This is a genomic window from Mesorhizobium sp. M0698 (assembly GCF_040320455.1).
Lineage (GTDB): Bacteria > Pseudomonadota > Alphaproteobacteria > Rhizobiales > Rhizobiaceae > Mesorhizobium.
Map to the genome: position 1 here is coordinate 57,672 of NZ_JAMYPQ010000008.1, position 199,435 is coordinate 257,106.

Annotated in this window: 188 protein-coding genes and 3 pseudogenes (1 of these 191 running past the window's edge); 101 read left to right on the top strand and 90 right to left on the bottom strand. The window is 62.8% G+C overall.

All coding sequences use genetic code 11. From position 1 onward, the window contains the following. A protein-coding gene (locus NKI16_RS17805) for an ABC transporter substrate-binding protein (protein WP_352923561.1) crosses the window boundary here: on the top strand, window positions 1-1,252 show its 3' portion. Its footprint begins 68 nt before the window's first position; 1,252 of the gene's 1,320 nt are visible here — the last part of the coding sequence; its start codon lies beyond the left edge, outside the window; its stop codon occupies window positions 1,250-1,252. 181 nt (window positions 1,253-1,433) lie between these two features. Here NKI16_RS17805 and minE read toward each other — a convergent pair whose 3' ends face one another. Genes minE through minC form a run of 3 tightly spaced genes read right to left on the bottom strand, consistent with a single transcriptional unit; the run spans window position 1,434 to window position 3,257 of the window. Continuing rightward, on the bottom strand, window positions 1,434-1,706 hold the full coding sequence (gene minE, locus NKI16_RS17810; RefSeq protein ID WP_023677151.1) for a cell division topological specificity factor MinE: 273 nt from the start codon (window positions 1,704-1,706) through the stop codon (window positions 1,434-1,436). Then, entirely contained in the window at window positions 1,703-2,518 is an 816-nt protein-coding gene (minD, locus tag NKI16_RS17815; RefSeq protein WP_023677152.1) for a septum site-determining protein MinD, read from the bottom strand. Before minD ends, minE begins: the two co-directional genes overlap by 4 nt. Before the next feature lie 19 nt (window positions 2,519-2,537). Next, window positions 2,538-3,257, bottom strand: a complete 720-nt coding sequence (minC, locus tag NKI16_RS17820; RefSeq protein ID WP_023677153.1) for a septum site-determining protein MinC — start codon at window positions 3,255-3,257, stop codon at window positions 2,538-2,540. Window positions 3,258-3,495: 238 nt separating this feature from the next. On the opposite strand from minC, the gene NKI16_RS17825 reads away from it, so the two are divergent. After that, window positions 3,496-4,356, top strand: a complete 861-nt coding sequence (locus tag NKI16_RS17825; protein ID WP_023677154.1) for a hydrolase — start codon at window positions 3,496-3,498, stop codon at window positions 4,354-4,356. Between the two features lie 94 nt (window positions 4,357-4,450). Here NKI16_RS17825 and NKI16_RS17830 read toward each other — a convergent pair whose 3' ends face one another. Together NKI16_RS17830 and NKI16_RS17835 are read right to left on the bottom strand one after the other, a co-directional pair. Next, the gene (locus NKI16_RS17830; RefSeq protein WP_023677155.1) at window positions 4,451-5,557 is read right to left on the bottom strand and encodes a glycosyltransferase; all 1,107 of its coding nucleotides are present in this window, start codon (window positions 5,555-5,557) and stop codon (window positions 4,451-4,453) included. An 8-nt stretch (window positions 5,558-5,565) separates the two neighbouring features. Then, window positions 5,566-7,116 carry a GumC family protein gene (locus tag NKI16_RS17835; protein ID WP_031211881.1) on the bottom strand — a complete coding sequence of 517 codons (1,551 nt, stop codon included), beginning with the start codon at window positions 7,114-7,116 and terminating at the stop codon, window positions 5,566-5,568. A 167-nt stretch (window positions 7,117-7,283) separates the two neighbouring features. Between NKI16_RS17835 and NKI16_RS17840 the strand changes: the two genes are divergently transcribed. Further along, window positions 7,284-8,594, top strand: coding sequence for a VpsF family polysaccharide biosynthesis protein (locus NKI16_RS17840; protein ID WP_023677157.1), 1,311 nt, complete (start codon window positions 7,284-7,286; stop codon window positions 8,592-8,594). A gap of 19 nt (window positions 8,595-8,613) precedes the next feature. Here NKI16_RS17840 and NKI16_RS17845 read toward each other — a convergent pair whose 3' ends face one another. Next, window positions 8,614-10,056, bottom strand: a complete 1,443-nt coding sequence (locus tag NKI16_RS17845) for a glucosamine inositolphosphorylceramide transferase family protein (protein WP_245274719.1) — start codon at window positions 10,054-10,056, stop codon at window positions 8,614-8,616. Window positions 10,057-10,257: 201 nt separating this feature from the next. On the opposite strand from NKI16_RS17845, the gene wecB reads away from it, so the two are divergent. Genes wecB through NKI16_RS17860 form a run of 3 tightly spaced genes read left to right on the top strand, consistent with a single transcriptional unit; the run spans window position 10,258 to window position 13,536 of the window. Continuing rightward, a complete protein-coding gene (wecB, locus tag NKI16_RS17850; protein ID WP_023677159.1) occupies window positions 10,258-11,412 on the top strand; it encodes a non-hydrolyzing UDP-N-acetylglucosamine 2-epimerase in 1,155 nt (384 codons plus the stop codon). Beyond that, window positions 11,405-12,736, top strand: a complete 1,332-nt coding sequence (wecC, locus tag NKI16_RS17855) for a UDP-N-acetyl-D-mannosamine dehydrogenase (RefSeq protein ID WP_023677160.1) — start codon at window positions 11,405-11,407, stop codon at window positions 12,734-12,736. The genes wecB and wecC overlap by 8 nt, the downstream gene beginning before the upstream one ends. After that, window positions 12,733-13,536, top strand: a complete 804-nt coding sequence (locus NKI16_RS17860; RefSeq protein ID WP_031211886.1) for a WecB/TagA/CpsF family glycosyltransferase — start codon at window positions 12,733-12,735, stop codon at window positions 13,534-13,536. Before wecC ends, NKI16_RS17860 begins: the two co-directional genes overlap by 4 nt. Before the next feature lie 44 nt (window positions 13,537-13,580). Here NKI16_RS17860 and NKI16_RS17865 read toward each other — a convergent pair whose 3' ends face one another. Further along, the gene (locus NKI16_RS17865; protein ID WP_352576415.1) at window positions 13,581-15,020 is read right to left on the bottom strand and encodes a lipopolysaccharide biosynthesis protein; all 1,440 of its coding nucleotides are present in this window, start codon (window positions 15,018-15,020) and stop codon (window positions 13,581-13,583) included. Window positions 15,021-15,189: 169 nt separating this feature from the next. On the opposite strand from NKI16_RS17865, the gene NKI16_RS17870 reads away from it, so the two are divergent. Continuing rightward, window positions 15,190-16,308 carry a glycosyltransferase family 4 protein gene (locus NKI16_RS17870; protein ID WP_023677163.1) on the top strand — a complete coding sequence of 373 codons (1,119 nt, stop codon included), beginning with the start codon at window positions 15,190-15,192 and terminating at the stop codon, window positions 16,306-16,308. On the opposite strand, the gene asnB is transcribed toward NKI16_RS17870, so the two are convergent. Both asnB and NKI16_RS17880 read right to left on the bottom strand, forming a co-directional pair. Continuing rightward, window positions 16,282-18,207, bottom strand: coding sequence for an asparagine synthase (glutamine-hydrolyzing) (gene asnB / locus NKI16_RS17875; RefSeq protein WP_051406144.1), 1,926 nt, complete (start codon window positions 18,205-18,207; stop codon window positions 16,282-16,284). The two genes, NKI16_RS17870 and asnB, sit on opposite strands and share 27 nt — an antisense overlap. A 166-nt stretch (window positions 18,208-18,373) precedes the next feature. Continuing rightward, window positions 18,374-19,615, bottom strand: coding sequence for a glycoside hydrolase family 5 protein (locus NKI16_RS17880; RefSeq protein WP_023677165.1), 1,242 nt, complete (start codon window positions 19,613-19,615; stop codon window positions 18,374-18,376). 116 nt (window positions 19,616-19,731) lie between these two features. On the opposite strand from NKI16_RS17880, the gene NKI16_RS17885 reads away from it, so the two are divergent. The 3 genes from NKI16_RS17885 (at window position 19,732) to NKI16_RS17895 (ending at window position 24,045) form a co-directional block, all read left to right on the top strand. Further along, window positions 19,732-21,660 carry a heparinase II/III family protein gene (locus NKI16_RS17885; protein WP_031211889.1) on the top strand — a complete coding sequence of 643 codons (1,929 nt, stop codon included), beginning with the start codon at window positions 19,732-19,734 and terminating at the stop codon, window positions 21,658-21,660. A 223-nt stretch (window positions 21,661-21,883) separates the two neighbouring features. Further along, window positions 21,884-22,879, top strand: a complete 996-nt coding sequence (locus tag NKI16_RS17890; protein ID WP_023677167.1) for a sterol desaturase family protein — start codon at window positions 21,884-21,886, stop codon at window positions 22,877-22,879. Beyond that, the gene (locus tag NKI16_RS17895; RefSeq protein ID WP_023677168.1) at window positions 22,876-24,045 is read left to right on the top strand and encodes a GNAT family N-acetyltransferase; all 1,170 of its coding nucleotides are present in this window, start codon (window positions 22,876-22,878) and stop codon (window positions 24,043-24,045) included. The genes NKI16_RS17890 and NKI16_RS17895 overlap by 4 nt, the downstream gene beginning before the upstream one ends. A gap of 219 nt (window positions 24,046-24,264) precedes the next feature. On the opposite strand, the gene NKI16_RS17900 is transcribed toward NKI16_RS17895, so the two are convergent. The 5 genes and pseudogenes from NKI16_RS17900 to NKI16_RS17920 form a co-directional block, all read right to left on the bottom strand. Next, window positions 24,265-24,576, bottom strand: a complete 312-nt coding sequence (locus NKI16_RS17900; protein WP_036238601.1) for a UBP-type zinc finger domain-containing protein — start codon at window positions 24,574-24,576, stop codon at window positions 24,265-24,267. Beyond that, on the bottom strand, window positions 24,573-26,264 hold the full coding sequence (locus NKI16_RS17905) for an FAD-dependent oxidoreductase (RefSeq protein ID WP_031211893.1): 1,692 nt from the start codon (window positions 26,262-26,264) through the stop codon (window positions 24,573-24,575). The genes NKI16_RS17900 and NKI16_RS17905 overlap by 4 nt, the downstream gene beginning before the upstream one ends. Window positions 26,265-26,623: 359 nt before the next feature. Further along, window positions 26,624-27,550 (bottom strand): NADP-dependent oxidoreductase, encoded by a 927-nt coding sequence (locus NKI16_RS17910; protein WP_245274720.1) that lies wholly within the window; start codon window positions 27,548-27,550, stop codon window positions 26,624-26,626. A 113-nt stretch (window positions 27,551-27,663) separates the two neighbouring features. Next, complete coding sequence (locus tag NKI16_RS17915) at window positions 27,664-28,101, bottom strand: CBS domain-containing protein (RefSeq protein WP_031211895.1); 438 nt, start codon at window positions 28,099-28,101, stop codon at window positions 27,664-27,666. Window positions 28,102-28,600: 499 nt separating this feature from the next. Continuing rightward, window positions 28,601-29,604, bottom strand: a pseudogene (locus tag NKI16_RS17920) (AraC family ligand binding domain-containing protein). Between the two features lie 71 nt (window positions 29,605-29,675). Between NKI16_RS17920 and NKI16_RS17925 the strand changes: the two are divergent. The 6 genes from NKI16_RS17925 (at window position 29,676) to NKI16_RS17950 (ending at window position 38,670) form a co-directional block, all read left to right on the top strand. After that, window positions 29,676-31,142, top strand: coding sequence for an alpha-glucosidase/alpha-galactosidase (locus NKI16_RS17925; protein WP_023677174.1), 1,467 nt, complete (start codon window positions 29,676-29,678; stop codon window positions 31,140-31,142). 118 nt (window positions 31,143-31,260) lie between these two features. Next, a complete protein-coding gene (locus tag NKI16_RS17930; RefSeq protein ID WP_023677175.1) occupies window positions 31,261-33,345 on the top strand; it encodes an ABC transporter substrate-binding protein in 2,085 nt (694 codons plus the stop codon). A gap of 112 nt (window positions 33,346-33,457) precedes the next feature. Next, the gene (locus NKI16_RS17935; RefSeq protein WP_031211897.1) at window positions 33,458-34,465 is read left to right on the top strand and encodes an ABC transporter permease; all 1,008 of its coding nucleotides are present in this window, start codon (window positions 33,458-33,460) and stop codon (window positions 34,463-34,465) included. A gap of 1 nt (window position 34,466) precedes the next feature. After that, window positions 34,467-35,600 (top strand): ABC transporter permease, encoded by a 1,134-nt coding sequence (locus NKI16_RS17940; RefSeq protein ID WP_031211898.1) that lies wholly within the window; start codon window positions 34,467-34,469, stop codon window positions 35,598-35,600. A gap of 10 nt (window positions 35,601-35,610) precedes the next feature. Further along, a complete protein-coding gene (locus NKI16_RS17945) occupies window positions 35,611-37,278 on the top strand; it encodes an ABC transporter ATP-binding protein (protein WP_031211899.1) in 1,668 nt (555 codons plus the stop codon). 21 nt (window positions 37,279-37,299) lie between these two features. Beyond that, complete coding sequence (locus NKI16_RS17950; RefSeq protein WP_031211901.1) at window positions 37,300-38,670, top strand: alpha-glucosidase/alpha-galactosidase; 1,371 nt, start codon at window positions 37,300-37,302, stop codon at window positions 38,668-38,670. Between the two features lie 26 nt (window positions 38,671-38,696). Here the strand turns inward: NKI16_RS17950 and NKI16_RS17955 are convergent, their stop codons facing one another. After that, window positions 38,697-39,899 carry an ROK family transcriptional regulator gene (locus NKI16_RS17955; RefSeq protein WP_023677180.1) on the bottom strand — a complete coding sequence of 401 codons (1,203 nt, stop codon included), beginning with the start codon at window positions 39,897-39,899 and terminating at the stop codon, window positions 38,697-38,699. 243 nt (window positions 39,900-40,142) lie between these two features. On the opposite strand from NKI16_RS17955, the gene NKI16_RS17960 reads away from it, so the two are divergent. From NKI16_RS17960 to NKI16_RS17990, 7 genes are all read left to right on the top strand, one after another. Further along, complete coding sequence (locus NKI16_RS17960; protein WP_023677181.1) at window positions 40,143-41,414, top strand: ABC transporter substrate-binding protein; 1,272 nt, start codon at window positions 40,143-40,145, stop codon at window positions 41,412-41,414. A gap of 71 nt (window positions 41,415-41,485) precedes the next feature. Further along, window positions 41,486-42,370, top strand: coding sequence for a carbohydrate ABC transporter permease (locus tag NKI16_RS17965; protein WP_023677182.1), 885 nt, complete (start codon window positions 41,486-41,488; stop codon window positions 42,368-42,370). Beyond that, complete coding sequence (locus NKI16_RS17970; protein WP_352621439.1) at window positions 42,370-43,221, top strand: carbohydrate ABC transporter permease; 852 nt, start codon at window positions 42,370-42,372, stop codon at window positions 43,219-43,221. Before NKI16_RS17965 ends, NKI16_RS17970 begins: the two co-directional genes overlap by 1 nt. A gap of 61 nt (window positions 43,222-43,282) precedes the next feature. Further along, window positions 43,283-44,422, top strand: a complete 1,140-nt coding sequence (locus tag NKI16_RS17975; protein WP_023677185.1) for an ABC transporter ATP-binding protein — start codon at window positions 43,283-43,285, stop codon at window positions 44,420-44,422. 18 nt (window positions 44,423-44,440) lie between these two features. Further along, a complete protein-coding gene (locus NKI16_RS17980; protein ID WP_031211903.1) occupies window positions 44,441-46,582 on the top strand; it encodes a beta-galactosidase in 2,142 nt (713 codons plus the stop codon). A gap of 222 nt (window positions 46,583-46,804) precedes the next feature. Then, window positions 46,805-48,046, top strand: coding sequence for an acyl-CoA dehydrogenase family protein (locus tag NKI16_RS17985; RefSeq protein ID WP_031211904.1), 1,242 nt, complete (start codon window positions 46,805-46,807; stop codon window positions 48,044-48,046). A gap of 7 nt (window positions 48,047-48,053) precedes the next feature. Continuing rightward, window positions 48,054-49,070, top strand: coding sequence for a phosphotransferase family protein (locus tag NKI16_RS17990; protein ID WP_031211905.1), 1,017 nt, complete (start codon window positions 48,054-48,056; stop codon window positions 49,068-49,070). Between the two features lie 43 nt (window positions 49,071-49,113). Here the strand turns inward: NKI16_RS17990 and ftsZ are convergent, their stop codons facing one another. After that, window positions 49,114-50,121 (bottom strand): cell division protein FtsZ, encoded by a 1,008-nt coding sequence (gene ftsZ, locus NKI16_RS17995; RefSeq protein ID WP_023677189.1) that lies wholly within the window; start codon window positions 50,119-50,121, stop codon window positions 49,114-49,116. Between the two features lie 221 nt (window positions 50,122-50,342). Continuing rightward, complete coding sequence (locus tag NKI16_RS18000) at window positions 50,343-51,461, bottom strand: NAD(P)/FAD-dependent oxidoreductase (protein WP_023677190.1); 1,119 nt, start codon at window positions 51,459-51,461, stop codon at window positions 50,343-50,345. A 167-nt stretch (window positions 51,462-51,628) separates the two neighbouring features. Here NKI16_RS18000 and NKI16_RS18005 point away from each other — a divergent pair, with 167 nt between their 5' ends. Further along, a complete protein-coding gene (locus tag NKI16_RS18005) occupies window positions 51,629-53,005 on the top strand; it encodes an aspartate aminotransferase family protein (RefSeq protein WP_031211906.1) in 1,377 nt (458 codons plus the stop codon). A 95-nt stretch (window positions 53,006-53,100) separates the two neighbouring features. Here the strand turns inward: NKI16_RS18005 and NKI16_RS18010 are convergent, their stop codons facing one another. The 5 genes from NKI16_RS18010 to NKI16_RS18030 form a co-directional block, all read right to left on the bottom strand. Further along, window positions 53,101-54,213, bottom strand: a complete 1,113-nt coding sequence (locus NKI16_RS18010; protein WP_023677192.1) for a nucleotidyltransferase family protein — start codon at window positions 54,211-54,213, stop codon at window positions 53,101-53,103. A gap of 218 nt (window positions 54,214-54,431) precedes the next feature. Then, a complete protein-coding gene (locus NKI16_RS18015; RefSeq protein WP_352782913.1) occupies window positions 54,432-55,580 on the bottom strand; it encodes an alcohol dehydrogenase family protein in 1,149 nt (382 codons plus the stop codon). A gap of 9 nt (window positions 55,581-55,589) precedes the next feature. Next, entirely contained in the window at window positions 55,590-56,969 is a 1,380-nt protein-coding gene (locus tag NKI16_RS18020; RefSeq protein WP_352569061.1) for an aspartate aminotransferase family protein, read from the bottom strand. 35 nt (window positions 56,970-57,004) lie between these two features. Continuing rightward, entirely contained in the window at window positions 57,005-58,498 is a 1,494-nt protein-coding gene (locus NKI16_RS18025; protein ID WP_352569062.1) for an NAD-dependent succinate-semialdehyde dehydrogenase, read from the bottom strand. Window positions 58,499-58,913: 415 nt separating this feature from the next. Further along, window positions 58,914-59,405, bottom strand: a complete 492-nt coding sequence (locus NKI16_RS18030; RefSeq protein WP_352923565.1) for an Lrp/AsnC family transcriptional regulator — start codon at window positions 59,403-59,405, stop codon at window positions 58,914-58,916. Between the two features lie 82 nt (window positions 59,406-59,487). Here NKI16_RS18030 and ehuR point away from each other — a divergent pair, with 82 nt between their 5' ends. From ehuR to doeB, 10 genes are all read left to right on the top strand, one after another. After that, the gene (gene ehuR / locus NKI16_RS18035; RefSeq protein ID WP_352569064.1) at window positions 59,488-60,873 is read left to right on the top strand and encodes a MocR-like ectoine utilization transcription factor EhuR; all 1,386 of its coding nucleotides are present in this window, start codon (window positions 59,488-59,490) and stop codon (window positions 60,871-60,873) included. 121 nt (window positions 60,874-60,994) lie between these two features. Beyond that, window positions 60,995-61,780, top strand: a complete 786-nt coding sequence (gene ehuA / locus NKI16_RS18040) for an ectoine/hydroxyectoine ABC transporter ATP-binding protein EhuA (RefSeq protein ID WP_352699431.1) — start codon at window positions 60,995-60,997, stop codon at window positions 61,778-61,780. Between the two features lie 65 nt (window positions 61,781-61,845). Continuing rightward, on the top strand, window positions 61,846-62,697 hold the full coding sequence (gene ehuB, locus NKI16_RS18045) for an ectoine/hydroxyectoine ABC transporter substrate-binding protein EhuB (RefSeq protein ID WP_023677200.1): 852 nt from the start codon (window positions 61,846-61,848) through the stop codon (window positions 62,695-62,697). Between the two features lie 172 nt (window positions 62,698-62,869). Continuing rightward, the gene (gene ehuC / locus NKI16_RS18050) at window positions 62,870-63,529 is read left to right on the top strand and encodes an ectoine/hydroxyectoine ABC transporter permease subunit EhuC (RefSeq protein ID WP_254819481.1); all 660 of its coding nucleotides are present in this window, start codon (window positions 62,870-62,872) and stop codon (window positions 63,527-63,529) included. 16 nt (window positions 63,530-63,545) lie between these two features. Next, complete coding sequence (gene ehuD / locus NKI16_RS18055; RefSeq protein WP_023677202.1) at window positions 63,546-64,205, top strand: ectoine/hydroxyectoine ABC transporter permease subunit EhuD; 660 nt, start codon at window positions 63,546-63,548, stop codon at window positions 64,203-64,205. Beyond that, window positions 64,202-64,975, top strand: coding sequence for an ectoine utilization protein EutA (eutA, locus tag NKI16_RS18060; RefSeq protein ID WP_352455380.1), 774 nt, complete (start codon window positions 64,202-64,204; stop codon window positions 64,973-64,975). Before ehuD ends, eutA begins: the two co-directional genes overlap by 4 nt. Window positions 64,976-64,985: 10 nt before the next feature. Further along, window positions 64,986-65,978 (top strand): hydroxyectoine utilization dehydratase EutB, encoded by a 993-nt coding sequence (gene eutB / locus NKI16_RS18065; RefSeq protein ID WP_352455381.1) that lies wholly within the window; start codon window positions 64,986-64,988, stop codon window positions 65,976-65,978. Beyond that, window positions 65,975-66,967: a cyclodeaminase gene (locus NKI16_RS18070; RefSeq protein ID WP_352724536.1), complete on the top strand. Its 993-nt coding sequence runs from the start codon at window positions 65,975-65,977 to the stop codon at window positions 66,965-66,967. The genes eutB and NKI16_RS18070 overlap by 4 nt, the downstream gene beginning before the upstream one ends. 38 nt (window positions 66,968-67,005) lie before the next feature. After that, on the top strand, window positions 67,006-68,184 hold the full coding sequence (gene doeA / locus NKI16_RS18075; protein ID WP_352755649.1) for an ectoine hydrolase DoeA: 1,179 nt from the start codon (window positions 67,006-67,008) through the stop codon (window positions 68,182-68,184). Between the two features lie 5 nt (window positions 68,185-68,189). Continuing rightward, entirely contained in the window at window positions 68,190-69,191 is a 1,002-nt protein-coding gene (gene doeB, locus NKI16_RS18080; protein ID WP_023677207.1) for a N(2)-acetyl-L-2,4-diaminobutanoate deacetylase DoeB, read from the top strand. 3 nt (window positions 69,192-69,194) lie between these two features. Here the strand turns inward: doeB and NKI16_RS18085 are convergent, their stop codons facing one another. Next, on the bottom strand, window positions 69,195-69,854 hold the full coding sequence (locus tag NKI16_RS18085) for a GntR family transcriptional regulator (RefSeq protein WP_023677208.1): 660 nt from the start codon (window positions 69,852-69,854) through the stop codon (window positions 69,195-69,197). Window positions 69,855-70,176: 322 nt separating this feature from the next. Here NKI16_RS18085 and NKI16_RS18090 point away from each other — a divergent pair, with 322 nt between their 5' ends. Genes NKI16_RS18090 through atzF form a run of 8 tightly spaced genes read left to right on the top strand, consistent with a single transcriptional unit; the run spans window position 70,177 to window position 78,449 of the window. After that, complete coding sequence (locus tag NKI16_RS18090; RefSeq protein WP_352755647.1) at window positions 70,177-71,304, top strand: BMP family ABC transporter substrate-binding protein; 1,128 nt, start codon at window positions 70,177-70,179, stop codon at window positions 71,302-71,304. A gap of 19 nt (window positions 71,305-71,323) precedes the next feature. Beyond that, window positions 71,324-72,448 carry an ABC transporter permease gene (locus tag NKI16_RS18095; RefSeq protein ID WP_352782909.1) on the top strand — a complete coding sequence of 375 codons (1,125 nt, stop codon included), beginning with the start codon at window positions 71,324-71,326 and terminating at the stop codon, window positions 72,446-72,448. Beyond that, window positions 72,448-73,374 carry an ABC transporter permease gene (locus NKI16_RS18100; protein WP_023677211.1) on the top strand — a complete coding sequence of 309 codons (927 nt, stop codon included), beginning with the start codon at window positions 72,448-72,450 and terminating at the stop codon, window positions 73,372-73,374. Before NKI16_RS18095 ends, NKI16_RS18100 begins: the two co-directional genes overlap by 1 nt. Window positions 73,375-73,388: 14 nt before the next feature. Further along, window positions 73,389-74,090, top strand: coding sequence for a biuret amidohydrolase (gene biuH, locus NKI16_RS18105; protein WP_352621430.1), 702 nt, complete (start codon window positions 73,389-73,391; stop codon window positions 74,088-74,090). Between the two features lie 10 nt (window positions 74,091-74,100). After that, a complete protein-coding gene (locus NKI16_RS18110) occupies window positions 74,101-75,633 on the top strand; it encodes an ABC transporter ATP-binding protein (protein WP_023677213.1) in 1,533 nt (510 codons plus the stop codon). Next, window positions 75,633-76,301 carry a cysteine hydrolase family protein gene (locus NKI16_RS18115; protein WP_023677214.1) on the top strand — a complete coding sequence of 223 codons (669 nt, stop codon included), beginning with the start codon at window positions 75,633-75,635 and terminating at the stop codon, window positions 76,299-76,301. The genes NKI16_RS18110 and NKI16_RS18115 overlap by 1 nt, the downstream gene beginning before the upstream one ends. After that, entirely contained in the window at window positions 76,294-76,644 is a 351-nt protein-coding gene (locus NKI16_RS18120; RefSeq protein ID WP_023677215.1) for a cupin domain-containing protein, read from the top strand. The genes NKI16_RS18115 and NKI16_RS18120 overlap by 8 nt, the downstream gene beginning before the upstream one ends. After that, a complete protein-coding gene (gene atzF / locus NKI16_RS18125; protein ID WP_352621428.1) occupies window positions 76,641-78,449 on the top strand; it encodes an allophanate hydrolase in 1,809 nt (602 codons plus the stop codon). Before NKI16_RS18120 ends, atzF begins: the two co-directional genes overlap by 4 nt. Window positions 78,450-78,454: 5 nt before the next feature. On the opposite strand, the gene NKI16_RS18130 is transcribed toward atzF, so the two are convergent. Together NKI16_RS18130 and cueR are read right to left on the bottom strand one after the other, a co-directional pair. Next, window positions 78,455-79,012, bottom strand: a complete 558-nt coding sequence (locus NKI16_RS18130) for a cytochrome c (protein WP_352621427.1) — start codon at window positions 79,010-79,012, stop codon at window positions 78,455-78,457. Continuing rightward, window positions 79,009-79,407, bottom strand: a complete 399-nt coding sequence (cueR, locus tag NKI16_RS18135; protein ID WP_352455395.1) for a Cu(I)-responsive transcriptional regulator — start codon at window positions 79,405-79,407, stop codon at window positions 79,009-79,011. Before cueR ends, NKI16_RS18130 begins: the two co-directional genes overlap by 4 nt. A 264-nt stretch (window positions 79,408-79,671) precedes the next feature. Here cueR and NKI16_RS18140 point away from each other — a divergent pair, with 264 nt between their 5' ends. Genes NKI16_RS18140 through NKI16_RS18150 form a run of 3 tightly spaced genes read left to right on the top strand, consistent with a single transcriptional unit; the run spans window position 79,672 to window position 82,666 of the window. Next, complete coding sequence (locus NKI16_RS18140) at window positions 79,672-80,739, top strand: type III polyketide synthase (protein ID WP_352621425.1); 1,068 nt, start codon at window positions 79,672-79,674, stop codon at window positions 80,737-80,739. Continuing rightward, complete coding sequence (locus NKI16_RS18145; RefSeq protein ID WP_352621423.1) at window positions 80,736-81,449, top strand: methyltransferase domain-containing protein; 714 nt, start codon at window positions 80,736-80,738, stop codon at window positions 81,447-81,449. The genes NKI16_RS18140 and NKI16_RS18145 overlap by 4 nt, the downstream gene beginning before the upstream one ends. Continuing rightward, a complete protein-coding gene (locus NKI16_RS18150; protein WP_352621421.1) occupies window positions 81,446-82,666 on the top strand; it encodes an NAD(P)/FAD-dependent oxidoreductase in 1,221 nt (406 codons plus the stop codon). The genes NKI16_RS18145 and NKI16_RS18150 overlap by 4 nt, the downstream gene beginning before the upstream one ends. Here NKI16_RS18150 and NKI16_RS18155 read toward each other — a convergent pair. From NKI16_RS18155 to NKI16_RS18200, 10 genes are all read right to left on the bottom strand, one after another. Further along, window positions 82,663-85,197: an NAD-dependent epimerase/dehydratase family protein gene (locus tag NKI16_RS18155; RefSeq protein ID WP_352640903.1), complete on the bottom strand. Its 2,535-nt coding sequence runs from the start codon at window positions 85,195-85,197 to the stop codon at window positions 82,663-82,665. The genes NKI16_RS18150 and NKI16_RS18155 overlap by 4 nt on opposite strands. Window positions 85,198-85,564: 367 nt before the next feature. Next, window positions 85,565-85,792, bottom strand: a complete 228-nt coding sequence (locus tag NKI16_RS18160; RefSeq protein ID WP_352842299.1) for a hypothetical protein — start codon at window positions 85,790-85,792, stop codon at window positions 85,565-85,567. 141 nt (window positions 85,793-85,933) lie between these two features. Beyond that, window positions 85,934-86,500 carry a hypothetical protein gene (locus tag NKI16_RS18165; protein WP_352621417.1) on the bottom strand — a complete coding sequence of 189 codons (567 nt, stop codon included), beginning with the start codon at window positions 86,498-86,500 and terminating at the stop codon, window positions 85,934-85,936. Continuing rightward, the gene (locus NKI16_RS18170; protein ID WP_031211922.1) at window positions 86,497-87,276 is read right to left on the bottom strand and encodes a DsbA family protein; all 780 of its coding nucleotides are present in this window, start codon (window positions 87,274-87,276) and stop codon (window positions 86,497-86,499) included. Before NKI16_RS18170 ends, NKI16_RS18165 begins: the two co-directional genes overlap by 4 nt. A 53-nt stretch (window positions 87,277-87,329) precedes the next feature. After that, window positions 87,330-88,013: an SCO family protein gene (locus NKI16_RS18175; RefSeq protein WP_352587244.1), complete on the bottom strand. Its 684-nt coding sequence runs from the start codon at window positions 88,011-88,013 to the stop codon at window positions 87,330-87,332. Between the two features lie 67 nt (window positions 88,014-88,080). Then, entirely contained in the window at window positions 88,081-88,608 is a 528-nt protein-coding gene (locus tag NKI16_RS18180; protein WP_352621413.1) for a TlpA family protein disulfide reductase, read from the bottom strand. Window positions 88,609-88,615: 7 nt separating this feature from the next. After that, on the bottom strand, window positions 88,616-89,056 hold the full coding sequence (locus tag NKI16_RS18185) for a DUF411 domain-containing protein (protein ID WP_352452325.1): 441 nt from the start codon (window positions 89,054-89,056) through the stop codon (window positions 88,616-88,618). Between the two features lie 28 nt (window positions 89,057-89,084). Further along, window positions 89,085-90,521, bottom strand: a complete 1,437-nt coding sequence (locus tag NKI16_RS18190; protein ID WP_352569090.1) for a multicopper oxidase family protein — start codon at window positions 90,519-90,521, stop codon at window positions 89,085-89,087. A 131-nt stretch (window positions 90,522-90,652) separates the two neighbouring features. Further along, window positions 90,653-91,060 carry a hypothetical protein gene (locus NKI16_RS18195; RefSeq protein ID WP_352621411.1) on the bottom strand — a complete coding sequence of 136 codons (408 nt, stop codon included), beginning with the start codon at window positions 91,058-91,060 and terminating at the stop codon, window positions 90,653-90,655. 87 nt (window positions 91,061-91,147) lie between these two features. Continuing rightward, the gene (locus NKI16_RS18200; protein WP_352455405.1) at window positions 91,148-91,573 is read right to left on the bottom strand and encodes a MerR family transcriptional regulator; all 426 of its coding nucleotides are present in this window, start codon (window positions 91,571-91,573) and stop codon (window positions 91,148-91,150) included. 63 nt (window positions 91,574-91,636) lie between these two features. Between NKI16_RS18200 and NKI16_RS18205 the strand changes: the two genes are divergently transcribed. Both NKI16_RS18205 and NKI16_RS18210 read left to right on the top strand, forming a co-directional pair. Further along, window positions 91,637-93,838: a heavy metal translocating P-type ATPase gene (locus tag NKI16_RS18205; protein WP_352640904.1), complete on the top strand. Its 2,202-nt coding sequence runs from the start codon at window positions 91,637-91,639 to the stop codon at window positions 93,836-93,838. 31 nt (window positions 93,839-93,869) lie between these two features. Then, complete coding sequence (locus NKI16_RS18210; protein WP_352621409.1) at window positions 93,870-94,466, top strand: cation efflux transmembrane domain-containing protein; 597 nt, start codon at window positions 93,870-93,872, stop codon at window positions 94,464-94,466. Between the two features lie 283 nt (window positions 94,467-94,749). Here the strand turns inward: NKI16_RS18210 and NKI16_RS18215 are convergent, their stop codons facing one another. Next, window positions 94,750-95,172 carry a hypothetical protein gene (locus NKI16_RS18215; RefSeq protein ID WP_352455408.1) on the bottom strand — a complete coding sequence of 141 codons (423 nt, stop codon included), beginning with the start codon at window positions 95,170-95,172 and terminating at the stop codon, window positions 94,750-94,752. 191 nt (window positions 95,173-95,363) lie between these two features. Here NKI16_RS18215 and NKI16_RS18220 point away from each other — a divergent pair, with 191 nt between their 5' ends. From NKI16_RS18220 to NKI16_RS18245, 6 genes are all read left to right on the top strand, one after another. Continuing rightward, on the top strand, window positions 95,364-96,176 hold the full coding sequence (locus NKI16_RS18220; protein ID WP_352621407.1) for a class I SAM-dependent methyltransferase: 813 nt from the start codon (window positions 95,364-95,366) through the stop codon (window positions 96,174-96,176). A 569-nt stretch (window positions 96,177-96,745) separates the two neighbouring features. Further along, window positions 96,746-98,281: a tlde1 domain-containing protein gene (locus NKI16_RS18225; protein ID WP_352621405.1), complete on the top strand. Its 1,536-nt coding sequence runs from the start codon at window positions 96,746-96,748 to the stop codon at window positions 98,279-98,281. A gap of 376 nt (window positions 98,282-98,657) precedes the next feature. Continuing rightward, window positions 98,658-99,443, top strand: a complete 786-nt coding sequence (locus tag NKI16_RS18230) for a ThuA domain-containing protein (RefSeq protein WP_352455411.1) — start codon at window positions 98,658-98,660, stop codon at window positions 99,441-99,443. 53 nt (window positions 99,444-99,496) lie between these two features. After that, window positions 99,497-100,585 carry a Gfo/Idh/MocA family protein gene (locus tag NKI16_RS18235; RefSeq protein WP_023677242.1) on the top strand — a complete coding sequence of 363 codons (1,089 nt, stop codon included), beginning with the start codon at window positions 99,497-99,499 and terminating at the stop codon, window positions 100,583-100,585. A 16-nt stretch (window positions 100,586-100,601) separates the two neighbouring features. Next, window positions 100,602-100,982 carry a GFA family protein gene (locus NKI16_RS18240; protein WP_023677243.1) on the top strand — a complete coding sequence of 127 codons (381 nt, stop codon included), beginning with the start codon at window positions 100,602-100,604 and terminating at the stop codon, window positions 100,980-100,982. A gap of 353 nt (window positions 100,983-101,335) precedes the next feature. After that, window positions 101,336-101,863: a c-type cytochrome gene (locus NKI16_RS18245; protein WP_031211934.1), complete on the top strand. Its 528-nt coding sequence runs from the start codon at window positions 101,336-101,338 to the stop codon at window positions 101,861-101,863. A gap of 447 nt (window positions 101,864-102,310) precedes the next feature. Here the strand turns inward: NKI16_RS18245 and NKI16_RS18250 are convergent, their stop codons facing one another. Beyond that, window positions 102,311-102,613: a hypothetical protein gene (locus tag NKI16_RS18250; protein ID WP_198023562.1), complete on the bottom strand. Its 303-nt coding sequence runs from the start codon at window positions 102,611-102,613 to the stop codon at window positions 102,311-102,313. Here NKI16_RS18250 and NKI16_RS18255 point away from each other — a divergent pair. The 3 genes from NKI16_RS18255 to NKI16_RS18265 all read left to right on the top strand — a co-directional run bounded on the left by NKI16_RS18255 (window position 102,602) and on the right by NKI16_RS18265 (window position 105,151). Then, window positions 102,602-103,888 carry a LuxR C-terminal-related transcriptional regulator gene (locus NKI16_RS18255; protein WP_352842305.1) on the top strand — a complete coding sequence of 429 codons (1,287 nt, stop codon included), beginning with the start codon at window positions 102,602-102,604 and terminating at the stop codon, window positions 103,886-103,888. The two genes, NKI16_RS18250 and NKI16_RS18255, sit on opposite strands and share 12 nt — an antisense overlap. A gap of 109 nt (window positions 103,889-103,997) precedes the next feature. After that, on the top strand, window positions 103,998-104,684 hold the full coding sequence (locus tag NKI16_RS18260; protein ID WP_352569100.1) for a hypothetical protein: 687 nt from the start codon (window positions 103,998-104,000) through the stop codon (window positions 104,682-104,684). A 14-nt stretch (window positions 104,685-104,698) separates the two neighbouring features. Next, window positions 104,699-105,151: a nuclear transport factor 2 family protein gene (locus tag NKI16_RS18265; protein ID WP_352587213.1), complete on the top strand. Its 453-nt coding sequence runs from the start codon at window positions 104,699-104,701 to the stop codon at window positions 105,149-105,151. A 637-nt stretch (window positions 105,152-105,788) separates the two neighbouring features. Here NKI16_RS18265 and NKI16_RS18270 read toward each other — a convergent pair. From NKI16_RS18270 to NKI16_RS18305, 8 genes are all read right to left on the bottom strand, one after another. Further along, window positions 105,789-106,532, bottom strand: a complete 744-nt coding sequence (locus NKI16_RS18270) for an amino acid ABC transporter ATP-binding protein (RefSeq protein ID WP_352569104.1) — start codon at window positions 106,530-106,532, stop codon at window positions 105,789-105,791. A 25-nt stretch (window positions 106,533-106,557) separates the two neighbouring features. Beyond that, window positions 106,558-107,232, bottom strand: coding sequence for an amino acid ABC transporter permease (locus NKI16_RS18275; RefSeq protein WP_023677250.1), 675 nt, complete (start codon window positions 107,230-107,232; stop codon window positions 106,558-106,560). Continuing rightward, window positions 107,229-107,900, bottom strand: a complete 672-nt coding sequence (locus tag NKI16_RS18280) for an amino acid ABC transporter permease (protein WP_023677251.1) — start codon at window positions 107,898-107,900, stop codon at window positions 107,229-107,231. The genes NKI16_RS18275 and NKI16_RS18280 overlap by 4 nt, the downstream gene beginning before the upstream one ends. Window positions 107,901-108,063: 163 nt before the next feature. Next, entirely contained in the window at window positions 108,064-108,852 is a 789-nt protein-coding gene (locus NKI16_RS18285) for an ABC transporter substrate-binding protein (protein ID WP_023677252.1), read from the bottom strand. A 111-nt stretch (window positions 108,853-108,963) separates the two neighbouring features. Continuing rightward, window positions 108,964-110,127, bottom strand: a complete 1,164-nt coding sequence (locus tag NKI16_RS18290; RefSeq protein ID WP_023677253.1) for a saccharopine dehydrogenase family protein — start codon at window positions 110,125-110,127, stop codon at window positions 108,964-108,966. Further along, a complete protein-coding gene (locus tag NKI16_RS18295; protein ID WP_023677254.1) occupies window positions 110,124-110,627 on the bottom strand; it encodes an Lrp/AsnC family transcriptional regulator in 504 nt (167 codons plus the stop codon). The genes NKI16_RS18290 and NKI16_RS18295 overlap by 4 nt, the downstream gene beginning before the upstream one ends. Window positions 110,628-111,011: 384 nt before the next feature. Next, entirely contained in the window at window positions 111,012-112,058 is a 1,047-nt protein-coding gene (locus tag NKI16_RS18300) for an acyltransferase family protein (protein ID WP_198023564.1), read from the bottom strand. Between the two features lie 268 nt (window positions 112,059-112,326). Further along, entirely contained in the window at window positions 112,327-113,052 is a 726-nt protein-coding gene (locus NKI16_RS18305) for a 3-keto-5-aminohexanoate cleavage protein (RefSeq protein ID WP_023677257.1), read from the bottom strand. Window positions 113,053-113,212: 160 nt separating this feature from the next. Between NKI16_RS18305 and NKI16_RS18310 the strand changes: the two genes are divergently transcribed. After that, complete coding sequence (locus tag NKI16_RS18310) at window positions 113,213-113,956, top strand: 2OG-Fe(II) oxygenase (RefSeq protein WP_352455424.1); 744 nt, start codon at window positions 113,213-113,215, stop codon at window positions 113,954-113,956. Between the two features lie 30 nt (window positions 113,957-113,986). Here NKI16_RS18310 and NKI16_RS18315 read toward each other — a convergent pair whose 3' ends face one another. Together NKI16_RS18315 and NKI16_RS18320 are read right to left on the bottom strand one after the other, a co-directional pair. After that, window positions 113,987-115,342, bottom strand: coding sequence for a sigma-54-dependent transcriptional regulator (locus NKI16_RS18315; protein ID WP_352621398.1), 1,356 nt, complete (start codon window positions 115,340-115,342; stop codon window positions 113,987-113,989). Window positions 115,343-115,348: 6 nt separating this feature from the next. Continuing rightward, window positions 115,349-117,208: a sensor histidine kinase gene (locus NKI16_RS18320; RefSeq protein ID WP_352621396.1), complete on the bottom strand. Its 1,860-nt coding sequence runs from the start codon at window positions 117,206-117,208 to the stop codon at window positions 115,349-115,351. Window positions 117,209-117,446: 238 nt separating this feature from the next. On the opposite strand from NKI16_RS18320, the gene NKI16_RS18325 reads away from it, so the two are divergent. The 4 genes from NKI16_RS18325 to NKI16_RS18340 all read left to right on the top strand — a co-directional run bounded on the left by NKI16_RS18325 (window position 117,447) and on the right by NKI16_RS18340 (window position 121,072). Then, window positions 117,447-118,778, top strand: coding sequence for a dicarboxylate/amino acid:cation symporter (locus NKI16_RS18325; RefSeq protein WP_352621394.1), 1,332 nt, complete (start codon window positions 117,447-117,449; stop codon window positions 118,776-118,778). A gap of 464 nt (window positions 118,779-119,242) precedes the next feature. Continuing rightward, window positions 119,243-120,307 (top strand): glycosyltransferase family 2 protein, encoded by a 1,065-nt coding sequence (locus tag NKI16_RS18330; RefSeq protein ID WP_352621392.1) that lies wholly within the window; start codon window positions 119,243-119,245, stop codon window positions 120,305-120,307. A 152-nt stretch (window positions 120,308-120,459) separates the two neighbouring features. After that, window positions 120,460-120,738, top strand: a complete 279-nt coding sequence (locus NKI16_RS18335) for a type II toxin-antitoxin system RelE/ParE family toxin (protein WP_023677264.1) — start codon at window positions 120,460-120,462, stop codon at window positions 120,736-120,738. A 25-nt stretch (window positions 120,739-120,763) separates the two neighbouring features. Continuing rightward, a complete protein-coding gene (locus tag NKI16_RS18340) occupies window positions 120,764-121,072 on the top strand; it encodes a HigA family addiction module antitoxin (RefSeq protein WP_023677265.1) in 309 nt (102 codons plus the stop codon). Between the two features lie 42 nt (window positions 121,073-121,114). Here NKI16_RS18340 and NKI16_RS18345 read toward each other — a convergent pair whose 3' ends face one another. The 6 genes from NKI16_RS18345 to NKI16_RS18370 all read right to left on the bottom strand — a co-directional run bounded on the left by NKI16_RS18345 (window position 121,115) and on the right by NKI16_RS18370 (window position 126,571). After that, window positions 121,115-121,402, bottom strand: a complete 288-nt coding sequence (locus tag NKI16_RS18345; protein ID WP_031211945.1) for a DUF982 domain-containing protein — start codon at window positions 121,400-121,402, stop codon at window positions 121,115-121,117. 89 nt (window positions 121,403-121,491) lie between these two features. Then, window positions 121,492-122,298, bottom strand: a complete 807-nt coding sequence (locus NKI16_RS18350; protein ID WP_023677267.1) for an ABC transporter permease — start codon at window positions 122,296-122,298, stop codon at window positions 121,492-121,494. A 4-nt stretch (window positions 122,299-122,302) separates the two neighbouring features. Continuing rightward, window positions 122,303-123,136, bottom strand: coding sequence for an ABC transporter permease (locus NKI16_RS18355; protein ID WP_031194462.1), 834 nt, complete (start codon window positions 123,134-123,136; stop codon window positions 122,303-122,305). A 17-nt stretch (window positions 123,137-123,153) separates the two neighbouring features. Beyond that, a complete protein-coding gene (locus NKI16_RS18360; protein WP_352587178.1) occupies window positions 123,154-124,269 on the bottom strand; it encodes an ABC transporter substrate-binding protein in 1,116 nt (371 codons plus the stop codon). Window positions 124,270-124,336: 67 nt separating this feature from the next. Beyond that, the gene (locus NKI16_RS18365) at window positions 124,337-125,431 is read right to left on the bottom strand and encodes an ABC transporter ATP-binding protein (RefSeq protein ID WP_352455434.1); all 1,095 of its coding nucleotides are present in this window, start codon (window positions 125,429-125,431) and stop codon (window positions 124,337-124,339) included. Between the two features lie 252 nt (window positions 125,432-125,683). Beyond that, entirely contained in the window at window positions 125,684-126,571 is an 888-nt protein-coding gene (locus NKI16_RS18370) for a LysR substrate-binding domain-containing protein (protein WP_023677271.1), read from the bottom strand. 75 nt (window positions 126,572-126,646) lie between these two features. On the opposite strand from NKI16_RS18370, the gene NKI16_RS18375 reads away from it, so the two are divergent. Next, the gene (locus tag NKI16_RS18375; protein ID WP_352621389.1) at window positions 126,647-128,236 is read left to right on the top strand and encodes a zinc-binding metallopeptidase family protein; all 1,590 of its coding nucleotides are present in this window, start codon (window positions 126,647-126,649) and stop codon (window positions 128,234-128,236) included. A 33-nt stretch (window positions 128,237-128,269) separates the two neighbouring features. Then, entirely contained in the window at window positions 128,270-129,202 is a 933-nt protein-coding gene (locus tag NKI16_RS18380; RefSeq protein ID WP_352621388.1) for a dimethylarginine dimethylaminohydrolase family protein, read from the top strand. Between the two features lie 80 nt (window positions 129,203-129,282). Here NKI16_RS18380 and NKI16_RS18385 read toward each other — a convergent pair whose 3' ends face one another. After that, the gene (locus NKI16_RS18385; RefSeq protein ID WP_352621386.1) at window positions 129,283-130,290 is read right to left on the bottom strand and encodes an ornithine cyclodeaminase family protein; all 1,008 of its coding nucleotides are present in this window, start codon (window positions 130,288-130,290) and stop codon (window positions 129,283-129,285) included. A gap of 158 nt (window positions 130,291-130,448) precedes the next feature. On the opposite strand from NKI16_RS18385, the gene NKI16_RS18390 reads away from it, so the two are divergent. Next, window positions 130,449-130,910, top strand: coding sequence for an Lrp/AsnC family transcriptional regulator (locus NKI16_RS18390; RefSeq protein ID WP_352640909.1), 462 nt, complete (start codon window positions 130,449-130,451; stop codon window positions 130,908-130,910). A gap of 104 nt (window positions 130,911-131,014) precedes the next feature. On the opposite strand, the gene NKI16_RS18395 is transcribed toward NKI16_RS18390, so the two are convergent. Both NKI16_RS18395 and NKI16_RS18400 read right to left on the bottom strand, forming a co-directional pair. Further along, window positions 131,015-131,398 carry a YybH family protein gene (locus NKI16_RS18395; RefSeq protein ID WP_352621382.1) on the bottom strand — a complete coding sequence of 128 codons (384 nt, stop codon included), beginning with the start codon at window positions 131,396-131,398 and terminating at the stop codon, window positions 131,015-131,017. A gap of 152 nt (window positions 131,399-131,550) precedes the next feature. Further along, on the bottom strand, window positions 131,551-132,300 hold the full coding sequence (locus NKI16_RS18400) for an SDR family NAD(P)-dependent oxidoreductase (protein WP_023677277.1): 750 nt from the start codon (window positions 132,298-132,300) through the stop codon (window positions 131,551-131,553). A gap of 97 nt (window positions 132,301-132,397) precedes the next feature. Between NKI16_RS18400 and NKI16_RS18405 the strand changes: the two genes are divergently transcribed. Next, complete coding sequence (locus tag NKI16_RS18405) at window positions 132,398-133,291, top strand: LysR family transcriptional regulator (protein WP_023677278.1); 894 nt, start codon at window positions 132,398-132,400, stop codon at window positions 133,289-133,291. An 80-nt stretch (window positions 133,292-133,371) separates the two neighbouring features. Here NKI16_RS18405 and NKI16_RS18410 read toward each other — a convergent pair whose 3' ends face one another. Continuing rightward, the gene (locus NKI16_RS18410; protein WP_023677279.1) at window positions 133,372-133,800 is read right to left on the bottom strand and encodes a VOC family protein; all 429 of its coding nucleotides are present in this window, start codon (window positions 133,798-133,800) and stop codon (window positions 133,372-133,374) included. 216 nt (window positions 133,801-134,016) lie between these two features. Between NKI16_RS18410 and NKI16_RS18415 the strand changes: the two genes are divergently transcribed. Beyond that, window positions 134,017-135,219, top strand: a complete 1,203-nt coding sequence (locus tag NKI16_RS18415) for an MFS transporter (protein WP_023677280.1) — start codon at window positions 134,017-134,019, stop codon at window positions 135,217-135,219. Window positions 135,220-135,316: 97 nt separating this feature from the next. Here NKI16_RS18415 and NKI16_RS18420 read toward each other — a convergent pair whose 3' ends face one another. Then, window positions 135,317-136,219 carry a sigma-70 family RNA polymerase sigma factor gene (locus NKI16_RS18420; protein WP_352621376.1) on the bottom strand — a complete coding sequence of 301 codons (903 nt, stop codon included), beginning with the start codon at window positions 136,217-136,219 and terminating at the stop codon, window positions 135,317-135,319. A 204-nt stretch (window positions 136,220-136,423) separates the two neighbouring features. On the opposite strand from NKI16_RS18420, the gene NKI16_RS18425 reads away from it, so the two are divergent. From NKI16_RS18425 to NKI16_RS18455, 7 genes are all read left to right on the top strand, one after another. After that, complete coding sequence (locus NKI16_RS18425; RefSeq protein WP_352587156.1) at window positions 136,424-137,830, top strand: DHA2 family efflux MFS transporter permease subunit; 1,407 nt, start codon at window positions 136,424-136,426, stop codon at window positions 137,828-137,830. A 434-nt stretch (window positions 137,831-138,264) separates the two neighbouring features. Further along, window positions 138,265-139,458: an acyltransferase family protein gene (locus NKI16_RS18430; RefSeq protein WP_352621374.1), complete on the top strand. Its 1,194-nt coding sequence runs from the start codon at window positions 138,265-138,267 to the stop codon at window positions 139,456-139,458. A 2-nt stretch (window positions 139,459-139,460) separates the two neighbouring features. After that, a complete protein-coding gene (locus tag NKI16_RS18435) occupies window positions 139,461-140,564 on the top strand; it encodes a glycosyltransferase family 2 protein (RefSeq protein WP_352621372.1) in 1,104 nt (367 codons plus the stop codon). Window positions 140,565-140,570: 6 nt separating this feature from the next. After that, a complete protein-coding gene (locus NKI16_RS18440; protein ID WP_502897609.1) occupies window positions 140,571-141,599 on the top strand; it encodes a glycosyltransferase family 2 protein in 1,029 nt (342 codons plus the stop codon). Between the two features lie 9 nt (window positions 141,600-141,608). Next, the gene (locus tag NKI16_RS18445; protein ID WP_352621370.1) at window positions 141,609-143,396 is read left to right on the top strand and encodes an ABC transporter ATP-binding protein; all 1,788 of its coding nucleotides are present in this window, start codon (window positions 141,609-141,611) and stop codon (window positions 143,394-143,396) included. A gap of 1,086 nt (window positions 143,397-144,482) precedes the next feature. Continuing rightward, window positions 144,483-144,698, top strand: a complete 216-nt coding sequence (locus NKI16_RS18450) for a hypothetical protein (protein WP_023677289.1) — start codon at window positions 144,483-144,485, stop codon at window positions 144,696-144,698. A 113-nt stretch (window positions 144,699-144,811) separates the two neighbouring features. Next, window positions 144,812-145,516 (top strand): SOS response-associated peptidase, encoded by a 705-nt coding sequence (locus NKI16_RS18455; RefSeq protein WP_352587144.1) that lies wholly within the window; start codon window positions 144,812-144,814, stop codon window positions 145,514-145,516. On the opposite strand, the gene NKI16_RS18460 is transcribed toward NKI16_RS18455, so the two are convergent. From NKI16_RS18460 to NKI16_RS18510, 11 genes are all read right to left on the bottom strand, one after another. Continuing rightward, window positions 145,513-145,773, bottom strand: coding sequence for a hypothetical protein (locus NKI16_RS18460; protein ID WP_352621366.1), 261 nt, complete (start codon window positions 145,771-145,773; stop codon window positions 145,513-145,515). The genes NKI16_RS18455 and NKI16_RS18460 overlap by 4 nt on opposite strands. 3 nt (window positions 145,774-145,776) lie before the next feature. Continuing rightward, window positions 145,777-146,037: a hypothetical protein gene (locus NKI16_RS18465; protein ID WP_352621365.1), complete on the bottom strand. Its 261-nt coding sequence runs from the start codon at window positions 146,035-146,037 to the stop codon at window positions 145,777-145,779. Window positions 146,038-146,249: 212 nt separating this feature from the next. Then, entirely contained in the window at window positions 146,250-146,399 is a 150-nt protein-coding gene (locus tag NKI16_RS18470; protein ID WP_023677295.1) for a hypothetical protein, read from the bottom strand. A 3-nt stretch (window positions 146,400-146,402) separates the two neighbouring features. After that, window positions 146,403-146,732 (bottom strand): DUF2934 domain-containing protein, encoded by a 330-nt coding sequence (locus NKI16_RS18475; RefSeq protein ID WP_352621363.1) that lies wholly within the window; start codon window positions 146,730-146,732, stop codon window positions 146,403-146,405. Between the two features lie 127 nt (window positions 146,733-146,859). Then, window positions 146,860-147,492 (bottom strand): BA14K family protein, encoded by a 633-nt coding sequence (locus NKI16_RS18480; RefSeq protein ID WP_352782895.1) that lies wholly within the window; start codon window positions 147,490-147,492, stop codon window positions 146,860-146,862. A 160-nt stretch (window positions 147,493-147,652) separates the two neighbouring features. Continuing rightward, window positions 147,653-148,414: an ABC transporter ATP-binding protein gene (locus tag NKI16_RS18485; protein WP_352621359.1), complete on the bottom strand. Its 762-nt coding sequence runs from the start codon at window positions 148,412-148,414 to the stop codon at window positions 147,653-147,655. Between the two features lie 37 nt (window positions 148,415-148,451). Further along, entirely contained in the window at window positions 148,452-149,450 is a 999-nt protein-coding gene (locus NKI16_RS18490) for an ABC transporter substrate-binding protein (protein WP_352621357.1), read from the bottom strand. Between the two features lie 58 nt (window positions 149,451-149,508). Next, on the bottom strand, window positions 149,509-150,357 hold the full coding sequence (locus NKI16_RS18495; RefSeq protein ID WP_023677300.1) for an ABC transporter permease: 849 nt from the start codon (window positions 150,355-150,357) through the stop codon (window positions 149,509-149,511). A 40-nt stretch (window positions 150,358-150,397) separates the two neighbouring features. Further along, window positions 150,398-151,762 (bottom strand): LLM class flavin-dependent oxidoreductase, encoded by a 1,365-nt coding sequence (locus tag NKI16_RS18500; protein ID WP_352621356.1) that lies wholly within the window; start codon window positions 151,760-151,762, stop codon window positions 150,398-150,400. 52 nt (window positions 151,763-151,814) lie between these two features. Continuing rightward, window positions 151,815-152,372: an FMN reductase gene (gene msuE / locus NKI16_RS18505; protein ID WP_023677302.1), complete on the bottom strand. Its 558-nt coding sequence runs from the start codon at window positions 152,370-152,372 to the stop codon at window positions 151,815-151,817. Window positions 152,373-152,945: 573 nt separating this feature from the next. Further along, window positions 152,946-154,238, bottom strand: coding sequence for an Nramp family divalent metal transporter (locus tag NKI16_RS18510; protein WP_352451453.1), 1,293 nt, complete (start codon window positions 154,236-154,238; stop codon window positions 152,946-152,948). A gap of 235 nt (window positions 154,239-154,473) precedes the next feature. On the opposite strand from NKI16_RS18510, the gene NKI16_RS18515 reads away from it, so the two are divergent. After that, window positions 154,474-154,779, top strand: a complete 306-nt coding sequence (locus NKI16_RS18515; protein WP_023677305.1) for a hypothetical protein — start codon at window positions 154,474-154,476, stop codon at window positions 154,777-154,779. Between the two features lie 227 nt (window positions 154,780-155,006). Here the strand turns inward: NKI16_RS18515 and NKI16_RS18520 are convergent, their stop codons facing one another. Then, window positions 155,007-155,861: an aldo/keto reductase gene (locus NKI16_RS18520; RefSeq protein WP_031211956.1), complete on the bottom strand. Its 855-nt coding sequence runs from the start codon at window positions 155,859-155,861 to the stop codon at window positions 155,007-155,009. Window positions 155,862-156,090: 229 nt separating this feature from the next. On the opposite strand from NKI16_RS18520, the gene NKI16_RS18525 reads away from it, so the two are divergent. The 4 genes from NKI16_RS18525 (at window position 156,091) to NKI16_RS18540 (ending at window position 158,468) form a co-directional block, all read left to right on the top strand. Further along, the gene (locus NKI16_RS18525; RefSeq protein ID WP_352587120.1) at window positions 156,091-156,726 is read left to right on the top strand and encodes an ankyrin repeat domain-containing protein; all 636 of its coding nucleotides are present in this window, start codon (window positions 156,091-156,093) and stop codon (window positions 156,724-156,726) included. Window positions 156,727-156,871: 145 nt separating this feature from the next. Continuing rightward, window positions 156,872-157,261: an ArsR/SmtB family transcription factor gene (locus NKI16_RS18530; RefSeq protein ID WP_023677309.1), complete on the top strand. Its 390-nt coding sequence runs from the start codon at window positions 156,872-156,874 to the stop codon at window positions 157,259-157,261. Continuing rightward, window positions 157,258-157,791, top strand: coding sequence for an SRPBCC family protein (locus NKI16_RS18535; RefSeq protein ID WP_023677310.1), 534 nt, complete (start codon window positions 157,258-157,260; stop codon window positions 157,789-157,791). The genes NKI16_RS18530 and NKI16_RS18535 overlap by 4 nt, the downstream gene beginning before the upstream one ends. 101 nt (window positions 157,792-157,892) lie before the next feature. Next, window positions 157,893-158,468, top strand: a complete 576-nt coding sequence (locus NKI16_RS18540) for a dihydrofolate reductase family protein (protein ID WP_031211957.1) — start codon at window positions 157,893-157,895, stop codon at window positions 158,466-158,468. 64 nt (window positions 158,469-158,532) lie between these two features. Here the strand turns inward: NKI16_RS18540 and NKI16_RS18545 are convergent, their stop codons facing one another. From NKI16_RS18545 to NKI16_RS18570, 6 genes are all read right to left on the bottom strand, one after another. Continuing rightward, entirely contained in the window at window positions 158,533-159,333 is an 801-nt protein-coding gene (locus tag NKI16_RS18545) for a class I SAM-dependent methyltransferase (protein ID WP_023677312.1), read from the bottom strand. A 152-nt stretch (window positions 159,334-159,485) separates the two neighbouring features. Further along, on the bottom strand, window positions 159,486-160,400 hold the full coding sequence (locus tag NKI16_RS18550; RefSeq protein WP_023677313.1) for a DUF930 domain-containing protein: 915 nt from the start codon (window positions 160,398-160,400) through the stop codon (window positions 159,486-159,488). 183 nt (window positions 160,401-160,583) lie between these two features. Next, entirely contained in the window at window positions 160,584-161,333 is a 750-nt protein-coding gene (locus tag NKI16_RS18555) for a glucose 1-dehydrogenase (RefSeq protein WP_352621354.1), read from the bottom strand. Between the two features lie 47 nt (window positions 161,334-161,380). After that, entirely contained in the window at window positions 161,381-162,385 is a 1,005-nt protein-coding gene (locus NKI16_RS18560; RefSeq protein WP_023677316.1) for a sugar-binding protein, read from the bottom strand. 51 nt (window positions 162,386-162,436) lie between these two features. Further along, window positions 162,437-163,498, bottom strand: a complete 1,062-nt coding sequence (locus NKI16_RS18565) for an ABC transporter permease (protein ID WP_023677317.1) — start codon at window positions 163,496-163,498, stop codon at window positions 162,437-162,439. Between the two features lie 55 nt (window positions 163,499-163,553). Further along, window positions 163,554-164,294: an ATP-binding cassette domain-containing protein gene (locus NKI16_RS18570; protein ID WP_023677318.1), complete on the bottom strand. Its 741-nt coding sequence runs from the start codon at window positions 164,292-164,294 to the stop codon at window positions 163,554-163,556. Window positions 164,295-164,737: 443 nt separating this feature from the next. Between NKI16_RS18570 and NKI16_RS18575 the strand changes: the two genes are divergently transcribed. The 3 genes from NKI16_RS18575 (at window position 164,738) to NKI16_RS18585 (ending at window position 168,486) form a co-directional block, all read left to right on the top strand. Next, complete coding sequence (locus NKI16_RS18575; RefSeq protein ID WP_023677319.1) at window positions 164,738-166,171, top strand: coiled-coil domain-containing protein; 1,434 nt, start codon at window positions 164,738-164,740, stop codon at window positions 166,169-166,171. A gap of 132 nt (window positions 166,172-166,303) precedes the next feature. After that, window positions 166,304-167,866 carry a serine hydrolase gene (locus NKI16_RS18580; protein ID WP_031211960.1) on the top strand — a complete coding sequence of 521 codons (1,563 nt, stop codon included), beginning with the start codon at window positions 166,304-166,306 and terminating at the stop codon, window positions 167,864-167,866. A 182-nt stretch (window positions 167,867-168,048) separates the two neighbouring features. Continuing rightward, the gene (locus tag NKI16_RS18585) at window positions 168,049-168,486 is read left to right on the top strand and encodes a hypothetical protein (protein ID WP_352923573.1); all 438 of its coding nucleotides are present in this window, start codon (window positions 168,049-168,051) and stop codon (window positions 168,484-168,486) included. 119 nt (window positions 168,487-168,605) lie between these two features. Here NKI16_RS18585 and NKI16_RS18590 read toward each other — a convergent pair whose 3' ends face one another. After that, the gene (locus NKI16_RS18590) at window positions 168,606-169,547 is read right to left on the bottom strand and encodes a hypothetical protein (RefSeq protein WP_023677322.1); all 942 of its coding nucleotides are present in this window, start codon (window positions 169,545-169,547) and stop codon (window positions 168,606-168,608) included. 288 nt (window positions 169,548-169,835) lie between these two features. On the opposite strand from NKI16_RS18590, the gene NKI16_RS18595 reads away from it, so the two are divergent. Continuing rightward, window positions 169,836-170,276 (top strand): lipid-binding SYLF domain-containing protein, encoded by a 441-nt coding sequence (locus NKI16_RS18595; RefSeq protein WP_023677323.1) that lies wholly within the window; start codon window positions 169,836-169,838, stop codon window positions 170,274-170,276. Between the two features lie 18 nt (window positions 170,277-170,294). On the opposite strand, the gene NKI16_RS18600 is transcribed toward NKI16_RS18595, so the two are convergent. Further along, the gene (locus tag NKI16_RS18600; RefSeq protein ID WP_023677324.1) at window positions 170,295-170,927 is read right to left on the bottom strand and encodes a TetR/AcrR family transcriptional regulator; all 633 of its coding nucleotides are present in this window, start codon (window positions 170,925-170,927) and stop codon (window positions 170,295-170,297) included. A gap of 720 nt (window positions 170,928-171,647) precedes the next feature. On the opposite strand from NKI16_RS18600, the gene NKI16_RS18605 reads away from it, so the two are divergent. From NKI16_RS18605 to NKI16_RS18615, 3 genes are read left to right on the top strand one after another with little or no spacing between them, the layout of a single operon-like run. Further along, entirely contained in the window at window positions 171,648-172,133 is a 486-nt protein-coding gene (locus NKI16_RS18605; RefSeq protein WP_031211962.1) for a (2Fe-2S)-binding protein, read from the top strand. After that, complete coding sequence (locus NKI16_RS18610) at window positions 172,130-173,113, top strand: FAD binding domain-containing protein (RefSeq protein ID WP_352923576.1); 984 nt, start codon at window positions 172,130-172,132, stop codon at window positions 173,111-173,113. Before NKI16_RS18605 ends, NKI16_RS18610 begins: the two co-directional genes overlap by 4 nt. Next, window positions 173,110-175,431 (top strand): xanthine dehydrogenase family protein molybdopterin-binding subunit, encoded by a 2,322-nt coding sequence (locus NKI16_RS18615; RefSeq protein ID WP_023677328.1) that lies wholly within the window; start codon window positions 173,110-173,112, stop codon window positions 175,429-175,431. Before NKI16_RS18610 ends, NKI16_RS18615 begins: the two co-directional genes overlap by 4 nt. A 247-nt stretch (window positions 175,432-175,678) precedes the next feature. Here NKI16_RS18615 and NKI16_RS18620 read toward each other — a convergent pair whose 3' ends face one another. Beyond that, the gene (locus tag NKI16_RS18620; protein ID WP_023677329.1) at window positions 175,679-176,689 is read right to left on the bottom strand and encodes a zinc-dependent alcohol dehydrogenase family protein; all 1,011 of its coding nucleotides are present in this window, start codon (window positions 176,687-176,689) and stop codon (window positions 175,679-175,681) included. A gap of 105 nt (window positions 176,690-176,794) precedes the next feature. On the opposite strand from NKI16_RS18620, the gene NKI16_RS18625 reads away from it, so the two are divergent. Next, entirely contained in the window at window positions 176,795-177,724 is a 930-nt protein-coding gene (locus NKI16_RS18625; protein ID WP_352923579.1) for a LysR family transcriptional regulator, read from the top strand. 173 nt (window positions 177,725-177,897) lie between these two features. Here NKI16_RS18625 and NKI16_RS18630 read toward each other — a convergent pair whose 3' ends face one another. Both NKI16_RS18630 and NKI16_RS18635 read right to left on the bottom strand, forming a co-directional pair. After that, the gene (locus NKI16_RS18630) at window positions 177,898-178,668 is read right to left on the bottom strand and encodes a slipin family protein (RefSeq protein ID WP_023680344.1); all 771 of its coding nucleotides are present in this window, start codon (window positions 178,666-178,668) and stop codon (window positions 177,898-177,900) included. Next, complete coding sequence (locus NKI16_RS18635) at window positions 178,665-180,056, bottom strand: NfeD family protein (RefSeq protein ID WP_031213070.1); 1,392 nt, start codon at window positions 180,054-180,056, stop codon at window positions 178,665-178,667. The genes NKI16_RS18630 and NKI16_RS18635 overlap by 4 nt, the downstream gene beginning before the upstream one ends. A 205-nt stretch (window positions 180,057-180,261) precedes the next feature. Here NKI16_RS18635 and NKI16_RS18640 point away from each other — a divergent pair. After that, window positions 180,262-180,737: pseudogene (locus NKI16_RS18640) on the top strand (HAD family hydrolase). Between the two features lie 76 nt (window positions 180,738-180,813). Here the strand turns inward: NKI16_RS18640 and NKI16_RS18645 are convergent. From NKI16_RS18645 to NKI16_RS18660, 4 genes and pseudogenes are all read right to left on the bottom strand, one after another. Then, window positions 180,814-181,101, bottom strand: coding sequence for a hypothetical protein (locus NKI16_RS18645; protein WP_352782890.1), 288 nt, complete (start codon window positions 181,099-181,101; stop codon window positions 180,814-180,816). A gap of 70 nt (window positions 181,102-181,171) precedes the next feature. Then, window positions 181,172-181,762: an RES family NAD+ phosphorylase gene (locus NKI16_RS18650; protein ID WP_023680349.1), complete on the bottom strand. Its 591-nt coding sequence runs from the start codon at window positions 181,760-181,762 to the stop codon at window positions 181,172-181,174. Further along, complete coding sequence (locus NKI16_RS18655) at window positions 181,763-182,110, bottom strand: antitoxin Xre/MbcA/ParS toxin-binding domain-containing protein (protein ID WP_023680350.1); 348 nt, start codon at window positions 182,108-182,110, stop codon at window positions 181,763-181,765. Window positions 182,111-182,256: 146 nt separating this feature from the next. Further along, window positions 182,257-182,451: pseudogene (locus tag NKI16_RS18660) on the bottom strand (pseudouridine synthase); the annotation flags it as partial. A 140-nt stretch (window positions 182,452-182,591) separates the two neighbouring features. On the opposite strand from NKI16_RS18660, the gene NKI16_RS18665 reads away from it, so the two are divergent. The 3 genes from NKI16_RS18665 to NKI16_RS18675 are packed head-to-tail and all read left to right on the top strand — an operon-like array spanning window position 182,592 to window position 185,149. After that, window positions 182,592-183,101: a hypothetical protein gene (locus NKI16_RS18665; protein ID WP_245274855.1), complete on the top strand. Its 510-nt coding sequence runs from the start codon at window positions 182,592-182,594 to the stop codon at window positions 183,099-183,101. Next, complete coding sequence (locus NKI16_RS18670) at window positions 183,091-184,419, top strand: tetratricopeptide repeat protein (RefSeq protein WP_023680353.1); 1,329 nt, start codon at window positions 183,091-183,093, stop codon at window positions 184,417-184,419. The genes NKI16_RS18665 and NKI16_RS18670 overlap by 11 nt, the downstream gene beginning before the upstream one ends. A 10-nt stretch (window positions 184,420-184,429) precedes the next feature. After that, window positions 184,430-185,149 carry a hypothetical protein gene (locus NKI16_RS18675; RefSeq protein ID WP_156937484.1) on the top strand — a complete coding sequence of 240 codons (720 nt, stop codon included), beginning with the start codon at window positions 184,430-184,432 and terminating at the stop codon, window positions 185,147-185,149. 154 nt (window positions 185,150-185,303) lie between these two features. On the opposite strand, the gene NKI16_RS18680 is transcribed toward NKI16_RS18675, so the two are convergent. Next, complete coding sequence (locus NKI16_RS18680; RefSeq protein ID WP_023680355.1) at window positions 185,304-186,068, bottom strand: pseudouridine synthase; 765 nt, start codon at window positions 186,066-186,068, stop codon at window positions 185,304-185,306. A gap of 115 nt (window positions 186,069-186,183) precedes the next feature. On the opposite strand from NKI16_RS18680, the gene NKI16_RS18685 reads away from it, so the two are divergent. Then, the gene (locus NKI16_RS18685; protein WP_023680356.1) at window positions 186,184-186,774 is read left to right on the top strand and encodes a DUF922 domain-containing Zn-dependent protease; all 591 of its coding nucleotides are present in this window, start codon (window positions 186,184-186,186) and stop codon (window positions 186,772-186,774) included. 38 nt (window positions 186,775-186,812) lie between these two features. Here NKI16_RS18685 and NKI16_RS18690 read toward each other — a convergent pair whose 3' ends face one another. Continuing rightward, a complete protein-coding gene (locus tag NKI16_RS18690) occupies window positions 186,813-187,556 on the bottom strand; it encodes an SDR family oxidoreductase (RefSeq protein WP_023680357.1) in 744 nt (247 codons plus the stop codon). A gap of 283 nt (window positions 187,557-187,839) precedes the next feature. On the opposite strand from NKI16_RS18690, the gene NKI16_RS18695 reads away from it, so the two are divergent. The 8 genes from NKI16_RS18695 to NKI16_RS18730 all read left to right on the top strand — a co-directional run bounded on the left by NKI16_RS18695 (window position 187,840) and on the right by NKI16_RS18730 (window position 195,204). Next, window positions 187,840-188,463 carry an NAD(P)H-dependent oxidoreductase gene (locus NKI16_RS18695; RefSeq protein WP_023680358.1) on the top strand — a complete coding sequence of 208 codons (624 nt, stop codon included), beginning with the start codon at window positions 187,840-187,842 and terminating at the stop codon, window positions 188,461-188,463. A gap of 134 nt (window positions 188,464-188,597) precedes the next feature. Continuing rightward, window positions 188,598-190,607 carry a tetratricopeptide repeat protein gene (locus NKI16_RS18700; RefSeq protein WP_156937485.1) on the top strand — a complete coding sequence of 670 codons (2,010 nt, stop codon included), beginning with the start codon at window positions 188,598-188,600 and terminating at the stop codon, window positions 190,605-190,607. Between the two features lie 99 nt (window positions 190,608-190,706). Then, on the top strand, window positions 190,707-191,039 hold the full coding sequence (locus tag NKI16_RS18705) for an ArsR/SmtB family transcription factor (protein ID WP_023680360.1): 333 nt from the start codon (window positions 190,707-190,709) through the stop codon (window positions 191,037-191,039). A gap of 4 nt (window positions 191,040-191,043) precedes the next feature. After that, window positions 191,044-191,736 (top strand): aquaporin, encoded by a 693-nt coding sequence (locus NKI16_RS18710; RefSeq protein ID WP_023680361.1) that lies wholly within the window; start codon window positions 191,044-191,046, stop codon window positions 191,734-191,736. Continuing rightward, the gene (gene arsC, locus NKI16_RS18715) at window positions 191,733-192,155 is read left to right on the top strand and encodes an arsenate reductase (glutaredoxin) (protein WP_023680362.1); all 423 of its coding nucleotides are present in this window, start codon (window positions 191,733-191,735) and stop codon (window positions 192,153-192,155) included. The genes NKI16_RS18710 and arsC overlap by 4 nt, the downstream gene beginning before the upstream one ends. A gap of 69 nt (window positions 192,156-192,224) precedes the next feature. Continuing rightward, window positions 192,225-192,557, top strand: a complete 333-nt coding sequence (locus NKI16_RS18720) for an ArsR/SmtB family transcription factor (protein WP_023680363.1) — start codon at window positions 192,225-192,227, stop codon at window positions 192,555-192,557. 50 nt (window positions 192,558-192,607) lie between these two features. Then, window positions 192,608-193,984 carry an NAD(P)-binding domain-containing protein gene (locus tag NKI16_RS18725; RefSeq protein WP_198023655.1) on the top strand — a complete coding sequence of 459 codons (1,377 nt, stop codon included), beginning with the start codon at window positions 192,608-192,610 and terminating at the stop codon, window positions 193,982-193,984. After that, entirely contained in the window at window positions 193,981-195,204 is a 1,224-nt protein-coding gene (locus NKI16_RS18730) for an MFS transporter (RefSeq protein WP_023680365.1), read from the top strand. Before NKI16_RS18725 ends, NKI16_RS18730 begins: the two co-directional genes overlap by 4 nt. Window positions 195,205-195,228: 24 nt before the next feature. On the opposite strand, the gene NKI16_RS18735 is transcribed toward NKI16_RS18730, so the two are convergent. Both NKI16_RS18735 and NKI16_RS18740 read right to left on the bottom strand, forming a co-directional pair. Continuing rightward, on the bottom strand, window positions 195,229-195,453 hold the full coding sequence (locus NKI16_RS18735) for a hypothetical protein (protein ID WP_031213090.1): 225 nt from the start codon (window positions 195,451-195,453) through the stop codon (window positions 195,229-195,231). Window positions 195,454-195,683: 230 nt separating this feature from the next. Continuing rightward, window positions 195,684-196,049 (bottom strand): VOC family protein, encoded by a 366-nt coding sequence (locus tag NKI16_RS18740; RefSeq protein ID WP_023680367.1) that lies wholly within the window; start codon window positions 196,047-196,049, stop codon window positions 195,684-195,686. Window positions 196,050-196,193: 144 nt separating this feature from the next. Between NKI16_RS18740 and NKI16_RS18745 the strand changes: the two genes are divergently transcribed. Both NKI16_RS18745 and NKI16_RS18750 read left to right on the top strand, forming a co-directional pair. Beyond that, the gene (locus NKI16_RS18745; RefSeq protein ID WP_031213092.1) at window positions 196,194-196,505 is read left to right on the top strand and encodes a hypothetical protein; all 312 of its coding nucleotides are present in this window, start codon (window positions 196,194-196,196) and stop codon (window positions 196,503-196,505) included. Window positions 196,506-196,549: 44 nt separating this feature from the next. Further along, window positions 196,550-197,425: a sigma-70 family RNA polymerase sigma factor gene (locus NKI16_RS18750; RefSeq protein WP_352621333.1), complete on the top strand. Its 876-nt coding sequence runs from the start codon at window positions 196,550-196,552 to the stop codon at window positions 197,423-197,425. Between the two features lie 189 nt (window positions 197,426-197,614). On the opposite strand, the gene NKI16_RS18755 is transcribed toward NKI16_RS18750, so the two are convergent. Beyond that, entirely contained in the window at window positions 197,615-198,772 is a 1,158-nt protein-coding gene (locus tag NKI16_RS18755) for a sulfite oxidase (protein ID WP_023680370.1), read from the bottom strand. Between the last annotated feature and the right edge of the window lie 663 nt (window positions 198,773-199,435).

Here is a 199,435-nt window from a genome sequence, read left to right on the forward strand (position 1 = left end):
CGCGGCCACGGAACTGAGCGTGCAGCGCTTTTTCGGCGCCTGCGATGCCGATTTCGGCACCAATACCGATGCCACCAAGGCCGTTGGCGAATGCGGCATCATCACCTCGCTGATCAACAAGTTCAACGCCGACAATCCCGATGTCCACGTCAACGTCACCACCGTGGAATGGCCCGGCTATGATCAGCTGACCGCGCAGTTCGCTTCAGGCGACGCTCCGGACATCGTCACGATCCATGAATCCGTACTGTCGGATTATCAGTCGAAGGGCCTGTTGATGCCGCTCGACGATCTCTTGAAGTCGGTCGGCGTGACACCCGACGCCTTCACCGATGCGGCGCGCAATGGCGCCACCAAAGACGGCAAGATCTACGGCCTGCCGATCGACAGCTGGACGATGCTCTATCACGTCAACATGGATCTTTTCAAACAAGCCGGCCTGGTCAATGCCGACGGCACGCCGATTTTTCCAAAGTCGCCCGAGGAACTGCTCGCCCAGGCCGAACAGTTCAAGCAGACGACGGGCAAGCCTTATTTCGTCCAGAACCTGACCAATGAGACTGCACTCTACACACGCAACCTCTACACCTATCTTTTCCAGCAGGATTCCGATTTCTTCGCCGATCCGAAGCATGTGAAGTTGAATACGCCGGAAGCCAAGAAGGTCGTCGAGATGTACAAGGCGATCTTCGAGAAGGGCTACACCACCAAGGATCTCGACTATGGCGGCTCGATCAACGCCTTCCTTGCAGGCGAGGGTGGCGTCCACCTTAACGGCACCTGGGTGGTCGGCGATTACAACGCCCAGTCCGAGACCAAGGGTACGGCGCTCAACAAGGGCGGCTATGCGGTCTATCCGTATCCGCAGCTGTTTGGCGGCGCCCACGCGCAATATGCCGACGGCCACACTTGGGCCGTTTCGCAGAAAGACCGCACGCCTGAACAGATCGCGGCTATCGGTAAATTCCTGAAGTTCTTCGCCGACAACGACTTCGAATGGTCGCGCACCGGCCACTTGCCGGCCTATAAGGCCGTGATCACCTCGGACGCCTTCAAGGCACTGCCGCATCGCAACACGATCTCTGCGGTCGCCGATCTCGGCAGGCCGCTGCCGTCCGCCGTACAGCGTCAGTTTGCGATCCAGGACATTATCGGCGAAGAGATGAGTGCAGCAATCAGTGGCCAGAAGGACGTCGACACCGCCCTTGCCGACATGGAAAGCCGCGTCAACGAATTGCTCGCCAACATTTGACCACGGGTTCGAAAGGCCCTCCCAAGGCCCCCCGCGGCTGGAAACGGCCGCGGGTTTTTGGTGAGGCAGTGATTACTGTCCTCGAATTGCGAGACTTGCCGGTGGCAACCGGCTCAAGCACGCCAACCACGGCGCCGCAACCTCGGCAGCAGCCGACGCAAGCCCTGGCCGGAGGATTCCGTTAGAACGCCGCGGCCATGGGCATTGCGACCTTGTTGGGAATCTGGATGTCGATCTCCAATCTCGACGTCGTTTCGCCGTGATCCATGCTCACCTGCAGGAAATCCTGGTCGACCTGAACATGCCGGGCGATCACCGCCATGATCTCCTCGCGCAACACCGAGACGAGATCGGGCTGGTTGCGGCTTCGACGCTCGTAAGCCAACAGCAGTTGCAAGCGTTCGCGCGCCACCGGCGCGCTGCCGCGGCGCTTGAAGATATCGAGCAGGTTCATGCTGCCCTCCTTCCCAACAGCCGGTCGAGGAGGCCCCTCCGCTCGAAAGGCAGAATGACCGGCAGGTCCTCGCCCTCGAGTCTTCTTGCCGCGTCGATATAGGCGCGTGCGGCGGGGTTGGTGTTTTCGCTGAGCGTAACCGGCGCGCCCACATTGGATGCGCGCAGCACGTCCTGGCTCTCGGGAATTATTCCCAGCAAGGGCGTCGACAGGATCTCGAGCACGTCATCGATGCTCAGCATCTCGCCGCGGGCAGCGCGCGCAGCATCGTAGCGTGTGACGAGCACGTGTTTGACAATCGATTCACCTTGCTCGGCTTTCATCGTTCTGGAGTCGAGCAGGCCGATGATGCGATCGGAATCGCGGACCGAGCTCACTTCCGGGTTGGTGACGATTACCGCCTCGTCGGCAAAGCGCATGGCAAGTTGCGCGCCCCGCTCTATGCCGGCCGGGCTGTCGCAGAAGACGTAGTCGAAAACGGAGCGCAGCTTGTCGATGACGTCGGCGACGCCTTCCTCGGTGAGAGCATCCTTGTCGCGCGTTTGCGAGGCCGGCAGCAGGAACAGCGTTTCGAGTCGCTTGTCACGGATCAGCGCCTGCGAAAGCTTGGCGGTTCCCTGAATGACGTTGACGATATCGAAAACAACGCGCCGCTCGGCACCCATGATCAGATCGAGGTTGCGCAGGCCGACGTCGAAATCGACGAGAGCCACCCGCTTGCCGGTTTTCGCGACCGCGGCGCCGAGAGCGGCCGTCGAGGTCGTCTTGCCGACACCCCCTTTGCCGGATGTGACAACCACTACCTTGCCCATATTTGTGCCTCCAATGTTGTTAGTTGAGCGGTGCGACGCAAAGTGCGCCGTCCTCGAGAAAGGCCTGTACCGGCCTTCCTCGCGAGGAGGCGTCCATCTCCTCGGCAGTGCGGTACCAGCCGTCCACCGCCAGAAGTTCGGCTTCGTTTTTCCGGCAAAAGATGCGAGCCGCGGAATTTCCCGTGGCGCCGGCGAACGCACGTCCACGCAGCGTGCCGTAGACGTGGATCGATCCTCCGGCGATGATCTCGGAACCGGAACTGACGGAGCCGACAATGACCACATCGCCATCGGGATGAAAGATCGACTGGCCGGAGCGGATCGGTGCCTTGATCATCAATGAGTTCGGCGCCTGCGGCTCTTCCGTCTTGGCCTCAGCTGCGGCCTTCGGGTGCGGCTGCACGTAAAGCGCGTCGGCGGTGGCCTCCTTGGCGCCAACGAGGAGCGGCGGCAGATCGGCATCGAGAGCTACATTGCCATCGGCCTCGATCGCGTAGATGCGAATCCCGCGCTCCGCGAGTTGTAAGACCAGATCCCGCATCTCGCCCACCTCGGGCTTGAGTATATTCAGATCGAGCACGACCGGGCGGCCGGCAAAGAAGCCGGGAGAGTTTTCGGTCCAGTGATCGAGGCTTTGCAGCCATTCCCCTAGCGGGGCCTCAGGGGTGAGGGTGAAGGCTACAAACGAGCGCGCTCGAAAGCGTATGGACTTGTTTTGGATGGGAGCGACGCAGGTCACAGAGGCGAGTCCTTACTGATTGGTTAAGGCTAGCCCGGCATGGTTAACGAAAAGTTAATGGCGGCTTCCCGAGGCGTTGGCGGAGGCATTCTTTTTGCCCCTGATCGCCCCGCCGGCGCCCTGCTTCCGATGCACGACGAGGTCCTCCTCGCGGCTGCCTGGAGGCGCCTCCAGTTCACGAGGTCGGCCGACCGGTATATTGTTGCCGGAATGCCGGGCCTATTAAGGAGTTATCGATTTGACAAGCGTTGCCAAGGGGCCTGTCGCGGATCGCGGTCGCGCTACCTATGACCTTGGCGCGACCGCCATCTTTGCTTCCAAATCAGACCCGCGCTTTCACTATTGCCTGTATGTGCCTCCCGCGGTTGGGGAAGGGGCCAAAGTCGATCTGATGGTTGCTGTCCATGGCACCGGCCGCACCTCTTTTCTTGGATTCCGCGATGCGTTTTCCGAGTTCGGACGCTGGAACGGCTGCGCCGTTTTGTGTCCGCTGTTTCCAATCGGCGTTCTCGGGGATGATGCCCGCAGCGGATACAAATATTTGCTCGAGGGCAACATACGCTACGATCAGGTGCTGCTCGCCATGGTTGAGGAGGTCAGCGCCAAATACAGTCAGGATTGGAGCCGGTTTGCCATGTTCGGATTTTCCGGCGGCGGGCATTTCACGCATCGTTTTGCTATCCTGCATCCCGACAGGCTCTGGGCGGCCTCAATCGGCGCGCCAGGCTCGGTGACCTTGCTCGATCCGACGCGTGACTGGTGGGTGGGCATTCGCGATCTGCCGGAGAAGTTCGGCATCACCTTCGATGCCGCAGCGCTGGCAAAAGTGCCTTTCCAGATGATCGTCGGCGACGCTGACCTGGAGACTTGGGAGATCACTCATGTCCAAGGCAGCACCCATTGGATGCCGGGCGCCAACGATGCGGGGCGAACACGGCCGGAACGCCTCATGGCATTGTGTCGATCGTTCGAGGAGGCGGGGGCGCGCGTGCGCTTCGATTTGCTGCCAGGCGTATCTCATGAACGGGATGCGGTTCTCGATTCGGTCAAGGATTTCCTCGCCCAACAACTCAAGGAACGAGGGAATGCCTCACGATAAATTCGTTGCGCCCCAGCCCGTGAAGAGATTATCGCAATCAAAGCCCGACCACGTCGACCGCATCCAACCGCGATCTGCTGGCAGTGCGTAACGACTAGAGCAACGCTTCGTATTGATCGCCAATCTTGTCGACTGTGAAATCCGCCGCCCTGTTTTTCAGCACGGCAGCAGGGGTGGGGTGGTCCAGCATCTCGGCCATCGCCTTCGCCAGGGCCGCGGCGTCACCGACCGGCACCAAGGTGCCGAAACGGCCGTCAGCGAGTATTTCGCGCGGGCCATGCGGAGCATCGGTGGAGATTACGGGGACACCGGCGGCCATGGCCTCGACCAAGACGTTGCCAAAGCCTTCGCTCGTGGATGTAAGGACGAACAGATCGGCTGCGGCGTAACAGGCTGCGGGATCGTTGACGTAGCCGGCAAAGAGTACGTCCTGGCCAATGCCGATCTGCTCGGCACAGGCGTGCAATTCGGCAGCCAGCGGACCTTCGCCGAAGATGACAAGCCGGGCAGGGCGGCCGGCGCGCAGGGCAGCGAAGGCCCGCAGCAAAGTCCGGTGGTCCTTGACCGGCACCAGGCGTCCGGCGGTGGCGATGACCGGGCCATCGCCCATCGCCGCCAACGCTGCCTGCCAGGCATAGGAATTCCCCTGCGGTGCTTCAGCCGGCGGCAGCGGGTTGTTGATGACGACAACCTTCGATTCGGGGAAGCCGCGGGCGATGATGTCACGGCCGACACCCGCTGAAACGGCGATGGCTTTGGTTGCGCGCGCTGCAACCAGCGCGGAAAGCCAGATCGCCAGCCTCGCGCCGAGGCCGCTGGCAGGCAGCGATGCGGCGGCATGGAAGCTTGGAAAGAATTTTGCCCGGCTTCTGGCCAACATGAGTGACAGCGCCATCACCAGATTGGCGAATTCCGGGGCGCTATAGACCGCATCAGGATCAAGGCGGCGGAACAAATTTGCGCTTCGCGCGATGCCTTTCAGCGTCGCCGACTTGGCGTAACCCTCGCCGCGCAAGAGAAGGCCGAAGTCGACCAGATGAACGGCAGCGGAACGCAGCGCGGCGTTAGGGCCTTCCGCGTTCCAGGTAAAAAGCGTGACCTCGTGGCCACGCGACGCCAGTTCATTTGCCATCAGGACGAAAACACGTTCGGCGCCGCCGCCCCTCAGGCTGGCGATGTGGAAAACGATGCGCTTCGCCATGCCTTGCTTCAGGCTCGGCTGGCGGCAAGGCCTGATCGGTTCGGCGGCCGGCGCATGTCGCGGATGATGCCCATGCCGATGGCCAGAAGCATGCCCAGGGCAAAGCCTGCGAACGCTCCTGCGCCTGCCACCAGGGCAGTGCGCGGAGGCCATGAGCGCGCGGGCGGGGGCACCGCGGTCGAAATCACCTGTACGTTTGTGGTGTCGATCTGCTCGCGCTCGCTGATTTGGCGCGCACGTGACAGGAAGCTCTCATAGACCGCTCTCTTCGAGGCGGCATCGCGTTCAAGTTCACGCAGGGCGACTTCGGATTCGCTGTCGGTGAATACATTGCTCTTCAGATCGTTCATCCTGGCGTTGAGAGAAGCCAACGAGGCCCCGGCCTTGTCCAGGCTGGCCTTTGCCGTGCCGATGGTGCGGGAGAACTCGGCCCGGAGTTGCGAGTTGACGGTCTCGAGTTCCGTCCTGAGCCTGACAATCGTCGGGTGGCGCGGACCGAAGGTCATCGACTGTGAATCGATCTGCTGCCGCAGGCTGTTTGACCTGTCGCGCAGCGCCGCGAGCGCTTCCGAAACCGTGGGGTCGGGATTGGCCCCGTTGATACCGGAGGCAACCAGGGCGTCGTAGCTTGCCTGCGCGGCGATGACACGCGATTGCGCATCGACGATTTCGCCATTGAGCTGCGTCAGCGTCTGCGAACTGACGAGCTGGCCATTGCTGGACGACAGGTTGTGGCTGCGCCTGTAGCTCTCGACCTTCTCTTCGGCTGCCTGCACGTCGCTCTTGAGTTGGCCAAGCCGGCTGTCAAGGGCAGCCGCGGCACGGCTGGCGCCGGCAGCTTCCGCCTTAGCCAGTTCTTCCTGGAAGTTTTTGACTATGGCCTGCGAGATCAGGATCGCCTTGGCGGTGGTTTCCGCAGATACCGAGAGGGTTGTGACAAACGAGGTCGGATCCGCGATGGCGTCTACCCGGTCCGCCAGGTTCTTCAAGGCGATGAGCCTCGGGTCGGGCTTCGCCACAGCGCCGGACGAGGATGTGCTCCGGTCCGGATCGAAAAACTCCGGATCGTGAGTCAGATTCAGTTCGTCCACCACACGGGAAAGCACGTTGCCCGAGGTCAGGATGCGCTGCTTGCTGCGCGTGCTGAGCAGTTGGCTATCGATCTGGCCCGGTTGCGAGTAGAGGTCGTTTTCCACAACCTGCAAATTGGATGGGTTGATGAGGACCTCGGTCGTGACGGTGTAACGCTGCTTGCTCAGCAATGCATAGGCGCCGCCGACAATGCCGCCGATTACCGCCAGCATGAAGGCCAGGGCGAGGCCGGCCCGCAGCCAGACGAACAGGCGTCGAAAATCGAGCTCGAGGAAATCGCCGATCTTGTCCAGGGTCACCGTTGCGACAGGCTCTGGAGGTTGCGGCGTCACCGGCGCGGAGCTTAGCGCCGCGACTGGGCCATGCTGTTGCAGCAATGCCCTGCGCCGTGCATTGGCGATACGCTCGAATGCACTGTTATTGGAAGCCGTCGCGGAGATGGGGGGTGTGCCGGAACCGGCAGACATGGTGACAACCCTTGTTAAATCATTACGCTTGGCCTGCTCTACAGAAACATCGTTAACATCTTATTTTCCAAGTTGGCCCATTTTACCGCTCACGCTGTCCGTCCGGCGGACGTTGAAGGGATTTCGTTGCCCAGAATGCCGTTCGAATATCGCCATTTGGATGGGCCATGAGCTATCCCGCTGCCGCTTCGGAACGATTATCGTCCAGCCGAGCGCGCCGTCAGAACGCGCTGTCGCTGCTGTTTTTCCTATGCGCAGCGTTCGCGCTCCTGCTTCGCTTTACGGTATCACCGCAGGTGATGAACATGGTCGTCGACTATACGGCCCAGGGAGGCTCGTTCTACGAGAAGCTGCATTTCGGCACCTATGCGATCATCCTGCTGCTTCCTATCGTTCTTTTCAGCCGGCCGTTTCTGCTGCACGGCGACGAAATTGGAATATTCAAGGCGTTGATCCGCTATTCGGTGCTGATGTTCGCGCTGGTGCCCTATCTGTTCGTTACCGGCCGTGCGGGCTCCTCCGGGTTCATCATCGATACCTATCTGGTGGCCGGCGCCACAGGCCTGTTGATGCTGGCATTGAATGCAGAGGTGCGGCGGGCGCTGGGGGACGTCGTGCTTGGAATGGCGATCCTGAGCGCTGTCATCGGCACCATCGAGGCGGTGACTCAACATCGGCTGTTGCCCTATGGGTTGAACGAACTGCAATTCAGGCCAACTGGCCTGTCGGCCCATCCGCTGGCACTGGGCGCGCTCTGCGCCACAACCATCGGATTCGTGCCGCTGACGCACTGGCGCATATGGGCGCGGGTGATGGCGATCTTCCTGTTGTTCATCGGTTGCGCTGCATCGGGCGCTCGCGCCGCGCTGATGCTCGCCACCGGCGAAATCCTCATTCTGCTGCTGTTCGTGCCTTGGCCGGGCCTGTCGCTCAAATATGAGCGGCAGGCCAAATTTGTCGTGCTGATGTTCACCGTGACGGGTGGCGCGGTGCTCGTAGCGGTACTGTTTGCGGGCGGTCTGCTGAATCGGTTCAGCAACACCATCTTCGACGAAAACTTCATGGCCCGGGTGACCATTTATCAGGTGTTCGGACTGGTCAGCTGGAACGACATCCTGTTCGGCATGAACGTTGACGACCTGCTGGCGATCGTCCGGCAGAAGCTGCATCTGCCCTACATCGAAAGCGCGCCGGTGGTAATTATCTTGCTCTTCGGCCTGCCCATAGCCCTGCTGTTTACAGCGCTGATATTCTGGTTCGTCTTCCGGCTGCTGCGCGGGGCGCCGCTGCCGGCATGGATCGGCACCATAACGTTCTTGCTTGCCGCGCTGTCAAACAACGCGCTTTCGTCAAAAACGCCGGACATGACGATCATCGTGGTGTTGCTGCTTGCCTACAGGAAGCAGCCCCATGGAGGCTCGCTCGAGAGCATGCCTTCGGCTGCTGCATCCAGCCCAAACCCGGCTGGACCTCGTTAAGCACGGACCTCGGATCCGGTCAGCCGGCGCTGTCCACGACCTCGACACCGCCCGCGCGATTGAGCGTGTGAATGCCGGACCGAGCCCATGCCGGCCCGGGATCGATTGAGCGGGGCAGTTCAAAACGGACGTCGAAATCATCAAGCCGATCCAGCCGCATCAATCCCAGGCCGCCGCCATAGGCTCTAGACCCGTTTTGCACCGGCAGCAGCAAAGCGTCGCCCTGGCGGATAAAGGCGCCGCCCGGCCGAGTGGCGGAGTGGTCGACTGCGACGGGATTGAGCGCGTGCGCAGCCCACGGCCCACGCAGCGCCGGGGCGGAATAGACGGCCATCGTGTCGGACGCGCTGCCGTGACCGAACCGCTCAGTCCCCAACAGCCAGAAGCGACCGTCGGATTCGAGCAGCGTGGCGTCGTTGAAATCCCTGTCCGTCATCAGCACCGTATCGCGTACCCAGCGATCCGGAAACTGCTCGGCACGGTAGAGCACCAGTTCTCGCGCCGTAGCGCTTTCAGGGATCATGAAAATCTCGCCGGAGTGAGCAAACACCTGCGGATATGACAGGTGATGCGCTTCCTCCAGCACCACTTTCGGCACGCCGAAAGTGCCGTCGGTGCCAAGTTCAGCGACAGAAATCACCCCGCGGCCGGTGGAGTAGGGAAACTCCTCGACAAACAGAAAATGACGGCCGTCGCGCTCGAGAACGAACGGATCGGCGTAGAAGCGCTGCCCGTCATCGGCAAGCACGGTGAACGGCTTACCATCCAGCTGTCCGGTTTCGGCGACGCCTGGACCGTCGATCAGCCGATAAGCAACCTGCCAATAGAAGGGGCGCCGACCACGTCGCAGTTTTTGCACGGCGCGGTCGACCAACCCCCTGCCGAAAAAGGGCAGATAGTGCCCGATAAATCCGCCTTTCTGCAGGGGCGGCGCCGGGCTCTCGGCAATCGGCGCAAGTTTGCCCGCGGAAAAGCGGGCGACACATTGGGCAATCAGGGAGATGGCGCCGGCGAGCAGGTCGTTGCTGGTTCGAGACAGCCACAACCGGTCGCTGATCATCGGCCGCGCTCTGGCGACGGCAACGCCGTCGAGCCGAGCGGTGAGTTCGGGCAGCCGCCCGCTCGCCAGCATCTCGGTCATGCCCGCGGCAAAGCTGCTTTGGCCGCAAAATTCGAGCGTCAGGACAGGCGTGCCCCGTCGTGCGGCGGTAGCGGTGAGATCGACCATAAGATCGACTGGGCCGGTGTCGCCGGACGGCAACGGCCGGGAACGGCTTGCCAGTGAGGGGCCGAAGCGCCGGCCCTCGAGCGCCAGCACGTTATCCATCGTGCGCGCATTGGGTTCAGGCGTCGGCGCGCGGCAACTCGAAACCGCATGTCCAGCTGCACTCAACCGCGCCAGAAGCTCATTTTCCCAGCGCCGGGATGTGTCGGCGTGGCCGATGATTAAAATATTAGTCAATCCAATATATTCTTTTTCAAGACTACTGTCATAGACTACTTGTCAGCCCAACCTTTCACAAGAGTTAAACCGGGAGAACGCGGCCTTGGTTGTTAATCATATATTAAGAATTGAGATCACGAAGGCGCTTTCCGGCGCTATTATGGCTCTTGCGGGCAATAGTCGGCATGTCCCGAAGGCTGCAGGCGACCAGGATCAGCGATGAACGTCCTTTCACGTCCAAAACTGCCATCCAGGCAGAAACTGCTGATCGTGTTCGGCACTAGGCCGGAGGCACTCAAATGCTTTCCAGTGGCGCGTGCCGCCCTTGCTCATCCAGGCTTCATCACCGAAATATGCATCACCGCCCAGCATCGTGAAATGGTCGACCAGGTTGTCGAGCTGACCGGCCTGCCGGTGCATCACGATCTCAACATCATGCAACCCGGCCAGTCGCTGTTCGACGTGACCTCGCGCGTGCTCCTGGGCATGGCCGAGGTGCTGGAAAAGTCGCAGCCCGATATCGTCATGGTACAGGGCGACACCACCACGGCAATGGCCGCGGCGCTGGCTGCCTTCTACAAGCGTGTCCCCGTCGCTCACGTCGAAGCAGGATTGCGCAGCCACAACATCAACTCGCCGTTTCCTGAAGAACTGAACCGCAAGATTGCCGGCGACATCGCTACCTGGCATTTTGCGCCGACCGTTCAAGCGCGCGACAATCTCATCGCCGAAGGAAAGGCCGAAAGCACCATCTTCGTGACCGGCAACACGGTGATCGACACGCTGTTGCATTTTTCAAGCGCGATCGATGCTGACAGGCTGATGAACGCGAAGCTCGCTGCCCGCTTCCCTTTCCTCGACCCTTCCAAGAAGATGATCCTCGTCACCGGTCATCGCCGCGAGAATTTCGACGGCGGCATCCAGCGCATCTGTACGGCATTGAAGGGATTGGCGGCGCGCGGAGATGTGCAGATCGTCTACCCTGTCCATCCAAACCCCAATGTGCGCTCAGTGGTCAACGCAGAGCTGGAAGGCGTGCCGAACATCCACCTGGTCGAGCCGCAGGACTATCTGCCGTTCCTGTACCTGCAGAAGCAGAGCTATCTGGTGCTTACCGATAGCGGTGGCGTGCAGGAAGAAGCGCCTTCACTCGGCAAGCCGGTGCTGGTAATGCGCGAAAATACCGAGCGACCCGAGGGGATCGTGGCCGGCACCGCCCGTCTTGTCGGCACCGACGTCGAGAAAATCCTGTTCAACGCCAATCGCCTGCTCGACGATCAGGCTGCCTATTGCGGCATGGCGGAACGACACAACCCATATGGCGATGGCCGGGCCAGTAACCGGATTGTTGAGGAACTGCTGCATCATGGCTGAAATCAAAACCGTTTCCGTAATCGGCATGGGCTATATCGGCCTGCCGACCTGCGCCATTTTCGCCAGCCGCGGGCTCAACGTCATTGGCGTCGATGTCAACCGAGCGGTGGTCGAGAAGGTCAACCGCGGCGAAATCCACATCGTCGAGCCGGACCTTGACGGTCTGATCCAGAAGGTCGTGGCGAACGGCAAGCTCATGGCCTACAGCACGCCGCAGCCGGCGGACGCCTATATCATCGCCGTGCCGACCCCGATGACCCACGATCATAAGCCGGACGTGACCTACGTGCTCGCGGCGGCACGAAGCATCGCCCCCGTGCTGAAGCGGGGAGACCTTGTGGTATTGGAATCGACATCGCCGGTTGGAACCACGCGTATCATGACCGGGCTGCTTGCCGAGTTGCGGCCTGATCTCAAATTTCCTGTCCAGCATGGCGAAGACGCCGATGTGCTGGTCGCCTATTCGCCCGAGCGTGTGCTGCCGGGAAAGGTGCTGACCGAGCTGATCAACAACGATCGCTCGATCGGCGGATTGTCCCGCAAATCGTCGGAGCGGACCGCGGCACTCTATTCGACCTTCGTCACCGGCGACCTGTTCATGACAACGGCCGAAAGTGCTGAGCTGGTGAAACTGACGGAGAACGCGTTCCGCGACGTCAACATCGCCTTTGCCAACGAGCTTGCCGCCGTGTGTCAGGATCTGTCGCTCAATGTATGGGAAGTGATCGATCTCGCCAATCGACACCCTCGCGTGAACATCCTCCAGCCGAGCCCGGGCGTTGGCGGTCACTGCATTGCGGTCGATCCATATTTTATCATCGACGCCGCACCCAACAGCACGCGGCTTATGGCTTCGGCACGCCGGATCAATTCCGAACGGCCCATGTCGGTGGTCAGGGATATTGAGGCCTTGCTCGACCCCTCCCGCAAACAGACGATCGCCTGTCTTGGCCTCAGCTTCAAAGCCAACATCGACGATTTGCGCGAGAGCCCGGCCGTCGAGGTGGTGAAACTTCTGTCCGATATCCCCAATGTGAAGATCATTGCGGCTGAACCCAACACAAATGCGCTGCCGCATGAGCTCGAGGGCAGGGGCATCGTGTTCACCGACGCACTTTCGGCCATCGACAAGTCCGATATCGTCGTCCTCCTGGTCGACCATCGGCAGTTCAATCTGGTCGACCCCGAAGCGCTCAAGGACAAGAAGCTCGTCGATACGAGGGGTCTGTGGACGTGGCGCAAGGCACGCAAGCCCGACGCCCGCATCGAAGGCAAGAAACCAGAGGTCGCACAAGTGACGCTTGCAAGGGAGCAGGCCGCATGAACGCGCACGCCCCGGCATGGGCGCAGCATTCCCTGTTGGCATCACGGCGCCGGGAGTTCCTTGGCGCACCGATCCATGCGCTGACCATGGCCGAGACACTGGCCATCGCCGACGAGGCGATGACCCTGGGGCGGCCGCTGCATCATGTGGTCGTGAACGTCGCCAAGCTGGTGACCATGCGCCAGAATGCCGAGCTGCGCGAGGACGTGGCTGGGGCGGACGTGGTCAATGTCGACGGCATCGGCGTGCTTTGGGGTGCACGTCTGTGCGGCGTCGCGCTGCCCGAGCGGGTGGCGGGCGTCGACATCATGATCAATCTGCTGAGCCTCTGCGCGAAGCGTGGATTCAGGCCGTATCTGCTGGGGGCCGAACAGCACGTTCTCGACGCGGTTGTAGTGAGACTTGCCAAGGACCATCCGAGCCTCGTCATAGCGGGAATGCGCAACGGCTATTTCAAGCCGGAGGACGAGGCCGGGATCGTCGCGGCGATCAACGCCTCGGGCGCCGACTGCCTGCTGGTGGCCATGCCGACACCGCGCAAGGAACGCTTTCTCAAACGCTACCGCGATGAACTCGCCTCAAGCTTCGTGATGGGCGTGGGCGGCAGTTTCGACGTCTATGGGGGCAAGGTTGCCCGTGCGCCGAAGCTGATACAAGCGGCCGGCCTGGAGTGGCTGTTCCGCGTCGTCCAGGAGCCGCGACGCTTGTGGCGCCGCTACTACGATACCAACACTGCCTATGCAGGGCTGCTGTGCCGAGAGTTCTGGGAGCGTCGCTGGCGCCGAAACGCCGGTTTATAGTTTCGCGTTCCCCCACAAAACAGGCGTTGACCCTGGACTTCGCTTTACGCGATCCGTAGCCGCGCTCGCAGCTGGGCGACGAATTGCGTCGCTGCCACAGGGTGGAACAACGAGGTCAGCCCGAAGAAAACCGCAGCACCGGCAGTGCCGCCGGCGACAAGCGAGAAGATTGCCGGCACGTCGCCGGGCACCATACTGGCAAGCTTGGCGGCCACCCCCGTGCTGAGCGAGATGACCACCGAGACACCGATGTCGCGCCATGGCACCGGCACCGGTGTGAGCCGCTCGCTGATGATGATGCAGGTTATGGAGCCCACCACCGAGCCGCCCGCCAGCGCCAAAGCGGCGCCGATCTCCGCCATCGGGGGGATCAACAGCAGGGACAATGCGATTGTTGCCACCGAGCCGAAGAGATTGGCGATGATCAGCAGCCACGGCCGCTTGTGCGCGTGCACTACGACGCCATAGACGAAGCTGGTGAGGTTGGCGCACAGCACGCTGAAGGCAATGATCGGAAACAGCAGGCCGAAGCGGCCGTGATATTGCGAGGGCAGCATGAGCTCGGTGATATCGCTGCTGAGCGCGACCAGCATCGCTGCAATAGGCAGGCAAAGCCGCATCATCAGCGCCATCAGTTGCGACAGCAGCCGGCCCGACGCCGCGGGCCCATCCTCGTCGAACCGGCTGACCACCTCGGGAAAGGCGCCCATGTTGATGGCGTTGGCGACCATGTCGATCGGCTGGCGGGCCAGCGCATAGGCTGCGGCGAAGATCGCCACAGCGCTGGCATCGTAATAGATCTTGAGGAACAGACGCTCCGCGCTGTTGAGCCCGAAGCCTACCAGCGCCATGATGATCAGCGGCACACCGAGCGCAAAGAAGTCCCTGTGGGTGAAGCGCGGCGGACCGGCAACGAGCCGTCGCGATGCCATGATGCCCGCCACGATGCCGGCAATCAAGGCGCCGAGGCTCGAGCCGAGCGACACCGTCAGAAAGCTATCCTGAAAGACGAGGATAGCGCCGATCGGTAACGCGAGTTGCAGCAGGGCACGCAGGGCTTCTAGCATCGAATAGACCGAATGGCGCTGCTGCATCTGCAGCACCGTCAACGCGAAGCGGCTGATGGACCCGGCGACCAGATAGCCGCAGACTGCGATCGCGAACTCGACCCAGCGTTCAGGCACGATCACCGCCGACGCGCCTACCGATATGACCAGCGCCAGTGCCGTGGTGGCAAGCAACACCTGCCCGGCCAGCATCAGGCTGCCGCGGCTGACTTCGCCCTTGCCGCCAAGCCTGAGCAAGGCGATGCGGAGCCAGTTGGTGACGGCAATGTCGGTCATTTCCCCGACGGTCACCACCAGGGTGAGCAGGCCATACTCGGTCTGGTCGATCAAACGCGTCACGACGACCAGCAGGAGAAGCGCCGAAATTCGCGTCAGCAGGATCGCCGGAGCATAAATGAGCGTGGAACGGAGCAGCAAGGGCGTGTCCCTGGAAAACTCACCTTCGACTAGCCGCCGACTGGCGGAAAATCCAGCCCGATGATGCCGAAGGGTGAACAGATTCAGTTTGAACTAAAAGATTTGCCGTAAACCTTATCGGGAACGTTTGCTTTGCAGTTACCCGGTCTGTGTTATTTAGAGTACCATCATGTTGCAGCGCCTCATATCCGATCGAAAAATACATGTCCTGGTCGCGACGCCCTCGGGCGTTTCGGGGCAGGGCGGCATCGACCGCATCATGGGGGCGCTGAAGCAGGAGTTCGAACGGCAAGAAATCACCGACATCGATGTGCGCTTTCTTGCCAGTCGTGGCCCGGGGCATGTCGGACTTTCGATCTTCTATATGCTCGGTTTTTGCTTACGGATGCTTAAAGCGCGTCTGGCTGGACGCGCCGATGTCATTCATATCAACATCTCAGTTTCCGGCAGCACCTACCGCAAGATGGTGATCGCCGCCTGCGCACGGCTGCTGTCGATACCCTATGTCCTGCATTTGCACGGGGCGCAGTATCAGACATTCTGGAAAGCCGACCGCGGTTTCATAAGCCGCCGTATCAAAGCTCTGTTCGAGCATGCCGATCGGGTGATCGTTTTGGGCAGACTTTGGCGCGATTTCGTCGCCAGCCGGGCGCCGGGCGCAGCCGGCAATATCGTGATCGTGCCCAATGCGACCGAAGTCCCGTCGCTGGCGCATGTCGGCGGCGGCGACCATGTGCATATCCTGTTCCTGGGCCGCATCGGCGACCGCAAGGGCGTACCGCAATTGCTCGAGGCACTGCACCGCATGAGCCCTGTCAAGAATTGGCGCGCCACGATTGCCGGCGATGGCGAAGTCGAGGCGGCACGGGCAAAGTCAGCCGCGCTGCGGATTGCAGACCGGATCGCCTTTCCGGGTTGGGTGGGACCGGACGATGTCGCATCGCTGATTTCTTCGGCCGATATTCTGGTTCTTCCATCCTTCGCCGAAAATCTGCCGATGTCGGTGATCGAAGGCATGGCAGCCGGTTTGGCGGTGGTGGCGACCCCGGTTGGCGCCGTCGAAGACATAATCACCGACGGGCAATCCGGGCTGCTGGTGCCGCCAGGCGATGTTACAGCGTTGACCGAGGCGCTGAGCCGCCTCGTGGAGAACCCGGCACTGCGGGCAAAGCTTGGTGCCGGTGCCATGGCCGTGCATCGGGAACGGCTTGAGCTCGCCCCGTTTGTTGGCGCAATCTGCGATGTCTGGCGGTCGGCCGTGTCAAGCCGTCAACCGGTCAAGCGCTGAGGCCGACGATCGCGGCGGCGCGTCGAGCCTGAATTCGCGGTGGAATATCTCCAAATTCAACAGCGCCCATATCAGCTTTTCGTGGTCTGCAGCACGCGTGGTGTGTTCCGAGACGATTTGATCTAGCTGTTTCGGACTCAGATAGCTGCGAATGACGGAGTGAGGCGAGCAAAGATGGTCATGCACGTAGTTCCTCATCGATCCGCGAAACCATTCGGCGACCGGTACCTTGAACCCGACCTTGCGGCGGCTGAGAATTTCCTCCGGGAGGATATTGGCCATGCTGTCGCGCAGGATCTGCTTGCTGTGCAACCAACCCAGCCTGTAGCGATCGGGCAATTTGCTGACGAATGAAACCAGGTCTCGATCGAGGAACGGCATTCTTCCTTCGATTGAACCGGCCATCATCATGTGGTCGCCTCGTTCCAGGAGATTGTCAGGCAGCCACGATGTCTGATCGAAAAACAGCACGCGGCGAAGATGGGAAGCCGCAGCGCTTGACGAGAACGGAAAGTCGTTGCGCTCATAACGGCGATTTGCGGACGCGCCGATCAGGCAGGCGCGCTGCTGCGCCGAAACGGCTCCAAACCAGGAGACCATCCGGGCGGCAAAGTCCCTTTCGCCCGCGGTGCGGGCAAACGTATCGACCTTGGCCGACGCGCCCGGCATGGCGCGTACCAAAGGGGAAAGGACGTTATCGTGCAGCGAGGCTGGAACAAGCGACTGGTAGATCCCGGCCAGTGATTCCGCGCGATGCTTGGGATAGCCGCCGAGAATCTCGTCGGCTCCTTCTCCGGTGAGCACCATCTTGACGTCCTGGGCGGCGCGCTCCGACATCAGGTAAATTGGAATATCGCTGCTTTGCGAAACAGGTCCCCCGCGTTGGCGAACCATCGCGGGCAGCTGATCCATCAGATCGCCTGGCTGGATGACAAGTTCGCAATGATCGGTCTTGAAATGATCGGCAACGCGCCGGGCGAATGCAAGTTCGCTATAGGCTGCGTCGTCGAACCCGACGGAAAACGTGCGAATGGGCGTGGCGCTATGCCTGGCCATCAGGGCGACGATAGCCGAGGAGTCGAGTCCTCCGGAGAGAAAGGCCCCAAAAGGTGCATCGCTGCGCATCCTGATCTCGACGGAATGGTCGAGCAGTTCCAGAAATCGCTTCTTGGCGGTTTTTCCGTCGATCCGCTCGGCCAGGGCCGCCTGATCCGGAGGCGTATAGTAGCGCGTTTCCTTGACCACCCCTTGCGACCAGACAGCATAGCTTCCGGGATTGAGCTTGCGGATCTGTTTAAAAAGCGTGCGTGGTCCCGGCACATAACGCCAGTTCAGATACTCGTCCACCGCATCCAGATCGAGTTGCTGCGCATCTTGCTGCGCCGACAACAATGCGTTGATCTCCGAGGCAAACAGCAGCAAGCTTTCGCTTTGCATGAGGTAAAGCGGCTTTTCCCCGAAGGGATCCCGGCCGAGGATCAATTCCTGCCTCTGAGCATCCCAGAGTGCAAAGGCGAACATGCCGCTCAGCCGGTCGAACATGGACAAGTGCCACTGATCGTAGGCTCGGAGCAGCACCTCGGTATCGGAGCGCGTTCGAAAATGATGGCCAAGGCCGATCAGTTCCTGCCGCAACTCGATGTAGTTATATATCTCTCCGTTGAAAATTATTTTGAGACGGCCGTCCTCAATCTGCATCGGCTGATTTGACTCAGGCGCCAAGTCAATGATCGCCAGGCGGCGATGGACCAATGCCAATTGTTGCTCGCCGGTGTTCAGGTCCAATATCTCGGCGCCTTCGGCATCGGGACCGCGATGCCGCAATGCGTTTGACATTCTGGCGGCCCGCTCTTGTGGATTTTTAGCCCTTCGACCGATCCATCCGGCAATTCCACACATTGTTCCCCCTAGGCGCGCACATTCCTCAATTCAGTACAACAAATGTGTTAAACACTTCGTGCCAATACAACCCAACCGGGAGAAAGCTGCCACGGGCCGTTCCTCGATCGAGCCTGGCGGTCAGGGGTTGCACCGGTTGTTCGCTGGTGAGGGCGAGTGACGGCACCTATGGCAGGCCCAATGCCTGCAGCATCTCCGGGTCGGGAACCGGGGGACCATCGGGCGGGATGAGGCTCATCCCATAAGGATTGGAGAACTCCCAGACAGACCATGGGATCGCGAAGCGTTCGGCCTCTCGGCGCACTGCCTTGAGATAGCGCGAACGGTCGGCCTCAAAGGCGCCCATGCGGCCGTCCGCGGACATGAGGATAGCGCCGAATTCGCCCATGAAGAGCCGCCGGCTGGGAATGCCATGGCCTTCAGCCCAGTCGACAGCCTGGCGAAAGCTCGCCTCCAGTTGGCTCTGGCCCCAGTTCTGCTCGAAATAGTTCGCGATTGCTTGGCGCGCGGTGGCCATGTTCATGACCTGCTCGACCCTGCTCAAGCCGGCAGCTTCCATCCGCGCTCTAAGGGTTTCGGTCACCACTTCGGGTGTACTACTGTCGGCCGGCCAGGGAAGTCCCGAAGCAAAGCTGATCGTGTCATCGGGCCGCTGGTGGGTGAAGCTGTGCGGCTCATACATATGGAAGCTGTAATAGAGGTTTGGGTCATCAAAGCCGGGGCTGAGGTTAACCAATCCGGCAATGCTGCCGCCGCAGGCGCCGGTTGCAACGATGGTAAGTTCGCTGCTGACCGCTCGAATGTCGTGGACGGTCCCTGCCATGATCCGCTGCCAGTGATCGCTGCCGCTCGCATCGCAAGGGTAGTATGCGGGCTCGTTGTAAGGTTCGAGGGCGACTTTGTCGGTGCCTATCTTGACCAGCATGGCAGCGACCGCCACAACCATTTGACGATAGCGGGCAACGCCCTCGCTGTCGGCGCCGCCATAGATCATCTCCATGCTGTAGTCGGGAACCTGAGTGACGCCATGCAGGTCGAAAACCACCTTGAGGCCGGTCGACGTGATCCGCTCAACGGCGGCGGCAAGTATGTCCAGCGCCTGCTGCCGCTTGGCGTCCCCGCTGGCAAGCAGCGGGCCGGGATCGACGCTCAGCCGGACGAAGTCGAAGCCCATCGATCGGATGTGGGCAAACACCTCCCCGGCCGGCCAGTCGGTGAGCGGCCTGCTTTCCGCAAGCCACTCCTTTTCGCTGCGATAGGGCGGCCAAACGTAGGTTCCGTCTTTCTCCACCGGCGACCAGTTGAGCCACTGATGCACGCCAACGCCGCGCTTGAGAGGGATGGGCTCTGCCGCGGCCGCCACAAGCAAGGCGAGCACCCAGGCAACAACATACACCGCTTTTCGCATCGCTCCCTCCGCATGCTCGCGGGAGATATTAACCGCAACGAACGGGAAAGAAGATTGCCGGCCCGCAGCTTTTCGACGGCATGGTATACAAGGACCGAAACGTTGACGGGGCGTGCATGAGAATCGGCTGGTACATCAACCGATTGCGCAGCATGGGACCGGCCGAGGTGTTGCACCGGCTGGGCGAGCAACGTCGAAGGATCGTGTCGCGCCGCCGCGATGATGGGTGGGAGCGCTATCCATCGCCGCAGTTGCACCCAGTGCTGCCCGGATTTCGCCATGCTGCGCTGGCAGCGACCGACGCTCAACGGCAGGCCATAGCGGCGGCCGCGCAAGAGATGCTTCATGGCCGGTTTTCGGCACTCGGGCGGACATGGCCAAAGCGTGAGCCCGATCTTTTGTTTCCTGCTGAGCTTTGGCGTCTTGATCCGGTAACCGGCAGGCTTTGGCCTGGCGCCGAGGCTCATACTTTCGATATCGATTTTCGCGATGGCGGCGACCTTGGCGATATAAAATATGTCTGGGAGGTCAACCGGCTGCAGCAATTGCCAGTACTGGCTGCACACCTGCTCCTCAGCGAGGACAATCGATCCCGGAGTGCCATTGAGGCGGCAATCGGCAGTTGGCATTCCGCCAATCCGCCGTTCCGAGGCATTGGCTGGGCTTCCGGCATCGAAGTAGCGCTGCGAGCCATCAGCCTGATCGTCACCCTGGACCTTATCGGTGACCGGCTTGACCCGGCGACGCTGCGGAAAGCTGGTGAGATACTCGCGGCAAGCGCCTATTGGCTGCCGCGGTTTCCGTCGCGATATTCCTCCGCCAACAACCATCTCGTCGCAGAGTTGGCTGGCGAATATCTGGTTTGCCTGGCGCTCGGGGCCGAATCCGAAATTGCCCGCAGCGCCCTCTTAAATGAGACGCACAAGCAGATTCTTGCCGACGGCGCCGGTGCCGAGCAAACGCCGACCTATGCAGCCTTCAGCGCCGAACTCATCTTGCTGTGCGCCGCCGCGGCACGCCAGGCGGGAACGCCGTTTCCCTCGGCCGTCGAAGCGCGTCTGGGCGCCTTCGCCAATTTCGTCGGCTGGCTGCCACAGAAAGCCGCCCGCTTCGGCGACGACGATGAGGGCCATGTGCTGAAGCTGGGCGACGAGCCGAACTATATCCGATCCGTCGCGGCCGCCATCCACGGCTTACTGGGGACGCCGGGCAACGCGCCGGAGCCTGACGATTTTCGTTCGCTTTTCTTTGGTGCGCCGTCAGGCCCGGCGCCCGCGGTGCATGGCTTGCAGACATTCACGCAAGGCGGGCTCTCCGTCTGGCGCGGAGCAATGAATGGCCGCAATGTCGAACTGACGTTCGACCATGGACCGCTCGGCTATCTCTCGATAGCGGCGCACGGCCATGCCGACGCGCTGTCGCTCACCCTGTGCATCGACGATGAGCCGGTGCTGGTCGATCCCGGCACCTGGCTCTACGGTTCGGGAGGCGCATGGCGCGACTGGTTCCGCTCCACACCGGCGCACAACACGCTCAACATCGAGGGCGAGAGCCAAAGCACCATCGCTGGAAATTTCAACTGGTCGCACAAGGCAGTCGCAGCGCTGGTGGAGAGCGAGCCGGGACCGCACTGGAGGCTGAGCGCCCGGCATGACGGCTATAGAAGCCGCTTCGGCGTCGTGCATCAGCGCACTTTGGCGCGCCAGGCCGATGGCATCCTCATCACCGACCAACTGCTCGGCGGCAGGCGCCAGTCCGAGATCGTCTTCCAACTGGCCGCCGGCCTCCATGCCGACCGGCACGAAGATACGGTCACGGTATTGCGCGGCGACGAGGTACTGTTGGCCATCCGCTTTCCTGATGCTGCGCTCGATATCGGCGCGGGCGGTGACATGCCGGGCCAAGGCGGTTGGGTTTCACTGCGTTTTGGCACTAGGCAGCAAGCCGAACGCCTCGCCTGGCACGGTGAAGTGGGCGAAGCCGGGATCGATATCCATCTTGCCCCAATTCACCCGCCGCAACAGCAAAAACCGGTGCCAACGTAGAGTTGCCGGGCGAGTTCCAGCCGTATTCGACATTAATTACGTTTGGACATTTAGCGGTTTCGTTACCGTTGATCTGCTAGTCTCGCACCATCCAGCCTGCTTTGCCCGCTGCGCCCGCAACAGCCACTGGTTGCAGGCGGCGTAGCGAGTTTGGCGGGAATTTTGTGCTTTGCTATTCGCCAGATCGCCTTCTTACGACTTACGACCAGGAGCCGCTGCATCAATGTTTTCCGAATTTGCCAGAGCGATTGTGGAAAAGCTTTCGAACGTCAATCTGACCACGCTCGGCCTGCTTCTCCTCACCGCACTGGGCAGCGCGGTGATCGCCTACTGGCGAACTGCCGAACATAAGTCCCTCAGGGACTTTTTCGACTTCGCCTTCCCACAGGAAGTCATCCTGCACCCGTCGGCGCGAGCCGACGCCCTGTTCTGGATCACGAAACGGGCGATGATGCCTTTCCTGCTTATTCCTGCCGGCGTCACCTTCGTCGTCGCGGTGGGCTATGGCACACGTGAGGCAATTGGCTGGCTCCTTAACATCCACGCGCCGCTTCTCGGCGGCCCGGCGGGACCGGTGACGATCGTCATCTTCACCGCAACCATGCTGGTCGCCTATGATATTTCATACTACCTCTACCACGTCGCCCAGCACCGTTTCCCGTTCCTGTGGGAATTGCACAAGGTACATCATTCGGCCGAAGTGATGGTGGGGATCACCAAGGACCGGGTTCATCCGCTGGACGATCTGATGAACCGTATGTGGGATGGCGTCATCCCGGGCATCTGCTTCGGTGTCTGGAGCCTGATCGCACTCGATCCGGTAGAGGTCGCTATCTTCGGCATCAACGTCTACGTCATCCGCAACATCCTGATGATGGACTTTGTTCGCCATACGCATCTCAAGATATCGTTCGGCCCGTTGAACAACATCATCCTGTGTCCGCACTGGCACCAGGTGCATCACAGCATCGACCCGCGTCACTACGATAAGAATTTCGGCCTGCTTTTTTCGTTCTGGGATCGTCTGTTCGGAACGCAATTTGTCCCGGAGCCGGATGAAGACCTGAAATTTGGCCTGGTCGATCGCGATGTGCGCGATTACCAGTCGCTCTTTGGGCTCTACATCCTGCCGCTCAAGAAGATGGCAAGGCATGTCATGCGACTGTTTCACAGACGGCCCAATGTGGTCGCGCAGCCACAGGACAGTTCTCCTTCATGAACACCGCTGTTTCCATCGACGTCCTAGGCGCGGAGCGCCTGGAAATCGTCCGTTCGGCGGATCGCCTGGCTGCGGTCGAAGCCGCTTGGATGGAGCTTTGGCATCGTACCGACGGGCTGATCTTTCAAAGCCATGCCTGGATTTCGGCATGGTGGAGTACCGTACAACGCCGTGACCAGCGCGCGTTGCGGATCGGCCTGGTCTGGAAGGGCGAGAGACTCGTTGCTGTCGTTCCGCTGGCGATCGGCAGGCGCAGAGGGCTGCGGTTTCTCGAATGGGCGGCCGGCAGCTATACCGACTATGGGGATATTCTCGTTGCTCCGGAATGCTCGTTATCGGCGCTGCAGGAGCTATGGACGCAACTCTGCGATGCAGGTGGCTTCGATCTTGCCTTGATCAGTCGTCTCTCGCCGGATGCGGCGGCCCGCAAAATTTTCACGCCGGGAGCTTCCGGCGGCATCAGGCTTCGTCACTTTCACCGAACGGAAGTCAGCTATCGCGTTGCCGGACAATGGGAAAGCGGAGCGGCATGGTTGGCGGACCAGTCGAAAAAGACGCGCCAGAACTATCGGCGCGGCATCAAGGCGCTGGAAGAAACCGGAGAGGTGAGATTTCGCCTGCTTGCGCCCGACGAGCCGCTGCAACCGGTACTGGAGCGCCTCGCGGCCTTGAAGCGGAAATGGCTGACCGAGCGCATGCGTGAATCAGACCTCTTCGAAGAGGGCGTGCCGGTACTCGCCGCGCTCGTCGATGCGTTGGCGCGCGCCGGCGTGCTGCATATCTTCGTCCTCGAATGCAATGGCGTGATGGTCGCGGTGTCGATCAACTTCGTCCAGCACGACGTGATGATGGCCTTCGTGACGACGTTCGATCCGGATTTCGGCCGGGCGTCGCCGGGTGTGATCCTGTTGATGGATTACGTGCAGTGGTCGATCGATCACGGCTTGAGCATGGTCGATTTCCTCTGTGGCGCAGAGTCGTTCAAACACAAATTCTCAACGCAGGCGGTTACGCTGGAATCCGTCATCGGGACGCGCACGGCACAGGGCGCGCTTGCATTTCTTGCCGATCGTGTCCTCCAGACCGTCAGGCATATGCGCGAGCGGTCATCGGCACCACCAGAGGGACGCGATACGCCCGCTCAAGCCGAAGCAGCCTTGGACTAAAGCGCGTCGCGTTCGATCGGCCTCATGCGACGCGCTTTAGATTCTTGTTTTATACATGTCGTTATCGCAAAACCGCTGCACTTTTGCGCGACATGCTTTAGAATGGTTCATCGTTTCACGGAAACGCCGAACAGCTCCATCTTTTGTTTTGACGCAATTCCGGATGAAAACCGTTCACACTTTTCCTGGAATTGCTGTAGCGGCCCGCTCGCAAAAAGCTCAAATGAAGCGCGGTATCGGACCGTTTTGCGGCGTGGTGCGGTCGCCGAGGTCGAGGAAGATTTCGTCGATGTAGCACCATCCCCAACCTTCCGGCGGATCGTAGCCTTCGATGACAGGATGGCCGGTTGCCCGAAAATGCTTGGTGGCATGACGGTTGGGCGAGTCGTCGCAGCAGCCGACATGGCCGCATGTGCGGCAGAGCCGCAGATGCACCCACTGCGAACCGCTCTTCAGGCATTCCTCGCAGCCGAGCGCGCTCGGTGTCACGTCGCGAATGTCCCCGGCGTGCCTGCATTCGTCTGCCATCATACGCTCCTGACCAGTTGTGGCGCCACGGCGAGACTGCCGTTTCGCGCGAGATATGCATGCAGCGCTGCAACCACCTGGGCGCCTTCGCCGACGGCAGCGGCGACGCGCTTGATCGAGCCGGAGCGCACGTCGCCGATGGCGAACACCCCGCCGCGGTTCGTCTCCAGTGCACCACGTTCCTGGCCAATGTCAGGCCCGGTGCGAACGAAGCCCTTCGCGTCCAACGCCACGCCGCATTGCGCCAGCCAGTCGGTGTTCGGATCGGCGCCGATGAACAGGAAGAGGTGGCGGATCGGACGTGCTGTCTCGGTGTCGCGGTTGCGCCAGCGCACTTTGCCAAGATTGCCGTCGTCGCCTTCCAGTGCCGCAATCTGCGTCTCAGCCAGCACTTCGATGTTCGGCTGTGCCCTGACGCGCTCCACCAGATAGCGCGACATGCTCGCATCGAGGCTGCTGCCGCGCGCCAGCAGCCATACCTTCTTCACATGCGCCGCCAGGTAGACGGCAGCCTGACCAGCCGAATTGCCGGCGCCGACAAGGGCTACCTCTTGCCCGGCGCAAAGCCGCGCTTCGATCGGCGAAGCCCAGTAATGCACGGAGGTTCCCTCGAATTGCGCCAGGTTTGCCATGTCGAGGCGGCGATAGCGCGCTCCGCTGGCGATCACCACCGACCGTGCCCGCACGGTCTCCCCGCCGCCGACGGCGAGCGTGTAGTGGGCACCGGACGTGTCGCTTGCGCTGCCCAGCAGCTTCGCCTCGTCCGGTATCACCATCTCGACGCCGAATTTCTGCGCCTGGTTGTAAGCGCGCGCCATCAGCGCCATTCCCGAAATGCCGGTCGGAAAACCGAGGTAGTTCTCGATGCGCGAGGAGGCACCCGCCTGTCCGCCGAAGGCACGGCAATCGAGCACGATCGTCGACAACCCTTCGGAAGCCGCGTAGACGGCCGCCGCGAGGCCGGCCGGTCCGGCGCCGACAATGGCCACGTCGTACAGCTTGCCGGCGTCGATCGGCCTCACCAGGCCGATGCAGCGGGCAAGCTCGTTCTCTCCGGGATTGAGCAGCAGCTTGCCGTTCGGACAGAGCACGATCGGCAAATGGTGGATATCGACATGGAAGCGTTCGATCAGGGTCCTGGCGCAGGGATCGGCAGCCGAATCGAGAACGCGATGCGGCTGACCGCTGCGAGCCAGAAAACCTTGCAGCCTCAAAACGTCGCCGCTGTCGACCGGTCCGACAATGATCGGGCCGGCTGTGCCGCTCTCGAGCAGGCCGACACGGCGCAGGATCAGCGCCCGCATGATGCGCTCGCCGAGGTTTGCTTCCTGCACCATCAGGTCCCTCAGCCTTTGCGAGGGGATGACGAGCGCCTCGACCGGCTCGACCGCCTCCACATCCACCAGTGAGGGTCGGGCTGAAAGCTGCGCCAACTCGCCGACGAAATTGCCTGCACCGTGCGTGACGATTGTTTCGCGCCGGCCGAAGCTGCCGCCCTGGATGATATCCACCTTGCCGGACAGGACCACGATCAGACCGGGCGCCAGCTCGCCGGCTTTGACGATCTGTTCGCCTGCAGCATAGGACACGGCTTCGCCGAAACGGCCCATGCGGTCCAGTTCTGCCTCAGCCAGCACTGGAAACATCTGATCGCGACGGGCAATGGAGATCGGATTGGCGGGTTGAGACATGGTTCGAACCTATCGCCGGTTTCCGACAGTTTGAAGCGGTTTTTGCGGCTTGCGGCCGGTAGGAACCTAGCCCGCCTGTCGGTAAACGCTGTGTCCTTCGCTTCGCAGTTAACTGACGGCGGCCGTGCGACGATGTCGTCGCGACGTGCCTCACAATCCGTTGCATCTCCTTGATTTGTTTGATTTGTGCATCCCGGCAAACCCGGCGCATGCTGCTTCAGCCGGCACCTGCCTAAGCCGGCCAGGCCCGGCGGGCCGTCCTGTGTCAAACTCTCGGCCGCCGGGCTTCTGGACAGCAGAAAACGGCCTGTGTCCGAGCACTCCGCAAACTGGCCTGCGGCCTGTTGTTCGGCGAGTGCTCAGGCAGCTACCTGAAGCACAATCTTGCCGCGCGTATGCTGCTTCTCGAGCTGTTCCTCGGCCCTGGCGACTTCCTCAAGAGGATAGATTGCCTGCACGAATGGCCTGACCTTCCCGGCGTCGATGAGGCGGCTGATCTCGGCAAGCTGCGCCGCGTTCGGCTTGGTCAAATAGGAAACGCCGCGAGCCCGATGCAGGCGGGCCTTCACCGCCGACGGCTCGGAAAGCGTTGAGACGAGCGTCCCGCCGGGCTTGAGCACGTCCCACGAGCGGTCCTGTGTTTCACCCGCTACCAGGTCGAAGACGAGGTCGACGTCCTCGACAAGCTCCTCGAAGCGCTGGTTCTTGTAATCGACCGCCTGGTCGGCGCCAAGCGCGCGGACGAAATCGAAATCCTGCGCGGACACGGTCGTCGCGACAAACGCGCCCGCGGCCTTTGCGAACTGCACCGCCAGATGACCGACGCCGCCGGCGCCGCCATGGATAAGGACCCGCTGCCCGGATTTGAGGCCGCCGTGATCGAAAAGGCCTTGCCACGCGGTAAGGCCCGCAAGTGGCACGGCGGCGGCTTCGGCGTGGCTTAAGCGTTGCGGCTTCGCCGCCGCCTCCGTCGCCTTGACGACGACATATTCGGCGTTGCCGCCGCGGTCGTTGCCGAGCATGGCATATAGCGGATCGCCCTTCTTCAGCATATGGGCCCGCGTGCCGCACAGTTCCACCACGCCGGATACGTCGCGGCCGAGCGTGACGGGCAGATCCGCGCCCGAAGAGCCCTCGCGAACCTTGTAGTCGACGGGATTGACGCTTGCCGCGTAGACCTTGAGCGTGACCTCGTCGTCATGCGGCTGAGGCAACGGAACCGCGTCCAGCGAAAGAACCTCCGGTCCACCAAAATCGTGGATACGGACGGCCTTCATCGTAATCATGGCTTGCTCCTCGTCGGTTTGCAGTCCAGTTCGCTCTGAACAGTTTCGCCGGCAGGCCGGCGTCTATCCAGCCGGCGGTTCGGTCGTAGCAAAGGCCGGCCGGTGGTGCGCCGTCAGTGTATCGTTTGCGAATGCTCGCCGCCGGGTTGCGAGATGCCGCTCAGCGCTTCACCTGCTGTCGCCGTCTCGCTGTTGGTGGCGAGGTCGCCCAGCGAAACGATGCCGACCAGGCGCTTGTCGCGGTTTAGCACCGGCAAGCGGCGCACTTTCAGGTCAGCCATGTTACGCAGAACATCCTCCGCGTCTTCGTCTTCGAAGCAATACCTGACCTCGGTGCTCATCACTTCCCGTACCTTGGCGTCAGGTGTCTTGCCTTGGGCGACGCCGCGGATTGCGATGTCGCGATCGGTTACCATGCCGACAAGCCGATCGTTCTCGCCCACCGGCATTGCGCCGGCGTCGAGGCGACCCATCATTTCTGCCGCATCGCGCAGGGTTTGCTGCGGACTGGCGATCTCGACGTCCTTTGTCATGCAGTTGCTAACTTTCATTTTAACCTCCGTTGGTTGCAGGGCCCGCCGCGGGTTTCCATGATGGAAGGGTGAATGAGCGCCAGCGCAAAACGTTCCATGGCAAGACCCGTTTCGAGCGCTTCGCCGAAATCACCCTTGCCATCCTCCACCCGACCGCCCTTCAGGCGGTCGGCCCGGGAAAGGTCGGTTCCGAAGGAATTTCGGAAGGCGTGCCGGGAGGAACTCCGATCGGCTCCTGGTCCGGCGTCGGAATTGGATCCGGCGAGGGCGGGGGTACGCCTGGAGGTTCTCCCGGCGGAGTCTCCGGCGGGGCAGGCGGCCGGGCCGGCTCCGGATTGGGATTGTCCGGCAGTGGATTCGGGTTATTCGGATCGGGATTGTTCATCGATCACTCCCCTGACAACTGTGACCTGATCTCCGCCAAGAGCGGGTTGCCGCAGCGGCGAGCAGGCTCTCTTGTCCTAAACCAAGGGGAAGCAAAAGCGTTCCCGCTTCCGACGCCACGCGCGGTGCCAATCTATCGGGCGGTTCCCAGGCTGGCATACATTCCGTTGGTGCGGAATTGCGTCGGGTTGATGCCGTAGAGGCGGCGGAAGACCTTCGAAAAGTAATTGGCATCCTCAAAGCCGCACATGATGGCGACTTCCTTGACCGGCAGGAAATCGGCCTTCGTCAGCAACTTCGCCGCGCGCTGCAGTCGCTGCTGCAGCACAAATTCGGCGGGCGGAAGTCCCTCGCTCTCGGCGAAGCAGCGCGAGAAATGCGCGCGGCTCAGGCCGCTGATCTCAGCGAGATCGGCAACGCGGAGCGGCCTGTCGAGATTGGCCCTGATGTGATCGATGACCGGCTGCATGGCGCTCTTGTCGTCGGTGACGGCATGCGAGCCGAAGACATCGTCGTAGAGCGCCATGGCTGCTTCATAGGCGACGGCCGAGGCGGCTCCCGGCGAGACCGCGCCCGTGATCAGGCGCACACTGCAATCAGCCAGATGATCGATCGTCGAGGGCTGCAGCCGCAGCACCGGACCGACGGCGGCAAGGATCGACTTGTGGATGCGCAGTGCCTCCTCGCCGTTCATCGATATCCAGAAGAACTCCCAGCGTTCGCCCTTGGCCAGCCAGTAACGGTGGTTGTGCGGCACGAGAACCAGCAAAGTGTCGCCCTTTTGCAGGCGGTAGTTCCGGTTCTCGTAGCGCAATCGGCCGGTGCCGCTGATCGTATGCTGGAGCACAGTAAACGGCGTCAGGCCGCGCTTGCGCCCATCCCAGTCGTAGACCTCGTTCTCGCGCACTTCATAGCCGGTGCTTGTCGGCATGGTGTGTAGGCGCTGGCGCCCGCGCGGCAGCGATACCGTCCTGCCCGCCGGCCCGATGTCGATCAAGTTCCGCAGCACAAAATTACCCCTAAAAGCATAATCCTTCTCTGGTCGCGTGCCGAATAAGGCGCATAATCCCTCGAGAAAAGCAAAAGAAACCGCGGTCAAAGAGCGGATGGGAGGAAGTGCCGGATTCCAGCCTGCATAGCGTGGCAGGCGGGCCAGGCCTCTTTTCGCCGCCTTTGCCGTAGCATTCGATCGGGTCGAGGTGAGGCTGATGAGTTTCAAGATCGCTATCATCGGTGCGGGAAGCGTCGGGTTCACCAAGAAGCTCTTCACCGACATTTTGTGCGTTCCTGAATTCAGGGATGTCGAATTCGCATTGACCGATCTCAGCGAGCGCAACCTCCAGATGATCAAGTCGATCCTCGACAGGGTCGTCGAATTCAACAGGCTGCCGACCAAGGTTACGGCAACGACAGACCGCCGTGCTGCCCTCGAGGGTGCCCGCTACATTATCAGCTGCGTTCGCGTCGGCGGTCTCGAAGCCTATGCGGACGATATCCGCATTCCCTTGAAGTATGGCATCGACCAGTGCGTCGGCGACACGATCTGCGCCGGCGGCATCCTCTATGGCCAGCGCAACATTCCGGTAATCCTCGATTTCTGCAAGGATATCCTCGAAGTCGCCGAGCCTGGGGCGAAATTCCTGAACTACGCCAATCCGATGGCTATGAACACCTGGGCGGCGATCGAATATGGCAGGGTCGATACCGTCGGCCTCTGCCACGGCGTCCAGCATGGCGCCGACCAGATCGCCGAAGTGCTCGGCGCCAAGTCGCGCACCGAGCTCGACTACGTCTGCTCCGGCATCAATCACCAGACCTGGTTCATCGACCTGCGTCTCAACGGCCGCAAGATCGGTAAGGACGAGCTGGTTGCCGCCTTCGAGGCGCATCCGGTCTATTCGCAGCAGGAAAAGCTGCGCATCGATGTCCTGAAGCGCTTCGGCGTCTATTCGACCGAAAGCAACGGCCATCTTTCCGAATACCTGCCCTGGTATCGCAAGCGGCCGGACGAAATCACCCGCTGGATCGACATGTCCGACTGGATCCACGGCGAGACCGGCGGCTACCTTCGTTATTCGACCGAAACACGCAACTGGTTCGAAACGGAGTTCCCTCAATTTCTGGAGTCCGCCGCGAGGCCGATCGACCCCGCCAAGCGCTCCAACGAGCACGCCAGCCACATTCTCGAGGCGCTGGAGACGAACCGAGTTTATCGCGGCCATTTCAATGTCAAGAACAATGGCATCATCACCAACCTGCCGCAGGATGCGATCGTCGAGTCGCCCGGATTTGTCGACCGCTTCGGCATCAACATGGCCGCCGGCATCGCGCTGCCGGAGGCCTGCGCCGCCACTTGCATTTCCTCGATCAACGTCCAGCGCATGTCGGTTCATGCGGCGATCTCCGGCGATATCGACCTGCTGAAGCTCGCCGTCCTGCACGATCCGCTGGTCGGCGCGGTTTCGACGCCGGAAGAGGTTTGGCAGATGGTGGACGAAATGGTCGTCGCCCAGGCCCGCTGGCTGCCTCAATATGCCGATGCGGTGCCGGCCGCGAGGGAGCGGCTTTCGAAATCCAGGGTCAAGACCCGCGAATGGGCCGGTGCGGCAAGGCGCGACGTCCGTTCGATCGAGGAATTGCGTGCGGAAAAAACGGCTCTCAAGCAGGCCGTCTGAATTTCGCCAGGACGGATCGCGGCGAGCTTTCGGAGGATTTTCCGCACCCGTCTGTACATTCGTTCGAGGAGAAATGGAGCGGCGTCAACGCGCTCCTGAACAACAGGGAGGAGAGACGATGAGGAATTTTCGAAACATTGGCATTCTCGCCGGGCTGGCGCTTAGCGTCTCGGCCTCGGCGCTGAACGCGTATGCATCCGAGCCGACCGTGCCGCCGGTGCCCGCGCAATTCCCCGCCGAGGGAAAGATCAAATACGTCGCGCGCGACTCCATCCTGGAATTCAAGGCACTGCCGGAATATCACGAACCGGATTGGATCACCGAGAAATACGTCAAGGCGGGCAAGCTGCCGCCGGTCAAGGACCGTTTGCCTAAGGAGCCGCTGGTCTTCAAGACCGGCAACATGCCGGATGGCATCGGCGTTTACGGCGATACGATGCGCCATGTCATCGGCGGCCGGCCGGAAGGCTGGAATTATGGCGCCGGCCAGACGCAAGGCTGGGGCGGCATCGACATCGGCCTTTCCGAATGCCTGACGCGCACCGCGCCGCTTTTCCAGGTCGAGGCCAAGGACACGGAGCCGCTGCCGAACCTCGCCAGGAGTTGGGACTGGTCCAAGGACGGCCACACGCTGACGATGCATCTGGTCGAGGGCGCGAAATGGTCGGACGGCGTTCCATTCAACGCCGACGATGTGATGTTCTATTGGGACGACGAGGTGATCGACCCCAATGTGTCGCCGCTGAACGGCGCGACGCAGGAGACCTTCGGCGTCGGCACGACGTTGAAGAAAATCGACGACTACACCGTCGAGTGGACGTTCAAGGACGCCTTTCCGAAACAATACCTTTACGCCATGGCTTACGGCACCTTCTGTCCGGGCCCGTCGCATATCCTCAAGCCGCAGCATCCGAAATATTCGAAGAACACCTACGAGCAGTTCAAGAACGCGTTCCCGCCGGAATATATGAACATGCCGGTGATGGGTGCCTGGGTGCCGGTGGCATACCGCCCCGACGACATCATCGTCATGCGTCGCAATCCGTACTATTGGAAGGTCGACGAGAAGGGCAACCAACTGCCGTATCTCAATGAACTGCACTACAAATTGTCGACCTGGGCCGACCGCGACGTTCAGGCCGTCGCGGGAGCCGGCGACTTCTCCAATCTGGAGCAGCCGGAGAACTTCGTTGCCTCGCTGAAGCGCGCGGCGCAAAAGGACGCACCGGCACGGCTTGCGTTCGGCGCGCGGCTGATCGGCTATAATCTGCGCATGAATTTCTCAGCCAATGGCTGGGGCAACCCCGACGAGCGCGGACAGGCGATACGCGAGCTGAACCGCAACGAGGATTTCCGCAAGGGCGTCACCATGGCGCTCAACCGCAAGGCGCTCGGCGACTCGCTGGTCAAGGGTCCGTTCACTGCCATCTATCCGGGCGGCTTATCCTCGGGCACGAGCTTCTACGACCGGAAGTCGACGGTCTACTACCCCTTCGATCTCGAAGGCGCCAAGGCGGAACTCGCCAAGGCAGGCCTGAAAGACACGGACGGCGACGGCTTCGTCAATTTTCCTGCAGGTACCGCCGGCGGCAAGAATGTCGAGATCGTGATGCTCGTCAACAACGACTACACTACCGACAAGAGCCTTGCCGAAGGTGTAGTCGCCCAGATGGAAAAGCTAGGGCTTCGGATCGTGCTCAACGGACTCAACGGCACCCAGCGCGATGCCTCGCAATACTCCGGCCGCTTCGACTGGCTGGTACGGCGCAACGATCAGGAGCTGACTTCCGTCGTCCAGAATACCGATCAACTGGCCCCGGTCGGTCCACGAACCAGTTGGGACCATCGTGCGCCGGAAAACGGCGAGGTCGATATGATGCCTTTCGAGAAGGACCTCGTCGACATCGTCAACAAATTTGTCTCGTCCGCGGACAATGACGAGCGCGCCAGCCTGATGAGAGAGTTCCAGAAGATCTCGACCGAGCACGTCTACAATGTCGGCCTGACGGAATATCCCGGCGCGCTGATCATCAACAAACGCTTCTCCAACATCCCGCAGGGCACGCCGATCTTCATGTTCAACTGGGCCGAGGATTCGATTGTCCGCGAGCGGGTCTTTGTCGCTGCCGACAAGCAGGCCAAATACGAGCTGTTCCCCGAAGAGCTTCCCGGCAAGCCCGGAGACAAGGGCCCGATGAACTAGGTTTACCTCCCCTGACTGAGAACTCCGGCCGCGCCTGTGGGCGCGGCCGGACAAAGCAAACCTCCGTACGCTCAAAGAGAGCGACCGGCTAGACAAGGAAGCGGACCGACCGATGTTGCGATTCCTGCTCACGCGCATAGCGTCGGCGATCCCGGTCCTCGCCATTCTGAGCCTGGTCACCTTCGCCATCATCCAGGCGCCGCCGGGCGACTATGCCGACTACATCCGCTCGCAGTTGATCAATCAGGGCGGGGCCTCATTCGCCGAGGCCGACGCGCAGGCCAAGGCCTATCGGATAGAACACGGTCTCGATAAGCCGCTGCCCGTCCAGTATCTCAACTGGATCGGCGGCATCATCACCCGCGGCGATTTCGGCTACAGCCTCTATTACAATAAGCCGGTGGCCGATGTGGTGGGCGAGCGCCTGCCGCGCACGCTGCTCCTGGCGCTGGTGTGCCATCTGCTGGCATCGGTCCTCGGTATCACCTTCGGCATCTGGGCGGCGACCAGGCAGTACAGCTGGATCGACAGTACGCTGTCAGCGATTTCCTTCCTCGGCATGACGGTGCCGCGCTTCCTGATGGCGCTGATCATCGTTTATTTGCTGGTCTTCCAATTCAACGTCTCCGAGATCGGCAGCTTCTTCTCGCCGCAATTTGGCGGGGCGCCGTGGTCCTGGGCGAAGTTCGTCGATCTCGTCCGGCATGTCTGGCCGGTTGTCGCCATCGCCACCTTCGGCGGGCTCGCCTACAACATGCGGGTGATGCGCGGCAATCTGCTCGACACGCTGAATGCGCAATATGTCGAAACCGCTCGCGCCAAGGGCCTTAGCGGCGGTGCGGTCGTGATGCGCCATGCGGTGCCCAATGCGCTGCATCCGCTGGTCATGTATCAGGGCGTGGTGCTGCCCTATATGCTGACCGGCGAGATCGAGACCGCGATCATCTTTGCCCTGCCGACCGTCGGCCCGGCGATCGTTGGCTCGATGGCGGTGGGCGACGTCTATGTCACGGCGACATTCATGATGGTGCTGTCGGCGACGCTGATCGTCGGCAACATCATCGCCGACATGCTGCTCGTCATGCTCGATCCGCGCGTGCGCCAATATGCAGGGTCCTGAGATGCTTGCTTTCGAGCCCTCGCTGCCGCCACTTGCCGAGGATCCGGCCAAGATCAAGCCGCGCGGCAATGAGAGTTACATCGCACTCGTCTGGCGCCGCCTGAAACGGTCCTGGACCGGCATGGCCGGGCTCATCCTGGTCGCGTTTCTGGTGCTGCTGGCGGTGTTTGCCGACTTCTTCGCACCGATGGATCCCAAGGTGACCGATGTCGGCTTCGCCCCGCCGCAGATGATGAGCTTCCATGACAAGGACGGCAACTTCGTCTTCCAGCCACGCGTCTATGCCCTGGCGGATTCGGAAGACCTCGACCCGGTTACCTTCCAACCCGTCGTCGGGCCGGACTACGACCATCCGCGGCTGCTCGGCTTCTTCGTCAAGGGAGCGGAGTACAGACTGCTCGGCCTGCTTCCCGCGAACCGGCACTTCTTCGGCTCGACCGACGGCCAGCCGGTGCACTTCCTTGGCACCGACAAATTCGGTCGCGATGTGCTGGCTCGTGCGATCTATGGTTCGCGCATCTCGTTGATGATCGCATTGACCGTGGTCTTCATCGTCACCGTGATCGGCACGACGGTCGGCATGGTGTCGGGCTATTTCGGCGGCACATTCGACGTCTGGGTCCAGCGCTTCGTCGAACTGGTGCTCGCGTTTCCGCAATTGCCGCTTTATCTTGCGCTGACCTCGCTGGTTCCGGTGACGGCGCCGACGAATGTCTTCCTGGCCTTCGTGATCGTCGTCATGTCGGCACTCGGCTGGGCGCAGATGTCGCGCGAAGTGCGCGGCAAGACCCTGGCACTGGCGCGGATCGACTACGTTCGTGCGGCGATGGCGGTCGGCGCCACAGATGGTCGCATCATCATGCAACACATTTTTCCGAACGTGATGAGCCACGTGATCGTTGCGGTCACGTTGGCAATCCCCAGCGTGGTCCTGCTCGAATCCTTCCTCGGTTTTCTCGGCTTCGCGGTGAAGCCGCCGCTGATCTCCTGGGGCCTGATGCTGCAAGACACCGCGACCTATTCGGTCATCGGCACTTATCCCTGGATCCTTTCGCCGGTCGGCTTCGTGCTTGTCACCGTCTTCGCGTTCAACGCGCTTGGGGATGGACTGCGCGATGCGGTCGATCCTTATTGAGCATGACATGATGCAACACGCGCTCGTCAAATCCTTCGCACCGCCTGTCCGGCTCGACCATGACGGCCGTTCGGAAAACCCGGTCATTGATGCCCGCAACATCGCCGTCGATTTCAAGGTCGAACACGGCATGATCGAAGCCGTCAAGGACATCTCCTTCCAGCTCTATCGCGGCGAGACGATCGCCATTGTCGGCGAGTCGGGATCGGGCAAGTCGGTGACGGCGCGCACCGTCATGGGACTGTTGTCGAAGCGCGCAGTCGTGTCGCCGAAATCGACTGTCGAATACAACGGGGCGAACATCCTGAAATTTTCCGAGCGTGCGCGGCGCAAACTGCGCGGCGACCGCATCTCGATGATCTTTCAGGAGCCGATGAGTTCGCTTAACCCGATCTACACGATCGGCAGCCAGATCGTCGAGGCGATACGGGTGCATCGCAAGATGAGCCGCAGACAGGCCGAAGCAAGAGCGCTCGAGCTGCTGCGGCAGGTGCAAATCCCTGAACCCCAGGCGCGGCTGAAACAATACCCGCACCAGCTTTCCGGCGGCCAACGCCAGCGTGTGATGATCGCCATGGCGCTGGCCAACGATCCCGATGTGCTGATCGCCGATGAGCCGACGACGGCGCTCGACGTCACGGTTCAGGCGCAGATCCTCAATCTCATCCGAAACCTGCAGAAGAAACTGCGCATGGCAGTGATCCTGATCACGCACGACCTGACCGTGGTGCGGCAGTTCTCCGACTATGTCTACGTCATGCAGCATGGGGAGATGCGCGAGCACAATGTGACGGAGAAGCTGTTCGCCAATCCGCAGCATCCCTACACCTGTCACCTGCTTGCCTCCGAGCCGCGCGGCCAGGCAAATCCGTTGCCGGAAGGCGCCGACGTTATTCTTGAAGCTAGGAATGTGCGCGTCTCCTTCATGCTGCGGCATGGCACGTTCATGAGGCCGGACCTGCGCGAACTCGTCGCCGTCGACAGCCTCAGCCTGACCCTTCGGCGGCACGAGACGCTGGGTCTCGTTGGCGAATCCGGATCGGGCAAGACCACCTTCGGCGAGGCGTTGCTCAGGCTCAACACCACGGACAGCGGCGAGATCTATTTCGATGGCCAGCCGATCCATGGCTGTTCGCGCGCGCAGATGCGGCCGTTGCGGTCGCGCATGCAGGTCGTCTTCCAGGATCCGTTCTCGTCGCTCAACCCGCGCATGACGATCGGCCAGATCATCGAGGAAGGGCTGGTCGTCAACCGCATCGGCACCACCAGGAACGATCGGATCGAGCGCGTGCGCGAGGCGCTGATCAGCGCCGGCATGCCCGGCGATATCCTCTCGCGCTTCCCGCACGAGTTTTCCGGCGGCCAGCGCCAGCGTATTGCGATTGCCCGCGCCGTCGCGCTCGAACCGGAATTCATCGTACTCGACGAGCCGACATCGGCGTTGGATCTCTCGGTCCAGGCGCAGATCATCGAATTGCTGCGCAAACTGCAGCGCGAACGGGGCCTGAGCTACATCTTCATCTCGCACGACCTCAAGGTCGTGCGGGCGCTGTGCCATCGCGTCATCGTCATGCAGCACGGCAAGATCGTCGAAGAGGGGCCGGTTGACGAAGTCCTGTCCCATCCCAAGACCGCTTACACCGAACGGCTGGTCAAAGCCGCTTTCGAGGTAGCCTAATTGCTTATGCTGGAGGTTGTTGTGGCAAGAAATCCCAAGGTCGCTTTCATCGGAGCTGGCTCGACGGTGTTCATGAGGAACATCGTCGGCGACATATTGCAGCGTCCGGCTTTATCCGGCTCGACGATCGCGCTGATGGACATCAATCCGCAACGGCTCGAGGAAAGCGCAATCGTCGTCGGCAAGCTGATCTCGACGCTTGGCGTAAAGGCCAAAGCCGAGACCTATTCGGACCAGCGCAAGGCGCTGGCGGGCGCCGATTTCGTCGTCGTCGCCTTCCAGATCGGCGGCTACGAGCCCTGCACGGTAACTGATTTCGAAGTTCCGAAGAAATACGGGCTGCGCCAGACCATCGCCGATACGCTCGGTGTCGGCGGTATCATGCGAGGGTTGAGAACCGTGCCGCATCTCTGGAAGATCTGCGAGGATATGCTCGCGGTCTGCCCGCAGGCGATCATGCTGCAATATGTCAACCCGATGGCGATCAACACCTGGGCGATCGCGGAGAAATACCCCGACATCAAGCAGGTCGGCCTCTGCCATTCGGTGCAAGGCACGGCGATGGAACTGGCGCATGATCTCGACATTCCCTACGAGGAGATTCGCTACCGCTCGGCCGGCATCAATCACATGGCCTTCTACCTGAAGTTCGAGCATCGCCAGCCGGACGGCTCCTACCGCAATCTCTATCCGGATCTGCTGCGCGCCTACAGCGAAGGGCGGGCGCCGAAGCCTGGATGGAATCCGCGCTGCCCGAACAAGGTGCGCTACGAGATGCTGAAGCGCCTCGGTTACTTCGTCACCGAGAGCTCCGAACATTTCGCGGAATACACGCCCTATTTCATCAAGGACGGGCGCGAGGATCTGATCGAGAAATTCGGTATCCCGCTCGACGAATACCCGAAGCGCTGCATCGAGCAGATCGAACGCTGGAAGGGGCAAGCGGAAGCCTATCGCTCGGCTGACAAGATCGAAGTGGAGCAGTCGAAGGAATATGCGTCCTCGATCATGAACTCGGTCTGGACCGGCGAGCCGTCGGTGATCTACGGCAACGTCCGCAACAATGGCTGCATCACGTCATTGCCATATAATTGCGCGGCCGAGGTGCCGTGCCTCGTCGACGCCTCCGGCATTCAACCCACGTTCATCGGCGACCTGCCGGTGCAGCTCACCGCGCTGATCCGCACCAATATCAACGTCCAGGAGCTGACGGTCCAGGCGCTGATGACCGAGAACCGCGAGCACATCTATCACGCGGCGATGATGGACCCGCACACGGCGGCCGAGCTCGACCTCGACCAGATATGGTCGCTGGTCGATGATTTGCTGGTTGCGCATGGCGATTGGCTGCCGGCCTGGGCGCGTGGAGCGCGCAGCGTTCGGGCGGCCTGAGGCGCAGGGCTGTCTATTTCACTCACCTATGCCGACCATAGGGCCGGCTTTGAAAGCGGAGCGGCGTTGCCGGCAGATGTTTCGAAATCAAAGAGCTTCTGCGTTACGAGAGCAGCCGCTCCCCTTGCCCAGGAATTGTCCTCCCAGTCCAGCAGCATTGGTGGTGCCGCGCGAAAGGTATTTTTCCCAAGCGTCAGCCGCATTGGGCCAAACAGCGCATCGCCAAACGACACGGCTTCACCGCCGACGACAATGACCTCCGGGTCGGTGATGTTGACAAGGTTGGCGAGATGCCGGCCGATGCCATGTCCGGCTTCTTCGAGAATGGCGACGGCTCGCGGTTCGCGGTCTGCCAAAGCTGCCATAAGGGTGGCTTTGCAATGCGCTTCGTCGTGGCCTGTGGCTTCGCGCCAGGTGCGCAGGATCGCCGGCTCGGCGTAATAGGCCATCAGGCAGCCGCGTTTTCCGCACTCGCAAAGGCGGCCGTTCTCCTCATAAGAGCTGTGGCCGAACTTGCCGGCGGCACCGTTCGCGCCGCGATAGAGTTTGCCATCGAAGACGAGCGAGCAGCCGATTCCGACGCCGATCGCCAGCACAGCCATATTGCGGTGCTGGCGTCCGAGGCCGAAGAGTTGCTGGGCAATGGCATAGGCATTGGTGTCGTCCTCAAGCCACACGGGGACGTCTACCAGTTCGGCCAGCATCGGGCCAAGGGGAACGTTGTCCCAGTTGTAGCGATTGCTGCGGATACACACAGCCTTCTGGTTGTCTATGACGCCAGGCATTGAAATGCCGATCCCGGCAAGCTTGGCAGCGGGCCGATCGACAATGGAAATCAGCTCCGGTACCGCCTTGGCCAAGGTCGCTATGATATGGTCGGGATCGCTGTCCGAGAGCTTGACGCGCAGAGAGCCCAGCGGATTGGTCGCAAGATCGGTGACCACGCATTCGACCGATCCGACCATCAGCTTGAAACCTATGGCAAGGCCGTTGGCATAGTTGATATCCACCGGGATAGGGCGGCGCCCAGCCGAGCCCACGACTGTCTTGCCTTCGATCAGCAGGCCATCCTCGATGAGGTCGGCCACGACGAAGGTGACCGCTGCCGGACTAAGGCCGGTAACGGACGCTATGTCGGCCCGGCTGCGCGCTCCTTCCTGCCGCAAGAGATTGAGGATCAGTCTGCGGTTCATCGCCCGAGTCGTGCTCGGGTCACCCTTGAGCTTCACGGATCTTCTTTCTTAATTTTGTAAATTAATTATTGCCTCTCGAGAAAACATATGCGTAAGTTTGCCCGACTGTTCAACACCCGAACCGGGGGTCAGCGAAATTAATCCGGTTAGCAATGTCACCGCGCTCTGAAGGAGCGGGCAAGCATATTCCCTTGCCCGGGAGGTGAGGCGTGCCGTTGAGAAGAACAACCGCGCCGGCCGGTGTGCCAGTAGAGAATTGACAACACGGGAGGAGTAACAATGACGTTCAAGTGGATTGAAAAGCCGTCGACGCGGCGCAATTTCCTGAAGGGAGCTGGGGGCATTTCCGCTGGAGCCCTCGCGGGCTTCCCGATGCCGGCACTCAGCCAGTCGAGCGAAGTCACCATCATTTCAGACGAAAACAATGCCGATGCCCTGCGGATCTTGCGGCGCATCGCGGCCGAGTTCGAGAAGCAGTCCGGCACCAAGGTTGTGATCAACAACATGGATCACGAGGCCCACAAGACCGCGATCCGCAACTACCTTGTCGCCGGCGCGCCGGATGTCTGCTTCTGGTTCTCCGGAAACCGCATGCGTGCCTTCGTCACCCGCGGCCTGTTCGACGACATTTCGGATCTGTTCGAGAAGGAAAAGTACAAGGACGTGCTGGGTGCCACGACCGGTGCCGTCACGGTCGACGGCAAGCAGTATGGACTGCCGACCGGCGGCACGATGTGGGGCATGTTCTATCGCAAGGACGTCTTTGCCGAGCACGGACTTACGGCACCGGCGACCTGGGACGAATTCCTGGCTTACGGCCAGAAGTCCAAGACCGCAGGCCTAATCCCCGTCAGCATCGGCACCAAGGAACTCTGGCCGGCGGCCGGATGGTTCGACCAGATGAACCTTCGGATCAACGGTCTCGACAAGCACTTTGCCTTGATGAACGGCAAGATGGCTTACACCGACCCGGCGCTGACGCCTGTTTTCGACCACTGGGAAGAGCTTATCAAGCAGGGTTTCTTCACCCCGGATCAAACGTCGTTCGGCTGGCAGGAGGCCGGCGCCTTCCTCGCCCAGAAGAAGGCCGGCATGATGAACCTCGGTGCCTTCGTGAAGGCTACTTTCCCTGAGCAGGATCTCGAGCAGCTGACATTCGCGCCTTTCCCGAAGATTGACGGCGCCCTCGACCGCTACGAAGAATTCTCGGTCAATTCGGTCCACATCCCGGCCAACGCCAAGAACAAGGCGGGTGCCCGCGAGTTCCTCGCCTTCTTCTACCAGCCGGAAAATTTCGGCCTCTATCTGGAACCTGGCGGCAACGTTCCGCCGCGCAACGACCTTCCAGCCAGCAAGGACCCGCTGGTCAACGCGGCTGTGGAAAGCCTGAAGACGGTGGCCGGCACGTCGCAATATTACGACCGCGATACCGATCCCGACATGGCCCAGGCCGGCCTGGTGGGCTTCCAGGAATTCATGGCCAAGCCGGAGCGCCGGGACGCCATTCTTCAGCGTCTCGAGGGAACCCGTCGCCGGATCTTCAAGATCTAGCGCCTCCCAGCGGAGGGGAGCGGGGTTCGTGGCCCGCTCCCCGATGCTTTCCCTGAATGAGGTCCCCCAAAATGACGAAGCTTTGGCGCCGCCATCGCTGGTGGTTGACACCGACACTTCTGATCCTGCCAGCCGCTGTGCTGTTTTCCGTCGTCATTCTGGCCTCTGCGGTCGAGAGCCTATGGATCAGCCTGCACGAATGGGACGGATTCAGCCCGATGGTCTGGATCGGCCTTGGCAACTACCGCGAATTGTTCGCCGACCCACAGTTCTATGTTTCGCTGAAGAACAATCTGATCTGGTTGGTGATGTTCATGCTGGCGCCGCCGCTCGGCCTCGCCATCGCGCTGCTCGTCAACCAGAAAATCCGCGGCATGCGCCTCCTCAAATCGCTGTTCTTCATTCCGCTGGTGCTGGCTTCGGTTGCCGTCGGCGTTGTCTTCACCTGGGTCTATACGCCAGAATTCGGACTTCTCGCCCTGATCTTCCGCACCTTCGGCGCGACCGCCCCGGCAGTGCTGTCGGATGAAAATTTCGTCACCTTCGCCGTCGTGATCGCAGCGTTATGGCCGCAGATAGCCTTCTGCATGGTGCTCTATCTCGCCGGCCTCAACAATCTCAGCGAGGACCTGATCGGCGCCGGGCGGGTCGACGGCGCCAGGGGCTGGAACATGCTGCGCCACATCGTGTTACCGCAGCTGACGCAGGTCACCTTTATCGCCATCGCCGTCACCGTCGTCGGCGCACTGCGTTCCTTCGACATGGTCTCGGTGATGACCAGCGGCGGTCCCTTCGGTTCGTCCGAGGTGCTTGCCTATCAGATGTTCGAGCAGTCCATCTTTTCCTACCGCTTCGGCTATGGTGCGGCCATTGCCTCGGTGCTGTTCGTGATCATGGCGGTCTTCATCGCCTGGTACCTGACGCGGATGATCCGCGCCGATGAAAGAGGCGGCTGATGTTTCCCCGCCCGATTCCCGAAACTGCTATTTGGCAGCGTGGCCTCTATGTCGTGCTGGTGGTCGGCATCCTGATTGTCTGGCTGGCGCCGCTCTTTGCCATCATTCTTACCTCGTTCCGCTCTACGCAGGATGTCATGGGCGGCAATCTGTGGGGCTGGCCGACCCAATTCGGCCTGGTCGAAAACTACACGGCGGTCTTCACCCAGACGCCGATGGCCCGCTACTTCCTCAACAGCCTGACGATCACCATCCCCTCGGTGATCGGCGTTCTCATCTTGAGCACGCTCGCCGGTTTCGTGCTCGCCCGCTACCGGTTTCGCAGCAATATGCTCGTCTTCGCCCTGTTCGTCGGCGGAAATTTCCTGCCGCACCAGATCATGATGATCCCGGTGCGCGATCTCATGGTGCGGCTCAACCTCTACGACACGATGTCGGCCCTGATCATCTTCCACATCGCCTTCCAGACCGGGTTTGCGACACTGTTCATGCGCAACTTCATCGCCGCCTTGCCGGGAGAACTGTTTCAGGCCGCCAGGGCCGAGGGCGCGACACCGTTTCAGACATTGGTACATGTCGTGGTGCCGCTGGTGCGGCCCGCTCTTGCGGCGCTGGCGATCCTGCTCTTCACCTTCATCTGGAACGATTATTTCTGGGCGGTCGTGCTCACCATCAGCGATACCGTCAAACCGGTAACCGCCGGCCTCGCCAACCTGCGCGGCGAATGGGTCTCGGCCTGGAACCTGATCTCGGCTGGCACCATCGTCGTGGCTTTGCCGCCGGTTGCCATGTTCTTCCTAATGCAGAAGCACTTCATCACCGGCCTCACCATGGGAGCGGTCAAGGGATGAGCGACCATGGCTTCAAGGCGTCGCCCACCCGATCCGAAACTCATTTCGCAAGCAGGGCTCCATGACCAGTCTTGAACTCCGGCAGATACAAAAGAATTATGGCAGCTACCACGCGCTGCGCGGCATCGATCTCAGCGTCGAACAGGGCGAGTTCATTGTCACCGTCGGGCCGTCCGGTTGTGGCAAGTCAACGCTGTTGAAGATCATTGCCGGGCTTGAAACCGTCTCGACCGGTGAGATCCTCATCAACGACCGCGATGTCACCACCACCGAGCCGGGTGAGCGCGGCATTGCCATGGTCTTCCAGTCCTATGCGCTTTACCCGCATATGACGGTCGCCGAGAACATGGGTTTCGGCCTGCGCATGGCGCATCGCCCCAAGGCCGAGATCGATGCCGCCGTGCTGCGAGCCGCCAAGATCCTTCGCATTACCGACCAGCTCGACAAGCGGCCGAAACAGCTTTCCGGCGGCCAGCGTCAGCGTGTGGCCATCGGCCGTGCGATAACCCGCTCGCCCGACGTGTTCCTGTTCGACGAACCGCTATCCAACCTCGACGCAGCGCTGCGCACGCAGATGCGCGTCGAGCTTTCCGATCTGCACGCCAGGCTCGGCGCCACCATGGTCTATGTCACGCACGACCAGACCGAGGCGATGACAATGGCGAGCCGTATCGTCGTGCTCAATCGCGGCTCGGTCGAGCAGGTGGGCGCTCCGCTCGAACTCTACCGCAATCCGGCCAATCTCTTCGTCGCGGGCTTCCTCGGCGCACCCCGAATGAATTTTTTCGAAGTGACCGTCGCCGCTGTCTCCGGCGGCGCCGCTACGCTGTCGACCGCCGGTCTTTCTCCTTTGACTGTCGAACTGACGGAAGCGGCATCCGTACAGGTCGGCGATAGGGTGACGATGGGGATTCGGCCGGAGAGCATCAGCTTGGCCGCGGAAGGGACAGCGAGTTTTGCCGCACGGGTGCGGCTGGTCGAGCATCTCGGCCGCGAGACCATCCTCTATGCCGACGCCGGCCCGCTGCAATGCGTCAGTTCTGAAAGCGGCAGCGGCAACGTCACCGTCCAGATCGGCCATGCGAGTGCCGTCGCTGCCGACGCGACCGTCGGCTTTAAGGTCGAGCCGCGTGACGTCTATCTCTTTTCCTCTGTCGATGAGCGGACAATCAGTGCCCGCAAATCCACCATCACCGACTGATCTTCAGGAGTATCCTTCGTGAACAAGACTTCAAGAGGCCGCGCCGTGTCGGTCTGGCGCACGATCCAGACCGACCGCTTTCTGGTCGGCGCGCCGCACTACCCCGAACATGTGGACGAGAGTTACTGGGACAACGACGCCCGGCGCATGGCCGAGGCCGGCTTCAACGTCGCCCGCCTCGGCGAATTCGCCTGGCACATTTTCGAACCGCGTGAAGGCACCTTCGATTTCGGCCTGTTCGACCGGGCAGTCGAGGGGCTGGCGCGTCACGGCGTCAACACGATCCTGTGCACGCCGACCGCCACTCCGCCGCGCTGGCTGACCGCAAAGCATCCGGAAATCCTGCGGCTTGATGGAAATGGCCGGTCGATGGGCCACGGCTCGCGCCAGTATGCCGACACCAGCAGCCCGGTGTTTCGCGACTATAGCCGCAAGATTACCAGGGCGATGGCGGACCACTACCGCGACAATGCAAATGTCATAGGCTGGCAGACCGACAACGAACTCAACACCAGCATGCCGGAATCCTATTCGCCGTCGGCGTTGAAGGAATTCCAGGCTTATCTCCAGGAAACCTACCAGACGATAGACAGGCTGAATTTCGCCTGGGGTGGCGACTTCTGGGCGACGGCTTACGGCGATTTCGGCGAAATTGTCTTCCCGCTGGATTTTTCCCCGTCCTTTCCCGGTCCCGGTCACCTCCAGGACTACCACCGTTTTCTCGCCTTTTCGACAGCACGGTTCCAGCACGACCAGGTCGAGATCCTGAGAAAAGCGAATGCCAGTTGGTTCATTTTCCACAATCTCGGCGGATTGCGTGACATCGACTTTCGCGGCCAATTCTCCACCGATCTCGACTTCGTCGGCTACGACATCTATCCGTTCCTCTATGACGAGTTCTTTCGCCTCGGCAATCACGCCAAGATCCAGGCGCTGCATCTCGACATCTGCAGGGGATTTTCCGGCAACTACATAGTGCCGGAACAACAGTCGGGTTTTGGCGCCCAGCCGGGCTTCTGCACGCTGACGCCGGAGCCGGGCGAAATGCGACGCATGGCGATGTCGTCGGTTGCGCGTGGCGCCGATGGGGTCATGTTCTTCCGCTGGCGTCCCGCACATTTCGGCGCCGAGATATACTGGATGGGCATCATCGATCACGATGATGTCGCTCGCCGCCGCTATGACGAAGCCAGGCAGTTCGCCACCGAGATGACGGCGCTTAAAGACAAGATCCTGGGCACCCATGTGCGGATGGATGTCGGCATCGCCGGCTCGGACTTCGACAATCAGGAAGCCCACAAGACCTTCCCCATCGGCCTGCCAAGTCCGCAGGATGATGCAATCTTGCTGCATCAGTATTGCTATGACCGCGGCATCGCCTGCGGCTTCATCCACCCGGAAGACGATCTGTCGAGGCTCAAGGTGTTCTACGTGCCGCATTGGGTGATCTGGAAGGACAGCTGGACCGAGCGGCTGCAAGTCTTTGCCGAAAATGGCGGTACCGTCATCATCGGCGCGCGCACGGGAACCCGCGACGAAAACAACCACGTCATCCGCGAGACAGCGCCGGGCCAGTCGCTGTCGAAGCTGACCGGCGTTCGCGTCGAGGATTTCGGGCGGCTGGCGGCACCTGGGGCCAATGGCCTGTTCAATACCATGTCGCGCTCCGGCGGGCTCGTCATTCCTCCCGACAGGCCGGCCGAATCCAGCCGCCGTATCCGTCGTTTTACCGTCGGAAACCACGAGTTCGATGCCGGTTATTTCTACGAGAACCTCGCAGTCGAACCGGAAGTCGAAATTGTAGGGGTTTGGTCGAACCGCTACGCGGCGGGAACGCCTGCAATTACCTCCCGCGCCGTGGGCAAGGGCCGTGTGCTCTATGTCGGCACTTATCTAACCCCGGAGCTGACAGCTCAACTCGCTACGCGCACTTTCGTGGATGCGAATGTGGAGCCTCTGGTTCCGGATCTGCCGGACGGCGTCGAGGTCACGATGCGCGAGAATGACGAACGCCGGCTGCTGTTCGTGCAAAACATCAAAGACACGCCCGTTGCGGTAACCGGCGTTCCCTTCGGCAGCAACCTGCTCGATAGCGAAGGACCTGTCTCCGGAGTGTTGACGCTGGACGGCTATGGCTGCGCTGTCCTCGAATTGATCTGAGCATTGTCGCGGACGTTAGCGATACGAAACCTGAGTACTCTTTGATCCTGGAATTCGACCGCCATCGGCAGCACGCCGGCATCGGTCCATATCGAACCGGCGCTTTGACGTGCGCAAGGCTCCGCCAGCACACTGCTGTTGCTCGCATTCAATGACGGCAGTTACAGTAGCCGAGCGACCATCGGAGCCGATGGCGGGTTTCGTTTCATCTTTGTGAGCGCCGTGAATTTCGAGATTCCCGTCCGTACCGAAAGCTTTCGTACCCGGATCGCCGATTTCGTCGAGCGCGAAATCCTGCCGCTCGAGGCAGATAAGGCGTCCTACGACGGCCATGGCAACATCGCGCTGCCGCTGCTCGAAACGCTGCGGGGCAAGGCGAAGGCAGCCGGCCTGTGGTGCCTGCAGCTGAAACCCGAGACCGGCGGGGTCGGCCTTTCCAAGGTGGATATGGCCGTCTGCTATGAAGCGATGAACCGCTCGATCTTCGGTCCGGTCGTGTTCAATTCCGCGGCCCCCGACGATGGCAATATGATGATGCTGGAACGGTTGGGAACGCCGGAGCAGAAGCAAAGATGGCTGAAGCCGATCGTCGAGGCCAAGGTGCGTTCGGCTTTCGCAATGACGGAACCGCATCCGGGCGGCGGCTCCGACCCGTCGATGATCATGACCAGAGCCGAACGGCGCGGCGACAGATACGTCGTCAAAGGCCGCAAATGGTTCATCACCGGCGCGCAAGAGGCGAGCCACTTCATTCTCATAGCGCGCACTTCGGACGATCCGCGTCACGGCCTTTCGGCCTTGCTGTTCCACAAGGACCAGCCGGGCTGGCGGATCCTGCGGCGCATCGGGATCATGGGACCGGAAGAACATGGCGGCCATTGCGAGCTGGAATTCGACGGTCTTGAAGTCCCGGTCGAGGATGTGCTTGCCGGCGAAGGCAGCGGCCTCATGGTTACACAGGTCCGGCTCGGTCCGGCGCGGCTCACCCATTGCATGCGTTGGCTCGGCCTTGCCAAGCGCTGCATCGAGATCGCGCGCACCTATGCCGCCGAGCGTAGCGGTTTCGGGCAGCTTTTGGCCGACCGTGAGAGTATCCAGCTGATGCTCGGCGACCTTGCCATGCGCATCGAGATCGGGCGGCTGCTGGTGATGAAAGCGGCCTGGGAGCTCGATCGCGGCGGCTTTGCCCGCAAGGAGGTCTCCATGGCCAAGATCCAGGTCGCCAACGTGCTGCATGACGCCGCCGACGTGGCGATCCAGATCAACGGCGCCCGCGGCTATTCGAAAGACACTGTACTCGAATGGATCTACCGCTACGCCCGCCAGGCTCGCCTGGTCGACGGCGCCGACGAGGTCCACAAGATGGTGCTCAACCGCTTTCTCAACGAGGAAGGTGCGGGCTTCTGGCGCTGGCATGTCGAAGCCGGCAGACAAGACGAAACAGGTCGCGGCGGGAACCGCTGAGCTGGCAATGAGGATGGATTTCGATCCAGTACGCCTGGAGGATTTTCTGAGAGCGCATTTTGGCGATGGCCAAATGTCGCTTGAGCGGATCGTCGGCGGCCAATCCAACCCGACGTATTTCGTCGACTATGGCGGCCGCCGCATGGTTCTGCGCAAGAAACCTCCGGGACCGATCCTGCGCAGCGCTCATGCGGTCGATCGCGAGTACCGGGTGATCAAGGCGCTAGCGTCGACAAAGGTGCCGGTGCCGCGGCCGGTGCTCTATCACGACGGCGACGAGCCGCTCGGCACGCCGTTCTATCTGATGCAGCGGCTCGACGGCCGGGTGTTCCACGATGGCGCGTTGCCGGGACTGGCGCCGGACGAGCGGCGCGGCATCTATTTCGGCATGGCCGAGGCGCTGGCAAAGCTGCACGCAGTCCGGCCGGAAGAGGTTGGGCTCGGCGACTATGGCCGTCCCGGGAACTATTTTGAGCGACAGATCGCGCGCTGGACCAGACAGTTGCGGGAATCGCCGAGCGAGCGCATTGCCGCGCTCGAAGCCGTCGCCGAATGGCTGCCGCGACATCTTCCGCCAGATGACGGCCACGTTTCGATCGCGCATGGCGATTTCCGTCTCGGCAATCTCATCTTCAATCCCGAGCGGCCCGAGGTGATCGGCATACTCGACTGGGAGTTATCGACCCTCGGCCATCCGCTTGCTGATCTCGGCTTCTGCTCAATGCCCTGGCATTCCTCATCGGACGAATATGGCGGCATCCTCGGCCTTGATCAGGTAGCCCTCGGGATTCCGACACAGCGCGAATTCCTCGATCATTACTTCGCCCACGCCGTGCCGACGGCGCCGCTGCAGCGGTTCCATCTGGTGTTTGCCATGTTCCGCTTTGCCGTGATCTTCGTCGGCATCGCCGACCGCGTGCTGGCCGGCAGCGCGATTGCGGCCGATGCGGCCGACATGGCACCGCTGGCCGGCCGTTTTGCTGCACGCGCCATGGAAGTCATCGACGGCGCGCGGCCCTGGTGACGCGAGGCTGGCAGTCGGCTGCGCGAGTTGCAGCGATACGCGTTCAGTTCATGCGAACTTCCGGTTCGGCAAGCAGTGGAATCTCCAGGCCACGCCGCAAGCCGGTCGCCACGACCGACACCCTGAATTTTCCGGCGAGTGCCTTGTCGAAGATGGCGCCGACGATGATGTCGGCATCGTTGTCGACCTCCTCGCGGATGCGGGTAGCGGCTTCGTCGACCTCGAACAGCGTCATGTCCATGCCGCCCGATATCGAGACAAGGACGCCCTTGGCGCCCATCATCGAAGCTTCGTCGAGCAGCGGGTTGGCGATTGCCGCTTCCGCTGCCTTCTTGGCGCGGCCTTCTCCGGCGGCTTCGCCGGTTCCCATCATGGCGCGGCCCATGTCGCGCATCACCGACTTCACATCGGCGAAGTCGAGATTGATCAGGCCTTCCTTGACGATCAGATCGGTGATGCAGCCGACACCCGCATAGAGGACCCGGTCGGCCATGGCGAAGGCGTCGGCGAACGTGGTTCTGGCGTCGGCGATCCTGAACAGGTTCTGGTTGGGAATGACGATGACGGTATCGGCGCTTTCGCGCAGGCGCTCGATGCCCTCATCGGCAGCGTACATGCGGCGCCTGCCTTCGAAGACGAATGGCTTGGTGACGACGGCAACGGTCAGTATTCCAGCTGCCCGCGCTGCCTGCGCTATAACAGGCGCGGCACCGGTGCCGGTTCCGCCTCCCATGCCGGCGGTCACGAAGCACATGTGCGTTCCAGCAAGGTGATCCATGATCTCGTCGATGGATTCCACGGCCGCGGCACGGCCGACCTCGGGCAGGGACCCGGCGCCGAGACCTTCGGTGATATGAGCGCCCAACTGGATCAGCCTCGTTGCCTTCGACATGGCAAGGGCCTGGGCATCGGTGTTGGCGACGATGAATTCCGCGCCCTGCAGGCCTTCGGCGATCATGTTGTTGACGGCGTTGCCGCCGCCGCCGCCGACCCCGACGACGGTGATCTTGGGCCTCATCTCCGAGATTACCGGCCTCGTCGCGGTGTTCATTGCCGTTCTCCCTGGATACGCCGAGTGGTCGCTGGAAGCTTGTCCCGGGCGCACTGCGAAAACTCTGAACCGGGCAGTGCGAATCAGGACAGCCCAGAATGCAGGGAATCAGAGCGCGGAGCGGGCTGCAAGTGCGCGATGTGCCTCATAGGCGACTTGCGTCTGAAAGTTCACGCAATGCGCCTTGATACAGTGCAGATCATGGCGCGTGGCGCCGCACGCTACAACTTCGGCGCGAGGCACTGCGCGACATGGTCGGCAATCGTCAGGCAGGAGGTCAGGCCGGGGCTTTCGATGCCGAACAGGTTGACCAGGCTATCCACGCCGTGCACCGCCACGTCCTGGACGACGAAGTCGGCATTGGCCTCACCGGGACCGGACAGTTTTGGCCGGATGCCGCTGTAAGCGGGTTGCAGGCTGCCATCGGCCAGGTCCGGCCAGTATTTGCGGATCTCGCTGTAGAAGCGCTCGCCACGAGCCGGGTCGACGCGATAGTCGAGTTGATCGGTCCATTCGACGTCCGGCCCGAAGCGGGCGACGCCGTCGAGATCGAGTGTCAGATGAACACCGAGCCCGCCGGGTTCGGGCACCGGATAGATCAATCGCGAGAACGGCGCCCGGCCGGCCACCGAAAAATAATTGCCCTTGGCATAATGGAGCTTTGGCACGAATTGCTGATTGAGCCCTTCAAGCGAACCGGCAAGTGCTGCGGCGCCAAGCCCGGCGGCATTGACGAAACGCGGAGTGGCGATCTCGAAGCGCTCGCCGCCGGCAGCGTCCACCGTCTCGAGCACGACGCGGCCTGCTTCGATGCGGCCGGAGGCGATGCGCGTGTTGAGACTAAGTGCCGCCCCGTGCTCCTCGGCGTCGCCCAACAGGGCGAGCATCAGGGCATGGCTGTCGATGATCCCGGTGGCCGGCGACAGCAACGCCGCCGTACACTTAAGGCTGGGCTCCAGCGCATGCGCCTCGGCTTCGCTCAAAGGCACCAGGTCGCCGGCCCCGCAAGCGCGTGCATTGGCCCGGATTGAGGCGAGCACCGGCTCCTGTTCGGCACTTGTGGCAACGATGAGCTTGCCGCAGCGCGCGTGTGGGACCGCCCGCTCCTCGCAATAGCGATAGAGTCTTTCCCGGCCGGCCACGCAGAACCGGGCCTTCAGCGATCCAACCGGATAGTGGAGGCCGGCATGGATGACCTCGGAATTGCGCGAGCTTGTCCCGGTGCCGATAGCGCTCTCGGCTTCCAGGACCAGCGTACCGATGCCGCGCTGCGCCATCTCTCGCGCGATCGCCAGGCCAACAACGCCGGCGCCGGCGACAATGCAGTCGACATGGTCCACGGTTAGGTCAAGCCGAAGTTCTGCATGCGTCCATCCATCCGCTGGCCCTGCCGAAAGCGCTTGACACTATACCGTTCGAGAAAGATGCATCAAACGGCATAACGCACGGGGACCTGCCGAGCCGGACCGGCGGCAGGACTGTTCCGCGTGCAGCATCAGGAGCCGTCATGGACGCACGACCGAATTCACCCGAAGCCCGCGACATAAGCTTTCACATGCATGGCTATACGAATGCGCGCAAGCATCAGGAGTCGGGGCCGCTCGTCATCGAGAAGGGCGACGGCATCTATGTCGAGGACCTTGCCGGCAACCGCTATATCGAGGCGATGGCGGGGCTCTGGAGCGTCGCGGTCGGTTTTTCGGAGAAGCGGTTGGTCGATGCGGCAGTACGGCAAATGTCGAAGCTGCCTTACTATCATGATTTCGGCTCCAAATCGCATTCGCCGCTGATCGATCTTGCCGAGAGACTGGTGCAGATGGCGCCGGTGCCGATGAGCAAGGCGTATTTCACCAATTCCGGCTCCGAGGCCAACGATACGGCCATTAAGATGATCTGGTACCGGTCGAATGCGCTCGGCCAGCCGGCGCGCAAGAAGATCATCAGCCGCAAGAAGGGCTATCACGGCGTCACCATCGCCTCGGCGAGCCTGACTGGCCTGCCCAACAACCACATTTCGTTCGATCTGCCGATCGCCAATGTGCTGCACACCTCGACGCCGCACCATTGGCGCGAGGCGCTGCCGGGTGAAAGCGAAGAGCAGTTTTCGACGCGGCTCGCCGACGAGCTGGAAAAGCTGATCCTGGCCGAAGGACCGGAAACCATCGCCGCCTTCTTCGGCGAACCGATCATGGGCGCCGGCGGCGTCATCGTTCCGCCGGCCGGCTACTGGGAGAAGATACAGGCGGTCCTGTCGAAGTACGACATCCTGCTCGTCGCCGACGAGGTGATCTGCGGCTTTGGCCGAACAGGTGAGATGTTCGGCTCGCAGACCTTCGGCATCAGGCCCGACATCATGGTGTTGTCGAAACAGATCTCTTCGTCCTACCTGCCGATCTCAGCCCTGCTGATCAATGACAAGGTATTCGAGCCGATCGCCGACGAAAGCAACCGTATCGGCACCTTCGGCCACGGTTTCACCGGCGGCGGCCATCCTGTTGCGGCAGCGGTCGCGCTCGAGAACCTGAAGCTGATCGAGGAGCGCGACCTTGTCGGCAATGCGCGTGCGGTCGGCGCGCATTTGCAGAAGCGGCTGCGCACGCTCGCTTCGCACCCGCTTGTCGGCGAGGTGCGCGGCATCGGCCTGATTTCGGCGGTCGAACTGGTCGGCGACAAGGCGAACAAGGCGCCGTGGGGGAAGACCGGTGAACTGGGCGGGCTCGTCAACGGCTTCATGCAGCAGAACGGCGTCATCTCGCGCAATATGGGCGATGCGCTGGCTTTCTGCCCGCCGCTGATCATCACCGAGCCGCAGGTCGACCAGGTGATCGACGCGTTTGAACGGTCGCTCGAGGCTGCCGCCAAGAAGGTCCGATCGCAGAGCTGAATAGGCAAAGTCGATTTTGAAACCTGAAAACAAAAAAACAAAAACGCCTCGGCGACGGCTGGCAGAAGGTTACCCTCCACACCCGTTGCTGCCGTTTAGTCTCCGTGCTTTGTTTTCGCAGATGAGCCGCTGAATCCTTCCAGTTCCTCGGCGATTCCTGAAAGTGCGTTGACGATCGTCGCCTCGACGTCGCCACGCTGTTTCTGGGGAATCAAGCCAAGTCCTTTTTGTATCGCTTCACGCCAATGTTTCCCCCTGTCCCACGCTTCCGAAAACGCGATGGCGAGATCGTCCTGGCGACGGGTAGCTTCCAGTGCCTCGACCAGAAGTGCTGCCTGGTGGACATCCTTTTCCCGCTTGCCCACGCCGTTTGCGTTGTTCTGTCGGCGCGAGGCAACGATCAGCTTGTGAACCGCATATCGTCCGGGCGACGGTACCACGACAGGCACTCCCGATCGATGCAGCAGCACAGTTCTGATTGGTTCGTGGATCAGGAAATCGAGAAACCGAAGAGGCTGCGCGGATGCACCGCCCAAAGACGGCATCGAGGTTGCATGATCGGCGTAGTCATCGCTGCCCGTGTTCGGTATAAGGAACTCGACCTTGTATCGGACTGCGTTCTCGAATTGCGTCGCGTGTCCGGGATCTGATCTGTGAGGGATTTCCCTGAAGGTTGGGTCGATCTCCCTCAAGATTTCGAGGATGGGCGGCAGGCTGTCCTCGACCGCGGCCGACACGGAATGGAATAGGGCGAAGTCTGCATCGCCCGTCTGCAACGCTGCACCGGGCAGCTTCACGCCCAGATAGCCCGCGTAGGACTGAAAGGCGACTGTGCCGACCAGGACGCCGCGCAAGCGGAAGATGCCAGCCTTCCCCAGCGCCTCGACGACATCCCCGGTGAACCTTTCGGGTTCTGTCAGCCCTGCCTCGCGCACGAGCGTGGATACCAGCTTCCTGCGGGCGCGGAGGTCGTCCTTGATCTGACGGAAGGATTCAACGCGTTTTGCAATCTCGGGATCGCTGTCAGGCCCGACATACCGTCGCGTCTTCGTCGGCTGCGTTTCCTCGAAATACCAGTATACCTTGCCCTTGACGGGCACCTTGACGAGATTGCCCGTCGTAGGGAAATCCGTTTCGAAGGCTGCGTCCAAGGATCGCTGGACGAGTTCCGCATACATCGTGCGGTAAACGAGGTCGACCGTCTTCATGTCGGGCGGCTCCGGTTATAAGAAAAATGCGGTTCTCTTATAGCGCCATGACCTCAAGGGACGCAAGCGGGGGTTATAAGAAAATCGCGAAAACCTTATAATGCCGCAGGAGAGGTCAGGAATCCTTGTTGCCGGCGTGCAGCCAAATCAGAATGGGTTTTGCTCATTCAGATAAACAAAGCCATCACGAAAACGCTGCTTGGATGTGGCGCTCGACCTCACCGCGTCCGCGAACGGCCCGAGCCTGTCATAGGCGTTTGTGGTCGACGCGCTATTTTGGCGGCCGCATCCGGAACGACCACCAGCTTGCCGACGAAATCCTTGCCGATGAAATCCGCCTGGGCGCGATGGAAATCGGACAGCTTGTAGACGCCGCCGACCAGCGGCCGGATTTTCTTGTCCTCGATGTAGCGCACGATGCGGCGGAAATCCGCCCGCGTGCCTTGGCTCGAGCCATGCAGTTGGAGCTGTTTCAGGTACATGGTGCGCAGGTCGAGCTGGACGACCGGGCCGGCGATCGCGCCGGCCGTGGTGTAGCGGCCTTCGGGCCTCAAGATGCGCAGGAGGTCGTTGAAGATCGCGCCGCCGACCAGATCGGCCACCACGTCGATCGGCTGGCCCCCGGTCGCCGCGCTGACGGCGGCCGGCAGATCGGCAACGCCACGGGTGATCACCGCCTCGGCGCCGATGTCACGCACGGCCTGTTCCTTGCCCTTGCCGGCAACCGCATAGGGAATGGCGCCGCGCGCCCGCGCCAGCTGCACGATGCCCGAGCCGACGCCGCCCGAGGCGCCGGTGACCAGCACACGCTCGCCGGCCTTCAATGCGGCGCGTTCCAGCATCTGCTCGCCGGTGAGATAGGCGCAGCAGAAAGTGGCAAGCTCGACGTCGCTCAGATCGGTATCGACGACATGGGCATTCTCTGCAGGCACCGCCTGGTATTCGGCATAGCCGCCGTCTCGACCGTGGCCCATATAGTCGATGTCGGCGAGTGAATCGTCGTCGCGATTGTAGATGGAGAAATCGACCATCACCCGCTCGCCGATGCGGGCCGGCGACACGCCGTCGCCGACGGCAACGATGTTGCCGACCGTGTCGGTGCCCTGGATGCGCGGGAAGCTCAGCGTATTGCCCTGACGACGCCAGGTCGACACAGCGGCGGCATCCTCCTCCGTTCCATAGGCGCCCTGGCGCACCCAGACGTCGGTGTTGTTCATGCCGCAAGCGGTGACCTTGATCAGCACTTCGCCCCGGGCGGGCGAGGGCACTTTCACATCGGTGCGGTAGACGAGCTTTTCCGGTCCGCCGTGACCGATCAGCTGCACGGCGGCCATGGTGGCGGGGAGGGTCTTGGTCATGGCATTCATGTCGGTTCTTCAGATGTCGGCAAACACGCTTTTCACCGCATCGGCTGTTTTCGACACGACGATGTCGGCCTCTTCGCGGGTGAGGCAGAGCGGCGGCGCGAAACCGAGAATGTCGCCCTGCGGCATGGCCCGGCCGATGACGCCGCTTGCCGCAAGGGTGGTCGCGACCTGCGGCCCGATTTTTTGCGTGGCGTCGAAGAACACGCGATCGTTCTTGTCGGCGACGAACTCGATCGCCGCCAGCATGCCGTCGCCGCGCACCTCGCCGACGTTTTTGTGGCCGCCGACGGCTTTCGTCAGCTCGGCGCGGAGATAGGCGCCGGTCTCGCCGGCGTTCCGCACTAGGTCCATCTCGTCGATCAGTTCCAAGTTGGCGACGCCGGCGGCGACGCAGATCGGGTGCGCCGAATAGGTCCAGCCATGGCCGAGCGAGCCGAGCTTGTCGGAGCCTTGGACGAGCACCTGCCAGACCTTGTCTGAGACTATGACGCCGGAGAGCGGCGCATAGGCCGAGGTCAGGCCCTTGGCGATGGTGATCAGGTCAGGCTTGATGCCGTAATGGTCGGAGCCGAACATGGTGCCCAGCCGGCCAAAGCCGGTGACGACCTCGTCAGCAACCAGCAGCACGTCGTACTTCTTCAGTACCGCCTGGATCTTTACCCAGTAGCCGGCCGGCGGCGGCACGATGCCGCCGGTGCCGAGGATCGGCTCGCCGATGAAAGCAGCGACTGTTTCCGGCCCTTCGGCGAGGATCATCTCCTCGAGCTTGTCGGCACAGTATTGCGAAAACTGCTCCTCGCTCAGCGAGCGGTCGGCGCGGCGGAAATAGTAGGGCGCCTCGGTGTGCAGGACCGGCGCGCGGGGCAGGTCGAAGGCGTTGTGGAACAGGTCGAGGCCGGTCAGCGATCCGGTCATGATGCCGGAGCCGTGATAGCCGCGCCAGCGCGAGATGATTTTTTTCTTCTCCGGCCGGCCGAGCACGTTGTTGTAGTACCAGATCAGCTTGATGTTGGTTTCGTTGGCATCGGAACCGGAGAGGCCGAAATAGACCCTCGACATGCCCTGCGGCGCGCGGTCGATGATCATCTTGGAAAGCGTGATCGATGCCTCGGTGCCGTGGCCGACATAGGCGTGGTAATAGGCGAGGTTCTTGGCCTGCGCGGCGATGGCGTCGGCTATCTTCTGGCGGCCATAGCCGACATTGACGCAGTAGAGTCCGGCGAAGGCATCGATGCTCTTGCGACCGTTATTGTCCCAGATGGTGACGCCTTCGCCACCGGCGATCACACGCGTCGGGCTCTCGCCACGCGCATGCGTGCCCATATGGGTCGAGGGATGGAAGAAATGATCGCGATCCCAGGCGGCGAGTTCGTTGGACTGGTCGAGCATTTTTTACTCCTTGAAAGCAAAAGCCTGACGGGGCGTTACGCCACGTCGAGGCAGAGATATTTGAAGTCGGTAAAGGCTTCGAGCCCGTGACGCGAGCCCTCGCGGCCGATGCCGGACTGCTTGACGCCGCCGAACGGGACCGGCGCGCCGGTGATCTTGACGCGGTTGATGGCGACCATGCCATAGTCGAGCGCGCGGCCGATGCGCAATTGCCTACCGCCGTTTTCAGTCACGACATAGGCGACCAGGCCGTACTCTGTCGCATTGGCGCGGGCGACGACTTCGTCTTCGCTGTCGAAAGGCGTCACTGCCGCAACCGGACCGAAGGTCTCCTCGCGCATGATCAAAGCGTCGTCTCCAACGTCGGCCAGCAGGGTCGGCTGGTAGAACAGCGGCCCGGCAGGATGGCGCTTGCCGCCGGTCAGGCAACGCGCGCCTTTGGCGAGCGCATCGGCCACCTGCTCCTCGACCTTCTTGACCGCGCGTTCGTGCATCAAGGGTCCGATTTCGGTGTCGTCAGCGAGGCCATTGCCGGCCCGCAATGCCTCGACGCGTTTAGCGAAAGCAGCGCAGAACCGATCGTATATCGGACGCTGGACATAGATGCGGTTGGCGGCGAGGCAGTCCTGGCCGGAGGTGGCGAATTTAGCGTCGACGGCGATGGTCACAGCCTTGTCGAGATCGGCGTCGGCGAAGACGATCAGAGGCGCATGACCGCCAAGCTCCATCACCAGACGCTTCATCGTCGGCGCACTTTGCGCGGCGATCAACCTGCCGATCTCGGTCGAGCCGGTGAAGCTCATGGCGCGAACCCGCGGGTCTTCGCACATCCGCCCGACGATGATCGAAGCCCTGCCGGTGAGGGCGTTGAACACGCCAGCCGGCAGGCCGGCACGTTCGCCAAGCTCGGCCAACGCCAGTGCAGACAGCGGCGTTTCCGAGGAAGGATGCGCGACGATGGTGCAGCCGGCGGCGAGGGCGGCCGCCGCCTTGCGGGTCAGCATGGCCGCGGGAAAATTCCACGGGGTGACGACGCCGACGACACCAAGCGGTTCGCGTCGCACCACCATCTCGGCGTTTGGCAGATGGCTGGTGACGCTTTCGGCGTTGAGGCGTTTGGCCTCCTCGGCATACCATTCGACAAAAGAGGCGGCGTAGTCGATCTCGCCGCGCGATTCCTTCAGCGGCTTGCCTTGTTCTAGCGTCATCAGCAGGGCCAGGTCATTTTTGGCGGCGACGATCAGATCGAACCATTTTCGCAAGATTTTCGACCGTTCCTGCGGCAGCAATGCGCGCCAGGCAGGAAAGGCGCGCGATGCCGCATCGATCGCCAATGTGGTCTGCCGGGCATCGAGCGCGGCAACGAAAGCGACGGTGGATCCGGTGGCCGGATCGGTCACCTCGAAACTCTCCGCGGTCTCGCTCGCCGTCCAGTGGCCAGCGACATAGGCGAGTTCGCGCAGCAGCCGCCGGTCGGCAAGGCGATCAAGCGCTTCATGGCGGTGCGAGCGGGCAAAATGTGCGGACATCATCGGGCTCCCGGTTCGGGTGATGCCGCAAGACTATCTCTGCCGCGCAAACAGAGAGGCTGTTTGCGTGCCTGCACGTAGAGAGATTGTCTCTATTGCACCGAGCGGGCAGACGATCTCTCCGGCCGTACGTCAGACTGTAGCAAACCGTGGAGAGATTGGCTGCACCTCCTCAGCCTCGTCATCCCTGGGCGAAGCAGGAGCGAAGCTCCGTCGCGGAGACCCTGGGATCCATTCCGTGACCTTCGCAGAGGGAATGCAGCGGAGCAGAATTCTGCGCCGTGGCGGCGCCCTGATGTCACGGAATGGATCCTGGGGTCTGCGCCGCGTCACTTCGCTCCTTGCTTCGCCCCAGGATGACGAAGCAACAAATGTCTCGACCAATCTCCTAGACGTGTGGTCCGGCAGATCGACCTCACGACTGCGCCGGCAACAGGTCCGCCACCGGCAGCACACTCTCCTCCTTCACCGTCTTGGTGACGATATAGGTGAAATAGCGGTCGATGCCGATCTCGCGCTCGAGCAGAGTGTCGACCAGCCGCTGATAGGCGTCGATGTCGCGCGCCATCACCTTCAGCAGGTAATCGACGCCGCCGCCGACAGACCAGCAGGCGACGATCTCGGGGATGTCGCGGATGACGCGCTCGAAACGGTCGAAGTCGGCCTGGCGGTGGCTAGCCAGCGTCACCTCCATCAGCACGGTAGCGACCGGCGCGATGGCGCGCATGGCGATCCTGGCATGGTAGCCCGAGACGATGCCGGCCTTTTCCAGCTTGCGCAGCCGCATCCAGCACGGCGTCGGCGACAGGCCGACTTTCTCGGCCAGCGCCAGCTTGGTGATGCGCCCGTCGCGCTGGACGGCGTCGAGGATTTTCATATCGATCGGATCGAGTTTCGCTGCAGCCATGATCGCCCACTTCCAGTGCCGGACACCATGACGGCGCATTATTTCGATTGTCAATTGCACTGATTTCGATCTCTAATAAGTCATGACATTTTGGCGACCAGATCCCGCTCTTATCCGGCGGCCGGCCTATCAATCGCTCGCCGACCAGTTCGCGCGGGCCATCCATGACGGGCGCCTGGCCAACGGTGCGCGATTGCCGACGCACCGGCAGTTGGCTGACGATCTGCAACTTTCCGTGCAGACGGTCAGCCGCGCCTATGAGGAGCTGATCCGCCGCGGGCTGGTGTCCGGCGAGGTCGGCCGCGGCAGCTTCGTGCAGACACAGCGCCGCGAGCCGGAGCCCCCCTATCTGCCGGAGCGGCTGGGCGAGGTCATCGATCTCTCCATCCTGAAGCCGGTCTGCGAACCGATGCATCTGGAGCGGCTGAGGCAGGCGCTGGGCTGGCTCGCCGAAAACCTGCCGTCGAGCTCGGCACTGTCGTTCAGGCCGAACATGGTGTTCCCGCGCCACCGCGCGGTGGGTGTCGAGTGGCTACGCCTCTGTGGCCTCGACGCGTCGCCGCAGAACATCAGCCTGACCAACGGCGCCACCGCAGGGATGACAGTGGCGCTGATGAGCGTGGCGCCGCCCGGCTCGACCGTCGCCACCGAGGCGATCGGTCACCACACGCTGATCCCGCTGGCGCGTTATCTCGGCTTCAATCTCGAGGGTTTGCCGATCGACGACAATGGGCTGATCCCGGAAGCGCTGGACGAGGCCTGCCGGCTGTCGGACATCCGCGCCGTGTTCGTGCAGCCGTCGGTGATCAACCCTACGGCCACCCTGATGGATGCCGGCCGGCGCGAGCAGATCGCGGCGGTGGCGCGCAGGCACGACATCGCCATCATCGAGAACGACGTGCTCGGCCCGCTGGTCGAGGATCGGCCGCCGCCCGTCGCGGCGTTTGCCCCCGAGCGCACGCTGTATGTCACCTCCTTCACTAAAATCGTGGTGCCGGGCCTGCGCATCGGCTATCTCGCGGCGCCCGATCGTTATGTCGCCGCGGTTGCCAACCGCCACCTGGTCTCGAACTGGATGGCGACTCCGATGGTGGCCGAGATCGCCAGCAAATGGGTGACCGACGGCACCGCGATGGAACTCGTTCGATGGCAGCGTATGGCTTTGCGGCGGCGTCTGGACATCGCCGCCGAGGTGCTCGCCGGAGTGGACTATCGGGCTCATCGCGACGGGCTGCATATCTGGCTGCAACTGCCCGATGACCGCGGTGAGGAAAGCTTTGTTTCCCAGGCCCGCCTGCAGGGCGTGGCGATCGCGCCCGGCACGTCGTTTCGCATTTCGCAGATGCCTTGGCATCCAGCCGTACGGATTTCGCTGGGCTCGACCACGGAGGGGGAACTGCGTGCCGGTCTCGGCGTTGTCACCAAGCTTCTGCTCGGCGATCCCGAGCATCTCCTGCTTGCGATCTAGGCGACAAATGGCGCGAAATTGTGCGGAATCCGAAATATTGTCATGATATTATTTTCTTGATTGACATGATTTGCCGCGATCCGCATCGTTAAAGGCAAGCTTCTCCAGCACGGGAAATTCATTGTCGGCTCCCATCATCAAGATCGACGGCATTTCAAAAAGCTTCGGCACCTTCAGGGTGCTGGACGGCCTCTCGATGCAAGTCATGCCCGGCGAGAAGCTGGCACTGATCGGTCCATCGGGTTCGGGCAAGACGACGATCCTGCGCATCCTGATGACGCTAGAGCGTATCGACAGCGGCCACATCCAGGTCGACGGCGAACAGTTGTACCACATGGAGCGTAACGGCCGGCTGCTGACGGCCGATGAACGGCATTTGGCAAAGATGCGCCAGAAGATCGGCATGGTCTTCCAACTGTTCAATCTGTTTCCGCACAAATGCGTCATCGACAATGTGACGCTGGCACCGATGCTGACCAAAGGCGTGCCGCGGGCCGCCGCCGAAAAGCGGGCGATGGAACTGCTCGACATGGTCGGCATGGTCGACAAGGCCAAGGCGATGCCGGCGCAGCTTTCAGGCGGCCAGAAGCAGCGCGTCGCGATTGCGCGGGCGCTGGCGCTGTCGCCGAAAATCATGCTGTTCGACGAGGTCACCTCGGCGCTCGACCCTGAGCTCGTCGACGAGGTGCTCAACGTCATGCGCAAGCTCGCCGCCGAGACCGACATGACCATGCTGCTGGTCACCCACGAGATGGGTTTCGCCCATGACTTCGCCGACCGGGTGCTGTTCTTCGATCGCGGCAGAATAGTCGAGGAGGGCAAGCCCGACGAGATTTTCCGCCATCCCAAACAGGAGCGTACGCAAGGTTTCCTGAAGAAGATCATTGCGGCCGGACATCGGGTCTGACTGCCATGCGAGGCGGCGACGCCTCAAGCAAGCCAAGAAGACAGACAAACAAGGAGTTGGGAACAATGAAGAAATTTGCCATTTTGGCCGGCGTCGCCGGTATTGCGCTGACGGCGGTGCTGGCCGCCTCGACGGCCGGCTCGGCCGACGACAGCAAGCTCGAAGAGCTCAAGGCGCAAGGCTTTGCCCGCGTCGCCATCGCCAACGAGCCGCCCTATACGGCGGTCGCTGCCGACGGCAAGGTTTCGGGTGCGGCGCCTGACGTTGCCCGTGAAATCTTCAAGCGCCTTGGCGTCAACGATATCGTCGCCTCGATCTCGGAATATGGCGCCATGATTCCCGGCCTGCAGGCCGGCCGTTTCGACGTCGTCACTGCCGGCCTGTTCATGAAGCCGGAACGTTGTGCTGCGGTCGCCTATTCGGAACCGGTGCTGTGCGACGCCGAGGCGATGCTGGTGAAGAAGGGCAACCCGAAGGGTTTCAAGAGCTACGAGGACGTCGCGAAGGACGCGAGCGCCACGATCGGCGCGCCGGGTGGCGGCACTGAAGAGAAGCTGGCGCTCACCGCAGGTGTGCCGCGCGAGCGCGTCATCGTCGTGCCGGACGGCCAGAGCGGCCTGAAGATGCTGCAGGACGGCCGCATCGATGCTTATTCGCTGCCCGTGCTGTCGATCAACGACCTGGTCAAGAAAGCCAATGATCCGAACCTCGAAGTCATCGCGCCGGTGGTCGGTGCGCCGGTCTATTGCGACGGCGCGGCCTTCAAGAAGGGCGACGAAGCGCTGCGCGACGCCTATGATGTCGAGCTGGCGAAACTGAAGAAGTCCGGCGAGTTCGCCAAGATCATCGAGCCTTACGGCTTCTCGGCGGCGGCGGCAATGTCGACGAGCCGCGACAAGCTCTGCTCGGCGAAGTAAAAAGTGCCGCTCACCCTAGCCTCTCCCCGTCAAAAACGGGGAGAGGGGGGCGTCAACGCTGGAGCTTCACCCTTCTCCCCGTCCCTATAACGGGGAGAAGGTGCCGGCAGGCGGATGAGGGGCGGCGCCGGCGTTCTGCAATGATCACCAAGCGAGGAAACGCTTAGCCCCAATGACCCAATGGTCCGGCTATTTCGGCCTGATATTGCAAGGAGCGCTTGTCACCATCGAGCTGACGCTGATGGGGTCGGTGCTGGCCTTGGTCATGGCCTTTCTTGCCGGGCTGGGGCGGCTGTCGCGGTTTTTCGTGCTACGCGCGCTGGCCACCGCCTATATCGAGTTCTTCCGCGGCACCTCGATTTTCGTGCAGCTGTTCTGGGCTTATTTCGTGCTGCCTTTTGCCGGCATTTCGTTGACGCCGCTGCAGGCCGGGGTGCTGGCGCTGGGCCTCAATGTCGGCGCCTATGCGGCGGAAGTGGTGCGTGGCGCCATCAAGTCTATCGGCCGCGAACAATATGAGGCCTGCACCGCCCTCAATCTCGGCCGCTGGCAAGCCATGCGCCATATCATCCTGCCGCAGGCGCTTCTGGTGATGCTGCCAACCTTCGGCAACAACGCCATTGAATTGCTCAAGGCCACCGCCGTCGTTTCGCTAATCTCGCTCGCCGACCTGACCTTCCAGGCGCAGGTGGTGCGCTCGCAGACCGGCAATACTCTGGTGCCGTTCAGCACCATCCTCGTCATCTATTTCGTGCTGGCGCTGCTCATCTCCTGGGGCGTGCGGTCGCTGGAACGCCGCATGGCTCGTGGCCTCGACGGGGTGCGCGTATGATGGATCGGGCCTGCTAATGGAATGGGATTGGGATTTTGTCCGGCAGATCCTGCCGACGCTGATCGAGGGGGTGAAGATCACCATCCTGGCGACGCTGCTCGGCTCGGTGCTGGCGGCCATCGTTGGGCTGGGCATCGCGTTGGCGCGCCGGTCGCCGAACAGGGCTCTGTCGCGCACCGTCGGTTTCCTTGCCGAGTTCATCCGTGGCACGCCGCTGTTGGTGCAGCTCTATTTCATCTTCTACGTGCTGCCGGATTTCGGCATCCTGTTGCCGCCGCTGGTGGCGGGCGTCATCGGTCTCGGGCTGCATTACGGAACTTACACGGCCGAGGTCTACCGCGCCGGCATAGACAATGTGCCCCGCGGCCAGTGGGAAGCGGCCAAGGCCTGCAATCTAAACGCCACCCAGACCTGGACGCACATCATCATTCCGCAGGCGATCCCCCCGATGATCCCGGCGCTTGCCAATTATTTCATCGCCATGTTCAAAGAGACGCCGCTGCTGTCGGCGATCACCGTGCTGGAACTGATGAACCAGGCCAAGAGCGTCGCCAATACCTATTATCGGTATATCGAACCGATCACCTTGGTCGGCGCCTTCTTCCTCGCCATCAGCCTGTTCTCGGTGGTGCTGCTGCGCTGGCTGGAACACCGTTATGGGCGGATCGAACGATGAGCGCTGCACCCGATATCCGCCTGCACTCGGCCCGGCCGCCGCTCGATGCGCGTCCGCTGGAAAAGCGGGTCGGCCTGATCATCCTTGCCACCGACCATACGAGCGAACCGGATTTTCACCGCATGGTGGCAAGCGACCGCATCGGCATCTATGTCGCGCGCATCCCCTACGCCAACCCGACGACGCCGGACAATTTGCGCAAGATGCAGCCGTCACTGACGGCGGCCGCGGCCCTGATCCTGCCCGACGAGCCGCTCGATGCGATCTGCTATTCCTGCACCTCAGCTTCCGTCGTGATCGGCGATGCCGAAATCGAGGCGGCGGTGCAGGCCGCGAAACCCGGCGCGCCGGTGGTTACGCCGCCGATGGCCGGCGTGCGCGGCCTGAAGGCGCTGGGCGCCAGGACGATCAGCATTCTTACCCCTTATACGGTCGAGACCAGCCGGCCGATGGCGACCTATTTCAGCGAGCATGGATTCGAGATCGCCAGCTTCACTTGCCTCGGCTTCGAGGACGACCGCGAGATGGCGCGGATTGCGCCGAAATCCTTGGTCGATCTGGCTCGCGAGGCGACGGCCGAACACTCGGACGCGCTGTTTGTCTCCTGCACGGCACTGCGGTCCGCGGCGGCAGTTGTGGGTATGGAAGAGGCCATCGGCCGCCCTGTCGTCACCAGCAACCAGGCGACGGCCTGGAATTGCCTGCGGCTTTGCGGAGATAAGATGTCGCGTCCTGAATTCGGCCGTCTGATGACGCTGCCGCTGAACTGATTGCAGAGCCATGACCACGTCCAGGATAAGCCTCTCCGATATCCGCGCCGCGCGCGAGCGCATCGCAGGCAAGATCGAGCGTACGCCGACCGTTCCTTCCCGGAGTCTTTCCCAGCACTTGGGCGCTCCTGTTTATCTCAAGCTCGAACATCGGCAGACCACCGGCGCCTTCAAGCTGCGCGGTGCCTCGAACGCTATCGCTTCGCTGACAGACGAGGAGAGGGCGCGTGGCGTCGTCGCTGCCTCGACCGGCAACCACGGCCGGGCGCTTGCCTATGCTGCTCGACTGCAAGGCATCCACGCGACGATCTGCATGTCGCGGCTGGTGCCGCAGAACAAGCTGGACGAGATCCGTCGGCTCGGCGCCGAGATCCGCATCGTCGGCAACAGCCAGGACGATGCGCAGCGGGAGGTCGAACGGCTGGTCGCGGAAGAGGGGCTGATCATGCTGCCGCCCTTCGACCATCCTGCCATTGTCGCCGGGCAAGGCACGCTCGGGCTGGAGATCATCGAACAGGTTCCGGACGCCGCCTTGGTGCTGGTGCCGCTTTCCGGCGGTGGGCTGGCGGCTGGCGTCGCTGCTGCCGTGAAGGGCGTCAGCCCGGCGACGAAGGTGATGGGCGTTTCAATGGCGCGCGGTGCGGCGATGAAGGCGAGCCTCGACGCCGGACATTCGGTTTTGGTCGAGGAACTGCCGACGCTGGCCGATTCCCTCGGCGGCGGCATAGGCCTCGACAACCGGCTGACCTTTTCCATGTGCCGCGACCTGCTCGACGATGTGATCCTGCTCAGCGAGGACGAGATCGCCACCGGCATCCGCCATGCCTATGAACAGGAGCGCGAGATCGTCGAAGGCGCCGGCGCGGTCGGCATCGCAGCCGTGCTTGCCGGCAAGGTCAGGGCGAGCGGCCCGACGGTGCTCGTGCTGTCCGGCCGCAACATCGATATGACACTGCACCGCAAGATCATCTGCGGCGAAGCAATTGCGGAGAGCGCAGCATGAGCCGGATGACGATCCTCACCGAAGCTGAATTGCGCAAGATCGTGAAGCTCGATCTTGATGCCATCGCCTGCGTCGAGAACGCGTTCCGGGCGCTCGCCACCTTGCCGGTGGCGATGCCGCCGATCCTTCGGCTCGACATTCCCGAGCATCGCGGCGAGGTCGACGTCAAGACCGCCTATGTACCGGGTATCGACGGTTTTGCGATCAAGATCAGCCCCGGCTTTTTCGATAATCCCAAGCTCGGCCTGCCCAGCGTCAACGGCATGATGGTGCTGCTGTCGGCGAAAACCGGATTGGTCGAGGCGCTGCTGCTCGATAATGGCTATCTCACCGACATCCGCACGGCGGCGGCCGGCGCGGTTGCCGCCAAGCATCTGTCGCGGCCGGGTTCCTCCGTTGCCGCGATCTTCGGCGCCGGTGTTCAGGCCGGACTGCAGCTCGAAGCGCTGATGCTGGTGCGGCCGATCACCGAGGCTCGCATCTGGGCAAGGGATGCCGCCAAGGCCGAGGCCGCGGCCGACGCATTGTCCGAAAGACTGGGCATCGCCGTTCACGCCGAGCCCGACGCGGCAAAGGCTGCGGCCGATGCCGACATCATCGTCACCACGACGCCGTCGACCGAGCCGCTGATCAAGGCCGGCTTCGTTTCCGCCGGCCAGCATATCACTGCCATGGGCTCGGATGCCGAGCACAAGAACGAGATCGCGCCGGCGATCCTGCGCATGGCCGATCTCTACGTCGCCGATAGCGCCAAACAGACGCGGCGGCTGGGCGAACTGCACCATGCTATCGCGGCGGGCGTGATGGCGTCCGATGCCGAAATCACCGAGCTTGGCCACATCATCGCCGGCGAAAGGCATGGCCGGCGCTCGGACAGCGACATCACCATTGCCGACCTGACCGGCACCGGCGTGCAGGACACGGCGATCGCCACGCTCGCCCGCGACCGTGCGCGTGCGGCCAAGACCGGTACGATTTTCGAAAGCTGATGCTGGCCGCAAGGCCCAACAAACGAGGACCAAGAACAATGCAGCCCAACTTGAAATTCTCGCGCGGCGAATATGCGGAGCGCCTCGCCAAGACGCGGAAGGCGATGGAGGCCAAGGGCGTCGATCTGCTCGTCGTCAGCGATCCGTCCAACATGGCCTGGCTGACCGGCTATGACGGCTGGTCGTTCTATGTGCATCAGGCTGTCATCGTGCCGCCGTCGGGCGAGCCGCTGTGGTACGGGCGCGGCCAGGACGCCAACGGCGCCAAGCGCACCGCCTATCTCGCGCACGACAACATCGTCGGCTATGCCGACCACTATGTGCAGTCGACCCAGCGCCATCCGATGGATTTTCTGTCCAGCGTGCTCTCCGATCGCGGCTGGGGCAAGCTCAGCATCGGCGTCGAGATGGACAATTACTGGTTCTCGGCCGCTGCCTTCGCAGCGCTGCAGAAGCACTTACCCAATGCCCGCTTCGTCGACGCCACGGCACTCGTCAACTGGCAGCGCGCGGTGAAGAGCCCGACCGAAATCGACTACATGCGCAAGGCCGCCCGCATCGTGGAAGCGATGCACCAGCGCATCGTCGACAAGATCGAGGTCGGCATGCGCAAATGCGACCTGGTCGCCGAGATCTACGATGCCGGCACGCGCGGCGTCGACGGCATCGGCGGCGACTATCCGGCGATCGTGCCGCTGCTGCCGTCGGGCGCCGACGCATCGGCGCCGCATCTGACCTGGGACGACCGGCCGATGAAATCGGGCGAGGGCACCTTCTTCGAGATCGCCGGCTGCTACAACCGCTATCACTGCCCGCTGTCGCGGACCGTGTTCCTTGGTAAACCGACGCAGGAATTCCTCGATGCCGAAAAGGCGACGCTGGAAGGCATGGAGGCGGGACTTGCCGCCGCCAAGCCCGGCAACACATGCGAGGACATCGCCAACGCCTTCTTCGCGGTGCTGAAGCGGTACGGCATCGTCAAGGACAACCGCACCGGGTACCCGATCGGGCTTTCCTATCCGCCTGACTGGGGCGAGCGCACGATGAGCCTGCGTCCAGGCGACCGCACCGAGTTGAAGCCCGGTATGACCTTCCATTTCATGACCGGCTTGTGGCTTGAGACGATGGGGCTGGAAATCACCGAATCCATCCTGATCACCGAGACGGGCGTCGAGTGCCTGGCGAATGTGCCGCGCAAACTGGTGGTGAAGAATTGAGCCCGATGTCCAGCCTTCGCCCGTCACCGATCACGCCGACCGTCGATTTCGAGCGCGACGGCGTGCAGCACGGTTTCCTGCGCCTGCCTTACAGCCGCGACGATTCCGCCTGGGGATCGGTGATGATCCCGATCTGCGTCATCCGCAACGGCAAGGGGCCGAGCGCATTGCTCACCGGCGGCAATCATGGCGACGAGTACGAGGGGCCGCTGGCGCTCTATGACCTCGCCCGTACGCTCGACCCGAAGCAAGTCAGCGGCACGATCATCATCGTGCCGGCGATGAACTATCCGGCGTTCCGCGCCGGCACGCGCACCTCGCCGATCGACAAGGGCAATCTCAACCGCAGCTTTCCCGGCCGGCCCGACGGCACGGTGACCGAGAAGATCGCTGATTATTTCCAGCGCGAGCTTCTGCCCCGTACAGACATCGCGCTCGACTTCCACTCCGGCGGCAAGACGCTCGACTTCGTGCCGTTCTGCGCCGCCCACATCCGGCCCGACAAGGTGCTGGAAGCGAAGGGTTTCGCTGCGGTTGAAGCCTTCTCCGCACCATGGTCGATGAAAATGCTGGAGATCGACGCGGTCGGCATGTTCGACACTGCCGCCGAAGAGATGGGCAAGCTGTTCATCACCACAGAGCTTGGCGGCGGCGGGACTTCGCGCGCGGAAACGGTGCGGATCGCACGTCGCGGCGTGCTCAATGTGCTGCGCCATGCCGGCATCGTCGCCGGCGCGGTCGAGATGCAGCCAACCCGCTGGCTCGACATGCCGTCCGGCGATTGCTTCTCGTTCGCCGAGGACGACGGGATGATCGAAACCATGATCGATCTCGGCGAGCCGGTGGCAGAGAACCAGGTGCTGGCACGTATCCATTCCATAGGCCGCACCGGCGGCGCTCCGCAGGAGATCCGGGCCAAAATGTCCGGTCTGTTGGCGGCGCGGCATTTTCCGGGGCTGGTCAAGGCCGGCGACTGCGCTGCCGTGGTCGCCGTGCTGGTCGATTGACGGTTAGGAAGCCGATGTCGGGAACGGCTCGGTCCTGCCTTTGGGGCGATCGCCGATCGCAAAGACGGCGCTCGCCTCGCTGACGATCGAGACATGATCCTTGGCGGCTGTTCCGGCCGCCGCACTGTCGCCGCGCATGATTGCGGTGACGATGGCGTCATGTTCTTGCCAGGACTGGGCCAGCCGCCCGGGCAGCATGAATTGCGCGCGCCGGAACGGCGCCAGGCGGCCGCGGGTCATGACGGTCAGTTCATAAATGTGCTTGCTGTGGGCGCCGCGATAGAGCCGGGTGTGGAATTCGGTGTTGAAAAGCTCATACTCTTCTTCGGCACCGAGCTGCACGAAGCGCGCCGAGGCCTGGTGTTCGGCCTCCAGCGTGCGGCGCTCGCCAGCGGTCATGCGCTCGGCCGAGAACCGCGCGCAGATCGCTTCAAGCTCGGCCATGCTTTCGAACATCGAGGCGAGGTGCTCCTGCGTCACCACGGCGACGGTGGCGCCGCGGTTCGGCCGCCTTTCGACCAGCCCCATGGCGCTGAGCCGGCTGAGCGCTTCCCTGATCGGCGTGCGTGAGACGTCGAAGCGGGCGGCGAGCGAGGCCTCGTCGAGCTTTTCGCCCGGGCGCAGGAAACCGGTGACGATCCGGTCGCTGATCGCCCTCACCATCTGATCGACGGTCGTGCCCGACCTGATCAAATTGCGCTTTCCCGACACGTCTCCTCCGTCCAGTCTTTTCGCTAGAGCCGTAAGCCACTCACCGGCTTCGATTCCTCCGCATCTCTGTATGCCTATGTTTTAGCCTTCATGTCAAATTGGCGATTTTGGAGGCAAAAAGTGTATGCAATTGCTCCGGCTTTGTGCAGTCCACATCGGAACACTCATTGATATTACTGAATAAATCTCATTTCTGAAACTGGCATGCTGATTGCATACACTTCTTTCATTGAGATGTTAACCGGCCCCAAAGGCCCCACAGAGGGAGCATTCAATGTCCAAGAGATTCATGCTTAGCCGCCGCGACCTGCTCAAAACCTCCGCCGCCGGAGCGGCGCTCGGCCTTGCGTCCGCATCGTTTCCGATCAGCAGGGCCTTCGCCGCGACGGCCACCGTCGGCTTCATCTATGTCGGGCCAAAGGACGACTACGGCTACAACCAGGCGCATGCCGAAGGGGCCGCCACGCTGAAGGGGATCGAAGGAATTTCCGTCGTCGAGGAGGAGAACGTGCCGGAGACGGTCGACGTTCAGAAGACGATGGAATCGATGATCAATCTCGACGGTGCGTCGCTGATCTTCCCGACCTCGTTCGGCTATTTCGATCCGCACATGCTCGCCATGTGCGCGAAATTCCCCGACGTGCAGTTCCGCCATTGTGGTGGCATGTGGAACAAGGACAAGCATCCGATGAATGCCGGTTCCTATTTCGGCTATATCGGCATGGGCCAGTATCTGAACGGCGTCGTCGCCGGTCACACCAGCAAGACCAAGAAGCTCGGCTTCGTCGCGGCAAAGCCGATCCCGCAGGTGCTGCTCAACATCAATTCCTTCCTGCTCGGCGCGCGCTCGGTCGACCCGACCATCACCTGCCAGGTGATCTTCACCGGCGAGTGGTCGCTGGCGGTCAAGGAGGCGGAGGCCACCAATGCGCTGGTCGACCAGGGCGCCGACGTCATCACCTGTCATGTCGACAGCCCCAAGGTGGTGGTCGAGACTGCGGCCGGGCGTGGCGCCTTCATCTGCGGCTATCATGCCAACCAGAGCCCGCTGGCGCCGGAAAAATACCTGACCGGCGCGGAATGGAACTGGGCCAAGGTCTACAAGATGTTCGTCGACGATCTGGTGGCCGGCGCGCCGCTGCCCAACTTCACGCGCGGCGGCCTTGCCGACGGCTTCGTCAAGATGAGCCCGCTCGGCCCCGCCGTCGGCGATGCCGCCCGCAAGCAGTTCGACGGCACGCTGGCCGAAATGATGAAAGGCGGGTTTTCGGTCATCAAGGGTCCGCTGAAGAGCAACAAGGGCGTCGTCGTGGCGACCGAAGGCCAGGCCTTCGTCGAGACCGCGCTCGAGCTCGAAAGCATGGACTATCTGGTCGAGGGCGTCGTCGGTTCGACCGCCTGAACCGGATCGGAGACGGGCCATGGCAGACACGGTCAGCACCGCGGGCGCACCGGCGCTGTTTGGCGCCAGGAATTATCCGGCGGCGCTCGAATGGGCGGCGCGGCAGGCGGAAGCCTTCGTCATACCGCTCGCGGCGCTGATCGTCGGCATGGCGCTGTTCAGCGTGTTCATCGCGCTGGTCGGCAAATCGCCGGTGCAACTCTACGAGACGATGTGGCGCGGCGGCTTCGGCTCGTGGTTCTCGATCCAGAACTCGCTGTCGCGGGCAGCACCGCTTTTATTGGCAGCGCTCTGCGTGGCGCTGCCGGCACGACTCGGCCTCGTCGTCATCGGCGGCGAAGGCGCGATCGTGCTGGGCGGCGTTGCCGCCGCCGCCATCGGCGTCGCGGCGAATGGCGCGCCGGCTTTTCTGGTCATCCTGCTGATGGGCGTGGCGGGCGTGGTCGCCGGCGGCATCTGGATCGGTGCCGTCGGCGCACTCCGCCACTACCGCGCCGTCAACGAAACCATCTCCAGTCTGCTGATGGCCTATATCGCCATCGCGCTGATGAACCATCTGGTCGAAGGGCCTCTGCGCGATCCGGCTTCGCTCAACAAACCCTCGACGGAGCCGCTGGCGGATGCCTACCGCATCGGCAACATTCCAGGCATGGACGTGCACTGGGGCCTGGTCGTCGGCATTCTCGCCTGCGTCCTGTCCTGGCTGTTGATCGAAAAGACGCGCTGGGGGTTTGCCGCCCGCATCGCCGGCGGCAATGTCAGGGCAGCTCAGGTGCAAGGGCTTGCCGTCGGGCCGCTGATCGTCGGCTTCACCGGGCTGGCTGGCGGCTTCGCCGGGCTGGCCGGCATGCTGGAGGTCGGCGCCGTGCAAGGCAGCGCCAACGCCTCGCTCGCCGCCGGCTATGGCTATACCGGCATCCTCGTCGCCTTCCTCGCCCGCCACAATCCGCTCGCCATCATCCCGGTCGCTTTCCTGCTCGGCGGTATCGGCGCTTCCGGCGGGCTGATCCAGCGCCGCATGGACCTGCCCGACGCCACCGTGCTGGTGCTGCAAGGCATGCTCTTCGTAGTCATCCTGTTCAGCGAAACCTTTTACGGCCGCTTCAAGGTCTTCAATCCCGATCTGTGGAAGAGAGGCTCCTGATGGACGCGACCGAGATCGGCCTGTGGGGCGTGCCGCTCGCCATTCTCGGCGGCGCCATCCGCGTTTCGACGCCCTTCATCTTCGTCTCGCTCGGCGAAGCCATCACCGAGCGCTCCGGCCGCATCAATCTTGGCCTCGAAGGCACGCTGGTCTTCGGTGCGATGACTGCCTACGCCGTCGCGGTGATGACCGGCTCGCCATGGCTCGGCCTGCTGGCTGCCGCAGGTGCCGGTCTTTGCTTCGGGCTGTTCCACGGCTGGATCTGCAAATTCCGCGGGGTGAACGACATCGCCATCGGCATCGCGCTGATGCTGTTCGGCTCCGGTCTCGCCTTCTTCTTCGGCAAGCCGTTCATCCAGCCCTCGGCACCAGACCTGCCGGCCATCGCCTTCGGTGGCTGGTCGGATATCCCGCAGGTGCAGGCGGCGCTCAACGTCAACATCCTGTTCCTGATTGGTGCCGCACTTGCCGTGTTCCTATGGTGGGCCTTCCGCAATACGCGCGCCGGCCTGATCGTGCGCGTCGTCGGCGACAGCTCCGATGCGGCGCGCGCCATGGGCCTCAATCCCAACACCGTGCGCCTGCTTGCGACAGGTGTCGGCGGTGCGCTCGCTGGCATCGGCGGCGCCTATCTGTCGCTTTATTACCCCGGCAGCTGGACCGAACGCATCTCGTCGGGGCAGGGCCTGATGGCGGTGGCGCTGGTTATCTTCGCGCGCTGGAATCCGCTCGGCTGCTTTGCCGCGGCACTGTTGTTCGGCGGTGCGGGCGCGCTGGGCCCCGCGTTGCAATCGGTCGGGGTGACGCAGGGCTACTATCTCTTCTACGCCGCACCTTACATCCTCACGCTCATCATCATGATCGCCACCTCGTCGCCGAACCGCTCGCTTGCCGGCGCGCCGGGCGAGTTGTCGATCACCAAATGACTGGAGTTTTTCCGATGAACGCCAGAGCCGAGATCACCCAGCGCTACATTGATGCCGACCCTTATCCATGGCCTTATAATGGCGAGCTGCGGCCGGACAATACGGCACTGATCATCATCGACATGCAGACCGATTTCTGCGGGCCGGGCGGCTATGTCGATCATATGGGCTACGATCTTTCGCTGGTGCGGGCGCCGATCGAGCCGATCAAGTCGGTGCTCTCAGCCATGCGGGCCAAGGGCTACACCATCATCCACACGCGCGAGGGCCACCGGCCCGATCTCGCCGACCTGCCGGCCAACAAGCGCTGGCGCTCGCGCCGCATCAATGCCGGCATCGGCGACCCCGGACCTTGCGGGCGCATCCTGGTGCGCGGCGAACCCGGCTGGGACATCATCCCCGACCTCTATCCGGCGGCGGGCGAACCGATCATCGACAAGCCGGGCAAGGGCTCGTTCTGCGCCACCGACCTCGAACTGATCCTGCACCAGCGCGGAATCGAAAACATCGTGCTGAGCGGCATCACCACCGATGTCTGCGTCCACACGACGATGCGCGAGGCCAACGATCGCGGCTTCGAATGCGTGATGCTGGAGGATTGCTGCGGCGCGACCGATTACGGCAACCATCTCGCCGCGATCAAGATGATCAAGATGCAGGGCGGCGTGTTCGGCGCGGTGTCGAATTCGGCATCCTTCGTCGCGCAACTGCCGTGAGGACACGATCTTGAGCGGAAGCATCGGCAAGAAAGCCGTCGGCGTCGAGACCATCGGCATGACCATGCGCTTCGGCGCCTTCACCGCGCTGGACGACGTCTCGATCAAGGTGCCGGCGGGATCGTTCCATGCGCTGCTCGGCGAAAACGGCGCCGGCAAGTCGACGCTGGTCAAATGCATGATGGGTTTTTACCATCCGACCGCCGGCGACATGCTGGTTGATAGCCGCGAGGTCGCGATCGCCAGTCCGAAGGATGCCTCGGCATTGGGGCTCGGCATGGTCTACCAGCATTTCACGCTCGTCCCGTCGCTGACCGGCGCGGAGAACCTGGTCATTTCGCGCGAGAAGGTGCCCGGCGTCATCGACTGGCGCAAGGAGCGCGCCGCACTTGCGCAATTCATGCAGCGTATGCCGTTCAAGCTGCCGCTCGACGTCAAGGTGGCGGAACTTGCGGCCGGCGAGAAGCAGAAGCTCGAAATCATCAAGCAGCTCTATCTCGGCCGCAGTTTCCTGGTGCTCGACGAGCCGACTTCGGTGCTCACTCCCGGCGAGGCACACGAAGTGCTTGGCCTGGTGCGCGACATGACCAGGACCGGCGACCTCACCGTGCTGATGATCTCGCATAAATTCCACGAGGTGACGGCCTTTGCCGACGATATCACCGTGCTGCGCAAGGGCAGGCTGACCGGAACCGGAAAGGTCTCCGAACTTTCGCACAAGCAGATGGCGGCGATGATGATCGGCGACCAGCCGATTGCAGCACTCGACAGCCGCGCCCCGGTGCCGGCCGGCGCCAGACAGGTGCTGACGGTAAAGTCGCTGAAGGCGCCCGACCGCACCGGTTTGAAAACCATCGACATCGGCGAACTCGATGTGAAGTCGGGTGAGATCGTCGGCATTGCCGGCATCTCCGGCAACGGCCAGAAGGAGTTTCTCGAAGTCCTTGCCGGACAGCGGGCGCGCAATGGCGGCGACGTCCTGGTGAAAGGCTCGCCCTATGGCGCCAGCCGCAGCGAGGCGCGCACGCTCAATGTCCGCTTCATTCCGGAGGAGCCGTTGCGCAATGCCTGCGCACCGAAGATGACGGTGGCGGAAAACATGGCCTTCCGGACCTTCGACCTCAACGAGGCCGGCAAGCCGGTCAACTGGATCAGGATGAGTGCGATCAGGGACTACGCGGCCCGTCTGGTCCAACAGTTCAAGGTCAAGACGGCATCGCTTGCTTCGCCGATTTCGTCGCTCTCGGGCGGCAATGTGCAGCGCGCGGTGCTGGCGCGGGAACTGACCGGCGAGGTCGATTTGCTCATCGTGTCGAACCCCTGCTTCGGCCTCGACTTCTCCGCCGTCGCCGAAATACGCGCCCGCATCATGAAGGCGCGCAATGCCGGCGCCGCGGTGCTCCTTATGTCGGAGGACCTTGATGAGCTGCTCGAGCTCTCGGACCGCATCTTCGTCATGTCGGACGGCGCGCTGGTCTACGAGACGCCGATTGCGCAGGCGAGCGTGCAGACCATCGGCGAGCACATGGCGGGACATCACTGATGGCGGAGATCGAGGCGCTGCCGTTTCCGTTCGCCTTCAAGCCTGAGGCGATGGCGCTGGTCGTCATCGACATGCAGCGCGATTTCGCTGAACCCGGCGGCTTCGGCGCCAGCCTCGGCAACGACGTCAGCCGGGTGGTGGCGATTGTGCCGACGGTGAAGAGATTGATCGAGGGGTTCCGCACCGCCGGCCTGCCGGTGATCCACACGATGGAGTGCCACAAGGCAGACCTTTCGGATCTGCCGCCGGCCAAGCGCAATCGCGGCAATCCGTCGATCCGGATCGGCGATGTCGGGCCGATGGGTCGCGTGCTGATCGTCGGCGAGCCGGGAACGGCGATCCTCGATGAACTTGCGCCACTGCCTGGCGAGATCGTCATCGAAAAGCCGGGCAAGGGCGCGTTCTATGCCACCAGCTTCGGCGATGACCTGAAGCGGCTCGGCGCACAGCAACTGGTCTTTGCCGGAGTGACGACGGAGGTCTGCGTGCAGACGACGATGCGCGAGGCCAACGACCGCGGCTATGAATGCCTGCTGGCCGAGGATGCTACCGAGAGCTATTTTGCCGAGTTCAAGGCGGCCGCCCTGGCGATGATCAGGGCACAGGGCGCGATCGTCGGCTGGACGGCGACAACGGACCAGGTGCTCGAGGGGATTGCCAATGCCTAATCTTGCCTTTGCCGGCCTCCTCAATGGTGGCTGGCGCGATCTGCCGTTCGAGCCTTTCCGCGATGGCATTACGGCGCATTGGCTGCTCAAGGGCGGACCGACGGAACCGTCGGTCGCGATCCTGAACTATCGGCCCGGCGCCGGCGTGCCGCGCCATCGCCATGCCGGGCTGGAAACGATCATCGTGCTGGAAGGCACGCAGAGCGACGAGAACGGCGATCATGCCGCGGGCAGCGTGATCCTGAACCTGGTCGGAACCGAGCATTCGGTGTGGACGAAGGATGGCTGCGTCGTACTCATCCAGTGGAACCTGCCGGTAGTCATTCTGGACGAGGCCAAATGAGCGACATCCGCTTCGATATAGCGAGCTTGCACGCCGCCTATCAGGCCGGCGTCGGCATCTGCGAGGTGATCGATACGATCAATGCGCGGCTCGCGGCGGCCGATGACCCCGGCATCTTCATCCATCTGGCGAGCAGGGCGGAGATGTTGGTCGAGGCGGAAAAGCTCGGCCCGTTCGATCCCGCGGCAAAGCCGCTGTGGGGCGTACCGTTCGCGGTCAAGGACAACATCGATGTTGCCGGCATGCCGACCACGGCGGCTTGTGCGGAATATGCCTACTTGCCGGCGAAAGACGCCACCGTCGTCGCGCGGCTCAAGGCCGCCGGCGCGCTGGTTATCGGCAAGACCAATCTCGACCAGTTCGCCACCGGCCTGGTCGGCGTTCGCACGCCCTATCCGATCCCGAGGAATGCGATCAATCCGAAACTGGTGCCGGGCGGTTCCTCATGCGGCTCGGCCGTGGCGACGGCGCGCGGCATCGTCTCGTTCGCGCTCGGTACCGACACCGCCGGTTCGGGGCGCATACCCGCCGGTCTCAACAACATCGTCGGGCTGAAGCCGAGCGTCGGCGCGCTGTCGGCCGCCGGCGTCGTGCCGGCCTGCCGCACACTCGACTGCGTCTCGGTCTTCGCGCTCACCGTCGATGACGCCTACCGCGTGTTCGAGGCGGCGGCGGCAAAGGACGACGCCGACCCCTATTCGCGTGACCCCGGCGTCCAGGGCCTTGCCGCGCGCCCGCCGGTGCTGACTGTCGGCGTGCCGGCCAGGGCGGACTGGACCTTCTTCGGCGACGAGGCGATGCAGTCGGGCTTCGCGGCCGCTCTTGCCTCGCTGGAGACGCTGGCCTGCAGGCTGGTCGAAATCCCGTTCGGCGATTTCTACGCCACCGCCAACCTGCTTTACGAAGGCGCCTGGGTAGCCGAGCGTTACGCCGCGATCAGGGACTTCATGGATGCCAACGAGGCCGCCATGCATCCGGTGACGCGGCAGATCATCGGCGGTGCGCGAAAACTTTCCGCCGCGGACGCTTTCAGGGGGCTCTATGCCCTGCAAGGCTATAAGGCCAAGCTTGCGCCGGTCATCGCCTCGGTCGACGTTTTCTGCGTGCCGACCGCGCCGACGCACTACACAGTCGAAGCGGTGCTGGCCGATCCGATCGTCACCAACAGCCGGCTTGGCACTTACACCAACTTCGTCAATCTGCTCGACATGTGCGGCATAGCCGTGCCGGCCGGAATTCGTAGCGACGGTTTGCCGATGAGCGTCACCTTGCTTGCCGCGGCGGGCAAGGACCATCTGACGGCGTCGCTTGCGCAGGATGTCCATGCGGCAAGCGGCCTTGCGCTGGGCGCTACAGGCTGGCCGCTGCCGCCGCGTGGCGATGTTCGCGTGGACGTGGACGAGGGCACGATCGAGCTGGCCGTGGTCGGCGCGCATCTATCGGGGATGGCGCTGAACGGCCAGTTGCAGCAGCTCGGCGCGATTTTCGCCCGGGCGGCAAGAACGGCGCCGCTCTACCGGCTTTATGCGCTCGCCGGCCAGTCGGTGTCGCGACCGGGGCTCGAGCGCAGCTGCAATGGCAAGGGGGCAGCGATCGAGGTCGAAGTCTGGCGGCTCTCGCCACAAGCGTTCGGGCGCTTTGTTGCCGCGATCCCGCCGCCGCTCGGCATCGGGACGCTTCTGCTTGATGACGGAACTTCGCCGAAAGGCTTCCTCGTCGAAAGTGCCGGCCTCACCGATGCAAAGGAGATTTCGCATTTCGGCGGCTGGCGCAATTTCATGGCGGGTCAGCTGCAGCGGAGCTGACGCTATCACTCGACCTTTTGCCGGAACTTCGAATGGCAGCTCGAGCAATCCTGCAAGATGAGATGCAGGAGGTGCTCCGCCGGCAATTTAGTGGGATCGGCTTCCGCGAGTGATGGTCGCTTGCCAAGCAGGCTGCCACCGCCCATCGCCAGGCCGGAACCCATTCTCATGTCGTCGGTGATGCGCGGCAGCGCCCGCTCGGCGTCGGAGGCCAGGGCGCTGGCCAGCGTCCCGATGTGGCGAGCCAGCCCTTCGAACTCCGCGCGGGCGGGGTCGATATCCGGCTTGGCGCCTGAAGGCGCGCCCAATGTCGCGCTGGGGAATTCGGCAATCAGGGAAGGGCCGGTGCGGGCGCGGATGGTCTCGGCCGCCGCCTTGAAGGCCGCGGCGTCGTACGCCTGCTTGCCGTCGAACATCCCAGCGATCGCCTTTGCCGCCGCGGCCATTTCCTTCATCGAGGTCTGGCGAGCCTCGATGACCGCATCACGGTCCGAATGGGCGGCAGCGAGCACGACAGAGACGCAGGCAAGCGATAGCACCGTTACAGCGGCTGCGAGCCTCACTGGGCGACGCCTTGTCCTGCCAGCTCGTCGATGATCGGGCAATCCGGCCGCTCGTCGCCGTGGCAGTGACTGACCAATTGGTGGAGCAGGCCGCGCAATCCGACCAGTTCAGCGATCTTCCTGTCGATCTCGACCAGCTTGGCTTTCGCGATCGCCTTCACGTCGGCGCTGTCACGTTCCCTGTCCTGGTACAGCGACAGCAGTTGGCGGCATTCGTCGACCGAAAACCCCAGGCTTCGCGAGCGCTGCAGGAAGCGCAGCCGGTGAATATCGGCCGTCGAGTAATCGCGATAGCCATTGTCTGTCCGAGCCGGGTGCAAGAGCCCGATATCCTCGTAGTAACGGATCGTCTTGGCCGGCAGGCCGGATTTTTCGGATGCGATACCGATGTTCATGGCGGAAATCTCCTTTATCGGAGGAAATAGACCTTCCAGTAGATGGAAGGTCAACATGATGTGGCGATTTTGGATGCCCGACGCAACCGCCCGCCCGCTCCAACCGTTTGCCTGCCAACAGCGCACACTGAACCTTCGGGAAGAAATCAGTTTTCGGAAACGTTTATCGAACAGCGCTCAAAACCCGGTGTTCGACACCGGGTAACGATGAGCAAGGACCCTCCGGCGGCACGTTACACCGTGCACACGCCGAGGAGACAGAATATGCCCGTCAACGCCTATATCAACCGGATCGCGACGGCGGTGCCGGAGCACGAGGTTCATCAATTCTACCTGCGTTTCGCGGCCTCCATGCTCGCGGCCGATCGGCGGAGGATCTTCGAACGCATGGCCGATCTTGCCGGCATCGAGCACCGCTATTCCTGCTTTGCGCCGGCGTCCGACCCAGAAGGACCAACTGCCGACCTGGCCGGGACCTTCATCCGGGGCGCGTTTCCCGGAACGGCCATGAGAATGGCGATGTTCGACGATGCTGCACCTGTTCTGGCACAAAAGGGCATCGACGGATTGCAGCTTGGCGATGACGCTTCCCGCATCACCCATTTGATCGTCACCACCTGCACCGGCTTTTCGGCGCCGGGCATCGATCTGGAGCTGATCGCGCGTTGCGGGCTGCCCGATAGTGTCGAACGCACGATGATCGGGTTCATGGGGTGCTACGCGGCGATCAACGGGCTCAAGCTGGCCCGCCACATCGTCCGCTCCGACCAGCAGGCCAAGGTCCTGCTGGTCAATATCGAGCTCTGCACGATGCATCTGCGCGAAACCACCGAACTGGAAAAACTGCTGTCGTTCTGCCTCTGGGGCGACGGCTGCGCGGCCACGCTCGTCACCGCCGAGCCGGCCGGCATCGAGCTCGACAGCTTTCACTGTCTGGTGGCGAGGAAGCGGCGGGATCTGATGCGCTGGAATATTCGCGACCACGGCTTCGAAATGGTTCTTTCCGGCCAGGTGCCGGCAGCGATTCATGAGGCGTTGCGGAACAGCCAGGCCGCCATGCTCGGCGGCCGGCCGACGGAAGACATCGACCTTTGGGCCGTACACCCGGGTGGACGTTCGGTGCTCGACGCCGTCGAAAGGGCCTTGAAACTGGAGCCCACCGCGCTGGAACCATCGCGCGAGGTGTTGCGCCAATACGGGAACATGTCGTCGGCGACCGTCATGTTCGTGATGAAGGAGATGTTGAAGGCGCCACCCGGCCTGCTCGGTTGCGGCATGTCGTTCGGACCCGGGCTGACGGCCGAAACCATGCTCTTTCGAACGGTGTCATGAGCGGTCTGGAGCACCGGCAGCTTGCGCCGGAAATCCTCGACGGACTTAAGGCCGAAGATCCGCGAGCGCTGGCCGCGCGCCGCGACCTTCGGCGCATCAATATGCTGATGTTTCAGGTGCCGATCATGACGTCGTTGCTCAGGAGGTTCGTGCCAACGCCGCCACGCCGCATTCTGGAGATCGGCGCCGGCGATGGCTCCTTCATGCTGGCGGTGGCGCGGCGCATGGCCGGGCATTGGCCCGGGGTCGAACTGGTGATGCTCGACCGCGTCGACCTCGTCACCACGCAATTGCGCGATGATTTTGACAGGCTGGGATGGAAGGCCGAAGGCGTCACCGCCGATGTCTTCGACTGGGCAGGAAAGATCGAGGGTGCGCCGTTCGACGCCGTCACCGTCAATCTGTTCCTGCATCACCTCGACGATGCGCAGCTCGTGCGTCTGTTTTCGCTGATCAGGCCGAAAGCCCCGTTGCTCATCGCGACAGAGCCGCTGCGGGCGAAACTGCCGCTGGCCGCGACCCGTCTTCTGCCGGCAATCGGCGCCAACGACGTCACACGAAACGACGCGGCGCAAAGCGTGCGTGCCGGCTTTCGCGGCAGCGAGCTTTCCCGTCTCTGGCTTGCGGCCAACGGCAAACCGGTCGAGGAGCGGCGCGCCGGCCTGTTCTCCCACATCTTCGTCGGCGCCAGTGCCAGTGTCGAGCCATGACGCGATTGTCGACTCATGACGCGATCGTCATTGGTGCCGGCCCGGCGGGCACCTCCGTCGCGCTCACGCTGGCCCGGCGCGGATGGGCCGTGGCAATTGTGGAAAAGACCGCATTTCCGCGCCGCAAGGTCTGCGGCGAATACATCTCGGCAAGCAATCTTGCGCTTCTCGACCGGCTGGAGATCGGCGATGCCTGGCGTGCCAAGGCGGGCCCCGATATCCGCCGCGTCGGCCTGTTTTCCGGCGAGACCTGCGTCGACGCGGCAATGCCTGGTGCAGGAGCTGGGCCTCGTGCGAAAGATGGCTTTGGCCGGGCGCTCGGCCGGGACATTCTCGACTCTCTGCTTCTACAGGCGGCGCGATCGGCGGGTGTCGAAATCTTCCAGCCCTGCCGCGCCGTCGCCATCGAGCCGGACGGTGAGATGCAAAGGGTGCGAATTCAGGCCGGGGATGAAGCGGCGATGTTGCGTGCGCCGGTGATTGTCGCCGCTCACGGCTCTTGGGAACCGGGACCATTGCCCAGCCAGCTCGGAAAGGCCAATCGCCCGTCGGACCTGCTCGGCTTCAAGGCGCATTTCACCGGGTCGTCGCTGGCGCCGGATTTGATGCCTCTGCTGGCCTTTCCCGGCGGCTATGGCGGCATGGTTTCGGCGGATCATGGCCGGTTGTCGATCTCGTGCTGCATCCGGCGCGATATGCTCGCGCGGCTGCGTAAACAATATGGCCCCAAACAACGGAGCCACGTGTCGGCCGCCGATGCGGTCTCCCGGCATCTCCTGAATTCATGCCGGGGCGTGCGGGACGCCCTGGAACCGGCTCTCCTCGACGGTCCGTGGCTTGCCGCAGGTCCGATCCGGCCGGGAATTCGCTCGTGCTACGAAGGGGACATCTTTCGCGTCGGCAATGCAGCCGGAGAGTCTCATCCTGTCATCGCCGAGGGCATCTCGATGGCGCTTCAGTCCGGCTGGCTGCTGGCTTGCGAACTCGCATACGCGCCAAGTGGCCGAGCAGGGCGCGAGGCTGCCGCCAGACGCTACGAGGCGGCCTGGAAAAGACTGTTTTCGACACGGGTCTACGCCGCCGCGGCCGTTGCCGGAATTGCCCTTCGCCCCGGCAGCGCCACCTTGATGGCGGCGATCGTCCAGAATTTCCCGCAGGCCCTGACGCTGGGCGCGCAACTGAGCGGCAAGACCAAGCCGGTTCCAGGCTTCGTCTAGGCGACATAGCGGTCCCATGAGCCGTAGTGCTCCTTGCTTCGGCGCCCCCGAGGCAGGCTGAGGCCGATCACAACTAGCCCTGCGACGGCATTGTTCAATGTCGAACCTCTGGTCGCGCCGTCGAGCAGCCAGGGCGCTGCGATCAGCCATAACCCGAACGGCAGGTTGAGGAAACGCAATGGCCGTGCCACCTCGGCCATGGCGCAGACCGCGATCGTGATGATCATGGCGCCCGAGAGGTGATCGCTGTTTGCAATGGCGCCGGCCGTGCCGAAGACCAGCCGCGAGACCATCAGCCAACCGCCGACGATACAGCATGCGACCAGCGTCCATGGAAACGTGACACCGCGAATGGCTGCGGCGGACTGTGCGGCAAGCGCGGCGGAAAAGCCGGGATCGTTCTTGTCCGCCTCGCCGTTCGGCTCCGGCCCGCCTTGGAAAAAGGTGCGCCAGAACGGACGGTCTGTCCGCACGCTGCGCAGCATGTACTGGCCCATGGCGACCACCTCGTCCAGCGTCAGCGGGATCATGACCAGCATGGCCGCCGCCGCGATGAGGCACAGTGTGCAATAGGTGCCGATCATGATCGGCTGGATGATGATGAAGAAGATCGAGACGCCGCCGAGCGGCACCACCAGGATGAAGAAGAAGGTCACCATCCAGGGCATGGTGCGCCAGCGGGTCGCCGTGCCCATCGCGCCCATCAGGGTTTCGATCATATAGGCCACGGCGCCAAGCCCGGCATCAGCGACTGGCCAGGCTCGAGAAACGTCGGATGTGATGATGAATTCCGTGCCGTTCCTGCCGTCTCCGCCGAGGAAGAATGGCTCCCAGACAGCACCCACATGGCCGAGCTGGTAGGCAGTGAGATAGCGGGCGATGAGGAAACCGAAGAAACCGAGCGCGATGATCGGCAGGCGCTGCAGCCAGGATGACGGCGAGTAGGTCCAGCCAGGCGGAACGGTGCTCTCGTCCATCATCCCTTCGTGGCTCATGCCCGGCATCATCGGGACGAGCACCGAGAAAGCGATGGCCAGCGCGCCGACGATCGTGTCGTTCATGGTGGCGGCGGCGCTCGGCGTCCAGAAGAACAGCGGCGCGAACAGCAGCCACAGGCCGGCGATCGTCGTGCCCCATTGCGCCCAGGAAAAACGCGGCGACAGTGCGAGCCCGCCAAACAGCATCAGCAGCAAGCCCGAGACAATGTCGCTCCAGCCGGTGAGCGCGTTGCGCAGCACCGGTTCCCACAGTCCACGCTCTTGCGTGACGTCACGCACAGTGCCGGCCGCCGCCGGATCGAACAGCGCGAACTGAAGCGGGCTGGTGAGGAGCCACACGCCAAGCGTGATGACCAGGAAATGAGCCCACAGCATCTGCTGGCCCATCCCCGCCATCTCGGCCATGTGTCCGGGTTTCATCTTGTCGTGTTTGGCCTCGAACGCCTTGTCTTTCTCTCGCGCTTTTGTTCCGCTGCCGGCCACCTTGGCCGCGTTGAGCTTGTTGGCCCGATACCAGCCGGCGGGATCTGCCTTGAGCGCGTCGACGATCCGCGGCAACGTCTCGCGCAGGGAATGCCGGGGCTGCCAGCCGAGGACATTGCGGGCACGGCTGATATCGATCGCGTAGTGGTCGTCGGCGATATCGACCATCCAGGGACGAACGAATGATTCTTCGCCCAGCACGTCCTGTTGGACCCAGGCACCCGCCTTGGCGAGCGCCTTCGGCACCTCCCGTGTCTCCCAGTTCTCGCCACGGATCAACCGACCAATCTCGGCTTGAAGTTCGCCGTAGCCCATGACCTCAGGCTCGCCGAGAAGCAGCGCCAGCTCCGTGGGAAGTTTCTTCCGCCGATCTATAAGGCGCCCCACCGCATCGGTGAGGTCTTCCAGATGCAGGAACGACTGCCCGGTGAGCAGGTCACCCGGATATACATGCCCGGTCGGATCCTCTTCGTAGATACGCGCAATCTGATTGGCGAGGAATGCGTTACGGCCGAGATCATCATAGACGCCGGCCGGCCTGGCATAGACGACAGGGATCGCCCCGTGCTGCTCATGGATCAGGCGCTCGGTCTCGATCTTCGAGGTGCGGTAGGGTAGGTTCGATTCGAGCGGCCAATCCTCATCGATGATGTCGCCTGGTCGGCCACCCTTGTGCGCCAGCATCGAACTCATGAAGACAAACTGCTCGACCTCAAATTGTTTCAGGGCGCGCAGGAGCTTCTCGGTGCCGCCAACCGTAATCTTTTCGTAGAGCGGGTTCCGTTCGCCTGTGAGATCGAAATAGGCCGCAAGATGGATCACCGAGGCGAGGCGGGCGCCATAGGCCGTCCGCACGCGCGCCAAGCCGGCTGCCACGGCGTCCTCCGATGTCAGGTCGATGCAGACGCACTCCGCGGCCGGCGGCGGCTGACGCGTCGCCGCCCGGTCGAGGCCGACGAGAGCAAACCGGTCGGCGAAGCTGTTGACCAGAGCCGAGCCGATGAAGCCGGTGCTGCCGGTAACAATAACCGTGTCTTTGCGCTTCGCCATCCAGACCTCATAGCCGGCGATTTGCCACTCCTGAGAGGGCCGAAGGCGACAGACGTTAAGAGCCGAGGGGCCGGACCAGTTCCGACGCCGACCCGATGACGCTGCTGCTTCCGATGACGACTACAACTTTCCGCCCTTTTTGCTCTTTTGACCCCGACTGCCTATGCCGTCAGGTTCGCAAATATTTGACCAGCGCCGCGATCGCGAGCACGAGGGTGACAAGCACCAGGACCCAAATGAGCGCCATGCCGCCCATCATCCACATTGAACCGTCCATCATCATCACAACCATCCCTCCCGCCGCCGCTGCCACCGGCGATTGCGAGGGGAACTAGTTCGCCATGTACGCCCGTCAAGGCGAACTCGATCAGCCCACGAAGGCGGTGGCTTGCCGGTCAATCAAGGCACGTTCAATGCTATAGACGAACGAGTTCATAATAGGCTTCTGCCAGAACATGCTGGCCACGCGGTAACTCCGAAAGGGCAGGGCTTTAATCCAGCGCCTCCAGCGCCCGCAGCAAGTGTTCCGCGACATCTGATCTGCCTTGCCGATATGCCTCTCTGACAGGGCCAGTAGCTGCCTTTCGACATTCATGGTTCGGTCCGCAATTGGACGACCTCCGGAAGTTAGCAATGAGCCTAACGGTTCCAGCCACCGGAAGGTCAAGCGCTCCTTTCAAGAAGCTAGAACAGGTTGAGAGCGCTTGTTGAACCGCAGCCGAGTTGTCGCCCGGCTCTACTCTCCTCCGCCGCAGCCGTCTGAGAGATCCCAGACGTCGACGACCTGCTTGCCGGTGAAACCGTGCTCGCGGATCAGGAACTTCGCCAGCCCGCCATACACTTTCCAGCGCCAGCATTGGCAGCAGCATGGACCTTTCTCGTTGGAATTGGCCACCGCATAGTCGTAGGCCTGCTGCTCTTCGCCGGAGAGTTTCACATCGTAGTAGGGCATCATCTTCTGTGCGATGCCGGCCGGAATATCGTACGGATCGCTTGGGATCATCGCAATCTCGCGGTACCTGGCCAGGCCGCTCACCTGCTCGGCATAGCGCTTCGTCTCCATCGGGCTGCAGCACGAGCCCGTGATCCGCGACGTTGCCGGCATGGTCGCGATCGATTCCGTGAACTTGGTCGAACACGTGCTGTTGCCGTTCTGGCTGAGATATCTGAAACGGCGTGCCAGATCGGGATCCTCAGCGGCGATCGCCAAATCCGGCCCCTTGATCAGGCTCACGACCGCAGAGGCGGCAAAGGCGCTCCCCAGAACAACCGTCCGTCGGTTTGGGCAAAATATTCGGCTCATTTGCTGGTCCTCGCCTGCTCGATCAGTTTCTTCATCGTTGCGAGGTCGGTCGCGCCGGGGAAAATCTGCTCGCCAACGACGAAGCTTGGGGTTCCGCTGATCTTCAGCGCCTGGGCCAGTTGCGTATTCCGGTCGATCGACGCCTGGATATCGGGCTGCTGCATGTCGGTCTTCAGCTTAGCCACATCGAGACCGACGTCGGCAGCCACCTTCAGCACGACCGCTTCGGTCACCCGCGTCTTCACCGCATACAAGGCCTTGTGGAACGCCATGTATTTGCCCTGGCGCACTGCGGCGAGAGCCGCCTTGGAAGCAAATACGGAATCCGTGCTGAGAATCGGGAATTCCTTGTAGACGATCTTGAGCTGCGGATCGTCGGCCATTGCTTGCGCCATGATCGGCGCAACCTGCCGGCAATAGGGGCAGTTGTAGTCGAAGAACTCGACCATGGTGACGTCGCCTTCGGCGTTGCCGCCGACCGGGCTCGCCGGGTCCCGGAAAATCTCGTCCGCCTTGTCCGTCAAAGCGGCTTTCGCCTCTTTTGCGGCAGCCTCGCGCTGGCGGGCGTCGAGGCTCTGCAGCGACTGCACGAGCACCTCGGGATGCGCAAGAATGTAGTCGTGAATGCGCTGGTCGAACTGGTCCTGGGACATCTCGCCCGCGGCGATCGCCTGATTGTGGAGACCGAGCGCGAGCCAGATCGTCGCGCCGGCCAGCATGACGGCACGGGCCATTTTGCCGACGGCTCCGCTCAATGGATTGGACTTGTGGGTCACAGGGTTCTCCTTCCCTCTGTTTCGCCGGACCGCCGGCACGTGCAAATGATGCCTCAGAACATGCCCTTGATTTTCGTCCACCATCCCGTTTCCTGCTCATGGTGCGGGCGCTCGACATTGTTGGTAAGCGCATTGACGAATGTGACGAGATTGACCGACGCGAAATCCAGGCCATGGAAATTCGCCCGCCAGCGGCCCTCCTTGTCGATCACATGGGTGATGGTGCCGTGCATCTGATAACCATCATCCGTCAGCGTGAACTTGTGGCCGAAGGCCTCCGCCAGTCTGCGGGTCGCATCCTCCGGCTGATCCTCCATCGTGGTCAGGAACAGCCAATTGACGGGATCGAGCCCGTGCGCCGGCCCGTATTTGCTGAGCACGTCCGGCGTGTCCCTGGTCGGGTCGGTGGTGATGGTCACAAAGCTGACCCGGTCCTTCATCGGCGTGCCGTTCACCATTTTCTGGATCTCGGCGATCTTCTCGGCATGAAGGGGGCACACATCCGGGCACGACGTGTAGATGAAGTGGAGGACGACCACCTTGCCGCGCAGATCGGCCGTCCGCACGACACGCCCGTCGGCGGTGCGCAGCGTGAAATCAGGCGCCGGCTTGTCGATCGGCTGGAAATATTTCTCGTCGGCCTCAAGCGTGGCGTCGATTTCGTCGAGCGAGTGGGCTTGCGCCTGATACGAAAAGCCCGCGGTCAGCGCCGCAATGGCAATTACGCTTAGCAGCAAGCACCTCCATTCGTTCAAAGCCGATGCAACGCAGCGAGCCTTTAGCCCGAACATATCTGTCCCTTTCTCACTTGGCGGCGATGCGGCTGCGGATGAAGTCGACCATGTCGGGGGCGTCCCATTCGGCCGGCCCAATCAGCCGGCCGATCTCCTTGCCGTCGCGGTCGACCAGCAGGGTTGCCGGAAGGCCGACGGTGCCGATGGCGAACATGGCCCTGCCCGAGACGTCGATGTTGAGGGCGAGGTGCTTGATGCCGATGTCGGCGAAGAACTTCTTCACAATCTCAGGACCGGCGCGGTCCATGGACAACGCGACGACCTCGAAATCCGGACCGCCGAGTTTGGCCTGTAGGCGATCGAGCGTCGGCATCTCCTTGCGGCAGGGCGCGCACCATGTCGCCCAGACGTTAAGCAGCACGACCTTGCCGTGGAAATCCGCAAGCATTTTCGGCTTGCCATTGCCATCCTCGAAGCTGATTTCCGGCACGGGGACGGGCGCCTCGTGAACGGCAAAGTTCTGCGGCGGCTCAGCGGCTGATACCGGCCACGAAAACGCCAGCAGCATGCCAACCAGGACCATGGCTAGTTTGCTCACAATGTCCTCACTCGGTCGCGTAGACGGTGGGCGCCTTGCCGTCCTTGGTGAAGGCGTAGACGACGAAGGGGCCTTGCTTCTCGCCACCCATGCCTGGGGCGCCAGCCGGCATGCCGGCGAGCGTTATGCCGGTGATGGCAGGGCGCTCGGTCAAAAGCTTCTTGACGATCTCGACCGGCACCAGGCCATCGACGATATAGCCGTCGACCATCAGCGTGTGGCAGCCTTCGAGGTCGGCCGGCACGCCGGCATCGCTGCTGATCTGGGAGAGATTGTTGACCGGCTTGATGTCGACCTTGAAGCCGTTGTGCTCGAGATAGTTGGCGTAGGACTCGCAGCAGCTGCATTGCGGGTTCTTGTACATGACGGCGTTGATCGTTGCGGCGAAGGCGGGCAGCGGCGTTGCGATCAGCAGGGACAGTGCGGCAAGGCGGTAGGTCAGTTTCATTGCAGTTCTCCTTGGTTGGATAAAAGTTTCAGGTCACGCGGAACGTCGTCATCAGGCCGGCCATCTGGTGATCGGCGACATGGCAGTGCAGCATCCAGTCGCCTGGATTGTCGGCGACGAAGGCGCATTCGATCGTATCCTTGGGGGCGAGCAGCACCGTGTCCTGCCATTGCCGGTGCGGCACCGGCGAGCCGTTGCGCGAGATGACCGACAGGCTGAAGCCGTGGACATGCATCGGGTGCCACCAGGCGGTTTCGTTGCGCATGGTGAGATGGCAGGTCACACCGCGTTTCAGCGTGAACTGCGGCGCCATGCCGGCATGGCCGTCGCCGGTCATCGACATGCCGTTGATCGCCCAGGCCGCACCGCCGTTCATGCCCATCATCCCCATGCCCATCATGCCGCCGACGCCCTTGAGCTTGCCGCCGCCCATCATGCCGCCCTGCAGGACGATCTCCTGGCGCTCGGCGCCAGCGAGGTCGGGCTGGGGCAAGGGGTTGCGCGGCAGGCCGACAGGCGTGTCGAGCGGATGGGTTCTCAGCGGCGGCGCTGCGTCATAGGCCAGCGTGGTCAGCGTATAGGCGAGGCCGTCGTAGAAATCGTCGATCACCGCGTGGCGGCTACCGGGGTGGCCCTGCATGTCGAGCACGATGTCGATGCGCATGGCGGGCGCCAGCACCAGGCGACCGCCCTCCGGTTCATGCGGATCGCAGGGCTGGCCGTCGATGGCGACGACGACCGGACGGTGGCCTTCGAAGCGCAGCGCCATCATGCGGGCAAGCGAGGCATTGGCGAGCCGCAGCCTGACGCGCTCGCCGGCCTTCACGCTCCGATCGCCTGGCCCCGTGCCGTTGACGGTGACGACATTGCCGACGCGGCCCGACATCGACGCATCCATGGCACTGCCGAAGCCGCCGGCGATCTGCCCATCGGCCGCAAGCCGCCAGTCCTGCAGCAGCCACAGAATGTCACGGTCGACGGCGACCGGCTCGACCTCCTCGACGACCAGTGCGCCGGCAAGGCCACGGCCGAGCTGGACCAGGCTGTTGGCGTGCGGGTGATACCAGAAGGTGCCGGCATCGGGCGGGGTGAATTCATAGATGAAATTTTCACCTGGCCTGATCGGCTTCTGCGTCAGGCCGGGCACGCCATCCATGGCGTTCGGCAGCCGGATGCCATGCCAGTGAACCGTGGTGTCTTCGTCCAGTCCGTTCTCGACGATGATCCGAGCGGGCTGCCCCTGGCGTAAGCGCAGTGTCGGGCCGGGGACCGTGCCATCATAGGCCCATACCGGAGTGCGCGGACCATCAGGGCCGGCGAACCGTGCCTGGCTCGGCGCCACCCTGATCCGGTATTCGCCGGTGGCCATCGCCAGCGCAGGGCGGATCGGCACTGCGGCGGCAATGCTTGCTGCCGCAAGCAGGAATTTGCGGCGCGTTATGAACGGATTTGAAACGGAATTCACTTTTGTGACCCTTGCGGTAACCGACGGCGAACGTCGCGACGTCGATTGAATTGCTACCGCGCCCGCTGCGCAGTTACGCGCAACCGGGCGATCAAACGCCGCTAATCAGCCGTGGAACGGCAGAAACGGCGTCAGACGAGAGCGCTGGGTCTTGGAGGGAATGGCTCGGGCAGCAGACTTCGCCCGTGCAGGAACGGGGCGGGAAGCGCCGACGGCAGCTCGGCTTGCGGCAGTCCCGTCACGGGGAGAGCCTCCGGCAGCACCGCCAGAACCGGTGCGACACAGGTCGGCGCACATTGCATCGGTTTGTCATTGCCGGCCGAGCCCTTGAGGCAAGCGTTGCAGTCACCGTCCCTGGCATCGGCCATCTTGGCCATGTCGGCGTCGGTGGTGCCGGTATCCGCGGCCATGGTCATGCGGCCGTCGACTGCCATCCTGGCCGACATGACGGCAGCCTGAGCGGCGGACAGGCTGAACCCGGCGGTCACGATGACCGCGAGAAGCATGACCAGGAGGTGTTTTGGTGACAGGCGTGCCATCATCCGCTCAGGTTGACCGTAAAATGCGGCTTTTGCAAGCTCCGGATGCCGCGACATCGGGGCTGACGCGAGCTCTGCTCTGGCAAATCAATGGTGAGGATGCTCGCATTTATCGTGATCCGCCAGCACCTCGATGACACGGCATTCGCAGACTTTTCCGTGCCGGCAGCCTTCGACCATATGCTCCAGCTCGGCTTTCAACGCTGTAAGGCTGCGTATCCGCTGAACCACGTCGGCAAGACGCGCCTGGGCAATGGCGTCGGCGGTCGCACAAGGCTGGCTGGGATTATCCTGCAGCGTCAGCAGCGCCCTGATGGCTTCGATCCCGAACCCCAACTCGCGCGCGTGCCTGATGAAGGCGAGCCGGCGCAAGTCTGCCGCTTCATACTGCCGGCGATTGGCTTCGCTGCGGGCAGCGGCAGGAAGCAACTCTATCTGCTCATAGTAGCGGATGGTTGGAACCTTCACGCCGCTGTGTCGGGCCGCTTCACCGATGGTCACACCTGTTGACATTTCGCTTGCTCCTCTAGTCGCTAGAGGATGTAGCGTCGCGCTCGAAGATACAAGAGGTTCACCATGGCTGCGACCAAACAACAGACCCGCTACCGCGTGGAAGGCATCGATTGCGCCGGTTGCGCCAGCAAAATCGATACGGCCGTGCGGCGGATGCCTGGTGTTCAGGACATCAATGTATCCGTTTCGGCGGGCACTCTGACGGTCACTCATACTCCCGAAAGCAATCTCGGCGCGATCGAGAGGAAGGTCACCGGCCTCGGCTACGCCGTCGCTCCGCTGACCTCCAAGTCTGGGACGCCGGCGTCCGATCAATCCGCCGACAACCATGCCGACGGAAGGCGCAATCACGACGAGAACGTAGCGGGGTTACATGATAACGATGATGCGCCGGCGTCGGAGCTATGGTGGGACAGCGCCAAGGGCCGCCTGGCCATCGCCAGCGGAGTCGCCTTGGCCGTGGCTTTCGCGATTGATTACGCCTGGCCCGCGACCGGCCAGTGGGCCTTCATCGCCGCAATGCTGCTCGGCCTGGCTCCGATCGCGCGCCGAGCGGCCATGGCCGCAGCGGCAGGCATTCCGTTCACAATCGAAATGCTGATGACTGTGGCGGCGGCCGGGGCCGTCATCATCGGTGCCGGCGAGGAAGCGGCGACGGTGGTCTTCTTGTTCCTGATCGGCGAGTTGCTCGAAGGGGTTGCGGCCGGCAACGCACGGTCCAGTATTCAAGCGCTCACGACCCTCGTTCCCAAAACCGCGTTCGTCGAGAAAGACGGCCAGACCCGCGAGGTGCCGGCCGAAAGTCTGGCTGTGGGCGCCATCATCCTCGTGCGGCCGGGCGACCGGATTCCGGCTGACGGCGAGATCACCGAAGGCGGGAGCGCCATCGATGAATCACCCGTCTCCGGTGAAAGCGTGCCGGTGCGCAAGGACGTCGGCGACACGGTCTTTGCCGGCACTATCAACGGCGACGGCGTGCTGCGCGTCAAGGTGACGGCGACCGCCGCAGACAACACGATTGCACGCGTGATCAAGCTGGTCGAGGAGGCGCAGGAAAACAAGGCGCTGACCGAGCGCTTCATCGATCGCTTTTCGCGCTGGTACATGCCCGGCGTTGTCGCCGTCGCGGCGCTCGTGGCCGCCACACCGCCGCCGCTCTTGGGCGGCGATTGGAACGAATGGATATACAAGGGGCTGGCGCTGCTGCTCATCGGCTGCCCGTGCGCGCTGGTCATTTCAGTTCCGGCGGCGGTCGCGGCGTCGCTTTCGGCCGGAGCCCGGCGCGGCCTGCTGATGAAAGGTGGGGCGGTGCTGGAAGGGCTCGCGACCATCAACGCCGTGGCGCTCGACAAGACCGGCACGCTGACGCTCGGCAAGCCACAGGTCACCGATGTCGTTGCGGTGGGTGCCAGTGAACGCGACATCCTTTCGCTCGCGGCAGCGCTTGAGATCGGCTCGAGCCATCCCCTCGCTTTGGCCATCCTCCAAAGGGCCAAAGCCGGCAACATTCCCGTGCCGCCTGCCGCCGAAGCCAAAGCGATCGGCGGTAAAGGGGTTGTCGGTCGTGTCGGCGGCAAGAACCTGTTTCTGGGATCGCCAGTCGCGGCGGGCGAGATAAACCTGCTGCCAGCAGACCAGGCGGCACGCATCGTGGCATTGAACGATGAAGGTAAGTCAGTGGCGGTGCTGCTTGTAGACAACGCGCTGGCCGGCTTCATTGCCATGCGCGACGAACCCCGGCCGGATGCTTTCGCCGGGCTAAAGGCGCTGACCAATGCAGGCATCAGGACAGTCATGCTAACCGGCGACAATAAGCGCACGGCGGCTGCCATCGGCAAACAGCTCGGCATCGAGGTGCGCGCCGAACTGCTCCCGGAGGACAAGCAGCGCATCCTCGGCGAGTTGAAGGGGCAGGGGCTTAGGGTAGCCAAGGTCGGCGACGGCATCAACGATACGCCGGCACTTGCCGCGGCCGACGTCGGCATTGCCATGGGCGGTGGCACCGATGTGGCTCTTGAAACGGCTGACGCAGCGGTGCTGCATGGACGCGTCGGCGACGTTGCGGCCATGATCAGGCTGTCCCAAGCAACCATGGCCAACATCAAGCAGAACGTCACCATTGCATTGGGCCTGAAGGCAGTGTTCCTGGTGACGACGATCGCCGGCATCACCGGCCTCTGGCCCGCCATTCTCGCGGACACCGGGGCGACGGTGCTGGTGACGGCCAATGCCATGCGGCTGTTGCGGTGGAAGAGCAGCTGGTAAGAGCGACAACGGCATCGTGTTAGGGCAGACCATGCAGCAAGCCATTGCGTCGGACGGCCTTCGCCGGGTGGTGCTTGTCGTCGCACTGCTGAACCTGGGTTATTTCGGCATTGAATTCGCCGTCGCGCTGGCGATCGGCTCGGTGTCGCTGTTCGCCGACAGCGTCGATTTTCTGGAAGATGCCTCGGTCAATCTCCTCATACTGCTCGCCATGGGATGGTCGCTGCGTGCCCGCTCGCGGGTCGGCATGGCGCTGGCGCTTATCCTGCTGGTGCCGGGCCTGGCGACGCTGTGGACCGCGTGGGAAAAGTTCAACATGCCGGTGCCGCCGCAGCCAACGGCGCTGACGCTGGCGGGATTGGGCGCTCTGGCGGTCAATCTGTCATGCGCCTACATGCTGGCGCGCTACCGCCATCACAGCGGCAGTCTTACCAGGGCGGCATTCCTCTCGGCCCGCAACGATGCGGTCGCCAATATTGCGATCATACTGGCCGGATTGGTGACGGCCTTCCTGTGGCGCTCGGCGTGGCCGGATCTGATCGTCGGCCTGGCAATCGCGGCACTGAATGCAGATGCGGCGCGCGAGGTCTGGGAGGCAGCTCGGGAAGAGCACCGGGCCGTTTCGTGAACTCCAAAACGCTCAGCGCGCTGCCGGATTGCCAATCCGCCAACGCAGCAGTCAGCCAGAAACCTGCGCGATCTCTAATATAATCGCACCCTTTCAAAGCGGGCGGAGGGAGAACCGCTCATAAGTAAAAATCGGGAGGAAAACCATGAACAGCATGAGCCTCACCACACTTGGACGAAGTCGACCGGTCGAAGCGGTGAAACGATGAACCGCTCAAGGCCACGCACGTCATCAAAAGGCCCGCGTCTCCGAAGAGGACGCGGGCCGATTTCGTCGGTATGCGCTAGGCAGGTATCAAGACGGCGATGCGGTGGATGCCGACCACCTTGCTGGTGTTGGCTGCCGCGTCGGTCTTGCCCTTGGAGCAGGTATATACGTCACCTTCCTTGAGCTTGAACTCCTTGTCGGCTTTCTTGATCGTGAATTCACCGGCGGCAATGGTGCACACCATGTCGTTGTCCATTACCATTGCAGGGGCGGCTGCTCCCGGTTGAAAGACCACATCGACAATTGAGATGCTCTTGTAGGCGGGGATGTCGGAATTGCCGGTGCCGACCTCGACCACTCTGACGCCGGGGGCTATCTCCTTGCCTTCCTTCGGGCCGTATTTCTTGACCTTTGCAGCAGCCGCCAGCGTGAACAAAGGCGTTACCGCTGCCGCCGTCACGCCGAGCGCAATTGCAGACCTGCGATTTATGGTTTTCATCGCATCCTCCCATTTTATGTTTGGCCACGCACCAATGCGCATGACCACAATATATTAACACATATGCAGATAATTGCAGTACGGCGTTTCGGAGCTTCCGGGAGCGAACCGCCTCCCGGTCGAATGCGACCGAACAGCAAACAATTCCATGCTATGCTGGCGAGCCATCAAACGGACGGCGGGGGATAGCAATGTTGGAAACGGACAAGGTATTCGCCGGCTCAATTCCGGAAAACTACGACCGCTATATGGTGCCGTTGATTTTCGAGCCGTTCGCCGCAGATCTTGCACGACGGGCAGCGTCCTTGTCGCCAAGCGCCGTTCTGGAAACCGCCGCGGGCACCGGGGTTGTCACCCGCGCATTGGCGCCAAAACTGTCCGCCGATGCAAGCTATGTCGTAACCGACCTCAACCAGCCGATGCTCGACTACGCCGCTTCGCGGCAAGCTCCCGACGATCGCATCAAATGGCGTCAGGCTGATGCTCTGGCGCTACCGTTCGAAAATGCGGCCTTCGATCTCGTTTGTTGTCAGTTCGGTGCGATGTTCTTTCCCAACCGCTCATTTGCCTATCGTGAAGCCCGGCGAGTCCTGAAGCCCAGAGGACATTTTCTATTCAGCGTATGGGATCGCATCGAAGAGAATGTATTTGCGGACGATGTGACGAATGCCCTGGCGAGGATTTTTCCGAACGATCCGCCGCGCTTTCTGGCACGCACGCCGCATGGCTACCACGATACGGCACTGATCCATAGCGAGCTGGAGGACGCAGGTTTTTCCGGTGTGGTGATCGAGACGAGAGCCGAACAAAGCCGTGCCTCCTCGCCCCGCGTTCCGGCCGTTGCTTATTGCCAGGGCACTCTCCTTCGCAATGAAATCGAGACCAGAGAGGCGGGAAAACTGGACGCTGCAACCGACTACGCCGCAGCCGCGATTGCAGACAGGCATGGCAGCGGCGAGGTTGCTGCCAAAATCCAGGCTCACATAGTGGTGGCTGTGGCCTAAGTGTTGGATATCCCGCTCCGGCACTTGGCGACATTCAGCTGCTGTGCGGCAAACATCTTGCCGCTATCCCGAATTCTCAGACGTTAACGTTCATTCGCCCGAGTGGCAGGTCGACAAGTGCCAGGTCGATAATCGCCGGTTTGACCGATCGCCGGGGCTTGATGGCGGCGGCTGCCGGCCGCGCGATTCTCGTCGGCCCGGCTTCACTTTCGCAGCCATGGCCGACTCCGCCCAGCAAGGTCTAGTCATTTCGCTTTCTTGACTCGGCCGACAAAAACGGGCAGCAAAGTCATCATTGGAGGGCAGTTTTGCCAACTATGCAGGTTTTGGAGGGTGTTTTTCGGTGTGACCGTCGCCCAATCGGCGGTCGGTAGAGGGATTGGTTAACCAACTTTGTCCATCTTTTGAATCAATCGGCAACAGACGCAAAGCGTGCTGGGGGCACCAGGCGAACTGTGAATGTCACGGCTGCGAAATCCGCTAGCCGGCATCGGCCGATTGAGAGTGGTTGAATGGCGTTTGTAAGTGCGAAAACCCGGGGTGACAGTCCTGCAACTGGATTGACTTCGATGAGGCCCGGCCTGCGCTGGGTCGCGGTTCCGGCCGTCGGCGCAGCCATTGCTTTATGGTCGGTGGCGACCTTGGCCGGCCTTTATTCAGTGGGAACCTCGCTCAGCGCCGCTTCCAACGGTCTCCCGCAAAGCCTGCTCGCGCCGCGCACCATCGCGCTCGCCGATCCTCGCCGCAGCCTTGCAAAGGCGCAGGCCCCGACATGGGCCGCAGCAAACGCGGCGCTGTCGGCCAAGCTGCTGCAGCACGGATGCGATGCCAACTGCCTGCGGTCGGCGTCGAACTTCGTCCACCAGGGAAAATCGGCCCGCCTCAAGCGCAACACCGTGCCGCTTGTCGCTGATGCGTCGCGGCAATCGAGCTTCGACGACGTGGTCGCCAAGGCCGCGCTGTCGCCGCAAAAGCTTGCCGCCGCCTTTGCCCGTGCCTCAGCCGGCTCACCCGTCATGCTCGCCAGCCTGCCGGCCGACGCGCGGTTCGCCGAGCCGGTACGCATACCCGACCCGAACGGCCCGGCACCGGTGCGCTTCGGGCCGGAGGTGGCGGAGATCGAACGCTCGTCGCGCCTTGCGCTGGCGCTGGCGAATACATTGCCGGAGCAGATGATCGATGTGCTCCCGGCAGCCATCGCGGCAAGCGAGCCCGCAGCCTCACGAGAGCCGCAAGAACCTGAGGTCGAGGTAGCCTCGCTGCCGCCGCAAGACGACATGCCCGACAGCATTCCGCTGCCGACGCTGCGTCCGCGGGCGGACATCGATAAGCCGGCCGAGGCGCCGCGGGCTCAAGCGTCAAGAGATCAGGCGCCAAAAGACCAGGCGCCAAAGGCCCAGGCGCAAAAGGATCAAGCATCGAAAACGGAGCCGCCCAAGGCGCAGGCCTCCAGGACCGCCAAGGCGAGCAAGGTGCAGACGGCCGAAGCGCCGCCGGTCGAGACGCAACCCGGCAGCCTGTCGCCTCGCAATTCGTCACAAGCGGCAGTGCCGGCCGTATCGGGCAAGCCGGGCAAACGGTCGAAGACGCAGGGCGGCGACATGCTGGCCTATGCCAAGCCCGACATGCCTTCCGGCGGACTCGGCGGAGCCTTCAGGAACCTGTTCACCACGCCCAACATGGGTACTGGCGTCGCCGTCTACGACATCTCGGCCAAGACCGTCTACATGCCCGACGGCTCGCGGCTGGAGGCACATTCGGGACTGGGCGCGATGGTCGACCAGCCACGCTACGTTCACAAAAAGAATGTCGGCCCGACGCCGCCGGATACCTACAATCTGACGATGCGGGAATCGCGCTTCCACGGCGTCGAGGCACTGCGTCTCACCCCTGCCAGCGGCAGCAACAAATATGGCCGCGACGGCCTGCTCGCCCACACCTACATGCTGCGCGGCGGGCGCGCCGAATCCAATGGCTGCGTCGTCTTCAAGGACTATGCCCGCTTCCTCGCCGCCTACAAGAAAGGCAAGATCAAGCGCCTTGTCGTGGTGCCGCGCCTGTCGAAGCCGCTGACACGCGTCGCCCAAGAGGGCCGCGGCGCGTAGATTGCTCGCGGGCGGCGGAGAATGAAAGCCGCTCTGTAGCGTTCCTTCGCGCCCCCCTCTGTCCTGCCGGACATCTCCCCCACGAGGGGGGAGATCGGACTTCGCGTTTGTCTGCTGCCATCCTGCAACGTTGGCGATTGGCGAAATCGCCGATGACAGCCATCTCCCCACAAGTGGGGGAGATGTCCGGCAGGACAGAGGGGCCGCTGTCCAGGGCGCTGTCCCGCCGGCATCGCTGGTTTTGCCGCGTGGACTTTCCCGCCCGCTTTCCAACAGATTGTCAGCAGCCGGCCGCGAAACGGTTTTCATTCCCGGCCGAGGATATTATGACTGACCCGTAGGGGCGGCTCCAGCTTCAAACAATCACGAGGACATCATGACAATACGCGCTGTCGTCTGGGGCGAGAATATTCATGAGCGGACCAACGAGGTGGTCGCGGGCATCTATCCCGAGGGCATGCATGCGACGATCGCCAATGCACTGAAGCTCGACCCGGAGATATCAGTGTCGTGGGCGACGCTGGAGCAGCCGGAGCATGGGCTGCCGGCCGACCGTCTGGCCGAGACCGATGTCTTGCTGTGGTGGGGGCACAAGGACCATGGCGCCGTCGCCGACGAAGTGGTCGAGCGCGTGACGCGCCGCGTCTGGGAAGGCATGGGGCTGATCGTTCTCCATTCCGGCCACTTCTCGAAAATCTTCAAGAAGCTGATGGGCACGCCCTGCACGCTGAAATGGCGCGAGGCGGGCGAGCGCGAACGGCTTTGGGTGACCAGCCCCAACCACCCGATCGCTGCCGGGATCGGCGAGTATTTCGAGCTCGAGAACGAGGAGATGTATGGCGAGCAGTTCGCCGTGCCGGAGCCGCTCGAGACCGTCTTCATCTCGTGGTTCCAGGGCGGCGAAGTGTTCCGGTCGGGGCTGACCTATCGCCGCGGCGCCGGCAACATCTTCTATTTCAGGCCCGGCCACGAGACCTATCCGACCTATCACGACGCCAACGTCCACAAGGTGCTGCGCAATGCGGTGAGATGGGCGCACAACCCCCAAGGCTCCAATCCAGCCATCCTCGATGCGCCGAACGTGCCGGTGGAAAAGGCACTTGAGCCGATCGTCGAGCGCGGCGGAAAACTTCATTCCGCCGGCGAAGCCGGCTTTCGCTAGACCAAATCCATGATCGAACAAGAAGATAAAGCCCTGTCCTAAGGATAAGAATCATGCGCCTCTTGATACTCGGCACCGGTTGGATGGCGGAGGAGCACGCCAGGCAGTTCGGCAAGATCGAGGGCGTCGAACTGATCGGCGCCGTCGATCTCGACCGTACGCGTGTCGACAAGTTTTCGGACATCTACGGTATCCCCAACCGGTTCGCGTCGCTGGACGAGGCGCTGGCGTGGGGCAAGTTCGACGCGGTGGCGAACGTGACGCCCGATCGCATCCACCATCCGACCACCATGATGCTGATCGCGGCGGGCAAGCCGGTGCTGTGCGAGAAACCGCTGGCCGAAAATTACCAGAAAGCCAGTGAGATGGCCGCTGCCGCCGAGCGGGCCGGCATCATCAACATGGTCAACCTGACCTATCGCAACGTCGCGCCGCTGCAGAGGGCGCGCGCCATGGTGCTGGCCGGCGAGATCGGCACCGTCAGGCATGTCGAGGCGTCCTATCTGCAGAGCTGGCTGATATCCAAATTCTGGGGCGACTGGCGCACCGATCCGAAATGGCTGTGGCGGCTGTCGCGCGGCCACGGCTCCAACGGCGTGCTGGGCGACGTCGGCATCCACATCCTCGATTTCGCCAGCTATGGCGCGGCGCTCGACATCGACCATGTGTTCTGCCGGCTGAGATCCTTCGACAAGGCGCCCGGCAACCGCATCGGCGAATACGAGCTCGACGCCAACGACAGCTTCACTATGGCGCTCGATTTCAGCAATGGCGCTTTCGGCGTCGTCCATGCCAGCCGCTGGGCAACCGGCCATTTGAACGAACTCCGCCTGCGCATCTACGGCGACAAGGGCGGCATCGAAGTCGTGCACAATCTGACCGGCTCGGAGCTGAAAGCCTGCATCGGCAAGGATGTCGAGAACGCCAAATGGCAAGTTCTGGGCGCCGGAACGGTGCAGACCAACTACCAGCGCTTCGTCGATGCCGTGCGCAGCGGTGTCCAGGCCGAACCGTCGTTCCGGCATGCTGCCGAATTGCAGAAGGTCCTGGACCTCGCCGTCGTCTCGGATGAGAAGCGGGCCGAATTGAGCACCGATACGCAGCGATATCGTTCAGGGAATCGTGAGAGGAGCCAGCCATGATCACGCGGCGCGCCGAATGTTCCTGCGCTCAGCTGTCAGCCACCTGCTCGGGCGAGCCGGTACGCGTCTCGTCTGCCATTGCCTGGCCTGCAAGCGACGCACCGGCAGCGCGTTCAGCTTCAACACGTGGTTTGAGGAAGGTGACGTTTTTGTCCAGGGCCGCTCGGCGGAGTTCACGCGCATTGGCGACGAGGGCGGCCGCGTCATCTACAGCTTCTGCCCGGATTGCGGCACCACCGTCCACTACCGGATCGACACCCAGCCCGGTCTGACCGCCACCCCGGTGGGCGCTTTCGCGGACCCTGCGTTCCCGCCGCCCTTCCTGTCCTTCTACCACGAGAGCCGGCGCTGCCAGTGGGTCGAGGTCCGAACCGAACCTTTGGCGACGTTCGGCTGAAGCCGCCGGCCACAGCCGGCTGACGTTTTAGGTCAAAACCCAATCATTCTGAACGACCGAGTTCGACCCGGTCCGACCGTACAAGGCATTTCAGGCGACGAAGTCGATCCATCACCGTGCGTGGCTCGATCGCGCCAAAACAAGGCATTGTGCGTCGGCTGAGCACGCTCCATCACACTTGCGCTCAACGGGGCACGACAAGTGCCGACGGTCCAATTGATCGCTGATAGTTACTACGTGCTGGCCATGCTAGAATTCAGCGCCCCCGACGCGGTTAAAATCGGGGAATTGCGACCGGTTGACGGCGCGGGAGGTCGACGGACAAACCACGAACAGACCACAGGGAGGAAGCAATGTTTCGGACACCAGTTCATCTTGCATTCTTGACAGCGTCGATTGTTGCCCTGCCATCTTACGCGGCCATGGCCGATGACACACAGATCGCGCGCGGCGAATATCTGGTTACGATTGCCGGCTGCAGCGACTGTCACACATCCGGTTACTTCTTCGGGAAGCCCGACATGTCGCACTTCCTTGGCGGTTCAGATGTGGGCTTCGAGATTCCTGGCCTTGGTGTCTTTGTCGGCCGTAATATCACGCCTGACAAGGAGACCGGTATCGGAAGCTGGACCCCGGAGCAGATCGTCACCGCGATCCAGACCGGCGAACGGCCGGACGGCCGCATCCTGGCGCCGATCATGCCTTGGCGCGATTTTGCGCATCTCACCGCGGATGACGCCATGGCGATCGCGGCATTCCTCCAAAGTGTGAAGCCGGTCAGCCACCAGGTTCCCGGCCCGTTCAAACCCGGGGAAGCGGTGTCGACCTTCATGATGCGGATTATGCCGCCGGGGGAAACCGCAGCCGCTGCAACGAAGTAGGGCGGCTTTGATCGGAACGAGATTTTTCGCCGAATTTTTCGCCGAATAATGTGTGAATGTCCGCCTTGGAGGTGGTGAGGCCGATATCGGAACGGCAGAAATGGGTCGATCGAGCCGTTGCGCGAGGGGAGCTTTGAGAAGCGCCATGAATGTCGCGATATTGGCGCTACCTACTCGTTCCCGTCGACGAGACGAATGGCAGCATTCCACCACCGTTCCCGGTCCTCGGCGGCGGACGCGATGAACGGCTCGATTGAGCCCGAAACGAACTTCTGTCACATCGGTAATCTGCCGCCACCTCCTCAGCAAAATATGTGCTATTCTGAGGCTATGCCCGCGCCCTCCGACCGATCACCCGACAAGTCGCCGGAAGACGGTGCAGTTGCATCGGATCCGTATGCGGAGCTAGCCAATCGCGGCGATTGGTCCAGACTTCACCGCGAACTGTCAGACAGAGACCGCTGCAGTGAACTTGGCGGCGCCGAGCTCCAGCGCCTCGGGGAAACCGCCTACATGCTTGGGCGCGAGGAGGAATTCGTTCGGGACTACGAAAGGGCCTTCGAAGAGCATCTCCGGAACGGACGCGAACGATCCGCAGCGCGTTGCGGCTTCTGGATCGGGCTCACCCTGATGTTTCGCGGTGAATTCGCCCAAGGCAGCGGATGGCTGACGCGCGCCAACCGGCTGGTCGAGGATCATACGCAGGAATGTGCAGAACACGGTTACCTTCAGCTCCCAATGGTCGAACAAAGCCTCGCCGCCGACAGTCCGGACGAAGCATTCGCGCACGCAACACGTGCCGCGGAGATCGGACAGCGCTGCGAAGATCCGGACCTCTTGGCTATCGCGCGCCACCTTCAGGGGCGGATATTGATCCTGCGCGGCGACTATGTGCGCGGCTTCGAACTGCTGGACGAGGTGATGGTTTCGGTCACCTCGGGCCGGCTCTCACCAATCGTCACCGGGCTGGTCTACTGCAGCGTGATCGAGATCTGTCAGAAATTTCATGCCACGGGCCGGGCGAGGGAATGGACATCGGCGCTGGTCGGATGGTGCGCGGGACAGCCCGACATCGTTGCCTTCACCGGCAGATGCCTGATCCACCGGGCCGAAATCCTGATCCTCGACGGCCACTGGGACGAGGCCGGCCGCGAGGCCGGTGTCGCCAGCATCCGCCTTCAGCAGGGGCCCTCGAAGCACCACGCCGGTCCGGCATTCTACCAGAAGGGCGAGGTATTTCGCCTCCGCGGCCAATGGGACGAGGCCGATGCCGCCTATCGCGCAGCGAGCAGGCTCGGGTTCGATCCGCAGCCGGGGCTGGCGCTTATGCGATTTCAGCAGGGGCACGAGCAGCCGGCCCTTTCGGCGATCCGCCGCGCACTGCAGTCCGTCGACGACATGCCGGGCAAACTCCGCCTCTTGCCGGCTGCGGTGGAAATCACTCTCGCTGTCGGTTCGGCCGATGACGCTTGGGAGCTGTGCGAAACACTGCACGACTGCGCGCGCCAATATTCCGCGGATGCAGTCCGCGCCGCAGCCGCTGAGGCTACCGCGCGGGTGCTGATCCATGCTGGTCGAGCCGCGGAGGCATTGGCCCATATCCGGCGCGCGGTAGCGATCCTCTGGGAGCTTCGGGCGCCCTATCATCTTGCCCGGATGCGGGTGCTGACAGCGCGGGCCTGTCTCGCAACCGGCGATACTGAAGCGGCGCGGACCGAACTGGACGAAGCGATAAAACTTTTCCGCGAGCTCGGCGCGCGCCCCGACGAAGCCGTTGCCGGCAAGCTGCGGGTCACTATGACGGCGACAGGCAGCGAAGTTCTCACCCCCAGACAGACGCAGGTTCTGCGCCTGATCGCGTCAGGCCTGACCAACCCGGAAGTTGCCGGCGAGCTCGGTCTGAGCCAGCGGACGGTAGACCGTCACGTTAGCGATATCCTGACGCGGCTGAACGTGCGCACGCGCGCGGCAGCCACGGCCTATGCGGTCGAGCACGCCCTGATCGGCATGGACGTGTTTGGGTAATCCTACCCAAGCCAAAATTTCTCGTTGCGTGGGTACTTACGCCGAAGCGGGCAACCGTGGCGCGGGTCTAAACCTCATGGTGTGGTAAAGGCCGCAGGAGGTTTTCCCGATGCAAACGAATAATAACAACATGAGCGGGCCGGGCGGTGTCTGGCTCGCCACCGGAACGCTGCTGCTGGCGGCTGCGCTCGTCTTTCACGGGCCACCGGACGCGGATTTGTCTGTTCAGATGCAGAATATCGCCGAGGGCCATGGGCGATGGGCTACGGTCCATTGGACGGCGGCAGCGGCGCTGTTCCTGATCGCCGGCGCTTCGTTCCTGAACCTGGCGCTCAACCCCCGGGTCCGGCATTCGCCGATGCTGAGTTCTGCCTGGATGGTGATGGCTCTCGGCGCCCTGACCACGTTCTCCACCGCAGTCGCCGAGGCATCGGTGGTCGCGGTCGCGGCGGACCGGGGTGACACCAGCGCCTTCATGACCTGGTGGGCGTTTTCCGGCGGCATGGGTAACGGATTCTGGGCGCTCGCCCTGGCGACAGCGCTTGTCGCGTATCACGACGCCCGCGATGACGTCGGGATACTGCCCCGATGGGCCGCGATCGTCGGCTCGGCGTTCGGTATCCTTTCGGCAACCGGGTGGACACTCGGTGAGCAGCTCGGGATCGGCATCGGAGGTCCGATCTGGCTGATTTCCTCGCTTCTCATGTGCCTGTGGCTCGCGTGGTACGGGCTGTCCTCAAGGAGCCTCCGGTCGGGCAAGCCACAGCGCAAAGCGCCTGATCCAGCATCATCGTAAGACAGGAGGAAAAAATGTCCCTTCAAACGAAGGAAATCGAAGCGACGATCCACGACGTCCACGAATTCTTCACCGACTGGGTGACGGGCCGATGCCGTGGCGACGATGCGACGTTCAAGAAGAACGCGCTCGACCGGATCAGCGAAGATCTGGTCGCCATCATGCCAGGCGGCAGGGCGTTCGGGAAAAAAGACTTCGCAGGTTACATGAAGAGCATCTACGGATCGAATCCGGCCTTCCGTATCAAGATACGCGACATCCGGATCAGCCATCAAAGCGCCGACCTGGCGGTCGTGAACTACCACGAATGGCAACGCGACGCGAAGGACTCCGATCAACCGAACAATGGCCGGGTCACGACGATGGTGGTCCGCGATCGCGGCTACAGCCGGGGGCCCGAGATCTTGCAAGTTCATGAAACTTGGCTCCCAGCCGATGTCGTTCAGTCCGCGGATTTCGCGTTCTGAGAAGCGTCGGTCCGAAACGGGCAGAGAAAGGAATTGCGCTGGCGGGACCATCGGCTCTGCCGGCGCCATCGAGCCGGAACTGTGCTTCTTTCAGCCCGTCGGCTGGGTCGAGATCAGCGCCGACCCTCTGGCGACGTTTGGCTGAAGACGCCGGCCACGGCCGGCTGACGTTTTAGGTCAAAACCCAATCATTCTGAACGACCGAGTTGAACCCTCTGCAGACCTCTCGGCATGCTGTGTAAACCACGTCCGTTAGTTGATATTGAGGGCCAGGGACTCGGCCGCTATATTGAAAGCGTGATGCGCTTTCTCTAATTCGCAAGTTGCTTCTTCCGCCTGCCTGCTCGCTATTAACAATATTCTTGTCCGATTTTTTCGTTTGGGAGGCCGGCATGTCAGGATTGTAATCAATCAATTAGAGCGCCTAAAGACGGCGAAAGGGGAAGAGCTTTTGACTGCGGATCGGTTAGAGGATGGAAAGATTGCTAACGTAGCTCCACCGCCTATCCCGAGTGACAAGCGCATTAAGATTGAGCGTGGCGACAGAGCTGTGACCAAGGTCACGGTGCGCGAGTCCTAAGGTCGATTTCCACTCATCTCTGTCGCAGCCGGCAGTCAGCTAATTGAGTTGTTAGCCCTAATGCCGCAGGATCTTGCTGAGAAAAGCGCGGCTGCGGTCGGTCTTCGGGTTGGAGAAGAACTCGTCCGGCGTGCCGCTCTCGACGATGGCGCCGGCGTCCATGAACACGACGCGCTGGGCGACCTTGCGGGCAAAGCCCATTTCGTGCGTCACCACCATCATGGTCATGCCTTCCTCGGCCACCGCGACCATGACGTCGAGCACTTCGGAGATCATCTCGGGATCGAGGGCCGAGGTCGGCTCGTCGAACAGCATGATCTTGGGGCGCATGCCGAGGCAGCGGGCGATCGCCACGCGCTGCTGCTGGCCACCAGACAGCTGCGCCGGATAGGCGTTCACCTTGTCGGCAAGACCGACCTTGGCGAGCAATTCGCGCCCGGCCATTTCGGCCTCGGCGCGCGGGATCTTGCGGACATGGATCGGCGCCAGCGTGACGTTCTCGAGCGCCGTCTTGTGCGGATAGAGGTTGAACGACTGGAAGACGAAGCCGATCTCGGTGCGCAGCCGCGTCATGTTGGTGGCGGGGTCGCCGAGGCGCTGGCCGTCGACCGTCAGGTCGCCGTCGCGGATCGTCTCCAGGCCGTTGATGCAGCGGATCAGGGTGCTCTTGCCCGAGCCGCTTGGGCCGCAGACGACGACCACTTCGCGCGGCTCGACGCTGAGCTTGATGTCCTTCAGCACGTTGAGCGTGCCGAACCACTTGTTGACGCCGCGAAATTCGATCATGCCGGTTTTGGTCATATTGCCGGACCCTTGAGGTTCGATGTCACAACTGCACCTCGCCATGCGCCGCGCCCATGCGTTGCTCCAGCCGGCGGGCCAGCATGATCAGGGGGTAGCAGACGATGAAGTAACCGAGCCCGACGAGGAAGAAGACCAGCAGCCCATTGGGTACACGCTGCACCACCAGCCAGCCGACGCGGGTGAGGTCGGTGAGGCCGATGGCCGAGACCACCGAGGAATCCTTGATCAGCAGCACATATTGCCCGACCAGCGGCGGCAGCACGATGCGCATCGCCTGCGGCAGCACCACCTGGCGCATGCGCTGCCAGCGCGACAGGCCGGACGCAAGCGCTGCCTCGACCTGGCCGGTCGGGACCGAGCGGATGCCGGCGACGACGATCTCGCAGATGAAGCAGGCGGCCAGGTTGGTCAGCGCGATGATGCCGGCGGTGAAGGCGTCGAGCTCGATGCCGAGTTCCGGCAGAATGAAGAAGATCAGGAAGATCTGCACCAGGAACGGCGTGCCACGGATCAGGTCGACCCAGGCACCGATCGCGCCGCTGATCAGCCGGTTGCCGCCGGTGCGCAGGATGCCGAGGCCGAAGCCGAGCAGCGTGCCCAGCACCAGGCTGATCAGCGACAGCACCACGGTCATGCCGAGGCCGCGCAACGCGAGGGGATAGCTGCCGGCGATGCTTTGCAGCTGCTGCCAGATCATGTCCGTGCCCCCGCGAGGCCGAGCCAGCGCCCGGAGAGCGCCGCCAGTCCCTTCAGCCCGTAATAGAGCAGGAGGTAGAAGGCGGCGATGGTGATGAAACCTTCCGCCGGCATGAAGCGGTCGGAGGCGAGCAGTTGGCCGGCGCGCGTCAGCTCGGCGACCGAGATCAGCGACAGCAGGGCGGAATCCTTGACCAGCACGATCGCCTGGCCGAGCAGCGGCGGGATCGTCACCTTGAACGCCTGCGGCAGGATGACCAGGCGCATGCGCTGGACATAGGTCATGCCCGAAGCGACGCCGGCCTCGACCTGGCCGCGCGGGATCGACAGGATGCCGGCACGGATGATCTCGGCGACATAGGCGCCGCTGTTCAGCGACAAAGCGAGGATGCCGACGACGAACTCGGGCAGGATGAGGCCGAGCCGCGGCAGGCCGAAATAGAGGAAATAGAGCTGCGCCAGTAAGGGCGTGGCGCGCACCGCGTCGATATAGGCCTTGGCCGGGACGCGGAACAGCCGGCCGCGCTGCAAATTCATTGCGGCGAGCACGATGCCGACGGCGAGCGCGCCGGCAAAGGAGAGGACAGACAGCCACACGGTCGTGACGAGGCCCTGCCCGAACAGGGGCAGATATTCGACGATGGTGCGGAAGCTGAAGTTTTCGAGCATTTTGGACGGTGAATGGTGAATAGTGAATAGTGAATAGTGAGTAGTGAGTAGGGCGTACGCGAGTAGCGAGTAGCGAGTAGCGAGTAGCTCTTCTCTACTCCCTACTCCCTACTCCCTACTCCCTACTTACTATTCACTATTCACCATTCACCATTCACTCTACTCAGTGATCCTTCTTCCAGGCGTCGGAATTCACCCAGTAATCGAGGTTCTTCTGCAGGCGGCCGTCGAGGCTGACCTGGTCGAGGAACAGGTTCATCCAGACCAGCAGGTCCTGCTCGTCATAGCGCGTGGCGAAGGCCAGTGGCTCCTTCGACAGCATATCCGGCATGATGGTGAAGCTGCCGGCTGGGTAAGCGGTCGACTGGCCCTTGACCGCCGAGACGTCGTTGACGCCGCAATCGGCCTGGCCGTTGTTGACGGCGTCGAGCAGCAGTGGGCCGCCGCCCTTGTAGCTCTTGATATCGGCATCGGGGAAGGCGGCCTTGGCTTCCTTCTCGCCGGTGGCGCCGAGCAGCACCGCGATCTTGGTTCCCTTGGCCTTGCAGTCCTCGGTGGACTTGAAGGCGGTCCCAGCCTTGGTGAAGACGGTGCTGCCCGTGTACATGTAAGGCTTGGTGAAGGCGACCTTCATGCCGCGCGCCAGTGTCGGCGTCATGTCGGCGACCAGAAGATCGGCCTTGCCCGACAGCAGCGCCGGGATCAGGCCGTCCCAGTCGAAGTCGAGGAAGGTGATCTTGACGCCCATTTCCTTGGCCATCAATTCGGCGAGTTCGACCGAACTGCCGGTGCGTTCGCCGGCAGCACCCACCAGCGAGAAGGGCGGGCCTTGCGTCTGCACGGCGACGCGCAACTCACCGCGCTTGGTGATCTCGTCGAGCGTTCCCGCACTGGCGGCAGCGGTAAGGCCGGCGAGCGCAAGGCCGGCGATGAAAAGCTTGGCAATCTTCATTTGGGCATTCCTCCTTGTTGTCGTTTGTTGTTCCACTTGTTTGCTTCACCCCATCGAGGTGCTTTTTGAGCGGCAGCGCCGTTGCCGGCGGCAACCACCGTTCGAAAATCTTCAATCCCAGCTCACCGTTTCGGCGACATTGATGGCGCGCCTGGCGAGCTCATCGAGGAAGCGGCCATCCGGCACATGCAGCAGCGGGTTGAGCAGGCCGGGCGTGGCGATCTCACGCCGTGCCAGCATCTGCGCCACGATACTGGCGGGATAGCCGACGCCAAGGCTCATGCCGAACAGGCCGGAGGCGAGGTCGCGTTCGATGACCAGCTCCGAGGTCACCGTCTTGCGGCGGCCGCCTTCGCTGCCGACAAAGACGTTGCGCATCACGCAAAGGTCCTTTTCGTCCGCGCCATATTGCAGTTGCGGGCCAAGCAGCCGGCCGAGGAATTCGCGTGGGCTAACGCCGGTGCCGGGCACTTTGTCCTCGGACAGGAAGCCGAGCTGCTTCAGCGGCGCCCAGAACGCCGACCAGCCGGGCCAGCGCAGCGAATAGCGGCCGGAGCGCTGCAGCTCCTTGGCGGCGGCGAGCATGCCGGCATAATGCGGCGCGTCGCCATTGGGGAAGGCTTCCAGCCTGCCCAGCCCCGCCACCTCGATCTCGTGGATGAAACGATTGTCGTGCTGGCGGGCGGCCGGCACATCGACCCGCTTGCCGTCCTCGACCAGCACGCTGTCGCGATTCTGGCTGGCCAGAACCATGTCGAAATTCCAGCTCACCTTGTAGCGCAGCGGCTCGACCACCGCGTTAGGCTCGGGAATGCCGCCGCAATAGGAATCGATCGCGGTGATGGTGTCGAACTGGCCTGCGGCGCGTGCGTAGAGCACAAGGTCGATGCCGGGGTCGAGCCCGCATTCGGTCACGATCGAAACGCCGGCCTTTTCGGCCTCCGGCGCGAGGTCGGCGATGGCCTTGCCGTAATTGGTGGTGACCAGCGGCGTGCGCGTCGCGATCGCCGCCTGCACCGCCTCGCGCATCAGCGGTTGCGGCAACAGGTCGATGACCGCGTCGACGTCCTTCATCACATCGGCCAATGCTGGGCCGATCGCGCCCTCCGGCACGACGAAACGCACCCGGGCAAGGTCGGTCAGGCCGCCAAGCCGCGCAGCGCCGTCGGTTGCGGTGTCGAGGCAGACCACTTGCTCGACGCCGTCGCTGGCAACGAGATCGGCGATCGCCGCCCGGCCTTGCAGGCCGAGGCCGCCGAGAACCGCGATCTTCATGCCATTTCCTTCCGCGTCTCGTCCGACCAGCAGCCTTCCGGCAGGCTGACCCATTTGTTGCAGGACGCCATGACGACGAAGGTCTCGCTGCGCACGACTTCGCCCGGCTCACCGGCGCCGGGGATCAGCTCGCTGGTGACGCGGTAGAGATCGGCGACATCGCCGGCCACGGTTACGTCGACGATGATGTCGAAGCGCCCGGTGACGACGGCGGCCGAGTTCACGAAAGGCAGTTCGGAGATGCGCTGCGCCAGTTCCCGGGCGCGGCCGCGTCCCTGCGCATTGATGCCGACGATCGCCGAGATCAGCTCGGGGCGTTCGGTCAGGTTGAGCAGCCCGACGATCTTGAGCAGGTTGCGGTCGAGCAGGTTGCGCAGCCGCATGCGCACCGTCGGCACCGAGATCGCCATCTTCTCGGCGAGGCGGTTGACGCCAAGCTGCGCATCTTGCGACAGCAGCTTGACCAGTCGCCGGTCGGTCTGATCCAGATGTTCCCGCAAACGCTCAGGCTTTCATAAAAGGAAAGAAACTATCGTATTTTCTTTCTGATATGAAAATACCTTATGAGAGATTTTTAATAACGGCAAGAGCCATGTCATCCGCCGTGCCGCTGTGCCTATCGGCAGTTTCGTCGATGTCGCCACATTTTGTTCTTGCTTTGTGCCGGCAGCTATGCTACTAATTTGGGTATGGTGCTGATTCACACCGACGACCCGCCCGCCGAGGCGGTTTTTTTGTGTTCAGGACACCTTTGGAGGTTCAGCGCCGCCGGTTTGAGGCTGGCGGGACAGCGCCGTTCGGGACGCGCTGTGTTCGAGGGTGCGCAAGAGGTGCAACGCACCTCCATAGCACGCCGACCAAGTTGGTGGGGGCGCAGCAGCAACTCATTGCGCCTTCACCTGATGGGCGGAACGGCTCATCCGCGATATGGCCAAAAGCGGCTTTTCAATAAAACTGTAGCTGGCCAGGCAGACGGCAATGCAGGCGGTGACAATAACCACGCCTGCAAGCCATGGTGACAGATTGGCGCTTGCAACGACAGGAGCGGTCGCAAGCAGCACGATAGGATGCGTCAGATAGAGAGAGTAGGAAGCATCGCCCAATATTGCCAGCACGCGAGGAGCAAAAAGCCGGAAGTAGCTTTCCAGGCTGATGCAAGCCGCGACAAGGATCAACGCCGGGATTCCCTGAGCAAGGGTTCGCGGCAAGTCGAAGCCAAGTACCATCACCAGCACGGACATGATGGCGAACACGATTGCCGAGGCACCCAAGACGACAGGCAAGCGCGCCAGCCTGCCGACCAGGTGGCCGAGAGCCATGCCGGCAAGGAACTCAAACAGGATTGGCGTGGTGTAGAAAAACAGCACAGTGTCGGCGGCGGGTTTGAAGATGATGCGTGCAGCAACGGCGATTGCAAAGACAACGCCGACCGCGGCCATTTGCGTCAACCTGCCAAAACCCATAGTCGCCGCGAACAGAATGTAAAACAGGATTTCCAGATTGAGCGTCCAACCCACGCCAAGCACCGGTTGGACATAGCCTGTGACCGTATCGAGATAGGGTATGAAAAGCAGGCTATTGGTGGTCTGCTCAAGAGACACTGCACGACCGGCAAACAACCAAAGTGCGGCGACCATGAGGAAGGTCATAACCCAATAGAACGGAACGACGCGCGTGAACCGCTGCATCAAAAAAGCACGGTGGTCACGACGTCTGTTCTCCGTCGAGAGAACCATGACAAAACCGCTGATGACGAAAAACAGGTCGACGCCACTGTTTAGAATGGGAATACGCAGATCGAGCATGCCCAGTGCGGCCGGAAGATGATAGACAACAACCATGAGAGCTGCCAGCCCGCGCAAGACCTGTATCGATGTATACTGTTGAACCCGACGCGGCGCAGCGTGATCATTCTCTGGAATGATGTTCATTAAAAAATGGTCCCCGAAGCAGGAGAACATTAACATACGGGATCGTTGATGTGCTGATTAATCGCCGGTTTAATTAATACATAAAGTTTTATATAAGATTTACTGACATTATCGTGCGGCTGCACTCTAGATCCGCCTGACTTCGGCCGGGGCTTTTCGGGTTTGGTCCGGAGCGTCAACGGGCAGGCCCCTCGTGCTGCCCTCCTTGCCAAAACTTGGCATCTCCCCTGTGAAGAGGAGAATGGCCGTCATCAACGCTTTCCTCGCGTTACCGGCTGGTCTCGAAGATCGCGACGGCTGCCGCTGTCAGCGCGGCGTTACCGGATGCCACCGTTCCATCAGGAAGCTCCTTGCCGTCTTCCAGTCCGACGCGCGTCGACCAGTTGCGCTCCGCCGCCCGGTGCACGAAAGGCCAGACCGTGGCGTCGGCGCCGTGCAGTAGGATCGCCCGGCGCATCCCGGCGCCGTCGAGCACCGCGGCGATGCCGTCGCAGACCTCCAGCGCCGCGTCCGGCTCCTGCTCGGAGATTTCGATCAGGATGCGCAGCACCTGGCTGCTGTGGTCGAGGCGGACCAGGCGCTGGGCATCGGCGACCGAGGCGAGGCCGGCCTCGATGCCAATACCGCGCCGTCGCAGGCTTTCCATGACGGCGGGCGCTGCATTCTCGCTGAGATTGACCGAGGCATAGTCGGGCAGCTCGCTCCAGGCGGCGATCGCGGCCAGCGTCCGCTGGTCGTCGTTCTCGATCCAGGCACCCGTCGACACGCCAATCAGCGTCCCCGGGCAGGCGCGGCGGAGCGCCAGCACCGTCCGGTCCATCGCCGCCGGAGCCAGGCTTTCGCGACCGTCCAGCCCGCGGGCATGAACATGCAGTTCGGCGGCGCCGGCGGCGATGCAGGCCGCGCCGTCACGCGCCATGGCCTCCGCCGTCAGCGGCAGTTGCGGATGATAATCGGCGCTGCGCGCGCCATTGATGCAGGTCTGGACGATCATGGGGGTGGCGGCCCGTTGAAGTGGAACAAGTTTAGCGCACAACAACGAAATGGGAAATTGGATGGTGTCCCATCCCGCGAGGCTCACCCGGCAAGAAACGGGTGGTCCGCGCGCGCCGTTTCACCCATCTCAATGACCAGAAGCCACAGGAGGCGAAGCCATGACCATCCATTCGATAGGCGCGAAAGCGGCGGTGAAATCGGCGGAGCTGCGCGTTGCCGGATATGATTGGCGGACGCTGGCCGATGAGCTGAGCGGCTATGGCTGCGCGGTGATGGAAAAGCTGCTGACGCCGCAGGAGTGCCGGCAGATTGCCGAACTTTATTCGGACGAGAGCCATTTCCGCAGCCATGTCCACATGGCGCGGCACGGCTTCGGCAAGGGCGAGTACCGCTATTTCCGCTATCCCTTGCCCGACTTGATCGGCGGCTTGCGCACCGCGCTCTATCCGCGCCTGGCTGCGGTCGCCAACGACTGGAACGAGCGCATGGGTATCGCGCAGCGCTATCCCGACGAACACGCCGCGTTCCTCAGGCAATGCCACGAGCAGGGCCAGACGCGGCCGACGCCGCTCCTGCTGCAATATGTTCCCGGCGACTTCAACTGCCTGCACCAGGATCTCTACGGCGATCTTGCCTTCCCGCTGCAGGTGGCGATCCTGTTGTCGGAACCAGGCAAGGATTTCACCGGCGGCGAGTTCGTGCTGACCGAGCAGCGTCCGCGCATGCAGAGCCGCGCCGAGGTGGTGCCGCTGCGCCAGGGCGATGCGGTCGCCTTCGCGGTCCACAATCGACCGGTCCAGGGCAGCAAGGGCAATTACCGGGTCAATCTCAGGCACGGCGTCAGCCGGCTTCGCTCCGGCATGCGCCACACCGTCGGCATCATCTTCCACGACGCCAAGTAACCGAGCCGCCCGGTCGAGGCCCGGCGGCGACTACCGGGAAAAATCGCTGCGCACGATGCCGTGACGCTGGAGCTTGTCGTAGAAAGTCTTGCGCGGAATTCCCAGCGCTTCGATCGTGCGCCTGACGTCGCCGTCGTTGCGGCCAAGCGTCTCGCGGATGATGTCGGCCTCATAGAGCTCCAGCCGCTCCGGCAGCTTCATGGCGGTGTCCGATTGGGTCGGGGCAGGGGGTTGTGCTTCGGCGCCTTCCTCCAATCCAAGCACGAACCGCTCGGCGAAATGCGCCAGTTCGCGCACATTGCCCGGCCAATCATGGTCGCTCAGATGGCGATGTACCGCGGCCGGAACATTTGGCACCGGACGGTGGAAACGGGCGGCGGCGCGGTCGACGAAATAGAAGAACAGCAGGGCGACATCGTCGCGGCGCTCGCGCAGCGGCGGGATCGAGATCGTCACCACGTTGAGCCGGTAGTAGAGGTCCTCGCGGAAGGCGCCGCGCTGGCGCGGATCACCGAGGTCGACCTTGGCGGCGGCGACGACGCGCAGGTCGACCGGCCGTACCTCGTTGGTGCCGAGCGGGGTGACCTCGCGCATCTCCAGCACGCGCAGCATCTGCACCTGTGTCGAGACCGGCATGCTTTCGATCTCGTCGAGGAACAGCGTGCCGCCGCTGGCATGCTCGATGCGGCCGATCCGTTTCTTCTGCGCGCCGGTGAAGGCGCCGGCCTCATGGCCGAACAATTCGCTTTCGATGACGGTCTCCGGCAGCGTGCCGCAATTCAGCGCGACGAAATTGCCCTTGGCGCGGCGGCTCCAGCGATGCAGAAGGCTTGCCACCACCTCCTTGCCGGAGCCGGTCTCGCCGGTCACCAGCACGTCGACGTCGGTGTCGGCGATCTGGCGTAGCGTGCGGCGCAGCCTGTCCATCGCCGGTGTCTGGCCGATCAGCGGCAGGCCGTCCTGCGCCTCTCCGGCCGCCTCGCGCAAGGCGCGGTTCTCCATCACCAGGCGGCGCTTTTCCGCTGCGCGGCGCACGCTCTGTACCAGCCGGTCGGCGGCGAAGGGCTTTGTGATGAAGTCGTAGGCGCCGTCCTTGATCGCCTTGACGGCCATGGCGATGTCGCCGTGGCCGGTGACGAGGATGACGGGAATGTCGGCATCCAGCCGCAGGATGCGATTGAAAAGCTGCAAGCCGTCGATCTGAGGCATGCGGATATCCGACACCACGACGCCGGTAAAACCGGCGTCGAGCCCGGCCAGCGCCTCGGCCGCCACCGCAAAGGCGGAGACCGAGAAGCCGGCAAGCTCCAGCGTCTGCGTGGTGGCCTTGAGGAGATCGCGGTCGTCGTCGATCAGGATCACCGGCGCGGCATTGTCGTTCGTCATGATGGCTTACGCTGCTGTCTGGAGATGAATGGTGAAGCGGGTGCCGCTGTCGTCGCTCGAAACTTCGATGCGGCCGCCATAATCGGCGACAATGTCCTTCGAGATGACGAGGCCAAGGCCAAGGCCTTTTTCCTTGGAGGTGTTGAACGGCGTGAACAGCGATTTGAGGATCGCGGGTGGAATGCCCGGTCCGTTATCGGACACGCCGACCGTCACGCCGTCCGCGGTCTCCTCGACCGACACCTGCACATGAGCGTCGTCGCGGCCGTCGAGTGCTTCGAGCGCGTTCTGGAAGAGGTTGATCAGCACCTGTTCGAGCCGCACCCGATTGCCCATGACCTTGAGGCTCGGCGGCGGCAGGTCGATGGCCAATGCGTCGAGCCGGCCGGCAAAGCGGCTTCTCAACAGCATGACGGCGCCTTCGATAACACCACGTAATTCGACAGGCTCGGCGGCGGTGCGGCCCTTGCGGGCAAATGCCTTCAACTCCTCGGTGATTGAGCCGATGCGTTCGGTAAGGGCTGCGATAGCGCCGAGGTTTTCCTCGGCCGGCCCGGTCTGCTTGCGGTCGAGGAAGGTGCGGGCATTGTCGGCATAGGCGCGTATGGTGGCGACCGGCTGGTTGATCTCATGGGCGACACCGGCCGCGACCTGGCCGAGGATGGCGAGGCGGTTGGCCTGGACCAGATCCTGCTGCACGATTTGGAGCTTGGCTTCCGTGCTGCGGTGGCCTGTTATCTCGGCCTGCAACCGGTCGCGGGCGCGGCTCAAATCCTCGGTCCGTTCGACGACGCGGCGTTCGAGTTCGGTGCGGGCCGCCTGTTCGGCGGCAATCTGCATCTGCGCCGACTGCCGGCGCCACAACAGATACGCGGCAAGGCCGAGCAGCGGGACGACGACGCCGAGCGCAAGAAGCCGCATTTCGCGGACGGCAGCGGCGATCGGCGCTTCGACCGGGACAAGATAGTCGAGCCGCCAGGGGGTCGAAGGAACCGTCGTGGAAAGGCTGAGATACTCCGCGTCGCTGCCGCCGGGCGTCACCGCGTGGACGATCGACACATCCGGGCTGAGCGCCCGCGGGTGCGTGATCGGCAACGGCACAAGCGGCGCGTCGCCGAACTGTTGGCTGTCGCGGATCGCGGCTTGCTTGGGTGCGGCCAGCGGTGCGGTTGTCATGAAGCGCCAGGACGGCACGCTGGTGATCAGCACGACGCCGTTCTCGTCGCTGACATAGGCCGGGCGGTTGGCCTCGCGCCAGTCGGCTTCGAGCTGGTCGAACTCCATCTTGACGACGACGACGCCGAGCGGTGCGGCGGCATCGCCGACGCGCCGCGAAATGTAGAGGCCGGGACGCTTGCTGACATTGCCGAGCGCAAAATACTCGGCGGTTCCGGCCTGCATCGCGCCGGAGAAATAATCGCGGAAACGGTAGTCGTTGCCGACGAAGCTGATCGGCTCGCGCCAGTTGCTGGAGGCGATCGCCAGTCCATCGGTGCCGATGACATAGAGTACCGACGCCTTGGTGCCCGAGACCAGCCCCTCGAGCTTGCGGTTCAGCACATCGATTGCCGCGGCATTTTTCTGCGTCAGCGCGTCACGCACTTGCTGGTCTGCGGACAAAAGCAGGGGCAGGGCACGCGGGCTTTCGAGCACGGCGCGCAGCAGCGCGACCTTCAGATTGGCGTCGGTACGCCCCTGCGCCGCCAGGGTCTCGACCTCGGCGGTGCGGCCGTAGAGGCCGGCGCCGTAGAGCGCTGCGGTGACGATCAGCAGGGCGACGGCCGCAAACAGCAGCCAGGCTCGGCGCGCCCGCCTGGCGAGTTGCTCGGGCGTCGAAGACAAGGCACCGGCGGGGCGTTGCAGCATCGCCCATTTGTGCATGAACTCGCACAAAACACAATTCGACCTATGCGGAGAGTCGCACTTGACCATGCGTCCGGCAGTGCGGACGTTTGCGAATGCTCAATAAAATCAATGCTGAAGCACTCTTCTGCGTATCTGGCACGGCTGTTGCAGACACGAATTCAGCAGTCGCGAGGCTGCTGGTCTCAAAACAACTGCCCCGGGGAGTCGAGCTTTCGATCGGGGCGCCATGGAGGACGTCATGCAGACAGCAATCGCTGCCGCCGAGCCGCGCGGCAAACTTCCCTTATACCGGCATCTTTATGTGCAGGTGCTGGCGGCGATCGCCGCCGGTGTGCTGCTCGGCCATTTCTATCCCGAAACCGGCGAGGCGATGAAGCCGTTCGGCGACGCCTTCATCAAGCTGGTCAAGATGGTGATCGCGCCGGTGATCTTCCTGACGGTGGCGACCGGTATCGCCGGCGTTTCCGACCTGCAGAAGGTCGGCCGCGTCGCCGGCAAGGCGATGATCTATTTCCTGGTGTTCTCGACGCTGGCGCTTGTCGTCGGCCTGGTCGTCTCCAATGTCGTCCAGCCCGGCGCCGGCATGCACATCAATCCGGCCACGCTCGATACCACCAAGGTGACGGCCTATGCCGAGAAGGCGCACGACACAACCATCGTCGGCTTCCTGATGAACATCATCCCTGACACCATCACCGGCGCCTTCGCGCAGGGCGACATTTTGCAGGTGCTGTTCTTCTCGGTGCTGTTCGGCGTCGCCCTGGCACTGGTCGGCGATCGCGGCCGTCCCGTCGTCGATTTCCTGCAGGCGCTGACCACGCCGATCTTCCGCCTCGTCGCCATCCTGATGAAGGCCGCACCGATCGGCGCGTTTGGCGCCATGGCCTTCACGATCGGCAAATACGGCATCGGCTCGATCGCCAATCTCGCCATGCTGATCGGCACATTCTACCTGACCGCGCTGCTGTTCGTGCTGGTGGTGCTCGGCGCGGTTGCCCGCTACAACGGCTTCTCGATCCTGGCGCTGATCCGCTACATCAAGGAAGAGCTGCTGCTGGTGCTCGGCACCTCGTCCTCGGAAGCGGCATTGCCGGGCCTCATGGCCAAGATGGAGCGCGCCGGCTGCAACCGCTCGGTGGTCGGCCTGGTCATCCCGACCGGCTATTCCTTCAACCTCGACGGCACCAACATCTATATGACGCTTGCCGCGCTGTTCATCGCGCAGGCGACCGACACGCCGCTCACCTATGGCGACCAGATCCTGCTGCTCGCCGTCGCCATGCTGAGCTCCAAGGGTGCCGCCGGCATCACCGGCGCCGGCTTCATCACCCTGGCGGCAACGCTTTCAGTCGTCCCCACCGTGCCGGTCGCCGGCATGGCGCTGATCCTCGGTGTCGACCGCTTCATGTCGGAATGCCGAGCGCTGACCAACTTCATCGGCAACGCGGTGGCGACAGTGGTGGTGGCGCGCTGGGAGGGAGAACTCGACCAGACGAAGTTTGCCGCCGCTATGGCCGGTGACTTGCCGGAGGAAGTCGACCTGTCGCAGCCGGGTTTGCAGGCCGCCTGACTGTTTAGGCCACACGACTATAAGGCCCGGAGGCGGTTCGCCGGCTCCGGGGCAAAAGCGCCGGCGGTCGCAGTATGCCGCCTGAGACGCAACCTGAAGTGACCCTGTTTTCGACGCGGGGCTTGTTCCAGCCGCATTTGAAGGCCAGTATCCGCCATGCCTTCATGGCACCGTCCGCTTCGGTCCCGACCTGATCGCGAGGCGAGACATTTCGTCGGGCTCGGTTGCGACTCACCTTGGCCGAACCGTCGGAGCTTTTGCTGCCGCCAACCCTGACCATGGCAGCAGCCTCGAAGGCAATGGCGGCCTCAATACGAAGTCGCAAAGCGAAACGTGACCCGTCTCCTGATGGAAAGCGCAGGCTTTCTCCCAGGGAACTCGTTGCGCGCCAAGAGGGCGCTTGAAGAGGGGGCAGGCCCATGAGGGCCTTTGCCGAACCAAAGCAAGATGCGAGGTCAAACGCGATGCAGCCTGTCCCGAGAATTCCGGTATCCATCATCATCCCGAATTACAACTACGCGCGTTTCCTCAAACGCAGCATCGACAGTGCCCTCGAGCAGGACTACGCGGATGTCGAAGTCATCGTCGTCGACGATGCATCGCAGGACAATTCCACGACAATCATGGAATCCTATCGCGACGAGATCCTTGCATGCCCGCGGGCGCAAAATGGCGGACACGCGGCGGCGTTCAACACCGGCTTTGCGGCGAGCTCGGGCAAGATCGTCCTGTTCCTCGACGCCGACGATTACCTTTATCCAACCGCCGTCTCCACCATTGTCGAAACCTGGGATGATGCAACCGCCCAGGTCCAGTCCAGACTGCATATCGTCGACGAGGGGCAACGCATCAAGGATGTCTTTCCGCCGCCCGAATTGCCTTTCGACAGCGGTGACGTCATGCCGAAACTCCTGCACAAGGGCCGCTATCAGACGACAGTGACCAGCGGGCTGGCCTTTGACCGCGCAACGCTCGAATCGATCATGCCGATACCGGAGCCGGAATTCCGCCAGGGCGCCGACGGCTATCTGGCAACGCTGGCGCCGATGTACGGGCATGTCCAATCGATCGACGAATGCCTCGGCGCCTACCGGATCCACGGCGCCAACCATTCAGTCTTCGGTGAAAAGCTCGCCGAGCGGGCACGCTGGCGGGTAACCCACGATTTCCGCCGCATGCAGGCGCTGTCGGACCAGGCCTCGGGGATCGGCCTGACCATCGTGCCGTCGGATGCTGTCCGCCACGATCCGGTCCACCTGGAAGAGCGGCTGGCGTCGCTCTGCGCCGACAGCGGCCGACACCCCGTGGCCGATGATTCCCGGCTGGCGCTCGGGGCGGCCGGCGCCGTCGCCAGCCTCGAAATGACCGCATCCTTGCGGCGGCGCGCCATCCTTGCCGCCTGGTTCCTGTCGGTCGGGCTGTTGCCGCGGAAAATGGCGACGGCAGTGCTGTCGTGGAAGCTCGACGCATCGTCGAGGCCGGCATTTTTGAGCCGCCTGTCCAAGACTATTCGCCACGCCATGGGATAGCGGATAATGCCGTGACATAGGTCCGCCAGGTATTCGGCTGGCCCGGCTCAGCATCCAGCGGGCGTAGCTATTGCCTCCGATTGGCTGGACCATTCTGTAAATCATTTGCTTACACCTGCTTGACCCGCGTCAGCAATATGCTTACATGTTGCATGATCAAGTCGTTCAAGCACAAGGCGCTGGCGGACCTCTTTCAAACCGGAAAGACCGGAAAGATCGACGCCAAGATGCATAAGCGCATCCTTGTCCGTCTTGACCGCTTGGAAGTCTCGGAAAGGCCTGATGACATGGACCTGCCCGGCTTCGACTTCCACGCTTTGGAGGGCTTTAACCCGACCCGCTACACGGTGCATGTCAACGGGCCGTGGTGCATCACATTCGAATTCGACGCCAATGATGCTGCCCGCGTCGATTTCGAACAGTACCATTGAGACGGCTTAGATTGGAGAATCGATTATGAGCGTGTATGAGCCGATGCGTCCGATGGAGCGCTGCCCATCCCACCCTGGGGCGCTGCTCGACGACATTATCCCGGCAACCGGAAAGACCAAGGTGGAAATCGCCAATCTGCTCGGAATCTCGCGCCAGCAGCTTTATGACATCATCCGCGAAAAGAAGCCGGTGTCGCCGGCTGTCGCTGCCCGTCTTGGAAAGATGTTCGGCGACGGCGCCGCGATCTGGCTCAGGATGCAGGCTGCCTATGATGCCTGGCATGCGGAGCGCGAGGTCGACGTCAGCGCCGTTCCAAGGTTGCATGCTGCCTGAGATGCAATAAATCCGCCGGACCACCGAGCTCTCAAAAATCGATCACGGTCCTGCCTGCCTGGACCGGTTCTCCGGTTCGACGGCGCGCTCGACCAGGACATGCGCCTCCCGCGCGGCCTCGACGAATGCGTTCCGGGCGGCTTCGGTCCAGCGGTCGTCGCTCATGGCGCGGCGGCATGTGCGCAGTGCCACCCCGTGTTTGGCGCTGCCGGTGTCACGCCAGTGGGCTTCCAGCAACGCGACAGCCTGCCGTGCGTTGGAAATGTTGCGGATATCTCCCACGATGCCGACCGCAACCGCAACCGGCTTGGCAAACCATCCTTGGTTCATGGCGGGGCCTTCGACCTGTTGAACCATCTATAACGAAAATCGTAGCCCAAGGTTTCATTCGCGCCAGTCACCACGGCGTGAGGCGGCGTCTACCGCGCCGCGCGCAGCCTGACCACGACGCTTCGCGCCACAAGCACCAGCACGGTGATGACGATCAGGATCACCGAGAGCGCTGCGATCGCCGGGTCGATGTTGTCGCGCAGGCCCATCCACATTAGCCGCGGCAGCGTGATGGCGTTGACCGAGGTGATGAACAGGGTGACGCCGATCTCTTCCCAGGACAGCACGAAGGACAGCAGTGCTGCGGTGACGATGCCGAACTTGATGTTGGGCATGATGATGCGGGTGGCGCGCTCCCACACGGTCGCGCCGAGGCCGCGGGCTGCGAGGTCGATGCGGCGGTCGAGCTGGCTAAGCGACACCAGGATCAGCACCGTGGCGAAGGGCACCGTCATCACCGCATGCGCCATGGCGACACCCAGCCAGGTGTCATAGCCGAAGAACGACGAGAACCCCGAGATCGAGGTCAGCAGGAAATAGAGCGTGATTGCCGAGACCACCGGCGGCACCACCATTGGCAGCAGCACGAAGCCGACGAGAGCGGCGGTGAAGCGCGGCTGGAACATCCAGACGCCGAGGCTGAAGCACAGTGCCAGCACCGTGGAAAAGGCGCTGCTGACTATGCCGATCCTGATCGAGAGCAGGATCGAATTGATCCAGCGCGGATCCTCGATCAGCGCCTGGTAATGGCGCAGCGACAGGTCGCCCGACGGCATCGCCAGCATGCGGCTCGGCGTCAGCGATACCGGGATGACGGCGAGCAGCGGCAACAGCAGGAATAGCGCGACCAGGGCGGCGAGGATCAGCGAGACGGGACCGGGGCGGTAGGTCGGCATCGCGCTACACCAACTGCTTCGGCCTGATATAGCGGAAAAGCAGCGCCATCAGCGCGCCGACGAATAACACCAGCACCACGCTGATCGCCGCGCCCAGGCCCCAGTCTGGGCTCTGGAAGATGCGGAGATAGATCAGCTCAGCGATCATCACGCTGCGGCCGCCGCCGAGAATCGCCGGCGTGACGAAGAAGCCGAGCGAAAAGACGAAGACGATCAGCGCCGAGCCGATGATGCCGGAGCGGGTCATCGGCACGAACACCGACCAGAAGGTGCGCATGCGGCTGGAGCCGAGGCCGCGCGCCGCCAGCAGCACACGGTCGTCGAGGCTTCGCATCGAAGAGGCCAGTGGAAACACCGCGAAGGGGATGAGGAAATGCGTCATGCCGACGATAACGCCGAACTCGTTGCGCACCAGCGCCAGCGGCTCCGAGATGAAGCCGACCGCCTGCAGCCAGGTGTTGATCAGGCCGCGATTGGACAAAAGCGCCACCCAGCCGAAGGCGCGCGTCAGCACCGAGATCCAGAACGGCACCAGGATGCAGAACTCGGCCACGACGCGCTGCACCGGCGTGCCGCGTACCCAGACAACGGTGATGGCGTAGGCGGCGGCAACCGAAACGATCGTCACGATCGCGGCGATACGCAGCGTGCGGATGAAGACCGACTGCACCAACTGATCCGTGAGCAGCGCATTGTACTGCCCCAGCCCCGGCGTGGGCAGGGTGAAGCTCCATTTAACCACGCCAAGGAATGGCCAGGCGTAGGCCAGCACAAGAAAGAGGAGCAGCGGCGCCATCAACAGCGCCGCGCCCATCCTGTCGGAGAGGTATGCTCTCATCCGGTTATCCCGGCTTGTCAGGCGGAGATGATCTTCGTGTATTCGTCGAGTGCTGCCCCGTAGTTCTTGGCGTACCAATCCATGTCGAGCGGAATCTGCTTCTTCATGTTCTCGGGATCGACCGGGTTGATGCGCTTCTTGTCGGCGGGGATCAGCGCATCGGTGGCCGGGTTGGCCGGACCCTGGCCGAGCTTGTCGAACATGATGAGTTCCTTCTCCGGGTCCTGGGTGCTGGCGATGAACTTCATCGCCGCGTCCTTGCCGCCGGGATTCCCCTTGAGCACGGCGAGCGCGCCGGGCGAGATCAGGCCCTGGTCCCAGATGAACTTGATCTTGCCGCCGGAATCCTGCTCGATGAGCGAAGCCCGGGTCGACCAGACGATCGCCATCGAGGCCTCGCCATTGAGCAGCACGCTCTGGCTTTCGGCGCCGCCGCCCCAATAGGCGACGACGTTTTCCTTGAAGGCAGCGATCTTGTCATGCGCGCGCTTGAGGTCGAGCGGGTAGAGCGAGGCCGGCGCGATGCCGTCGGCGAGCAGTGCCGCTTCCCAGCTCGACACGCCCCATTTGTAGAGCGAGCGCTTGCCGGGGAATTTTGCCACGTCGAAGAAGTCGGCCATGCCGGTCGGTGCCTGGCTGCCGTATTTCTCGGCATCGTAGGCGATGACGTAGGAGAAGAAATAGGTCGAGGCAGCGTACTCCCAGCCGAATCCCGGCCGCATCTTCTTCTTGTCGACGACCGCATAGTCGATCGGCTCGAGCATACCTTGGGCGCCGAGTGTGATGGCCGAGAACGGATCGACGTCGACCAGGTCCCAGGTCGGCGCGCCGCTCTTGAACTGCGCTGCGATTGCGCCTTCGGTCGGGCCGGAACCGTCCATCTTGACGGTGATGCCGGTCTCCTTGGTGAAGGCCTGGCCGTAAGCGGCGTCATAGGCGGTAATGGCGTCGCCGCCCCAGTTGACCAGCACCAGTTCCTTAGCCGCGGCAAAGGCGCCGGTCGAGCGCAGCAGCATCGGCGTGCCGGCCAGCACCAGTGCGGCCAGCTGCGTGAACTGCCGGCGCGAGATCTCGCCGCGCACTGCCCTGGCGGACAGCGCCTCGATGGAATTTTTCTTGGTTTGGTTTGTCATGTCAGTTCCCCTTTTTTGTCGTTGGTATTTCCTGAATGTCAGCTTGGCGAATTCGCCACGCCGATCGTCATTGCTCTCCATCCGGAAGGAGGAAGCCTTTCTCCGCGGGCCAGGTCAGCCAGACGGAATTGCCCTTGCTGAGGGCAGAGGCGGCGACCTCGTTCGGCACCGAGACCGTCACCTTGGCGCCTTGGCGCGTCGTCAGATCGAGCCGCGTTGCAGCGCCGAGATAGGTCGAGGCGACGGCAGTCGCGGCAATGCCGTTCTCGCCTGCCGCGGCTTCGCGGGCGATCGACATGTATTCCGGCCGGATCGCCAGGATGGCATCGCCACGGACCTTCTCTGCCCTGCAGCGCATGCTGATCGCGCGGTCTTCGCAGAGGCCCGTCGAGCCATTGTCGGCCGGGCGCACGCCCTTCAGCGGCAGCATGTTGATCTCGCCCAGGAACTCGGCGACGAAGCGGTTGTCCGGCCGGTCGTAGACCTCGTCCGGCGCGCCGACCTGCAGCAATTTGCCATGGTTGAAGATGGCGACGCGAGATGACAACGCCAGCGCCTCGCTCTGGTCATGGGTGACGAAGACGAAGGTGGTGCCAGTCTCCTGGTGCAACCGCTTCATCTCGGCCTGCATCTGGCCGCGCAGGCCCTTGTCGAGTGCCGAAAACGGCTCATCGAGCAAAAGTACGCCCGGCTCGAACACCAGCGCCCGCGCCAGCGCCACGCGTTGCTGCTGGCCGCCGGACAATTGCGACGGCAGTTTCTTCTCGTGGCCCTTGAGCCCGACGCGCTCGATCATTTCGCCGACGCGGCGTTTGATCTCGGCCGCCGGTTTCTTGCGCACCTTGAGCGGGAAGGCGATGTTGGCCTCGACGCTCATATGCGGGAACAGCGCATAGCCCTGGAACACCATGCCGGCGGCACGCTGCTCGGCCGGCCGCTCGGTGATGTCGACGCCGTCGCTGTAAAGGCGGCCGTCGGTCGGCTGAATGAAGCCGGCAAGGATCATCAGGAAGGTGGTCTTGCCGGAACCGGAGGGGCCGAGCAAGGTGAGGAACTCGCCACGGCCGATATCGAGCGTCAGATCGTCCAGCGCACGGAACGAGCCGAAGCTCTTGCCGATCCCGATTGCCTTGATCTCTGCGGCCCGGCCGGGTTGCTGCATCCTGCCCTTTCCTTAGCGTAGGCGAAATCGTAGGCAGGGCGGCGGCTCACCGCAACCGAATAGTTTTCGCCTGATCGGCAAATTTGATTCATCTATGCGCCAATCTCCCCCCTCGAGGGGGAAATGTCGCCGAAGGCGACAGAGGGGGTCGCTTCGCTTGAAGTGCCAACCTCCTCTGCAGCAGCAGGCCGAGCCCAGTTGGACCGACCCCCTCTGGCCGCTTCGCGGCCATCTCCCCCTCGAGGGGGGAGATTAACGCTGGTTCTCCGACAGCTTCGACCTCAGCCACCGCCCAAACGCCTCCAGCACCGGATGCGCCGCCTTGGCGTGCTCGGAAACCAGAAAATACGAGCGCGGTGAATTGATCGCTATGTCGAAGGGGCGGACCAGCCGGCCTTCGCTCAGTGCCCGGCCGCTGGTCAGCTCGTCGCCCATAGCGATGCCTTGGCCGGCGATCGCCGCCGAAAAGACCAGGTTCATGTCGGAAAAGAAGATGCCGCCTTCCGGGTCGGGGTTCTCGACCTTGGACAGCGCCAGCCAGCGCGCCCAGTCCTCGGTGTCACCGAGATGCAGGAGATTGGCGCGCAGCACGTCTGCCGGCTTGGAGAAGCCGCCGATCTTGTTGAGCAGCGTCGGGCTGCACAGCGGCGTAAAGGAGATCCCGCACAACAGCTCGACCGCGCGGTTCGGCCAATTGCCGACGCCGAAGGCGATGAAGGCATCGGCCTCGGCATTGCTGACGTCGTCGAGACGGCGCGGCGTCAGGATGCGCAGCGCGACATCGGGGTACATCTGCCGGAACTCGCCGATATGGGTGCACAGGAACAGCGAGGCGAAACCCGGCGTACAACTGACGCTGAACGAGCCGCCGATGCCGGTGCCGGCATGGCGCGTCACCGCGTCGCCCAGCACCGTCAGCGCCTTGCGCACGTCGCTGGCATAGCGCTGGCCGCGCGGCGTCAGTGCCACGCCCTTGCCGATGCGCTCGAGCAGGTCGAAGCCGAGATCGCGTTCGAGCAGGCGAAGCTGATGGCTGACTGCGCTGCGGGTCAGATGCAGTTCGTCGGCGGCGCGCCAGACGCTGCCGTGGCGGGCAAAACTGTCGAGGGCGCGCAGCGCCTGCGTCGAGGGAATTCTCAAGAGGTGAACCGAATTTGCATGAGCCGGAAAAACATATCACTTTTTGGCGAGGCGCTTCACTGCTTTCTTTGACGGATGAAGATACCGGTGACCTCCGCGCAAGCGACCACGCTTGCCTGTCTGGACGACATCCAGCCGTCGCTGTCGGCGTGGACGCGGACGATCTTCGATTTCGGCGAGACCGCCTGGCGCGAATACCAGTCGGCGGCCTGGTATGTGGAGCAGTTGAAGCACGAAGGGTTTTCGGTCGAGGAAGGATCGGGCGGCATGCCGACCGCCTTCTGCGCCCACTGGACCAACGGGACCGGCCCGACCATCGGCATGTATGCCGAGTACGACGCGGTGCCTGGCAATTGCCAGGATGCGGCGACGGTGAAGCGACCGCGCCCTGGCCTCGGCGAACAGGCCGGCGGCCACACCGATCCGCATTCCGGCCTCGGCATTGCCAGCCTCGGCGGGCTGCTGGCGACCAAGGCGGCGATGGAACGCCACGGCATATCAGGCACGCTGCGCTTCACCGGCGAGCCGGCGGAGAAGGTGCGCGGGTCGAAGCCGATCCATGCCGCGAAGGGCTATTACGATGGGCTGGCGGGCATGGTCTCCTTCCATCCTTTTTATATGCTGCCGCTCTGCAATACCGCGCGCTGGGACACGCATTGCGGTGCGGCCTATGCGATGATCTACCGCTTTGTGTGCGACGAACCCGAAAATTGGGTTCGCGCAAGCGATGCAGCACCCATCCCGCAGGCGCATTCGGCGGTCAGGGCGCCCGGCGCTAACGACGCGCTGATGATGATGTATATGGCCTCCAAGGCGCTGCGCGATTCCATGCTGCCGCATCAGGGCGGCTGGTCGATCAGCGAGGCGATCCTGACGGCGGGCCAGGCGACCGCCGACAATCTGCCGGCCGGGCTGGCCGAGATCCAATACATGATCCGCGTGCCGACGCTGGCGATGGCCGAGCAGGTCACCGCCATGCTCGACCGCAATGCGGAAGCCGCAGCCAAGATGAGCGGCTGCCGCCATGAGCGGCACTGGGTGTCGAAGTCGCGGCCGGGGCTGGCCAACCATGCCATGGCAAGTATCGCCTATGAAGCGCTGTCGACAGTTGGGCCGCCGCGTTGGGACGAGGCGGCCAAGGCGATCGCCCGCGAGATCCAGGTCAATGCCGGCGGGGCGGCGACCGACGAGCCGTTCATCGCCGAGCTGGAGCAGCTCATTGCGCCGCAGGATGCAGAGGCGATCCTGCGCCGCGACCTGCCGCCGTCGCAGCTCAATTCGACCTCCGACGATTACACCGACATGTCGTGGCACACGCCGACGGCACGATTCTACGTCGCCCGGCCGGCGCTGCGATCCGAGAACGGCCACGCGTTTCCGTCCTGGGCGATGAATGCGCTGGGCGGCATTTCTGCCACCATCGATCCGATGGTCATCTGCGCCGCAAAGACGGTCGCGCTGGCAGCACTTCGCCTGTTGGAAGACGAGGCTGCGCGCGACGCTGCGATGGATGAATTCGTCACCCGCACCGGCGGCGGCATCGGTGGCTCGAACTGGATCGCGCCGCTCTGCGACTACGATCCGCCAATCGGATTTCGCTGGCCGGAATACATCACCACCCCGCGCGGACGGGATTGGTGGATACCAGGCAACCAAGCCGCATGATCAACCAAGCCGCCCTTCACGAGGAGAAACCCCATGACCGTCCATGACCGCATCGTCACCGAGCCGTTTTCGCTGCAGCGCCGCAACCCGGCCGGCGGAACCAAGCCGCTGACCGCCTGGGGCTTCGCCAACGAGACCGACGTGCTGACCGACGTGCTGCTCGGCTCGCCGAATTTCCTGCGCCATCTCTCGACCAGCTCGCTGTCGCGCAAGCATCTGCGCGAAGCGCCATGCAACGTCCAGATCGCGCAAGCGCAGCACAAGGATCTGGTCGCCGCCTATGAGCATTTCGGTGTCAACATCCACTGGCACGAGCCGACGCCGGAACTGCCGATGCAGGTCTACTCGCGCGATTCCAGCGTCATGACGCCGTATGGCGCCATCATCACCGCCATGGCCCAGTGGTGGCGGCGCGGCGAGAACTACGCGGCGATCCGCACCTATGAGAAGTTCGGCATCCCGATCTACGACATGGTCACCGCGGGCACGTTCGAGGGCGGCGACTTCAACGTCATCGAGGACGGCGTCGTGCTGATCGGCTGCGGTGGCGCCCGCACGCAGGAGGAGGGCGCGCGCCAAGTGCAGGCCTGGTTCGACAAGGAGGGCTGGGAGACCCGCATCGCCTTCATCGACGAATATTATGTCCATATCGACCTGATGGTGGTGCCGATCGCTGAAAAACTGACCGCTGTCTGCCTCGCCTGCACGGAGCCGGGCATCGTCGACTGGCTGAAGGGCAAGGGCCACGAAATCATCGACGTGCCGTTCCAGGATACCATGGCGCTCGGCTGCAACTTCATGTCGCTGGGCAAGGACCGGGTGATCGCGCCGACCTCGAGCCAGACGCTGATCGGTCAGCTCAAGGCGCGCGGCTTCGAGGTGGCGGCCATCGACATGAGCGAGATCTCGAAGACCGGCGGCGGCATTCACTGCATGGCGCAGGCGCTGAAGCGCGAGCCGGCCTGAGGGGCCGGCCTTTAGCCCGGCCGCTTGCGCGAAAGCGCCATTGTCAGCACCGTCGATCCCGCCTGGCGCGCGGCGCGCGCCTACAGCACGATGAGCTTTCCCTTGCGCAGACGCCGGGCGCAACGATAGGCGAGGTCGGCGGCGACCATGTCTTCCATGGCAATGCCCATCGCCTTGTAGGTGGTGATCTGCTGATCCGAAACGCGACCCGGCGCGCGGTCGAGCAGCATGGCGCCAAGCTCGGTGCCGAAAGCCGGATCGAAGCCGGCAAGCTCGCAAGAGCCGACCGGGGTCGGTTTGAACGCATCCTTGGTTTCGACAAAAAGACTGGATTTGCCGATGAGCTCGATCGGCATTTCACCGCCGGGCGGTGCCACCCCGACCGACGAGACATGCGTGCCCGGCTGGACCCAGCCTGCGTCGATCACCGGCTGGTAGGAGTGGGTCGCCAGGCACACCACGTCGGAACTGCGCACTGCCGCCTCGAGGTCGGCGACCGCCACCACCGACGGATGCAGCCGGGCAAGCGCTGCCGCATCGTCGAAACTCTTTGAAGCGACACGGATTTCGGCAAAGTCGCGCACCAGCGGCAACAGATGCAGGTGCTGGTTGGCCTGCACGCCGGCGCCCACCACGGTCGCTATCCTGGCATCCCGGCGCGCAAGCGCGCGCACCGACAGCACGGCGGAGCCGGAGGTTCGCACTGCGGTTATGAAGGTGCCGTCCATGATGCAGACCGGCAGGCCGGACAGCGGATCGAACAGGCTGATGGTGGCAAGGTGGCTGGGCAGGTTCTTGGCCAGGTTGCCTTCGAAGACGTTGACGATCTTGACGGTCAGGTTCATGCCCTCCATCCAGGCCGGCATGGCGAGGCTGTAGCCGGCCCCGGGGATGTCGAGTTGTGGTCGGGGTGGATTGACGACCTTGCCTTGTGACAGCACCTTGAAGCCGTCTTCCAGAACATCGAGAAGCTGGCTGAGGTCGATGCATGCCATCACGTCGGCTTCGCTCAGCACCAGGATCTCGGTCGCTCCCTTGCTGATTTCCGCCGCACTCCTGCCGGCTGGGCTGAACGCTTGTTTGGTCATCCTGCACTCCTGTGGTCGTCGAAATCGGCTCACCGCGTTTGCTTAGGTGAGAGAGGGAAGCGCAGGTTATTGCGACGTTTTATGTGATGAAATACGTTGTTTTTGGCATCTCTGCGTGAAATAAGCACAAAAATCTCTGAGATAGCGTGGATTGTGGAATGGAGGATCTCGACCAGATAGACCGCAGCCTGCTCAGGCTGCTCCAGGAAGACGGCCGTCGGACGACGCTTGATCTTGCCGGGCGCGTCGGGTTGTCGCCGACCGGAACCAGCCAGCGGGTGAAGCGCCTGTTCCGCGACGGGTTCATCACCGCGGTCAGGGCCGTGCTTGATCCGCGCAAGGTCGGCCGGGGAACGCTGGTGTTCATCGAGGTCCGGCTTGACCACACGGCGCCGAATGTCTTTGACCGCTTCGCCGAAGCCGTGGCGAAAGCTCCGGAGGTTCTGGAGTGCCATATGGTGGTTGGTGGTTTCGATTATCTGGTCAAGGCGCGGATCGCCGATATGGCGGTGTTCCAGGATTTCCTGCAGCGGGTCATCCTGCCACTGCCTGGCGTGCGCGAAACGCACACTTTCGCCTCCATCGCCGATGTCAAGCCGAACGCCCTCTTGCCGGTGTGATCAGGTGGAGGGGGAACGCTATTCAGGGCGACTTGCATCGCATCTTCGCCATCTTATCGCTCCCCCTGGCGTGCCTTCCGGTGCAGAGATGCCGGAGACCGGCTCTAGCCTTGCAGGGTCAGCAGGTTTGCGTCGCGCGCGAGCCGCCACTCACCATCCGCCTCCTTGCGCAGGAGCGTCAGCGCATATCCCGATCGATGGACCGGCTCGCCATTCGGCGGGGTCGCGGTCATATCGATGCGGCTGCGGATGAAGGCCCAATTGCCGAGAAGCTGTAGTTCCACGATATCGCTCGTGCCGTCGATATGAACGCCGGCCGTCTCCCGCGCGGCTGCCGCGAAGATCTCCTTGTCGAAGGGTTCCCGGCCGGGAACCATGAAGATCGCGTCGTCCGTCATCAAGCTGAGGACGGTCGCGATGTCTCCACGCTTGCTCGCATCCATCCACGTCTCGACCAGCTTTCGGATTGCTTTTTCGTCGCCCGTCATCCGTTACCTCCCTGGCATCTCGCCGTCATCGATGGCGCACGGCGCTCCTCCCTCGCTACTACATAGGGCTTAGATCGCTCTCGTCATCGATTGCAGTGCGTCGCGCCGCGGGTAGCACGGTCCGCGAGCCGGCAGGTTCGCGCCCTCCATGCCTATCGCCAGCCACCGGAGGCGGTGATGCGCTCGCCGGTCAGCCATGACGCTTCGTCGGAGGCGAGGAACACCGCGACGCGGGCGACGTCGTCGGGCAGGCCGAAGCGACCGAGCGGCGTCATGGCTATAATCTGCTTCTCGAATTCGCTGCCGACGATGCCGATGCGCGCGAGGCCCTCGGTATCGATGCCGCCGGGCGCGATGGCGTTGACGCGGATGTTGCGCGCGCCGAGCTCCCGCGACATCGACAGCGTGATCGTGTCCACCGCACCTTTGGTCGCGGCATAGACGAGCGAGTTCGGCTGCGGATTGCGGCTGGCGACCGAGCTTATGTTGATGATGCTGCCGCCGCCCGCGCCAAAATGGTTCACTGCTGCTTGCGTGGTCAGAATGATGCCCAACACATTGGTGTCGAACTCGCGGTGAAACTCGGCCTCGGTAACCGCTTCCAGCGGCTCGAATGCGAAGACTCCGGCATTGTTGACCAGTATGTCGAGCCCGCCAAACTCCAATTTCGCCGCCTCGAACAGGCGGCGCACATCAGCCGCTTGCGACACGTCGCCCTGGACGGCGACGGCGCGGCCGCCACGGTCCTCGATCTCGGCGACGACGCGGTCGGCGCCTTCCCGTGACGAGGCGTAGTTGACGACCACCGCGGCGCCGGCCGTGGCAAGACTCTTGGCGATGGCGGCGCCGATACCCTTGGAGGCGCCGGTGACGATGGCGACCTTGCCGTTCAGCTTGCTCATCAAATCTCTCCTTTGTTGACGATGAGCGGTATTTAATCATGATCGAAACGCGTATTAGGATCATCATGATCCATTCTTTCATGCCTGGAATTCCGGAATGACCACCATCCTCGAAAAGACCGCCGGTCTCGTCGCCTTCGTCCGAACCGTCGATGCCGGCTCTTTCCATGCCGCCAGCCGGCTGGTCGGCTCCAGCCCGTCGGCGGTGTCGAAAAGCGTGGCGCGGCTCGAGCGCCGGCTCGGCGTCAGGCTGATCCAGCGCTCGACGCGTCGGCTCGGGCTCACCAGCGAAGGCCTCGCCTACTACGAGCGCGTGGCGCCACTGCTAAGGGCGCTGGACGATGCCGAAGACATCGTCCAGATGGCCGATACGGCGCGCGGCCTGCTGCGCGTTACAGCGCCGGTCGAAATCGGTCGCGGCCTGATCGCGGCATGGGCGCAAGCGTTCCTTGCGCAGCATGGCGAAGTGAAGGTCGAGCTCAGCGTCACCGACCGTCACGCCGATCTGATCCGCGAAGGCTATGATGTTGCCGTGCGCATGGGGGCGCTGTCGGACACGGGGCTGGTTGCCCGCAAGATCGCCAATCTGCCGATCGTGCTGGTGGCCTCACCGGCCTATGTCGAGCGGCGCGGCCGTCCGGCATCGGTCGAGGATTTACGGGATCATGAATTCGTCCGCCACCAGATGGCTGGCCGGCCTTATCCGGTCACGTTTGCCGACGGTACGATGATCGTGCCGGATGGGCGGCTCGATACCGATGACGGCGGCGCCATCCGCAATGCAGCACTTGCCGGCGCCGGCATCGCGCATCTGATGCGGTTTGCCGTGCAGAACGATCTCGACACGGGTCGCCTGGTCCGCATCCTGCCCGAGGTGGCGATGCCAACCATGCCGGTGCACATCGTCCATGCGTACGGGCGACAGCTGCCGGTCCGGGCGCGGCTGTTCGTCGATTTCCTTGCAGGCCAAATGGCTGCGCTGACGCGATAGGGCAGATTCGGTCTGACGCAAGCACCCAGGTTTGGCAGAGACCAACCGTGCCGGCCGGTGCGAACCACCTTTACCGGAAGCTAGAAGGTGATCTTCACTGAATCGGCGCTGCGGCTGGCCGGGCCGTGGTGGACGGCCTCGATATTGTTGCCGTCGGGGTCGAGCAGGAAGGCGGCGTAATAGCCGGGATGGTAGGATCGCTCGCCCGGCGCACCATTGTCGGTGCCGCCGGCCTCAAGCCCGGCCCTGTAGAAGGCATCGACCATCGCACGGTCCTTTGCCTGGAAGGCCAGGTGGTGGCGGCCGGTCAGCTTTCCCAGGGCCGCCGGGCTGTCGGGGCTGGAGATGAACAGCTCGTCGGCCCAGAAATAATCATTGCCGGCGCCACCGATCGGGATGCCGAGCACGTTGAGAACCGCCTCGTAGAAACGGCGGCTGGCCTTGAGATCCCTGACCACCAGCTGGAGGTGGTCGATGAGACGGCCGCGATGAAGTTCCTGATTTGCCATGCTTGACAGCTCCTGATCGCCGGTTGGAAATCTAGCTTCGAATGGTGCGCGGTCAATCCAGAAAGCCGTGGAATGGCGCCATCGCGCCGACTGGATAAAAAATGCAACCGGATTGTCGGATTCAAGACATCTCCAACGTCCTTCGGACGCAAGCGGCTCGGCGAAGCTCGAAAAGGTCGTGCCGTATCAACGCTTCCGACATGGGAGAAAAGTGAAATGAGCCTTCCCTATCGTTGGGTTATCGTCGCGGCTGGCGCGCTGATGACCTGTGTCGCCCTCGGGGCGATGTTCTCGCTGGCGATCTTTCTCGAACCGATGGCGCTCGATACACAATGGTCGCGCGCCGGCATATCGAGTGCGATGACGCTGAACTTCCTGGTAATGGGCCTCGGCGGCTTCGCCTGGGGCGCCATTTACGACCGCTTTGGCGCCCGCATCGTCGTCATGACCGGCGCCGTGCTGCTTGGCCTGGCGCTGGTCCTGGCCAGCCGCACCGGTTCGCTGCTCGTTTTCCAGTTGGCCTACGGCGTGCTCGTCGGCCTCGCGGCAAGTGCCTTCTTCGCGCCGATGATTGCGCTGACCTCCGCCTGGTTCGACACGAACCGCAGCCTTGCCGTCTCGCTGGTCTCGGCCGGCATGGGCGTGGCGCCAATGACCATCTCGCCGTTCGCCCGCTGGCTGATTTCGGCCTACGACTGGCGCACCGCGATGTTCGACATCGGCATAACCGCGTGGGTGCTGCTACTGCCGGCCGCGCTTCTGGTGCGCCAGCCGCCCAAGCCCGCTGCCGACGGCGCTGCCCCAAACGTTGCCGCCGAGGGTGCCGGCATGACGGTTCCGCAGGCGCTGCGCTCGCCGCAATTCATCGTGTTGGGACTGACCTTCTTTGCCTGCTGCGCGGCGCATTCCGGGCCGATCTTCCACATGGTGAGCTATGCCATGCTGTGCGGCATAGCGCCGATGGCGGCGGTCAGCATCTACAGCATCGAGGGCCTGGCAGGGCTGGGTGGCCGGCTGCTTTACGGCGTGCTTGCCGATCGGCTGGGCGTCAAGCCGGTGCTGATCACCGGGCTGGCCATACAGGCCGTGGTCATCGCAGCCTATCTTGCGGTCAGCGAGCTTGGTCAATTCTACACGCTCGCCGTCATCTTCGGCGCCACCTATGGCGGCGTCATGCCGCTCTATGCGGTGCTGGCGCGGGAATATTTCGGCCAGCGCATCCTCGGTACGGTGTTCGGTGCAGTAACCATGCTGTCCAGCCTCGGCATGGCTTTCGGCCCGCTCGCCGGCGGCATGGTGTTCGATGCCTATGCCAGCTATTCTTGGCTGTTCATCGGCTCGGCCCTTGTCGGGCTTGGCGCGATGGCGATTGCGATCGCCTTCCCGCCGCTGCCGCGCAGGGAGTTGCAACCGGCTTAAAGCAGGATCGGCGGAAAAGGGCGGCCGCTTGGATGGCAAGCGGCCGCGATCCAAAAATAGCTGGCAGTGTTTGTTCGGCATTATGAAACGCGAATTGCTATGCCCGCAGAGGCACCACCTCGGCGCCGTCAAGCGTGTAGCGCGCATAGCGGAAATCGCGAATTCTCGCCAATCTGTCGCCGGCCCATTCCAGCAGGATAAAGTATTTTAGCCCTCCGGCCGAGTCGTCCGGATCGATCACAAGAATGGCTGGCTGCCGATCCACCAGGCCTGGAAGCAGCCGCCAATCGTGGATACCCGCGTAATTATGGAAGTACCGGCCCACTTTCGTGCGGCCGCTCGCCCGGAGCCGGTTGACGAGGTCAAGCCGGACGTCCTCGGCCAGCATGTCGCGGATCGCATCGAAGTCGCGGGCGTTGAACCGCTCCACGTAGGCTGCCAGACGCGCCCGCTCGGGCTCGGCCAACACCGGCACAGGCCGATCGTCAGGCTCGCCGGAGACTTCGCGCAGGCGCAAACGGCCGCGATGCAGTGCGGCTTTCACCGCCGGAACGCTGCTGTCGATAATGTTGCCGATCTCTTCGATCGTATAGCCGAGCACATCCATGAGGATGACGCTGCTACGCTGCGCCGCGGGCAGGCGCATGAAGGTCTGCAGGCTTGCGGCTGCGGTGTGTCGACCCTCGGCCGACATACCGGGGTCAGGGATCATATCGATATCCTCAACGATATGCGCGGCATCCAACCTGGCACGACGGCGTAGGTGGTCGAGCGCGGCATTGTGCGCGATGCGAAACAGCCAGCCCTCGACATTGGCTATCGGCCCGGTCCCGGGGAACGCCTCGAGCGCCTTGACCGTAGCTTCCTGGACGACATCCTCGGCATCGATCACCGAACCGGTCATGCGGGCGCAATAACGGTGCAGTTTCGGCCGTAATTCGCCGAGCAGCCGGTCAAATGGCTCCCGTCCTTCTGGCGTGCCGATTGCGGATCCGGTCATCGCACAAGGGTCGATTTCATGCGTATCTCCCAGGCAGAGGCGCCCGCCATCGGGCGCAGCGTCCTATAGACGCTCGACGATGGCAAAAGGATTCGGTCGAAAAAACTTTCTCTAGCTGGAATCCTTTCATGATCCCTACGCGTCTCTGGATCATGGGCTCGTGAACTTGGCTAGCCCTTTGTTCAAGCCGGAGGCGCCATAGTCATGAGCAAGCAAAGTGCGGGATCAACGAAGGTCTGGGTTCTCGCCCTCACGTCGATAGGCTCCTTGATGGTCGTTCTCGATGCGATGGTTGTGGCGACCGCATTGAGCACGATGCGGGTCGAGCTCGATGCCTCGCTGGAGACGCTGCAATGGACGATGAACGCCTATAATTTGAGTTTTGCCGTCCTGCTCATGACCGGGGCTGCGCTCGGTGACCGGTTCGGCCGCCGCCGTACGCTCGTTGCCGGATTGGCGTTGTTCGTCGCAGCGTCGGTTGCCTGCGCGCTCGCTGGCAATGCCGGATTGCTGATTGCGGCCCGTGCGGTCCAGGGCGCAGGTGCCGCAATGGTCATGCCGCTGGCCATGGCGCTGCTGAGCGTCGCTTTTCCCCCGGAGGAGCGAGGCAAGGCGCTGGGTATCTTCAGCAGCATCACCGGCCTGGCCCTGATCATCGGCCCGATGGCGGGCGGTGCGATTTCCGAAGGGCTCTCCTGGCACTGGATCTTCTGGCTCAATGTCCCGGTCGGCATCGTTCTCATCCCGCTGGTGATGCGTCGGATTCCGGAGAGTTACGGGCCGGGCACGGCAATCGATGTCCTCGGCGTCGTGCTGGTAACTGCGGCGGCATTCGGAGTGGTCTGGGGCCTGATGCGCGGCAACATCGTGGGCTGGAGCAGCTCTGAAGTGCTGTCGGCGCTGACGGCCGGGCTGCTTCTGGCCATCGCATTCGTCCTTTGGCAGCTGCGTACCCGTGAGCCCATGCTGCCTTTGCGGTTCTTTCAGGCGCGCGCATTCTCCTCGGGCGTAGGGGCGAACTTCCTGCTCTGCGCCGCCATGTACGGGCTCGTGTTCCTGTTGCCGCAGTTTCTGCAGTTTGCCCAGAGCCGTGGGCCGCTCGGCGCCGGCATGGGATTGCTGCCTTGGACCGCCACGCTTTTCGTGGTCGCACCGATCGCCGGCAGCCTGATCAACCGCGTTGGCGAGCGCTGGCTTGTCGTGGCCGGATTGATCCTGCAAGCGGCTGGAATGGCCTGGCTGGCGCAGATCGCAGCACCTGATCTGCCCTATATCCAGCTAGTCGCCCCGCTGATCATTACCGGTGCCGGCGTGTCGATGGCCATGCCTGCCGCGCAGAACGCGGTTCTCAATGCGGTCGCCCGGCCGGAGGTCGGCAAGGCTGCCGGCACGTTCAACACATTCCGCTTCCTCGGTGGCGTATCCGGGATCGCGATCGCCGGTGCGGTGTTCGCCGGCACTGGAAGCTTCTCGTCCACCGACGCGTTCAGCGATGGCTTCACCTCGGCAATCGACGTCTCCGCTCTGCTCTCGCTCGCCGGCGCGCTCGTCGGATTGGGGCTCCCGGAGCGTCGCGCAGTGGTGCTCGCGAATGCCAGCAAGGAGGCGTAACTCGGAGGCGGGAAGCTTGCGCTTGCTCCCACTGTTGTCGCGTTAACAGCAGGCCGCGCCAGCGCAGCAAAAAGGTCGCCGAGCGTCGGTTGCCGGCCGGTCCTGTGGGGGGCATCTGTGTCCAGACCCAGATCTTGCGCGCCCGTGATGGCGGCGAACATGCTGCATCGCAGCACCCTGCCGCCGATATCGGCGGGCCAAGGGAGTGCGAGAAAATCGTCAAAAATGGACAATTCGGGCTGGTTCCTGCTGTTTTTGGCTTTTATTAGCCGTGCCTCACGTTCCTGTTTCAAATGTGTCAACTTTTTGTGTTGCGTTGCACAATGGTGGTCCTATTCTGCGCAAGGGGGGCGCTTCCGATTGGAATGCGCCGTGAACGAAGCCGCTATATTGACCGATTGGCAGTTTCGCCGTCCCGCCGGCGTACGTCACTAATGGGAAATGCGCGCGACACCCAATTGGACGCGCTGAGGGCCATCGCCGTGACGATGGTGCTGTACTCCCATTTCTTCGCGGCTGGAGGGTCCTCGTTCTGGGGCCATATCGGCGTGCGTCTGTTCTTCGTGCTGAGCGGCTTTCTGATCACCCGCCTGCTGCTCGAAGCCCGCTCGACCGCCGAATTCGAAACCGGACCGGCGCTGAGATCCTTCTATATCAGGCGGGCGCTGCGGATATTCCCGCCCTATTTCGCCGTGCTGGGTTTCGTCTGGTTGGTGGACCTGGAGCAGTCTAGAGGATCACTGGTCTGGCATGCGTTCTATCTGTCGAATTTCTGGTACGCGGCGCAGAATGAATGGACGCCCTGGCTGCTCTGCCATTTCTGGAGCCTGAGCATCGAGGAGCAGTTCTATATCGTCTGGCCGCTGATCGTCCTGCTGGCGCCGCGCCGGCGCCTGGAATCGATCTGCATCGGCGTTATCGTGCTGTCGCTGGCCTATCGGTTTTATTGGCCGATCGCTGGAACGCCGGGTTTGGCACGCGACCTGCTGCCGCCGGCGTCGATGGACGCATTGGCGTCAGGCGCGCTGCTTGCCGCCTACCGGTCAAGAACAGCCGGCTTGCCGCAATGGCTTCGAAATGGCTGGCCGGGGCTCGCTGTGGCGTTTTTCGTTCTGCAGTGGTTTGCGCCGGCGCCGGCAAATCCGGTGCAGGAATGGGGCCTCTGGCTGCTGTTGCAGATACTGCCTCTCGTACCGCTGGTGGTCATCGTTGCAAGCTGTTCGACAGGGGTTGGCGGCTATATCGGAAAACTTCTCGAACTGCCGCCGCTGCTTGGCCTTGGCCGCATCAGCTACGGCGTCTATCTCTACCATCCGATAGTGCTGGCGTTGGTCGTCAAATCGCAGCCGTGGATCCCGCTCAACGTCTCGGAACAAGGGCCGGGACGGTTCCTGGTCGCGGGAACTGCGACGCTCATGCTGGCCTCGGTCTCGTGGCTGCTTTTCGAGAAGCCGCTCAACAGCCTCAAACGCCACTTCCCCTATGTTGCTCGAAAGGGCCGCGGCGCCATCCCGGCAGGCATCGACGTGGGCAATGCCGGATGGCTCGCGGCGGGAGCATATCCGGGCAGGCCGCTCGATGGCGCATCACGCTTCCCCCGCAAGCTGCAGCGAACCGATCGGAGCTGATCATGGCTGCTCCCTTGGTGTCCGTCGTGCTGCCGATCTACAATGCCGGACCTTATCTCGCCGCTGCGCTGGGCAGCATCCTGCGGCAGGATTACGAGTGTCTGGAGGTCATCGCCATCGATGACGGCTCGACCGACAACTCGCTGCAGATCCTGCAGAAATACCGCCAGGCCGACAATCGCATCTCGATCATCTCACGCGAAAACCGCGGCCTGATCGCAACTTTGAACGAAGGCCTGGCCGTGGCGCGCGGCGATCTGGTCGCCAGGATGGACGCCGACGACATCGCCTATCCCCAGCGCCTGTCGCGGCAGGTCGCGCTGTTCAACCAGCAGCCTGACCTCGCTCTATGCGGCGCGGGTTTCGATACCTTGCTCGGCAACCGCGTCGTCAGGGGTTCGCCCGATCCGATATTCCAGGACAATCCGCTGCGTATATTGTCGATGTTCTTCACGATCTTCATGCATTCCACCGTGGTATACAACAGGAATGTCATAGAAGAAGATGTTCTATATTACGATACCAGCTACAAGCATGCCGAGGATTTCGACCTGTTCAGGCGGCTGACCGACCGCTACCCGGCGGCCATGAGCCCCGAAAGCCTGATCGCCTATCGTATCCATGACGACAGCGTGACCAACAGGCACAAGCGCGAAATGCGCAGGACGCATTTGAAGATCGTCGCCGAGAACCTCGAGCGCGAAGGGCTCGTACAAGAGACGCAGGACCTCCGCTGCATCGGTGAAGTCCTGTCGATGGACACGGTTCGCCGTGCCGCCGAATGGATCCTTTCGCTTGAAGAAAGGATTGCCGCGCTGCCGGCCGAGACGAGGCCGAGCTACCAGGCTGGCACGCTGAACCTGTTCTATTTCCTCTATCAGCTGATATCGGGGGAAAGACAGCCGCTGCTGATGCACGAATTCCTGACGCGGACGGCGAAATGGAAACTCATCCGGCGCCGCGAGCAGTACGTGTTTCGCACCGGTGCCTTCGCGCCGCGTTTCAGTCTCGCCTCGATGTCGGTCACCAGGCAGGTGGATGCCCTGTCGCGGTATCTGCAATCCGTGCCGGCCGCGGCGGTTTTGCCTTCGAACCAGTTGAGCTAGCAGCGCATGTTCGTCAAATCCCATCAGCTCCAGCAGCGCGGCCGCTCGACGGTGCCGGCGGCCATGTCGCCCCGGCCGCAGCACGGGCCGGCATCGGAGGTCAGCTTCATTGTCTGCACACGCGACCGCGTCAACGTGCTCGAGCCTTGCATAAAGTCGATCCAGGCCGCGTGCCGCGCCTACGCTGCCTTCTCTGCCGAACTGGTGGTTGTCGACAACGGTTCGACCGACTGCACAGCAGAGCGGCTGGCCGGCATAGCCGAACTTTCGGACATTCCGTTCACGGCCATTTGCGAACCACGACCTGGACTGGCGGCCGCGCGCAATGCCGGGCTGGAGCGAGCGCGGGGCCGCGTGCTGGTTTTCGTCGATGATGATTGCGCAGTCCACCGGGATTATTTGCGCGATCTGCAGCGGCACTATGCGGCAGGCGAACGGGTCATCCGCGGCGGCCGCGTCGAGATCGGCGATCCCCGCGACCTGCCGTTCACCATCAAGCGGTCGCCGGTGCGCGCGCGGCTTACCCCAGACGTCCATCCCGGCGGCTTCGTGCTTGGCTGCAACATGACGATGCACCGCGATGTTGCAGCCCGCATCGGCCGTTTCGACGAACGGTTCGGCGCCGGCGGCCCGCTGCGCTCCGCAGAGGATACGGACTATCTAGTGCGGGCGGTGCTACTTGGGATCCCGGTCGAATATGTGCCCGACATGACTATCTATCACCATCACGGCCGGCGCGACCGCAAGGCCATCGAAAAGCTGCACCGCGACTACAGCATGGGCAATGGCGGGCTTTGCCTGAAACATATCCGCCACGCGCCGTGGCTGCTTCGGCATTGCTACTGGTCGATGAGGGCGGCCATGCGCGAACTGGTGAAAGGCCCTCTGTTCGACCGTGAACTCAAGCTGTCGCACTGGCCGATCGTCGGCATGAATTTGCTCGGCGCGGCCAAGTTCGCGGTGCTTTTGCTGGCGAAATCGCCGCAGCCGGCGCAAATGCGACAGGAGCAACAGGCAAATGCCGAGGCGAGGTGATCCGCCACCATGCGATTGATGCCGCCCAGCCTGCCGATGCTGCGCCGCGCGCTCGGAAGAAAGCAGTTGCGCCTGCTTCCTGCCGTGGTGGTGCTCGGGCTGCTCAGCGCCGCGCTTGAAGGCTTCGGCATCGGCCTGATCATCCCGTTGCTGAACATAATCATGGGGCAGCAGGGGCAGACCGGCATGGCCGGCTTTTCCGCCGTCTTCCAGCATGTCGGATCGAGCCTGAGCGAGCGCGACCGCCTGATCGTCATATCCGTCGCGATTCTCGGCTCGATCGTGCTGAAGAACCTGTTCGCTTTCGCCAACACGCTGCTGACCACCTTCATCTACGGCAAGGCGAGCCATTCGATCCGCAGCGAGCTATCGGAGCAGCTGCTGCGGGTGGGCTACCCGTTCTTCCTGCAGCAAAGCCCCGGACGGCTGCTCAACATCATCTCCAACGAATCCTGGCGGGCCTCGGATGCCATCCAGATCACGTTGGGGGCAATCGTCAATGCATCGGCCGCAATCATCCTATTGGCCTTCCTGCTGCTTCTGTCGTGGCAAATGACGCTGCTGGTCACGCTGGGGCTGGCCCTCGTCCAGGTCGCGCACGCCATGCTGTCGGCCAATCTGAAGGCGCCGAGCCGCAGCGTCGCCTCCCGCAACAGCCAGCTCGCATCGCAGATGCTGCATCTGGTGCATGCCGGGCGGCTGATCCGCATCTTCGGCCAGGAGCAACGCGAGAAGGCGGCATTCGACCAGGCATCGGATGCGGTGCGCCGGGCGGCGTTCGTGCTTTTGACGCGTCAGGGAGCGTTGCCGCCGCTGACCGAGGTTCTGCACGCCATGCTGTTCCTGGCGGTGGTGATCGGCGCCTGGTTCGCCAATGTTTCCTTCCCGCTGATCGTCGCCTTCGTCATCCTGCTCTACCGGCTGCAGCCCTACATGCGGTCGCTGCAAATGGCCTGGAGCCAGCTGCAGGGCCTGAGCGGATCGCTGGAAGAGGTGACGTGGATGCTGGACCCGTCCGACAAGCCCCAGCCGCCGCAAGGCAGCGCAGCGTTCCCCGGGCTCAGCCAAGGCATCAAGTTCGAGGACGTCACCTTTACCTATTCCGGCTCGGAGCAGCGCGCGGTGGTGCTGCATGCGGCGAGTTTCGATATCGGTAGCGGCCGCTCGACCGCGCTGATCGGCCGGTCGGGCGCCGGCAAGACGACGATCGTCAACCTTTTGTGCCGCTTCGTCGAACCGGATAGCGGCAGGATTCTCGTTGATGGATCGCCTCTGGACCGCATCGACCCCAGCCAATGGCGAAAGCACATCGCGCTCGCCAGCCAGGAGCTGGAGCTGGTCGACGGCACGATTTTCGACAACATCATCTACGGCCAGGACGCGGCCTCGGCCGATGACGCCGAGCGCGCGGCAAAACTGGCCGAAGCGCATGGCTTCATCGAGCAACTGCCGCAGGGTTACTGGACGGTCGTCGGCTATCGTGGCGTCAATCTCTCGGCGGGACAGCGGCAGCGGATCGCGCTGGCCAGGGCCCTGGTGCGCGATCCCGATATCCTCATCCTCGACGAAGCCACCAATGCGGTGGACGGCCTGTCGGAAGCGGCAATCGTCGAGACGCTCAAGTCGCGCGCCGGCCGTCGCACCACCATCGTCATCAGCCATCATCGCAGCACCATCTCGTTCTGCGACGACGTCGTGATCCTGAGCCACGGCCGCGTGAAAAAGCAGGCACCCTTCGCCGCCCTGGCGACGCTCAGCATGGACGAGCTTTACCAGCACGAGGCGCTGGAAGGCTGAGGGCGACCCCGCTGCATGCGCGCGCTGGGAGGTCGTCTCGGATGTCAAGCCAGGTCAAGCATCTCAGGGGCGAGGAAGACCTCCGCCATACGTCTCTACGGGATTTCTGGGATGATGAGTGATCCCGAGCTTACCCGCTTTCCATCTGGAGCGTACCGAACCAAGGGTCCGCCTGCCAAATCCAGCAATGGCAGGCGGACCCTAATCAGCGCATGAAGGGACTGATTCTGCGCCGATGTCTCCTCGAGGAGGTGACGCCATCAACTGAAGACGGGCGCAGTTGTTCCCGACGCCGGCCGTACACAAGACCATTGCGCAGGCAGGTCAGACTTAGGTCCCTGTAAACGCGCATCGCTGGCTGGAGTGAACATCGGATCGGCTCGGTGGTAGCGAAACTTCGGCCGGAGATAGATGCAGCCATTGGGTTCCGGGGCATGACCGGCTCGGCGCTGATGATGGGCGGCGATCGATCCCCGCACGACTGATGCCGAGGGGCGCTTGCAGTCCTGCGGAATACGCATCCACCGGCGCCAGTGAAGTTGTCCAAGCGGTACGGGCTCAGCGGTCGTCAAGCTGTTGCTAATATGCAGCACAGGCAGCGCTCTATGAACGGGGTCGCTTGGAACCGCTACCTCCGACCAACCGTTAGTGTCACAATGACAAACCAAAAAGTGAGGCTGATGATGGACCCGATGCAAAACAACACGTTGGAGATCTGGTGTCTTGCGGCCGTTCCGCTATCACTACTCCTTACGGTATTATTAGCCGGATTTATCCTTTAGCTGGACCCAACGAGGCCGGCTGCGGACCGGGGCCCGGAAGATGAAAATGCCGGCCATTTAGGCACGCTAGGCGTCGCGGACACCTCGTAGCACCAGGCCGTGGCAGCCTTTCCAACATTGCCATCATAATCGGCTCTTTCGACCGGTCCGGTCGGCGGCGATTGCTCGCAGGCCCGTTGCGAGGGCGAGCATGCGAGCTCGTACGTTTTTTACACAATCTGTGATTGGTGGACTCGCCCGCCGCCATCGACGTTAATTTTGCGTTAGCGACAGGAGGGGGGAGATCGCTAACGGGAGGAAGAAAATGAAAGAAAACTACGATCTGACGATCGATTACGACGAACCTTACGACAACAAGCCTTACGATCTAGCCACATTCGCAAGGAAGCACGGGCTCAACATTCGAGCCGCCGAGCTTCTTCTTTTCGCCAAAGGCCCGTCTCGAGCGGCCTGCGATGCCGCGGCGAGGGCTTTTCTCGCGGCGGTAGCCGCACAAGCTATGAGACAATCGGCGCGGTAGGTCTCACAAAGCCATTGCTGACACGGCCTGCCGTGTCAGCAACTCAACGGACAGCGCTGGAAATTCCGGGCCGTTTCCAACAAGATGCCTGAGCATCCGGGAACGGCCTGAAAATGTGCAATCTCTACAACATCACGACCAGCCAGGAGGCTATCCGCCAGTGGACCCGCGCCTTGCGCGACATCCTCGGCAATCTCGAACCCTCCATCGACATCTATCCCAACCAGCCCGGCCCGGTGGTGCGCAACGCGCCGGACGGCGAACGCGAATTGGCCAATCTGCTGTGGGGCATGCCGACGCCACTGGAGCGGGTCAAGGGCAAGGCCGACTATGGCACCACCAATATCCGCAATCCGCAATATGGCCATTGGCAGCAATATCTCGGCATCGAGAACCGCTGCGTGGTGCCTGTCACCAGCTTCGCCGAGCCCAGCCCGACGCCCGGCGACAAGGACCCCGAGACCGGCATTCAGCGCAACTACTGGTTTGCACTCGGCGAGGACCGCCCGCTATTCTTCTTTGCCGGCCTGTGGACGCGCTGGCAGGGCATTCGCAAGATCAAGGACGGCCCCGCCGATCACCAGGTCTATGGCTTCATGACGACCCAGCCCAACGCGCTGATCGCGCCGATCCACGAGAAGGCGATGCCGGTGATCCTGACCACGCCGGAAGAAACCGAGGCCTGGCTCACCGCGCCGTGGTCGGAGGCAAGGCACCTGCAGCGCACGGCGCCCGATGACGCGCTGGTGATCGTCGACAAGCCGGCGACACAGATCAAGTTTCCGCAGCAGGCGCCGGTGCAAGGCTCGTTGTTTTAGCGCTTGAACTTCTGCAGCACCCAGATGTAGCCCTTGGGTGGATGGTCCTGGTCGATGAACTGCGTCTTCACCGTCGTGTCCTTGCGGCTGCATCGTTTGCACCTGAACCCGATCGCTTCCAGCGGCTTGTTCCAGCCCACCACCTGGGCCACGTCATTCGCCCTGAAGCGTCCGACATGGTAGCAATGGCCGCACTCCACGATGAGCAGCATGTTGGCCTTGGCGGCACGCCCAACGCTGTCCATCGGCCCGGCCATGGCTCATTTCCGGGTCGAGTAATCCTCGGGGAGGGGAAGCAGGCCAAGCTCCGCCATCCGGTAATCGGGCTCCTTCTCCGCGACGCTGGCCAGCACCTCGTGCAATTTCTCGACAAGCCCGCAAAGCTGCCAGAACAGCTCGCCATGCGCCTTCAGATGCAGCTGCGACGACAGCACCGTCTTGCGCAGGCTCAAAGTGTCCCTGATGATCGCCTCCGCATCCCTCGCCGACAGCCTGTCAAACCGGCTTTTTCGTCTGCCCATCGCGGCTCTCCTCGATTTGTGAGCAACCGCCCCGCCTACTGACAAATAGGAAGGCATTCCTCGCAGAGTCAATTCGCTCTTGACATTTTTGTTCCCGTTTTGTTCAATTTCAACAGGAACGCTGGAGGCACCGCCAAGGACCACATCGTGACGCTGGACAGCCTAGGAGGCTGCCCTCCGGCGCGGCTGCCTGGGAAGCGACAGCACGCCCCTCAATGCCTCTTGAAATACTGCACCTCGCGTTCGTGCTTTTCGGCGGCCTCGCGGGTATCGAAGGTGCCGAGATTGCGGCGCTTGCCGGTCTTTTCGTCCTTCTTGCGCGAATAGAGGCGGTATTTTCCGTCCTTGAGTTTTCTGATCATCTGTCACTCCCCGAGCCGCTGCTTCCCCTTAAGGTTGCGCGCGGCTTGTTCGATAGCCGCCCTGTCGTTTCCCAGCCTGTCGATCAGCTCCTGCGCCTGTTCGCCCGATATGCCGGTGCGCACCGCCAGGGCCTCCACCGTCAAAACGTCGGAGCTCGCGACCTCGCGGGTTTCCGGCAGGGCATCGCCTGCCGTCAGTGGCAGGGCTGCCTCCCTGTCGATCTCGGCCTCGGCCTGGTGCCAGTGCCGCTTGGGATCGCCATGGATCCCGCCTTCGCGTTCCCAGATCTGGTATGCGCGCTCACGAATCTTGTCTTCCCGGTCGTCGCCCATGTTGACTTCTCCTTTGGGTATCGGATGAACGCCGCGCCAACCCGAACGATCCAAGAAATCTGCGTGATCGTTGGGTGGGTCGCACAAGGCGCCATGCACTGCGGCCGCCAGCCACCCCCCGGCCTGCCTACTCGCACTGCCTGCGCGGCCCCCCGGAATACGGCTGATAGCTGTTGTCCTCCGGTCGATATGACCGGTAGCGGCTGAAGCAGTATTGCACGTGATCGGATGAGAGCTCGGCGGCGCCGGTTTCGTCCGATGGCGGGTAGCCCTCCAGTGACGACCTATCGCTCGCCTCGACGTAGCTGCCGCCATCGGTGATGTCGAGATAGGGCGAGATGCAGGGGCGCTGTTGTCCGCTGTAGGACGTGTAGCGGTTGTCGTCCGGCCGGTAGGAGCGGTAGCGGCTGGCGCACCATTCGACATGGGCGGCGGGTAGCGTCTGCTGCTCTTCCGCTGGTGGCTGGGTAGAGCCGGTCGCGGTGATGTCGGTTGTCGACGCTGCGGCATCGGCGGGTTTCGAGCTGCGATCAACTTCCGAGGTGCGAACGGGGACCGGGCGGGCCGGGAGGCGCTCGAGGCGCTGCGAGGCCGGGTTCACCGGTCGCGGGTCCTTGGCCCACAGTTCGGCGACGCTGGAGACCGGGGCGGCCGGCCGTACCGGCTTGGCTATTAGAAGCCAGGTGGCGAAGGCGAGGCCGCTGGCGAATACGGCAAGCGTCAGCACGAAGCCGCCAAAGATTGCGAACAAGGCTTTCATGCCGCGCTCCTTCGCCTCCCGGTTAAGGAAATGCGGGGGCGGGGAATCCGGTTCCAGGAAAGCGCGGGGCACTCAAAGAGGGGCCCCTCTCCGTCTCGGCTTCGCCGAGACACCTCTCCCCGCTTCGCGGGGCGAGGAACCAAGGCCTCTTAGGCGGCTTTCAGTGCAGGCCGAATTCGCGCAGCAGTTCCTCGCGGTAGCGTACGAAACGGCTTTCGCTGCGCTCGCGCGGGCGGGGCAGGTCGATGTCGATCAGCCGCGCCGCGCCGCCTTTCTCCTTGGGCAGGATCAGCACCCGGTCGGCAAGGTAGATCGCTTCCTCGAGGTCGTGCGTCACCATCACCATGGTGACGTTCTCCTCGCTCCAGATGCGCGCCAGTTCCTCCTGCATGCCGATCTTGGTCATCGCGTCGAGCGCGCCCAGCGGCTCGTCAAGCAGCAGGATTTCGGGCTGCATGGTCAAGGCGCGGGCGATGCCGACGCGCTGTGCCATGCCGCCCGATAGCTGCCGGGGAAAGGCATCGCTGAATTCGGCGAGGCCGACCAGCGCGATATAGAAGTGCGCCCTTTCCTCGGCCTCCGCCTTCGGCACGCCGCGCACTTCGAGACCGAAGGCGACATTGCCGAGCACGGTCAGCCAGGGCAGCAGGCGCGGCTCCTGGAAAATCACCGCACGCTCGGCGCCGACGCCGTGCACTGGCTTGCCGTCGATGGCGACGCCGCCGCTGTCGGCAGCCTCCAGCCCGGCAAGGATGCGCAGCAGCGTGGTCTTGCCCGATCCGCTGGCGCCGACGATGACAAGGCATTCACCCGAGTGGATGTCGAGGTTGAGGGTCCTCAACACGGCGAGCGAGCGCCCGCCGATGCTGAACGATTTGGACAGGTCGCGTATGCTGACCTGACCGCCGCTTGTGCTGCTCATCGCGCTCGTCTCCCAACTGGTTGGTCGGTTGCTTTTGTCAGTTGGTCTTGGTTTCGCCCGGCCGGTAGAGGATGTCCGCTGCCTTCAGCTTACCCTTTGGCAGGCGGCCGTCGCGCTCGAGCACGCTGACCCAGAAGTCGATGTCGCGGTCCGTCGCCTTGGCGCCATGGCGCAGGCCGAAGCCGGTCCAGTAACGCGCCAGCTCGCCGTTTTCGCCGCGCTTGTCGAGGATGTTTGCCAGCACCTTGCGCGCTTCGTCGGGGTTCTGCAGCGACCAGTCGGAGGCGCGCGCCGATTGTTCGACGAAGTTGCGGGCGGCGTCGGGATGCGCGGCGATGAAGTCGCGCCTGAGCACGACGAAGCCGCCGGCCAGCTCGCCCAGCACGTCGGTGTCGTTGAACACGCCACGCACGCCGCCGTTGTCCACGAGGGCGCCGGCAAACGTCGCCTGCCAGTAGCCGAGCGCCGCGATGTCGACCTGACGGGAGCGCAAGGTCTGTTCGAGCTGCGGTCCGGGCACGACGACGAGATTGGCGGCGTCCGGCGACAGGCCGACGCTGTGCAGCGCCTCGCGCACGGTATAGTCGAGATGGGCGCCGAGCGTGTTGACGGCGATGGTCTTGCCGGCAATGTCGGCGATCGATTTGATCGGGCTGTCATCGAGCACGTAGAAGACGCTGCGCACCTTGCTGTTGATGCCGTTGCTCGGATAGACGGCGACGAAGTCGTTGCCGCCGGAGATCGAGTTGATCACGGCTGCGGTTGCAGCCGAGCCGATATCGACGCTGCCGGAGGCGAGCGCAAACAATGATTCCGGGCCGCCGCCGGAATAGCCGACATTCTCGACCTCGATACCGAGGCCTTTGAAATAGCCGAGCTCGCCGGCCAGCTCATGCGGAGAGATGCTGCCACGGCTGGCGAGGGAGCGGAACTTGACGGGTGCCGCTTCGGCAAAGGCGAAGCGCGGCAGGCCGGCGGCGAGAAGGCCGGCGGCGAAGGGCGCGCCGGCAAGCAGGGAACGGCGGGAGATTTTCATGGTCCGGGTCTTTCCTGATTTGAGTTCTGGCCTGGTTGAGATTGGTAAGCGCGGGTGGTCAGTCGACGGCATTGCTCCAGCGGCAGAGCCGCCGCTGCAGGCTGACCAGCGCCTGGTTGGCGATCAGGCCGAGGCCGGCGAGGATGACGATTGCCGCAAACATCAGCGGGATCTGGAAGTTGTACTGCGCGTTCATCACCTGAAAGCCGATGCCCTTGTTGGCGCCGATCATTTCGGAGGCGATCAGAAGGAGCAGCGCCGTGGTGGCGCTGAGCCTAAGCCCAACGAAGATCGACGGCACGGCGCCGGGCAGCACGACGCGACGGAAGACGGTGAGCTGCCTGGCACCATAGACGCGGGCCATCTCCAGCAGTTTCGGATCGACCTGCTTGACGCCGCCGATGGTGTTGAGCAGCAACGGGAACAGCGTCGCCCAGAAGATGACGAACACCTTGGAGGCTTCGCCGAGCCCAAGCAGCAGGATGAAGACGGGATAGAGCGCCAGCGCCGAGGTCTGGCGGAAGACCTGCAGGATGGGATCGAGCGCGGTCTCGACCGCCCGCACCTGGCCCATGAACAGGCCGAGCGGGATGGCGACCAGCACGGCGGCCGCGAAAGCGAGACCGGCGCGCTGCAGGCTGATGGCGATGTCGCCGAGCAGAGTGCCGCCGGCCAGCCCCTTCCAAAGTGCTGCGACAATCATGTCGATCGGCGGCAGCACGGCCGCGTTGACCCAGCCCGCGCTGCTCGACACTTGCCAGATTGCGAGGAAAGCGATGAGGACGCCGTAGCGCGACAGGAAGCGGATGCCCGCCCGGCCACCGAGGCGCAGGAAGTCCGTGCCGAGGCTTGTCGTGCTGTCAGGCGTGCCGAGGCTGGCGGCCTGTTCGATGTGCTGCAAGGTCATCGTGTTGCCTCCTGCTTGGAAAATATCGGGCTTCTCGGGATTATTCGGCGGCCAGCACCGCCGAGCGGGCGGCGGTCCAGGGGTTTTCCGGCCGCCTGAGGCCGAGGTTCTCGCGCAGTGTCCTGCCTTCATAGGCGGTGCGGAACAGACCGCGGCGCTGCAGTTCGGGGATCACCAGCTCGACGAAGTCGTCGAGCCCGCCGGGCAGCCAGGGCGGCAGGATGTTGAAGCCGTCGGCGGCTTCGTTGCCAAACCATTCCTCCAGCTGATCGGCGACCTGCGTGGCGCTGCCGATGACGGTATAATGGCCGCGGGCCGTTGCCACCCATTGGTAGAGCTGTCGGATGGTGAAGTTGTGCTCGTCGGCAATCTGGCGGATCAGCGCCTGGCGGCTCTTCATGCCTTCGGTCTCCTTGCTCGGCGGCAGCGGTCCATCGAGCGGATAGCCGGTGATGTCGAGCGTCTGGCCGGCCAGCCCATTGAGCAGGGCGACGCCGTCTTCGGGCAGGATGAGATCGTTCAGCTGCTGGTACTTGGCACGCGCTTCTTCTTCGGTGCGGCCGACGAAGGGTGCCACGCCCGGCATGATCAGCACCTGCTCGGGATCGCGGCCGGCGGCCGTCACGCGCGCCTTGATATCGCGATAGAATTCCTGCGCCGACGCCAGGTTCTGATGGGCGGTGAAGATGACTTCCGCCGAGTGGGCGGCGAGCTTGCGACCGTCTTCCGATTGCCCCGCCTGCACCAGGACCGGATGCCCCTGCACCGGGCGCGGCACGTTGAGCGGCCCTTTCACGCTGAAATGCGCGCCCTTGTGGTCGATGTCGTGGAGCTTGTCCTTGTCGTAGAAGCGCCCCGATTTCTTGTCGCGGATGAAGGCATCGTCCTCCCAGCTGTCCCACAGCGCCTTGACCGTCTCGACATGTTCATGCGCGCGGGCATAGCGCTCGGCGTGGGCAGGCTGCGTCTCGCGATTGAAGTTGCGCGCGGTTTCGTCGCCGGCCGAGGTGACGACGTTCCAGCCGGCGCGGCCATTCGACAGATGATCGAGCGAGGCGAATTTGCGGGCGAGCGTGTAGGGCTCCTCGTAGGTGGTCGAGGCGGTAGCGATGAAGCCGAGATGCGTGGTGAGCGGCGACAGCGCTGCAAACAGCGTCACCGGCTCGAAGCCGGCGATCTTGGCATTGCCGCCTTCGCGGGCGCCGAGCCCGACCGTCAGATTGTCGGCGAGGAAATAGGCATCGAACAGGCCGCGCTCGGCGGTCAGGGCGAGCTGCTTGTGGAACTCGAAATTGGTGGCGCCGTCGGCCGGCGCCTCGGGGTGGCGCCAGGCGGCGATATGCTGTCCGCCGCCGGGCAGGAAAGCGCCCAGTTTGATTTGCCTGGATTTGGTGGATCTGGTCATCGCGGCGTGCTCCTGGACGGATCGGAAAGGGGATCTCGGGTCAGCGGTGCGTTCAGGCGGCAAGGCCGACGCCGTAGGGCACCCCGGTTACACGGCATGCCTCGGCGACCGCCTGCCGGGCGCGGGCGTGGATGGCTTCCGACACCAGCACGCCATTGGCAAAATCCTTGTCGGAGGCGTAGATCGCGGTCGGCACGGTCAGCGCCTCGAAGAAGCCGAACAGCGGCCGCAACTGGTGCTCGACGATCAGCGAATGGCGCTCGCCGCCGCCGGTCGCGGCGAGGATGACGGGCTTGCCCCTCAGCGATGACGGATCGAGCAGGTCGAAGAAATGCTTGAAAAGCCCGGTATAGCTGCCTTTGAAAGTCGGCGAGCCGGCCACCAGGATGTCGGCGCCCAGCAGCCGTTCGACGATGTTGCGCGCCGCCGGGTCGAGGTCGCCGAGGCGCCTTGCCTGCGGCAGGGACGCGCCGAGATCCTCGATGTCGAAGACGGCCGAGGCCGCGCCGATGCTTTCGGCGGCCTGCCCGACAATGTGGCTGACGAACGCCTTGGTCTTCGATGGCCGGGTCAAATTGCCCGACAGCCCCACCACGAGCTTTTTCGACATTCCTGGCTCCCTCTCAAGCGCTCTATTTTAGGATCTTGGGTCTAGCGATCTATGTTAAATCTAGAGAGTTTGTAGAATTAAGAGAGTGAGAAAATTTCAAAAGTAGCGCATTGGGCGAACGGAGTTTGCGGCACATCGCCCGCAATTGGTTCATTCAATGCGGCGCACTGCGCCCGCAGCGCATCGACCAGCGACGCAAAGGCCTGGCAGCACCTTGTCCCTAGGGCTGCGGTGAATCAGGTCAATTTGATTCAAATCCGGCTGTGGATATTTGCTTTTGGCTAAATCGAGGCGGTCATCTTGCCGGCGGGCGGGCAACAGGGAGATGCCTATGACAAGCGACTTTGCCGCCGCACACCTGCACCTTGAACGAGCCTGCCACTATTTGAGCGGCGAGGACGAGACGAGCCGCACGGCTCGTGCGGCTCTGGATCTCCTGATCGATGCAATTGTCGCAGCGCAATACAAGCGGCCGGTGGGAGATGTTGTGGAGTTTCCAAGGCCGGCAAAGCTGGGGCAATCCGCAAGCGGGAACGGGTAATCCAACTAGCGGCGTCCCTTGTCCTGCCGGATTTACATGAACCAGGTGGCCACCAGGCCGATCGTCGCCGAGAAGATAGCGGCGGTCGTTGCCCAACCGAGTATGTTGGTGCTGCGGCTGTTCACCTGCTCCCCCATGATCCTGCGGCTGTTCGTCATCAGCATGATGAGCAGCAGCAAGGGCGGTGTCGAGAAGCCCTGAACGATGCCGGACCAGACCAGCGCCTTCATCGGATTGAAGCCGAGGAAGTTGAGGCCGGCGGCGATCGCAGTAAAAAATCCGATGGCGAGATAAAATTTGGGTGCCTCTCGAGCCCGGGCGTGCAGGCTGTTTTTCCAGCCGATGGCTTGCGCCACGTCATAGGCAGCGCCGGCGGTCATGACAGGAACCGCGAGGAAACCGACGCCGATCACGCCTGCGGCGAACAGGACGCTTGCGGCCTGGCCGGCTAGCGGGCGCAGCGCCTCCGCCGCTTGCGCTGCCGTGTCGATATCGTGGTGGCCCGCCTTGTAGAGCGTAGCACCCGTCGACAGGATGATGAAATACATGATGAGATTTGAAAACGTCATGCCTATGAGGATGTCCCGGCGCGAGCGGCGGAGTTCGCCGGCGGTGGCGCCCTTCCTTTGCCTGAGCGTCGTTCGCCCTTGGGCAATCTCCTCCTCGACCTCCTCATTGGACTGCCACGTATAGAGATAGGCGGACAGCGTCGTACCGATGATGGCGACCAGGATCGACAGGAACTCCCGGTTGAATTCGATCCTGGGAAGCAGCGTTCCGCGCAGCACCGCCGCGGCATCCGGCTTGGCCAGAATGGCGGCACCGACATAAGCGAGCAGCGCCAGCGCCAGCCAGCGAAAGATGTTGCGGATCAAAGTATAGGAGCCGAAGACCTGGAGGGCGAAGATGAGGGCGGCGACGAACAGCACGATCAGCGGAATGGGAAGCGGCACGAATATGTTGATCGCCGCCGCCATTCCACCAAGATCGGCCGCTGCCTCGATGGTGTTGCCGACGAGCACACCCAACAGCACCGACCAGAGCAGCCACCGCGGGTAGAAGTCCTTGATGACGTGGAACAATCCGCGCCCCGACACCTGGCCGAGCTTCGACGACAGGTAGACGACCGCGTACATCATCGGCAACGTCACCGGAGCCGTCCAGAGCAGGTCGGGTCCGAAACGGGCGCCGGCACTGGCATAGGTGCCTATTGCGGAACAATCGTCGTCGGCCGCCCCTGTTATCAGTCCGAGGCCGAGCGCTCGTCCTATGCCACCTTTGCCCTCCTTCGGTGGGATGGAATGATCGGAACCGGCCTGCCTCATTGCGACCGGACCGGGTTGCGAACGAAAGACGCGGCCTGCCATGCAATAATGGTAAGGATCGGTCGCGGCGCTGGTCTCATTTTGCTTCCTTCACAACTTGCCCAAACCCGGCGTGCCATGACTTGTTCCGCGACGACGGGACAGGGGTTTTGTCTCAGGCAAAAAAGTTCGGGTTGACCGCTTCCGAACGCGAAGCGACTATTCGTTCGAGGCGAAGATCGCAGGAGGAAATGCAATGGACGAGCCCGGTCAGTGGCGCCACATGTCGAGCGCGCCAAGGGACGGCAGCAGAATCCTTGTCACGGTTCGGCCGTCCGAACAGGGTCCGGCCGAGGTCGACATGGCTTACTGGGCCCGCGCCGATCAGTTCGGCAGCGAAGGCTGGCGCGCCTCCGACTCGTCTCCAGGACGCATCGTCGAATATGCCGAACCCGAACTGAAGTGCTGGATGCCGCTGCCGTCGGCCAATCTCAGCAAGGGATCGATGCCGAGCCCCTGGGAGGGCGAAGATGTGCCGCTGGTGGATGGCTCCGGGATATGAGCTAGCGGGAAGGGTAGTTTTGATCGCTGCCGGGACAGCGCCCCCCTCTGTCCTGCCGGACATCTCCCCCACAAGGGGGAGATTGGCCCTCATCGCGGCCTTCGCTAATCTCCGACGCTGCAAGAAGGGCGCGGCTATTGAAGCTGCCGATCTCCCCCCTTGAGGAGATGTCCGGCGGGGCAGAGGGGGGTGTGAAGGAATGCCAACGTCCGGGTTGGCCCGCCTCGTTAGAACAGGAATGCGGCCGTGGCGGGGTTCGGGCCGGTGCGGCCGTCGGGCGAATCCATGCCCCGGATAAGCTCGAGGTCCTTCGCTTCCAACTCGAAATCGAAGACCTCGAAATTGGCGGCGATGCGGTCCTGGTGGATCGACTTTGGAATGACGATCAGCCCTTCCTGAAGGTGCCACCTGACGATCGTCTGCGCCACCGACTTGCCGTGTTTCCTGGCGATGGTTTCAAGCGTCGGATTGCTCAACAGCCGGCCGCTGCCCAGCGGGCTCCAGCTCTCAATGCGGATGTTGTGCCTGTCGTGGAATTCACGTTTGTCACGCTGCTGGAAGCGGGGGTGGAGCTCGATCTGGTTGACGGTCGGCGTGACGCCGGTCTCGCCGATGATCCGTTCGAGGTGGTTCTGGTTGAAGTTCGAAACGCCGATCGACTTGATCCGGCCTGATTGCCTGAGTTCGATCAGCGTCTTCCAGGCCTCGACATATCTGTCCTGGCTGGGCACCGGCCAATGGATCAGGAACAGGTCGATCTGTTCGATGCCGAGCTTGCTCATCGTCTCGTCGAAGGCGCGCAAGGCGGCGTCGCGCTGATGTGCGCCGTTGCGCAGTTTCGAGGTGATGAACAACTCGCTTCTCGGCACGCCGGCCGAGCGGATCGCCTGCCCGACACCTTCCTCGTTCTGATAGCCTTCGGCGGTGTCGATCAGCCTGTAGCCGGCCTCGATTCCCCAGCGCACCACCTTGGCGGTGATGGCTGGATCGACCTGCCATACGCCGAGGCCGATTTGCGGAATGGCGGAGCCGTCGTTCAATCTGATCTGTTCAGGTCTATTCAGGGTAATCTGTTCAGGCATGTTCAGGTCCTTCTGCATCGTTCCGCCCGGCGCAGGCTCTATCTAGTCTGAATGGCCGCCAAAGCCAGTCGATATCAGGAGAATGTGAGGAGACGGACGTGAAGCGCTGATCCTCCGCTTCGGGCCGACAGCTCTCTGTGACCCACGGGCTCCAGGGAACTCAATGCAGGACGACCCCACTATCGCGGATTCTGTGGTATTCTGTGAACTATCCGAGGAGGCGACTGCGTTGACCAACAGCTTGGAAGCCGAAGGGGCAAGAGACTGGTCGCCCCTGCTGGTCGCGGCAGAACAAGGCGATGCGGAGGCGGTTCGATCGGAATTGGCGGCTGGCGCCGACATCAATCAGTCGGACGACGGCGGCTGGTCTGCACTTCACCTTTCAGCCCTCAATGACCGCACAGCTGTGGTGGAGGCGCTGATCGAAGACCCGGAAATCGACGTGAATTCCAGAAACAAGTGGAAGAGCACGCCCTTGAGCCTTGCGTCGGCCAAGGGACATTACGCGTGTATCTCTGTCCTCGTGAGACACCCCCAAATAGAGATCAACGCGCGAGCTGACTACTACGGCAGAACGGCTCTTATCGAGGCGGCGAAGAACGGGCATCTCGAAGTCGTCAAGTTGCTCGTGGTGAATGGCGCGGAAGTAAATCTGACCGACAAGACGGGGAGAAACAACGCGCTCATCGAGGCTATCAAGGGGCGGCACTACGAGATCGCGGAATACCTGCTGGATTCTGGGAAAGTGAGCTTTATCAACAAAGAGATGAGGCTAAACGCCCTGATCTGGGCTGGCAGCTGCCACAACCCTCAGCTTATCGAAAAGCTGGAAGCCGCGATCCACAGTTTCTTCGACGGCAAATAAGGGCCTCGCCCTTGCTGTCGCGGGGCGCGTCCGTATCTCCCGTCACGTCGACACGCTCGATGGCGCAAACGGCCCCGCGGCGCTTCACAAAAATTATTCAACCAAACGGTTTACTATCTCAAAGCGTGCGTCTATATTCAACTACATGGTTGAATTAGAGACACCCCAGATGGACGCGGTTTTTCACGCCCTTGGCGACGCCACCCGGCGGCACATGCTTCGCGATCTCGCCGATGGCGAGAAAACGGTAAGCCAGCTGGCGGAACCCTTCGTGATGTCGCTCGCGGCGGCCTCCAAGCACATCAAGGCGCTGGAGAACGCAGGGCTTATTCGTCGAGAGGTGAGGGGCCGCACGCATCTGTGCCGACTAGCCCCTGGACCGCTGGCCAGCGCCCATCAGTGGCTCAGCTTCTACGAGCGCTTCTGGACCGGTCGTCTCGATGTTCTCGAACGCCTTCTTCGCGAAGAGGACGCACGCAAAGCCCAGGATGAGTCCAGGAAATCGCCCAACCCGAAAGAAGGAGACGAGCAATGAACCAGATGAGAACCATCGACGCCTATGGCGAGCTGAGCGAGCCCGCCACGTTCACCATCCAGCGCCTCTTGCCCGGCCCCATCGAGCGCGTCTGGGCCTATCTCACCGAGAGTGACTTGCGCCGGCAATGGATGGCCGCGGGCCAGATGGAAATGAAGGCCGGCAGCTCGTTCGAGTTGGTCTGGCGTAACGACGAGCTGACGGACCCGCCTGGCCAGCGACCCGCGGGCTTTCCCGAAGAGCATCGGATGGAGGGCCGGATCACCGAACTCGATCCGCCGCGCAAGCTTTCCATCACCTGGGGAAACACCGGCGGCGTCTCCTTCTTGCTGGAGGCGAAGGGTAGCGATGTGCTGCTCACCGTCGTTCATCGCCGCCTGCCGGAACGTGCAATCCAGCTCAACATCACGGCCGGCTGGCACATACACCTCGACCTGCTGGCCGCCCGCCTGGCGGGCAAGACGCCGACCTCGTTCTGGGACGGCTGGAGCCGCCTGCGGGAAGAATACGACCGCCGCCTGCCGGCCTGATGTAACTCGCGGCGGCCATCCCTGAGGTCGCCGCCAGCAACACGAAGCAACGCTGAAACGATGAAACGTGCTTGCATCCCGCAAGCCTGATGGAGGAAGTCATGCGCAAATTGATCGCTGGAATGAAGATTTCCATCGACGGCAAGATGGAGGGGCCCGAGGGTTATGCCGATTGGGTCGACGCGTGGTCGGACGAATACGGCCTGACGCCGCAAATCGACGCTTGCCTGCTTGGCAGCGTCATGTATGCCGGCTACGAGCGCTACTGGAGCGCCATCCAGAACGAGCCCGACAAGCCGCTGCCGATGACCGGCAAATTGCCGAAGCCGGCCGAGCTCGAATGGGCCCGCTTCGCCGCGCAGACGCCGCATTATGTGCTGTCGAACACAATGACTTCGGCGGCCTGGCCAAAGACGCGCTTCGTGCGGAATTTCGAGGATATCGCTGCGCTGAAACAGCAGCCCGGCAAGGACATCTACCTTATGGGCGGCGCCCGAATTACCGCGAGCCTTATCGATGCCGGGCTGGTCGATGAACTCAGGCTGATCGTCTATCCGCTGCTCGCCGGTGACGGAAAGGCGCTGTTTGGAACGGCGAAGAATCGTCGTGGGCTCGAACTGCGCAAGGTCGAGCAGCTTTCGGACGGCCGCGTCGGGCTGGTCTACGGGATCGGCTAAAGCGCGTCGCGTTCGATCGGCCTCATGCGACGCGCTTTTTGCGCGGCATGCATTAGCGCCAAGGTCAGGCAACGACGCCGCGGCAGGCCCAGGCGACATTGGCAAAGGACCTCGGGCCGTCGGGCCGGCCGGCCTCATAGGCGTCGCGCATGGCGGCGTCGGTGCGCGCCCGCTCTTCCGGGTCGAGCGTGGCCACATACTTACCGAGCGGCCCTTCGCCGGCGGCAATCGGCGCCCAGTAATCATCGAAATTTTGGTAGTCCATGCGGATCATCAACTGGGTTTCCGTAACGTCGCGGAGACCCTGTTCGACAAAGGTCCGTTTCATTTCACCCGGCTGCATCATCGGCTGCGTGCAATAGCGGGCACGCAGCTGGCGTCCGCCTTCACTGAGCACCGCCACCGTGTCGATCATCATGCGCATCCCCGGCATGCCGCCGAGATGGTCCCATACCGTCGCCGCGACGACGCCGCCCGGCCGCACGACGCGGCGCATCTCGGCGACTGCCTTGCCGGCTTCCGGCACGAAATGGAGCACGAGCAGGGCTAGGGCACGGTCGAACGCGCCATCCTCAAAGGGCAGGGCGCAGGCATCCGCCTGACGGATTTTTATCCGCGGATCGGTGTTGCGCCGGATTGCCTCCTCGACGAAAACGGCCGAAAAGTCGATCGCCGCGACCTCGCCGAGGTCAGCGGCCTTGACGAGTGCGAAGGTCAGGCTGCCGGTACCGCAACCGACGTCGAGGATCTTTTCGCCGTCCTTGAGGCCCGCGAAGCCGATGAACAGCGGCGCGAGCTTTTGGCTCCAGCGGCCCATGAGCTGCTCATAGCCGGCAGCATGGTGAACGTTGAAACTTGAAGTCATCGAAGCCTCCTCCCAAAGCCGTATGCTAGACTTCGGCGGCCGCTGACGAAAGCCACTTTTGGCGCGTGTTGGTTCGGCAGCCCGGAGCGCGCGAAGACATCGCCGGCCGGATTTGATGGCGCCGGCCAGCCAGCCTCCGTGGCCTCGACCACCTATTCGGCGGGCAACCCGCGGCGCTTCCATTCGCTGCGCGGCACCGGATTTCCAACACGAAAGGCAAACGAAACGACTCTCGTCGCGTCCGGATCGACCTCGCAGCGAAAGCTCAGATCGTACCACTGCCCGTTTGCAGGGAACGGCGCACTGGCGACGTTCATGACCGTGCCGGCCTTCAGCCGATACTCAAGCAGGCTGTTTGGGAAATAGGGGGGCGACGCGTGCACCAATTGCTGTGCGAGTTCCGTGTTGCAGAGCTGACCGATCCGCTCGGCGCGCGGCACATTTTTCATCGCGGTTGTCGCCACCACCGGATCACCGGTTGCTGATTTCGAGAACAATCTCTTCGCTTCCTGAAGCTTCAAGGGCCTTTGCACTTTGGCGACATCCGCTGGCTTGGGCTTCGGCGGCGGTGATGCGCCAGGCGACGGAGCCTGGTCTTTCCCCTCGACCGCTGTCACGGCAGGTGGCTGTGCAAGATCCTGGTTACTGGGAACTTGCGGCGCTGGCGGTTGTTCCGAACCATCCTCCGCACTGTTGCCGTCCAGAGACTTGCGAGGACCGGCGTCCTTCTCACCGAATTGGAAGACAGGTCTCTGCGCGGTGATCTCACGGCTCGTCGGCGTCTCGACCTTGGCTTCCGGCTGCTTTTCCGGCTTGGGCGGTTCAGCGGGGGACGGAGGTTTGGTTTTTTCCGGCGGTTTAGGCGGCGGCACGATATCAACTGCGATGGGCTGCTCCTTCTGCGGCTGCGGGGGCGACAGCGGCAGTGCGGACAAAAGAAGCGCGGCGGCGAGCAAATGCACGACCGCGGAGGCAGGCAAGGCCCACCCGAATACCCGGCGCTGATCCCGTATGTCGTCTCTCATCGTGACCGGTGTGTGGAATGAAATATTGGCGGCATCAAGCATCGATACCGCCGGACGTCGAAATAACCCGTTGCGAATCGATAGTCGGCGGCTGCAACACGGCGCGTCATCCAATTGTCCGGCGTCGGCGTCCGTGCAGGGGACCGGGCCAGCAGCGGATGCGGCAAGTCGTCATTTCAGGCGGCTAGCAGGCACGCCCTGCCGGCACGGTGTCGCCGGTTGAAATCACAGGGAAACCGATAGCCCGCCGTCAACCGCCAGCACGTGCCCGTTGACGTAAGCGGCAGCGTCGGAGGCGAGAAACACCACCGCTCCGCCGAGCTCCTCAGGCTGGGCCCAGCGGCCCGCGGGGGTTCGTGCCTCGACCCATTTGGTGAAGGCCTCGTCGCGCATAAGTGCGGTGTTGAGCTCGGTGGCGAAATAGCCGGGGGCGATGGCGTTGACGGTGATGCCGTGACGGCCCAGCTCAGCGGCAGTGGAGCGTGTCAGCCCGTGCAGGCCCGCCTTTGCCGCCACATAGGCGTGAATGGTGGGGCGGCCAAGGATCGCTGCGACCGATCCGGTGTTTATTATGCGGCCGAACTTGTTTGGCAGCATCAGGCGCACCGCGTCGCGCATCATGCGGAAGCAAGCCGACAGATTGACGGCAACCACATGGTTGAAATCCTCGTCCTGCCATTCGACCAGCGGTTTACGATGCTGGATGCCGGCGTTGTTGACCAGAATGTCGAGGCGGCCGTGGCGTTCGACGATTCCTTCGAGCGACGCCCTTGAGATCGCCGCGTCGGTGACATCGAACGGCAGGGCTTCTGCACCGATCCTTTCGGCCGCTACGGAAAGGGCGGCCACGTCGCGGGCATTGACGATCACCGTCGCACCGTTTTCGGCAAGTGCCTTGGCCATGGCGAAACCAAGACCACGCGAGGCACCCGTGACCAATGCGACACGGCCCTTGAGCGAGAACAATTCCGGCATTGAGATCCCCTATGAAATGGGCGGGAGTTTCCTCCCGCCCAAAAGCACTATTTGGCGACGCAAGTGTCGGCTGTCTCCGGAGTGCAGACATCGAGGCCCGTGTAGGTCGGGTCGGCCGGCGGAGCCTTGCCCTCCTTCATTTCCTTCAGCGCCATCATCGTCTTGTAGCCCATCTCGAACGGCCGCTGGCCGACCTGGCCAAGGGAGAAACCTTCCTTCATCTGGTCGATCTGTACCGGAAGCGTGTCGGCAACGACAAGGGCCAGGGCTTTCGAGGCGATCTTGTCCTTGTACGGTGCGACCGCGGCGCGGTTGGCATCGGGAATGAACTGCGGGAAGCCACCGGTTGGGACGAATGCGTCGAGGTTCGGGTTTTTCGCCATGATATCCTCGAACTGTTGCACCGAAAGCGGAAAATCATCGTTGGTGTAGAGCGGACAGCCTTCGATTTCGGTCCAGCCGTTCTGGCCCGTCAGCCGATCCCCGGGCGAAGCCGCCGATTTGGTGCCCGAAAGTGTATCGCGAATGCCCTGCATGCGCTCGTTGTGGTTGGCCGCCGCGGCGCCGCCGGACTGGATGCAGATCGTGCCGCCTTTGGGCTTGATCTGCATGACAAGCTTGGCGAGGTTCTCGCCGATCTCATAATTGTGCGTGCCGATATAGGCGACGCGAAGATCTTTGTTCTCGGGCAGGAGGTCGGAATCCCAAGTGAGGACCGGGATGCCGGCTTCCTTGGCGGCCTGCAGCGCAACCGCCATAGCCGCGGCGTTCGATGGCGACACGGCGATGCCGTCCACCTTCTTGGCCACGAGATCCTGTACGATCTGTACCTGCTCGTCGCCGCCGCCATGCTCGCCGGGGCCAATATACATGCACTCCACGGCGCCATTGGATTCGGCCTCGGCCTTCTTGCAGCCGTCGCGTGCCTGGTCGAAGAAAGGATTGTTCATGTTCTTCGGCACCAGGGCAAAGGTGTATTTCGCCTGGGCGCCGGAAACGGCGAGCACCATTGCGCCAAGCGCCACGGCGGCCGTCAGCAGATGTTTTTTCATGTGACGTTCTCCTCCTGGGTGTGATCCCGCAAGCCTCCCGCCGGCGGGTTTCTAGCGACGTTTTTTGGGCATCAAGACTGCCAGCGACGCGGCGAGAATCGATTTGCCGCCGGTTTGCATGCCCAAAAGAACCGCAAGAACGATGAAGGCGCCGACGAAGGCACCTTGCCAATTTGAATCGATGCCGGCCATCAGCAGCGCATTCCTGATCACCTCGAGGAACGCCGAACCGATGATCGCACCGAAGGCCGTGCCGGCGCCGCCCATGAGGCTGGCGCCGCCAATGACCGTCGCCGCGATCACGCGCAGCTCGTAGCCTTGGCCCATGGCATTGATGGCCGAGCCGTTATAGCCGAGGAGCAGGAGCGAGGCGAGCGCGGCGGTGAAAGCCGAGAAGACATAGGCCTGGAATTTAATCCAGTTGACCGGAACGCCGGTGAGCCGTGCCGCCTCCTCATTGCCGCCGATGGCGAAGAGATGCCGGGCCCAGGCTGTGAAGTTGAATACGAAGCCGACAATCAGGGCCAAGATCACCATGGTCCAGAATTGTGACGACAGTTCTGGTATCCAATGCGGTGCCCAGTCGTTCGGACCATGCCGCGGCCATTTCCACTGACCGATTGCCTTCACGATCGGAGCATCGGGCCCGAACTGGTAGAGCATCTGGTTGGCCGAGAATACGACCGCCAGCGAGCGCGCGACGGACAGCATACCGAGGGTGACCACAAAGGACGGCATCCCGACATAGGCGACAAAGAATCCGTTGACCGCGCCACAGGCCAGACCGGAGAAAAGGCCCATGGCGAAGGCGACGTACCAGGGATAATGCCAGGTGAGGAACAGGCCGGCGACGATGACCACGAGACCCATGACGGAGCCGACCGACAGATCGATACCGCCGGTGATGATGACGATCGTCATGCCGAGGGCCATGATGCCGAAAGGTGCGAAATTGCGCGTCACATTGGCGACGTTTTCAGAGGTGCCGAAGCTCGGCTCCATCGCAGTCATCAACATGACGAGCGCGATGAGCGCGATCGTCACCCAGAAGGGCTGACTTGAAATCACACGTTGGAGAACTGTTTTTTCCTTGGTCGGGACGAAATCCGACATGGCCGGCCGGCCATGTTCTTCGACTGAGCCCTGAACGCCAACTGACTCCTGAACACTATTCGCCACGGATGGCCCCCGTTATCAGTCCAGTGATTTCCTCGGGCGATGTTTTGTCAGCTGGCTTGTCGGCAACTTTCGAGCCCCGCCTGAGGACGATAATGCGATCTGCCACGGCGAACACGTCAGGCATTCGGTGACTGATCAGCATGACGCCGACTCCTTGTGCTTTGAGGCGTCGGATCAGTTCGAGTACTTCCGCCACCTGGCGCACGGAGATGGCGGCCGTTGGTTCGTCCATCAGCACCAGCTTAGCATTTGAAAGCCGGGTCCGCGCGATGGCGACCGCCTGGCGCTGCCCACCCGACATCTTCCTGACGAGGTCGCGCGGCCGGGTTTCCGATTTGAGTTCCTTGAACAGCGCTGCCGAGCGATCGATCATCGCCTGCTTGTCAAGAATCCTGATCGGCCAGAAGCCTTTCTTGATCTCGCGCCCCAGAAAGACGTTCTGCGCGGCCGTCAGATTATCGGCGAGCGCCAGGTCCTGATAAACAACTTCGATCCCCTTGGCGCGGGCCTGCACGGGCTGGTGGAAGTGGCACACCTCGCCCTCGACTACAATTTCGCCGTCGCTCGGAGGAAAATTCCCGGCCACAGCCTTGACTATCGTCGACTTGCCGGCCCCGTTATCCCCCATCAGACCAACGACTTCGCCTCGCTCCACCTGGAAGCTGACGTCAGTCAGGGCCTGGATAGCCCCGAAATTCTTGGAGACGTGGCGAACCTCAAGCACCGGCATCGCGGTCCTCCCGGGACAACATTTATCGGTCTTGTCCCTGGTCAATGCACAGCAGCTAATCAGCGAAACGTATTCAACACAATCATTTATTAGGTCAGGCCTCCCGGCCGTAACGCGCCTCGTCCGAGTGTGACTTGTAGCTGCTGCAGAGCACCGAGGCGCTCGGCCGATCCTTACAACAGTCACCAGGCGATCCTCAGGCTTGCGCCGCTTCATATCCGTTTCGGGTGAAATGAGTGGGCATTTTGCGAGCGGTGCCAACGCCTCGGGTATGGAGCGCGGCAGAACATGTCATTCAAACACACGAGGACAGTGGCCAAGCCTGTCCCTAGCGTGCGTCGGCCAGAGCGCACGTCAGGAGATGAACCCGCATTCGGGGGAGGCGAGGGTCAAGTGTTGAAAGTCCGCTCCTTAACGGCGCTGCACGAGAGGGATATTCGGTCATGAATTTCAAAGGTTTGATCAAGCGTGCCGAGACTGTGGAGAGAGCGTTCAAGGAGCTCGAAACCGATTTGGCGGATGCGTTTAGCGAATGTCTCAACGTGGACGATCAGTCGCCGTTGAACGACGTCACTGTGCCGGATGAGACTGTGTCGGATGAGAATCTCGCGGCAACGGATGACAGCTCGCAGCTCGAGGCCAATGCGGACGCCTTCGAGACCGCACGACGGCTGTCCCCCCATACGCAAACCCGGCTGGCTGCCTTAAGTGCGGTCGATGGGCTCTTTCACGACGCGCAGGAGTATCTGGGGGAGATCAATGCGAAACTGTCGGAGATCGCGACCTCGCATCATCTGACGGGCGAATTCCTGAAACTGCTCCACGGCGACATTCTTCGCGCCAACGAATTGGAGCTGGCAAATACCGGCCTGACCGCGCAGCAAAGAGTGCTGTCCGAACAGCTCCACGAAGCGACCAGAAAGCAGCGCGAGCGCGACAGCGCTATCGAGGCCCTGCAGCAGCACGAGGCGAGCCTGGTCGAGGACAAGGAAGCACTTCGCGGCGCGCTGGCTGCAGCAAGGCTGGAACTCGTCGTGGCAGGCAATGCGAGCGCAAAACGCGAAGCCGAGTTCGGCGAGCTTGTCAAAACGCTCTCGGCCAGAGCGGTCGAGGCCAACAGACGCTCGCGCGAGAACGAGATGCTGCGGGAGAAGCATGTCAGTCTGTCGATCGATCTCGACAAGGCGCTGAAACGGGAGGCCGAGGCGCGGCACAGGCTGGACGAACTCTCGACTATCCATGCCAATGACGCCGCGCAGGTTTCGGAACTGCTGGCCGCGCTTGGCAAGAGCGAGAAAGAGGAAATGCGGCTGCAGAAATCGCTCGATATGGCGCAGACGAAGCTGTCGGAAATGACGGAAGCGGCCCGCATCAGGGACGGTGACAGGGAAGCCGAACTTGCACGCGGTGTCGCGGAGATGACCGGCTTGCGTTCTGAAATCGAGGACCTTCGATCGCGGCTGGAGGCCGCCTCCAACCAGAACAGCGAAGCCGCCAGCGAGATCGCCAGGCTCAAGGCCCAAGCGAGCGACGCGGTGGCCGAAAAGCAAATTGTCGAGCAAAAATTGTCTGCTCTCACGAAGGAGAGCGAAAACGACAAGATGACCCTTTCCGCGGTCAGCGCGAATTTTTCGCAGCTTTCCCTGCAGCAGGCTTCCGAACAGATACAGTTCGACGTCCAGAGGCAGGAATGCGAGGATCTGCGAGCCGAAGTCGCGTCGCTTCAAGCCCGGGTCAAGGAACTGTTGCCCTACGAGCGGCTCCACAAGGTCACCAACGCCAGACCGCGTGAAGACGGCGTGGTCGAGATCACCGCCGCGGTGGCGGAGAAGGCCCGCGCCAGCAGACGGCGCCTCCGCATGCGTGCCGCATCCTAGCTCAGGCGCGGCTGTCTGAATTTCGACTGGTGTGAAGCGGACATCCGTCAATGGATGGCGGGTCGAGCGTGAGGCTGGCCTTCCCTGCGTCGGCCTGCGATAGTGCACGCCGGTGAAGCGGAGGGGCTGAGCATGCGGCTGTTCACAAACCGGAATCACCTCCGGTGGAGGATGTTGGCCTTCATCGCAATCATGGTGCTTTTGCCGAAGGCGGCGTCGGCCGATACCATTCCACCCGACAGGATCGCCGCGGCCCTTGCGAAGCTCGAATTGCTTGCCGAAGGCGTCGTCGCGGATGGTAGCGTGCCCGGTCTGGCCATCGGCGTCGTGCACGGCGACGAGGTGATCTTCCTCAAGGGATTCGGGCATCGCGAAGCCGGAAAACCGGAGATCGTCGACGCTGACACAGTCTTCCAGATTGCCTCGCTCTCCAAGCCGGTCTCCGCCACCGTCGTGGCGGCGCTGGTCAGCGACGGGATCGCTTCGTGGGATTCCAAGATCGCCGACCTCGATCCGGCTTTCCGGCTCGCTCAGCCCTATCCGACCAGCGAACTCACGGTCCGCGACCTGTTTGCGCACCGCAGCGGGCTTCCCGGCACCGCCGGCGACGACCTCGAGGACATCGGCTATGACCGCGCGGAGATCCTGCGCCGCCTGCGGTTCGTGTCGCCGTCATCGAGCTTTCGTGCCGGCTATTCCTACAGCAATTTCGGACTGACCGAGGGTGCCGTCGCGGCCGCGAAGCCGACGGGCAAATCATGGGAAGAGGTCGCCGAAGAGAAGCTCTACCGGCCGCTTGGAATGGCCTCGACCAGCTCCCGCCACTCGGACTTCATCAAGCACGCCAACCGCGCCGAGCTCCACGCCAAAATCGATGGCGCGTGGACCGCGAAGGTCCAGCGCTATCCGGATGCGCAGGCGCCAGCAGGCGGCGTCAGCTCCACCGCACGCGACCTCTCGCAATGGATGCGCCTTGTGCTTGGCAACGGGGCCTATGCCGGCAAGAGACTCATTGCCGCCGATGCGCTGGACCAGACACATATTCCCTTGATGGTTCGCGGCAAGAATCCCGTCTCCGGAGGCGAGGCCTTCTACGGCCTCGGCTGGAATGTCGAATTCGGCCGACACGGGCCGATCTGGGGTCATGCGGGCGCCTTCAGCGCCGGCGCCCGCAGCCTGGTGATGCTCTTCCCCGAGGAGAAGCTTGGCATCGTCGTTATCGCCAACGCCTTTCCGACAGGCGTGCCGGAGGGGCTGTCCGACAGCTTCGCCGATCTCGTCTTCGATGGAACGCTGGGCAAGGATAAGATAAAGGCATGGAATGATATCTATGCGAGCATGTTCGGCCCGGTGATTGCGGCGGCCAAGGCCACCTATGCCGCGCCGCCCTCTCCAGCAAGTCCGGCCGAGCCGGCCAGTGCCTATGCAGGCCGTTACTTCAACGACTTCTTCGGCGAAGCTATTGTGTCGGGCGAAGGACACACTCTTGTCCTTAAGGTCGGGCCCGCCGGCGCGCGGTCCTATTCACTGAAGCATTTCGACCGCGACCTCTTCGTGACCTTCCCCGATGCCGAGATGCCGGACAGGCCCTCGGCCGTAAGCTTTGCGGTCGGCCGCGACGGCAAGGCGTCGGCCATGACCGTCGAATTTCTCGACGACAATCATCTCGGCACGCTGCGGCGCGTGGGGGACTAGGGGTCAGCACCCAACCAATCCGAACGACCGAGTTCGACCCCATTGCGGACATCCAGTAATTCCGGCAAACGTCAGCCGGAACTGTCGTGCGCGGAGGTTGTGAAAGTTCCATGATGTTGAGGGTATGTGCTCTCTATGCCGTCATAGCTCTGTCCCTCGCTGGTTGCGCGGGACTCGGCTCGTTGAAATACCAAGGCGTGGTGGAAGGAAGACCCCCGACCAGTCTTGGCAAGCAGCTTCCATACGGAGAGTATTTCAATGTGGAGGTGTCATCTACCATCGACATCACACAATATTTGGAAAGGTCGAGCAGAGAGCACGTCTATCTGCTCGCACGGCTATGCCCTGCCTCCGGCCAAAAGGACTCGAAAGTCATCGCATTCGGGCCGTTTGAAACTCGTCAGCGCCAACAATACGACATCTATCTCGTGGCACGACATCCTGAATCCGGCATCCGATACAGCGACACCTTCCTTGCAGAGTTCGGCGCCTACGACCTCAAGAGGGACAAGCGCGACGTCTGCATCAAATTTTCCGCTCCAGGGTATCCTGCCGCCGTACAATCCGAGGAGTTGCGAGTTCCTGCCGAGGTGTTCAGTCGCAATGCGAATGCCGAGTAGGTCCGCTTTCCATCCATCTCGGCCATTTGGCGGCAGCCAGTTGATCGAGTTTTGATCCCAGGCCGCCGGACTCAAATTGAACCGTGCCGCCGGCGCGTTCTCAACTCACGACGCCGCGCTCAACTCAAAGACGCTGGACCGTACTGAAGCAATTTGAAGCAATCGCCGCTGCCCGATGTCGCCTTCGTCAGGAAGGGTTTCGACCGGTCGAGCCATTCCTGGTGCGATCTGGCATCGGCTTCGATTTCATTGGCCGGTGCAAGCTTGACGAAGCCGCGCCCGTTGCTGAAAAGCCAGCACGCGCGGCCGAGAAACCGCCTGCTGCGCTGGCGCAGCAGATCGGCATCATAAAAGACGTCGAGCACCTCCCGCTTGATCTTCCGCTCCTTTTCGGGATTGGCGATCGCAACCTCGATCGGCTCGCCGCCGATCGCATCCTGCAGGTCCTTGTAATCCAGGGCGATCTGGGTAGTGGCATATTTGATGTCGCTCTCGTCCCGGACGATGTTGAACCATAGCATTGGGTTGAGCTCGTTGACGACGAACGATGCTTCGAAATCGCGTGACAGATTGAGAATATCGAACCCCTGAACATCGACGTCGCGCTCGACCAGAAGGATCTGCGAAACCTGCTTGGCGAGCGCCGTTCCGTGGGCGCTGACGGCGGCATTGTTTCCGCCGTGTTCCGGACTGACATAGGCGCCGCCATCATCCAGCAGCGCGTCGAATTCGCCGAGGGCCTCCACGACAGCGCTGCCGCGGGCAACACGCGCCGCCAGTTTGGCGAGAACCTGCTGGAGCTCCGTTTCGCGTTTGCGCTGGTCCTGATAATTCTGCTGGAAAAAGAAGATGAACAGGGACACGCCAATCCCGATCAGGATCACGCCCAGCTGCGAAAAGATATTGCGATAATATTCCAGCAGCTTTTCACGATGGCGTACGTCGTCACGCACACTGTGCGCCACGCGAAGATTGACGATCAGCGAAACGACCAGGAGACCGGCACCGACCAGGATCAGGCCGCCGATCAGCAGGTAGCCATAGCCCGAGTTCAAATCCATTCTTTTGCCGCGCTCCCCGAAACCCCAGACAGCGCAGACTAATACCATTCCGCTTCAACACCTACGTTTTCATAGGAGCGCCGGCGACAGATCCCCGCTGGTCGGCCACTGTTCTTACAGCCAGGACTATGCTCGCCATCCGCCTCGTTTCGTGGCGGTCTTCTCGCGGCCGGAATTCAGGCCGCGTGCTTGGAACCAATGACGGGCGAGACTGTTCAGCTATGACTTTGATATGACGCCGACGTGCCCGGCCGGCTGGGCATGCGGCGATCTTGAGGAGTTCTCATCATGAAGATTTCGTCCAGATTTCGTTCAGTCGCAGTTGCCGTCATCGCTGCGGCGGCAGTTAGCTTTGCCAGCGTCGCGCATGCCGACAGCGGTACGATCCGCTTCGCCATCTACAAGGCGGCCTTTTTCATCGGCGGCTCCGGAGGCGAGGGCACACTGACCTTCCATGGTCGCCGATATCCCATCTCGGTCGGCGGCATCTCGGGCGGCCTCGCCTTCGGCGCCTCCAAGACCTATTTCAAAGGTACCGTGCGCCACATACGCCGCGCCCGGGATGTGACGGGGGTGTACGGTGCAGCGGGCGGTGGCGGCGCGCTCGGCAAAGGAGCCCAGGTGATCGTCATGACCAATGACAAGGGTGCCCAACTCGAACTCACGGGCAGGCAGGTAGGCCTGCAAGTCAATGCCGATCTCAGCGGTATGAGCATCTCGCTGAAATAAGGACAGTCACTGCATTCGTTATTCCTTGGATGGGCCGGATTTGGCCGCTCCAAACCGCAGCCCATCCATCAGCAGCGACACCAATCGGCGCGAGCGGTCGCGCCAGTCCTTGGTGTCCGGGGCCGAATAGATGCCGCCCAACGCATGCAGCACGTCGGAGGCATCGACATCGCCGCGGATCGAGCCGTCGGCGACCGCGGCATCGATCAGCCGCCGCAAGGCGAGCGTCACCCTGCCCGAAACGTCGGAGAACAGGGTTGAGTTGGTCGTGAGCAGGATGCGCAGGCTTGTCGACAGCCCGCGCTTGGTGGCGATGTAGTCGACGAAGCGCTGCATCCATTGTTCGAGCGCCATGTCGGGCGCATGATCGCGGGCGAGTTCGTCGGCCGCCTGGCACAGTCCTTCCACTTCGCGCCGATAAACCACCTCGACCAGGTGCTCGCGGGTTGGGAAATGCCGGTAGAGCGTGCCGATGCCGACGCCGGCCTGGCGCGCAATCTCCTCCAGCGAGGCATCGACGCCTTGGGCGGCAAAGGCTTTTGCCGCGACCTCGACCAGCGCATCGCGGTTGCGCTGCGCGTCGGCGCGCAGCGGCTTTGCAACGGCGGCTTCGGTTTTGTCTCCAGAAATGACGGGCGGCTCCGCGGCCAATTTTTTCTCCAGTGTTGATCCGAAGCATAACCGAACAGGCAGGCCCCGTTTCAAGAACGCAGACGCTTCCACCTTCGTTACGTCTCCGACAAATATAATCGCAAGTAAATATAATCACAGGATCGAGTCTGGGCCGGCGTTCCGGCAGGCGGAGGCATCTTGCCCGCCTCCGGTGCACGGCCGGTGGATGACGTCCGGTGGATGACGACGGAGGATATTTCCTCGCGGCCGGCACTCGTCATCTGTTCGGCCGATGCCGTGGGGCAAAAATGAGCCCACGTTGAGCACGATCCCCTCAGGATCATTGGACTGTCCTGCCCCTACAGACAGTTCAGAGAGCACCACCGGCTTGGGCCGGTGGTGCTTTTTTGTCTCCAGGCATGACGGCCGGCTGCCCTGCCAATTTCCTCCAATTTTGATCATTTTCGATCCTGGGCTTGAACAGGGCGGAGCAGGCCCTTAGGTAATAAGCGGAGGCGCCTCCGATTGTGGAGTGCCTTTCTCATGTAATCACGGGATCGGGTATGTCACGTCTTTCGACCTCCCAAGCCGCAGCCCTCCCGGAGCTCGCGCCAAGTCGAACCGACCCCCTCTGCCCTGCCGGGCATCTCGCCCGCAAGGGGGGAGATTAGCTCACCCAGCCATAAGCTGATCTTGCCGCTCGCCGGCCGGGCACCAGATCATCCCCTCCCGCGTCAAGCAACCGGAGCCAGACGCCCCATGACAAGCAAAACCCGAACTCCAATCCAACTTCGAATCAACGGACATCGACATGAGCTGGAGGTCGAACCGCGCGTTACCCTGCTCGACGCCTTGCGCGACCATCTCGGCCTGACCGGCACCAAGAAGGGCTGCGACCAGGGCCAGTGCGGCGCCTGCACCGTTCATATCGACGGCCAGCGCGTGCTGGCCTGCCTGACGCTCGCCACTCAGGCTGAAAGCAGGGACATCACCACCATCGAAGGGCTTGCCGGGGAGGATGGCACGCTGCATGCGGTGCAGGCCGCCTTCCTCGAACAGGATGCCTTCCAGTGCGGCTATTGCACGCCGGGCCAGATCATGTCGGCGGTCGCCTGCATTCGCGAAGGCCATGCCGGCTCGGATGAGGAGATCCGCGAATACATGGCCGGCAATCTCTGCCGCTGCGGCGCCTATCCGCATATCGTCGCCGCCGTGCGCCAGGCGGCCGTGGAGGCCGCGTCATGAGGGACTTTTCATATCTCCGCGCCAGCTCCGTCGATGCAGCCCGTGAGGCAGCAGCACTTCCCGGCGCCATGCTTTTGGCCGGCGGCACGACGCTTGTCGATCTCGCGAAATGCGGCGTTGCCGAACCCGAGACCGTGGTCGACATCACCCATCTCAAGGGACTGGACACGATTGCCGTTGATGACCGGGGCGCCACGATCGGCGCGCTGGCCAGGATGAGCCGCGTCGCTGACCATGCCGATATCAAGAGCCGGTTCCCCGCCGTCTCGGAAGCATTGTGGCAGGCGGCGTCAGCGCAGCTGCGCAACATGGCGACGATCGGCGGCAATCTGATGCAGCGTACGCGCTGCCCCTATTTCCGCGATCCGGCGAATTTCCCCGCTTGCAACAAGCGCTGGCCCGGCAGCGGCTGCTCGGCGATCGGCGGGGTCACCCGCGGCCATGCCGTGCTCGGCACCAGCGAGGCCTGCGTCGCCACCTATCCCGGCGACCTGGCGGTTGCACTCGTCGCCTTCGACGCGATCGTCCATCTCGGCGACCGTCAGATCGCCGTCGATGATTTTTTCCTGTTGCCGGGCAGCACGCCCGAAAGGGAACATGCGATCGAGCCCGGCGAGATGATCACCGCGATCGGCATTCCCGCTTCGGCGGCCGCCCGCCGCTCGACCTATCTCAAGGTCCGCGACCGCCAGTCCTATGAATTCGCCGCGGCAAGTGCCGCCGTCGGCATCGAATTCGAGGCCGACGGAAGGACAATTCGCGATCTGCGCGTCGGGCTTGGCGGCGTCGCCACCAAGCCATGGCGCGCCCGTGCCGTCGAAGAGGCGTTGAACGGCAAGGTGCTCGAGCCGGAGGTCGTCAGGCAAGCCAGCCTGCTCGCCGTCGAGGGCGCCGTCGACCGTGGCGCCAACCACTACAAGATCGAACTGGCGCCGCGCGTCGTCGCCCGCGCCATCCTCAAAATGGGAGAAACGGCATGACCGTTCACGAGTTGAGAACAAGACCCGGCGATGCCAAACGCGGCGACGCTTCGGACGGTGCCGTCCTCGCCGATCAGGTTGGCGGCCGGCTGTCGCGCGTCGACGGCCCGGCCAAGATCACCGGTGCCGCCAAATACGCCGTCGAGCAGCAGCTCGAGGGGCTTACGCATGCGGTGCTGGTCGAGAGCACCATTGCCGCCGGCCGGGTGCGTTCGATCGACACGGCCGCGGCCAAGGCGTCGCCCGGCGCGCTGCTGGTGCTGACGCCCGACAATATCCTGCCGCTGAGAACCGCAACGGACTGGCTGGGTACGCCGCCGCCGGATGTCGCCTATTGCCCGCTGGCGCGCGACATCACCTTCAGCGGCCAGCATGTCGCGGCGGTGGTGGCCGAGACTTTCGAGCAGGCGGTCGCCGCCGCGGCGCTGGTCAAGATCGCCTATGACGAGGCGGCGGCGATCGTCGACCTCAGCGATCCAAAGGCCGGCGACGGCATCCCGGTCGATGCGATGACCAAGGAATGGGGCGAGGCGGAGACAGCGTTCGCCTCGGCTCCGGTCAGGATCTGCAACGCCTACAACACGCCGCGCGAATACCAGGCGCCGATAGAGCCGCATGGCCTGATCGCAAAGTGGCAGGGCGACCAGCTGACGGTCTGGGAGCCGAGCCAATGGCTCGACGGCATGGCGCGGACCTATGCCGAATGGTTCGGCGTGCCGTTCGAGAATGTACGACTGGTCTCGCCCTATATTGGTGGCGGCTTCGGCTCCAAGGCGTTTGCCTATGGCTACGGCGCTGTAGCGGCAGTCGCCGCGAAAATGCTGGGACGGCCGGTGAAGCTGGCGGTCACCAGGCCGCAGACCTTCACCGCCTATGGCGGACGGGCGGCGACGCGCCAGACCGTGGCGCTCGGCGCCAACGCGGAGGGCCAGATCCAGTCGATCGTGCATCGCGGCGTCAACGAGACCTCGGTCGACGGCATGTGGGTCGAGCCGCTCGGCTCGGTCACCTCGGTCATGTACGCGACGCCGAATTTCTCGTCGCGGCAGAACGTCGTGCGGGTCAACACGGTGGTGCCAGGGGCATTGCGCGCGCCGGGCGAGAACCCGAGCGCCTTCGGCATCGAAAGCGCCATCGACGAGCTCGCCTACGAGGTCGGTATCGACCCGCTGGAAATCCGTCTCAGGAACTATGCCGAGCAGGACCCGCATGCGAAGAAGCCGTGGTCGACACGGCAACTGCGTGAGGCCTTCGCGGCCGGCGCCGAAGCCTTTGGCTGGTCGAAGCGGAACCCCCGGCCGCGTTCGATGCGCGACGGCAACCAGTTGATCGGCTGGGGTGTCGCGGCAGGCACCTACCCGGTCCGGCGCGCCTATGGCGAGGCGGTCGTGCGCATTCTCGCCGACGGCTCGGTCGAGGTCGAAAGCTCATCGATCGACATGGGGCAGGGCACCTACACGATCCTGGCGCAGACCGCCGCCGAGGTGGTGGGCGTGCCGGCGGAAAACGTCGTCGTCAAGCTTGGCGATTCCCGCTATGCCCGTGCCGGCGTCACCGGCGGTTCGCGGCTGGCCGGGGTGATGACCGGCGCCGTCCACAAGGCGGCGAGTGCCGCGCTCGACCAGCTGATCGGGCTCGCCATCAGCGATCCGGCTTCGCCGTTCCATGCGCTGCAGGCCAACACGCTCGTCGTCGCCAATGGCCGCATCGCTTCACCGCGCGGCAACGGCCCGGAAGTTTCGATCGCCGAATTGCTCAGCAGCGTCGGGCGCGAGCATATCGAGGCGAAGGGCGACACCATGCCGGCCAATTCGACGGTCGAGGACCGCTACAAGAACTACACCACCATAGCCATGGCGCTGCCGCACACCGAGGGCGACTATTCCCGCCACAGCTGGTGCGCGCATTTCATCGAAGTCCGCGTCGACGAGGACTTTGGCACGGTTCGCGTTTCCCGCGTGGTGTCGGCGCTGGATTCGGGCCGGCTCTACAATCCCAAGCTCGCCGAAAGCCAGTGGAAGGGCGGCATCATCATGGGCATCGGCCAGGCGCTGCTCGAGGAAGGCATCGTCGACCGCCGCCACGGCCGCATCGTCAACAACAACCTCGCCGACTATCTCATCGCCACCAATGCAGACATTCCCGACATCGAGGTGATCTCGGTCGGTATTCCCGATCCGCATTCCTCGGTGCTGGGCGGCAAGGGGGTCGGCGAGCTGGGCATCGTCGGCGTGGCGCCGGCGATCGCCAACGCGGTATTTCACGCCACCGGGAAAAGGGTGCGGGATCTGCCGATCACGCTGGAGAAGCTGATTTAGGGGCAGACGGTGAGGCTGCCAATCTCCTCTCAAGACTTGGGTTCCTCGCCCACCGCGAGGCGGGGGAGAGGTGGCCGCCCACGGGTCTTGCCTTCGGCAAGCCCGAGGACAGGCTCCGCGCCCGGAGAGGGGTCCTTCGTAGAGCGCGGTTTCCCCTCTCCGTCTCGGCTTCGCCGAGCCACCTCTCCCCACTTTCGTGGGGTGAGGAACCCAAGCTGGAATGAAGCCGCGCTCTGCCTTTCCAGGCTCACCACGTCAACGTAAACGCAAGCTTGCCGAAATGCCGGCCGCCGGCTGCCATATGGGCGTAGGCCTCGGTCGCCTGGTGCTGGCCGTAGACCGTGTCGATGACCGGATCGATACGGGCGGCGCCGATGGCGCGCGCCGCGTCGCGCAGGTCGGATACTGAACCGGTGTTGTTGCCCACCACCTTGAGTGCCTTGATGATGATCGGCAGCAGGTTCGTGGTGGCCTCGGCGCCGGTGACGAAGCCGATGGCGAACACCGTGCCGCCGGGCGCCGCGGCATTGATGGAGCGGGCGAAGGTGGCCGCGCCGCCGGTTTCGACGATCAGATCGGCGCCGAGCCCGTCGGTCAACTCGAGCACCTTGGCGTCCCAGTCCGGCGTCTCACGATAATTAATGAGATGATCCGCACCCAAGGCCTTGGCGCGCGCCAGCTTTTCGTCAGACGACGAGGTGATGATGACCGTGGCGCCGGCTGCCTTGGCCAGCTGCAGGGTCAAGATCGAGACACCACCGGTACCGAGCAGGACGACGACCGACCCCGGCCCGGCATCGGCGGCGCGAAGCGCATTCCACGCGGTGGTGCCGGCGATCGGCAGCGTCGCTGCCGCTTCGAAGGACAGATGCGCCGGCATCGGCACAACGGCATTGGCCGGCAGCGCGACATATTCGGCGAGCGAGCCGGGCAGTGTCAGCCCGCGCATCTCTCTGGTCTCATAAGGCCGCGGACGGCCGCCGATCCAGCGCGGTTTTGCATGGGCGATGACGCGGTCGTTGATGGCGAGCCTCGACACGCCCTCGCCGATACCGACGATCTCGCCGGCGCCGTCGACGACGGGAATGAGCGGAAAGCTCGGACCTGGATAGTTGCCGCTCGCTATCGCGACATCGACAAAATTGAGGCTTGCGGCGCGCAGGCGGATCAGCACTTCGCCGCGCTGCGGTTCAGGCGTGGGAACGGTGGCCGCGCGAAACGCGTCCAGTCTCGGGGCAGTCAGTTCGATCGCTTTCATGTCTCACTCCGGTTGATGGCCGATTGACGGGCCGGGATTGAGTGAAACTAGCTGCTGCGCTATTGGTATATAATCCTTGTGTTTTACATTTGAGCTCTGCGCCTGATGCAGCAATCGCACGAACCGGCAGCATTGGTCGAAATGGCCGCCTTCGCGGCAATCGCCGAAGCACGCTCCTTCACCAAGGCGGCTGCTCGCATCGGCCGCGACGCGACGATCCTGTCGCGGCGCCTTGCCTCGCTGGAAGAGCGGTTGGGCGTGCGCCTGCTGCACCGGACGACACGAAGCGTGTCGCTAACCGAGGCGGGTTCGGAATTTCTCGTTCGCGTCCGCGCCATCCTGGCTGCGGTCGACGAGGCCGAGGCTGCCGCGTCGGCGCATGCCGGCGGCGGGCCGCGCGGCGTGCTGCGGCTGGCGCTGCCCGGCTCGTTCGGGCGCATGTGGATCGGCCCGCTGCTGCCGCAGTTTCTCACCGAATTTCCCGACGTTCGTATCGAGGCCGAGTTCTCCAACCGTTTCGTCGATCTCGTCGCCGAGAATTTCGACGTCGCCGTGCGTCTCGGCGCGCTGCAGGATTCGCGGCTGGTGGCGCGCAAGGTCGCGACACGGCGGCGGCTGCTGTGCGCCGCGCCGTCCTACCTCGCCCGCCGGGGCACGCCGACTGCGCCGGAGGCGCTGCTGGAACACAGTTGCCTGGGCTTCTCGGGTTTCCAGACCTTTCCGGCCTGGGAGATGACCGACAGTTCGGGCCGGCGCGTCAGTATCGAGGTCTCCGGGCCGCTGGTCACCGACGACGCCGAGGTGCTGGTCGAAGCCGCCGTGCAAGGCGTCGGACTGATGATGAGCACGGATTGGCTGGTCGGACGCGAGCTCGCCGACGGCCGGCTGGTGCCAGTGCTGGAGGACTGGACGCTTGCCGACGAGGGCGCCGTCTATGTCGTCATGCCTTCGGCCAAGGGGCAAGCCGCCAAGACACGTGCCTTCGCCGACTGGATCGGCAAACGCTTTGCGCCGGTCCCGCCGTGGCGGAGGTGAGGGTGCTGATCTCCCCCCTTGAGGGGGAGATGTCGCCGAAGGCGACAGAGGGGGTCGCGGCGCGTGGAGCGTCAGCGCCGTCTCTCGTAGAGGAAGGCGTCGGCGATCTATGTGAGACGACCCCCTCTGGCTGCTTCGCGGCCATCTCCCCCTCGAGGGGGGAGATTACGCGCTCAGCCGCCTCCGCCTCCACCACCCTGCTTGATGAAATGACCGAGCAGATCCATCGGCACCGGAAACACGACCGTCGACGAGCGCTCACCGGCGATGTCATGGAGAGCCTCGAAATAGCGTAGCTGCATGGCCTGCGGTGCTTCGGCCAGCATCTTGCCGGCCTCGACGAGCTTTGCCGCCGCCTGCTGTTCGCCGTCGGCATTGATCACTTTCGCACGCCGCAGCCGTTCCGCTTCGGCCTGCTTGGCGATGGCGCGGACCATGTTCTCGTTGAGGTCGACATGCTTGATCTCGACATCGGAGACCTTGATGCCCCAGGCATCGGTGCGCTGGTCGAGAATCTCCTGGATATCGCTGTTGAGCTTGTCACGTTCGGCCAGCATTTCATCGAGCTCATGCTTGCCGAGCACCGAGCGCAACGTGGTCTGTGCCAGCTGGTTGGTGGCGGTCATGAAGTCTTCAACCTGGATCACCGCCCGCTCGGCGTCGACGATACGAAAATACAGCACCGCGTTGACCTTCACCGAGACGTTGTCGCGCGAGATCACGTCCTGCGGCGGCACGTCCTGGACCACCACTCGCAGGTCGACCTTCACCATCTGCTGCACGAAGGGGATGAGGATGATAAGGCCGGGGCCCTTGACCCCGGTGAAGCGGCCGAGCGTGAAGACCACGCCGCGCTCATATTCCCGCAGGATGCGAATGGCCGCGGATAGGAACATGACCACGACGAGCGCTGCTGCCAGATAGGCCACATAACCGATGATCATTGCCTTGCTCCATCGCTTCTCACATTGCGGCGCCGTATCGTCAGCACAAGATCCCTGACATCGGCCACCTCGACGCTGTCGCCCACTGCAAGCGGTTCGTCGGCTTTTGCCCGCCAGCGCTCGCCCCGGGCGAGCACGTGGCCCTCGCTGCCCTGCCAGTCGAGGACCTCCGCCGGCAGCCCCTGCATGGCCTGTGCGCCAACACGCGGAACGTTCTTGCGGGCCGCCCACAGATAGCTGCCGGTCAGCAGCGCCAGGCCGAGCGTCAGGACGGCGGCGGTGCCGATAACGGCCCACGACATCTCGAAGCCGGGCCCCTCGATCCTGAGCAGCATGGCAGCGCCCAGCAGAAACGCAGCCACGCCTCCCAGCCCAAGGACCACAGTCGGGTTCAAGGCTTCGACGACCAGGAAGATGATGCCAAGCAGCATCAAGGCAAGGCCGGCATAGCTGATCGGCAGGAGATTGAGCGCATAGAGTCCGAGCAGAAGGCAAATCGTGCCGATCACGCCGGGCGCGACCGCGCCCGGGCTCGTGAATTCGAAGACGAGGCCATAGACGCCGACCAGCATCAGGATGACGGCGATGTTCGGGTCCGTGATCACGGCGAGAAGCCGGATGAGCCAGCCTGGCTCGAGCGTTTCGACCGGCAGCCCTTTCGTCGCCAATGCCTCTTTCTTGCCGGCGATCTCGACGGTCCGGCCGTCGGCCAGTTGAAGCAGTTCGGTGGTGTCGCGGGCGACGAAATCGATGACATGCTGCTGCAGCGCCGCGCCGGCCGACAGGCTGGCCGCCTCGCGCACGGCCTTTTCTCCCCATTCGGCATTGCGCCCGCGCAATTCAGCCAGGCTTCGGATCAGGGCAACGGCATCGTTCGTCGCCTTGGCGATCATCGCATCGCCCGCGGGTGCGTTCTTCTTGTCCTTGTCCGCCTCGGGGCCATCGTTCTTGCCGCCGGGAAACGATGGCAGCGGCCCGCCCATCTCGATCGGCGTTGCCGCGCCCAGATTGGTGCCGGGCGCCATCGCCGCCAGATGGGTGGCGTAGAGGATGTAGGTTCCGGCGCTCGCCGCGTGCCCGCCGGCGGGCGCGACATAGCCGATGACGGGAACCGGCGAGGCGAGAATGCCGGCGATCATCTCGCGCATGCTGGTGACCAGCCCGCCGGGCGTGTCCATCTGCAGGATGAGAGCCTGGGCGTTTCGGTCCGCGGCCACCGCCAGCGCTTCCTCGAGCTGCCTGGCATTCGCCGGACCGATGGCGCCGTCTATCTCGACGCGCAACACAATTTTCTCCCGGCCGTCCGCCTCTCCGGTTGCGGAAGAGGGACAAACGGCCGCAACAGCCACGAAAGCCGCGGCAAGCAGGACCGCACGCGCGAGTTTCACGCTCAAAGCTCCACATCTAGGAATATGGGCTGGATTTTGCCGAAATCCATGACGCGGCGCGCACACATCGCGCCGGCCCGGCAGGTCGCACAACTCGGCAGCGAGGATGGATCGATTCTCGGGTTTGTGGCGGTACTACCCGGCCTGTGCTTGCGGTCAGCTCGCGCTACGTCCGACCAATCGAAAAGCATCCAGGAGAAAAACAATGCGTATGCAACCCGCTTTCCTGTTCGATCTCGACGGCACGTTGGTCGACAGCGTCTACCAGCATGTGCTGGCCCGGAAGGAGGCGCTCGACGAGGAGGATATCGAGCTGTCGGTCTGGCGCATCCACCGCAAGATCGGCATGAGTGGCGGGCTGTTCGCCAACCAGCTGCTGCGCGAAACCGACATTGAGATCAGCACCGAGCGCGTCGACCGGCTGCGGCGGCGCCATGCCGAAGCCTATCAGCGCCCGGCGAGCCGCATCCGTCCGCTCCCCGGTGCGCGCGAATTGCTGGTCTGGCTGACGAAGGCGGGCATATCGTGGGCGATCGCCACCAGCGGGGGCATCGAGACGGCGTCGGCCTGCTCAGCGGCGGCTACAGCACCGAGGAGCTCCGCCAATCGGGCGCGTTTCGCGTCTATGAAGATCCCGACGACATGCTGCGCCATGTCGACGAAGTCGGCGGCCGCACATGAAGGCGACCGGCGGACTGTCGCCGTCATTCGATCACACCTATGTCTCTTGCGCATTGGAGCCATCTCTAGCGGGCTTCTATTGCGCGGCGTCTTCCTGGATTGTCTGTTCCTGGATTCGGGCGGGTGCCCCGAGACACTGATCGTAGCCGATGGTGCAATTATTCAGACATTCGTTGCGTCCCTTGATGGATCTGACGCTATTGTAGTCGATCGGCACAGCCTGGCATTTCTTCTGGCACGCCTGGTCCTTCTCGGCGCAATTCGTGCCGTGGCCCTTGGGGTACCTCTTCGTGGTCGCTTCAGCGTTCAATGGCATGACGGCCAGCAGCGCCAGCAGCGTCGGTATCAGTCGGAGCATATGCATGGATCCTCCCTTGCGCGTTAGACGCTCTACACTTGGAGGCAATGTTAGCGCGCCACTTCCGCTGGCCGCATCACCCGTGCGGGGGATGGACGGCAGCGGGGCCGCCGCTAGCCCAGGCAGTTTCCCCGTGATCGGTTCTGATCGTCATCGCTCCAGCCGGCAGCCGATCACAAAACGCGACGACGTTCAGGCAGTCATATCGCGCGCTGGGCACGATCAGACCGTCATAATCGAGGAAATGCGCGGCCTCGCCGATGTCTTGCGACCTCGGATATTCGGCGTGCTTTTCCTGATACGAAAGCTGCCCGTAGCGCGCGGTGTCGAGACCAAGGGTCTGCAAGGCTGCCAGGTCGAGCAGTCTGAGCGTCCGGTCCAAAGCGAGATCGATCTCGAAGAGATTGTATCTGACACGCGAAGGGACCACTGGCTGCCCGCGCGTCAGGTGGAATCTCATCTCGCTCAAGGCACCTTCGCGCTCTTGCGAGGTGTAGAGCACGTCGAATGTTCCATCGTCCCAACGGCCGCCGGAGCTCGAGCACTGGATCGGGCTGCGGCCCTGGCGCACCACACGCCAAACCGTTGCGGAGTATTCGACCGGAACTATTGCCTCGATAGCGTCGATGAGCCGGCTATCGCGTCGTTTCCGCCCGGCGATCGCCAACTAGAGAAAGACCTCGTTCTCAAGCCGATCGATGACTTTGAGCACGTCGAGAGCACGGTCGTCGTGAATGAGATCTATCGCCCTTTCACCGTTCAATTGCGGGTGGCGAGCGTAAAGCCAGGTGCGGATATCGCTTGGCTCGTAGAATTCCTGCAGTCGGCCGACGATATAGTGCAGGTCCGATAGAATGAGCTCGCTGCGCGGCTGGGGCTTGATGTCGCCGGCCTTCCACCTCGAAACCGTGGCCTTGGACACGTCGGTGATGTTTGCAATGTCGGTTCCCTTGAGACCGCCAAACGTGCCCAATTCGTCCAGGAATCTGGGAACCGCCCGCAACGCCGTGCTCATGCTTTTCTCTCCGGCTGCCGAGCCACTTCGCGTCGGACCAGCCCTTCAATTGCGCTGTCGCATTTCGGTTTCATAAAAGGAAAATATGAAACAGGAATGTTAATGTCAATCACCCGTTCGGTGCGAAGGCCCCTGGAGCCAGCACTTCAGGCCTGAAGTAGCGCCAGCTCTTCCGCGCTCAGATGGCGTGCCTTGCCTTTGGCAAGCTCGCCGAGCTGCAATTGCCCGATCGCCACCCGCACCAGGCGCAGCACCTCGATATCGTAGGCGCCAAGCAGCCGGCGGATGTGGCGGTTGCGGCCCTCGTCGAGCACGATCTCCAGCCAGGCGGTGCTGGTGCCGCTTCCACTCGATCGAAAATCAATCGCCTGAATTGCTACAGCGCCCTGGTGTCGCCGGTAATGCCACGGGACAATTTGTTTTGTATAGTCCTTGATGCCACGTGGCCGACGATGGTTCGATGACTTGGGAAGGGAAGATCATGCGAAGCGGATTGGCGAAATTCGTCGTGGCGGGTTGCGTCGCCGCTCAGGTCGTCCTGCAAGCGGCGCAGCCGGCGTTTGCCGCGCCGTGCGGCTGGACGGCGAAACTGGAGGAAGAGGAGGGCGGCAAAGTGCTGATGGCGTCGGTCTGCGGCGGATCGAATGGCGGCGCCCAGCTGACGCTGGCCTGTTTCGGCAAGCCGACGCTGAGCTATGATTTGGGCGACAGCGGTCCGCAACTGGAACCCGGCATCGCTTCGTTCGCGTTCAAGGCCGGCGGCAAGGCGGTGACCAAGACGCTTCAACTCGAAGAAATGTACAACACCTTCACCGTGGAATTGAGCAGCACCGACCCGCTGTTGGCCCTGCTGCGCTCCAAGGGCGAGGTCACGGTCGCCTCGGGCAAATATGGCGAGAACAGCTTTCCGCTTGCCGGCTCATCCGCCGCCATCGGCAAGGTGCTGGCCCAGTGCGGCAAAGCCAAGGCTTCTTCCGACAATGACAACTGATGAACCCCTTACATTTCAATTTGAATCGCGCGAGACGTTGGTTGCGAAGATAGAGCGTGATCCCGCTAACCTCGATCCCTGGACAGGGCTTGTCGAACTGGAGGCCGAGGAAAGCAGCCTGGACACCGCGGTGTCGGTTCTCTTGCGGGCAATTGATGCTGTATCCGACAGGGAACAGCTTTGGCGATTTGTCGACAATTTTGTCTGGTTTTGCGGAGTTGCCGAAGGGCCGACTATGGCTTTGAGCGAAGCGAGCGTCCATGCCTTCTACGAGCGGTGGAAAATCGATACGCACCGTAGCGCGCAGACGAGCCTTTTCTTCGCTCAGCAGTTCAAGAAGCTCAATCTCCCTGACTTATGTGCCGAGAACGTTACGCGCGCAGAGGGCGAGGTGCACACCGGGCGGGACTATATCCTGCTTGCCTTGTTCCTGCGCGACAAAATGGAAACGCCGCAGCTGGCTTTGGCCGCCTTGCAACGGGGAATAGCCGCGCACCCGCGCAACGCGATCATCTGGGATTGCGTTGCCGACACACACCGCCTTGGGAACTCGGCGTGGGAGATCGCGGAATCCACCTATCAGTCATTCAAGCAATGCCGCCTCGATGCAACCACAGAAGATGCCTGCGTCGCCTGGGCATCGTTTGGGCTAATGCTCGATGAAATCGGCAACTATTTGTCGGCTGAAAAGGCCTATCGCCGGGCAATAGAAATCGATCCACGCTACCGCTGGGCGACAGGGAAGTTGTCGGGACTGCTCCGTCGCCGGTTCGCCCGCTACCATGAAGCTGAGAAACTTGCGCTGCGGTGCGTTGAAATCGATCCGGAGCACGCATGGTCGTGGTTCAATCTCGGCTTTGTTTATCATCATCATCTGGCCCGTTTCGCCGACGCCAAAAAGGCGTATCAGCGCGCGATCAAACTCAAGCCGGACTATGTTAAGGTGTGGGAGAATCTGGCCGCTCTGATGGCGTTCGAAACAGACGCGCCCATAGAGGCTCAAAAGGCGTTCGACAAGGTGTTCGGACTCTCGGGTGTTTCAGCTTGGACCTATAATCAATACGGTATTTTTCTTCGCGAATTGACAGACCGGTACGACGAGTCAGAAAAGGCCTTGCTGCACGCAATTGAAATGGAGCCAGCAGACTGGTGCCATCGGTTGGCGTTGGCGGTTCTGTATGAGAAGCGCTTGCTGCGGTTCGAGGAGGCTCGCAAATTTCTGCTCGAAGCAAAGGAGTGTGGCGCTCCGATTGACAATATCGATTATCGCTTGGCCTTGATTGCACAACGCCGTCGCCCTCTGAAGGTAGTCAAGTAAAGGAACGGCCGTGAAACGTTTGGTGTGGTCGATTTTTGCCATCCTATTTTCGACATGGGCTCACGCCCATGTTCCACCAACAGGCTCGGCTTATGCGAAGGATTTGTTCGCCAAGTTGGATGAACTTTTGCAGCAGCGCCGGATTGAAGGCAAATTGCCAAATCTTGAAGATCCAACGGACCGGGATCTACTGCACAAGATTTGGGACGGCGGGGCTTTGATAGGTTCGCCGCCATACGATGAGGGCGACCTGGTAGCACTGTCTTTCGTAATGGACAGAAGTCGGTCGCTACTCGCGCTCTATAGCCAAAATAGCTCATTGCCTCTGCAGGATGAAGCTACGCAGACATTCGCGCTTTTGATTCGGGCTGCTGCCGCTTCGCAGATAGCTTTCAATGATTTCCTAGCGCACCAACCTAACGCTGCCGAAATGTTGCGCCCCAACGGAGCCAAAGCTCGAGGAGGCATAGAGAAAATGTTTCGTGGCGCCTCGATTTTTCTGGCTGACCCGGCTCTGAAGGAGGGAAACAAGATAGTTCTTGTTGAATCGCTGAGAGCAGATGGTCCCTATCTCGCGCAGAGCATCTCTCCAGACCATCGCCAGGCCCTGATCGATTTGTTTGTCCCGTTGGTTGGCCAGCTTCCCATGCCTGCCCAAGAATCGCTCAAGATTTTTATGCAGGAAATCAACGCCGCCGGCTGCGATCTGTGGTGTGCTGACGGAATGTAATACCGATAGACATTGATATCGGTCGAACCCGTGTGAGCGGTCGGTCAGGAATATCCGCCAGGAGTCGAAAGCGACTCTTGTCCGCCCGCGCTGCTTGCTGCGTCACGTGGGCTTCGACTGGCAGCTGCCTGACTATCGAGTCGCCGCCAGCCGGCTAGGCCTGAAGCATCGCCAGCTCTTCCGCGCTCAGATGGCGTGCCTTGCCTTTGGCAAGCTCCCCGAGCTGCAATTGGCCGATCGCCACCCGCACCAGGCGCAGCACCTCGACATCGTGGGCGGCGAGCAGCCGGCGGATATGGCGGTTGCGGCCCTCGTCGAGCACGATCTCCAGCCAGGCGGTGCTGGTGCCGCCGCGCAGCAGCTCGATCGAGCGGGCCGTCAGCAATTCGCCGTCGACGGTCGCGCCGGCGCGCAACCGCGCCAGCATGGCCTCGTCGGGCAGCGCGCCGATCTGCACGTGATAGGTCTTGGCGACATGCGAGGCGGGATCGAGCAGGCGCTGCGCGAAGCGCGTGTCGTTGGTCATCAACAGCAGGCCTTCGCTGGCCTTGTCGAGGCGGCCGACCGGCGAGACGAAAGGCAGGTCGAGGCCTGCCAGGCAATCATAGACGGTGCCGCGGTCCTGCGGGTCGTCGCGAGTGGTGACCAGCCCGCGCGGCTTGTTGAGCATCAGATAGACCTTGCGCTCGGCGGCGACGCGGCGGCCGTCGACCTCGATGCGATCGCGGCCTGGATCGACGCGAATCGAGCCGTTGCGCACGATCTTGCCGGCGACCCGCACGCGCCCCTCGGAAACCAGAAGCTCGGCCTGCTTGCGCGAGCACAGGCCAAGCTTCGACAGCGCGCGACAGAGGCTGACGCCGGGAGGCTGGGACCCGGGGGCAGGGCGTTGCCGGGCAATGTTCGGTCGCGGCGACATGATGTTGCCTGTGGATTCTTGTATACGAGCATCCCACTATAGCCGGCCGCCGGCTATGTCCACGGAAGGGAACTGCATATCGTTTGCGTCGTGCGCAGCGGCTGCGAGGACTTGCATGAAAACAGCCATTCGCCTTTGCCTGCTGCTCGCCTTGTTGCCGACATCGCCGGCGCATGCCGGCTGGCAGGCAGTCGAAAAGGTCGAGACCTATGCCATCTCGGGGCAATCCGGGCCGGAACTCTACGTTTCGATCGGCGGGCGCGGGCCGCTGCTCGGCGAACGCCGCGTCATCGCGCATACCAATTTCAAGCTGACCTGGGTGAGGGACTACAAGCCGCAAGGCGACGCCTGCGTGCTGGTGTCGGCGCAGCCGAAGCTGATCATCACCTACACCTTGCCGAAGCCGGCCGCGCAGCTGCCGGGCGCAATCCAGAAGAACTGGGAGGTTTTCGCAGCCGGCCTCGCCGCTCACGAGAAGGTGCATGGCGCCAGCATCGTCGACATGGTGCACAAGATCGAGGCGGCCACCATCGGCCTGACCGTCGCCGATGACCGTGGCTGCAGCAAGATCAGGATCGAAGTGACGAGACGGCTCGCCGGAATCTCGCAGGCACAACGGCAGGCGAGCCGCGATTTCGACCGGGTCGAATTCGGCCCAGGCGGCAAGTTGCGGCAGCTTGTGTTCACGCTGATGACCGGCGGATGACGCTGCGGGGGCGGCGCAGGGCACCACCTTTGCGGCCCTCACGCCTGTTCGGTCGGATAGAGCGTCAGGATGTTGACGTTGACTCTTGGCGGCTGCGTCACCGCATAAAGGATGGCGGCGGCGATGTCCTCGCTTTCCAGCTGCTCCATGTCGCCCAGCCTTTGCTCGACCGCCTGGCGCACATCGGCGCGCATATTCTGGGTGAACTCGGTCTTGACGGCGCCAGGCTCGATGCAGGTGACGCGGATGCCGTCTTTGCCGATCTCGCGACGCAGCGATTCCGCCATCGCGCTCACCGCGTGCTTGGTGCCGGAATAAACCACCGAAGGGTGGATATAACGGCCGGTGCCCGACGAGACCACGACGATGTGGCCGGCGCCTTGCCGCTGCATCGACGGCAGTGCCGCATGGATCGGATAAAGCAGGCCCAGGATGTTGACGTCGACCATCCGGCGGTATTCTTCCGGTGTCGTGTTGCGGAACGGCGCGGCGACGCCGACGCCGGCAACCGCAAGCAGCATGTCGAGCCGGCCGTACTCCTGCTGGACCCGCTCGACCATCGCCGTGGCTTGCGTTTCGTCGGTGACGTCGACGGCAATCGGCAGTGCCGCGCTGCCGGTCTCACGGATCCGCCTCGCCAGGTCGTCCAGGCGCTCGGTGCGCCGCGCGGCAATCACCAGCGTGGCGCCCTCGGCCGCCAGCGCCAAGGCGGTGGCCTCGCCGATGCCGGAAGAGGCGCCCGTCACCAAGGCGATCTTGCCGCTCAGTTTTCCTGTCTGCATCTTTTTCTCCTGACGCTTTGGACACGCCGTGAAGCTAGGGCGCAGGCTTTCTGGAACAATGCTGATCGAAAAACCGAATCCACTGTTAGGGGTTTTGGCCCCAGCAAGCTCACGTCTGCGCACGAACGGGCCTTGACGCGACCGGAGGTGTTGCGTCTTGATACGGGGCTGCGGGGCGTCGCATGAAAACAGCTGATCGACTACGTCTGCGGGTGGCTTGTTTGCATGCGACGCTTGCATGCACCCCCGCGATCCTCTCGCGACCGACAGGTCTGAGCGCCAGATGAAGGTCCTCGTCGTCCATTGCCATCCCTGCACCGACAGCTTCAACGGCGCGGTGCGCGACACGGTGCTGGAGACGCTTGCCGAAAGCGGCCACCAGGTCCACCTGCTCGACCTCTATGCGACCGGCTTCGATCCAGTCATGCGCACGCGGGAATGGCGCGGTTACCACGACAAGGCGGCGAACCTGCAACCGGTGCACGAACATGCGCAGGAGCTGCTCTGGGCGGAGGCGGTCGTCTTCATCTATCCGACCTGGTGGTATGGCCTGCCGGCGATGCTGAAAGGTTGGCTGGAGCGTGTGCTGGTGCCGGGCTTCGCTTTCGAGATGCCGACGGCACGACGCGGCCCGCGGCCCAAATTGCGGCACATACGCCGGGTGATGGCAATGACCACATGTGGCGCCACGCCGCTGATGTCGTGGATCATGGGACAGCCCGGCCGGCGGACCCTGCTGCGCGGCTTCCGCTCCGTCTGCCATCCGCTGTGCCGGACCAAATTCCTGGCGCTCTACCGGATGGACAGCGTCTCGGCCGCCGGACGCCAGGCGCATCTGCAGCGGGTCAGAAAAGCGGTTGCCGGCCTTGGTCGCGCTGATGCGGTCGCCGCCACAGTGCCTGGCTGATTTGGACCAGGCGAGCCGCCGCTGTCTCCGCCGAATGTCACGGGCGGGTGTCGGTTTGGCAAAGGTCAAAAAAATCAAGTCTCACCTTGACCCAAGAATGGTTGCAGTGTTGGGTTGCAAAGATCAAGGCCTTCTTGATCAAGCGCACTGCGATGCAAATAAACGACATGATCCGTGAGCCGATGATTCGAAAATGGCATAGGTCTTTTTGTCGGTCGCTGCTGCGTGGGCTCGTGGTCTTGTTTGCCCTGAGCGGCCCAGCTTTGGCTGCCAGCAGCGATTGTGTCGGGGACGACGAGGCCGATACGGCTCGGCGAATTGCCGCTTGTACACTCATGATAGAGGATGTGACGGAGCCCGCCAGCAGCCGTTTGACGGCCTATTTCAAGCGCGGCGTCGCCTGGGCGAGGCAGAATGATTATGATCGCGCCATTGCCGATTTCGATAAGGCGATCAGCCTCGATCCGGAAGATGCCAGTGCTTATTACTACCGAGGCATCACCTGGGCACTCAAGAGCGACGCTGATCGCGCTATCGCCGATTTCGACCAGGCGATCAGCCTCGACCCGAAGAGCGATGCATACCGCATCCGAGGCTCTGCCTGGCTCGACAAAGGCGACAACGACCGAGCTATTGTCGACTACGATCAGGCCATCAGCCTCGAGCCCCAGAATGCCGGAGCTTATGGCGACCGGGGCCTGGCCTGGGCACGCAAGGGCGACAACGACCGCGCTATCGCCGATTTCGGCCAAGCGATCAGCCTCGATCCCCGCGACGGCCGAACTTATAACAACCGAGGTCTCGTGTGGAAAAGGAAGCGGGACTACGACCGTGCCATCGCCGATTATGACCAGGCGATCAGCCTCGATCCGAAGGAAGCCAGCGCCTACGACAATCAGGGCATGGCCTGGCTACTCAAGGGCGACTATGACCATGCCATTTCCGATTTCGGACAGGCGATCAGCCTCGATCCGAATGTCGCCGGAGTCCATCATCATCGAGGCATGGCCTGGTCACTCAGAGGCGATTCTGACTACGCCCTTGCCGACTACGATCAGGAAATCAGCCTCAATCCGAAGAACGCCCGTGCCTACCTCGATAGAGGCCTGACTTGGACAATCAAAGGCGATTACAATCGTGCGATCGCCGACTACGACCAAGCGATAAGCCTCGACCCGAAAGACGCCAGTGCCTATGGCAATCGAAGCCGGGCCTGGAAATATAAGGGCGACTACGACCGCGCCATCGCCGACGCCGACCAGGCGATCAGTCTCGATCCGGAACGCGCCAGTGCCTTCTACAACAGAGGCAACGTTTGGGCTGACAAAGGCGACTATGACCGCGCCATCGCCGACTTTGACCAGGCGATCGGCCTCGATTCGAAAGACCCCAATGCTTACGACGATCGAGGTACGGCTTGGGCACACAAAGGCGATGACGACCGCGCGATTGCCGACTTCGATCAGGCAATCCTGCTCGACCCGAAACACGCCAGTGCCTACAGGAAGCGCGGCTGGATATGGGACAAGAATGGCGAATACGACCGCGCCCTCGAGGACTATGGCAAAGCAATTGGGCTCGATCCGAAATATGCCCATGCTTATCTCAGCAGAGGTCTCGTCTGGTCAATAAAAGGCGAATACGCACGTGCAACGGCAGATTACGACCAGGCAATCAGCCTCGATCCGACGATTGTCTACGCCTATTTGGGCCGGGGTATCGTCCATTTCTACTCCGGTGCGATGGAGAAAGCCCAAGCCGATTTCGCGCAAGCCGCCACAGTCAAACCAGAGGATGCGTATGTTGCGATCTGGCTCGATTTTGCCGAGCGTCGCAATGGCGCAGCAGGGCATTTGCAGGAAGCGACCAAGAAGCTCGACATGACGCGATGGCCGGCGCCGGCTGTTCGAATGCTGCTTGGCGAGCAGACTCTCGCCGCGACAATTGCAGAAGCCGACGACCCTGATGCGATAAAGAAACGCGGAAACCTGTGCGAGACAAATATGTTCAGCGCCGAGCTGAGCCGACTGCAGGGGCACAGCGATGAAGCTTTGCGGCTCTATCGGCTCGCCGCCAGCGATTGCCCCAATAACTCCTACGAATTTGTTGCCGCCAACGCAGCCCTGCGCGAGCTGTCGCCTTAGCTGCCGCCGCTACGGATTTCCCCGCCTTCGGTGAGATTTCGTTTCTCAACACAGTCTTCGCGCGTTGACTCTATTCCCAATTTCTGGAAATCTGGAAGTATGGACAAGACACTCGCACTTTCGGCGCTTGCCGCGCTCGGCCAGGAGACCCGGCTGGACGTTTTTCGCCTTTTGGTGCGGGCTGGAGCCGACGGCGTGCCGGCGGGCGAGATCGCCACGCGGCTCGCCGCATTTCCGAATACGATGTCGGCTCATCTCAAGATACTGTCGCATGCCGGCCTGGTGCGGACCGAACGGGAGGGCCGCAGCGTGCGCTACTTCGCCGACATGACCAGGTTTCGCGATCTGCTGGCCTACCTCATGGAGGATTGCTGCAACGGCGCGCCGGAACTTTGCCAGCCTGTCATCCAGGCCGTGACCTGCAACTGCTAGCCAGATGAGCTCCGGCAATCTTCCCCGCCGCCTTGTTGCCGAAGCCCTCGGCACGGCTCTTCTGGTCGCCACCGTGGTCGGTTCCGGTATCATGGCCGATAAGCTGACCGACGAGGTCGCACTCACCTTGCTCGGCAACACCTTGCCGACCGGGGCGATCCTGGTCGTGCTCATCACCATATTCGGACCGATATCCGGAGCGCACTTCAACCCGGCGGTGACGCTGGTATTCGCGCTTCGACGCGAGATCGAAACGAACGCAGCGCTGGCTTACGTCGCCGCCCAGATTGCCGGCGGCATCGCTGGAACGTTGCTCGCGCATGCGATGTTCGAACTGCCGATCCTGCAAGTGTCGGCGACGGTGCGGACCGGAAGCGGGCAATGGATTGCGGAGCTGGTCGCCGGCTTCGGGCTGGTCTTCACCATCCTCGCCGGCCTGCGTTCCCGTCCGGATTCGATCCCCTGGCTGGTCGGGCTCTATATCACCGCCGCCTACTGGTTCACCGCATCGACATCCTTCGCCAATCCGGCCGTCGCCATCGCCCGTGCGTTCTCCAACACTTTTGCCGGGATCCGCCCCGCCGATCTGCCGGGCTTCATCGGCGCCGAACTTTTGGGCGCGTTGCTCGCCATGGCATTGGCAGGGTGGCTGCTCGCCCAACCGAAACCAGCCGGACAGATGAAAGCTGCGCAATGACCATCACCATCTATCACAACCCCGATTGCGGCACCTCGCGCAACACGCTGGCCATGATCAGGCAGTCCGGCGAGGAGCCTGAGGTGGTCGAATATCTGAAAAATCCGCCGTCGCGCGAAAAGCTCGTCGAGCTGATCGCAGCGATGGGCATGACGCCGCGCCAATTGCTGCGCGAAAAGGGCACGCCCTATGCCGAACCTGGCCTGGGCGACCCGAAGTGGAGCGACGACGAGATCCTCGATTTCATGCTGGCGCATCCGATCCTGATCAACCGGCCGATCGTGGTGACGCCGCTCGGCACCATGCTCGCCCGACCATCCGAAGCCGTGCTCGATATCCTGCCCAATCCGGATATCGGCCCGTTCACCAAGGAGGACGGCGAGGTGGTCATCGACGCCAGCGGCAAGCGCGTCGTCTAGATATCGCCTTATTTCGATCTTTGTCGAAATTCTCTTGACGTGCAGCGATTCTGGAAATAGCTTATTTCCATGAAACTCGAAAAAGCAGCCTCGCAACTTGAAGCCCTCGGCAGCCCGACGCGGTTGCAGCTCTATCGGACGCTGGTGCGGGCGGGCGATGAGGGGCTGCCGGTCGGACGCGTCCAGGACAGGCTCGGCATCGCCGCCTCGACGCTGTCGCATCACCTAAAGCGGCTGGTCGACACCGGCCTGGTGACACAGGAGCGCCAGGCGACGACGCTGATCTGCCGGGCCAACTATCCCGCCATGAACGGGCTCATCGGATACCTCGCAGACGAATGCTGCGCCGACGCCACCTGTGCGCCGGCATCGGCGGAAGCGACGGCCAAGACGGCGGCGTGATTTTTTTGGCAGTATAATTCGAAACTACCGGAAGGATAGAAGACATGGAGATGATCGAAAAACTCCCCGTTGCGGTGATCGGCGCCGGGCCGGTCGGTCTGGCGGCAGCGGTCCACCTGATCGCGCGGGGCATTCCTGTCAAAGTCTACGAAGCCGGCAATGCGGTTGCATCCAATCTCAGGGATTGGGGCCATGTCCGTGTGTTCACGCCCTGGCGCTATTGCGTCGATCAGGCGGCCAGAAACCTGCTCGAGGCGCATGGCTGGCGGATGCCTGAGCCCGAGGCATTCCCAACCGCGGACGACCTCGTCGCGGATTATCTCGAGCCGCTTGCAAAGCTTCCGCAATTGTCGCCGTCGATCGAAACCGGCGCCCGGGTCGTCGGCATTTCGCGCTGGGGCGCCGACAAGGTGCTGAGCAAGGGACGCGAGAACCGGCCGTTCATGCTGGCGGTCGAGACTGCCGATGGTACAAGACGCGACAGCGCACGTGCCGTCATCGATGCTTCGGGAACCTGGCAGATGCCGAACCCGCTCGGCGCCGGCGGAATTCATGCCGAAGGCGAAGCCGAGTTTGCCGACCGCATCGCCTACGGCATCCCCGATATTCTCGGCCGCGACCGCAGCCTTTATGCGGGGAAGACGACGCTGGTCGCTGGCTCCGGCCATTCGGCCGCCAATGCGGTGCTGGATCTCGCCAGCCTGGCAAATGTGGAGGCCGGCGCCGCTTTCATCTGGACAACGCGCGGCACCGACCTGGTGCGCATCTACGGTGGCGGTGATGCCGACCAATTGCCGGCACGCGGCGAACTCGGCGCCGAAGTGCGCGAACTCGCCGAGAGCGGCGGCGTCAGGCTGGTGACGGGCTTTGCGGCTGTTTCGATCCGCGATGCCGACGGCCGGCTGGTCGTCGAAGGCCAGACTAGGGACGGCTTGCAGGCGCTTGGCCCGGTCGACCGCATCATCGCCGCGACCGGACAGCGCCCGGATCTGTCGCTGACCCGTGAGCTTCGGCTCGAGCTCGATCCATGGCTGGAAAGCGTCAAGGCACTGGGACCGTTGATCGATCCCAACGAGCACTCCTGCGGCGACGTGCCGCCGCACGGCCACCGTGAGCTCAGCCATCCAGAGGAAGGGTTCTACACAGTCGGCATCAAGAGCTATGGTCGCGCGCCGACCTTCCTGCTGCTGACCGGTTATGAGCAGGTCCGCTCGGTCGCGGCGGCGATCGCCGGCGACATGGTGGCGGCCGACAATGTCCAGCTCGTGCTGCCCGAGACCGGCGTCTGCACCGTGCCGCGGATCGGCATTGCCGACAAGGGGTGCTGCGGCGGTCCGGCGCCGGCAGCGGTGGATGCGTGCTGTGTCGCCGACGCCAAGGCGAAGGCGGTCGGCAAAGGCGGCTGTGGCTGCAGCGTCGCGGCATGAGTCTTTCGCCGCCTTCGCCGGCCATCCTGCGCAGCCGCGGCGCGATCATCACCGCGCTTGGCCTGACGCAGATCATGGCGTGGGGTTCTTCCTACTATCTTCCCGCGGTCATCGCGCCGGCAGTCTCCTCCGATACCGGCTGGCCGCTGGCATGGGTTGTCGGCGGCCTGTCTCTTGGCTTGCTTGTGGCCGGATTGATCTCTCCGCGCGTCGGGTCGTCGATCGAGCGGCATGGCGGCCGCAACGTCCTGGCGTTCAGCGCCGGATGCATCGGGGTCGGCCAGGTTGGGCTGGCCGTTGCCCCCAACCTTGCGGCCTATATCGCTGCCTGGCTGGTCATCGGCCTGGGCATGGGGGCGGGGCTCTACGATGCCGCTTTCGCAACGCTTGGCCGCCACTATGGCCACGGCGCGCGCTCCGCCATCACCATGCTGACGCTGTTCGGCGGCCTTGCGAGCACCATCTGCTGGCCGATCTCAGCCTTGCTGCTGGGGGAGGTCGGCTGGCGCGGCACCTGCCTGGTCTACGCCGCCTTTCAGCTGGCAATTGCGCTTCCGCTCTATCTGGTGATCCTGCCCCGGGAGGCGCCGCAACCGGCAGTCAAACCGGGAGTGAAGGAGGCGGCACCCATTCTCGACAACGAAGCCGATCCGTCGATCATAGTCGTTCTGGCCGCGACCCTGACACTCGCCGCGGTGATCTCGTCGACACTATCGGTGCATCTGCTCACAATCCTGCAAGGCAGCGGCATGGCGCTTGCCGCAGCCGTCGGGCTCGGCGTGCTGGTTGGCCCGTCCCAGGTGGCGGCCCGCGCGATCGAGATGATGATCGCGCGCTACCACCATCCGATTTTCACCAAGTTTGCCTCGGTTACGTTTGTGGCGATCGGCGTTTCAGCGCTCTGGGCCGGCATGCCGATCATCCCGCTGGCGCTCGGTTTCTACGGCGCGGGCATCGGCCTCGAATCCATCGCGCGGGGAACGCTGCCGCTCGCGCTGTTCGGCTCGAACGGCTACGCGAGACTGATGGGCCGCCTCGCCATGCCGAGCCTGATCGCCCAGGCGGCGGCACCCTCGGCCGGAGCATTGCTGCTGGAGCGCTTCGGCCCGCACGGGACGTTGGCCGCGCTTTCCGGCCTGGCGCTGGCCAACGTCATCCTCGCATGCGGCTTGGGCTGGCGGATGCTCCGCCGGCGGCAATCGCAGGTTCAAACCCGATAGGATTTTGACCTGCGTTCAGCGCCTTCAACTGGAGAGCGGGAGATCTTCCAAGGGATCGACAAGGAAGGACGCGGCGATCAGATCGTCCGCGTCGAGGCGCAGTGAGCCTTTGGCGCCGCCCATAATGGCGGCAACCTTTTGAAATGTCTTGATCTCATGCTCGGTAATCTGGGCACTTTGCATTCTGGATTTGAGGTCAGCGACGCGCAGCCCCAAACTGTGGGACATTCCGATTTTACGGTTCGACATGGTAAGATGCTCCTCCCCGGCCCATGTTTGTTTTGCCACCCGCCCTTATTCGTATTTCCTCCGCTTGCCTAAATATGAGGCATCGCGATACAGCGCCCGAACGCCCGATGCAAGGGAAGGTTCCGGCGCGCAGAGGTCACGAAATAATAATACGAAGGAAGTACGGCCGATGGTCCGGCCGGAGGTAGGACTTAGGTACGACGCCCCGCCGGACAGAGGGCTCCGGTGCCTTATCGGCTGGCGAGGACCATGCGGTTGCCTTCGCTGTCGCGAAACTCCGCCACCGTGCGCCCCGGCTGCCACGGCGCCTCATGCGCTTCGGTGATGATCTCGACGCCGCCCGCTTTCATGGCCGCGATCATTGCCCCGACATTTTCGTCGACCAGCACCAATACCGGCTCCGCGCCGGGAGCGTCGTCGGCGCGCCTGACAAAATGCAGGTTCGTCACGGCATGCGGAAATGCCAGCTCGATCCAGCGCCAGCCGCCATCACCCATCTTCTGGTCGGCCATGACCTGGCAGGCGAGATGCCTGGTGTAGAACGCCTTGGCGCGGTCCTGCTCGAACACCGGAAGCTCGGCAAACTGGATATGCATGATCGTCTCTCCTGCTTGATGGCAGCCGCGCAGCCGCCCACGCGGGAAAGACGATGCGGGCAACCGAAAAGATTCTTCGGCAAGGAGAATCTTTTCAGCGCAGCCGGTCGTCCTTCGTTCATACCAACCAGTCAGGAGACGACCATGAACTACGCGCTCATTCGATACGGTGTGAAGCAAGCCGACCTGGAAGATAACCGCGCGCTGGTCGAAAAAGTGTTCGAAGCGCTTGGCGAGGCGGCACCGCCGACGGTGCGTTATCTCGTGCTCGAGCTGGACGACGGCTCGTTCGTCCACATCGTCGGCCAGGACGGCGATTCCTCGGCGTTGACCGGGCTTGCGGCCTTCAAGGCGTTTACGGAAAACCACGCCCAGCGCCGTTCGACCCCGGCAATGCGATCGCCTGTCAAAGTCATCGGCAATTACCGTATGCTGGCGGATCAGAAAGCCGGGTAGCGCCTGCCATGCCGCTCGCGCAGAAATGGGATGCTACGCCGAAAATGAACAGGGCGACTTTGGAGGTGATGCTCGTCGGGTTGCGGCCAAGGCTGCATCGCTACTGCGCGCGTATGGCCGGCTCAGTGATCGACGGCGAGGACATCGTCCAGGAGGTGCTGATCAAGGCGCTGCAGGCGATCGACGGGGGTGCGATCGTCGAATGTCCCGAGCAATGGCTGTTTCGCATCGCCCACAATGCCGCGCAGGATCACCTGCGGCGGCGCAATCGGGAAAGGTCGCGCATGACCGAGGCCGACATGAGCGTCATCGAGGATCCCTCCGGCAGCGCCGACAGCCGGCTCGCCGCCCAGACCAGCCTGCGCTCCTTCATGCAGCTTTCGGTGCCGCAGCGCAGCGCTGTGATCCTGGTCGACGTGCTCGGCCTCAGCCTGCATGAGACCTGCGAAGTGACCGGCGCGACGCTCGCCGCCACCAAGGCCGCGCTGCATCGCGGGCGGGCGCAGCTCAAGGTGCTGGCGCTGCAGCCCGAGCAGGCGCTCGCGCCGAGGCTCGACGCCGATGACGAGCGCCGGCTGCGGCGCTATGTCGACCTGTTCAACGCGCGCGACTTCGACGCTGTGCGGGCACTGATCGCCGAGGACGTGCGGCTCGACGTCGTCAACCGCGTCCGCCTGCGCGGCAAGGCCGAGGTTTCGACCTATTTCGGCAATTACGACCGTATCAGCGACTGGACATTGTCGCTCGGCGTGGTCGACGGCAGGCCGGCGATCCTCATCCGCGACCCGCAGGCGGCCGACGGCGCTGTGCGCGGCTTCATGCTGGTCGAATGGAGGGACGATCAGGTCATCCAGATCCGCGATTTCCGCTATGCGCCCTGGTGTCTGGTCGACGCGGAGATTGAAACGGTGGACGGGTGAGTAGAAGGCTGGAATGGTGCGAAGATGGCGATCAGGCAGCCTCCTCCTTGGGTGACCCAAACGCAATTGCCACATGGCAGCACGTTCTTAGAGCGGTTCCGGTTCTCTTGGAACCGGTAACTCGCTCTAACTATCTGTTTTGCCGCATTTATGCGGACGCCAAATGACTCCATTTGGCGGCAAAATCCTCTAGCCGATACGCACGCGGCGCGTCACCTGGCCATTGCTTTCCCAGTATGTGTGTTTCTTGGCTATCAAGGGATCGTCCATCGCCGGTTGAATTTGTCCTGTGGTGCCGACCGCGCGCGAGGTCACCGTGTGTTCTCCAGGAGAGGGATTTGCCCAAGCCAGGGACCATATTTTCCAAGCGTGTTCGGCCTCCTCACTGTGGTCAATGGTCGCTGGTGTCCAAGGCCCTTGATCGATTTGCACTTCGACCCGGTCGATCGGCGCCCCCCAGGCTGCCCCAACGATGCGGTAATCTGAATCTTTCCGGGTAACCTTCGCAGGCGCGGACTTTATCAGCGCTCGCCCGACTGACGTCTCGGCCCATACGGTCTCGCCGTTGTGGTCCTCCTCCCGGATGGTGACATAGTCACGGGCCATCAGAAGGCTCATGAACCGCGTATCGCGAACCTCGATGCGCTTTAGCCACTTGACGTTGGCGATCCCGTACCAGCCTGGCGCAATGAGCCGTACCGGGAAGCCATTGGGCGCCGGCAAGGCGGCCCCGTTCATTTCATAGCAGAGGAGATTGTCGGGGTTCATCGCGTCGGCGAGCGACATGCTGCGAGCGAAGTTCTGCTGCATCTTGACGTCGCGTATCGGGATCTCGCCTGTGTCGGTACCGAAAAAGACGACCTCGATGCCCTTCTCCAGAACGCCGGCTTCCTCGAGGATCGGGGCGAGCGGCGTCCCTGCCCAGCGAGCATTGCCGATGCCCCCGGTGAAAAAGGGGAACCCGTGGTTGCCCGAGCATTCCACTGTGAAAACGACCTCCTGCCGCGGTCGCGCCCTGATGTCGGCGAGCGTTAACTCCAGGGGCTTCTTAACCAGGCCTCCGATCTCCATCGACCATGTCTTCTCGTCGATCGTTGGTCGGTTGAAATGGGAGATGCTGAAGAACTTGTCGTTTGGCGTTATCCAGCTATCCAAATCCTCCCAGACAAGCTGCTTCTGGATACCCGCCGGATCGGGATTTTCGGTCGGCTGATCCAGCCATGGAATAACTTCCTCGTTCGGCCGTGTTGGAAAAGCGTAAGCCCGGCGCGAGGTATAGAGAGCAGCAATTGCGGCAAGAGCCGCGCTTCCTTGAACAAGAAGTTCTCTGCGCTGAAAATCAGGCATGTTGTTTACCTCCCAGTTGATCCGGAACGGGCTGCAACGTGCCTTAGGCCGTAGCCTGATCACGGATAGGCGACACAATGTGAGGTCTGCCCACCCGGAAGTATCCGGGTAGGTCAGACAATCACCGACGCAAGTCAAGCATGTGAAGCGTTGCACGAAACGCCAGCTCGCGTTTCGCACGCTAAGAGTGCGCCTTTGAGAAGGAACTGTCCACAACTTGGACGGGACATGATGATGATTGCAGCATTCCATGCCGATTTCCTGTCCTGCCAAAATGGTTGCTGCTCGGATCGCTGCCGAACGCCCGCTTCTGGGTCATTTCGGGACCTTCGTGGGTTCTCGTCGAACCGGTGTTTCCTGCCGGCCCGTGGGTTGGCCGTGCGGCCGGCACCGCCCTGATCGCTTGGGGCGGCGCAACGCTTTTGGTCTGACGACCAGGGCTGCCTCGAATGTCGCATTTGCAGGTGGAGGGCGGGCCCGGGCGGCACATCAAAACCAGTCTGCATTACGAGGTGGCCAGCAACCAGGCCGCCTGGCTTGGGCGCGGCAGATCATTCACACGTGAACCATTCGCCAACAGTTGTGTGCGTCAAGTTCTGCAAAATGGCGTGGCATTGCGGTGACGTCGGCGTGTCCGCCGCGCAGCCCCCGTGTTTAGCGGAG

What these genes read in the sequence shown, in the direction of transcription:
- minE (WP_023677151.1), bottom strand. Translation starts at nt 1,706, where the DNA reads ATGAACCTGCTCGATATCTTCAAGCGCCGCGGCAGCGCGCCGGTGGCG.
- minD (WP_023677152.1), bottom strand. Translation starts at nt 2,518, where the DNA reads ATGGGCAAGGTAGTGGTTGTCACATCCGGCAAAGGGGGTGTCGGCAAG.
- NKI16_RS17830 (WP_023677155.1), bottom strand. Translation starts at nt 5,557, where the DNA reads ATGGCGAAGCGCATCGTTTTCCACATCGCCAGCCTGAGGGGCGGCGGC.
- NKI16_RS17835 (WP_031211881.1), bottom strand. Translation starts at nt 7,116, where the DNA reads ATGTCTGCCGGTTCCGGCACACCCCCCATCTCCGCGACGGCTTCCAAT.
- NKI16_RS17840 (WP_023677157.1), top strand. Translation starts at nt 7,284, where the DNA reads ATGAGCTATCCCGCTGCCGCTTCGGAACGATTATCGTCCAGCCGAGCG.
- wecB (WP_023677159.1), top strand. Translation starts at nt 10,258, where the DNA reads ATGAACGTCCTTTCACGTCCAAAACTGCCATCCAGGCAGAAACTGCTG.
- wecC (WP_023677160.1), top strand. Translation starts at nt 11,405, where the DNA reads ATGGCTGAAATCAAAACCGTTTCCGTAATCGGCATGGGCTATATCGGC.
- NKI16_RS17860 (WP_031211886.1), top strand. Translation starts at nt 12,733, where the DNA reads ATGAACGCGCACGCCCCGGCATGGGCGCAGCATTCCCTGTTGGCATCA.
- NKI16_RS17870 (WP_023677163.1), top strand. Translation starts at nt 15,190, where the DNA reads ATGTTGCAGCGCCTCATATCCGATCGAAAAATACATGTCCTGGTCGCG.
- asnB (WP_051406144.1), bottom strand. Translation starts at nt 18,207, where the DNA reads ATGTGTGGAATTGCCGGATGGATCGGTCGAAGGGCTAAAAATCCACAA.
- NKI16_RS17880 (WP_023677165.1), bottom strand. Translation starts at nt 19,615, where the DNA reads ATGCGAAAAGCGGTGTATGTTGTTGCCTGGGTGCTCGCCTTGCTTGTG.
- NKI16_RS17885 (WP_031211889.1), top strand. Translation starts at nt 19,732, where the DNA reads ATGAGAATCGGCTGGTACATCAACCGATTGCGCAGCATGGGACCGGCC.
- NKI16_RS17890 (WP_023677167.1), top strand. Translation starts at nt 21,884, where the DNA reads ATGTTTTCCGAATTTGCCAGAGCGATTGTGGAAAAGCTTTCGAACGTC.
- NKI16_RS17895 (WP_023677168.1), top strand. Translation starts at nt 22,876, where the DNA reads ATGAACACCGCTGTTTCCATCGACGTCCTAGGCGCGGAGCGCCTGGAA.
- NKI16_RS17900 (WP_036238601.1), bottom strand. Translation starts at nt 24,576, where the DNA reads ATGATGGCAGACGAATGCAGGCACGCCGGGGACATTCGCGACGTGACA.
- NKI16_RS17905 (WP_031211893.1), bottom strand. Translation starts at nt 26,264, where the DNA reads ATGTCTCAACCCGCCAATCCGATCTCCATTGCCCGTCGCGATCAGATG.
- NKI16_RS17910 (WP_245274720.1), bottom strand. Translation starts at nt 27,550, where the DNA reads ATGATTACGATGAAGGCCGTCCGTATCCACGATTTTGGTGGACCGGAG.
- NKI16_RS17915 (WP_031211895.1), bottom strand. Translation starts at nt 28,101, where the DNA reads ATGAAAGTTAGCAACTGCATGACAAAGGACGTCGAGATCGCCAGTCCG.
- NKI16_RS17925 (WP_023677174.1), top strand. Translation starts at nt 29,676, where the DNA reads ATGAGTTTCAAGATCGCTATCATCGGTGCGGGAAGCGTCGGGTTCACC.
- NKI16_RS17930 (WP_023677175.1), top strand. Translation starts at nt 31,261, where the DNA reads ATGAGGAATTTTCGAAACATTGGCATTCTCGCCGGGCTGGCGCTTAGC.
- NKI16_RS17935 (WP_031211897.1), top strand. Translation starts at nt 33,458, where the DNA reads ATGTTGCGATTCCTGCTCACGCGCATAGCGTCGGCGATCCCGGTCCTC.
- NKI16_RS17940 (WP_031211898.1), top strand. Translation starts at nt 34,467, where the DNA reads ATGCTTGCTTTCGAGCCCTCGCTGCCGCCACTTGCCGAGGATCCGGCC.
- NKI16_RS17945 (WP_031211899.1), top strand. Translation starts at nt 35,611, where the DNA reads ATGCAACACGCGCTCGTCAAATCCTTCGCACCGCCTGTCCGGCTCGAC.
- NKI16_RS17960 (WP_023677181.1), top strand. Translation starts at nt 40,143, where the DNA reads ATGACGTTCAAGTGGATTGAAAAGCCGTCGACGCGGCGCAATTTCCTG.
- NKI16_RS17965 (WP_023677182.1), top strand. Translation starts at nt 41,486, where the DNA reads ATGACGAAGCTTTGGCGCCGCCATCGCTGGTGGTTGACACCGACACTT.
- NKI16_RS17970 (WP_352621439.1), top strand. Translation starts at nt 42,370, where the DNA reads ATGTTTCCCCGCCCGATTCCCGAAACTGCTATTTGGCAGCGTGGCCTC.
- NKI16_RS17975 (WP_023677185.1), top strand. Translation starts at nt 43,283, where the DNA reads ATGACCAGTCTTGAACTCCGGCAGATACAAAAGAATTATGGCAGCTAC.
- NKI16_RS17990 (WP_031211905.1), top strand. Translation starts at nt 48,054, where the DNA reads ATGAGGATGGATTTCGATCCAGTACGCCTGGAGGATTTTCTGAGAGCG.
- ftsZ (WP_023677189.1), bottom strand. Translation starts at nt 50,121, where the DNA reads ATGAACACCGCGACGAGGCCGGTAATCTCGGAGATGAGGCCCAAGATC.
- NKI16_RS18005 (WP_031211906.1), top strand. Translation starts at nt 51,629, where the DNA reads ATGGACGCACGACCGAATTCACCCGAAGCCCGCGACATAAGCTTTCAC.
- NKI16_RS18010 (WP_023677192.1), bottom strand. Translation starts at nt 54,213, where the DNA reads ATGAAGACGGTCGACCTCGTTTACCGCACGATGTATGCGGAACTCGTC.
- NKI16_RS18015 (WP_352782913.1), bottom strand. Translation starts at nt 55,580, where the DNA reads ATGAATGCCATGACCAAGACCCTCCCCGCCACCATGGCCGCCGTGCAG.
- NKI16_RS18020 (WP_352569061.1), bottom strand. Translation starts at nt 56,969, where the DNA reads ATGCTCGACCAGTCCAACGAACTCGCCGCCTGGGATCGCGATCATTTC.
- NKI16_RS18025 (WP_352569062.1), bottom strand. Translation starts at nt 58,498, where the DNA reads ATGTCCGCACATTTTGCCCGCTCGCACCGCCATGAAGCGCTTGATCGC.
- NKI16_RS18030 (WP_352923565.1), bottom strand. Translation starts at nt 59,405, where the DNA reads ATGGCTGCAGCGAAACTCGATCCGATCGATATGAAAATCCTCGACGCC.
- ehuR (WP_352569064.1), top strand. Translation starts at nt 59,488, where the DNA reads ATGACATTTTGGCGACCAGATCCCGCTCTTATCCGGCGGCCGGCCTAT.
- ehuB (WP_023677200.1), top strand. Translation starts at nt 61,846, where the DNA reads ATGAAGAAATTTGCCATTTTGGCCGGCGTCGCCGGTATTGCGCTGACG.
- ehuC (WP_254819481.1), top strand. Translation starts at nt 62,870, where the DNA reads ATGACCCAATGGTCCGGCTATTTCGGCCTGATATTGCAAGGAGCGCTT.
- ehuD (WP_023677202.1), top strand. Translation starts at nt 63,546, where the DNA reads ATGGAATGGGATTGGGATTTTGTCCGGCAGATCCTGCCGACGCTGATC.
- eutA (WP_352455380.1), top strand. Translation starts at nt 64,202, where the DNA reads ATGAGCGCTGCACCCGATATCCGCCTGCACTCGGCCCGGCCGCCGCTC.
- eutB (WP_352455381.1), top strand. Translation starts at nt 64,986, where the DNA reads ATGACCACGTCCAGGATAAGCCTCTCCGATATCCGCGCCGCGCGCGAG.
- NKI16_RS18070 (WP_352724536.1), top strand. Translation starts at nt 65,975, where the DNA reads ATGAGCCGGATGACGATCCTCACCGAAGCTGAATTGCGCAAGATCGTG.
- doeA (WP_352755649.1), top strand. Translation starts at nt 67,006, where the DNA reads ATGCAGCCCAACTTGAAATTCTCGCGCGGCGAATATGCGGAGCGCCTC.
- doeB (WP_023677207.1), top strand. Translation starts at nt 68,190, where the DNA reads ATGTCCAGCCTTCGCCCGTCACCGATCACGCCGACCGTCGATTTCGAG.
- NKI16_RS18085 (WP_023677208.1), bottom strand. Translation starts at nt 69,854, where the DNA reads ATGGTGAGGGCGATCAGCGACCGGATCGTCACCGGTTTCCTGCGCCCG.
- NKI16_RS18090 (WP_352755647.1), top strand. Translation starts at nt 70,177, where the DNA reads ATGTCCAAGAGATTCATGCTTAGCCGCCGCGACCTGCTCAAAACCTCC.
- NKI16_RS18095 (WP_352782909.1), top strand. Translation starts at nt 71,324, where the DNA reads ATGGCAGACACGGTCAGCACCGCGGGCGCACCGGCGCTGTTTGGCGCC.
- NKI16_RS18100 (WP_023677211.1), top strand. Translation starts at nt 72,448, where the DNA reads ATGGACGCGACCGAGATCGGCCTGTGGGGCGTGCCGCTCGCCATTCTC.
- biuH (WP_352621430.1), top strand. Translation starts at nt 73,389, where the DNA reads ATGAACGCCAGAGCCGAGATCACCCAGCGCTACATTGATGCCGACCCT.
- NKI16_RS18115 (WP_023677214.1), top strand. Translation starts at nt 75,633, where the DNA reads ATGGCGGAGATCGAGGCGCTGCCGTTTCCGTTCGCCTTCAAGCCTGAG.
- NKI16_RS18120 (WP_023677215.1), top strand. Translation starts at nt 76,294, where the DNA reads ATGCCTAATCTTGCCTTTGCCGGCCTCCTCAATGGTGGCTGGCGCGAT.
- atzF (WP_352621428.1), top strand. Translation starts at nt 76,641, where the DNA reads ATGAGCGACATCCGCTTCGATATAGCGAGCTTGCACGCCGCCTATCAG.
- cueR (WP_352455395.1), bottom strand. Translation starts at nt 79,407, where the DNA reads ATGAACATCGGTATCGCATCCGAAAAATCCGGCCTGCCGGCCAAGACG.
- NKI16_RS18140 (WP_352621425.1), top strand. Translation starts at nt 79,672, where the DNA reads ATGCCCGTCAACGCCTATATCAACCGGATCGCGACGGCGGTGCCGGAG.
- NKI16_RS18145 (WP_352621423.1), top strand. Translation starts at nt 80,736, where the DNA reads ATGAGCGGTCTGGAGCACCGGCAGCTTGCGCCGGAAATCCTCGACGGA.
- NKI16_RS18150 (WP_352621421.1), top strand. Translation starts at nt 81,446, where the DNA reads ATGACGCGATTGTCGACTCATGACGCGATCGTCATTGGTGCCGGCCCG.
- NKI16_RS18155 (WP_352640903.1), bottom strand. Translation starts at nt 85,197, where the DNA reads ATGGCGAAGCGCAAAGACACGGTTATTGTTACCGGCAGCACCGGCTTC.
- NKI16_RS18160 (WP_352842299.1), bottom strand. Translation starts at nt 85,792, where the DNA reads ATGAATGTCGAAAGGCAGCTACTGGCCCTGTCAGAGAGGCATATCGGC.
- NKI16_RS18165 (WP_352621417.1), bottom strand. Translation starts at nt 86,500, where the DNA reads ATGAGCCGAATATTTTGCCCAAACCGACGGACGGTTGTTCTGGGGAGC.
- NKI16_RS18185 (WP_352452325.1), bottom strand. Translation starts at nt 89,056, where the DNA reads ATGAAACTGACCTACCGCCTTGCCGCACTGTCCCTGCTGATCGCAACG.
- NKI16_RS18195 (WP_352621411.1), bottom strand. Translation starts at nt 91,060, where the DNA reads ATGGCACGCCTGTCACCAAAACACCTCCTGGTCATGCTTCTCGCGGTC.
- NKI16_RS18200 (WP_352455405.1), bottom strand. Translation starts at nt 91,573, where the DNA reads ATGTCAACAGGTGTGACCATCGGTGAAGCGGCCCGACACAGCGGCGTG.
- NKI16_RS18205 (WP_352640904.1), top strand. Translation starts at nt 91,637, where the DNA reads ATGGCTGCGACCAAACAACAGACCCGCTACCGCGTGGAAGGCATCGAT.
- NKI16_RS18210 (WP_352621409.1), top strand. Translation starts at nt 93,870, where the DNA reads ATGCAGCAAGCCATTGCGTCGGACGGCCTTCGCCGGGTGGTGCTTGTC.
- NKI16_RS18215 (WP_352455408.1), bottom strand. Translation starts at nt 95,172, where the DNA reads ATGAAAACCATAAATCGCAGGTCTGCAATTGCGCTCGGCGTGACGGCG.
- NKI16_RS18220 (WP_352621407.1), top strand. Translation starts at nt 95,364, where the DNA reads ATGTTGGAAACGGACAAGGTATTCGCCGGCTCAATTCCGGAAAACTAC.
- NKI16_RS18225 (WP_352621405.1), top strand. Translation starts at nt 96,746, where the DNA reads ATGAGGCCCGGCCTGCGCTGGGTCGCGGTTCCGGCCGTCGGCGCAGCC.
- NKI16_RS18230 (WP_352455411.1), top strand. Translation starts at nt 98,658, where the DNA reads ATGACAATACGCGCTGTCGTCTGGGGCGAGAATATTCATGAGCGGACC.
- NKI16_RS18235 (WP_023677242.1), top strand. Translation starts at nt 99,497, where the DNA reads ATGCGCCTCTTGATACTCGGCACCGGTTGGATGGCGGAGGAGCACGCC.
- NKI16_RS18240 (WP_023677243.1), top strand. Translation starts at nt 100,602, where the DNA reads ATGTTCCTGCGCTCAGCTGTCAGCCACCTGCTCGGGCGAGCCGGTACG.
- NKI16_RS18245 (WP_031211934.1), top strand. Translation starts at nt 101,336, where the DNA reads ATGTTTCGGACACCAGTTCATCTTGCATTCTTGACAGCGTCGATTGTT.
- NKI16_RS18255 (WP_352842305.1), top strand. Translation starts at nt 102,602, where the DNA reads ATGGTCGAACAAAGCCTCGCCGCCGACAGTCCGGACGAAGCATTCGCG.
- NKI16_RS18260 (WP_352569100.1), top strand. Translation starts at nt 103,998, where the DNA reads ATGCAAACGAATAATAACAACATGAGCGGGCCGGGCGGTGTCTGGCTC.
- NKI16_RS18265 (WP_352587213.1), top strand. Translation starts at nt 104,699, where the DNA reads ATGTCCCTTCAAACGAAGGAAATCGAAGCGACGATCCACGACGTCCAC.
- NKI16_RS18270 (WP_352569104.1), bottom strand. Translation starts at nt 106,532, where the DNA reads ATGACCAAAACCGGCATGATCGAATTTCGCGGCGTCAACAAGTGGTTC.
- NKI16_RS18275 (WP_023677250.1), bottom strand. Translation starts at nt 107,232, where the DNA reads ATGATCTGGCAGCAGCTGCAAAGCATCGCCGGCAGCTATCCCCTCGCG.
- NKI16_RS18280 (WP_023677251.1), bottom strand. Translation starts at nt 107,900, where the DNA reads ATGCTCGAAAACTTCAGCTTCCGCACCATCGTCGAATATCTGCCCCTG.
- NKI16_RS18285 (WP_023677252.1), bottom strand. Translation starts at nt 108,852, where the DNA reads ATGAAGATTGCCAAGCTTTTCATCGCCGGCCTTGCGCTCGCCGGCCTT.
- NKI16_RS18290 (WP_023677253.1), bottom strand. Translation starts at nt 110,127, where the DNA reads ATGAAGATCGCGGTTCTCGGCGGCCTCGGCCTGCAAGGCCGGGCGGCG.
- NKI16_RS18300 (WP_198023564.1), bottom strand. Translation starts at nt 112,058, where the DNA reads ATGAACATCATTCCAGAGAATGATCACGCTGCGCCGCGTCGGGTTCAA.
- NKI16_RS18305 (WP_023677257.1), bottom strand. Translation starts at nt 113,052, where the DNA reads ATGATCGTCCAGACCTGCATCAATGGCGCGCGCAGCGCCGATTATCAT.
- NKI16_RS18310 (WP_352455424.1), top strand. Translation starts at nt 113,213, where the DNA reads ATGACCATCCATTCGATAGGCGCGAAAGCGGCGGTGAAATCGGCGGAG.
- NKI16_RS18315 (WP_352621398.1), bottom strand. Translation starts at nt 115,342, where the DNA reads ATGACGAACGACAATGCCGCGCCGGTGATCCTGATCGACGACGACCGC.
- NKI16_RS18320 (WP_352621396.1), bottom strand. Translation starts at nt 117,208, where the DNA reads ATGCTGCAACGCCCCGCCGGTGCCTTGTCTTCGACGCCCGAGCAACTC.
- NKI16_RS18325 (WP_352621394.1), top strand. Translation starts at nt 117,447, where the DNA reads ATGCAGACAGCAATCGCTGCCGCCGAGCCGCGCGGCAAACTTCCCTTA.
- NKI16_RS18330 (WP_352621392.1), top strand. Translation starts at nt 119,243, where the DNA reads ATGCAGCCTGTCCCGAGAATTCCGGTATCCATCATCATCCCGAATTAC.
- NKI16_RS18335 (WP_023677264.1), top strand. Translation starts at nt 120,460, where the DNA reads ATGATCAAGTCGTTCAAGCACAAGGCGCTGGCGGACCTCTTTCAAACC.
- NKI16_RS18340 (WP_023677265.1), top strand. Translation starts at nt 120,764, where the DNA reads ATGAGCGTGTATGAGCCGATGCGTCCGATGGAGCGCTGCCCATCCCAC.
- NKI16_RS18345 (WP_031211945.1), bottom strand. Translation starts at nt 121,402, where the DNA reads ATGAACCAAGGATGGTTTGCCAAGCCGGTTGCGGTTGCGGTCGGCATC.
- NKI16_RS18350 (WP_023677267.1), bottom strand. Translation starts at nt 122,298, where the DNA reads ATGCCGACCTACCGCCCCGGTCCCGTCTCGCTGATCCTCGCCGCCCTG.
- NKI16_RS18355 (WP_031194462.1), bottom strand. Translation starts at nt 123,136, where the DNA reads ATGAGAGCATACCTCTCCGACAGGATGGGCGCGGCGCTGTTGATGGCG.
- NKI16_RS18360 (WP_352587178.1), bottom strand. Translation starts at nt 124,269, where the DNA reads ATGACAAACCAAACCAAGAAAAATTCCATCGAGGCGCTGTCCGCCAGG.
- NKI16_RS18365 (WP_352455434.1), bottom strand. Translation starts at nt 125,431, where the DNA reads ATGCAGCAACCCGGCCGGGCCGCAGAGATCAAGGCAATCGGGATCGGC.
- NKI16_RS18375 (WP_352621389.1), top strand. Translation starts at nt 126,647, where the DNA reads ATGAAGATACCGGTGACCTCCGCGCAAGCGACCACGCTTGCCTGTCTG.
- NKI16_RS18380 (WP_352621388.1), top strand. Translation starts at nt 128,270, where the DNA reads ATGACCGTCCATGACCGCATCGTCACCGAGCCGTTTTCGCTGCAGCGC.
- NKI16_RS18385 (WP_352621386.1), bottom strand. Translation starts at nt 130,290, where the DNA reads ATGACCAAACAAGCGTTCAGCCCAGCCGGCAGGAGTGCGGCGGAAATC.
- NKI16_RS18390 (WP_352640909.1), top strand. Translation starts at nt 130,449, where the DNA reads ATGGAGGATCTCGACCAGATAGACCGCAGCCTGCTCAGGCTGCTCCAG.
- NKI16_RS18395 (WP_352621382.1), bottom strand. Translation starts at nt 131,398, where the DNA reads ATGACGGGCGACGAAAAAGCAATCCGAAAGCTGGTCGAGACGTGGATG.
- NKI16_RS18400 (WP_023677277.1), bottom strand. Translation starts at nt 132,300, where the DNA reads ATGAGCAAGCTGAACGGCAAGGTCGCCATCGTCACCGGCGCCTCCAAG.
- NKI16_RS18405 (WP_023677278.1), top strand. Translation starts at nt 132,398, where the DNA reads ATGACCACCATCCTCGAAAAGACCGCCGGTCTCGTCGCCTTCGTCCGA.
- NKI16_RS18410 (WP_023677279.1), bottom strand. Translation starts at nt 133,800, where the DNA reads ATGGCAAATCAGGAACTTCATCGCGGCCGTCTCATCGACCACCTCCAG.
- NKI16_RS18415 (WP_023677280.1), top strand. Translation starts at nt 134,017, where the DNA reads ATGAGCCTTCCCTATCGTTGGGTTATCGTCGCGGCTGGCGCGCTGATG.
- NKI16_RS18420 (WP_352621376.1), bottom strand. Translation starts at nt 136,219, where the DNA reads ATGACCGGATCCGCAATCGGCACGCCAGAAGGACGGGAGCCATTTGAC.
- NKI16_RS18425 (WP_352587156.1), top strand. Translation starts at nt 136,424, where the DNA reads ATGAGCAAGCAAAGTGCGGGATCAACGAAGGTCTGGGTTCTCGCCCTC.
- NKI16_RS18430 (WP_352621374.1), top strand. Translation starts at nt 138,265, where the DNA reads ATGGGAAATGCGCGCGACACCCAATTGGACGCGCTGAGGGCCATCGCC.
- NKI16_RS18435 (WP_352621372.1), top strand. Translation starts at nt 139,461, where the DNA reads ATGGCTGCTCCCTTGGTGTCCGTCGTGCTGCCGATCTACAATGCCGGA.
- NKI16_RS18440 (WP_502897609.1), top strand. Translation starts at nt 140,571, where the DNA reads ATGTTCGTCAAATCCCATCAGCTCCAGCAGCGCGGCCGCTCGACGGTG.
- NKI16_RS18445 (WP_352621370.1), top strand. Translation starts at nt 141,609, where the DNA reads ATGCGATTGATGCCGCCCAGCCTGCCGATGCTGCGCCGCGCGCTCGGA.
- NKI16_RS18450 (WP_023677289.1), top strand. Translation starts at nt 144,483, where the DNA reads ATGAAAGAAAACTACGATCTGACGATCGATTACGACGAACCTTACGAC.
- NKI16_RS18455 (WP_352587144.1), top strand. Translation starts at nt 144,812, where the DNA reads ATGTGCAATCTCTACAACATCACGACCAGCCAGGAGGCTATCCGCCAG.
- NKI16_RS18460 (WP_352621366.1), bottom strand. Translation starts at nt 145,773, where the DNA reads ATGGCCGGGCCGATGGACAGCGTTGGGCGTGCCGCCAAGGCCAACATG.
- NKI16_RS18465 (WP_352621365.1), bottom strand. Translation starts at nt 146,037, where the DNA reads ATGGGCAGACGAAAAAGCCGGTTTGACAGGCTGTCGGCGAGGGATGCG.
- NKI16_RS18470 (WP_023677295.1), bottom strand. Translation starts at nt 146,399, where the DNA reads ATGATCAGAAAACTCAAGGACGGAAAATACCGCCTCTATTCGCGCAAG.
- NKI16_RS18475 (WP_352621363.1), bottom strand. Translation starts at nt 146,732, where the DNA reads ATGGGCGACGACCGGGAAGACAAGATTCGTGAGCGCGCATACCAGATC.
- NKI16_RS18480 (WP_352782895.1), bottom strand. Translation starts at nt 147,492, where the DNA reads ATGAAAGCCTTGTTCGCAATCTTTGGCGGCTTCGTGCTGACGCTTGCC.
- NKI16_RS18485 (WP_352621359.1), bottom strand. Translation starts at nt 148,414, where the DNA reads ATGAGCAGCACAAGCGGCGGTCAGGTCAGCATACGCGACCTGTCCAAA.
- NKI16_RS18490 (WP_352621357.1), bottom strand. Translation starts at nt 149,450, where the DNA reads ATGAAAATCTCCCGCCGTTCCCTGCTTGCCGGCGCGCCCTTCGCCGCC.
- NKI16_RS18495 (WP_023677300.1), bottom strand. Translation starts at nt 150,357, where the DNA reads ATGACCTTGCAGCACATCGAACAGGCCGCCAGCCTCGGCACGCCTGAC.
- NKI16_RS18500 (WP_352621356.1), bottom strand. Translation starts at nt 151,762, where the DNA reads ATGACCAGATCCACCAAATCCAGGCAAATCAAACTGGGCGCTTTCCTG.
- msuE (WP_023677302.1), bottom strand. Translation starts at nt 152,372, where the DNA reads ATGTCGAAAAAGCTCGTGGTGGGGCTGTCGGGCAATTTGACCCGGCCA.
- NKI16_RS18510 (WP_352451453.1), bottom strand. Translation starts at nt 154,238, where the DNA reads ATGAGGCAGGCCGGTTCCGATCATTCCATCCCACCGAAGGAGGGCAAA.
- NKI16_RS18515 (WP_023677305.1), top strand. Translation starts at nt 154,474, where the DNA reads ATGGACGAGCCCGGTCAGTGGCGCCACATGTCGAGCGCGCCAAGGGAC.
- NKI16_RS18520 (WP_031211956.1), bottom strand. Translation starts at nt 155,861, where the DNA reads ATGCCTGAACAGATTACCCTGAATAGACCTGAACAGATCAGATTGAAC.
- NKI16_RS18530 (WP_023677309.1), top strand. Translation starts at nt 156,872, where the DNA reads ATGGTTGAATTAGAGACACCCCAGATGGACGCGGTTTTTCACGCCCTT.
- NKI16_RS18535 (WP_023677310.1), top strand. Translation starts at nt 157,258, where the DNA reads ATGAACCAGATGAGAACCATCGACGCCTATGGCGAGCTGAGCGAGCCC.
- NKI16_RS18540 (WP_031211957.1), top strand. Translation starts at nt 157,893, where the DNA reads ATGCGCAAATTGATCGCTGGAATGAAGATTTCCATCGACGGCAAGATG.
- NKI16_RS18545 (WP_023677312.1), bottom strand. Translation starts at nt 159,333, where the DNA reads ATGACTTCAAGTTTCAACGTTCACCATGCTGCCGGCTATGAGCAGCTC.
- NKI16_RS18550 (WP_023677313.1), bottom strand. Translation starts at nt 160,400, where the DNA reads ATGCTTGATGCCGCCAATATTTCATTCCACACACCGGTCACGATGAGA.
- NKI16_RS18555 (WP_352621354.1), bottom strand. Translation starts at nt 161,333, where the DNA reads ATGCCGGAATTGTTCTCGCTCAAGGGCCGTGTCGCATTGGTCACGGGT.
- NKI16_RS18560 (WP_023677316.1), bottom strand. Translation starts at nt 162,385, where the DNA reads ATGAAAAAACATCTGCTGACGGCCGCCGTGGCGCTTGGCGCAATGGTG.
- NKI16_RS18565 (WP_023677317.1), bottom strand. Translation starts at nt 163,498, where the DNA reads ATGTCGGATTTCGTCCCGACCAAGGAAAAAACAGTTCTCCAACGTGTG.
- NKI16_RS18570 (WP_023677318.1), bottom strand. Translation starts at nt 164,294, where the DNA reads ATGCCGGTGCTTGAGGTTCGCCACGTCTCCAAGAATTTCGGGGCTATC.
- NKI16_RS18575 (WP_023677319.1), top strand. Translation starts at nt 164,738, where the DNA reads ATGAATTTCAAAGGTTTGATCAAGCGTGCCGAGACTGTGGAGAGAGCG.
- NKI16_RS18580 (WP_031211960.1), top strand. Translation starts at nt 166,304, where the DNA reads ATGCGGCTGTTCACAAACCGGAATCACCTCCGGTGGAGGATGTTGGCC.
- NKI16_RS18590 (WP_023677322.1), bottom strand. Translation starts at nt 169,547, where the DNA reads ATGGATTTGAACTCGGGCTATGGCTACCTGCTGATCGGCGGCCTGATC.
- NKI16_RS18595 (WP_023677323.1), top strand. Translation starts at nt 169,836, where the DNA reads ATGAAGATTTCGTCCAGATTTCGTTCAGTCGCAGTTGCCGTCATCGCT.
- NKI16_RS18605 (WP_031211962.1), top strand. Translation starts at nt 171,648, where the DNA reads ATGACAAGCAAAACCCGAACTCCAATCCAACTTCGAATCAACGGACAT.
- NKI16_RS18610 (WP_352923576.1), top strand. Translation starts at nt 172,130, where the DNA reads ATGAGGGACTTTTCATATCTCCGCGCCAGCTCCGTCGATGCAGCCCGT.
- NKI16_RS18615 (WP_023677328.1), top strand. Translation starts at nt 173,110, where the DNA reads ATGACCGTTCACGAGTTGAGAACAAGACCCGGCGATGCCAAACGCGGC.
- NKI16_RS18620 (WP_023677329.1), bottom strand. Translation starts at nt 176,689, where the DNA reads ATGAAAGCGATCGAACTGACTGCCCCGAGACTGGACGCGTTTCGCGCG.
- NKI16_RS18625 (WP_352923579.1), top strand. Translation starts at nt 176,795, where the DNA reads ATGCAGCAATCGCACGAACCGGCAGCATTGGTCGAAATGGCCGCCTTC.
- NKI16_RS18630 (WP_023680344.1), bottom strand. Translation starts at nt 178,668, where the DNA reads ATGATCATCGGTTATGTGGCCTATCTGGCAGCAGCGCTCGTCGTGGTC.
- NKI16_RS18645 (WP_352782890.1), bottom strand. Translation starts at nt 181,101, where the DNA reads ATGCATATGCTCCGACTGATACCGACGCTGCTGGCGCTGCTGGCCGTC.
- NKI16_RS18655 (WP_023680350.1), bottom strand. Translation starts at nt 182,110, where the DNA reads ATGAGCACGGCGTTGCGGGCGGTTCCCAGATTCCTGGACGAATTGGGC.
- NKI16_RS18665 (WP_245274855.1), top strand. Translation starts at nt 182,592, where the DNA reads ATGCGAAGCGGATTGGCGAAATTCGTCGTGGCGGGTTGCGTCGCCGCT.
- NKI16_RS18670 (WP_023680353.1), top strand. Translation starts at nt 183,091, where the DNA reads ATGACAACTGATGAACCCCTTACATTTCAATTTGAATCGCGCGAGACG.
- NKI16_RS18680 (WP_023680355.1), bottom strand. Translation starts at nt 186,068, where the DNA reads ATGTCGCCGCGACCGAACATTGCCCGGCAACGCCCTGCCCCCGGGTCC.
- NKI16_RS18685 (WP_023680356.1), top strand. Translation starts at nt 186,184, where the DNA reads ATGAAAACAGCCATTCGCCTTTGCCTGCTGCTCGCCTTGTTGCCGACA.
- NKI16_RS18690 (WP_023680357.1), bottom strand. Translation starts at nt 187,556, where the DNA reads ATGCAGACAGGAAAACTGAGCGGCAAGATCGCCTTGGTGACGGGCGCC.
- NKI16_RS18695 (WP_023680358.1), top strand. Translation starts at nt 187,840, where the DNA reads ATGAAGGTCCTCGTCGTCCATTGCCATCCCTGCACCGACAGCTTCAAC.
- NKI16_RS18705 (WP_023680360.1), top strand. Translation starts at nt 190,707, where the DNA reads ATGGACAAGACACTCGCACTTTCGGCGCTTGCCGCGCTCGGCCAGGAG.
- NKI16_RS18710 (WP_023680361.1), top strand. Translation starts at nt 191,044, where the DNA reads ATGAGCTCCGGCAATCTTCCCCGCCGCCTTGTTGCCGAAGCCCTCGGC.
- arsC (WP_023680362.1), top strand. Translation starts at nt 191,733, where the DNA reads ATGACCATCACCATCTATCACAACCCCGATTGCGGCACCTCGCGCAAC.
- NKI16_RS18720 (WP_023680363.1), top strand. Translation starts at nt 192,225, where the DNA reads ATGAAACTCGAAAAAGCAGCCTCGCAACTTGAAGCCCTCGGCAGCCCG.
- NKI16_RS18725 (WP_198023655.1), top strand. Translation starts at nt 192,608, where the DNA reads ATGATCGAAAAACTCCCCGTTGCGGTGATCGGCGCCGGGCCGGTCGGT.
- NKI16_RS18730 (WP_023680365.1), top strand. Translation starts at nt 193,981, where the DNA reads ATGAGTCTTTCGCCGCCTTCGCCGGCCATCCTGCGCAGCCGCGGCGCG.
- NKI16_RS18735 (WP_031213090.1), bottom strand. Translation starts at nt 195,453, where the DNA reads ATGTCGAACCGTAAAATCGGAATGTCCCACAGTTTGGGGCTGCGCGTC.
- NKI16_RS18740 (WP_023680367.1), bottom strand. Translation starts at nt 196,049, where the DNA reads ATGCATATCCAGTTTGCCGAGCTTCCGGTGTTCGAGCAGGACCGCGCC.
- NKI16_RS18745 (WP_031213092.1), top strand. Translation starts at nt 196,194, where the DNA reads ATGAACTACGCGCTCATTCGATACGGTGTGAAGCAAGCCGACCTGGAA.
- NKI16_RS18750 (WP_352621333.1), top strand. Translation starts at nt 196,550, where the DNA reads ATGAACAGGGCGACTTTGGAGGTGATGCTCGTCGGGTTGCGGCCAAGG.
- NKI16_RS18755 (WP_023680370.1), bottom strand. Translation starts at nt 198,772, where the DNA reads ATGCCTGATTTTCAGCGCAGAGAACTTCTTGTTCAAGGAAGCGCGGCT.